Source organism: Ruegeria sp. YTSC002 (assembly GCF_059609845.1).
The window spans coordinates 113,083-336,674 of sequence record NZ_JBXWML010000001.1; the positions used below are offsets into that span (position 1 = coordinate 113,083).

At 59.3% G+C, this 223,592-nt stretch carries 219 protein-coding genes, 3 tRNA genes and 1 pseudogene (2 of these 223 only partly in view); 126 read left to right on the top strand and 97 right to left on the bottom strand.

The genetic code is table 11. From position 1 onward, the window contains the following. From AC2FFD_RS00570 to rpmH, 6 genes are all read right to left on the bottom strand, one after another. Positions 1–1,074 carry the 5' portion of a putative bifunctional diguanylate cyclase/phosphodiesterase gene (locus tag AC2FFD_RS00570; RefSeq protein WP_496871400.1) on the bottom strand. It extends 459 nt beyond the left edge of the window, so 1,074 of the gene's 1,533 nt are visible here — the first part of the coding sequence; the start codon lies at positions 1,072–1,074; its stop codon lies beyond the left edge, outside the window. Positions 1,075–1,135: 61 nt separating this feature from the next. After that, the gene (gene ttcA / locus AC2FFD_RS00575) at positions 1,136–2,029 is read right to left on the bottom strand and encodes a tRNA 2-thiocytidine(32) synthetase TtcA (protein ID WP_480683615.1); all 894 of its coding nucleotides are present in this window, start codon (positions 2,027–2,029) and stop codon (positions 1,136–1,138) included. A gap of 43 nt (positions 2,030–2,072) precedes the next feature. Then, positions 2,073–3,692, bottom strand: coding sequence for an acyl-CoA dehydrogenase family protein (locus tag AC2FFD_RS00580; RefSeq protein ID WP_496871403.1), 1,620 nt, complete (start codon positions 3,690–3,692; stop codon positions 2,073–2,075). A 64-nt stretch (positions 3,693–3,756) separates the two neighbouring features. After that, on the bottom strand, positions 3,757–4,002 hold the full coding sequence (gene yidD / locus AC2FFD_RS00585; RefSeq protein ID WP_152456928.1) for a membrane protein insertion efficiency factor YidD: 246 nt from the start codon (positions 4,000–4,002) through the stop codon (positions 3,757–3,759). Next, complete coding sequence (gene rnpA, locus AC2FFD_RS00590) at positions 3,999–4,424, bottom strand: ribonuclease P protein component (RefSeq protein WP_425078881.1); 426 nt, start codon at positions 4,422–4,424, stop codon at positions 3,999–4,001. Before rnpA ends, yidD begins: the two co-directional genes overlap by 4 nt. 25 nt (positions 4,425–4,449) lie before the next feature. Beyond that, positions 4,450–4,584 (bottom strand): 50S ribosomal protein L34, encoded by a 135-nt coding sequence (gene rpmH, locus AC2FFD_RS00595; RefSeq protein WP_005980833.1) that lies wholly within the window; start codon positions 4,582–4,584, stop codon positions 4,450–4,452. A 268-nt stretch (positions 4,585–4,852) separates the two neighbouring features. Between rpmH and AC2FFD_RS00600 the strand changes: the two genes are divergently transcribed. The 7 genes and pseudogenes from AC2FFD_RS00600 to AC2FFD_RS00630 all read left to right on the top strand — a co-directional run. Beyond that, positions 4,853–5,611 (top strand): TVP38/TMEM64 family protein, encoded by a 759-nt coding sequence (locus tag AC2FFD_RS00600; protein ID WP_496871409.1) that lies wholly within the window; start codon positions 4,853–4,855, stop codon positions 5,609–5,611. 3 nt (positions 5,612–5,614) lie between these two features. Next, positions 5,615–7,033, top strand: coding sequence for a dihydrolipoyl dehydrogenase family protein (locus AC2FFD_RS00605; protein WP_496871411.1), 1,419 nt, complete (start codon positions 5,615–5,617; stop codon positions 7,031–7,033). Positions 7,034–7,051: 18 nt separating this feature from the next. Continuing rightward, the gene (locus AC2FFD_RS00610; RefSeq protein WP_254440029.1) at positions 7,052–8,434 is read left to right on the top strand and encodes an ATP-binding protein; all 1,383 of its coding nucleotides are present in this window, start codon (positions 7,052–7,054) and stop codon (positions 8,432–8,434) included. Between the two features lie 64 nt (positions 8,435–8,498). After that, a tRNA-Arg gene (locus tag AC2FFD_RS00615) sits at positions 8,499–8,575 on the top strand. A gap of 591 nt (positions 8,576–9,166) precedes the next feature. Next, the gene (locus tag AC2FFD_RS00620; protein ID WP_496871413.1) at positions 9,167–9,964 is read left to right on the top strand and encodes a hypothetical protein; all 798 of its coding nucleotides are present in this window, start codon (positions 9,167–9,169) and stop codon (positions 9,962–9,964) included. Next, positions 9,961–10,896, top strand: coding sequence for a hypothetical protein (locus tag AC2FFD_RS00625; RefSeq protein WP_496871414.1), 936 nt, complete (start codon positions 9,961–9,963; stop codon positions 10,894–10,896). The genes AC2FFD_RS00620 and AC2FFD_RS00625 overlap by 4 nt, the downstream gene beginning before the upstream one ends. A 298-nt stretch (positions 10,897–11,194) precedes the next feature. Continuing rightward, positions 11,195–11,323: pseudogene (locus AC2FFD_RS00630) on the top strand (AbrB family transcriptional regulator); the annotation flags it as partial. Here AC2FFD_RS00630 and AC2FFD_RS00635 read toward each other — a convergent pair. From AC2FFD_RS00635 to AC2FFD_RS00655, 5 genes are all read right to left on the bottom strand, one after another. Next, positions 11,292–12,272, bottom strand: a complete 981-nt coding sequence (locus AC2FFD_RS00635; protein WP_496871415.1) for a D-2-hydroxyacid dehydrogenase family protein — start codon at positions 12,270–12,272, stop codon at positions 11,292–11,294. The pseudogene AC2FFD_RS00630 and the gene AC2FFD_RS00635 overlap by 32 nt on opposite strands. Beyond that, positions 12,269–12,505, bottom strand: a complete 237-nt coding sequence (locus AC2FFD_RS00640) for a hypothetical protein (protein ID WP_170436487.1) — start codon at positions 12,503–12,505, stop codon at positions 12,269–12,271. The genes AC2FFD_RS00635 and AC2FFD_RS00640 overlap by 4 nt, the downstream gene beginning before the upstream one ends. A 50-nt stretch (positions 12,506–12,555) precedes the next feature. Beyond that, positions 12,556–13,644, bottom strand: a complete 1,089-nt coding sequence (locus AC2FFD_RS00645; RefSeq protein WP_496871416.1) for a 4-oxalomesaconate tautomerase — start codon at positions 13,642–13,644, stop codon at positions 12,556–12,558. A gap of 10 nt (positions 13,645–13,654) precedes the next feature. After that, positions 13,655–15,685 carry a tripartite tricarboxylate transporter permease gene (locus AC2FFD_RS00650; RefSeq protein ID WP_496871418.1) on the bottom strand — a complete coding sequence of 677 codons (2,031 nt, stop codon included), beginning with the start codon at positions 15,683–15,685 and terminating at the stop codon, positions 13,655–13,657. Positions 15,686–15,763: 78 nt separating this feature from the next. Further along, a complete protein-coding gene (locus AC2FFD_RS00655; RefSeq protein WP_496871420.1) occupies positions 15,764–16,852 on the bottom strand; it encodes a tricarboxylate transporter in 1,089 nt (362 codons plus the stop codon). 139 nt (positions 16,853–16,991) lie between these two features. Here AC2FFD_RS00655 and AC2FFD_RS00660 point away from each other — a divergent pair, with 139 nt between their 5' ends. Continuing rightward, on the top strand, positions 16,992–17,660 hold the full coding sequence (locus AC2FFD_RS00660; RefSeq protein ID WP_170406634.1) for a response regulator transcription factor: 669 nt from the start codon (positions 16,992–16,994) through the stop codon (positions 17,658–17,660). Then, positions 17,657–19,024 carry a sensor histidine kinase gene (locus tag AC2FFD_RS00665; RefSeq protein WP_496871421.1) on the top strand — a complete coding sequence of 456 codons (1,368 nt, stop codon included), beginning with the start codon at positions 17,657–17,659 and terminating at the stop codon, positions 19,022–19,024. The genes AC2FFD_RS00660 and AC2FFD_RS00665 overlap by 4 nt, the downstream gene beginning before the upstream one ends. 695 nt (positions 19,025–19,719) lie before the next feature. Here the strand turns inward: AC2FFD_RS00665 and AC2FFD_RS00670 are convergent. Further along, a complete protein-coding gene (locus tag AC2FFD_RS00670) occupies positions 19,720–20,337 on the bottom strand; it encodes a TetR/AcrR family transcriptional regulator (RefSeq protein ID WP_425078879.1) in 618 nt (205 codons plus the stop codon). A gap of 101 nt (positions 20,338–20,438) precedes the next feature. On the opposite strand from AC2FFD_RS00670, the gene AC2FFD_RS00675 reads away from it, so the two are divergent. From AC2FFD_RS00675 to AC2FFD_RS00730, 12 genes are all read left to right on the top strand, one after another. Beyond that, positions 20,439–21,587: an efflux RND transporter periplasmic adaptor subunit gene (locus AC2FFD_RS00675; protein WP_496871423.1), complete on the top strand. Its 1,149-nt coding sequence runs from the start codon at positions 20,439–20,441 to the stop codon at positions 21,585–21,587. A 3-nt stretch (positions 21,588–21,590) separates the two neighbouring features. Then, a complete protein-coding gene (locus AC2FFD_RS00680) occupies positions 21,591–24,719 on the top strand; it encodes an efflux RND transporter permease subunit (RefSeq protein ID WP_496871424.1) in 3,129 nt (1,042 codons plus the stop codon). Next, on the top strand, positions 24,716–25,135 hold the full coding sequence (locus tag AC2FFD_RS00685; RefSeq protein WP_480683640.1) for a DUF2141 domain-containing protein: 420 nt from the start codon (positions 24,716–24,718) through the stop codon (positions 25,133–25,135). Before AC2FFD_RS00680 ends, AC2FFD_RS00685 begins: the two co-directional genes overlap by 4 nt. Positions 25,136–25,141: 6 nt before the next feature. Further along, positions 25,142–25,990, top strand: a complete 849-nt coding sequence (locus AC2FFD_RS00690; protein WP_480683641.1) for an ABC transporter six-transmembrane domain-containing protein — start codon at positions 25,142–25,144, stop codon at positions 25,988–25,990. A 293-nt stretch (positions 25,991–26,283) separates the two neighbouring features. Then, positions 26,284–26,661 (top strand): SnoaL-like domain-containing protein, encoded by a 378-nt coding sequence (locus AC2FFD_RS00695; protein WP_480683642.1) that lies wholly within the window; start codon positions 26,284–26,286, stop codon positions 26,659–26,661. 187 nt (positions 26,662–26,848) lie between these two features. Further along, positions 26,849–28,642, top strand: coding sequence for a PHA/PHB synthase family protein (locus tag AC2FFD_RS00700; RefSeq protein WP_496871427.1), 1,794 nt, complete (start codon positions 26,849–26,851; stop codon positions 28,640–28,642). A gap of 272 nt (positions 28,643–28,914) precedes the next feature. Continuing rightward, a complete protein-coding gene (locus tag AC2FFD_RS00705; protein ID WP_496871429.1) occupies positions 28,915–29,901 on the top strand; it encodes a zinc-dependent alcohol dehydrogenase family protein in 987 nt (328 codons plus the stop codon). A 579-nt stretch (positions 29,902–30,480) separates the two neighbouring features. Beyond that, positions 30,481–31,827: a substrate-binding protein gene (locus tag AC2FFD_RS00710; protein WP_170345997.1), complete on the top strand. Its 1,347-nt coding sequence runs from the start codon at positions 30,481–30,483 to the stop codon at positions 31,825–31,827. A 105-nt stretch (positions 31,828–31,932) separates the two neighbouring features. Continuing rightward, positions 31,933–32,964, top strand: a complete 1,032-nt coding sequence (locus AC2FFD_RS00715; protein ID WP_170345998.1) for a branched-chain amino acid ABC transporter permease — start codon at positions 31,933–31,935, stop codon at positions 32,962–32,964. Positions 32,965–32,967: 3 nt separating this feature from the next. Beyond that, on the top strand, positions 32,968–34,173 hold the full coding sequence (locus AC2FFD_RS00720) for a branched-chain amino acid ABC transporter permease (RefSeq protein WP_425078872.1): 1,206 nt from the start codon (positions 32,968–32,970) through the stop codon (positions 34,171–34,173). Positions 34,174–34,183: 10 nt separating this feature from the next. Beyond that, a complete protein-coding gene (locus tag AC2FFD_RS00725; RefSeq protein ID WP_170346000.1) occupies positions 34,184–34,939 on the top strand; it encodes an ABC transporter ATP-binding protein in 756 nt (251 codons plus the stop codon). Positions 34,940–34,948: 9 nt separating this feature from the next. Then, complete coding sequence (locus tag AC2FFD_RS00730; RefSeq protein WP_170346001.1) at positions 34,949–35,704, top strand: ABC transporter ATP-binding protein; 756 nt, start codon at positions 34,949–34,951, stop codon at positions 35,702–35,704. 298 nt (positions 35,705–36,002) lie between these two features. Here AC2FFD_RS00730 and AC2FFD_RS00735 read toward each other — a convergent pair whose 3' ends face one another. Genes AC2FFD_RS00735 through AC2FFD_RS00750 form a run of 4 tightly spaced genes read right to left on the bottom strand, consistent with a single transcriptional unit; the run spans position 36,003 to position 39,163 of the window. Further along, positions 36,003–36,800, bottom strand: a complete 798-nt coding sequence (locus AC2FFD_RS00735) for an ABC transporter permease (RefSeq protein WP_170346002.1) — start codon at positions 36,798–36,800, stop codon at positions 36,003–36,005. Further along, positions 36,797–37,549 carry an ABC transporter permease gene (locus AC2FFD_RS00740; protein WP_117872369.1) on the bottom strand — a complete coding sequence of 251 codons (753 nt, stop codon included), beginning with the start codon at positions 37,547–37,549 and terminating at the stop codon, positions 36,797–36,799. Before AC2FFD_RS00740 ends, AC2FFD_RS00735 begins: the two co-directional genes overlap by 4 nt. A gap of 9 nt (positions 37,550–37,558) precedes the next feature. After that, complete coding sequence (locus tag AC2FFD_RS00745; RefSeq protein WP_170346003.1) at positions 37,559–38,323, bottom strand: transporter substrate-binding domain-containing protein; 765 nt, start codon at positions 38,321–38,323, stop codon at positions 37,559–37,561. Positions 38,324–38,365: 42 nt separating this feature from the next. Beyond that, complete coding sequence (locus AC2FFD_RS00750) at positions 38,366–39,163, bottom strand: ABC transporter ATP-binding protein (RefSeq protein ID WP_170346004.1); 798 nt, start codon at positions 39,161–39,163, stop codon at positions 38,366–38,368. Positions 39,164–39,240: 77 nt separating this feature from the next. On the opposite strand from AC2FFD_RS00750, the gene AC2FFD_RS00755 reads away from it, so the two are divergent. The 4 genes from AC2FFD_RS00755 to AC2FFD_RS00770 are packed head-to-tail and all read left to right on the top strand — an operon-like array spanning position 39,241 to position 43,465. Then, the gene (locus AC2FFD_RS00755) at positions 39,241–39,897 is read left to right on the top strand and encodes a TetR/AcrR family transcriptional regulator (protein ID WP_174818450.1); all 657 of its coding nucleotides are present in this window, start codon (positions 39,241–39,243) and stop codon (positions 39,895–39,897) included. Then, positions 39,894–41,078: a pyridoxal phosphate-dependent aminotransferase gene (locus AC2FFD_RS00760; RefSeq protein WP_496871433.1), complete on the top strand. Its 1,185-nt coding sequence runs from the start codon at positions 39,894–39,896 to the stop codon at positions 41,076–41,078. Before AC2FFD_RS00755 ends, AC2FFD_RS00760 begins: the two co-directional genes overlap by 4 nt. Next, positions 41,075–42,679, top strand: coding sequence for a 5-guanidino-2-oxopentanoate decarboxylase (locus AC2FFD_RS00765; RefSeq protein WP_496871434.1), 1,605 nt, complete (start codon positions 41,075–41,077; stop codon positions 42,677–42,679). The genes AC2FFD_RS00760 and AC2FFD_RS00765 overlap by 4 nt, the downstream gene beginning before the upstream one ends. A gap of 3 nt (positions 42,680–42,682) precedes the next feature. Then, positions 42,683–43,465 carry a dimethylarginine dimethylaminohydrolase family protein gene (locus AC2FFD_RS00770; protein ID WP_425078868.1) on the top strand — a complete coding sequence of 261 codons (783 nt, stop codon included), beginning with the start codon at positions 42,683–42,685 and terminating at the stop codon, positions 43,463–43,465. Positions 43,466–43,640: 175 nt separating this feature from the next. On the opposite strand, the gene AC2FFD_RS00775 is transcribed toward AC2FFD_RS00770, so the two are convergent. Beyond that, positions 43,641–43,716 (bottom strand) — tRNA-Ala (locus AC2FFD_RS00775). Between the two features lie 143 nt (positions 43,717–43,859). After that, complete coding sequence (locus AC2FFD_RS00780; RefSeq protein ID WP_496871436.1) at positions 43,860–44,186, bottom strand: TIGR02300 family protein; 327 nt, start codon at positions 44,184–44,186, stop codon at positions 43,860–43,862. A gap of 100 nt (positions 44,187–44,286) precedes the next feature. Between AC2FFD_RS00780 and AC2FFD_RS00785 the strand changes: the two genes are divergently transcribed. The 3 genes from AC2FFD_RS00785 to AC2FFD_RS00795 all read left to right on the top strand — a co-directional run bounded on the left by AC2FFD_RS00785 (position 44,287) and on the right by AC2FFD_RS00795 (position 46,904). Then, complete coding sequence (locus AC2FFD_RS00785; RefSeq protein WP_496871437.1) at positions 44,287–44,982, top strand: M48 family metallopeptidase; 696 nt, start codon at positions 44,287–44,289, stop codon at positions 44,980–44,982. Positions 44,983–45,012: 30 nt separating this feature from the next. Continuing rightward, the gene (locus AC2FFD_RS00790) at positions 45,013–45,660 is read left to right on the top strand and encodes a GntR family transcriptional regulator (RefSeq protein ID WP_170346010.1); all 648 of its coding nucleotides are present in this window, start codon (positions 45,013–45,015) and stop codon (positions 45,658–45,660) included. 113 nt (positions 45,661–45,773) lie between these two features. Beyond that, positions 45,774–46,904, top strand: coding sequence for a lytic murein transglycosylase (locus AC2FFD_RS00795; protein ID WP_496871440.1), 1,131 nt, complete (start codon positions 45,774–45,776; stop codon positions 46,902–46,904). A 3-nt stretch (positions 46,905–46,907) separates the two neighbouring features. On the opposite strand, the gene AC2FFD_RS00800 is transcribed toward AC2FFD_RS00795, so the two are convergent. Next, positions 46,908–47,870, bottom strand: coding sequence for an acetyl-CoA carboxylase carboxyltransferase subunit alpha (locus AC2FFD_RS00800; protein WP_152459042.1), 963 nt, complete (start codon positions 47,868–47,870; stop codon positions 46,908–46,910). A 51-nt stretch (positions 47,871–47,921) separates the two neighbouring features. Here AC2FFD_RS00800 and AC2FFD_RS00805 point away from each other — a divergent pair, with 51 nt between their 5' ends. Next, the gene (locus AC2FFD_RS00805) at positions 47,922–48,125 is read left to right on the top strand and encodes a hypothetical protein (protein WP_496871443.1); all 204 of its coding nucleotides are present in this window, start codon (positions 47,922–47,924) and stop codon (positions 48,123–48,125) included. 4 nt (positions 48,126–48,129) lie between these two features. Here AC2FFD_RS00805 and AC2FFD_RS00810 read toward each other — a convergent pair whose 3' ends face one another. Next, entirely contained in the window at positions 48,130–48,726 is a 597-nt protein-coding gene (locus AC2FFD_RS00810) for a LysE family translocator (RefSeq protein WP_496871445.1), read from the bottom strand. A gap of 73 nt (positions 48,727–48,799) precedes the next feature. Here AC2FFD_RS00810 and AC2FFD_RS00815 point away from each other — a divergent pair, with 73 nt between their 5' ends. Continuing rightward, entirely contained in the window at positions 48,800–49,252 is a 453-nt protein-coding gene (locus AC2FFD_RS00815) for an Lrp/AsnC family transcriptional regulator (protein WP_496759560.1), read from the top strand. A 119-nt stretch (positions 49,253–49,371) separates the two neighbouring features. Beyond that, positions 49,372–49,950: a PA14 domain-containing protein gene (locus AC2FFD_RS00820; protein WP_170346016.1), complete on the top strand. Its 579-nt coding sequence runs from the start codon at positions 49,372–49,374 to the stop codon at positions 49,948–49,950. A gap of 45 nt (positions 49,951–49,995) precedes the next feature. On the opposite strand, the gene AC2FFD_RS00825 is transcribed toward AC2FFD_RS00820, so the two are convergent. Continuing rightward, complete coding sequence (locus tag AC2FFD_RS00825; RefSeq protein WP_425078863.1) at positions 49,996–50,958, bottom strand: L-malyl-CoA/beta-methylmalyl-CoA lyase; 963 nt, start codon at positions 50,956–50,958, stop codon at positions 49,996–49,998. Positions 50,959–51,252: 294 nt separating this feature from the next. Between AC2FFD_RS00825 and dgcN the strand changes: the two genes are divergently transcribed. The 3 genes from dgcN to AC2FFD_RS00840 all read left to right on the top strand — a co-directional run bounded on the left by dgcN (position 51,253) and on the right by AC2FFD_RS00840 (position 54,166). Continuing rightward, the gene (gene dgcN / locus AC2FFD_RS00830; RefSeq protein WP_496871446.1) at positions 51,253–52,254 is read left to right on the top strand and encodes an N-acetyltransferase DgcN; all 1,002 of its coding nucleotides are present in this window, start codon (positions 51,253–51,255) and stop codon (positions 52,252–52,254) included. A 75-nt stretch (positions 52,255–52,329) separates the two neighbouring features. Beyond that, positions 52,330–53,295, top strand: a complete 966-nt coding sequence (gene dgcA, locus AC2FFD_RS00835; protein WP_496871448.1) for an N-acetyl-D-Glu racemase DgcA — start codon at positions 52,330–52,332, stop codon at positions 53,293–53,295. A 10-nt stretch (positions 53,296–53,305) separates the two neighbouring features. Continuing rightward, positions 53,306–54,166, top strand: a complete 861-nt coding sequence (locus AC2FFD_RS00840; RefSeq protein WP_496871450.1) for a D-amino-acid transaminase — start codon at positions 53,306–53,308, stop codon at positions 54,164–54,166. A 146-nt stretch (positions 54,167–54,312) separates the two neighbouring features. Here the strand turns inward: AC2FFD_RS00840 and AC2FFD_RS00845 are convergent, their stop codons facing one another. Continuing rightward, a complete protein-coding gene (locus tag AC2FFD_RS00845) occupies positions 54,313–55,215 on the bottom strand; it encodes a LysR substrate-binding domain-containing protein (protein WP_170346021.1) in 903 nt (300 codons plus the stop codon). Between the two features lie 172 nt (positions 55,216–55,387). On the opposite strand from AC2FFD_RS00845, the gene ugpB reads away from it, so the two are divergent. The 7 genes from ugpB (at position 55,388) to rpsD (ending at position 62,111) form a co-directional block, all read left to right on the top strand. Continuing rightward, a complete protein-coding gene (gene ugpB / locus AC2FFD_RS00850) occupies positions 55,388–56,698 on the top strand; it encodes a sn-glycerol-3-phosphate ABC transporter substrate-binding protein UgpB (RefSeq protein WP_170346022.1) in 1,311 nt (436 codons plus the stop codon). Between the two features lie 61 nt (positions 56,699–56,759). Beyond that, positions 56,760–57,641, top strand: a complete 882-nt coding sequence (gene ugpA, locus AC2FFD_RS00855; RefSeq protein WP_152459032.1) for a sn-glycerol-3-phosphate ABC transporter permease UgpA — start codon at positions 56,760–56,762, stop codon at positions 57,639–57,641. Positions 57,642–57,661: 20 nt separating this feature from the next. Further along, entirely contained in the window at positions 57,662–58,498 is an 837-nt protein-coding gene (ugpE, locus tag AC2FFD_RS00860; protein WP_170346227.1) for a sn-glycerol-3-phosphate ABC transporter permease UgpE, read from the top strand. Between the two features lie 3 nt (positions 58,499–58,501). After that, positions 58,502–59,557 (top strand): sn-glycerol-3-phosphate import ATP-binding protein UgpC, encoded by a 1,056-nt coding sequence (locus tag AC2FFD_RS00865; protein WP_496871451.1) that lies wholly within the window; start codon positions 58,502–58,504, stop codon positions 59,555–59,557. Further along, positions 59,557–60,504, top strand: a complete 948-nt coding sequence (locus AC2FFD_RS00870) for a glycerophosphodiester phosphodiesterase family protein (RefSeq protein WP_425078857.1) — start codon at positions 59,557–59,559, stop codon at positions 60,502–60,504. Before AC2FFD_RS00865 ends, AC2FFD_RS00870 begins: the two co-directional genes overlap by 1 nt. Before the next feature lie 424 nt (positions 60,505–60,928). Continuing rightward, a complete protein-coding gene (locus AC2FFD_RS00875; protein WP_425078856.1) occupies positions 60,929–61,249 on the top strand; it encodes a hypothetical protein in 321 nt (106 codons plus the stop codon). Positions 61,250–61,490: 241 nt separating this feature from the next. Further along, positions 61,491–62,111 carry a 30S ribosomal protein S4 gene (rpsD, locus tag AC2FFD_RS00880; protein WP_496871453.1) on the top strand — a complete coding sequence of 207 codons (621 nt, stop codon included), beginning with the start codon at positions 61,491–61,493 and terminating at the stop codon, positions 62,109–62,111. A gap of 126 nt (positions 62,112–62,237) precedes the next feature. On the opposite strand, the gene AC2FFD_RS00885 is transcribed toward rpsD, so the two are convergent. After that, a complete protein-coding gene (locus AC2FFD_RS00885; RefSeq protein WP_425078855.1) occupies positions 62,238–62,699 on the bottom strand; it encodes an Lrp/AsnC family transcriptional regulator in 462 nt (153 codons plus the stop codon). A gap of 102 nt (positions 62,700–62,801) precedes the next feature. On the opposite strand from AC2FFD_RS00885, the gene AC2FFD_RS00890 reads away from it, so the two are divergent. The 4 genes from AC2FFD_RS00890 to AC2FFD_RS00905 all read left to right on the top strand — a co-directional run bounded on the left by AC2FFD_RS00890 (position 62,802) and on the right by AC2FFD_RS00905 (position 67,114). Beyond that, positions 62,802–64,217 carry an aminotransferase class V-fold PLP-dependent enzyme gene (locus AC2FFD_RS00890; RefSeq protein ID WP_496871455.1) on the top strand — a complete coding sequence of 472 codons (1,416 nt, stop codon included), beginning with the start codon at positions 62,802–62,804 and terminating at the stop codon, positions 64,215–64,217. 64 nt (positions 64,218–64,281) lie between these two features. Continuing rightward, the gene (hisC, locus tag AC2FFD_RS00895; RefSeq protein WP_496871458.1) at positions 64,282–65,367 is read left to right on the top strand and encodes a histidinol-phosphate transaminase; all 1,086 of its coding nucleotides are present in this window, start codon (positions 64,282–64,284) and stop codon (positions 65,365–65,367) included. Continuing rightward, the gene (locus AC2FFD_RS00900; RefSeq protein WP_496871459.1) at positions 65,364–66,284 is read left to right on the top strand and encodes a prephenate/arogenate dehydrogenase family protein; all 921 of its coding nucleotides are present in this window, start codon (positions 65,364–65,366) and stop codon (positions 66,282–66,284) included. The genes hisC and AC2FFD_RS00900 overlap by 4 nt, the downstream gene beginning before the upstream one ends. Further along, positions 66,281–67,114: an extensin-like domain-containing protein gene (locus AC2FFD_RS00905; protein WP_480619887.1), complete on the top strand. Its 834-nt coding sequence runs from the start codon at positions 66,281–66,283 to the stop codon at positions 67,112–67,114. The genes AC2FFD_RS00900 and AC2FFD_RS00905 overlap by 4 nt, the downstream gene beginning before the upstream one ends. On the opposite strand, the gene AC2FFD_RS00910 is transcribed toward AC2FFD_RS00905, so the two are convergent. Then, positions 67,111–68,109, bottom strand: coding sequence for a DUF2125 domain-containing protein (locus AC2FFD_RS00910; RefSeq protein WP_257599303.1), 999 nt, complete (start codon positions 68,107–68,109; stop codon positions 67,111–67,113). The two genes, AC2FFD_RS00905 and AC2FFD_RS00910, sit on opposite strands and share 4 nt — an antisense overlap. A gap of 67 nt (positions 68,110–68,176) precedes the next feature. On the opposite strand from AC2FFD_RS00910, the gene AC2FFD_RS00915 reads away from it, so the two are divergent. The 3 genes from AC2FFD_RS00915 to AC2FFD_RS00925 all read left to right on the top strand — a co-directional run bounded on the left by AC2FFD_RS00915 (position 68,177) and on the right by AC2FFD_RS00925 (position 71,701). Next, on the top strand, positions 68,177–68,707 hold the full coding sequence (locus tag AC2FFD_RS00915) for a gamma-glutamylcyclotransferase (protein ID WP_257599302.1): 531 nt from the start codon (positions 68,177–68,179) through the stop codon (positions 68,705–68,707). Positions 68,708–68,776: 69 nt separating this feature from the next. Beyond that, positions 68,777–69,955, top strand: a complete 1,179-nt coding sequence (locus AC2FFD_RS00920) for a biopolymer transporter ExbB (RefSeq protein WP_170346033.1) — start codon at positions 68,777–68,779, stop codon at positions 69,953–69,955. Positions 69,956–69,958: 3 nt separating this feature from the next. Beyond that, positions 69,959–71,701 carry a peptidoglycan -binding protein gene (locus tag AC2FFD_RS00925; RefSeq protein ID WP_496871462.1) on the top strand — a complete coding sequence of 581 codons (1,743 nt, stop codon included), beginning with the start codon at positions 69,959–69,961 and terminating at the stop codon, positions 71,699–71,701. A gap of 49 nt (positions 71,702–71,750) precedes the next feature. On the opposite strand, the gene AC2FFD_RS00930 is transcribed toward AC2FFD_RS00925, so the two are convergent. From AC2FFD_RS00930 to gloB, 3 genes are all read right to left on the bottom strand, one after another. After that, the gene (locus AC2FFD_RS00930; protein ID WP_496871463.1) at positions 71,751–72,638 is read right to left on the bottom strand and encodes a YHYH protein; all 888 of its coding nucleotides are present in this window, start codon (positions 72,636–72,638) and stop codon (positions 71,751–71,753) included. Positions 72,639–72,799: 161 nt separating this feature from the next. Beyond that, positions 72,800–75,124 carry an ATP-dependent Clp protease ATP-binding subunit ClpA gene (clpA, locus tag AC2FFD_RS00935; RefSeq protein ID WP_170346036.1) on the bottom strand — a complete coding sequence of 775 codons (2,325 nt, stop codon included), beginning with the start codon at positions 75,122–75,124 and terminating at the stop codon, positions 72,800–72,802. Positions 75,125–75,298: 174 nt separating this feature from the next. Then, positions 75,299–76,066, bottom strand: a complete 768-nt coding sequence (gloB, locus tag AC2FFD_RS00940; RefSeq protein ID WP_496871465.1) for a hydroxyacylglutathione hydrolase — start codon at positions 76,064–76,066, stop codon at positions 75,299–75,301. Between the two features lie 61 nt (positions 76,067–76,127). Between gloB and AC2FFD_RS00945 the strand changes: the two genes are divergently transcribed. From AC2FFD_RS00945 to AC2FFD_RS00975, 7 genes are all read left to right on the top strand, one after another. Further along, positions 76,128–76,862, top strand: a complete 735-nt coding sequence (locus AC2FFD_RS00945; protein WP_152459015.1) for a class I SAM-dependent methyltransferase — start codon at positions 76,128–76,130, stop codon at positions 76,860–76,862. A gap of 302 nt (positions 76,863–77,164) precedes the next feature. Further along, on the top strand, positions 77,165–77,725 hold the full coding sequence (locus AC2FFD_RS00950) for a F0F1 ATP synthase subunit delta (RefSeq protein WP_170346038.1): 561 nt from the start codon (positions 77,165–77,167) through the stop codon (positions 77,723–77,725). Continuing rightward, positions 77,726–79,264, top strand: coding sequence for a F0F1 ATP synthase subunit alpha (gene atpA, locus AC2FFD_RS00955; protein WP_170346039.1), 1,539 nt, complete (start codon positions 77,726–77,728; stop codon positions 79,262–79,264). It begins immediately after the preceding gene. A 12-nt stretch (positions 79,265–79,276) separates the two neighbouring features. Further along, entirely contained in the window at positions 79,277–80,155 is an 879-nt protein-coding gene (locus AC2FFD_RS00960) for a F0F1 ATP synthase subunit gamma (RefSeq protein WP_257599297.1), read from the top strand. Between the two features lie 18 nt (positions 80,156–80,173). Next, complete coding sequence (gene atpD / locus AC2FFD_RS00965) at positions 80,174–81,598, top strand: F0F1 ATP synthase subunit beta (RefSeq protein ID WP_170346041.1); 1,425 nt, start codon at positions 80,174–80,176, stop codon at positions 81,596–81,598. Positions 81,599–81,610: 12 nt separating this feature from the next. After that, a complete protein-coding gene (locus tag AC2FFD_RS00970) occupies positions 81,611–82,021 on the top strand; it encodes a F0F1 ATP synthase subunit epsilon (protein ID WP_170346042.1) in 411 nt (136 codons plus the stop codon). A gap of 114 nt (positions 82,022–82,135) precedes the next feature. After that, positions 82,136–82,486 carry an H-type lectin domain-containing protein gene (locus AC2FFD_RS00975; RefSeq protein ID WP_170346043.1) on the top strand — a complete coding sequence of 117 codons (351 nt, stop codon included), beginning with the start codon at positions 82,136–82,138 and terminating at the stop codon, positions 82,484–82,486. Positions 82,487–82,531: 45 nt separating this feature from the next. Here AC2FFD_RS00975 and rpiB read toward each other — a convergent pair whose 3' ends face one another. Together rpiB and AC2FFD_RS00985 are read right to left on the bottom strand one after the other, a co-directional pair. Continuing rightward, on the bottom strand, positions 82,532–82,981 hold the full coding sequence (rpiB, locus tag AC2FFD_RS00980; protein WP_257599296.1) for a ribose 5-phosphate isomerase B: 450 nt from the start codon (positions 82,979–82,981) through the stop codon (positions 82,532–82,534). A 104-nt stretch (positions 82,982–83,085) separates the two neighbouring features. Further along, complete coding sequence (locus AC2FFD_RS00985) at positions 83,086–84,105, bottom strand: ribose-phosphate pyrophosphokinase (protein WP_224854138.1); 1,020 nt, start codon at positions 84,103–84,105, stop codon at positions 83,086–83,088. 107 nt (positions 84,106–84,212) lie between these two features. Between AC2FFD_RS00985 and AC2FFD_RS00990 the strand changes: the two genes are divergently transcribed. Next, positions 84,213–84,815: a 2-hydroxychromene-2-carboxylate isomerase gene (locus AC2FFD_RS00990; RefSeq protein ID WP_425078844.1), complete on the top strand. Its 603-nt coding sequence runs from the start codon at positions 84,213–84,215 to the stop codon at positions 84,813–84,815. After that, complete coding sequence (locus AC2FFD_RS00995; protein ID WP_496871473.1) at positions 84,812–85,645, top strand: alpha/beta fold hydrolase; 834 nt, start codon at positions 84,812–84,814, stop codon at positions 85,643–85,645. The genes AC2FFD_RS00990 and AC2FFD_RS00995 overlap by 4 nt, the downstream gene beginning before the upstream one ends. On the opposite strand, the gene AC2FFD_RS01000 is transcribed toward AC2FFD_RS00995, so the two are convergent. From AC2FFD_RS01000 to AC2FFD_RS01010, 3 genes are read right to left on the bottom strand one after another with little or no spacing between them, the layout of a single operon-like run. Then, positions 85,632–86,666: a threonine aldolase family protein gene (locus AC2FFD_RS01000; RefSeq protein WP_496871475.1), complete on the bottom strand. Its 1,035-nt coding sequence runs from the start codon at positions 86,664–86,666 to the stop codon at positions 85,632–85,634. The genes AC2FFD_RS00995 and AC2FFD_RS01000 overlap by 14 nt on opposite strands. After that, on the bottom strand, positions 86,666–87,139 hold the full coding sequence (locus AC2FFD_RS01005; protein ID WP_496871476.1) for a YcgN family cysteine cluster protein: 474 nt from the start codon (positions 87,137–87,139) through the stop codon (positions 86,666–86,668). The genes AC2FFD_RS01000 and AC2FFD_RS01005 overlap by 1 nt, the downstream gene beginning before the upstream one ends. Beyond that, positions 87,136–88,068, bottom strand: coding sequence for a bifunctional riboflavin kinase/FAD synthetase (locus AC2FFD_RS01010; RefSeq protein ID WP_496871478.1), 933 nt, complete (start codon positions 88,066–88,068; stop codon positions 87,136–87,138). The genes AC2FFD_RS01005 and AC2FFD_RS01010 overlap by 4 nt, the downstream gene beginning before the upstream one ends. A gap of 258 nt (positions 88,069–88,326) precedes the next feature. Here AC2FFD_RS01010 and AC2FFD_RS01015 point away from each other — a divergent pair, with 258 nt between their 5' ends. Beyond that, positions 88,327–88,908 carry a methylenetetrahydrofolate reductase C-terminal domain-containing protein gene (locus AC2FFD_RS01015; RefSeq protein ID WP_224854125.1) on the top strand — a complete coding sequence of 194 codons (582 nt, stop codon included), beginning with the start codon at positions 88,327–88,329 and terminating at the stop codon, positions 88,906–88,908. Continuing rightward, a complete protein-coding gene (locus AC2FFD_RS01020; protein WP_170346051.1) occupies positions 88,905–89,894 on the top strand; it encodes a methylenetetrahydrofolate reductase in 990 nt (329 codons plus the stop codon). The genes AC2FFD_RS01015 and AC2FFD_RS01020 overlap by 4 nt, the downstream gene beginning before the upstream one ends. 75 nt (positions 89,895–89,969) lie before the next feature. Here the strand turns inward: AC2FFD_RS01020 and AC2FFD_RS01025 are convergent, their stop codons facing one another. Together AC2FFD_RS01025 and AC2FFD_RS01030 are read right to left on the bottom strand one after the other, a co-directional pair. Then, complete coding sequence (locus AC2FFD_RS01025) at positions 89,970–90,413, bottom strand: MaoC family dehydratase (RefSeq protein ID WP_117872517.1); 444 nt, start codon at positions 90,411–90,413, stop codon at positions 89,970–89,972. A 101-nt stretch (positions 90,414–90,514) separates the two neighbouring features. After that, a complete protein-coding gene (locus tag AC2FFD_RS01030; protein WP_257599290.1) occupies positions 90,515–91,390 on the bottom strand; it encodes a TIGR01459 family HAD-type hydrolase in 876 nt (291 codons plus the stop codon). Between the two features lie 156 nt (positions 91,391–91,546). On the opposite strand from AC2FFD_RS01030, the gene AC2FFD_RS01035 reads away from it, so the two are divergent. Next, a complete protein-coding gene (locus tag AC2FFD_RS01035) occupies positions 91,547–92,335 on the top strand; it encodes a hypothetical protein (RefSeq protein ID WP_496871481.1) in 789 nt (262 codons plus the stop codon). A gap of 45 nt (positions 92,336–92,380) precedes the next feature. Here the strand turns inward: AC2FFD_RS01035 and AC2FFD_RS01040 are convergent, their stop codons facing one another. Together AC2FFD_RS01040 and AC2FFD_RS01045 are read right to left on the bottom strand one after the other, a co-directional pair. Continuing rightward, entirely contained in the window at positions 92,381–93,301 is a 921-nt protein-coding gene (locus tag AC2FFD_RS01040) for a manganese-dependent inorganic pyrophosphatase (protein ID WP_257599288.1), read from the bottom strand. A 110-nt stretch (positions 93,302–93,411) separates the two neighbouring features. Further along, positions 93,412–94,392 carry a TraB/GumN family protein gene (locus tag AC2FFD_RS01045; protein ID WP_496871483.1) on the bottom strand — a complete coding sequence of 327 codons (981 nt, stop codon included), beginning with the start codon at positions 94,390–94,392 and terminating at the stop codon, positions 93,412–93,414. Positions 94,393–94,502: 110 nt separating this feature from the next. On the opposite strand from AC2FFD_RS01045, the gene AC2FFD_RS01050 reads away from it, so the two are divergent. The 6 genes from AC2FFD_RS01050 to AC2FFD_RS01075 all read left to right on the top strand — a co-directional run bounded on the left by AC2FFD_RS01050 (position 94,503) and on the right by AC2FFD_RS01075 (position 100,361). Then, positions 94,503–95,177 carry a DUF2161 domain-containing phosphodiesterase gene (locus AC2FFD_RS01050; protein ID WP_496871486.1) on the top strand — a complete coding sequence of 225 codons (675 nt, stop codon included), beginning with the start codon at positions 94,503–94,505 and terminating at the stop codon, positions 95,175–95,177. A gap of 151 nt (positions 95,178–95,328) precedes the next feature. Next, positions 95,329–95,616, top strand: coding sequence for a co-chaperone GroES (gene groES, locus AC2FFD_RS01055; protein WP_152458994.1), 288 nt, complete (start codon positions 95,329–95,331; stop codon positions 95,614–95,616). 55 nt (positions 95,617–95,671) lie between these two features. After that, entirely contained in the window at positions 95,672–97,315 is a 1,644-nt protein-coding gene (gene groL, locus AC2FFD_RS01060; protein WP_170346057.1) for a chaperonin GroEL, read from the top strand. Between the two features lie 243 nt (positions 97,316–97,558). Beyond that, on the top strand, positions 97,559–98,401 hold the full coding sequence (locus tag AC2FFD_RS01065; protein WP_496871489.1) for a DMT family transporter: 843 nt from the start codon (positions 97,559–97,561) through the stop codon (positions 98,399–98,401). Positions 98,402–98,439: 38 nt separating this feature from the next. After that, positions 98,440–99,213 (top strand): alpha/beta fold hydrolase, encoded by a 774-nt coding sequence (locus AC2FFD_RS01070; protein ID WP_170346059.1) that lies wholly within the window; start codon positions 98,440–98,442, stop codon positions 99,211–99,213. Continuing rightward, entirely contained in the window at positions 99,210–100,361 is a 1,152-nt protein-coding gene (locus tag AC2FFD_RS01075; protein ID WP_480683683.1) for an alpha-D-ribose 1-methylphosphonate 5-triphosphate diphosphatase, read from the top strand. The genes AC2FFD_RS01070 and AC2FFD_RS01075 overlap by 4 nt, the downstream gene beginning before the upstream one ends. Before the next feature lie 66 nt (positions 100,362–100,427). On the opposite strand, the gene AC2FFD_RS01080 is transcribed toward AC2FFD_RS01075, so the two are convergent. The 4 genes from AC2FFD_RS01080 to AC2FFD_RS01095 all read right to left on the bottom strand — a co-directional run bounded on the left by AC2FFD_RS01080 (position 100,428) and on the right by AC2FFD_RS01095 (position 103,036). Further along, entirely contained in the window at positions 100,428–101,495 is a 1,068-nt protein-coding gene (locus tag AC2FFD_RS01080; RefSeq protein WP_496871492.1) for a 5-(carboxyamino)imidazole ribonucleotide synthase, read from the bottom strand. 2 nt (positions 101,496–101,497) lie between these two features. Next, positions 101,498–102,253 carry an NAD(P)-binding domain-containing protein gene (locus AC2FFD_RS01085; RefSeq protein WP_496871493.1) on the bottom strand — a complete coding sequence of 252 codons (756 nt, stop codon included), beginning with the start codon at positions 102,251–102,253 and terminating at the stop codon, positions 101,498–101,500. Beyond that, the gene (gene purE, locus AC2FFD_RS01090) at positions 102,250–102,735 is read right to left on the bottom strand and encodes a 5-(carboxyamino)imidazole ribonucleotide mutase (RefSeq protein WP_496871495.1); all 486 of its coding nucleotides are present in this window, start codon (positions 102,733–102,735) and stop codon (positions 102,250–102,252) included. The genes AC2FFD_RS01085 and purE overlap by 4 nt, the downstream gene beginning before the upstream one ends. Before the next feature lie 76 nt (positions 102,736–102,811). Then, positions 102,812–103,036, bottom strand: coding sequence for a YdcH family protein (locus AC2FFD_RS01095; RefSeq protein ID WP_152458986.1), 225 nt, complete (start codon positions 103,034–103,036; stop codon positions 102,812–102,814). 163 nt (positions 103,037–103,199) lie between these two features. On the opposite strand from AC2FFD_RS01095, the gene AC2FFD_RS01100 reads away from it, so the two are divergent. The 3 genes from AC2FFD_RS01100 to AC2FFD_RS01110 all read left to right on the top strand — a co-directional run bounded on the left by AC2FFD_RS01100 (position 103,200) and on the right by AC2FFD_RS01110 (position 104,818). Continuing rightward, entirely contained in the window at positions 103,200–103,613 is a 414-nt protein-coding gene (locus tag AC2FFD_RS01100) for an Hsp20 family protein (protein WP_058275530.1), read from the top strand. Positions 103,614–103,618: 5 nt separating this feature from the next. Continuing rightward, on the top strand, positions 103,619–103,843 hold the full coding sequence (locus tag AC2FFD_RS01105; RefSeq protein WP_117872546.1) for a DUF1150 family protein: 225 nt from the start codon (positions 103,619–103,621) through the stop codon (positions 103,841–103,843). An 84-nt stretch (positions 103,844–103,927) separates the two neighbouring features. Further along, the gene (locus AC2FFD_RS01110) at positions 103,928–104,818 is read left to right on the top strand and encodes a PhzF family phenazine biosynthesis protein (RefSeq protein ID WP_496871497.1); all 891 of its coding nucleotides are present in this window, start codon (positions 103,928–103,930) and stop codon (positions 104,816–104,818) included. Between the two features lie 396 nt (positions 104,819–105,214). Here AC2FFD_RS01110 and AC2FFD_RS01115 read toward each other — a convergent pair whose 3' ends face one another. From AC2FFD_RS01115 to trxB, 3 genes are all read right to left on the bottom strand, one after another. After that, on the bottom strand, positions 105,215–106,933 hold the full coding sequence (locus AC2FFD_RS01115) for a bifunctional sulfate adenylyltransferase/adenylylsulfate kinase (protein WP_170346065.1): 1,719 nt from the start codon (positions 106,931–106,933) through the stop codon (positions 105,215–105,217). 196 nt (positions 106,934–107,129) lie between these two features. Then, the gene (locus tag AC2FFD_RS01120; RefSeq protein ID WP_480683687.1) at positions 107,130–108,821 is read right to left on the bottom strand and encodes an adenylate/guanylate cyclase domain-containing protein; all 1,692 of its coding nucleotides are present in this window, start codon (positions 108,819–108,821) and stop codon (positions 107,130–107,132) included. Between the two features lie 216 nt (positions 108,822–109,037). Then, positions 109,038–109,979 (bottom strand): thioredoxin-disulfide reductase, encoded by a 942-nt coding sequence (trxB, locus tag AC2FFD_RS01125; protein WP_170346067.1) that lies wholly within the window; start codon positions 109,977–109,979, stop codon positions 109,038–109,040. A gap of 227 nt (positions 109,980–110,206) precedes the next feature. Between trxB and AC2FFD_RS01130 the strand changes: the two genes are divergently transcribed. Continuing rightward, positions 110,207–110,707 (top strand): Lrp/AsnC family transcriptional regulator, encoded by a 501-nt coding sequence (locus AC2FFD_RS01130; protein WP_152458979.1) that lies wholly within the window; start codon positions 110,207–110,209, stop codon positions 110,705–110,707. A 119-nt stretch (positions 110,708–110,826) separates the two neighbouring features. Here AC2FFD_RS01130 and AC2FFD_RS01135 read toward each other — a convergent pair whose 3' ends face one another. The 5 genes from AC2FFD_RS01135 to lgt form a co-directional block, all read right to left on the bottom strand. Continuing rightward, the gene (locus tag AC2FFD_RS01135; protein ID WP_170346068.1) at positions 110,827–111,609 is read right to left on the bottom strand and encodes a Hint domain-containing protein; all 783 of its coding nucleotides are present in this window, start codon (positions 111,607–111,609) and stop codon (positions 110,827–110,829) included. A gap of 336 nt (positions 111,610–111,945) precedes the next feature. Beyond that, positions 111,946–112,074 carry a hypothetical protein gene (locus tag AC2FFD_RS01140; RefSeq protein ID WP_256367481.1) on the bottom strand — a complete coding sequence of 43 codons (129 nt, stop codon included), beginning with the start codon at positions 112,072–112,074 and terminating at the stop codon, positions 111,946–111,948. Between the two features lie 267 nt (positions 112,075–112,341). Then, on the bottom strand, positions 112,342–113,100 hold the full coding sequence (gene pgeF / locus AC2FFD_RS01145; RefSeq protein ID WP_170346069.1) for a peptidoglycan editing factor PgeF: 759 nt from the start codon (positions 113,098–113,100) through the stop codon (positions 112,342–112,344). Beyond that, on the bottom strand, positions 113,097–114,164 hold the full coding sequence (locus tag AC2FFD_RS01150) for a class I SAM-dependent methyltransferase (protein WP_496871501.1): 1,068 nt from the start codon (positions 114,162–114,164) through the stop codon (positions 113,097–113,099). The genes pgeF and AC2FFD_RS01150 overlap by 4 nt, the downstream gene beginning before the upstream one ends. Then, positions 114,161–115,048, bottom strand: a complete 888-nt coding sequence (gene lgt, locus AC2FFD_RS01155) for a prolipoprotein diacylglyceryl transferase (protein WP_496871502.1) — start codon at positions 115,046–115,048, stop codon at positions 114,161–114,163. Before lgt ends, AC2FFD_RS01150 begins: the two co-directional genes overlap by 4 nt. A 97-nt stretch (positions 115,049–115,145) precedes the next feature. On the opposite strand from lgt, the gene AC2FFD_RS01160 reads away from it, so the two are divergent. The 5 genes from AC2FFD_RS01160 (at position 115,146) to AC2FFD_RS01180 (ending at position 118,352) form a co-directional block, all read left to right on the top strand. After that, positions 115,146–115,394 (top strand): accessory factor UbiK family protein, encoded by a 249-nt coding sequence (locus AC2FFD_RS01160; protein WP_117867904.1) that lies wholly within the window; start codon positions 115,146–115,148, stop codon positions 115,392–115,394. 321 nt (positions 115,395–115,715) lie between these two features. Beyond that, positions 115,716–116,216 carry a type III secretion system chaperone family protein gene (locus AC2FFD_RS01165; RefSeq protein WP_117867906.1) on the top strand — a complete coding sequence of 167 codons (501 nt, stop codon included), beginning with the start codon at positions 115,716–115,718 and terminating at the stop codon, positions 116,214–116,216. A gap of 39 nt (positions 116,217–116,255) precedes the next feature. Continuing rightward, positions 116,256–117,071, top strand: coding sequence for a pyrroline-5-carboxylate reductase (gene proC, locus AC2FFD_RS01170; protein ID WP_170346072.1), 816 nt, complete (start codon positions 116,256–116,258; stop codon positions 117,069–117,071). Then, positions 117,064–117,402 (top strand): tRNA-binding protein, encoded by a 339-nt coding sequence (locus tag AC2FFD_RS01175; protein ID WP_117867910.1) that lies wholly within the window; start codon positions 117,064–117,066, stop codon positions 117,400–117,402. The genes proC and AC2FFD_RS01175 overlap by 8 nt, the downstream gene beginning before the upstream one ends. Beyond that, positions 117,402–118,352, top strand: a complete 951-nt coding sequence (locus AC2FFD_RS01180; RefSeq protein ID WP_496871503.1) for a 2-hydroxyacid dehydrogenase — start codon at positions 117,402–117,404, stop codon at positions 118,350–118,352. The genes AC2FFD_RS01175 and AC2FFD_RS01180 overlap by 1 nt, the downstream gene beginning before the upstream one ends. Here the strand turns inward: AC2FFD_RS01180 and AC2FFD_RS01185 are convergent. Beyond that, positions 118,349–118,927, bottom strand: a complete 579-nt coding sequence (locus AC2FFD_RS01185) for a thymidine kinase (protein WP_496871504.1) — start codon at positions 118,925–118,927, stop codon at positions 118,349–118,351. The genes AC2FFD_RS01180 and AC2FFD_RS01185 overlap by 4 nt on opposite strands. A gap of 354 nt (positions 118,928–119,281) precedes the next feature. Between AC2FFD_RS01185 and AC2FFD_RS01190 the strand changes: the two genes are divergently transcribed. Continuing rightward, a complete protein-coding gene (locus AC2FFD_RS01190; protein ID WP_425078825.1) occupies positions 119,282–119,743 on the top strand; it encodes a hypothetical protein in 462 nt (153 codons plus the stop codon). Between the two features lie 167 nt (positions 119,744–119,910). Beyond that, complete coding sequence (locus AC2FFD_RS01195; protein WP_496871505.1) at positions 119,911–121,713, top strand: hypothetical protein; 1,803 nt, start codon at positions 119,911–119,913, stop codon at positions 121,711–121,713. Between the two features lie 18 nt (positions 121,714–121,731). Here the strand turns inward: AC2FFD_RS01195 and AC2FFD_RS01200 are convergent, their stop codons facing one another. Continuing rightward, positions 121,732–122,856, bottom strand: coding sequence for a beta-ketoacyl-ACP synthase III (locus AC2FFD_RS01200; RefSeq protein WP_496871507.1), 1,125 nt, complete (start codon positions 122,854–122,856; stop codon positions 121,732–121,734). 159 nt (positions 122,857–123,015) lie between these two features. Between AC2FFD_RS01200 and AC2FFD_RS01205 the strand changes: the two genes are divergently transcribed. From AC2FFD_RS01205 to AC2FFD_RS01215, 3 genes are read left to right on the top strand one after another with little or no spacing between them, the layout of a single operon-like run. Then, positions 123,016–123,483, top strand: a complete 468-nt coding sequence (locus AC2FFD_RS01205) for a MarR family winged helix-turn-helix transcriptional regulator (RefSeq protein WP_170346078.1) — start codon at positions 123,016–123,018, stop codon at positions 123,481–123,483. Beyond that, positions 123,480–124,517 (top strand): efflux RND transporter periplasmic adaptor subunit, encoded by a 1,038-nt coding sequence (locus AC2FFD_RS01210; RefSeq protein ID WP_257599267.1) that lies wholly within the window; start codon positions 123,480–123,482, stop codon positions 124,515–124,517. The genes AC2FFD_RS01205 and AC2FFD_RS01210 overlap by 4 nt, the downstream gene beginning before the upstream one ends. 11 nt (positions 124,518–124,528) lie before the next feature. Next, entirely contained in the window at positions 124,529–127,570 is a 3,042-nt protein-coding gene (locus tag AC2FFD_RS01215; protein ID WP_496871510.1) for an efflux RND transporter permease subunit, read from the top strand. Positions 127,571–127,797: 227 nt separating this feature from the next. Here AC2FFD_RS01215 and carB read toward each other — a convergent pair whose 3' ends face one another. Further along, positions 127,798–131,142, bottom strand: a complete 3,345-nt coding sequence (gene carB / locus AC2FFD_RS01220) for a carbamoyl-phosphate synthase large subunit (protein WP_496871511.1) — start codon at positions 131,140–131,142, stop codon at positions 127,798–127,800. 190 nt (positions 131,143–131,332) lie between these two features. On the opposite strand from carB, the gene AC2FFD_RS01225 reads away from it, so the two are divergent. The 4 genes from AC2FFD_RS01225 (at position 131,333) to aspS (ending at position 135,586) form a co-directional block, all read left to right on the top strand. Then, complete coding sequence (locus AC2FFD_RS01225) at positions 131,333–132,460, top strand: aminodeoxychorismate synthase component I (protein WP_496871513.1); 1,128 nt, start codon at positions 131,333–131,335, stop codon at positions 132,458–132,460. After that, positions 132,415–133,062, top strand: a complete 648-nt coding sequence (locus AC2FFD_RS01230) for an aminotransferase class IV family protein (RefSeq protein WP_496871515.1) — start codon at positions 132,415–132,417, stop codon at positions 133,060–133,062. The genes AC2FFD_RS01225 and AC2FFD_RS01230 overlap by 46 nt, the downstream gene beginning before the upstream one ends. Further along, positions 133,059–133,730 carry a CPBP family intramembrane glutamic endopeptidase gene (locus AC2FFD_RS01235; RefSeq protein WP_496871517.1) on the top strand — a complete coding sequence of 224 codons (672 nt, stop codon included), beginning with the start codon at positions 133,059–133,061 and terminating at the stop codon, positions 133,728–133,730. The genes AC2FFD_RS01230 and AC2FFD_RS01235 overlap by 4 nt, the downstream gene beginning before the upstream one ends. 77 nt (positions 133,731–133,807) lie before the next feature. Then, positions 133,808–135,586 carry an aspartate--tRNA ligase gene (aspS, locus tag AC2FFD_RS01240; protein WP_170346084.1) on the top strand — a complete coding sequence of 593 codons (1,779 nt, stop codon included), beginning with the start codon at positions 133,808–133,810 and terminating at the stop codon, positions 135,584–135,586. A gap of 172 nt (positions 135,587–135,758) precedes the next feature. Here aspS and AC2FFD_RS01245 read toward each other — a convergent pair whose 3' ends face one another. Then, a complete protein-coding gene (locus AC2FFD_RS01245; RefSeq protein WP_496871518.1) occupies positions 135,759–136,478 on the bottom strand; it encodes a response regulator in 720 nt (239 codons plus the stop codon). 136 nt (positions 136,479–136,614) lie between these two features. On the opposite strand from AC2FFD_RS01245, the gene mce reads away from it, so the two are divergent. Together mce and AC2FFD_RS01255 are read left to right on the top strand one after the other, a co-directional pair. After that, positions 136,615–137,019: a methylmalonyl-CoA epimerase gene (mce, locus tag AC2FFD_RS01250; protein ID WP_170346086.1), complete on the top strand. Its 405-nt coding sequence runs from the start codon at positions 136,615–136,617 to the stop codon at positions 137,017–137,019. Positions 137,020–137,042: 23 nt separating this feature from the next. After that, positions 137,043–137,315, top strand: a complete 273-nt coding sequence (locus AC2FFD_RS01255; protein WP_117867937.1) for a DUF1467 family protein — start codon at positions 137,043–137,045, stop codon at positions 137,313–137,315. A gap of 6 nt (positions 137,316–137,321) precedes the next feature. Here the strand turns inward: AC2FFD_RS01255 and AC2FFD_RS01260 are convergent, their stop codons facing one another. Together AC2FFD_RS01260 and AC2FFD_RS01265 are read right to left on the bottom strand one after the other, a co-directional pair. After that, on the bottom strand, positions 137,322–138,020 hold the full coding sequence (locus AC2FFD_RS01260; protein WP_496871519.1) for an EI24 domain-containing protein: 699 nt from the start codon (positions 138,018–138,020) through the stop codon (positions 137,322–137,324). Beyond that, on the bottom strand, positions 138,017–138,595 hold the full coding sequence (locus AC2FFD_RS01265; protein WP_496871521.1) for a nitroreductase family protein: 579 nt from the start codon (positions 138,593–138,595) through the stop codon (positions 138,017–138,019). The genes AC2FFD_RS01260 and AC2FFD_RS01265 overlap by 4 nt, the downstream gene beginning before the upstream one ends. A 135-nt stretch (positions 138,596–138,730) precedes the next feature. Here AC2FFD_RS01265 and AC2FFD_RS01270 point away from each other — a divergent pair, with 135 nt between their 5' ends. Next, the gene (locus tag AC2FFD_RS01270; protein WP_496871523.1) at positions 138,731–139,006 is read left to right on the top strand and encodes a DUF167 domain-containing protein; all 276 of its coding nucleotides are present in this window, start codon (positions 138,731–138,733) and stop codon (positions 139,004–139,006) included. Here the strand turns inward: AC2FFD_RS01270 and AC2FFD_RS01275 are convergent. Next, positions 138,994–139,242: a DUF8831 family protein gene (locus tag AC2FFD_RS01275; RefSeq protein ID WP_170346090.1), complete on the bottom strand. Its 249-nt coding sequence runs from the start codon at positions 139,240–139,242 to the stop codon at positions 138,994–138,996. The two genes, AC2FFD_RS01270 and AC2FFD_RS01275, sit on opposite strands and share 13 nt — an antisense overlap. A gap of 120 nt (positions 139,243–139,362) precedes the next feature. Between AC2FFD_RS01275 and AC2FFD_RS01280 the strand changes: the two genes are divergently transcribed. The 5 genes from AC2FFD_RS01280 (at position 139,363) to AC2FFD_RS01300 (ending at position 141,300) form a co-directional block, all read left to right on the top strand. Continuing rightward, a complete protein-coding gene (locus tag AC2FFD_RS01280; RefSeq protein ID WP_496871526.1) occupies positions 139,363–140,070 on the top strand; it encodes a M48 family metallopeptidase in 708 nt (235 codons plus the stop codon). Then, positions 140,067–140,435 (top strand): YigZ family protein, encoded by a 369-nt coding sequence (locus tag AC2FFD_RS01285; protein ID WP_496871528.1) that lies wholly within the window; start codon positions 140,067–140,069, stop codon positions 140,433–140,435. The genes AC2FFD_RS01280 and AC2FFD_RS01285 overlap by 4 nt, the downstream gene beginning before the upstream one ends. Before the next feature lie 69 nt (positions 140,436–140,504). Beyond that, positions 140,505–140,756, top strand: coding sequence for a DUF6455 family protein (locus AC2FFD_RS01290; RefSeq protein WP_117867945.1), 252 nt, complete (start codon positions 140,505–140,507; stop codon positions 140,754–140,756). Between the two features lie 14 nt (positions 140,757–140,770). Then, entirely contained in the window at positions 140,771–141,040 is a 270-nt protein-coding gene (locus AC2FFD_RS01295; protein WP_170346093.1) for a DUF6455 family protein, read from the top strand. Then, on the top strand, positions 141,040–141,300 hold the full coding sequence (locus AC2FFD_RS01300) for a DUF6455 family protein (protein WP_496871530.1): 261 nt from the start codon (positions 141,040–141,042) through the stop codon (positions 141,298–141,300). Before AC2FFD_RS01295 ends, AC2FFD_RS01300 begins: the two co-directional genes overlap by 1 nt. On the opposite strand, the gene AC2FFD_RS01305 is transcribed toward AC2FFD_RS01300, so the two are convergent. Next, positions 141,301–141,543 (bottom strand): CDGSH iron-sulfur domain-containing protein, encoded by a 243-nt coding sequence (locus AC2FFD_RS01305; RefSeq protein WP_170346095.1) that lies wholly within the window; start codon positions 141,541–141,543, stop codon positions 141,301–141,303. A gap of 230 nt (positions 141,544–141,773) precedes the next feature. On the opposite strand from AC2FFD_RS01305, the gene AC2FFD_RS01310 reads away from it, so the two are divergent. Beyond that, the gene (locus tag AC2FFD_RS01310; protein WP_170346096.1) at positions 141,774–141,962 is read left to right on the top strand and encodes a hypothetical protein; all 189 of its coding nucleotides are present in this window, start codon (positions 141,774–141,776) and stop codon (positions 141,960–141,962) included. A gap of 133 nt (positions 141,963–142,095) precedes the next feature. Here AC2FFD_RS01310 and AC2FFD_RS01315 read toward each other — a convergent pair whose 3' ends face one another. Both AC2FFD_RS01315 and rimO read right to left on the bottom strand, forming a co-directional pair. Continuing rightward, the gene (locus AC2FFD_RS01315; protein ID WP_257599255.1) at positions 142,096–142,455 is read right to left on the bottom strand and encodes a hypothetical protein; all 360 of its coding nucleotides are present in this window, start codon (positions 142,453–142,455) and stop codon (positions 142,096–142,098) included. 113 nt (positions 142,456–142,568) lie between these two features. Beyond that, positions 142,569–143,957 carry a 30S ribosomal protein S12 methylthiotransferase RimO gene (gene rimO / locus AC2FFD_RS01320; RefSeq protein WP_496871533.1) on the bottom strand — a complete coding sequence of 463 codons (1,389 nt, stop codon included), beginning with the start codon at positions 143,955–143,957 and terminating at the stop codon, positions 142,569–142,571. Between the two features lie 94 nt (positions 143,958–144,051). On the opposite strand from rimO, the gene AC2FFD_RS01325 reads away from it, so the two are divergent. After that, on the top strand, positions 144,052–146,007 hold the full coding sequence (locus AC2FFD_RS01325) for an AsmA family protein (protein ID WP_496871535.1): 1,956 nt from the start codon (positions 144,052–144,054) through the stop codon (positions 146,005–146,007). Between the two features lie 47 nt (positions 146,008–146,054). Here AC2FFD_RS01325 and AC2FFD_RS01330 read toward each other — a convergent pair whose 3' ends face one another. From AC2FFD_RS01330 to AC2FFD_RS01345, 4 genes are read right to left on the bottom strand one after another with little or no spacing between them, the layout of a single operon-like run. Further along, the gene (locus tag AC2FFD_RS01330) at positions 146,055–147,551 is read right to left on the bottom strand and encodes a phosphomannomutase/phosphoglucomutase (protein WP_496871538.1); all 1,497 of its coding nucleotides are present in this window, start codon (positions 147,549–147,551) and stop codon (positions 146,055–146,057) included. 15 nt (positions 147,552–147,566) lie between these two features. Beyond that, on the bottom strand, positions 147,567–148,400 hold the full coding sequence (gene kdsA, locus AC2FFD_RS01335; RefSeq protein WP_257599251.1) for a 3-deoxy-8-phosphooctulonate synthase: 834 nt from the start codon (positions 148,398–148,400) through the stop codon (positions 147,567–147,569). 5 nt (positions 148,401–148,405) lie between these two features. Continuing rightward, positions 148,406–149,983 (bottom strand): KpsE/RkpR family capsule polysaccharide export protein, encoded by a 1,578-nt coding sequence (locus AC2FFD_RS01340; protein WP_496871540.1) that lies wholly within the window; start codon positions 149,981–149,983, stop codon positions 148,406–148,408. Then, positions 149,961–150,620, bottom strand: a complete 660-nt coding sequence (locus AC2FFD_RS01345) for an ABC transporter ATP-binding protein (RefSeq protein WP_170346103.1) — start codon at positions 150,618–150,620, stop codon at positions 149,961–149,963. The genes AC2FFD_RS01340 and AC2FFD_RS01345 overlap by 23 nt, the downstream gene beginning before the upstream one ends. Positions 150,621–150,843: 223 nt before the next feature. Between AC2FFD_RS01345 and AC2FFD_RS01350 the strand changes: the two genes are divergently transcribed. Further along, complete coding sequence (locus AC2FFD_RS01350; protein WP_496871543.1) at positions 150,844–151,455, top strand: uracil-DNA glycosylase family protein; 612 nt, start codon at positions 150,844–150,846, stop codon at positions 151,453–151,455. Continuing rightward, positions 151,448–152,236 carry an SseB family protein gene (locus tag AC2FFD_RS01355; RefSeq protein WP_496871544.1) on the top strand — a complete coding sequence of 263 codons (789 nt, stop codon included), beginning with the start codon at positions 151,448–151,450 and terminating at the stop codon, positions 152,234–152,236. Before AC2FFD_RS01350 ends, AC2FFD_RS01355 begins: the two co-directional genes overlap by 8 nt. Positions 152,237–152,295: 59 nt before the next feature. Here AC2FFD_RS01355 and yghU read toward each other — a convergent pair whose 3' ends face one another. Then, positions 152,296–153,174 carry a glutathione-dependent disulfide-bond oxidoreductase gene (gene yghU / locus AC2FFD_RS01360; protein WP_496871547.1) on the bottom strand — a complete coding sequence of 293 codons (879 nt, stop codon included), beginning with the start codon at positions 153,172–153,174 and terminating at the stop codon, positions 152,296–152,298. A 234-nt stretch (positions 153,175–153,408) separates the two neighbouring features. Between yghU and AC2FFD_RS01365 the strand changes: the two genes are divergently transcribed. Beyond that, positions 153,409–153,927, top strand: a complete 519-nt coding sequence (locus AC2FFD_RS01365) for a YHS domain-containing (seleno)protein (protein ID WP_170346106.1) — start codon at positions 153,409–153,411, stop codon at positions 153,925–153,927. A 49-nt stretch (positions 153,928–153,976) separates the two neighbouring features. Here the strand turns inward: AC2FFD_RS01365 and AC2FFD_RS01370 are convergent, their stop codons facing one another. Together AC2FFD_RS01370 and metF are read right to left on the bottom strand one after the other, a co-directional pair. After that, on the bottom strand, positions 153,977–154,642 hold the full coding sequence (locus AC2FFD_RS01370; protein WP_496871549.1) for a J domain-containing protein: 666 nt from the start codon (positions 154,640–154,642) through the stop codon (positions 153,977–153,979). Positions 154,643–154,872: 230 nt separating this feature from the next. Continuing rightward, positions 154,873–155,739, bottom strand: a complete 867-nt coding sequence (gene metF, locus AC2FFD_RS01375; protein WP_257599246.1) for a methylenetetrahydrofolate reductase [NAD(P)H] — start codon at positions 155,737–155,739, stop codon at positions 154,873–154,875. A gap of 94 nt (positions 155,740–155,833) precedes the next feature. Here metF and AC2FFD_RS01380 point away from each other — a divergent pair, with 94 nt between their 5' ends. After that, positions 155,834–156,739 (top strand): LysR family transcriptional regulator, encoded by a 906-nt coding sequence (locus AC2FFD_RS01380; RefSeq protein WP_257599245.1) that lies wholly within the window; start codon positions 155,834–155,836, stop codon positions 156,737–156,739. A 98-nt stretch (positions 156,740–156,837) separates the two neighbouring features. After that, entirely contained in the window at positions 156,838–157,623 is a 786-nt protein-coding gene (locus AC2FFD_RS01385; protein WP_257599244.1) for an inositol monophosphatase family protein, read from the top strand. A 17-nt stretch (positions 157,624–157,640) separates the two neighbouring features. On the opposite strand, the gene AC2FFD_RS01390 is transcribed toward AC2FFD_RS01385, so the two are convergent. Continuing rightward, entirely contained in the window at positions 157,641–158,384 is a 744-nt protein-coding gene (locus AC2FFD_RS01390; protein ID WP_170346111.1) for a rhomboid family intramembrane serine protease, read from the bottom strand. A 42-nt stretch (positions 158,385–158,426) separates the two neighbouring features. After that, the gene (gene putA, locus AC2FFD_RS01395; protein ID WP_496871551.1) at positions 158,427–161,825 is read right to left on the bottom strand and encodes a bifunctional proline dehydrogenase/L-glutamate gamma-semialdehyde dehydrogenase PutA; all 3,399 of its coding nucleotides are present in this window, start codon (positions 161,823–161,825) and stop codon (positions 158,427–158,429) included. A gap of 108 nt (positions 161,826–161,933) precedes the next feature. Between putA and AC2FFD_RS01400 the strand changes: the two genes are divergently transcribed. Continuing rightward, the gene (locus AC2FFD_RS01400) at positions 161,934–162,416 is read left to right on the top strand and encodes an Lrp/AsnC family transcriptional regulator (protein ID WP_170346113.1); all 483 of its coding nucleotides are present in this window, start codon (positions 161,934–161,936) and stop codon (positions 162,414–162,416) included. 33 nt (positions 162,417–162,449) lie between these two features. Further along, entirely contained in the window at positions 162,450–163,013 is a 564-nt protein-coding gene (locus AC2FFD_RS01405) for a tetratricopeptide repeat protein (protein WP_496871552.1), read from the top strand. 113 nt (positions 163,014–163,126) lie between these two features. On the opposite strand, the gene AC2FFD_RS01410 is transcribed toward AC2FFD_RS01405, so the two are convergent. After that, on the bottom strand, positions 163,127–163,900 hold the full coding sequence (locus AC2FFD_RS01410; protein ID WP_170346115.1) for a FadR/GntR family transcriptional regulator: 774 nt from the start codon (positions 163,898–163,900) through the stop codon (positions 163,127–163,129). Between the two features lie 336 nt (positions 163,901–164,236). On the opposite strand from AC2FFD_RS01410, the gene AC2FFD_RS01415 reads away from it, so the two are divergent. From AC2FFD_RS01415 to dld, 4 genes are all read left to right on the top strand, one after another. After that, positions 164,237–165,286: a TRAP transporter substrate-binding protein gene (locus AC2FFD_RS01415; protein WP_170346116.1), complete on the top strand. Its 1,050-nt coding sequence runs from the start codon at positions 164,237–164,239 to the stop codon at positions 165,284–165,286. 120 nt (positions 165,287–165,406) lie between these two features. Then, on the top strand, positions 165,407–167,470 hold the full coding sequence (locus tag AC2FFD_RS01420; protein ID WP_496871555.1) for a TRAP transporter large permease subunit: 2,064 nt from the start codon (positions 165,407–165,409) through the stop codon (positions 167,468–167,470). Between the two features lie 13 nt (positions 167,471–167,483). Next, positions 167,484–168,635 (top strand): alpha-hydroxy acid oxidase, encoded by a 1,152-nt coding sequence (locus AC2FFD_RS01425; RefSeq protein WP_496871558.1) that lies wholly within the window; start codon positions 167,484–167,486, stop codon positions 168,633–168,635. Between the two features lie 17 nt (positions 168,636–168,652). Beyond that, a complete protein-coding gene (gene dld / locus AC2FFD_RS01430) occupies positions 168,653–170,332 on the top strand; it encodes a D-lactate dehydrogenase (RefSeq protein ID WP_496871560.1) in 1,680 nt (559 codons plus the stop codon). Positions 170,333–171,063: 731 nt separating this feature from the next. On the opposite strand, the gene gph is transcribed toward dld, so the two are convergent. After that, positions 171,064–171,723 (bottom strand): phosphoglycolate phosphatase, encoded by a 660-nt coding sequence (gene gph, locus AC2FFD_RS01435; RefSeq protein ID WP_496871562.1) that lies wholly within the window; start codon positions 171,721–171,723, stop codon positions 171,064–171,066. Between the two features lie 206 nt (positions 171,724–171,929). Between gph and hemP the strand changes: the two genes are divergently transcribed. Beyond that, complete coding sequence (gene hemP / locus AC2FFD_RS01440) at positions 171,930–172,097, top strand: hemin uptake protein HemP (RefSeq protein ID WP_083445319.1); 168 nt, start codon at positions 171,930–171,932, stop codon at positions 172,095–172,097. Next, positions 172,094–172,570 carry a hypothetical protein gene (locus AC2FFD_RS01445; protein ID WP_257599238.1) on the top strand — a complete coding sequence of 159 codons (477 nt, stop codon included), beginning with the start codon at positions 172,094–172,096 and terminating at the stop codon, positions 172,568–172,570. Before hemP ends, AC2FFD_RS01445 begins: the two co-directional genes overlap by 4 nt. A 50-nt stretch (positions 172,571–172,620) precedes the next feature. On the opposite strand, the gene AC2FFD_RS01450 is transcribed toward AC2FFD_RS01445, so the two are convergent. The 8 genes from AC2FFD_RS01450 to AC2FFD_RS01485 form a co-directional block, all read right to left on the bottom strand. Continuing rightward, a complete protein-coding gene (locus tag AC2FFD_RS01450) occupies positions 172,621–175,686 on the bottom strand; it encodes an aminotransferase class III-fold pyridoxal phosphate-dependent enzyme (RefSeq protein WP_496871564.1) in 3,066 nt (1,021 codons plus the stop codon). Positions 175,687–175,787: 101 nt separating this feature from the next. Continuing rightward, complete coding sequence (locus AC2FFD_RS01455; RefSeq protein WP_496871565.1) at positions 175,788–176,660, bottom strand: NAD(P)-dependent oxidoreductase; 873 nt, start codon at positions 176,658–176,660, stop codon at positions 175,788–175,790. Between the two features lie 101 nt (positions 176,661–176,761). After that, entirely contained in the window at positions 176,762–177,151 is a 390-nt protein-coding gene (gene cueR / locus AC2FFD_RS01460) for a Cu(I)-responsive transcriptional regulator (protein ID WP_170346124.1), read from the bottom strand. Beyond that, positions 177,148–179,616 carry a heavy metal translocating P-type ATPase gene (locus AC2FFD_RS01465; RefSeq protein WP_496871566.1) on the bottom strand — a complete coding sequence of 823 codons (2,469 nt, stop codon included), beginning with the start codon at positions 179,614–179,616 and terminating at the stop codon, positions 177,148–177,150. The genes cueR and AC2FFD_RS01465 overlap by 4 nt, the downstream gene beginning before the upstream one ends. Positions 179,617–179,694: 78 nt before the next feature. Next, positions 179,695–180,459, bottom strand: coding sequence for an SDR family NAD(P)-dependent oxidoreductase (locus tag AC2FFD_RS01470; RefSeq protein WP_170346126.1), 765 nt, complete (start codon positions 180,457–180,459; stop codon positions 179,695–179,697). After that, on the bottom strand, positions 180,456–181,388 hold the full coding sequence (locus AC2FFD_RS01475) for an SDR family oxidoreductase (protein WP_496871568.1): 933 nt from the start codon (positions 181,386–181,388) through the stop codon (positions 180,456–180,458). The genes AC2FFD_RS01470 and AC2FFD_RS01475 overlap by 4 nt, the downstream gene beginning before the upstream one ends. Then, positions 181,385–182,287 (bottom strand): bile acid:sodium symporter family protein, encoded by a 903-nt coding sequence (locus AC2FFD_RS01480; protein WP_170346128.1) that lies wholly within the window; start codon positions 182,285–182,287, stop codon positions 181,385–181,387. Before AC2FFD_RS01480 ends, AC2FFD_RS01475 begins: the two co-directional genes overlap by 4 nt. Next, positions 182,284–183,600 carry a flavin-containing monooxygenase gene (locus tag AC2FFD_RS01485; RefSeq protein WP_480683733.1) on the bottom strand — a complete coding sequence of 439 codons (1,317 nt, stop codon included), beginning with the start codon at positions 183,598–183,600 and terminating at the stop codon, positions 182,284–182,286. Before AC2FFD_RS01485 ends, AC2FFD_RS01480 begins: the two co-directional genes overlap by 4 nt. A gap of 65 nt (positions 183,601–183,665) precedes the next feature. On the opposite strand from AC2FFD_RS01485, the gene AC2FFD_RS01490 reads away from it, so the two are divergent. Together AC2FFD_RS01490 and AC2FFD_RS01495 are read left to right on the top strand one after the other, a co-directional pair. Continuing rightward, positions 183,666–184,328, top strand: a complete 663-nt coding sequence (locus AC2FFD_RS01490) for a TetR/AcrR family transcriptional regulator (protein ID WP_496871572.1) — start codon at positions 183,666–183,668, stop codon at positions 184,326–184,328. Positions 184,329–184,585: 257 nt separating this feature from the next. Further along, on the top strand, positions 184,586–185,281 hold the full coding sequence (locus AC2FFD_RS01495) for a THxN family PEP-CTERM protein (protein WP_257599230.1): 696 nt from the start codon (positions 184,586–184,588) through the stop codon (positions 185,279–185,281). A 172-nt stretch (positions 185,282–185,453) separates the two neighbouring features. Here AC2FFD_RS01495 and AC2FFD_RS01500 read toward each other — a convergent pair whose 3' ends face one another. The 3 genes from AC2FFD_RS01500 to AC2FFD_RS01510 are packed head-to-tail and all read right to left on the bottom strand — an operon-like array spanning position 185,454 to position 186,761. Further along, positions 185,454–185,615, bottom strand: coding sequence for a hypothetical protein (locus AC2FFD_RS01500; protein WP_171228943.1), 162 nt, complete (start codon positions 185,613–185,615; stop codon positions 185,454–185,456). 50 nt (positions 185,616–185,665) lie between these two features. After that, positions 185,666–186,286 carry a pyridoxamine 5'-phosphate oxidase family protein gene (locus AC2FFD_RS01505; protein WP_496871574.1) on the bottom strand — a complete coding sequence of 207 codons (621 nt, stop codon included), beginning with the start codon at positions 186,284–186,286 and terminating at the stop codon, positions 185,666–185,668. A 10-nt stretch (positions 186,287–186,296) separates the two neighbouring features. Beyond that, a complete protein-coding gene (locus tag AC2FFD_RS01510) occupies positions 186,297–186,761 on the bottom strand; it encodes a nuclear transport factor 2 family protein (protein WP_257599228.1) in 465 nt (154 codons plus the stop codon). Positions 186,762–187,053: 292 nt separating this feature from the next. Here AC2FFD_RS01510 and AC2FFD_RS01515 point away from each other — a divergent pair, with 292 nt between their 5' ends. The 3 genes from AC2FFD_RS01515 to AC2FFD_RS01525 all read left to right on the top strand — a co-directional run bounded on the left by AC2FFD_RS01515 (position 187,054) and on the right by AC2FFD_RS01525 (position 190,379). Beyond that, on the top strand, positions 187,054–187,617 hold the full coding sequence (locus AC2FFD_RS01515; RefSeq protein ID WP_170346133.1) for a TetR/AcrR family transcriptional regulator: 564 nt from the start codon (positions 187,054–187,056) through the stop codon (positions 187,615–187,617). 141 nt (positions 187,618–187,758) lie between these two features. Then, positions 187,759–188,916 carry an acyl-CoA dehydrogenase family protein gene (locus AC2FFD_RS01520; protein WP_425078793.1) on the top strand — a complete coding sequence of 386 codons (1,158 nt, stop codon included), beginning with the start codon at positions 187,759–187,761 and terminating at the stop codon, positions 188,914–188,916. Positions 188,917–189,107: 191 nt separating this feature from the next. Further along, positions 189,108–190,379, top strand: a complete 1,272-nt coding sequence (locus AC2FFD_RS01525) for an NAD(P)/FAD-dependent oxidoreductase (protein WP_496871577.1) — start codon at positions 189,108–189,110, stop codon at positions 190,377–190,379. A gap of 2 nt (positions 190,380–190,381) precedes the next feature. On the opposite strand, the gene AC2FFD_RS01530 is transcribed toward AC2FFD_RS01525, so the two are convergent. Next, complete coding sequence (locus tag AC2FFD_RS01530) at positions 190,382–191,083, bottom strand: SDR family oxidoreductase (RefSeq protein ID WP_496871578.1); 702 nt, start codon at positions 191,081–191,083, stop codon at positions 190,382–190,384. Between the two features lie 104 nt (positions 191,084–191,187). Here AC2FFD_RS01530 and AC2FFD_RS01535 point away from each other — a divergent pair, with 104 nt between their 5' ends. Next, the gene (locus tag AC2FFD_RS01535) at positions 191,188–192,039 is read left to right on the top strand and encodes a LysR substrate-binding domain-containing protein (RefSeq protein WP_496871579.1); all 852 of its coding nucleotides are present in this window, start codon (positions 191,188–191,190) and stop codon (positions 192,037–192,039) included. Here AC2FFD_RS01535 and AC2FFD_RS01540 read toward each other — a convergent pair. After that, on the bottom strand, positions 192,030–192,932 hold the full coding sequence (locus AC2FFD_RS01540) for a LysR family transcriptional regulator (protein ID WP_496871581.1): 903 nt from the start codon (positions 192,930–192,932) through the stop codon (positions 192,030–192,032). The genes AC2FFD_RS01535 and AC2FFD_RS01540 overlap by 10 nt on opposite strands. Before the next feature lie 75 nt (positions 192,933–193,007). On the opposite strand from AC2FFD_RS01540, the gene AC2FFD_RS01545 reads away from it, so the two are divergent. The 5 genes from AC2FFD_RS01545 to AC2FFD_RS01565 all read left to right on the top strand — a co-directional run bounded on the left by AC2FFD_RS01545 (position 193,008) and on the right by AC2FFD_RS01565 (position 200,181). Further along, entirely contained in the window at positions 193,008–196,220 is a 3,213-nt protein-coding gene (locus tag AC2FFD_RS01545; RefSeq protein ID WP_496871582.1) for a reductive dehalogenase, read from the top strand. Between the two features lie 125 nt (positions 196,221–196,345). After that, positions 196,346–197,212 (top strand): FAD binding domain-containing protein, encoded by an 867-nt coding sequence (locus AC2FFD_RS01550; RefSeq protein ID WP_170346140.1) that lies wholly within the window; start codon positions 196,346–196,348, stop codon positions 197,210–197,212. Continuing rightward, positions 197,209–197,688, top strand: coding sequence for a (2Fe-2S)-binding protein (locus tag AC2FFD_RS01555; protein ID WP_117868038.1), 480 nt, complete (start codon positions 197,209–197,211; stop codon positions 197,686–197,688). The genes AC2FFD_RS01550 and AC2FFD_RS01555 overlap by 4 nt, the downstream gene beginning before the upstream one ends. Further along, positions 197,688–199,943, top strand: a complete 2,256-nt coding sequence (locus AC2FFD_RS01560; RefSeq protein WP_496871583.1) for a xanthine dehydrogenase family protein molybdopterin-binding subunit — start codon at positions 197,688–197,690, stop codon at positions 199,941–199,943. Before AC2FFD_RS01555 ends, AC2FFD_RS01560 begins: the two co-directional genes overlap by 1 nt. Then, entirely contained in the window at positions 199,936–200,181 is a 246-nt protein-coding gene (locus AC2FFD_RS01565) for a MoaD/ThiS family protein (protein ID WP_152458904.1), read from the top strand. The genes AC2FFD_RS01560 and AC2FFD_RS01565 overlap by 8 nt, the downstream gene beginning before the upstream one ends. Here AC2FFD_RS01565 and AC2FFD_RS01570 read toward each other — a convergent pair. After that, positions 200,178–200,882: a lysophospholipid acyltransferase family protein gene (locus AC2FFD_RS01570; RefSeq protein WP_170346143.1), complete on the bottom strand. Its 705-nt coding sequence runs from the start codon at positions 200,880–200,882 to the stop codon at positions 200,178–200,180. The two genes, AC2FFD_RS01565 and AC2FFD_RS01570, sit on opposite strands and share 4 nt — an antisense overlap. A 141-nt stretch (positions 200,883–201,023) precedes the next feature. On the opposite strand from AC2FFD_RS01570, the gene AC2FFD_RS01575 reads away from it, so the two are divergent. Further along, positions 201,024–201,099: transfer RNA gene (locus AC2FFD_RS01575), tRNA-Trp, on the top strand. A gap of 427 nt (positions 201,100–201,526) precedes the next feature. Here AC2FFD_RS01575 and AC2FFD_RS01580 read toward each other — a convergent pair. After that, the gene (locus AC2FFD_RS01580) at positions 201,527–202,453 is read right to left on the bottom strand and encodes an alpha/beta hydrolase (protein ID WP_496871589.1); all 927 of its coding nucleotides are present in this window, start codon (positions 202,451–202,453) and stop codon (positions 201,527–201,529) included. 218 nt (positions 202,454–202,671) lie between these two features. On the opposite strand from AC2FFD_RS01580, the gene lptF reads away from it, so the two are divergent. Then, positions 202,672–203,811, top strand: a complete 1,140-nt coding sequence (lptF, locus tag AC2FFD_RS01585; RefSeq protein WP_496871591.1) for an LPS export ABC transporter permease LptF — start codon at positions 202,672–202,674, stop codon at positions 203,809–203,811. Positions 203,812–203,814: 3 nt separating this feature from the next. Here the strand turns inward: lptF and AC2FFD_RS01590 are convergent, their stop codons facing one another. After that, a complete protein-coding gene (locus AC2FFD_RS01590; protein WP_496871593.1) occupies positions 203,815–204,648 on the bottom strand; it encodes a LysR family transcriptional regulator in 834 nt (277 codons plus the stop codon). Between the two features lie 101 nt (positions 204,649–204,749). Here AC2FFD_RS01590 and AC2FFD_RS01595 point away from each other — a divergent pair, with 101 nt between their 5' ends. Continuing rightward, positions 204,750–205,352 (top strand): HD domain-containing protein, encoded by a 603-nt coding sequence (locus tag AC2FFD_RS01595; RefSeq protein WP_496871594.1) that lies wholly within the window; start codon positions 204,750–204,752, stop codon positions 205,350–205,352. 39 nt (positions 205,353–205,391) lie between these two features. On the opposite strand, the gene speB is transcribed toward AC2FFD_RS01595, so the two are convergent. From speB to AC2FFD_RS01645, 10 genes are all read right to left on the bottom strand, one after another. Beyond that, entirely contained in the window at positions 205,392–206,234 is an 843-nt protein-coding gene (gene speB, locus AC2FFD_RS01600) for an agmatinase (RefSeq protein WP_496871595.1), read from the bottom strand. Next, positions 206,231–207,400, bottom strand: a complete 1,170-nt coding sequence (gene nspC / locus AC2FFD_RS01605) for a carboxynorspermidine decarboxylase (protein ID WP_496871596.1) — start codon at positions 207,398–207,400, stop codon at positions 206,231–206,233. Before nspC ends, speB begins: the two co-directional genes overlap by 4 nt. 105 nt (positions 207,401–207,505) lie before the next feature. Then, a complete protein-coding gene (locus AC2FFD_RS01610; protein ID WP_496871598.1) occupies positions 207,506–208,717 on the bottom strand; it encodes a saccharopine dehydrogenase family protein in 1,212 nt (403 codons plus the stop codon). 24 nt (positions 208,718–208,741) lie between these two features. Continuing rightward, on the bottom strand, positions 208,742–210,631 hold the full coding sequence (gene speA / locus AC2FFD_RS01615; protein ID WP_425078781.1) for a biosynthetic arginine decarboxylase: 1,890 nt from the start codon (positions 210,629–210,631) through the stop codon (positions 208,742–208,744). 101 nt (positions 210,632–210,732) lie between these two features. Then, on the bottom strand, positions 210,733–211,818 hold the full coding sequence (locus AC2FFD_RS01620; RefSeq protein WP_496871600.1) for a DUF1513 domain-containing protein: 1,086 nt from the start codon (positions 211,816–211,818) through the stop codon (positions 210,733–210,735). 3 nt (positions 211,819–211,821) lie between these two features. Further along, positions 211,822–212,832: an imelysin family protein gene (locus AC2FFD_RS01625; protein ID WP_496871601.1), complete on the bottom strand. Its 1,011-nt coding sequence runs from the start codon at positions 212,830–212,832 to the stop codon at positions 211,822–211,824. A gap of 3 nt (positions 212,833–212,835) precedes the next feature. Beyond that, complete coding sequence (locus tag AC2FFD_RS01630; RefSeq protein WP_496871602.1) at positions 212,836–214,383, bottom strand: di-heme oxidoreductase family protein; 1,548 nt, start codon at positions 214,381–214,383, stop codon at positions 212,836–212,838. Further along, entirely contained in the window at positions 214,343–214,828 is a 486-nt protein-coding gene (gene bfr, locus AC2FFD_RS01635; protein WP_170346155.1) for a bacterioferritin, read from the bottom strand. Before bfr ends, AC2FFD_RS01630 begins: the two co-directional genes overlap by 41 nt. Then, positions 214,776–215,069, bottom strand: a complete 294-nt coding sequence (locus AC2FFD_RS01640) for a (2Fe-2S)-binding protein (protein ID WP_170346156.1) — start codon at positions 215,067–215,069, stop codon at positions 214,776–214,778. Before AC2FFD_RS01640 ends, bfr begins: the two co-directional genes overlap by 53 nt. A gap of 85 nt (positions 215,070–215,154) precedes the next feature. Further along, entirely contained in the window at positions 215,155–216,426 is a 1,272-nt protein-coding gene (locus tag AC2FFD_RS01645) for an imelysin family protein (RefSeq protein WP_496871606.1), read from the bottom strand. A gap of 249 nt (positions 216,427–216,675) precedes the next feature. Here AC2FFD_RS01645 and AC2FFD_RS01650 point away from each other — a divergent pair, with 249 nt between their 5' ends. Beyond that, a complete protein-coding gene (locus tag AC2FFD_RS01650; protein ID WP_170346158.1) occupies positions 216,676–217,233 on the top strand; it encodes a ZrgA family zinc uptake protein in 558 nt (185 codons plus the stop codon). A 499-nt stretch (positions 217,234–217,732) separates the two neighbouring features. On the opposite strand, the gene AC2FFD_RS01655 is transcribed toward AC2FFD_RS01650, so the two are convergent. Beyond that, positions 217,733–218,683: a GlxA family transcriptional regulator gene (locus AC2FFD_RS01655; RefSeq protein WP_496871609.1), complete on the bottom strand. Its 951-nt coding sequence runs from the start codon at positions 218,681–218,683 to the stop codon at positions 217,733–217,735. 168 nt (positions 218,684–218,851) lie between these two features. Here AC2FFD_RS01655 and AC2FFD_RS01660 point away from each other — a divergent pair, with 168 nt between their 5' ends. From AC2FFD_RS01660 to AC2FFD_RS01675, 4 genes are read left to right on the top strand one after another with little or no spacing between them, the layout of a single operon-like run. Further along, the gene (locus tag AC2FFD_RS01660; protein WP_496871610.1) at positions 218,852–219,562 is read left to right on the top strand and encodes a GntR family transcriptional regulator; all 711 of its coding nucleotides are present in this window, start codon (positions 218,852–218,854) and stop codon (positions 219,560–219,562) included. A gap of 7 nt (positions 219,563–219,569) precedes the next feature. Further along, positions 219,570–220,487 carry a dihydrodipicolinate synthase family protein gene (locus AC2FFD_RS01665; RefSeq protein ID WP_496871611.1) on the top strand — a complete coding sequence of 306 codons (918 nt, stop codon included), beginning with the start codon at positions 219,570–219,572 and terminating at the stop codon, positions 220,485–220,487. A 5-nt stretch (positions 220,488–220,492) separates the two neighbouring features. Next, complete coding sequence (locus AC2FFD_RS01670; protein WP_480834623.1) at positions 220,493–221,989, top strand: aldehyde dehydrogenase; 1,497 nt, start codon at positions 220,493–220,495, stop codon at positions 221,987–221,989. Continuing rightward, the gene (locus tag AC2FFD_RS01675; protein ID WP_496871613.1) at positions 221,986–223,326 is read left to right on the top strand and encodes an NAD(P)/FAD-dependent oxidoreductase; all 1,341 of its coding nucleotides are present in this window, start codon (positions 221,986–221,988) and stop codon (positions 223,324–223,326) included. The genes AC2FFD_RS01670 and AC2FFD_RS01675 overlap by 4 nt, the downstream gene beginning before the upstream one ends. Positions 223,327–223,336: 10 nt before the next feature. On the opposite strand, the gene AC2FFD_RS01680 is transcribed toward AC2FFD_RS01675, so the two are convergent. Beyond that, positions 223,337–223,592 carry the end of an SDR family NAD(P)-dependent oxidoreductase gene (locus AC2FFD_RS01680; RefSeq protein WP_496871614.1) on the bottom strand. The gene runs 479 nt beyond the window's last position, so only the last 256 of its 735 coding nucleotides appear in the window; its start codon lies off the right edge, out of view; its stop codon occupies positions 223,337–223,339.

A 223,592-nucleotide genomic window follows, 5' to 3' on the forward strand; every position in this document is an offset into this window, starting at 1 on the left:
GTCGAATTGATCCAATTCCCATTTCAGGCGGTCGATCAGTCCCGGGTCGCGCAATTCGTCCGACGAGAAGTTGATGCCGATGCGTGGTACAGTCAAACCGGCGCGATCCCATTCGCGCATTGCGCAAAAGGCGTGATGCCGCATCGCCTGTCCCAGTTTGCCCATCAACTCTGCCTGTTCGGCAAAGGGTAGAAAGACATTGGGGCCCAGCACTCCTTTTTTCGGGTGTTCCCAGCGGGCCAGAGCCTCGAACCCGGACACGCGGCCGGTATCCGTCGAGATCTGCGGTTGAAACCATGGTCGAATCTCACCGCTTTCTAGCGCCGCATCAAATTCCTTGCGCAGATTGGTTCTGACCTGAGCCCGGCGACGTGTTTCTGACGAAAAGGCACGAATCGTTGAGGGCCCGTTTTGCTGTGCTTCTTGCAGCGCGTTGTTTGCAGCATTGTACCAGTCTGTCGCGGTGCCGTCGGGGACATTGCTGCTGAGGCAGAAACCGATGGAGCAGGACATGTAAACTCCGGTTCCGTTCAGCATTATGGGGTCTTCGACTGCGGATTGCATTCGTCCCGACATCTTAATGCAGGTTTCCAGATCAAGCTGTTGCGCCGGGTGCAGAACAACCATCATCTTGTTTCCATCGATTCGGGTTGCGGAATCATTGGCGCGGATCATGGATATGACACGAGAGCAGAATTGCTGTGCCACATGGTTCGCTGCTGCTTGGCCATGCAGATCGAGCATTTGCAGATAGTCGTCCAGGATCACAGCGAAACAGGCTGATGTTTCACCCCTGCGACGGCTATCCGAGAGCACCTCTGCCAGAACGGTTTCGAACCGGTCATTCGGCAGCAGACCGCCCTGTTGCCGTTTCCTGTTTGCCGGGTTGGGGGTCATTGCCTCTATGCCGGCAATCATCAGGGGCAAACCCAGGGCCACTGCGATCAACGCGGGTTCACCGCCAAGCCAGAACGCCCCCAGGCTTGTTGCCGGAACAAAGGCAAGAACGGCTGGGCCGTATGCCACGTTTCTCAAAGCTTCAATAATACGGTCGACGAAAGGATGATTCCGCATCGGGTCCTGACCTTGGGCATGAATTGTATGCCGAGCCTAGGAAACCAGTCTGAGTCAGTCGTTAACGCAGCAGCGGTATTTCTTCCAAATTTTCCGTTTTTTCGCCAGAGTTTACGGAAAGGTTAATAAAATCAAAGAGTTTCGCATCCAGAAGGTGCGACGGGCGCGCATTTGTTAACGCGCGGAACATAACCTGACGCCGACCTGGGCTGTTCTTTTCCCACTGATCGAGAATCTGTTTGACCTGCTGCCGTTGCAGCCCGTCCTGACTGCCGCACAAATCGCAGGGGATGATCGGATATTGCATTGCCTTGGCAAATTTCTCGCAATCAGCTTCGGCGACGTGGGCAAGTGGGCGGAAGACAAAAAGATCGCCCTCTTCATTCACCAGTTTCGGTGGCATGGTGGCCAGACGGCCTCCGTGGAAGAGGTTCATGAAAAACGTCTCGAGAATATCGTCGCGGTGATGACCCAGCACGACGGCGGAACAGCCTTCTTCCCGGGCAATGCGATACAGGTTGCCGCGGCGCAGCCGCGAACACAGGGCGCAATAGGTTCGGCCCTGCGGAACCTTGTCCATCACTACAGAATAAGTGTCCTGATACTCGATCCTGTGTGGCACACCCATGCGGTCCAGAAACTCTGGCAGGACCGTGGCCGGAAATCCGGGTTGCCCCTGATCCAGATTGCAAGCCAGAAGATCGACAGGCAGCAATCCGCGCCATTTGAGTTCGTAGAGGACGGCCAGCAGCGTATAACTGTCCTTGCCGCCCGAAAGGCAGACAAGCCAGCGTGGCGGTTTGCCGTCCTTGTCGTGGGCGGACGGGTCCACCATCCCGTATTGCTCGATCGCTTCGCGGGTCTGGCGCACGATGCGTTTGCGCAGTTTCTTGAACTCGGTGGTCGAGGGCGCGCCGGCAAAGAGCGGGTGGATATCATCTGCATCATCAAACATGCGCAGCCCCTACAGCAGATGGCGCAACCGGGCAAGTGGCGGGTCAGCCAAGCCGCGCCAGCAGGGCGTCGGTATCCAACCCGGCCACCGAACCGGGAATGCGGCCGCCATCGCCGGAAAGACGTGTGGCAACAAAGCCGTCAGCCACAGCGCCCGGCGCGTGACGCAGCAGTTGCGAGGCCGTCAGCAGCAGTGCCGTGCGTTCAGCGTACCAGCGCGCTTCGGCCTCGGGCGGCAGACCGGGCCAGCGGCTGCGATGCGCGGTCAGAGCTGTGTCATACCTTCTGTCCGTGCCTCTCACCGTATCCAACTCGGCCCCCAGAACCTCGGCAGCCAGCGGCTCACGGGCCAGAGTGCGCAGGATATCGAGGCAGATCACATTGCCTGACCCCTCCCAGATGCTGTTCAGGGGCGCTTCACGATAGATCAGGGGCAAGGGCGTGTCTTCGACGTACCCCATGCCGCCCAGCACTTCCATCGCTTCGACGACGACGACCGGGCAGCGCTTGTTGTTCAGGAACTTGGCCAATGCGACGCTGATCCGGGCAAAGGCCTTGTCTTCGGGTGTCTGGCCGTCAAATGCCTGCGCCACACGCATTCCCAGAGTCACTGCGCCTTCCCAGTCCAGAACAAGGTCGGACAGGACCGCTCGCATCAGCGGTTGATCGATCAATCGGCGCTGAAATGCGTTGCGATGGGTCACCCAATGATGTGCTTCGCTGAGCGCGGCACGCATCAGCCCGGCCGGCGCCATGGCGGTATCGAGCCGCGTGTGATGCACCATTTCCAGTATGGTGCGCACGCCCGCGCCTTCTTCGCCCAACTGATAGGCCAGCGCGTCATGATACTCGATTTCCGAGGATGCGTTGGATTTGTTGCCCAGCTTGTCTTTCAGGCGCATCAGGTGGATCGCATTGCGCTCGCCCTCCAGCCAGCGGGGCACCAGAAAGCAGGTCAACCCACCGGGCGCCTGCGCCAGTGTCAGGAACCCATCCGACATTGGCGCGGAACAGAACCACTTGTGCCCGCGCAGGCGCCAGTGATCCCCGTCGCGTGCGGCAACGGTCGTGTTGGCACGTATGTCCGAGCCGCCCTGTTTCTCGGTCATGGCCATCCCCAGCGTCGCGCTGGTCTTTTGACCGATCGGTTCCTCCGAAGGATCATAGTGCCGGGCCATGAGTTTTGGCTGCCAGAGTGAGGCAATGTGTTCATTGGCGGCCAGTGCAGGGATTGCTGCATAGGTCATGGTCATCGGACAGCAATGCCCGGGTTCGACCTGCCCGGCCAAGTAAACCATCGCCGCATGGGTCGCATGTCCGCCGGGCTGTCCATCCCAGGCCAGTGCGGCATAGCCGGCCGATTGGCTGATCTGCATCATCTGATGATAGGCCGGATGAAACCGCACCTCGTCCAGACGTCTGCCACCCGGGTCGAACAGACGCAACTCTGGCGGATGCCGGTTGGCGTCCCGTCCCAGCTCCCGGGTTTCTTCGGTTCCGAGCGTCTTGCCATATGCCACCAGTTCCATAGCGCGCGCGCCCGCTGTTCTTGCTGCGTCTTGCAGGACCGGATCGGACAGCCAAAGATCGGTGTCGCCGCGCACGGGCGGTTGGTTCAGGACATCGTGGGTCGGCAGGGTGTCACGCGCTGGGGATTTCATCATGACCTCGGGTTGGACTGGTCCAACTGTTCAGGCGCTGCGTATACCGGTCAAGTCTGACGGGGGGTCAGGACGAAGGGTCGTTATGCTTGTCATCGGGCACCGGATCATATCCGTCGCCGCCCCAAGGGTGGCAACGGCAGATCCGATGAGCAGCCAGGTAGGAGCCTTTGACTGCACCGTGTTTCTCCAGCGCCTCAAGCGCATAGGCGGAACACGTGGGTTGGTAGCGACAGTTGAAACCGACCCATGGGCTGAAGATCAGCCGATACGCCCGAACAGGCAGGGCGACGATATGGGACAGGAAGGTCATTTTTCGGCCGCATGCACCTTGCGGAGCGCATAGCGCAGGTCGTCCAACAGTGCGTCATAGGGGCGGTTGGCGGTGACTTCGGCACGGCCGATCAACACGTAATCCCACCCGTCGCGGCCGGCTTCGGGCAACACGGCCCGTGCGGCTTCGCGCAGACGGCGCTTTGCGCGGTTGCGGGCCACGGCATTGCCCACTTTCTTCGAGCAGGTGAATCCCACGCGAACCCCGTTGCCCTCGCCGGGGGCACGCTTGCGGGCCTGTACCATCATCGAGGACGTGCCTTGTCGGCGGGCACGCGCGGCTTTCAGAAAGTCGGATCGTTTCCTGAGAACGGTCAGGGGGGCAGGCGCACAAACGGACGCCGCCGGGGGCGTATTCCCGGGGTGGTTCCTACCAACCTCAGGGGCCTCCGGCGGCGTCATGTTCATAACCTGATCGGTGAGCGGTTTACGCGCTCAGCGATTTGCGGCCGCGTGCGCGACGTGCATTCAGGATCTTGCGGCCGGCCTTTGTGGCCATGCGCGCGCGGAAACCGTGGCGGCGTTTGCGAACCAGGTTCGAAGGCTGATAGGTGCGTTTCATCGCTCCGTCTCCAATCTATGCGGTCGGGTGCGGCGCGGATTCGCCTGCCCGTGGTGTTCGAAGCCCGTCCTCTACTGCCAAGCGGTGAGTAAGTCAAACCCCAACAGCCAGGTTTTCGCGGCTTTTGCAACAATTCTGTAACCGGCAACGGCAAAAGGTTTCAAAATGCCCGTTTATCACCGAAATCCCTCACATTCGGTGCCACAAAGATCAAGGCCCCGTGATCCCCCTGTTGCTGGCCCGCCAAGCAGCGCATCTTGGGCACAAGATGAAGCAGAATGAACCAGAAAACCTGATGTCCGACACAAGCCATGCGCCGCGCAACGGTTTCGCGCGCCACATTCCGCTACTTATAATCCTGAGCGTTGCCGTTGTCGGCTTTTTCACACTTGGGGATTACCTGACTTTCGAGACCTTGCGGGACAATCGCGATGCGCTTCTGGCGTGGCGGGACGGTCACTATTGGATCATGGCTGCCGCTTTTGTGGCCATTTACATCGCCATAGTGGCCTTTTCCCTGCCGGGTGCTGCGGTGGCTTCGATGACGGGCGGCTTTCTTTTCGGTCTTTTTGCGGGAACCGTTTTCAATGTCGTGTCTGCCACCATCGGCGCGTCGGCGATCTTTCTGGCGGCGCGCTGGGGCTTGGGCGAAGCCCTGACGTCGCGGCTGGAATCTTCAGAGGGGACGGTCAAGAGGCTGAAAGACGGTCTGCGGGAAAACGAAATCTCGGTGTTGTTTCTGCTGCGTCTGGTGCCGGTCGTGCCGTTCTTTGTTGCCAATCTCGTGCCGGCTTTGGTCGGTGTAAAGTTCCGTAATTTCCTTTTGACGACCGCGCTGGGCATCATCCCCGGAGGTATCGTGTACACGTGGATCGGAGTCGGTTTGGGTGGTGTGTTCGACCGCGGGGAAACGCCTGATGTTTCATTGCTGTGGGAACCGTTCGTGATCGGGCCGATTATCGGGTTGTGTGTATTGGCCGCCTTGCCCATCGTTTTCAAAGCACTGCGCGCGAAAAGGGGCACCTGAGCCATGAAAGAGTTGAAAACCGATCTCCTGGTCATTGGTGCCGGGTCCGGAGGATTGTCTGTCGCCGCAGGTGCCAGCCAGATGGGTGCGGATGTAGTCCTGCTGGAAGGTCACAAGATGGGCGGTGATTGCCTGAACTTCGGCTGCGTCCCGTCGAAGGCCCTGATTGCCAGCGGCAAGGTGGCCTATGGTCAGGCGCATTCTGCACTTTTTGGCGTCGCGAATACCAGCCCGCAGGTCGACTATGCCGCCGTAAAGGATCATGTTCATGATGTGATCGCTCAGATCGAACCGATGGACAGCCAGAAGCGGTTCGAAGGCTTTGGCGTGAAGGTCATTCGCGAATACGGCGCGTTCATATCCCCAGAAAAGGTGCAGGCCGGGGATCATGTCATCTCTGCGCGTCGCATCGTCATTGCGACCGGTTCGTCGCCGCTGGTGCCGCCGATTCCGGGGTTGGACACGGTGCCCTATTATACGAACGAAACCATCTTTGACTTGAAAGAGCGGCCAGATCACCTGCTGATCATCGGGGGCGGCCCGATCGGGATGGAGATGGCGCAGGCCCATATACGCCTCGGCAGCAAGGTGACGGTTGTCGAAGGGCTCAAAGCCTTGGGCAAAGACGACCCCGAGGCAGCGTCCGTGGTGCTGGATACCCTGCGCAGTGAAGGTGTGGATATCCGGGAAAACGCCATGGTCGCGCAGGTCCGCGGAACAGAAGGTGCTGTGGAAGTCGTTGCCGAAAACGGCGATATTCATCGTGGCTCCCACCTTTTGATCGCTGCCGGACGCAAAGCCAATATTGAGCGTCTGAACTTGGACGTGGCCGGAATTGAGCGCACGAGAACCGGCCTCAGGACGGATGACGCGCTGCGCACGACCAATCGCCGCGTCTATGCGATCGGAGATGTGGCAGGTGGCCTGCAATTCACCCATGTTGCCGGGTATCATGCGGGCGTCATCATACGGTCGGCCCTGTTCGGTCTGCCGTCGAGGGCGAAAACGGCACATATCCCTTGGGCCACCTATACGGACCCGGAGCTGGCCCAGGTCGGACTGACCGAAGTTCAGGCGCGCAAAGCGCATGGAGAAAAGCTCGAAATCGCCCGCTTTGACTATCACCACAATGACCGGGCGATTGCCGAGCGCAAAACCGAAGGTTTCGTCAAGGTCATGGTCGTGAAAGGCCGACCCGTCGGCGCCACAATCGTCGGGCATCAGGCAGGCGAGTTGATCAACTTGTGGTCGTTGGCTTTGGCCAATAACCTGAAGATGGGGCAGATCGCCGCCATGGTTTCACCCTATCCGACGATCGGAGAGCTTAACAAACGTGTGGCGGGTGCCTATTTCTCGCCAAGGCTGTTTGAGAATCAGACAGTTAAACGAGTTGTCAGGTTCGTCCAGCGCTGGATTCCCTGACCTGAGGAGGGGCGCAAATTGAACTCGCTGTCGGGCCGATTTCTGATCCTGACGACGGTCTTCGTCATGTTGGCCGAAGTCCTGATCTTTGTCCCGTCGATCGCCCGATTCCGCGAGGATTTTCTGCTGAACAGGCTCGAACGCGCGCAGATCGCCTCGCTGGCTTTGCTGGCGGACGATATGCTGGCGGAAGATCTTGAGGCGGAACTGCTGGCAAACGCAGGCGTCTATAACGTCGTATTGCGACGGGATGAGGTTCGGCAGCTGATGTTGTCGTCGCCTATTCCGGGCCCAGTCGCCGACACGTTCGATTTGCGGGATGCAAGCCCCTGGGTTCTGATCCGGGATGCGATCAGCCGTTTTTTCAAGCCCGAAAACGAAGTCATCCGGGTCATCGGAGAACCGGTCAAGGGGGCAGGCCTTCTGATCGAAGTCACCACGGACAGCATGCCCTTGCGAACGGCGATGGTTGACTATGGGTTGCGTATTCTCGGTCTGTCCTTCGTCATTTCCATCATCACGGCGTTTTTTCTGTTTCTCGCCGTGCGCGTTGTACTTGTGCGCCCCATCAAAAGCGTTGTCGGCTACATGCAGCGCTATGCCAGTGCGCCAGAGGACGCGCGTGGCGTAATCACACCGAATTCGAAGGTGACGGAGCTGCGCGAGGCCGAGGAGGCGCTGAAGATGCTGCAAACGGACCTGACCCAGGCGCTCAAACAGCGCGAAAGGCTGGCCCAGCTTGGGGGGGCTGTTGCCAAAGTCAGCCATGACCTGCGCAATATCCTGACGTCGGCGCAGCTGTTTACCGACCGGATCGAGGCCAGCGACGATCCACTGGTGCGGCGGATGGCACCAAAACTGGTGAATTCCATCACACGGGCTGTGTCCCTTTGTGAAAGCACATTGGCGTTTGGCCGCGCGGAAGAGCCCGCGCCCACCCTGACTATGGTTCCGATCCGTGCAATCGCGGCGGATGTCGCGGCCAGCGAACAACTCGCCGTCGCCGATGCTTGCGTCGAGATCGTGAACGAAGTGCCGGACGCGCTTGTGGCCCGCGCCGATCCCGAACAATTGTACCGCGTCATCATGAACCTCGTGCGCAACGCAAGACAGGCTCTGGTTGCATCCGGAAAACCTGGCCGGGTTACCATTGCCGGGTGTGAATACGACGACACGTGGTGCATCGAAATCCGCGATACGGGGCCGGGCCTTCCCCCCAAAGCACGCGAAAACCTGTTCACGCCTTTCCAGGGGGGGGTCCGAAAGGGCGGCTCTGGTCTGGGGCTGGCAATCTCGCAGGAGCTGGTGCGCGGCCATGGCGGGGATCTGATCTTGAAAGAGACGGGCCCCGAGGGAACTGTCTTTGAAATCAGCCTTCCGCGTGGGGACATGACTTTTTGATTTTTTTTTGAAGAATCGGCTTGCACGTCTCGGGCGGCAGGTCTAAACAGCGCCTCACCAACGCGGACCGATAGCTCAGCTGGATAGAGTACTTGACTACGAATCAAGGGGTCGGGGGTTCGAATCCTCCTCGGTCCGCCACTGGTTTCCTGTTGAACGTCACACGAACCTGACCCAACCGTCATAGTTGGACCAGAAACAAAGTGAACGTTCGACATCGGAAGGCACCCCCAACGTTGGGCATCAGTTGAGTTTGACCTTTGCGTCATCAACCAACACGCAGCCCGCATTTTATACTCTCGCAGACAGTTTGTTTGATCCGACTTCCCTTTCGGAAATCAGTGCTGATTTGCAGACCAGACGGTGAAGCCGCCTGTTCCTGGAGATCAGCGACGAGGCGAACGCGGGAGGGGAGGGCCGCGCCCTTACCCTGTCGGTGAAAGGCGTTTGGCTTGTCCAAATCTCGCTGGCTCAAAAATGGAAAACGGTGTCGAAGAAAGCCTGCCGCCATTTGCAGTTGTGCCATTCTGTCGAACTGCGATAAGTAAGGCCACCTAGCGGACATTCGCTGCAAGTGCAGCAGTGCTTGCCAACAAATCCTGCTTTGCGCACATAGTGGCCAAATGCGGGGCGCTAGCCGGTAAGTATCCATTCATGCTTCTGCACTCTGTCGCTTACGGAAGAAAGCGGTTAGGTAGCGAGCCCCTATCAAAAGAATGGGAAAAAGAAGCAATGAGCAGTCCAACGAATGAGCGGCAGTGCGCGTTGACCGGTAAGCCCGGAAAATTTGTCCGTTGTCATATTCTACCACAGGCGTTCACAAAGCCTGCAATCAAGGGTGAAGCGCTCTATCAATCTACAAGCGGACAGGGCGAGATTCGGCGCTGGTCCAGTTGGTATGACAGGGGCCTGGTGACGCGCGAGGGCGAAGACATTCTGTCCGCGTTAGATGACAAGGCAATAAAGGAACTGCGTAAAAACCAACTTGTTTGGAGCGGTTGGAAAGGTTTCCGACCACATATCGAGACGTTGGGACCGAAGATGCCTCATCATGGATATCGGAAAATTACTGGCGTTGACTGTGAGGCCCTGATCCGTTTTGCGCACAGCGTGGCGTGGCGGGCCTCCGCCTCAACCAATAATGACATGAGCGGCGCTACTCTTGAGCGCGAGGTGGAGGAACGCCTTAAAGCCTACGTCCTCGGCGCGGCCCTCGTCGGCCCCTCGGATTTTCCTGTTTCGTTGATACAGCTTTCTTCGATTGGTGAAATCCACAATCAATCGCCCTATCTCGCTGAAAAGAAGTTAATTGATCCGGATAGCAAAAACAGCGACCACTTGAAGATAATGCGCTTGTATATGGACGGTCTAATTTTTCACATTCATCTTTCGCCCACTCCTGCCGATCACATTGCAGACAACCCGATTTACCTCGGAGCTTCGGACCATCTAATGATAACCACCATCGACTATGAAGCATCGTTTCAGGCTGAGAACTTGCTCCTACTGATGCGAGAGAGTTTTTCATGATTGAGGAATTTAAGCACAAACCTCTGAAGTCGGAGCGGCATCACTGGTGGCCACAGTGTGTCTCTGCGCACTGGAACGACAATAATGGTTTAGCCAATTGGATGTGGCCTTCGGGTAAGATCGTGAGCGCGCCCGCCAAACAGTTTGGGGTTATTGGGAATGCGCACCATTTCAAACCTGGAGACGGCGGAAAACATGACCTTTGGGATTTCACGTTTGAACCGGAATTTAACAAGGCAGATAGCGAGTTCCCGGCGCTGATCCAATGGTTGCAAGGGCTGGATTGTGCCCACGTCCCACTCCGCAAAACTCGAAAGGAAGGTTTCAAAGCGCACGCCGTTGATGATGAGCGGCTGGCTACTCTTGTCGAGTGTATTGTTTCATTGGTTGTCAGAAGTCCAAAGTTCCGAGAGACCGGCGTATCCTTGGCAGAACATTTCCGGGGTCCGCTTGGTGAACGTGAGCGAAACAATCTGATTTCGCTGAACATCATGCACTGCCAACGGCGGTTGACTGAGAGCATCGGTACAGGTGGGAAGTTCGCCGTGCTTTTTACGCATGAAAGAGAATTCCACTATGGTGACGGGTTCTACCATAATCTAAGTTCTCAATCTCAGGACGGATTCAATACTCGGATACTGGTTCCAATTACTCCGAATATCGCCGTGTTCTACTGTCGTCCTAATCGATACATGACTGAACCACGGCTCGTGACCTTGATGCTAACAGATGATGAGGTCACGGAACTGAACCGAACTATCCAGATTTACGCCAAGGACTGCGTTTTCTTTAGGACAGAGAAGCCGAAACCGCTGGAAGTCTATAAGATTGGCGAATATCGCGTTTACGGAGATCCTGATCCATTTGACCGTTGGGTCCAAGATATTTCAGGTTCATATCCTGAACCGACGAGAATTCACCTCAACCTATGACGATGCTAGTTATTTGACGCTTTGCGTCGTGCTGCACATGCGAAAGACCGAAGTTTGGCCGACGGCGGCTTTGGGCTCAACGTGTCAGCTCCAGCACGACGCAGAGAATGTCGGCAGCGAGCCCATTGCTGCCGTCGACCAAGCTTTCGCCTTTCGCATGCGCAGCACGTCGTAATCCGCGTATTCCGGACGTTCCCAGGCGCTTCACAGATGGCAGGGCAGCGGACTGAGTGAACATTCGCTGCAATTGGACCTATGTCAGCTTCCTAGGCAATGGGGTCGTTTGTTGAGGCGACTTCTCGCCACCGTCTCGGGCGCGGATCTGGGCTTTGTGATCACCCCCCATCTGACAAGGATCGTGTTGGTGATCATTGGTGCGCCCATCGCCGCAAATCTTATTCTGCTTTGGTCCAAACCTCGGGGTTGATCATGTGGATCGGAACGCCTTCGGCATAGGCGTTCACCTGATCGAAAATATCCGCGAATTGCAGGTCGAACTCGTCTTCAGTGACAAAGCCGATATGCGGTGTCGCGATCAGGTTGGGATGTGACAAAAGCGGGTCGGTCGGATCAATCAGTGGCTCGGAATCGAACACATCAATCGCCGCTTTGCCGGGGCGACCGACGTTCAGCGCCTCAAGCAAAGCACCAGGCGCGATCAGCCCGGCTCGCGAGGTGTTCACAAACAGCGCCTCCGGCTGCATCTGTGCGAAATCCGATGCGGTGATGATCCCGCGCGTATCCGGTTTCAAGCGCACATGGACCGAGACAACATCGCTGCTGCCAAAGAACGCTTCACGGCTGGGCGCGACCTGCGCGCCATCCGCCTGCGCACGTGCCCGGCCTTCTACGGATGACCACCAGACCACATTCATCCCAAAGGCCTCGGCATAACTTGCAATGGCGCGAGCAATGCGGCCATAGCCATAGAGCCCCAACTGACGCCCCCGCAGCGTCTTGCCCACGCCCGCCTGCCAGTGCCCTGCTTTGACCGAAGCCATTTGTGCGGGCAAATCCCGCATCCCGGCCATGATTAACGCCCAAGTAAGTTCGGCTGCAGCATAAGACGGCGTCCCGCCATGCATGTTTGAGCACAGCAGCACGTCGTTATCTGTGCAGGCCTCAACATCGACATGAGGATAAACGCTGCGCTGGCTGATCAGTTTCAGGTTTGGTAATTTCTCCAGCAAGACGCGGGTGACTTTGGTACGTTCGCGGAACAGGACAAGCACCTCCGCGTCATGTAGTCGTTCGGCCAGAGTGTCAGTGTCTTCGACATGATCCGTCCATAACGTCACCTCATGACCGGTGAGTTTCTCAAAGCAAGGCAGGCCACGCAGCGTGTCAAACCAGTCATCAAGAATGTGGACCTTCATCGGCTTTCTATACCCTGCTCGGTGTTCAGTTTTCTTGGCGTCGGCACAAAATGACATGTGTCGAGAGCGGCAAGTGCATTGCGGACCCGTTCGCTTTGATCCAGCAGATGGTTGAACTGCTCATCGCAGCCAGCAATCGGTGTCGGGTAGTCCGCGATGTCCCGCCGTAGGGCCGACTGCGCCAACATGAGTTCCTGACGCGCGATATCGAGGCATTCCGAGTAATTGTCCATCGTGTCCTCCCACTATGTATACAATAGTATACTATTTGGGTTGCACTTGATCAACTCCCGTTCCAAACAGTCTCAGGCACATAAACATGCCCGTCCGCCAACTTGCGCGCGGTCCGCACCAAACCCGCCGCGTTCACTGTGAACCCGTCGGTGGTGGAAAAATCCACCAACACGTCGATATTGCCCGAGGCGTGTTCCAGAACGACTTCAGCCGGGCTGTTCGTGGGGCGATCCAGCAAACCGTCGGCGACGGTTCCGGGAGTCAAAGCGCAAGACGCCATGCATTGCGCGCCGGTGACCGCCATGGTCGGGTGGGTTTTCCACGGCATGAAATACCGCACTGCGAGCGTTCCGCCCTCTCTGGCCGGAGCAACAAGGCCGAACTTTGGGGTGACCGATTTGGACACATCCCCCATACCCATCCGCTGCCCTGCTTCGATCCTAACGGCCTCCATCCGGTCAAAGAACGCGCGGTTTGCGTCCAGCTCATTGGCGCTCTCATAGCCCGTCAATCCGAAGTCTGTGGCGCGGGCGATAGCCATCGGCATAGCGACATCCATGCAGGTCAGTTCGACGCCCTGAACTGCATCGCGCAGGTTGCCCGTAGGCAGGAACGCTCCGGTGGCCGAGCCCACTACGCCCATGAAGCTCAACTGCACCGGCGCTGAATGACCGGGAATGCCGGCGATCTCCGTATCACCCTCATAGGTCAATTCGCCCCCTGGTGTATTCACCTTGGCCACGACCCGAGCCCCAGTGTTGACGGCCCGAATGCGAACTTCAGTTTCATCACCCTGCGGTTTGAACAAGCCCATCTCGATGGCAGCAGGGGCAACGCCAGACAGGATATTGCCGCAAGTGGGTTTGAAATCGACCAGCTTGTCCTCGACCGAGACCTGCGCGAAGAAATAGTCGATATCGGCCCAGTCATCCTCGCCGACCGACAGCATCGCGACCTTTGTGGTCACCGCCGCGCCGCCGCCGATGCCGTCGATGTTCAGCGACTGCCCGGACCCAAGAGCGGCGATCAGCACCTCGGCCAGCGCGTCCAGATCCTCAGGCAAATCCGAGCGGCGGAAATACGGGCCTTTCGACGTGCCGCCACGCATCAAGATATAAGGGATTGCGGTTTGAGTCATTTTGAACCCCTCACTTCAACGGCCAGGGCAGGCTGACCATGTCCTGCAACAGACCTGGCGGGAAATCGCGGTTCAGAGCGCCCGCCATCAGGCACATGAACCCGATGCCGCAGGCGGTCAGGATCAGAGTCATCTGCCAGCTGGACCCGGCGCGGATACGGAGAAAGGCGATCAGGAACCCTATCAGGGCGAGGATGAAGCCCACCACCCACGTGGCCGCGATCAAACTGGCGAACCACGCCAGAGTGGACCACAAACCATGTGGTGCGCTGGCGTCTTCACCGGCGATTTCCTTGTCGGCAAAGATTGCGTCGCCCTCGGGCCGCCGCATCATCTGAATCAGCAGGATCACGCAGCAGAACAGAGACACACTACCGATCACCAGCGGGATGATCTTGTCAGTCATGTTGTAGTCAGGGATCATGTTGGCGTTGACCAAAGCGACGATCAGGTAGGCCATGATCACCAGCAGAAAGATAAGCGGCGCGCGTTTGGTACCGGCCTGCACGTCACCCTCAGCCATGATCATCTTGGCCTGCCGGATACCCAGAATGACCGAAACAACCGTGACCACGATCAGCACGATGACGATAGGGCTGAAGACATATTCCATCCCTTCACCAAAGCTTTTGCGGAAGCGGAAAGAGGCAATCTGAAACGCCTGATTGGTGAACTTCTCAACCGGGTTCGACAGAACAAAGCCGATCAGGAACGCCGGACGCGACCAGTCGAAGCGGCGCAGGAAGATGCCGATCAGACCAATGACGAACAGGGCCAGCAGGTCTTCGAAATTCTGACCGGACTGGAAGGCTGCAAAGCTGATCAGCATGAACAGGAACGGGGCAAGGTACGTAAACCTGATCGTGGTCAGCTTGGCGATACCGCCCGAGGCCGCGATGCACAAAATGGTGCCCACGACGTTGGCCAGCGCCAGCAGCCAGACGATGGAATATGTGATGTCGAGATTGTCCTGGAGCATGCTCGGACCGACTTCGATATCCCCCGACCCCAGCAGAGCGACTGCACCGATGAAGATCGCCATCGATCCTGAGCCGGGGATGCCGAACAGAAGCGTCGGCACCAGACCGCCGCCTTCCTTGGCGTTGTTCGAGCTTTCCGGGCCGATGACACCGCGCACCTCGCCTTTACCGAAATTGCTTTTGTCCTTGGTCGTTTGAACTGAATGACCATAGGCAATCCAGTCGACGACCGAGCCGCCGAGGCCGGGAATGACCCCGACGATCACTCCGATTATGGAACAGCGGACCGACAACCAGATGTTCGCAAACCAGTCTTTGACGCCATCCAGCCATCCAGCGCCCAACGAAGCGCCTTTGGCAATAGACCGATCCTGCCGTAGCAGCGAAACGATCTCGGGTACTGCAAAGATGCCCAGACCCACGATGACCAGCTTCAGACCATCAGTCAGGTAAGGAATGTCATAGGTCGTCATCCGCAGCGAGCCGCCGGCATCGGCCTCGCCAATCGTACCCACCATCAGGCCCAACCCGGCCGCAGCAACGCCTTTCAGTGGGATACGCCCGGCCAGAATGGCAACCATCGACAGGCCGAGAATGGTAATCATCAGCATCTCGGGCAGACCAAAGGCCAGGACGATGGGCCGCGCGATCAGGATGAACATAGTTAGGAAGGTCGCGCCAACGAGACCACCGAATAAGGATGACGCAAAGGCAGCAGACAACGCCCGCGCGGCCTCTCCCTTTTTTGCCATCGGGAAGCCGTCAAGCACGGTCGCCTGCGAAGCAGAACTGCCTGGTATCCCCATCAGAACCGAAGCAAATGTGTCCGAGGTCGGAACGACAGCGACCATTCCAATCATCAGAGCCAGACCCAGGATCGGGTCCATGCCGAACATGAATGGCAGCAAAAGGGACAGGCCAGCGATACCGCCGAGCCCGGGAAAGACGCCCACGGCCAGCCCCATGACAACGCCGAGCACAAGATAGCCCAGAACAATGGGTTGCAGGATCAAATCCCACGCGTCGCTGAGCGCAGGTAGAGCGGTGGCGAAAACCTCCATAGCGGCCGCCTTTCATGATTTTTCTTGTGTGCAGAAAAGCGCGCGCCCTGCGATGGGCACGCGCTGCGGCGTGCCGGCTTAGTTCAGCTCGACGCCGTAGGAGTCCTTCAGCCAGTTCAGGACATACTGCTTGGCGTTGTCATCAACGTTTGTCGCAGTTTGCAGCGCTGCCTTGGAGCCGTCGCCCACGAACACAGGGTATTTGCCCACACGCTTGGAGGAGATGTCCGCAAAGTCGCCACGCTCTGTCACCGCTTGGAAGGCCGTGGTATAGGCATCGACCACCTCTTGTGGTGTGTCTCCTGGCAGAAAGGCCAGTTTTTGCACCGGGAAACCCGCGACAAAAAAGGCCTTCCAAGCATCCCAGGCTTCGCCGCTGGTTTCGCAACCATCGGTGGCCTCGCAAACCTCTTTGAAGGTTGGAATGTCCGGGAAGGTCGGATCGCGCACGATATTGCCATCCGCATCCAGCGCGCCCCATGTCATCATCGGAACGGCCTGACCAGCCTCGACCAGCGGGGCCGACCCGCCCAGATAACCGGACGAGGTCTGGTAGTCTATATTGGCTTCGCCACGTTCGAACATCAGGCGACCATCACCACGGCCTTTGATGCCAAAGACCGGCTCCACATTCATACCCAACATCTGCCACGCCAGCAGCGGGACCAGATCCAGCCGGGTCGCGCCCTGCGAGCCGTAGATGAAATTGGTGTCTTTCAACGCATTGGCAGAGCCATCAAACTTGCCGCCATCCTCGGCGTTCAGATAGGCAACGCCACCGGTACCCGACGCCATGACAGGAATCCAGTCATTGTATTCATAGCGGACGCGCGGGTCACTCAGCAGATAGGGGAACTGTGTCGAGCCAGAGGTGCCGAACAGCAGCGTGCCGTCGTCATGGCTCTGCTCCTGAAACCAATTCGCGCCCTTGGTCGAACCTGCACCGGGCATGAATTTAACCACCACGGTAGGTTGTCCCGGTAGCGCCTCAGACAAAAGCGGGGCAAAGAAGTTGGCCCATTTGGCCGACCCGCCCGTTTCCGAGAACGGGATGACCCATTCGATGGTCTTGCCCGAGAAATCGACCTCGGCAGCCGCAGGTGCGGCGAGTCCGGCGGCGGCGATCAGCCCCACGACGGCGCGACGGGTGAAGTTGGAAATGGCCATTGGTTCCTCCCTGTTGACCAGACAACCACGTCAGCGCCCTCCGCGCCACAGTGATCGCAAATAGAACTGTGGGGTTGATTCCCCTTCCCATCTGTCAATCATGGAGCGCCAACCTTGCGTGAAACTTGCAGGAGCCCGAATGCGGATCGTCATCGTCGAGGATAATGAGACCCTCGCAAACGCTATTGCCTACCGCTTGCGTGATCGTGGTCATGCCGCAGATGTGCTGACGGATGGCGACGCGGCCGAGCTGTATCTGGTACAAGAGGGGGCGGACCTGATCGTTCTGGATATCAACTTACCGGGCCGGTCAGGGCTGAAAATCCTGCGTTCGCTGCGCAATCGGGGGGACAGCGCCCCCGTCATACTGCTGACCGCGCGCAGCGAAACGAGTGACCGGGTATCTGGTCTGGATATGGGCGCTGATGACTACCTGGTCAAACCTTTCGAGATGGATGAGCTTGAGGCCCGCATTCGCGCGCTGTCCCGCCGCAAACAACTGGACTACGGTGCGCGCGAGACCATCGGAGAGCTGGAGTTTGACCGAACTGCCCGGCAGGTCAGTGCAAATGGGCAGGTACTTGACGTGCCGCGCCGGGAAATGGCCGTACTTGAATGCCTGCTGGAACGACGCGGCAGGATTGTCCCCAAAAGCCAGTTGACTGATTACGTCTACGGTGTGGGCGCGGATGTCGAGGACTCTGCCGTCGAACCGCATGTGTCGCGATTGCGCAAGCGCCTTCAGAATCTTGGCATCCGGATCAAGACGGCTCGTGGCCTTGGATACCTGCTTGAGGTGCATAAGTGATCAGGCATGGTTCGCTCAGGCTTAGGCTGTTCATTCTGATCCTGACGCCTTTGGTGCTGCTCGCAATCCTGCTTGGATATTGGCGCTTCACTGTTGCCCAGCAAACAGCGCAGGAACTTTTTGATGACAGCCTGTTATCCGCCGGTCTGGCGATTTCGCGCGATGTGGCGGTGTCAGAGGGCGATGCCTTGTCGCCCACCACGCGCAGTTTAATCCGAGATGCATCGGGAGGAGAAATTTTCTATCACGTGACCGGACCCGGCGGCATCTACGTGACCGGGTACGCATATCCTCCGGCCTCAGCAAACCCGTCACAGCAGGATGTTTACCAACCGCAGTTCTTTGAGGCGGTCTATCGGGATGAGCCAGTGCGCGTGCTGAAAATGACCGAACGGGTCACGCTAGGGAATCTGGTGGGGGATGCGACGGTAACGGCATGGCAACGCATCGCGGACCGCAACGCCTTTGCCAACGAATTGTCGATCCGCGCAGCAATCCTGATGGGTATCCTGCTGGCCACGCTCGCCTTTGTCGTATGGTTCGGCGTCGCGCGCGGCCTGCGGCCGTTGCTGGATTTGCAGGACGCCATTGACCTGCGCTCACCCGACGACCTCAGCAAAATCAAACGTCCGGTACCGGTCGAAGTCCATGGCATCGTCCAGACCTTGAACAGGTTGTTTGGGCAGGTCGAACACAGCATCAACGCCCATCAGGTGTTTATCTCAGAAGCCGCGCATCAACTGCGAAATCCGGCAGCCGCGGTCCAGTCCATGGCCGAGGCGCTGCGAGATGCAAAAACGGATGAGGACAAGGACAAACGCATCGTCGAACTTGTGGCCGCGGCAAAGAATTCGGCCACGGTGGCGGAACAATTATTGTCGCTGGAACGGCTGCGGCAACCTACGCACCAGGAACAGATGGAAATAACTGATTTCCGTTTGGTCGTGGAAGAGGCTTGTGCAGAAATGGGCGTGCACATCCTCGCGAAAGGTATCGACTTCGAGGTCACCATGCCGGACGCGCCGATCATGGTCTCAGGGGATCGCGTGTTTTTGACGGAAGCCATAAAGAACCTGCTGGACAACGCAGTTAAGCACGGTGGCCCTAAGTTGAGCCGAATTTCAGTTGTGCTGCGCTGTGACGGCGGGAATGTCAAACTAACGGTGGCCGATGACGGAACAGGTCTTTCGCCCGATCAAAGCGAAGCAGCGTTCAGTCGGTTTTCGCAGCTGGAGTATTCCGAAGGCAGCGGTTTGGGGTTGTCAATTGTCTCAGCGGTGGCGAAGCGCCATGGAGGAGAGGTTGCAATCAACCAAGTCGAAAGAGGAGCGAGCGTTACGCTTGAGCTTCCTATAGTCCTCTAATTCGTTTCGAAATTTAACTAGGAACCCGAAGCCCATCACGATCAAATTGCATTCTTTGCAATTGTAGCGAGGGTCTGCTTTCCCACGGTCTACGGCCCTATGCACGAGGCGCAGCATTCGACAAAATGGGCTCACAACAGACCTTAGCCGCAACGTGAATGAATGGTGGCTACCGGTATTGGGTCAGAAATGCTTGACGATTGGGTCAGAATTGAATGACGTGATCGGCCGATTTATTGAGGTTTTGGCTGTCGATTGAGTCAAATATCAGTGACGTTCCACATTTCCTTGTAAGGCGACACATAGTTCTGCCACTGACGACAGAACCTTGCCGTTTTCGCCTCACTTCCTTCGTCCAGCACCCAGACTGATTTCGTTGAACCCGATCTCCTTTTGGGAAAACGGCGTTTTTTTCAGTCAGACACCGAAGGCGCCTGTTTCTGCTGAACTGCCACGTTGGGAAGGCCGGAAGGGGCGAGGCAATGCTCTTCGACGGGGCGTTTGGCTTGTCCAAATCCCTCTGGCCCCACAACAATTGTGGCGGTTGGGTCTGCACAGGTCATTTCTGCTCCAGAAACACGTTGTTTTCCGAAAAGATGGGCGGAAAGCTGAGCTCAGCTATCCGCACGAATGCCACAGTACGGCTTTCGGTTCGCAGGCTTTCATCAGCTTCTAGTAAACGCGCGACACAGGCTTCATTGACGCGCCAGCAACGAGCTCAGAATGAAATCCTCCATGCTTCCAGCGATTTTGCTCATGGGCGTTTCCGACAGTACGCTGCGATACGCGCTTCCTTCCAGAACCTCTATCACCAATTGCGACGCCTGTAGTGGATCCGGAACAGCGCGCAGGTCTCCTGCGTCAACTCCGCGTCTCACAACTTCTTCAAGCGCCTCGGTCAGTCTTGCTCGGTTTTCGACAAACAGTCGCGCGATATCCGGTTGACGAATGGCTTCGCTCGAAATTTCCAAGGTGAGGATGACGTTTTCCGGCGCAGCCAGATAGTTGGCATAGGCCTTGATGAACTTCTTCAACACTTTGGGTGCGGGTGCATTTGAATTCAGGACTTTCAGAAACGGCTCCAGCTCGCGGCGCTCAAGCATCGCGATTTCCACAAGCACGTCATGCTTGCCGCGAAAATGGTTGTAGAGGTTTCCAAGGCTGACGCCGGCCCGCGCTGCGATGTCGCGGACGCCGGTCTGATGATAGCCGCGCTCGAGAAAACACATAACGGCGGCCTCCAGAATCTGGTTGCGGCGCTTGGCCGTTGCCTTTTCTCGGGCTGAACCTGGTTTCTTGGTGTTTTCGGTCATTTTTGCTTTTTCATATTGAACGAACGATCGTTCATAGTATATGACATCCAATCGTGCCCCGCAAGGCGCAATGGATCAGGCGGATCAGGAAAAACAGGACAATGACAGACAAAACTTCGGAAGCTCAACAAAGGCCAATTCGGCGATGGCTCTGGATTGGATTGTCCCTGGTGCTGTTTGTGGCGATCGTCATCCTGTTGTTTGACACGGAGGATACAATTGATGTTCAGGCAACGAACATCTCGCCTCTGCCACCGACCGTCTCTGTCGTAACCGTTGTTCCGGAAACCGTGCAGGCGCGTGTTTCTGCATTTGCCGAAGTTCGGCCTCGTAGGGATGCCGAGCTGCGATCTGCTGTGTCCGGGCGCATCACCGAAGTGCATGCCGGCGCTTTGGCCGGGACACAGGTGGAACGGGGCGACCCTTTGTTTTCAATAGAAAATGCCCCTTATCAAAGCGCCGTTGCAGCCGCTGAGATGGAGCTTGAGCGAGCGGAACTTGCACTGTTGCGCGCGCAGAACAACGTAACCGTCGCGAAACGGCAGTTCGATCGGGATGGGGTGGAACCGCCAAACGAACTGGCCGTGAACCTGCCGCAACTGCGCGTTGCCGAAAAAACCGTTGCAGCGGCGCAGGCGCGCCTGAATGCGGCGAGAAATGACCTGAAGGACGCCGAAGTCGTTGCTCCGTTTTCAGGCTTTGTCACTCGTCGCTTTGCCAGCCTCGGCCAGACGGTCAACCCGGGCGATCCCCTGATACACCTGTCGGACAACCGACAATTCGAACTGGTTGCCGGGTTCAGCCAAGCGGATTGGGCGCTGTTCGATCATCCGATCTCTGGGGTTACTGCTGAACTGACGCATCGCTCGGGCGAAAGCCTGGGGCAGGCACGCGTCCGGCGTGGTGGCGGGTTTCTGGATCAGGACACACGACAGGTGCGCGTCTTCTTGGACGTCGCAAATCCCGGTGACGGTATACTCGCAGGAGACTTTCTGAAGGTGCACATTCCCGGACGGCAAATTGCCGACACCGTGACCCTGCCGGAAAGCGCCCTGACGCGTGCGGGGTACATTTGGCTTGTGGATGAAAACGACCACCTTCAGAGGTTCAGCCCGAACATCCTGTTCCGCAGCGAAGGTGCTTTCACGATACGGGCCCCCGAAGGGAGCGGCCCATGGCGCGTGGCCAAGACACCTCTGGCCTCGTTTCTGCCGGGTCAGCGTGTCACGCCGCTGTCGGATGGGGGTTGAGCCATGCACGCGCTGACATCCTGGTTTATCCGCAATCCTGTCGCCGCCAATCTGATGATGGCGCTGATCCTCTTTCTTGGGGTGCAAACGCTGCTGAGTATTCGGATCGAGGGCTTCCCTCGCATTCCTGCGGAAAGCGTTACGATTTCGATCGAGTTCCCGGACGCCACTGCCGAACAGGTCGATGAATTGGTGACCCGGAAAGTTGAGCAGGCGCTGGAAGGGCTGGAGGGCGTGCGCAGCGTGACTTCACGATCCCAAAACGACCTGAGTGTCGTGACCGTCCGCCGCGCGGGTGGCCAGAAACTGCAAGCCGTTCTGGATCGGGTCCGCATTCGGGTCGATGGGTTGACCGATCTGCCCGATACTGCGCGCCGCCCTGTGATCGAAGCGTCGGGTTTCGATTTTCCGGCGCTGTATCTGAACCTTTACGGCGAAACGGACCCGGCCACATTGCAGAGCCTGGCGCAGCGCCTGAAGGAAGAGCTGCTGGCGCAACCGGAATTGTCCCGGCTGCAAATCTGGGGCCTGATCCCGCGGGAACTGCGCATCGAAATCGACCCTGCACTGCTGCGCCACTATGGCCTGACCGTGGCGGATGTGACCCGCGCCATCGAAGAAAACTCGGTGACATTTCAGGCGGGCCGTTTGCGGACCGCGGGCGGCACGATCTATCTGCGGGCCGATGATCGCGCCAAATACGCTCCCGAATACGCGGCCCTGCCGATCATTGAACGTGACGACGGGTCTTTTGTGCCCTTGGGTGATATCGCCAAGATCGAAGACGGGTTTCAGGACGGCGAGTATCTGTTTCGGCTGAACGGCAAACCAACCGTCGGGATGGAAGTTCTGGTCGGGCAGAAAGAGAACCTGCTGACGATCAGTGATGTCGTGCGCAGCACGGTTGATGAGTTCAGCCGCCAATTGCCGTCGCAGGTTCAGGTCGGGGTCTGGGGCGACAGCGCCGGCTATATCTCGGACCGGCTGGCGCTGTTGCGGTCCAACGGGGTGCAGGGGCTGATCCTTGTGACTTTGATGCTGTCGGTGTTTCTGAACGTGCGCCTGGCCTTCTGGGTCGCCATGGGCATTCCGGTTTCGGTCATGGGGGCCATGGCCGTTTCGGGTTCAAAATGGGTGGACTATTCGCTGAACGATGTCACCACCTTTGGTCTGATCATCGCCCTGGGCATTCTGGTCGATGATGCGGTAGTGGTCGGAGAAAGCGTTTTCGAGGAACGCCGAAAGGGCAAGGACCCGATCCAGGACACCGAACGCGGCGTGCACCGCGTGGCGGTCGCAACGGTCTTCGGCGTGCTGACGACAATCGCGGCGTTCTTCCCGATGCTGCTGATCGACAACCCGTTGGGCAAGGTGCTGGCCGGGTTCGCGGGGATCGTGATCCTGACGCTGATCTTTTCGCTCATCGAAAGCAAGTTCATCCTGCCCGCCCATCTGGCGCAGATTTCGATGGGGCAAGAGCGCAAGTACCTGCTGACCCGCCTCTGGGGCCGCGTACAGGATACCGCGCAGGGCGGATTGGACTGGGTGCGGGATTGCATCTATCAGCCCTTGCTTGTCGCCGCGGTGCGGCAGCGCTATGCCGTACTGATCCTGTTCGTCGCCGCCGCGACGCTGGGGCTTGGCCTGATGTACAAGGGCAAGGTCAGAACGGTGTTCTTTCCCGAAGTGCCCGGTCAAATCATCACGATGAACCTGGAAATGGACGCCCGCGCGCCCTTTGCGCTGACCCGCGCTAACGTGGACCGGATTGAAACTGTGTTGAACGATCTGAACGCCGAGCTTGCCGAGGGCGCGGGCATGAGTGTGCCGCCCGTTCAGACGGTGTTCAGCATCATCAACGGCGCAGGAAACGCGCAAATATATGCCGAGATGATCCCAGTGGTCGAACGACCGGATGTTCCGATCCTTTCCGTGGTTCGCGAATGGCGCGACCGGGTCGGAGCGGTCGAAGGCGCCACCGAACTGGAGTTCACCGGGTCGGAAACACTCGCCGGAGGGTTCCGCATCCGGTTGGCGTCCAAAGACGAAGACCTGCTGCAACAGGCCAGTGCCGAAATGAAAGACTTCCTGTCGAACATCGAGGGCGTGGCGAATGTTCGGGATGGGTTGGCGGGCGGCCAGCCCGAACTGAAACTCCGCCTGCGCCCGGACGCGCGGCACCTTGGCTTCAATGCCGAGGCCCTGGCCAAACAAATCGGCTATGGGTTCGGCGGGGCCGAAGTGACCAAGGTCCGGCGCGACGGGTCCGAAATCCGCGTGGTCGTGCAGAACGCGCGGGAAAACCGCGATACGCTCGCCGATCTGATGCAGACCCAGTTGCGCAGCGCATCCGGTGCCTGGGTGCCGCTTGAGACGGTTGCCGAAATCCAGGGCACCTACACCTCTGGCACCGTCGATCGCCGCGATGGCAAGCGCATGAACAACGTGGCCGCGTCCATCGACCGTGACCGTGTTGCCCCCGAAGAGGTTGGTCAGGCGGTGTTCGAACAGCTGGTCCCGAAACTCCGCGAAAAGTACCCGAGCGTCACAGTTCTGCCCGCCGGCGAAATGGAAGAGATGGCCGACATCAGCGGTGGCTTGAAACGTGCGCTGCTGCTGGCCGCCGTTTTGATCTATGTGTTGATGGCCGTGCCGTTGAAAAGCTATTGGCAACCTTTCGTCATTCTGGCCATCGTGCCCTTTGGTTTTATCGCGGCTGCGGTCGGGCACCTGATCATGGATGTGTCGCTGTCGCTGTTTTCGTTCTTCGGCATGCTGGCGCTGACCGGCGTGATCGTGAACGACAGCCTGGTCATGATCACCCGATACAATCAGGCGCGCGAGGAAGACCAGCCCGTGAACCTGGCGCTGACAAGCGCTGGCATCGGACGTTTCAAGGCGATCTTTCTGACCACCGCAACGACGGTGATCGGCCTGCTGCCCTTGCTGACGGAAACCTCGGAACAGGCGCAGTATCTGATCCCTGCCGCCATCTCTTTGGCTTTTGGCGAACTGTTCGGCACCGCCCTCATGCTGCTGCTGGTGCCCGTGCTGATCGCCATTGCCGAAGATGTTCTTGTCGTCTTCAAGCCAGTCCCGCCGCACCCTTCCGGAGAAAGGACACAGTCATGACACGAAGCATTCTGGCCCCCGCAATTGCCCTGATGGCGCTTGCAGCGCCTGCCGCCTCGGATGGTCTGAACGTGACCGTGGAAGGTATCCGCAACGCCAAGGGAAACATTGTGATCCTTGTTTTCGACGACGCGCGCGCCTTTGACGGTTTGGATGTCCAGAGCGCGATTGACTACGCCCAGGTTCCGTCCCGCAAAGGCAGCGTCAGCCATGAGTTTCCCGACCTGACCGCGGGCCCCTATGCGGTGCTGCTGTTTCACGACGAAAACAAGGACGAAGACCTGAACATGACCGAGACGAAGCTTTTGGAGGGGCTGGGTTCAACCGGCGCCCCGAACCCTCAGGACATGCCTGATTTCAAGGCCGCCTCGGTCTGGCCAGGCGATGTCCGCGTTCGTGTCCACTATGATCCGTGATGCCGTATGCTGAGGGACAGAAAACTGACGATCGGCACGTTGCTGAGCGTGTTTCGGTGGCGTGTCGGGATCACCTGGTTTCTGATACTGTCGGAAACTGTGTTATCCGTTTTGATCCCGCTGTTTATCGGCTTTGCCATAGATGGATTGCTAAGCGGACAGTTTCAGCCCTTTGTGCATTTGGGCGCTCTTATGGTCGCCCTCACGCTGATCGGCGTGATCCGGCGGATATACGATACGCGTGTCTACGGAACGATCCGCGTCGAGCTGGGCAAGGCGCTTGCTGCGCGTTTTTCAAACCTGCCGATTTCTTCGCTGAACGCCCGGATCGGAATGGGGCGAGAACTGGCCGACTTTCTGGAAGAGATCCTGCCTTCGGCAGTTTCAGGGATCATGCAGTTCGTCGTCTCAGCAATATTGCTGTTTTACTTCTCGCCGGTGCTGGCTCCGTCAGCCTGTGGGGTGCTTGTCGGAATGGTATGCATCTACGCCCTGTTTCATTCGACGTTCTGGCAATGGAACCGTGCGCTGAATGAGCAGATGGAACATCAGGTCAGCGTTCTGGAACGCCGCCGCAACCGCCCGGTGCTTGTCCACCTGACGAAACTGCGTCGTTTCGAAGTGAAGCTCTCGGATACCGAAGCCTTCCTGTACGGTGTGATCTTCGTTCTGCTGATAGGTCTGATCCTGTTCAACCTGTGGTTCGCGACGCAGAACCTGGATGCGACACCTGGAATGATTTTTTCGATTGTCAGCTATTCATGGGAGTTTTCTGAAGCCGCACTTGCTTTGCCGATCACGTTCCAATCCTGGTCCCGGCTGTCCGAAATCACAGTCCGATTGCAGAGAGGTTGATCCGATTTGCATGAAGCCCATCAGCACCCATGGAACAGATTGTATTGATTGTGTAGCGGAGGATTTCAGGCTGATCTTAACCGTCAAGGAGTGAAGATGCGCCAAGACCCGCAGGGACACATCTTGCCCGACAATTGACGGCGACTTGCTGCGTCCAAATCTGCAAGGCACTGTTCTGCCTGTTCCGAAGCAAGCTATGTGGCCAATCTTTGCAGGGCCGTCTCATTTTGATCTTTGTCAAGGTTGAACGCGGCCCGCCGAGATACAGTCACCAACGTATCAGGAGGTCTTGCATGGAAAGACTAGTCGAAATTGGGCGGGCGTTTGTTCAGGCGATGCGTGATCGCAATGGCTTGGCAAGCGTTGACGAGATGTACGCGGAAAACGCTCAGTCCATAGAGGCGGTTGTGCCTCCGGTACGGCAATTTCGGATCACAAAGGGCCGCGACGCCATCAAGGCAAAACGGGAAGACTGGCTGAAAACGCATGATATCCTGACACTTACGGCGGACGGTCCTTTTGTTCATCCGCCCAATCGCTTTGGGGTGCGTTTCAATGCCGAGGTCGTGCAGAAAGACACCGGACAAAGGATGAACCTTAGCGAGATTGCCATTTATTCCGTTGAGGATGGCAAGATTGTACTGGAAGAGTTCTTTATGTTGCCAAAATAGCGAACGGTGCCTGGCAACACGGGATCCCAAGCGCTCGCGGCCATTTCAGGACGCCTCGCCTGGTCCGGTGTGTAAACAGGTACGTCCAATCAGAAAACGGGCGGTTGACTGGTCGCCTCGGGGCTTGGTGGGCACATAGGCTTAGGTTTGCAGCGTTTTAGCACTCTGCCCGGATCGGAGAACCCAGATGACCAAACTCTCACCTGACAAGCTGTCTGCCGAGGCCGGGGTTTGCGCGGCAGATACCGGCAAGAATGCCCCGCCACACCCCTATGAGAAACTTGACCGCGCGACGCGCGCGGCCCTTGCCCGTGCCACAGCCGGTGTTTCCCCGCATTCGATAATGGCCACCTGGATGGATTGGGCCCTGCACCTGGGTCGTTCCCCCGGTCGCCAGCTTGAACTGACAGAGCGCGCAGCACGCGATACGGCCAAACTCTGGGTCTATGCCAGCGAGATGGCGACCGGTGCGAGGGCCGCTCCACCTTTTCAACCACGCAAGCAGGATCACCGTTTCAATGCGCCCGGCTGGCAAAAGGCGCCATTTTCCCTTTGGCAGCAGGCTTTTCTGAGCGCACAGGATTGGTGGCAGGCCGCAACGGACGAAATGCCGGGCATCGCCCCCCGTGACGCCGAACGGGCGCAATTTCAGGTTCGCCAGGCACTTGATCTTGTCTCTCCTTCGAACTTCCCGTGGTCGAACCCGGAAATCATCAATCGCACGTTCCAGACCGGCGGTCGCAATTTGATGGAGGGCGCCGCCCACTTTCTTGAGGATGTTGCCCATACCATAACGCAACAGCACGAACCTGCCCCTCAGGGTTATGAAATCGGTAAAGACATTGCCGCGACCCCCGGCAGGGTCGTTTATCGCAACGCGCTGTTCGAGCTGATTCAATACACACCGCGCACCAAGCGCGTGCAGGCGGAACCGATCCTTTTCGTGCCTGCCTGGATCATGAAATACTATGTGCTCGACCTTTCTCCGGAAAATTCCATGGTGCGGTATCTGGTCGAGCAGGGCTTTACCGTTTTCATGATTTCCTGGGTCAATCCCACGGCTGATCAGGCTGATCTCAGCCTTGAGGATTATCGCCTGAACGGTGTCATGGCCGCGATCGAGGCCATCGAGAAAATCGTTCCGGGTAAAAAGATCCACGCCAATGGTTATTGCCTGGGGGGCACACTTCTGGCGATTGCAGCTGCGGTGATGCAACGCGATGGTGATGACCGGCTTGCAAGCGTTACGCTGATGGCGGCGCAGGTTGATTTTGCCGAAGCCGGTGAGCTTTTGCTGTTTATCGATGACAGTCAGGTCGCTTTTGTCGAAGATCTGATGTGGTTGCAGGGCTATCTTGACCGCCCTCAGATGACGCGAACTTTCACGACAATCCGCGCCGAAGATCTGATCTATGCCCGGGCTGTGCGCCGCTATTTTCTGGGCGAAGACGACCTGCCTACGGATCTGACCGTCTGGAACAATGACACGACCCGAATGCCGGCGCGAATGCATTCCGAATATTTGCGCGGTCTGTTCCTGGAAAACCGGCTGAGCGCTGGGCGCTTTTCCGTCGAAGGGCGGGTCGTCGCGCTCAAGGACATTCGCGTTCCCATGTTTGTGGTCGGAACGGAATCCGACCACATTGCTCCGTGGCGATCAGTGTACAAAATCCGGCTGTTTACCGACGGAGACCTCACCTTCGTGCTGACCAACGGCGGTCACAATGGCGGTATCCTGAGCGAACCGGGGCACAAGCACCGCCACTATCGGTTGGGCCACAGGCCGGCAGACGCGCTGTATACCTCGCCGGATGAGTGGTTTGAGTCGGCCAAGGAAAAGCAAGGTTCCTGGTGGCCTGCGATGGTGGATTGGATCAAAGACCGTTCATCGGGCGAAACTGCGCCGCCGCCGATGGGCGGAAAACGAAGAGGGGCCGAAAACCTGCCCAAAGCGCCGGGCAGCTACATTGATCAGACCTGAAACCGGTGGCGAAGGTCTGACCCCTCATTGCCTGGTCAATCACACTTGGACACCCGAACAAGTCCTTCGGGTGCAACCGAGGTTTTGGTCGCTCGGTTGGATCCGGGACTTTGCGATGGATCAAGCCTTGCTGCGGCGCCGTTGTGTTATCGTGCAGGTCGTCGGAACCCTGTGCCAAATTTGCGGCTTTGTCGAAGGCCGAGCCCGCAATTGGCAACGAAAAGAGGCAATACACAGATGACCACGGGCGGACACATCTGGAGAGTTGGACCATGACACGCGCAATGGTTTTGAACGAGGCCGGCCGTGCGCTGAGACTGGAAGACATCGAACTTCCGGCGCCGGGCGATCATGATATCCAGATCCAGATCGAGGCTTGTGGTGTTTGTCGCACGGATCTGCACATCGTCGATGGTGACCTCGAACATCCTGAACTTCCACTGGTTCCGGGCCACGAAATCGTGGGACGGGTCCTGCGAAAGGGAGATGCTGTAACAGGGCTGGAAACCGGTCAGCGCGTGGGCGTGTCGTGGCTTGGGTCCACTTGTGGTCGATGTCCTTATTGCCACCGCGCGCAGGAAAACCTGTGTGACGCGCCGGTGTTCACGGGATACACGCGAAACGGAGGGTTTGCCGAAGCCTGCCTTGCGGATGCACGGTATGTCTTTGCCCTGCCAGAGGTTGCCGATCCGGTTGCACTGGCACCGTTGTTATGTGCCGGACTTATCGGATTTCGCTGTCTGCGAATGGCGCAGGATGCCAAGCATATCGGCTTTTATGGATTCGGAGCCGCCGCGCATATCCTTGCACAACTGGCCGTCTGGCAGGGCCGGAAAGTATATGCGCTGACCCGGCCCGGGGATATCGAGGCGCAGAAGTTTGCGCGTGATCTTGGCGCGGTTTGGTCTGGTGGGTCCGACGAACGACCACCGGTGGAACTGGATGCTGCAATCATATTTGCACCTGTCGGTGCCCTTGTGCCCAAAGCGCTGCAAGCTGTCCGCAAGGGCGGCCGGGTGGTTTGCGGCGGAATTCACATGAGCGACATTCCATCCTTTCCCTACAGCGATCTTTGGGGGGAACGTCAAATCCTGTCTGTCGCAAACCTGACGCGTCAGGATGGTGAGGAGTTTTTTGCAATGGCCCAAGCCGCAGGTATCCAGACACGGACACAAAGATATTCACTGAAGGACGCCAACACAGCCCTCGCGGATCTGAGCGCCGGGCGATTGCAAGGGGCAGCGGTTTTGGTTCCCTGACCAAAGGTCGGTCGCGCCGCGCGCCGGCTCGGCAAGTCACAGCTGACGTCAGTGTCCGAAATCCGGGGGGCGGCTCGGGCAGACGGATCCTGATCGTGGAATGGACGAAACACCGGAACATGAAAGACTGCTCATTGCGCTGGGATGCCGCCCACCCGCGCCGGACACAATAATACCGGCCGCCCCGTGGACGATCTTGCGCCAACAACAATCAAACTGGACCGTCAGATGAGGGAGGGGCAGAGAGCTTGTTTCCATTCAACGTGTTGAAAAGGCTGGCTTTGCATGGGAGATCGTCTTTTGGCGCAGCAGTGAACGAACATTGCTGCCATGTCTGGCAATTGCGTCGTTTATATTTACATTTAAATATATGAAAAATATGTATTTAAATTGTTATAGGCCAGAAAGCTTTTCAGATGATCTTGGGTTTCGTCAAGACGTTTACAAAATTTTGTTTCAAATCCAGTAATTTGTTGTGAAATTTTCCACCGCGTTTCCATTATTGAAATGCACATAAGTGCGCTTTCGTCTGCTGGAAGAGGAGCCAGACGACGAGAGAAAGGGAAATGGGAGGAATGAATGACCAACAAATCTGTCACACGCCGCGGCGTGTTGAAGTCTGGTGCCGTTGCAGGCACCGGTCTGGCCCTGCCTACGATCTTCACGGCTTCGTCGGCTGCCGCTTACACCAACGAACCAACCGGAGGGTCCGTGACCCTGGGCTTCAACGTTCCCCAGACCGGGCCGTATGCGGAAGAGGGAAATGACGAGCTGCTGGCGCAACAGCTGGCGGTGGAACACCTGAACGGAGAGGGTGACGGCGGTTGCCTGAACACCTTCACGTCGAAGGCGCTGAAGGGTAATGGCATCCTCGGCAAGAAGGTCGAGTTCGTCACCGGTGACACCCAGACCAAGTCGGACGCCGCGCGTGCATCAGCAAAGTCGATGATCGAAAAAGACGGTGCGATCATGATCAACGGCGGGTCGTCCTCGGGCGTGGCCGTTGCGGTTCAGGGCCTGTGTCAAGAAGCAGGTGTGATCTTTATGGCAGGTCTGACCCACGCCAACGACACCACCGGCAAGGACAAGAAGGCCAATGGTTTCCGCCATTTCTTCAACGCCTACATGTCGGGCGCTGCGCTTGCGCCGGTGCTGGCCGCCGAGATGGGCAATGACCGCCGCGCCTATCACCTGACGGCTGACTACAACTGGGGCTGGACCCAGGAAGAGTCGATCGTCGCCTCGACCGAAGCCCTGGGATGGGAAACGGTCAACACCGTCAAAACGCCACTCGCGTCAACAGACTTCTCGTCCTACATCACTCCGGTTCTGAACTCGGGCGCGGACGTTCTGGTTCTGAACCACTATGGCGGCAACATGGTGAACTCGCTGACCAACGCGATTCAGTTCGGCCTGCTCGACAAGGTCGCCAACGGCAAGGACTTCAAGATCGTCGTGCCGCTGTATTCGGAACTGATGGCCGCCGGTGCGGGCGAGAACATCAAGGGCGTGCTGGGTTCGATGAACTGGAACTGGCAGTTGCAGGATGAAGGCACCAAGGCTTTCGTGAAGTCCTTCGGCGAGAAATACGGCAAGCCGCCGTCCAACTCGGCCCAGACCTGCTATGCACAGGTTCTGCTTTATGCGGATGCTTGTGAGCGTGCCGGTACATTCAACCCATGCGGTGTTGCGGAAGCGCTGGAAGACTTCGAGTTCGACGGCCTGGGCAACGGCCCGACCTGGTATCGCGGCGCGGATCACCAGTGCTTCAAGGACGTGCTGGTCGTGCGTGGCAACATGAACCCGACCAACGCCTATGACACGCTGGAGATCGTCGAGATCACGCCACGCGCGCAGGTCGAATACGATCCGGAGCATCCGATGTTCGCCGGTGGCGCATTGGGTGAGTGCAACCCGGGCGCATAAAGCCTCGTATCAAAGTCTGGCCGCCAAAATGGTGGCCAGACATCTACAGCAGGGTTGATCCTGTTGTGCCACTCAATTCACACTGACTAACCCTGAGGTGGGCCAATGGACGCCATCCTATTGCAAATTCTGAACGGTCTGGACAAAGGGTCGGCTTATGCGCTGATTGCGCTGGGGCTGACGCTTATTTTCGGGACGCTCGGCGTTGTGAACTTTGCCCACGGGGCCCTGTTCATGATCGGCGCGTTCTGTGCCGTCACTTTGCAAAAGCTCATGAACCTGAGCTTTGTAACCATCGACGAGAGCCAAACCGACTTTCTTGGCAACCCGCTGAAAGTGGAAACACCTTATGTCCAAGCATGGTTCGGCCCGGAGTTCGGGGCGACGATCATCGACTGGTCCGTTCCATTGGCAATCCTGTTTGCGATCCCGATCATGCTGGCGGTTGGCTATGTGATGGAACGCGGGCTTATCAAGCATTTCTACAAACGCCCCCACGCGGACCAGATCCTTGTCACGTTCGGCCTGGCGATCGTGTTGCAGGAAATCGTAAAGTATTTCTTTGGTGCCAACCCCATCCAGACCCCGCCGCCCGACGCGCTGAGTGGCTCTATCGACCTTGGCACAATGATCGGGTTTGATCCCAACGCGATCATCTACCCGATCTGGCGCCTCGTCTATTTTGGCTTTGCAGTTGCCATAATCGGTGCCGTCTTCTCATTCCTGCAATTCACCACCTTCGGCATGGTTGTGCGCGCCGGCATGGCGGATCGCGAAACTGTGGGCTTGCTGGGGATCAACATCGACCGGCGCTTTACGATCATGTTCGGTATTGCTGCTGCGGTGGCCGGTTTGGCGGGCGTCATGTACGGGCCGCTCAACCCGCCCAACTATCACATGGGGATGGATTTTCTGGTCCTCAGTTTCGTTGTGGTTGTCGTTGGCGGCATGGGGTCTCTTCCCGGCGCCGTGCTGGCTGGCTTTCTGCTGGGCATTCTCGAAAGCTTCGCCTCTACGACCTGGGCCACGACGACGATCCCGGGCATCAACCAAATCATCATCTACCTTGTTGCCATTATTGTGCTGCTCACACGCCCGCGCGGTTTGATGGGACGCAAAGGCGTGATGGAGGAATAATCGATGTTGGGACTGAACAAAAAAGACACCAGCCTGCTGATCATCGTCGGCATCCTTACGATGCTGGCGCCCTTCATCCTGAATCCGTTCCCCGAAGGAAGCGCCATGGCGCAATTCAACGCGGGCTATCCGGACCTGATGCAACGTTTCGTGATCTTTGGCATCTTTGCCATCGGCTTCAACATCCTGTTCGGCCTTACCGGATACCTGTCATTCGGACACGCGGCCTTTCTGGGCGTTGGATCCTATTCCGCCGTATGGATGTTCAAGCTGCTGAGCTACAACATCATCCCGGCTATCGCACTCAGCGTTGTGGTCGCCGGAGTGTTCTCTTTGCTGATCGGGTTTGTCAGCCTGCGCCGGTCGGGCATCTATTTTTCGATCCTCACGCTGGCCTTCGCGCAGATGAGCTTTGCGCTGGCCTATTCGGTGCTGTCGAACCCCAAGTTCAACCTGACGAACGGGGAAACGGGATTGCAGGTTTACGCGGATGATCCACAGATACTGCAAGGGGCGAATTCGCCGGATCTGCCGCATTTGTTCGGGCTGCCGATGCGCGCAACCTACACGCTGGACGTGGGCGCGTGGAGCTTTGATTTCAACGCGGGATACTATCTGTGCGCGGTGATTATGATGGTGGTCTTCTACCTGGCGATCCGAATCTTCCGTTCACCTTTCGGGATGATGCTGCGGGCGGTGAAGTCGAACCAGCAGCGGATGAACTATACCGGCCTGAATTCGAAACCGTACACGCTGGCGGCATTTGTCATCTCGGGCATGTATGCCGGCCTGGCTGGTGGGCTGATGGCCGCAATGGACCCGCTGGCAGGTGCCGAACGTATGCAGTGGACCGCATCGGGCGAGGTCGTTCTGATGACGATCCTGGGCGGCACGGGAACCTTGATCGGTCCGGTGCTGGGTGCGGGCTTCATCAAGTATTTCGAAAACATCTTCTCGAAGATCAACGACAACGTGTTGCACAGCTGGTTTGCATTCCTGCCTGACGGGCTGGAGGACGCGGTGGTATTCGTGATCCATCCGTTCATCGGCAAGGGCTGGCATCTGACGCTGGGCATTCTTTTCATGCTTGTCGTTATCTACCTGCCGGGTGGTCTTGTCGAAGGTGGTCAGCGTTTGCTGAACCGGCTCAAGCGCAAGAAATCAAAATCCGACGACGCGACGTCGGGTAAAACGGAACCGGCGGAATAAGGGGCGAGCCATGGCAATTCTAAGAGTCAAAGACGTCAGCAAGCGCTTCGGCGGCCTCAAGGCACTCACGGATGTGAATCTCAGCGTCGAGGAGAATTCGGTTCACGCAATCATCGGGCCCAATGGGGCGGGCAAATCGACCTTGCTGAATTGTCTGGTCGGCAAGCTCATGCCAGACACCGGGTCCGTGTTGTTCGACAACGCCTCGGTCTTGGGGCTTGAGCCCTTCCAGATCAACCAGATGGGCATAAGCCGCGTGTTTCAGACACCAGAGATTTTTGGTGAATTGACGGTGATGGAGAACATGCTGATTCCGATCTTCGCCATGCGGGATGGGGCGTTCCGGATGCATGCTTATGAAACCATCGCCAACGAAAAGGCTGTTGTCGAACAGGCCGAAGCGATGCTGGAAGAGATGAACATGGCCGACAAGCGTGAGATGCACGCGGCCTCGCTGTCGCGGGGCGACAAGCGACGGCTCGAGATCGGCATGTGCCTCAGCCAGAATCCGCGGCTGTTGCTGCTGGATGAACCGACGGCGGGGATGGCGAGGGCGGATACCAACAACACGATCGACCTGCTGAAACAGATCAAGGATGAACGCGATATCACCATCGCGATCATCGAGCATGACATGCATGTCGTCTTCAGCCTTGCCGAACGCATCACTGTTCTGGCCCAGGGCACGCCTTTGGTTGAAGATACTCCTGAAAACATCCGCGGAAACCCAAAGGTTCGCGAGGCCTATCTGGGCGAGGCTGCGTAAGGAAAAGCTATGAACGAGAAACCTGACTTTTCGAAAAACGCCAATCTGGCCAGCACCGCCCCTGCGTTTCTTTCCGTTTGGGACATGCACTCCTACTATGGAGAAAGCTACATCGTGCAGGGCGTCAGCTTCAACGTACATGAAGGCGAGATTCTTGCCCTTCTTGGACGCAACGGCGCGGGCAAGACCTCGACGCTGCGTTCGATCGCGAGAGTTGGAGATCCAGAAGTCAGACATGGCGAAATCTGGTTGGACCACAAGCCTCTGCACAACATGACAAGCTATGAAGCGGCGGCAGTTGGCCTTGGTCTTGTACCGGAAGACAGACGCATCATTCCCGGCCTGACAGTCGAAGAAAACCTGCAACTCGCACAGATTGCGCCTCCGATCGGATGGTCCCTTGAACGGCTTTACGAGCTGTTTCCGCGTCTCGGAGAGCGCAGGAAGCAGGAAGGGATTACACTGTCGGGTGGCGAACAGCAGATGCTGTCGATCGCCAGGGCTCTTGCCAGGGACATCAAAGTGCTGCTTTTGGATGAGCCCTATGAAGGTTTGGCGCCTGTCATTGTCGACGAAATCGAAAAAACCCTCATACACGTCAAGCAGCAGGGTATGACAACGATCATCGTTGAACAGAACGCCGTGCGCGCTTTGGAGCTGGCGGACCGCGCGATCATCCTTGATACCGGGACCATCGTGTTCGACGGAACGGCAAAAGAAGTGCTTGAGGACACCAGTCTTCGTGAGGAATATCTGGCGATCTGAGCGTTGTTCTGATTGGCAAACAGAGCCAATGGGCACGATCAGTTCGTGACATCCGCCACTGCGCCGACCAGACGATTGCGGCGCGGTGTTCCAGGTCGTTGTGCAATGGATAAGAAGGCCAGGCACCAGTCCCGGGTTGCCGGTACCTACGTCGCAAGGGCTGCAAGCCGAACCTTCCCCAAGCCATTCCGGGCAACCGTCTTGACCGTGTGCCCATGGTTTCAATTGGTCTGAAAACGCGCCGACGAAACCGGTGTCCGGAGCGGGGCCGTGGGTCTCGCTTCACTTCCGGCTGGTATTATCCGGCAGACCCATTGCGGCTTCCGGTTCCCAGCACCTTCACTTCCAGCCAGTGGAACATCAGGGCAATAATACCAGCAACGAGAATGTAGAATACGGCCAGCAGGATGAGCGGCTCGTAGATGATGAACGTGTCGGACCGCACCCGGGATGACACGGCATAGATATCAACCACCGTAATCGTGGCAACCAAGGGCGTCGCCTTCAACTGGAGAATGGTTTCACCGCCCAGGGTCGGCAGGACATTGCGAATTGCCTGCGGCAACCAGATGCGGCGGAACATCGTCAGCCTTGGCATGCCAAACGCCTTTGCCGCCTCCAGCTGACCTTTGGCGACGCCTTTGAAGGCTCCGCGCATCACCTCACCTTCATAGCCGGCATAAGAAAGCGTCAAAGCCAGCACCGCATAAGGCCAGGCCTGACGCAGATACGGCCAAAGCTCGGACGATCGTATCCATGGGAATTGAGGGAACAATGAGCCGAGGCCATAATACAGCAACCAAAGCTGCAAAAGCAGGGGTGTGCCCCGAATGATGGTGCAAAACGCCTTGGCGGGGGCCGCAAGGTACCAGGGCCCAACGGCCTGGGCCAACCCGAGTGGTACGGCCAGCAGAAATCCGAGAACGACGGTGACAACAAGCAGCCAGAGCGTGGTCCAGATCCCCTGCAAGGCAAGCGGGGCGTATTTTGGCAACCAGTCCCATCGCAAAGACATGGCACACCAGATCACGATCCCGGCAAAGATCAGCATCATCACGATCCGATGGGGTTGCATCAAGGACCTGAGGTCGATCATCTGCCACCTCCTTTCAGAGAAGGTTGACCGCGACGCGCCCATTTCTCGATCCGCGCGAAGATACCACCCGAAAAGAGAGTGACCATGAGGTAGAGAAAACCCGCTGCCAGAAAGAAGGTAAAATAGGCCCGGGTGCTGCTGGCGGCCTGCCGGGTTTCCAGTGTCAGTTCGTTGAACCCCACGACCGCGAGCAGTGCAGTGTCCTTGGTGGCAATCAGCCACAAGTTGGCCAGACCGGGTACAGCAAAACCCATCATGGCGGGGATCGTGACACGCCGCATGGTCATGAATGCGGGCATCCCGTAGGACTTGGCCGCCTCGATCTGTCCGGGTGGAACCGCCTGAATGGCTCCGCGCAGAATCTCGGTTGCATATGCGCCCTGAACAACGCCGAGAACCCAAATGCCCGCGGCGACGCCATTGACCTCGACCCGGCCTCCACCCATTGCAGCGGAGATTTTGTTGATGATGTCAGATCCCACGTAATACAGGATCAGGATCAGGACCAGTTCCGGCACGGCCCGGATCACGGTCGTGTAAATGGCAAGAAGATCGCGCGTGACCTTCCCACCGTATAGTTTGCCATAGGCTCCGAACAATCCGATCACGAGGCCGAGCGCATATGCACCAAAAGCGATCTGCAATGAGTGGGACAATCCGCGCAGCAGATTGCCCCCCCAACCCGGTGGCGACAGCGACAGTAGCTCTGCGCTCTGCGCCAATCCAAGCGATTCCAACAGTCCGGTCACAGCAGCCGCTTAGTAGATGCTGGCCGAGAAATAGTTCGAGGTGATCTTCTCGTGCGTTCCATCGGCGAGAATTGCCGCGATGCCCTTGTTCAGCGCTGCAAGCAGGTCATCATCGCCCTTGCGAACACCGGCGCCAACGCCTCGCCCCAGGATAGCCGGATCATCTGCGACGGCGCCTTTGATTTCACAGCATGCCCCGGCATCCGAGTTCACGAAGTCCGCCATGGCAATACTGTCGGCCTGTGTGGCGTCAATACGGCCTGCGAACAGGTCCTGGTTGGCCTCATCCTGAGTCTGATAAACTTTCAGCTCGGAATCCTTGAAGTATTCCTGTGCATAAGCCTGATGGATGGTCGAAGCCTGAACGCCGACAACCTTACCGGCCAGCGACTCGGGGGTCGCTTCGATATCCATCGATTTGTCCGCGACGATGACGGCAGGTGTGTTGTAGTAAGGATCGCTGAAATCAATGGTTTTCAGCCGCTCCTCGGTGATCGACATTGATGCCATGATGGCGTCGATCTGCTGTCCGGTCAGCGACGGGATGATACCGTCCCAGGCGACCGGTGTGATGACACAGTCAAGTTCCGCAGCGGCGCAGACCGCATTGATGACATCGATCTCCCAGCCGACCCAGTTGCCTGAGCTGTCCAGCGACGCGAAGGGCGGATAAGGTTCGGCCGCGATGCCGATCTTGACCTCTTCGGCGCTGGCGACACCAGCCGAAAGGACAGCGGCGGCAAGGCCGGACGCGAGCAGTTTCTTGATGTTCATTTTGATACTCCCTTTTGGTTCATTATGTGTTGTTTTTCCGGATCAGGCGACCGAGCTGAGGAACTGCTTCAAGCGTTCTGATTTCGGGTTGCCGAAGACCTCGGCAGGCGGACCCTGCTCTTCGATACGGCCCTCGAAGAGATAGACAACGTGGTCTGCGACTTCGCGTGCAAATTTCATTTCATGGGTGACAAGCAGCATTGTGCGCCCTTCGGCGGCAAGATCGCGGATCACGGTCAGAACCTCGCCAACAAGCTCGGGATCAAGCGCCGACGTGGGTTCATCGAAAAGCATAACCGAAGGATCGACCGCAAGCGCCCGGGCGATGGCGGCGCGCTGTTGCTGACCACCCGAAAGATAGGCCGGATAGGTGTCGGCCTTGTCGCCGAGGCCCACCCTCTTCAGCAGTTCATGCGCCCGCGCGATCGCCTCTGCCTTCGGCACCTTGAGGACATGCACGGGCACTTCGATCACGTTCTCCAAAAGCGTACGGTGTGTCCACAGATTGAACTGCTGGAAGACCATGGCCAGCCGTGTGCGGATACGTTCGATCTGACGGCGGTTGGAAGGGCTGCCATCTGCGTGCATTTCAACCAGTTCGCCGCCAATGTTGATCTTTCCTGAACTCGGCGTTTCCAGAAAGTTGATGCAGCGCAGCATGGTGGATTTTCCAGAGCCTGACCCCCCGATAATGGCAACAACATCCCCCTTGTTTGCGGTCAGGGATACGCCTTTCAAAACCTCCAGCGTGCCAAAGGATTTGTGCAGATCCTCAACCTTGATCGCCTCGTCGGGCGTGGTTGCTTCGGGTGCGGGTGAAACTGCTTTGGCTGTGTCCATATCCAAGAATCTTCTGATTTCAGCTTGCAGTAAGCCCCGAATCTCGCAATTATGCAAGTGTATAATAACTCCATGCCATGGATGACACTGACGTGCAGGACGACAGCCGCAAATTCAAACGTGAGTCTGCCGAGTTTCGCCGCGAGGCGCTGATTCTGGCGACTTTGGATCTGATCGCCGAGATGGGCGTTCGGGGCGCCACAGTGCGTGAGATCGCAGCCCGCGCGAACGTGACCCAAGGGCTGATCCGGCACTATTTCTCATCCAAGGAAGATCTGGTTCAGGCGGCGTATGAGCACCACATGAATACGCTGACAGACCAGACAGCTGCTTCGTCAGGAAAGGGAAGCGCGGTTTCTCGGCTGACCAACTTCGTCGACGCGTCACTGCGACCGCCAATCGTCGATCCAAGCGCTGTGGCCTTGTGGGCAGGCTTCCTGAACAAGGTGCAGCATGACCCGAAAATGCAGCGCATTCACCAGCAAACCTACAACTATTTCCGGGATCACCTCGAGAAGCTGATCGTTGCTGCGCTGCAAGAAACTGGGCGTTCGGTTGATGCGTCAGAGGCAATGCAACTGGCCATCGCCTGCAACGCGGTGATCGACGGCCTGTGGCTTGAAGGGGGCGCGCTTCCGGATGCTTTTTCCGAAGGCCAACTGGCGCAGATCGGTTTGGATTCCGTCAGCGCCATCGTCGGGATTCCATTGACCAAAGAAGTGGAGCAGTCATGAAGACCACATCCGTGACAGAACGGTTGGCGGGCTTGGGGGGCGCCAAATGGGGCGTGCACCTGAAAGCGCGCGACCTTCTCAAGGCCGGAGCGGATATCGTCGAAATGACGATAGGAGAACCGGACGTGCCCGTGCCGGACGCATTGGTCGAAGCCACCGTAACCTCATTGCGGGCGCAGCGGACAGGGTATTCCAATGGGCGCGGAGAAGCCGGACTGCTAGACGCGCTGGCTGCGCGCTACTCTGCCTCGCGTGGGCGGGCATTCGGGCCTGAGAATTTTCTGTGCTTTCCCGGGACGCAGACCGCCCTGTTTGCAGCCATGGCCGGGGTCGCCGAGTCGGGCGACGAAGTACTGGTCGGCGATCCGATGTACGCGACCTATGAAGGTGTCGTTCGCGCATCCGGGGCCGAGATGGTGCCCGTACCGCTGCGGCCCGAGAAAGGGTTTCGCATGCAGGCCGCAGATATAGCGGCCCGCATCACTCCGCGCAGCCGTGCCATTCTCCTGACTACGCCGCATAACCCGACGGGCGCGATCCTGACCGCCGCGGACATTGCCGAGATCGGGCAGCTGGCGATTGCGCATGACTTGTGGATCATCTCGGACGAGGTTTATGAAGAATTGATCTTTGACGGTGCCCGATTTGTTTCACCATTGGCGGATCCGGAACTGGCGGATCGTGTCATTGGCGTATCATCCATTTCGAAATCTCATGCCGCTCCGGGGTTCCGCAGTGGCTGGTGTGTCGGGCCCGCCGCGTTCTGCGAAGCGCTGCTGCCCTATTCCGAGACCATGCTTTTTGGCAATCAGCCTTTCATCGCGGACATGACCGAAAAAGCGATCCGCGACGGGTCCGAGGTTGCCCCCGGCATGGCCGCCCGCTTTTCTGGCCGCGCGACCCTGCTGGCCGATCGTCTTGAAGCGGAAACGGATCTGACTGTTCACCGGCCCGAGGCGGGAATGTTCGCACTCATCAATGTCTCTGCCACCGGGCTGGATGGCGAAGCCTATGCCTGGGACCTGCTACAGGCCGGGGTGGCCGTCATGCCGGGGTCCGCCTTTGGGGACAGCCTGAAGGACTGGGTGCGGGTCGCTCTGACGATCAGTGACACGGACTTTGGAACTGCGGTTTCCCGTATCATCGATCACGCCAACAGCAAATCACGTGAGGTCGCATGAGCGGTATGACAATTGGCGAAGCTCTGGTTGCCAAGCTTTGCCAAGGGGATGTGACCTGCGTCTTTGGAATACCAGGCGTTCACACGGTGGAACTGTACCGAGGGCTTGCCGCTTCTGGCATACGACATGTTACGCCCAGACACGAACAGGGCGCAGGTTTCATGGCCGATGGCTATGCGCGTGTGGCGGGCAAGCCTGGTGTTGCCTTTGTGATCACCGGCCCCGGATTGACCAATACGCTGACGCCGATGGCGCAGGCGCGGGCCGATTCAATACCGATGCTGGTGGTGTCCGGGGTCAACAAAACCGGATCGCTTGGCAAGGGTTTGGGGCATCTGCACGAATTGCCAGACCAAATGGGGCTGGCGAAAACGGTTGCGTTGGTGTCCGAACAGGTCACCGGCCCCGGCGCTCTGGACCCGGTCTTGGCGCGTGTTTTTCACAACCTCACCAACGGTCGCCCCGGGCCGGTACATATAGAGGTCCCGCTGGATATCGCAGCGGCGGAATATCAGGAAACAGCAGTCGAGACGCCTGACCCTGATCCTCCGGTCAACCCGGCTTTGATCAGGCAGGCCTCAGGGCAACTGACTGACGCAAAGAAAGTCGTCATTCTGGCGGGCGGCGGGGCGAAACGTGCCGAGGCGGGATTGCAAGCACTGGCCGAAGCCCTGGATGCCCCTGTTGTGCAAACCGTCAATGCGCGCGGCCTGATGCACGGGCACGCTCTGACCGTTCCGGCCAGCCCCAGCCTGAAGGCGGTGCGCGCATTGCTGGAAAGCGCCGATTGCGTTCTGGCCTTGGGAACCGAGCTTGGGCCAACCGATTATGACATGTATGCCACCGGTCAGGTTGCGAAACTGTCCGGCCTGATACGGGTTGAACGGTGCAGCGATCAGCTTTCACGGCATGAGGCAACGATTGCCATTCAAGGCGACGTCGACCTGGTTGTGCCAGCACTGTATGAGGCCCTGCCGCAGAGGGCACGGCAAAGCGACGGTGCGGAACGTGCCAGATCAACGCGCGACGCGGCCTGGCAGGAGATCGGCCCGGATTGTCGCAAACAGGTGGAGATACTGAATGCGATGCGCTCTGCGTCTCCGAATGCTCTGATGGTCGGGGATTCCACCCAGCCCATTTATGCCGGCAATCTTTACTATGACCACGACCGGACAGGTGGCTGGTTCAATGCGGCAACGGGGTATGGTGCGCTCGGCTATGGCATACCCGCCGCCATCGGCGCGTCGATTGCCGATCCAACGGCGCGGGTAATATGCATCGTCGGCGATGGCGGAGCGCAGTTTTCAATGCCGGAAGCAATGGCCGCAGTAGACGAAAACCTGCCGGTCACGTTCGTGATCTGGAACAATCACGGGTACCGGGAAATCGCCACATCGATGCAGGATGCAGGTGTGACGGTCGTTGGATGTGACCCCACACCCCCCGATTTTGCAGCGACGGCCAGATCCTTTGGCATTCCACACACCAGGGTTCCCGATAACCCTCAGGCCGTCGCACAAGCGTTACGCGAAACGGCGGCCCTGGACGGGCCCGCGATGATCGAAGTCACCGCTCCGAAATTCGAACCTCAGAGAGATTGAAACATGTCAGACCCAACTTTTGAGTTTTCCCGCGCGATCACCCGCCGCCCGGCACCGACCATAGCTGATGGATTGCGCGCAGAAGATATCGGAAACCCGGATTTCGATGGGATGATGGCCGCGCATGGGGCATATGTGGCAGCACTGAAAAGCACCGGGGCCGAGGTGATCGAGCTTGATCCCCTGGATGCGTTCCCTGACGCGCAGTTTGTCGAAGATACGGCGCTGTGCCTGCCGCAGGGTGCTGTGCTGATGCGGCCGGGCGCGCCTTCGCGTATGGGGGAAGTGGCCGAGATCGCTCCGGCTCTGCGTGCCTGCTATGATACGGTCACACAGATCAAAGGTCCCGGCCATATCGAGGGCGGAGACATCCTTGTAACCGGTCGCGAAATCCTTGTGGGCCGGTCAGACCGCACCGACGCGGAAGGTGTCGAGGAACTGGCGAAAATCACCTCTGAATGGGGTTACAAACTGCGGGAAGTGTTCACGCCCGAGGGCGTTTTGCACTTCAAAACGGATTGTTCGCTGATGGATGCCGAGACAATCCTTGCGACCCGGCGATTGGACGCTTCGGGCTGCTTTGAAGGCTACCGGGTGCTGCATGTTGCAGACGGTGAAGAGGCAGCGGCCAACGCGATCCGGTTCAACAATCTGGTGCTGATGGCCGCTGGCTTCCCTCGCACCGCAGAGATGCTGGATCGCGAAGGCTATGAGGTCATTGAAATTGACAATACCGATTGTGCGAAGCTTGATGGTGGCATGTCCTGTCTGTCATTGAGATTCTGAGGGTCAGCTGCCGGATTCAGACCCCAGTGAATTCGGCAGGTCGGCGTCTTGATGGTTCGAAAGACGAGCGGTGAACAAGCTTGGTCTCTTCCGGTTACGCATGCAGCTTCATTTTGTGTCACACCTGTGTGTCACACCGCTCTAATGCTTGCTATCTAGTTGTTCTGTTAGGTTTTGGTGGAGCCTAGGGGAGTCGAACCCCTGACCTCTTGCATGCCATGCAAGCGCTCTCCCAACTGAGCTAAGGCCCCATCTAGGTACCGCTGATGCGGTGGACGGACGTTTAGGAGACAGTGACGACGAGTGCAAGTCCAAAAATGGAATCGAACGCGAATTTCCGCACCAAGCTGTCAGTGGAACGAAAAAGGCGACCCTGTGGTCGCCTTTGACGTGATCAGTTTTCGTCTTCCGAAGACATGTCGGTGATATCATCCAGCGAAACGTCATCACTGGTGTCATCATCGTCATCCAGCAGATCGTCATCCAGTTCGACGTCGACAGAGTCGTCGTCATCCAGTACCAGCTCCTCTTCCGACGCGTTTTCACGCGCCTTGACCGAGGCGGCATCTTCTGCATCCGCCGCGATCATGCGGCTTTTGGATGTTTCAAGCTCCACGATCTCGCCAGTGTAGGGGCTGATGATCGGGTCCTTGTTCAGGTCGTAGAATCGCTTACCGGTGGTCGGGCAAACGCGCTTTACGCCCCATTCTTCCTTGGGCATGTCAAATCCCCTTGATATCAGGTGAGTCGTCTAAATGATTCAGCTCACCTGCCACAGGCAGAGGGCACTGTCAAAGTCTTTGCGCAAGAGAGGTCGCGATATGGGAGAGCACGCATTGCCAGGGACGCCGCCGGTGCCGCTGAGGCTGCGCAAATCCGCCCGGGCGCGGCGCATCAGTTTGCGAATTTCTCAACTGGATGGCCGGGTTACGCTGACCTATCCGGTCGGAGTGCCTGAATCCGAGGCGCTGAGTTTCGCGCGTACCAAGGAAGAGTGGATTCGCCAGCATTTGCAGGACAGGCCGGAAACGGCCGTGGTGCAGTTCGGGCAGAAGATACCGATTGAAGGCATTGTCCGGCGAATCGTGCCGGCGAAGGGTCGGCGGGTTCAGTTGCTGGCGGACGAGGTCGCAGTGCCGGAAGGGTCCGAGGCGCGCAGATTGGCCCGGTTTCTGAAGGAATTGGCGCGGGACCGTCTGATCGGCGCGTGCGATGATTACGCGGCAATGCTGGGGCGGTCGTACAGCACGCTCAGCCTGCGCGACACGCGGTCACGCTGGGGATCATGCAGTTCGCACGGTGGATTGATGTTCTCGTGGCGGCTCATTCTCGCGCCGTCCGAGGTGCTGCATTATGTGGCCGCACACGAGGTGGCGCATCTTGCCCAGATGAACCACTCGCCCGCGTTCTGGGAGCAGGTGGAACGCATTTTCGGCCCCTATCAGCAACCCCGACGCTGGTTGCGCGACAATGGGGCAGAGTTGCATCGATACAGGTTTGACGCAAAGCCGAGTTGACCTTGCGCTGTTTTGTGATCACATAAGCGGATGCTGAGCACACGCCCGTCTGACACCCAAACTGCCACTCATGACCGGGTGTACCGCGCCCTGAGATCTCGAATCATGCATGGCGAGATGGCGCCGGGTCAGGCGCTGACCTTGCGTGGCATCGGCAAGGAATTCGGCGTCTCGATGACCCCGGCGCGAGAGGCCGTGCGCCGTCTGGCCGCCGAGGGGGCTTTGTTTCTGTCCAATTCCGGCCGGGTCTCGACACCTGAATTGACCAACGACCGGATCGAAGAATTGGCGGCCTTGCGCGCGTTGCTGGAAGTCGAGCTGGCCAGCCGGGCTCTGCCCCGGGCGCATATTGCGCTGATCGACCGGTTGCAGACCATCAACATGACCGTTGCCGAGATGGTGACCAAGCGGGACGCGGTTGGGTATATCCGTTCAAATCTGGAGTTTCACCGCACCCTGTACCTGCGGGCTCAGGCGCCCGCGATGCTGGCCATTGCCGAAACGGTCTGGCTGCAACTCGGGCCGACGATGAGGGCGCTTTACGGGCGTCTCAGGCGCACTGAACCACCGCATTATCACAAGCTGATCATTGCTGCTCTCAAGGCAGGGGACGAACCGGGCTTGCGCTTGGCGGTCCGCTCGGACGTGACGCAGGGACTGCGTTTGCTGGTGAGCTGAGCGGCATCCCGCCGACCTTTCTGCGCACAAGATAGAGGGTTTCACTGTTCTGGCCTGTTCAGCCCGACTGGGTTACTCTTGAGGCAAATCACAAACAAGAGCAGACCACAGCCATGATCACTCGCCGGACTTTTTCCATTTGCCTTGGATCTACATTGTTGGCCGCCTGCACGGGTGGCGGCGCGCCATCCAGCGCGCCTGCGTCGCGTATGCGGTCCGTTCCCAATGCAGGGTGGGATGCCTGGGTCGCCGGGTTCAAGGGCAGGGCGGCATCGCAGGGAATTTCACAATCCACAATTGACCGCGCTTTTCAGGGGGCAGGGTACCTTCCCGATGTGATCGAGCGCGACCGCAATCAGGTAGAGTTCAAGCGTTCGCTCGAGGATTATCTGGCCATTGCCGCCTCGGACGAGCGGATCAGCACCGGCCAGAAGATGCTGCGGCAATACAACGGGACGCTGTCGCAGATCGAGGCGCAGTACGGAGTAGACAAGGAAATCGTCGTTGCAGTGTGGGGGCTGGAAAGCCGCTATGGGGCGCGTCGCGGCGATGTGCCCGTTGTGTCAGCTCTGTCGACACTGGCTTATGATGGGCGGCGTGGTCAGTTCTTTGAAAGCCAGTTGATCGCGGCGCTGAAGATCCTTCAGAATGGCGACACCACGCCTGACAAGATGACCGGCAGCTGGGCCGGTGCGATGGGGCATACGCAGTTCATTCCAACCTCCTACCTGGCCTATGCGGTGGATTTCACCGGCGACGGGCGGCGGGATATCTGGTCGGACGATCCGACGGATTCGCTGGCTTCGACCGCTGCTTACCTGTCGCGCGCAGGCTGGGTGCGGGGGCAGCCCTGGGGGGGCGAGGTCGGAACGGTTTCCGGTACTCCGGTGGCCGTGCTGCAACCGCAGGTGCCCGGACCGCGCATTGCCGTCTTCCGCAATTTTCAGGTCATCAAGCGCTATAACAATTCGGACAGTTACGCGATCGGGGTCGGTCATCTGGCGGACAGAATCGCCGGTGGCGCGCCGTTTCAGGCCTCGTTCGGGCCAGATGCAAACGGTCTGACATTGGACGACCGCAAGGAATTGCAACGGCGGCTGACATCCCAAGGGTATGATACGAAGGGCGCGGACGGGGTGATCGGCAAAAACACGACGTCAGCCATCAGCGCGTATCAAAGCGCCAATGGCCTTGCGGTCACCGGAGAGCCCTCGGTTGCCTTGTTGCGCAGGTTGGGTGGCTGACGGTTACGCCGCCAACCCTTTTGAGCCGATATCGAGGAATTTTTGACGGCGGTCCTGAATCAGGGTCGCCGCATCTTTGCCGTCCAGTTCCGCCAACATATCGGTGAGAGCCGCGCGTACAGCTTCGACAGCGGCCGGACGATCGCGATGCGCGCCGCCCTTGGGCTCCGGGATGATCCGGTCGCAAACGCCAAGCTTGTGAAGGTCCTGAGCGGTCAGACGCAGCGCTTCGGCCGCTTCACGCATCTTTTCTGCATCTTTCCACAGGATCGATGCGCAACCTTCCGGCGAGATCACCGAATAGACCGAGTGTTCCAGCATCGCCACGCGGTTGGCGGTGGCAAAGGCCACGGCCCCGCCCGAGCCGCCTTCGCCGATGATGACCGACACCAGGGGCACACCGATCTTCAGGCACATCTGGGTCGAGCGGGCAATCGCTTCGGACTGACCACGTTCCTCGGCGCCCTTGCCGGGATAGGCGCCGGCAGTATCGATCAGGGTGATCACCGGCAGGCCAAACCGACCGGCCATCTCCATCAGGCGGACCGCCTTGCGATAACCTTCGGGGCGGGCCATGCCGAAATTGCGTTCGATCCGCGATTTGGTGTCGCTGCCTTTTTCATGGCCGATCACCATGACCGGTTGATCGTTGAAACGTGCAAGCCCGCCGATCACGGCCAGATCATCGGCAAAATTGCGATCTCCGGCCAAAGGGGTGAATTCGGTGAACAGGGCATCGACGTAATCGCTGCAATGCGGGCGTTCCGGGTGTCGGGCGACCTGGCATTTCCGCCATGGGGTCAGGTCGGCGTAAAGCTCATCCAAAAGTTTGGCGGCTTTGGCGTCCAACGCGGCGGCTTCTTCGGTTACGTCCATCTCTTCGTTGGTGCGGGCCAGCGCACGCAGCTCTTCAGCCTTGCCTTCAATTTCAGCCAGCGGTTTTTCGAAATCCAGATACTGGGTCATGACGCCTCTCAACGCGAAAGTTCCCTGCTATATGGCCTGATGGTGCTCCGGATGCAACTCGGCAAGATCCGAGTGGTGAAGATGTTCGATTTCAGATGGCGAATGGAAAAACGGATACTGAAGGCCGCCGCCAAGAAGGACCCCGCGCTGCGCGTTCTGACCTGCACCCACGACAGTCTAACGCGGCGTCTGACCCTGTACCCACCCGACACCGCGCCCGAGGATGTGCTGGCCGAAACTTGCCTGCTGTCGTAGCGGGTCAACCGGGCCAGAGAACGGGATAGAGCGAGGCCACAAGCAGCACCGCCATTGTCCAGTTGAACACAATCAATCGGCGCGGGTTCGTCAGCACCCGCGACATTTGCTGTCCAAGAAAGGTCCATGTGCTCACCGATGGCAGGTTGACCGCCCCGAAAACCAGCGCAACGAGGGCAATTGCGTGCAGGGTCTGACTGGGCGTGTAAGCGGTCGTGGCGGTCAGGGCCATGGCCCAGGCTTTGGGGTTTACCCACTGAAAGGCAGCGGCCTGTAGAAACGTCATGGGAGTCCCCGCTGCCAAAGCGCCCCCGGCCGGTGCGGCATGTGCGATCTTCCATGCCAGATAAAGCAGATAGATCACCGACACGACCTTCAGCACTGAATAACTGACCGGATATCGGTCAAAGACCTGAACCAGCCCGGCCCCGACCAGCAGCACCATGAGCGCGAAGCCAAGGCCAATGCCCAGCATGTGCGGGATGGAACGCCGAAAGCCGAAATTCGCACCCGATGCCATCAGCATCAGATTGTTCGGCCCGGGCGTAATGGATGTCACGAAGGCAAAGGCGATGAGGGCCAGAAGGATGTCGTAGGTCATACTGCGAAGTATCGTCCGACCGGCAGCAAATGAAATTGCTTTTTCGTGCGCGTTTCGGCTATTTCTGCAACTTGTGATGAAGAATGATCAGATAAATCGCCAGATATTGCACGAACTGACCCGCGATGGGCGCATCAGCAATCTGGAACTGGCCGAACGGGTCGGGCTGTCGCCTTCCGCCTGCCTGCGTCGTGTTCAAGAGCTTGAGAAGGCCGGCGTGATCACCGGCTATCGTGCGGTTCTGAACCCGGCGGCGATGGGTGTCGGCTTTGTCGCCTATATCGGGGTCGGTCTTGGCGAACACACGAAAGCGGCGCAAGAGGGGTTCGAGCGGGCCCTGCAACAAGCCCCCGAAGTGGTCGAATGTCACAACATCACCGGTACGATCGAATACCTGCTGCGCGTCGAATGCGCCGATCTGCCCTCCTACAAGACCTTCCATACCGAGGTGCTGGGAACGTTGCCGCATGTCACGTCGATCACGTCCTATGTGGTCATGGGTTCGCCCAAGGATCTGCGTGCGTAGCCTCTGCAATTGTGAAGCCACACTCTCTTGCAGCGCAAATTTTCAGGGCCTAGTGTCATTGTAATGACGTTGCCAGGGGATACGCCCAGCCAAAACGGCACGCAAACAGGGAGATTAGGATGAAACTCGTTCGAACAGTGGCGACCGCAGTTGCCATGTCGGTCATTGCCGGGGCCGCTTTGTCTGCCCCGCTGAAACTGCAACCTGCCAATCCACAGCCTTCTCCGAAGGCAGGGTTGAATGTCAAATACATTGGTACAGGAAATCAACACAAGAAGATCCGGGATCTTAGTCAGGCAAAAAGCATGCTGTCTAAGGCGAAGCCCGGAAAGCCGTTGCGTGGGTTGGATTACAGGGACACAAGCAAGGGTGAGGACGTCATGACGTTCGACGAGGCCTACAACGTTGCCGCCGAGGTCACAGGGTATATGCGGTTTGACTCACCGGGCGTTTACGAGCTGGAAACGTGGTCGAATGACGGGATAGAAGCTTGGGTTGGCGGCCAGCAGATTGGCCTTGTCAAGGGTATTCAGGGCTGTGAAGCCAATCAACGCACCGAAGTGGAGGTGCCCAAGGCGGGCTGGTATCCATTGAAGATCGTCTATTTCCAGAAACTGGGAACCTCTTGCCTGATGATGAAGTCAGGAAAGAAGGGGGAACGCTTCACATGGACGCCCAATGACGTTTTTGGCCGTTGAGGAATTCATAAAAGGGCGCTCCATCGAGCGCCCTTTTTTTGGGGCTTAGCTGCCCGCCGCAATCAGTTCGGCCTGTGCCACGATGACTTCGGCCTGCTTGATTGAGGCGATGTCGACAAGGCGGCCTTTATAGACGGTTGCGCCCTCACCGTTGGCTTTTGCCTGTTCCATCGCGGCCAGGATTTCGCGGGCCTCGGAAACGGCCTCATCCGACGGGGTAAAGACCTGATTGGCCAGTGCAATCTGCTTGGGATGTATCGCCCATTTGCCGACCATACCCAGCGTGGCCGAGCGCTTCGCCTGAGCGATGTACCCTTCATCATCGCTGAAATCCCCGAATGGCCCATCCACTGGCAGCACCCCGTGGGTGCGGCAGGCCGCAACGATGGCGGCTTGGGCCCAGTGCCACGGATCGGACCAGTGTTTTTCACCCTCGCGCAGCATGTAATAGTTTTCCTGTGTGCCGCCGATGCCCGTGGTCTGCATTCCCATCGAGGCCGCAAAATCTGCGGCCCCAAGGCTCATGGCCTGCAAACGGGGTGAGGAGGCTGCGATCTCTTCCACATGCGCGATGCCGGCAGCGGATTCGATAATGACCTCGAAGCTGATCGGTTTGGTCCGGCCCTTGGCGCGTTCAATGGCGGTGACAAGGGCATCTACAGCATAGACATCCGATGCGCAGCCTACTTTGGGGATCATGATCTGGTCCAGACGGTCGCCTGCCTGCTCCAACACGTCGACAACGTCACGATACCAATAGGGGGTATCCAATCCGTTGATGCGAACGGACATGTATTTGTTGCCCCAGTCAACAGTGTTCAGGGCTTCGATGACATTGGCGCGGGCGATGTCCTTGTCCGAAGGCGCAACCGAATCCTCGAGGTCAAGGTTGATCACATCCGCAGCAGAAGCTGCCATTTTCGGGAACAGTTTGGTATTCGATCCCGGACCAAACAGTTGGCAGCGATTGGGTCGTGCAGGCGCGGCGGGTTGGATGCGAAAGCTCATCTGGACCTCGTATGGGTAATGAAATTGCGATTTTCTCGCCCAATGAGGTATTAAATTGCGCAACCTGGCGCAAGGAGATTGTGCATCTGCGGCAATGCGGTTGCAGAAAGCTGCATTCCAACAGCTGAGAAGTGGTGATTAAAGTTTAATCATTTTGAAAACTTCGAATTATTTTGCGCCTTCTTGGTCAATGGCGCAAGAACATCGCGCACTTGTCGTGTTTGGCGGATCAAAACGCGAAACGCTCGTTTAAGCGCTTCTCTAGCTTAGGCCGGAATCAAAGGAGTGACCGCAATGATCGAGACACCGTACCTGCTGTTTTTGGGCGATGCGCCCGACCAATTGGCGGCCAAAGTGGCTGTGGGCATCAAGGACTGGCGCCCGGAAAACGCCGTCGGCCAATATCGTATGGACGGTTGCAAGGCTGATCTGGGTTTGACCGATATGACCCTGACCGAGGCCAAAGCGGCCGGCGCAAAAACGCTGGTTATAGGTGTGGCCAACCGTGGCGGCGTCATCAGCCAGGAATGGAAAAAGGTTCTGGTCATGGCGCTTGAGGAAGGGTTTGACCTGGCCTCTGGCCTGCACAACCTGTTGCGCGACGAGCCCGATCTGGTGGCGGTGGCCGAAGCGACGGGTCGAAAGCTGCACGATGTGCGTGTACCTGAGGTCGATTACCCGATTGCCAACGGGATCAAGCGCAAGGGCAAGCGTTGTCTGGCCGTGGGCACCGATTGTTCGGTCGGCAAGATGTACACCGCAATGGCGATGGATGCGGAAATGCGCAAGCGTGGTATGAAGTCGACCTTCCGCGCGACTGGTCAAACGGGTATTCTGATCACCGGCGATGGCGTGCCGCTGGACGCCGTAGTTGCGGATTTCATGGCCGGCTCGATCGAATGGCTGACACCTGACAATGATGACGATCACTGGGACCTGATCGAAGGCCAGGGATCGCTGTTCCATGTATCCTATTCCGGTGTGACCATGGCGCTGATCCACGGCGGCCAGCCTGACGCGCTGATCCTGAGCCATGAACCGACCCGCGAGCACATGCGTGGTCTGCCGACCTATCAGCTGCCGACGCTCGAAACCCTGCGTGACACCGCGCTGGCCCTGGCCAAAGTGGCGAACCCCGATTGTCAGGTCGTCGGTATTTCCGTCAACACGCAGCACATGTCCGAAGAGGACGCGACGTCGTATCTGGCCAGGATCGAAACAGACATGGGGCTGCCGGCGACCGATCCGTTCCGGTTCGGCTCGGGCAAGTTGGTGGACGCGCTGGCCGCGATGTGATCCAACCGGTCCGCCGGTGGCGGGCCGGTTCCGCCGCTGGCGGGAGTATTTGGAAAAAGATGAAGGAGCGGGCCTGTGCAGATAGAGGTCTCTCGCGATGTGTTTCAGTTGGCGCAGGTGTTCACCATCTCGCGCGGGTCTCGGACCGAAGCAAAGGTGCTGACGGTGCGGGTGTCGGACGGAACGCATCAGGGCTGGGGCGAGTGCGTTCCTTATGCGCGTTATGACGAAACGCTCGAGTCGGTCGAGGCCGAGATCGCCGGTCTGCCTGCTGAGTTCAGCCGTCGGTCGCTGATGGATCTGCTGCCTGCCGGTGCCGCCCGGAACGCCTTGGATTGTGCTTTGTGGGATCTGGAAAGCAAGCGCGCGGGTAAGCGCGCCTGGGATTTAGCGGGCCTGCCAGTGCCCGGACCTGAGATCACGGCCTACACTTTGTCGCTGGACACGCCCGAGGCGATGCAGGCCCAGGCGGCCGAGAACGCGCATCGCCCGCTTCTGAAGATCAAGCTGGGCACGCCAGATGACATGCCGCGGCTTGAGGCGGTGCGCGCCGGTGCGCCGAACGCCAAGATCATCGTGGATGCGAACGAAGGCTGGTCGGCCGAGGTTTACGCCGACCTCGCCCCGCATCTGGTACGTCTGGGCGTGGCGCTGGTCGAGCAACCGTTGCCGGCCGGTGACGACGACGCTTTGATTGGAATGGACCGCCCGGTGCCCGTCTGCGCCGACGAGTCCTGCCATGATCGCGCCAGCCTGCCCGGGCTGAAGGGAAAATACGATGTCATCAACATCAAACTCGACAAGACCGGTGGCCTGACCGAAGCGCTTGAGCTGCGCAAAGCCGCAATCGCGGAAGGGTATGACATCATGGTCGGCTGCATGGTTGGCAGCTCGCTTGCCATGGCGCCCGCGACACTGTTGGCGCAGGGTGCGATGGTGACGGACCTTGACGGCCCGCTTCTGTTGGCCGAAGACCGCGACACCCCGCTGATTTTTGACGACGCCGGAGTTCACCCGCCCGAAGCGGCGCTCTGGGGCTGAGGAGACAAACATGACCCGAACCGTTTTTGTAAATGGCGAATACCTGCCCGAGACCGAGGCCAAGGTATCCATCTTTGACCGTGGCTTCCTGTTTGCTGATGCGGTTTACGAAGTGACCAGTGTACTGGATGGCAAGCTGATTGATTTCGAAGGTCACGCAGTACGCCTGAAGCGGTCTCTGGACGAGCTGGAGATGGCCGAGCCCTGCACCAAGGAAGAGCTGCTGGAAATCCATCGCAAGCTGGTTGATCTGAACGGTATCGAAGAGGGCCTGGTCTACCTTCAGGTCTCGCGCGGCAGTGACGGTGACCGGGATTTTGTCTTCCCTTCGGCCGATACCAAACCCAGCCTCGTTCTGTTCACCCAGAACAAGCCCGGGCTGGCTGACAGTCCGGCGGCACGGAAAGGTGCCAAGATCATCTCGATCGAGGACATCCGTTGGGGTCGCCGCGACATCAAGACCGTGCAGCTGCTTTACCCTTCGATGGGCAAGATGATGGCCAAGAAAGCGGGGTGTGATGATGCATGGCTGGTCGAGGACGGCTTTGTAACCGAAGGCACCAGCAACAACGCCTATTTCGTCAAGAACGGCAAGATCGTGACCCGCCCGCTGTCCAACGACATCCTGCACGGGATCACCCGCAAGGCCGTGCTGCGCCTGGCGGCCGAAGCGCAGATGGAAGTTGAAGAACGCCTGTTTGCCATCGATGAAGCCAAAGAGGCTGACGAGGCGTTCACAACCTCGGCCAGTGCTTTCGTGATGCCCGTGGTGGAAATCGACGGAGTCGCGCTGGGTGATGGTACACCCGGGCCGATAGCCAAACGCCTTCGTGAAATTTACCTGGATGAAAGCCGAAAGGCCGCGATCTGAAGAAACACCACGTCGGACGGCGTTGCGGCGGACTGCTGCGGCGCCGCGCCAACATCAGTCGGATCCGGGGGGCAGGACAGGGAGAGTCGCCATCGATCCCGCCGAGCATGAGCAGATCATATGCGACTTTCCGCCGAAAGGCCGGGTTACCCGACTTTGAAAGGGTCCAGGCTTTCCTGAAACTGTTCGATGAATTCCAGCGTTACCAATGACGGTTGCTTCAAAATTGGACGCACCAACGAGAGGGTATGCGTCAAAAACGGCTTGAACGGCCGATAACTCAACCCCCTCGATGTATACTGGACAGCATCCAGTTCGCTTACGACCGAGACACCGGCACCTTCCAGCGCCAATTCGCATGCTGCCGTGAACTGCCTGACCTCGATATGCGAGTTCAATTCGACATTGGCATGTTGAAATACTTTCGAAAGCCGCCCGAAAAAGTCGCTGTCGCGTCGGGTGTGGATGATTTTGCTATGTGCAAGATCCGCCGGGGTAACTTCGGAAAGGCCTTCCAACTCGTGCCCGGTGGGGAACACGCATACCGTGCGAACGTCGATGTCCCTGCTTTCTACCGCCGGATGACCGTGAAAGCTGTCAGTGATACCGAAATCATACTGCTCGCCGATCATCCATTCCAGAATGCGTTCAGGTCTGTCAGGTTCGATCGTCAGGGTGACGCCGGGCCGATCTTTCAGAAAACCGGCGACGACTTTGGGCAAATGGCTGGTGGCAAATCCCGGCAGGCAAGCGACACGGATGTGCCCTGCTTTGCGTTGTGTGATATCCTGGCTGACATCAGAGATTTGCCGCATCAATTCGAGAACGCGCTCGACGCTGGGCAAGAGGTAACGAACCTCCTGCGTTGGCACCAATCGGCCCTCGCGGCGGTCAAAAAGCTGAAACCCAAGCGATTTTTCAAGATCGGACAGCAATCTGCTGACAGCTGGCTGGGTTACGCCCAGATCAGCCGCGGCGGCCGTGACAGACCCTTTGGTGGTCACAGCCATCAGGGCCTCCAACTGCCGAACTCTCAGAATTTGACTCATTGCCGATCCCGATCTGCTGCGCCATCTCATAACATTATGTTATTTTTTCACCAAGTAGATAGGCCTTGAATTATATTTTTGTAACGTTAACGTCGTGAAATCGTCATGTGTGCCGGTTACGCGTTGCGGTCGGTAATCAACGAAGCATCAACCCTGATGCATGGGAGGAATCATGAAAAAGAATCTGCTTGGCGCTCTTGCCATCACCACGGCCTTGTCCCCCTTGGCGGCAATGGCGCAGACCGAAGTCCAGTTCTGGCATGCCTTCACCGGTCGCCTTGGGGAACTTGTCAAAGGACAGGTTGAAGAATTCAACGCCAGTCAGGATGAGTTCGTCGTGGTCGAAAGCCACAAGGGCAACTACTCGGAAACCCTGAATGCCGGGATTGCTGCCTTCCGGGCCGGTGAGCAGCCGCATATCCTAATGGTGTTCGAAGTCGGCACGGCGACAATGATGTCAGCCAAAGGGGCGATCAAGCCGGTCTATGAAGTGATGGCCGAAAGCGGCGCGTCTTTTGATCCCGACGCGTATATTGGCGCCGTCAAAGGCTACTACACAACCACTGACGGAGAGATGCTGTCGCTTCCCTTCAACTCCTCGACGCCGGTCCTGTGGGTCAACCGCGATGCCATGCAAGCGGCGGGCGTTGATCCGGACACGGATCTGTCCACTTGGGAAAAAGTCGGCGAAGTCCTTGAACAGCTGAAGGCGGGTGGCGAGGATTGCCCGCTGGTGACGGCATGGCAAAGCTGGATTCACCTTGAAAACCTGTCAGCCTATCACGACGTTCCCTTTGCCTCACGTGACAACGGATTTGCCGGTCTGGATACCGAGCTGATGCTGAACGGTCCGGTGCAGGTTGCACATCTGACCGCAATGGGTGACTGGGCCAAGGACGGCAAGTTCATCTATACCGGTCGCAGAAACGAAGGCGGTGCGAACTTCCGGTCAGGCGAGTGCGCATTGTTCACCGAAAGTTCGGCCGGATACGCCGGCATCAAGGCCGAGGCCGAGTTCGATTTTGACGTGCGTCCGCTGCCCTATTGGGAATCCGTCACCAGTGAACCGCAAAACACCATCATCGGTGGCGCGTCTCTTTGGGTAATGGAGGGTCACGAGCCCGAAGAGTACAAAGGCGTCGGAGAGTTCCTGAGCTTCCTGTCATCACCTGACGTACAAGCGGCCTGGCACCAGAACACCGGTTATCTTCCAATCACCACAGAGGCGGGTGAGGTTACGCGTGCCGCTGGTTTCTATGACGAAAACCCGGGCACCGACGTCGCAGTGATCCAGATGACCGCGAAAGAGCCGACCGCAAATTCGAAAGGCTTGCGCCTGGGATCGTTCGACCAGATTCGCGGCATCATCGACGAAGAGCTCGAGGCGATCTGGTCCGGTGAGAAAACGGCTCAGGAAGCGATGGACAGCGCGAAGGAACGCGGTGATGCGTTGCTGCGCCGGTTCGAATCCGCCAATCAATAAGTCGTAACGTCATGCGGGCCTTTTCAGGGCCCGCATTTTCTTTCTTCGGTGGGTTTTCAGGATGGAAAAACGCGTCACCTTTCGCGGCTGGCTGTTGCCATTGGCGTTGATCGCCCCTCAGGTCATCATTTCCGCTGTTTTCTTTTTCTACCCCGCCGGTCAGGCCATATGGCAGTCGCTGTTCATACCTGACCCGTTCGGGCTGTCGTCCCAGTTCGTGGGGCTCGGCAACTTTGAATTCCTGCTGAGTGACAAGTTTTATCGCGCCTCTTTCGTGACAACGGCGGTGTTTTCCACGCTGGTCACGTTGTGCTCGATGATCCCTGCCTTGTTTCTTGCGGTCATTGCGGATCGATTGATCAAAGGGTCCGGGGTCTATCGGACGTTGCTGATCTGGCCCTACGCTGTTGCCCCGGCGGTTGCGGGCGTTCTGTGGCTGTTCATGTTCAACACGCGCGTCGGCGTCGTGTCGTGGTACCTCGGCCAGCTTGGGTATGACTGGAACCACGTTCTGAACGGCACCGAAGCCATGGGGCTGGTGGTCGTTGCCTCTGCCTGGGGGCGCATAAGCTATAACTTCCTGTTCTTTTTCGCTGCCCTGCAATCCGTTCCAAGATCCGTGATCGAGGCGGCGGCGATTGACGGCGCGCATTTCTGGCGCCGGTTCTTCACGATCGTGCTGCCGTTGCTGTCGCCGACGGCGTTCTTCTTGCTGGTGGTGAACGTCGTTTATGCCTTTTTCGAAACCTTTGGTGTGATCCACACAATCACCGGTGGCGGGCCGCAACAGTCGACCACAATCCTTGTCTACAAGGTTTTCTCGGATGGGTTTGTGGGGCAGGACCTCGGCTCGTCTTCGGCGCAATCGGTCATCTTGCTGATCGTCGTGGGCCTGTTGACGGTCATCCAGTTCAAATACGTGGAAAAGAGGGTGCATTACTGATGGCAGCCCAACAACACGGAATGGTCGAAAAACGCGGCGCGGGCATCTGGTTGTCCCATGCTTTGATGATCCTCGGTGTCCTGATCATATTCTTCCCGATATGGCTTGCCTTCGTGGCTTCGACCGTGACCCAGGCCGAGATCGTCTCACCGCCGATGCCAGTCGTGCCCGGCGATCAGTTCTGGGTGAACTACAAGGCGGCGCTGTTCTCGGGGGTAAATGTGCCCGTGGCCACGATGCTGTTCAACAGTCTGGTGATGGCAATCGGAATTGCAGTCGGCAAAATCATCATCTCTCTGCTGTCGGCTTTCGCGATCGTCTATTTCCGCTTTCCCGGACGAACGACGTTCTTCTGGCTGATCTTCCTGACCCTGATGCTGCCGGTCGAAGTCCGCATCGTTCCGACGTTCGAAGTTGTCGCCGGGTTCGGTATGCTCAACAGCTATTACGGGCTGATCTTTCCCCTGATCGCCTCGGCAACGGCAACCTTCCTGTTCCGTCAGTTCTTTCTGACCATACCCGATGAGCTGGCCGAGGCCGCCCGGGTCGACGGCGCGCGACCGATGCGGTTCTTTGTTGATATCGTCGTCCCCATGAGCCGGACAAACATCGCCGCACTGTTCGTGATCCTGTTCATCTATGGCTGGAACCAGTACCTTTGGCCGCTGCTGATCACGACCGATCCCGAGATGAATACCATCGTGATGGGTATCAAGCAGATGTTTCCGTCCGGTGACGACTTTGCACATTGGCCGACGATCATGGCGACGTCCATTCTGGCGATGATCCCGCCGGTCATCGTGGTGGTGTCGATGCAAAAGCTCTTTGTCCGTGGCCTTGTCGATAGCGAGAAGTAAGAAATGGCAACAGTTACCTTAGAGAATGTCAAAAAGAGCTTTGGCCCGACGGATGTGATCCACGGTGTCGATGTCGATATCGCCGATGGAGAGTTCATCGTGATCGTCGGCCCGTCAGGCTGCGGCAAGTCCACATTGTTGCGGATGGTGGCGGGGCTGGAAACGATCACGTCCGGCGAAATCCGGATCGGCGGTGAACGCGCCAATGACAAAGAGCCCATGGATCGCGACATCGCCATGGTGTTCCAGAACTACGCGCTTTATCCGCACATGTCCGTGCGTCAGAACATGGGATATGGCCTGAGGATCGCCGGGTTGCCCAAGGCTCAGATCGATCAAAAGGTGACCCAGGCGGCGAAGCTGTTGCAGCTTGAACCTTTGCTGGATCGCAAACCCAGGCAGTTGTCCGGCGGTCAGCGCCAAAGGGTTGCGATGGGCCGGGCCATTGTCCGCGAGCCCGCTGTATTCCTGTTTGATGAGCCGCTCTCGAACCTCGACGCCAAGCTTCGTGTTCAGATGCGTCTGGAAATACGCGAACTTCAGGAGAAACTTGGGATCACGGCGCTTTACGTCACGCATGATCAGGTCGAAGCAATGACGATGGCGGACAGGATGATCGTGATGAATGGCGGCATCGCCGAGCAGATAGGCACGCCGCTGGAAGTCTATGAAACCCCGCAAACGCTGTTCGCCGCGCAGTTCATCGGTAGCCCGGCGATGAACATTTTTGAAGCACGGCGCGAAAACGGGGCGATCAAGATCGGAGAAATCGAAGTCGGACCCTCCGGGGGCGCAGACAGCGCCGTGAAGCTTGGCATAAGACCAGAGCACCTGTTGTTGGATGACAATGGCCCGCTTGAAGCCGCGATTCAGATGGCTGAACCGCTTGGGGCCAACACGTTGCTGCACGGTCACCTGTCGGGCTCTGAAAGCACGATCACCGCAAGCCTTCCCGGTGTCCACCCGATCGAAGGACGCCATCCTTTTATGCGGTTCTCGGTGGCACCGGAGAACATGCATTTGTTTGACCACGCGACAGGCAAAAGGCTGGAAGGCTGATGGCGTTTCAGCAGGTTGAGGCCTTTCGCGGCGGCGAAAACCTGATCCGGGTTGTGGGGCATCGGGGGGCACGGGGCGTGTTGCCTGAAAACAGCATGGTCGGCTTCGACTTTTCACTTTCCATCGGCGTCCCGCTTCTTGAGTTTGACGTTGTCCTGACGGCCGATGATGTGCCGGTCATTACGCACAATCATCGCCTGCATTCGGCCAGTTTCCGCGATAGCAATGGCGTGTTCCTGACCGGGGAAGAGCCGAAAGTATCCTCGCTGACTTACGAACAGATCCGACAATTCGATATCGGGCGTCTGGACGGGCAATCCGCCTATGGCCAACGCTTCCCGGATCAGGCGCAAATGGACGACGTCCATGTGCCAAAGCTGTTGGATCTGCTCGATTTGGTCGATGACCCGAAACACAGTGATGCCCATCTGATGCTCGAGCTGAAGTCGGACCCCGACCTGGCCCATGATGCGCTTTACCGAGAGAACTTTGTCCGGAGAGTACTTCGGGACGTTCGCGGCAAGGGTTTGTCTTCGCGCGCGGTGCTGCACAGTTTCGATTGGAATCTGTTGGCGGAATGTCAGAGGCAGGCTTCGGATATGCCTTCATCCTACCTGACGCAACTTCCGGAAAATGCCGACGATGTTGGCGAGGATTCCTCAAAATCCGTTTGTCCCGACTTTCGTGGTCGTCGCGACGAAATACCAGACTTGGTAAAGCAGGCCGGTGGTTCGCTTTGGTGCCCGTATTTTGCGGATGTAACGCCCGAAAACGTCACGCGCGCAAAAGAACTGGGCCTGTGCGTCGTCGTGTGGACCGTCAATGAACATGAAGATATCGGCAGGATGATCGATCTGGGCGTGGATGCAATCGTATCCGACTATCCCGGGCGGGTTCAAAGACAACTGTCGGAGTCAGGCTTCGGTTGGCGCGCAGGGCACCGGTGATCCCGGCGTCCCCGGGGCGACGTGGGTGAATTTCTTCTGCCATTTTGAAATTGCCTCAAACAAAGGCCCTTCAGCCCCGTTGACGCTCAGGACTCGCGTGTTTTTGGGGCATTGGTTTCGGCCATCGCTGGTCACAACCGTCATCGACGGGCCGTCACCCCTGACGGGTGGCGGCAATATTGAGTCACATTAACAACATTCTTGTGATTGCTACAGTTCTGTCTCTTTTCCGCCGGAATTTGTGCTGATAAGGAGAAAATTGTGTGTTGGAGTGCTGGTAAGTGCGAGTGGGCGGATGAGAGCCGGAACAAACGGTCAAATAGCTATTTCCTGGTGTCAGACGGAAATTGACGGGCTTGAAGATGCGCCCCTTTCCTGCATGGCGGTCGGAGCAGCATGGTCATGGCGTGGACAAGCAATCGTCATGAGTGAGACTGCCGAGCAAAGCATCGGAAAAATCGGAAATGTGGGGGGCGTTGCGACCCACGTGAACAGCCAGTTTCCAATTGTCCGTGAGATTTCGGGCGATGTGACCGGAACCCTTGCCCTTACCAACGGTGCGCAGACATTCACTGCCAGGATTGTTGGCGATGGCAACGATACGTCGCGGACTCTCGTGTTCGAAGGCGCTTGCCCGCCACGGGATGAAGAGTTCTGGATTGTCGAAGTGACCGAGCTTGCGATGATCCCGAGCCCGGCCGCGAAAGGCGGCGCGACGGTCGTTTCTTTCCCGACCTCAAACTAAGATTTCAAGGCGCCGCCAGACGGTTTCGGCGCGATGCCCGGTCCGCTGGCTGTCTGCCCCGATCGTTTTTTCTGAACTTTGCGGAATGCTGTGTTGACTCCGCCGGCATCGCGGATATAAGCGCGGCTTCATTGGTGTTGGTGGCCCCCGCAAGGGGATGCCTGTCATGGGGGAGACCTCAAGAGGACAACGCCCTTCATAGTGGCCCGTCAGGGCTTCGACCTAACGAAGGAGATCAGCCGTGACCAAACGCACGTCTGCCAAGTACAAAATCGACCGCCGGATGGGCGAAAACATCTGGGGTCGTCCGAAATCCCCGGTCAACCGTCGTGAATATGGCCCCGGCCAGCATGGCCAGCGCCGCAAGGGCAAACTGTCGGACTTCGGTCTGCAACTGCGTGCCAAGCAGAAGCTGAAAGGCTACTACGGCGACCTGACCGAGAAGCAGTTCCGCCGCATCTACGCCGAAGCCGAGCGTGTGAAGGGCGACACCGGTGAGAACCTGGTCGGCCTGCTGGAGCGCCGTCTGGACGCTGTGGTTTACCGCGCCAAGTTCGTCGCAACCGTCTTTGCCGCGCGCCAGTTCGTGAACCACGGCCACGTCAAAGTGAACGGCAAGCGGGTCAACATCCCGTCCTACCGCGTCAAAGAAGGCGACGTGATCGAGGTGCGCGACAAGTCCAAGCAACTGGCTGTTGTCCTGGAAGCCGCCGCGCTGGCCGAGCGCGACGTTCCTGACTACATCGACGCCGACCACTCGAAGATGACCGCGACTTTCGTGCGCACTCCGTCGCTGGGCGATGTGCCGTACCCGGTCATGATGGAACCGAACCTGGTTGTCGAATTCTACGCGAAGAACTGATCTTCGCAGCAACCGAATTCCGAAAGGCCGCGCTTTTTGCGCGGTCTTTTTTGTTTGATTAGGACGCTGCCGCCATCGCGACAGCCCGCGCTTTCCCTGAGGGTTGTTGGCCAGATGACGTGCGGGTCAGATCGGCAGGGGTCTGCCTTCGGCGATCGCTTCCATCGCGAAATACGAGGTCACGCTGTCCAACTCGACCTTCTCGATCAATCGTTGATAGACCTTGTCATATGACGACATGTCCTGCGTTACGACTTTCAGCTGATAGTCGTAATCGCCTCCGATCCGATGAAAATCCACGACTTCCGAGATCGTCAGAACATGGCTCCGAAACGCCTGAAGCCACTCGGCGGAGTGATGTCGTGTGCGGAGCATGACAAAGACCACAAGGCTCAACCCCAGTTTCTCACGTGCGATGCGGGCCGTGGATCCGATCAGCACACCGTTTTCGTTCAGGGCCTTCAAGCGCCGCCAGCAAGCGTTTTGAGAAAGTCCTACACGATCCGCCAATTCCCGCTGCGACAGGGTGGCGTCCTTTTGCAGTTCTTTCAGAATGCGCGTGTCAATTTGATCTAATTTTGATGTCATAACTGATCATATGACACGAAATCTTAAAAATCCACGCAAAGATAGGTGAAGTTTTCGCGGTTCAAAAATATCACATTGGTAGGGCAGTAAGGAGCCAATGTAATGACCCTGTCCAAATTTCGTGCGGAACTCTGTTCCACCACTCACAATTCAAATCTGCGCGATGGGCTGATCGGCGAGAACGTTCTGATCCCGGGTCTGCATGGAGACGTGCCGCTTGTCTATGCGGATTACGTCGCTTCGGGTCGCGCGTTGCGGCAGGTCGAGGATTTTGTGGCGCGGGATGTTTTGCCGTTTTACGCAAACAGTCACACCGAGGCCTCCTACTGCGGATCCTACATGACACGTCTGCGCCGCGCAGCGCGGACGGAAATAGCCCGCATTGTTGGTGCTCGGGAAGAGGACGCGGTGATCTTTACCGGGTCTGGCGCCACTGCGGGGCTCAATCGGCTGGTCAGCCTGCTAGGGGTGGCAGAGGCTGACCAGCCGATTGTCTTGATCGGTCCATATGAGCATCATTCGAATATTCTGCCGTGGCGCGAAAGCAAAGCACGTGTCGTCGAAATCCCCGAAGCCGAAGGCGGTGGTGTGGACCTGCATGCGCTGAAAACCGCGCTCGAGGCCCATGCGGATGCCGATTTGGTGGTCGGATCGTTTTCTGCCGCGTCCAACGTAACAGGTATTATCACCGATCCCGATCCGGTCACACGGATGCTGAAGGCGTATGGTGCTTTGGCCGTTTGGGACTATGCCGGTGGCGGGCCTTACCTGCCGATGGACATGGGACCCGAAGATGCCCGCAAGGATGCGATCGTGGTTTCGCCGCACAAGTTTCCCGGTGGCCCGGGCGCGTCAGGTGTTTTGGTTGTGAACCAAACTGCCGTGAAACGGACCTGTCCCAGCTGGCCGGGTGGTGGAACCGTCAGCTTCGTATCACCGTGGCGGCATGACTACAGTGCCGATCTGTCCACCCGCGAAGAGGCCGGGACACCCAACGTGATCGGAGACATTCGTGCGGCGCTGGCCTTCATCGTCAAGGATGTCGTCGGAACGGACGAAATCGCCCGGCGCGAGGCGCAGTACAATCAAATGGCGCTGGACGGGTGGAAGAACAACCCGAACCTGACCCTGCTTGGGGTCGAGAGCGCGCATCGGCTGCCGATCTTTTCCTTCCTGGTGCGCGACAATGCGGGTCGGCCCGTGCATCAGCAGCTGTTCACCCGGATGCTCAGCGATATCTACGGTATTCAGGCGCGGGGCGGCTGTGCCTGTGCCGGACCTTATGCCCACCGCTTGCTGGGGATCGATCAGGCAACGTCCGAGGCGCTGCACGCTGCCTTGTCCGCAGGGGAAGAAATGAAAAAACCCGGCTGGGTGCGTCTGAACTTCTCATATCTAATGAGTGAGGAAACGGTTCAGTTCATCATCGACAGCGTCAATGACCTGTCGCACCGGACCGAAGAATTCACGCCCTACTACAACGTTGACCCGGCAACAGCGCGCTTCAAGGCCGCATGAGGGAATTGCCGCTTTTCTCAACCCTTTGAGACAGGTATGAGAGGCCCATTGAACGGAGCCTCTCATGACCAAGATCACCCCACAACCCGGCATTATGGACATCGCGCTGTATCAGGGCGGCCAGTCGCATGTGGCGGGAGTGGAGCATGTGATCAAGCTGAGCTCGAACGAGAACCCGTTCGGACCCAGCCCCAGGGCCATAGAGGCGGTGCGCGACAGCGCGGCCACTCTGCATCGTTATCCCAGCACCGACCACGCGAGCCTGCGCGCGGCCATCGGCGCACGCCATGGGCTGGACCCGGCGCGGATCATCTGCGGTGTCGGCAGCGACGAGGTATTGCAGTTCGTCGCTCAGGCCTATGCGGGGCCGGGGGACGAGGTGATCTATACCGAGCACGGGTTTTCCATGTACCCGATCATCGCCCGTATGGCCGGTGCGACGCCGGTCATGGCGGCCGAGCGTGACCGCAAGGTGGATGTGGATGCCATTCTTGCCGCTGTGACGGGGCGGACGCGGATCGTGTTTGTCACCAATCCCGGCAATCCAACCTCGACCATGATTTCGAACGACGAACTGGAACGTCTGGCGCTGGGTCTGCCCGATACTTGCCTGATGGTTCTGGACGGCGCTTATGCGGAATTTGTCGACGGGTTCGATGGCGGGGCGTCACTGGTTGACGCCCATGAGAATGTGATCATGACGCGCACCTTTTCAAAAGTGTACGGGCTGGGCGGTATGCGTGTCGGCTGGGGCTATGCGCATCAACCGATCATCGACGTGCTGAACCGGGTGCGCCAGCCGTTCAACCTGTCGCTGACCGCATTGGCGGCGGCCGAAGCTGCGGTAAACGATGTGGAATTCCTGACCTTCTGTCAGGCCGAAAACGCGCGGCTTCGCGTGTGGCTGGCCGATCAATTGGCCAAGACAGGCGTGCCTTCGGACCCGTCCTGCACCAACTTCATCCTTGCACGTTTTGCCGATCAGGCCGAAGCCGAGGCCTGCGACGACTACCTGAAAACGCAGGGTTTGATTGTCCGCCGGGTTGCAGGCTACAACCTGCCGAACGCCTTGCGGATCACCGTGGGCGACGAAGAAGCCTGCCGCCGTGTGGTTGCGGCGATCACTGCATTCAAAGAGGGCGCAGCATGAGCCAGATTTACGACCGCGTTGCGCTGATCGGGCTGGGCCTGATTGCTTCGTCCATGTTCTGGGCGATGAAACGTGCAGGGCTGGCCGGGGAAGTGACGGGTTACGCCCGGTCCGAGGAATCCCGAGAAACGGCACGCAGGATTGGATTGTGCGACCGTGTTTGCGACACGGCACGCGATGCGGTCGAAGGTGCCGATCTTGTCGTCCTGTGTGTGCCTGTAGGGGCTATGGGCGCAGTTGCAAAAGAGATCGCACCCGTGCTGAAACCCGGCGCCACCGTTTCGGATGTGGGTTCGGTCAAGCGGGGCGTCATTCGGGCGGTGCAACCGCACATCCCCGACGGCGTGCACTTCATACCCGCGCACCCCTTGGCTGGGACCGAGCATTCCGGCCCTGAATCCGGGTTTGCCGAGCTGTTTGACAATCGCTGGTGTCTGTTGGTCCCGGTCGAGGGTTCGGACCCGGATGCCATTGCCCGCCTGCGCGCGCTTTGGGAGGGCATGGGGTCGAATGTCGATGAGATGGATGCGGATCACCATGATCTGGTCCTTGCCGTGACGTCCCATGCGCCGCACCTGATCGCCTACACGATGGTCGGCGTAGCCGACGATCTGCGACGGGTAACCGACAGCGAGGTCATCAAGTATTCGGCTGCCGGTTTCCGGGACTTCACCCGGATTGCCGCGTCCGACCCGACCATGTGGCGGGATGTGTTCCTGTCCAACAAGGATGCGACGCTGGAAATCCTGGGCCGGTTCACCGAAGAGCTTTTTGCCCTGCAACGCGCCATCCGTACCGGGGACGGTGATCATCTATTTGACTACTTCACCCGCACCCGTGCTATTCGTCGCGGTATCATCGATGCCGGGCAGGATACGGATGCACCGGACTTTGGGCGGGGAAAGGCAAGTTCATGAGACTGCGCTGGGGGCATATTCTGATCGGGGTCGTGGCTTTGGGTGCCGCGCCAGTTCAGGCGGCGCCCCTTGACCAGTCTTTGGTGCCTCTCATGCGTCCCTCGCTTGTTCAGAAGGCTGTCAGCACGCCTGCCCCCTCTGACACTGCCAACCTGCGTCCGGTTTCGCGCCCGGTTTCCCCGCAAGTCACCGCCGCGGCGGCGCGCCCGTCGGAACTGCCACTTCTGGGGCCGGACACGTCCTTGATGCCTTATTTGCGACCGGAGTCCGTCGAACAGCAGGTGTTGTTCAAAAGGCGCAAGCTGCGCAAAGGGTCTGTTTGCGGGGATATTGCCATTCAGGGCAAGCCTGTTGGCCGCGTGGGCAGCAAGAATTCAGCCTGCGGTGTCAAGGACGCGGTGCAGATCACCTCGGTTTCGGGTGTGACGCTCAGCCGTCCCTCGACTATGGATTGTGGCACCGCCATTGCGTTGAACAAGTGGGTCGACAAGACCGTCAAACCCACCTTCAAACGCCGCGGGCCCGTGGTCGAATTGCAAATCGCCGCCCATTATGCCTGCCGAACCCGCAACAACCGCAAAGGCGCGCGGATATCCGAACACGGCAAGGGGCGTGCGATCGATATCTCAGGTTTCAAAATGGCCGACGGTGAGGTGGTGACCGTCCTGAACGGGTGGCGCAAGAACCCGTCTCAGAAACAGCTCAAGAAAATCTGGCGCGGAGCGTGCGGTCCGTTCGGCACCGTGCTGGGGCCAAATTCAGATCGTTATCACAAGGATCATTTCCACCTTGATACGGCCCGCTACCGCAGCGGACCTTACTGCCGTTAACGCAGGATCAGGCGCGGGGCGGGGCCCAAAGGCAATGGCCCGAGCGCCACGAAACCATCGCGAAAATTCAGTTGCAGATCCAGCGCGTTGGGGTTGCCGCCCAGCCCTGCCAGAAAGTTCAGCCCTCGGGTGACGGGATCTACGGCCTGATCGGGCAGGGCGCCCGCCGCGTTCGCCATGGCGATCATGTCGCGCCAGTTTTCGGCTTTGACGGCGATCTCTCCGGTCGGAATACCCTGGGCGTCCACGTCCAGATCGCCGGTCGCGAACAGGCGCAACTCACCCCATTTGATTTCGACCAGACGCAGGTCGATGGCCACGGGCTGCGGACGGCCGTCTTCGAGGGCGGACCGGCTCCAAACCTTGTCGAAGGTGGTGACCATCTCCAGTTCCAGCGTTTCAAAGCTTTGTGGCAAGGAACTTGCGGAATGCATCACAGCCCGCAGCCTTTCCCCCGGTGTGAACCCATCCGCGCGGGCGGTGATGGCATAGGCTTCCGAAACTGGCGTTTGTTCCATGATCAGGCTTAGCGTGTCACCCGAGGCCAGCGTGGTGGAGCTTTCCGTCACCGACCAGGCCCCGGCCGTCAAAGCCATTTTTTCCAGCACGAGCGAGACGCCCGGCTGCAATTGCAGCTCGGCAAGCAATTCGTCAGCCACAATTGTTGATGTCTGGTCGAAGTATGACAGGCGTTGCGGTGTGTCAGCGAAGCGCAATACCTGACGACCGGGCCAGATGGCGGGGCTTTTGAATTCGATCCAGTCCGCGCTCCACGCCGTGCCATTCACCGGGTCGGCCAGTGCCGGATTGTTCAGACGGGTCATGTGGTGGGTTGGATACCCGGCCGTTGCGACATCCGAGAAATCCGCCTGCCAGCCGCGTGCCTCCTGCTGGTCGAACCAGCCAGTGATCGCAGAGCGCAGGCCATACCCTGCCACGAACCAATACGCGCTCCACGCAAGGGTAACAAAAATCAACACTCGTATCAGACGCATCCGAAATGGCCCTTTTTCCCGCCTTGGAATTGATGTTTATAGGCCGAAACAGGCAAGGACCAGTGCAATGACGATGTGGGTTTTCGGATATGGATCGCTGCTGTGGAATCCGGGCTTTCCGGTGGCGCGCAGTGAACGCGCGACGTTGCACGGGTTTGCCCGGTCCTTTTGCATGAGTTCGATCCACCACCGCGGGACAGAGGAAAAACCGGGCCTGGTGCTGGCACTGGACGAACAGGAGAACGCAAGTTGCACCGGTTTGGCCCTTGCGGTCGAGGCGGGTCACGAAGACCGCACGCTGCAAGAGCTGCGCGAGCGCGAGTTGATTTCCTCGGCCTATGTCGAACGTATGTTGGACGTGCATCTGGAAAGCGGAGGCGTCGTAAATGCCGTGACCTATGTGATCGATGCCGACCACGTCCAGTATTGCGGCGGGATGCCGTTGGAGGAACAGGCCCGGATCATCGCACATGCGGTCGGCGGGCGTGGGCCGAATGACGAATACCTCTACAATACTGCCGAACATCTGGCCGAGATCGGCCTGCGTGATCACGATCTTGAGTGGTTGGCGCAACGGGTCCGCGATATCACCGCATAAACTCTTGGCGTCACGCGCGGAATCCCGCTAGATTCGACGCAAAGCAGGCAAAAATCGGGAACCACGCGCATGGCGCAGGCACATCAGGGCGCGAGACCCCATTTCTCGCATCCAATTCGACAAATTCTGTTGATGTTGATGGCGATCGGCCTGTCCGGGCTGGGGGTGTTTCTGGCGCTTCCATATGTTTTGCCGGTTTTTTATGCCAATCCGTATCTGAATGGCTTCATCCTGATTGTGTTCTTTATCGGCGTCTTCGCCTGTTTTTATCAGGTTACGCAGCTGATCGGGTCCGTGCGCTGGATCGAGGCCTTTGTCGGTGGTGTTGTTCGCGAAGATGCGCGCACACCACAGTTGCTGGCGCCTTTGGCATCGCTGCTGCGCGAGCGAGGCGCGCGCTCGCAGATCAGTTCCACCTCTACCCGGTCCATTCTGGATTCCGTGGCCGAGCGTGTCGAAGAAGAACGGGAAATCACGCGTTATATAACCAACGTTCTGATCTATCTGGGTCTGCTGGGTACATTCTTTGGCCTGGCGACAACCGTTCCAGCCATTGTCGACACAATCCGCAGCCTGAACCCGCAGGAAGGCGAAGAGGGGCTGGCCGTCTTCAATCGTCTGATGACGGGGCTCGAGGCGCAGTTGCAGGGGATGGGTGTTGCGTTCGGGTCGTCTCTGCTGGGTCTGGCGGGATCGCTGATTGTTGGTCTGCTCGAAGTGTTTGCCGGGCACGGGCAGAACCGCTTCTATCGCGAGCTCGAAGAATGGCTGTCCTCGATCACCCGCGTTGGATTTGCCAGCGGCGAAGAGGGCGGGGCAGAGATCGCCGTACTGACACCTGTGCTGGATGCCATGTCCGAACAGATGGATGCATTGCAGGATCTGTTCGCTGCTCAGGAAAGTGAGCGGGCTGAGGTTTCGGCCAAGCTGGGGCAACTGGTCGATGTGATTGCCGAGATGAACAATCGTCAGGCCAATACCGAAAGCGTCACGTCTGCTCTGGAGCGTGTCGCGCTGGGGCAGGATGCGTTGCTTGACCACATGCGCGAACACGGTGCAGGCGATGGCATCGACGCCGAAAGCCGGATGCGCCTGCGCTCGATGGATGTGCAACTGCTGCGCATTCTCGAAGAGATTTCGGCGGGTCGGCAGGAAAGCATGAACGAATTCCGCAAGGATATCGAACTGCTGGTCAAGGCCCTGACTCTGCCGCGGGGTGCGGTGCGCACCACGCCGGAAGGAGAGTAGCCCATGGCGCTGTCCCGCCGCACCGGTCAACGCTTTCAGGGCTCGGTCTGGCCCGGATTCGTGGACGCGATGACGGGGCTGTTGATGGTGCTGACTTTCGTTCTGACCATCTTCATGGTGATTCAGTTCGTGTTGCGCGAAACCATCTCGGGGCAGGAAGACGAACTGACGACACTGGCAGACGAGGTTGCAGCGCTTGCGGGCGCGCTGGGTTTGGAAGAGCGTGAAAACAGCCGCTTGCAGGCAAGGCTGGGCGCGTTGAACACGACGCTGTCGCAGGCCGAAGACGATCTGGCGCAAGCGCAGTCACTGATCGCCTCACTAACCACCGAACGCGACCGTCAGGCCGCCGCGCTGGATCAGGCGCAGACCCGTATCACGAATTTCGAAGCACAGGTTGCGGCGCTGCTTGCCGAACAGGAACAGGCTTTGGGCGACATCGCCGCGCTTGAGACCGAGCGCGCGCAATTGCTGACGGAACAAGAGGCGCTGAACCTCGCCCTTGCGCAAAGTCGCGACGAAATCGATGCACAGACCGAAGCTGCCCGTTTGGCTGCCGCCCGCCGCGAGGCGCTGGAAGCAATGGTTGCAGATCTCGAGCAAAGCGGCAAGGAACGCGCGGCGGAAATCACGGCCCTTGAACAGCAGCTGAGCGATGAGGAAGCCGCCCGTCTGGCAGAAGCTGCTGCTGCTGAGGCATTGCGAAACCGACTTCAGGATGCAGATGCCGAGCTGACGGCCATGACGCTCGCGTTGGAGGCACAACGCAAAGAGGCCGAAGACACGCTGACCCTTCTGGCCGCCGCACAAGCCGCGCGGGCCGAGCTTGAGCGGCAATTCGGCGACGTGAGCCCTGAGGAATTGCGCGCCCAGCTTGAAGCCGCCCTGGAGGCGCAAACGCAAGCGCAGGCGGATGCAGATGAGCAACGCACTCTGGCCGAACAAAGGCAGGCCTTGCTGGCGCTGGCCGAGTCGACCTTGTCGGAGGAGAAAGAAATCTCTGCCGAGGCCCAGCGTGAGGCGGCCCTGCTGAACCAGCAGATTGCCGCCCTGCGCGGGCAGTTGGGGTCATTGCAGGCCCTGCTGGACGATTTCGAAGAGCGCAACGAGGCCGCCGAGATCCAAATCCAGACTTTGGGGCAGGACCTGAATGCCGCGCTGGCCCGTGCCGCTTCGGAAGAACGCCGCCGCCGCCTGCTGGAAGAAGCCGAACGTCTGCGTCTCGAGGCCGAGGCCGAAGCACTGGCCGGTCAGAATGAGGAACTGGCAGCGCAGGCGGAAGATCTGCAACGCTATCGTTCGGAATTCTTCGGACGTCTTCGGGATGTCCTTGGCGATCAGGAAGGCGTGCGGATTGAAGGCGACCGCTTTGTCTTCTCGTCCGAGGTTTTGTTTCCGACAGGATCAGCCGTGCTGTCCGCGGAAGGGAAGCAGGAGGTTGCGAAAGTTGCCGACATCCTGCGCAGTGTCGCCGCCGAAATTCCGCCCGGCCTGAATTGGGTGATCCGGGTCGACGGCCATACCGACAACGTTCCGCTGGCCGGTTCGGGCCGATACCGGGACAACTGGGAACTCAGCCAGGGTCGCGCGTTGTCTGTTGTGCGCTATATGGTCGACGCGTTGGGCATTCCACCCAACCGTCTGTCTGCAAACGGTTTTGGAGAGTTTCAGCCCGTCAACCCGGCTGACACGCCCGAGGCGCGGGCACAGAACCGCCGGATCGAGCTGAAACTCACGGAAAGATAGCAAGACCCTTACTCTTGCCTGCGCAATCCGCGTGACGGGGCCAAACCGATTACCGTCTGCCGAAGCGAAAGCTCTGATCTGGTGTGCCCATGAAGCATCGGGGCACCACCGGGTAATCCTCGGTCAGAAAATACGCATAGGTTCCTGACGGGTATTCTGCTGAAACGGTAAAGGCGCCGTTGCATTGGTCCAACTTGCCGTAACCCTGAACAAAAACGTAATCCTCGTTGAAGGTGCCGTCATGTCGCCCGTCCGGTGCATTGCCACCCGGACGGTTACCTGATTTCAGACGATAGGACGACGTCATTTCGGTCACTTTGCCCGCAACAACACCGGTCACAGCATAGATGGGGAAGCCATCTGCGGCGTAGCCGATCAACGGTGAGTGCTCGGACGGTGACCATCCCAGACGTTTGACCAACCCTGTCGGTACACCGTGATAGTGATACTTTCCGTTCGGCTGTACATGGGCATAGTTGGCATCCAGCCCTAAAGAAATGGCACCTCCCAACGCATCGTAGGACCACCCGGAGCGGGGGTCGCCATGCCAGAACTCGGCCGCCAGCGGGTCAAACACAACCCCATTGAGCGACACGCCAAAGTTCCACCCCATTTGCAGTGGCGTGACTGCGCCTTCGGCTGCGGGCTGTGCAGGCAATTTCAACCTGACCTTCTGCTGTTCGATCTGGTGCGGATTGCCTCGGTTTGGAAACAGGCCAACCAGATGATCAGGAATGCCATTGCCCGTCACTTTGATTTTTCCGCCTTTCTGTTTCACCGAGGCGCTGTTATCTCCGGGGTTTTCGGTTGCGGGCACCAACCTCAGCGGTTCTGCGGTCGTTTCGTCGTGATAGCGAAACCTGTGCTGTGCGGTTGCCACCGCGGCCGCGGCAGAAAGGGCAAAAGCGGCGCTCCAAAGGATTGAAATTTTGCTCACGTGCCGATCCCTGTTTTGTGTTCATCATTGAAGATGACACGCAGCAGAAGCCTGGTTCCGTCGCATTTCATGCTGCCGACAGAGAAAAATCATGCTGCCGACAGAGAAAAAAGCCCGGCGATGGGGATCGCCGGGCTTTGAAGGAATTGTCTGTTCTCCGGTCAGTCTGCCGTCAATAGAGGTGGCTTGTCTCCTGAAATGCGCCGTTGGTCCGGCCCAAGAATTTCAAGATCCAGTTCGCCCTTCTTGACCGAGACACGAACCACACCGCCCTTGGCCAGTTTGCCGAAAAGCAACTCCTCGGCCAGAGGCTTCTTGATATGTTCCTGAATGACACGTCCCAGCGGGCGTGCACCCATCTTGTCGTCATATCCCTTGTCGGCTAGCCACTCGGCAGCTTTGGGCGTCAGATCGATGCTCACGCCGCGATCCAGCAGTTGCGCCTCAAGCTGTAGGACGAATTTCTCGACCACCTGCAAAATGACCTCTTTCGGCAGCGGTGCGAAGGAGATCACGGCGTCCAGACGGTTGCGGAATTCCGGTGTGAACATGCGCTCGATCGCGGCCGTGTCTTCGCCTTCGCGCCGATCGCGCCCGAAACCGATGGCGGCTTTGGCCTGCTCTTGCGCGCCCGCGTTCGACGTCATGATCAGAACCACATTGCGGAAGTTCACCGTGCGACCGTTGTGATCGGTCAGCTCGCCATGATCCATCACCTGCAACAGGATGTTGAACACGTCCGGGTGGGCTTTTTCGATCTCGTCCAGCAACAACACGCAATGCGGATGCTGGTCGACACCGTCGGTCAGCAAACCACCCTGATCGAACCCGACATAGCCCGGAGGGGCACCGATCAGGCGGCTGACCGCGTGCTTCTCCATGTATTCCGACATGTCGAACCGCAAAAGCTCCACACCCAGCGTATCCGCCAGCTGTTTCGCCACCTCGGTTTTCCCGACCCCGGTAGGACCAGCGAACAGGTAGTTGCCGATGGGCTTCTCAGGTTCGCGCAGACCGGCACGGGCCAGTTTGATCGCGCTGGACAGCGCCTCGATGGCCAGATCCTGACCAAACACCACCCGTTTCAGCGAGGCTTCGAGGTCTTTCAGCACCAACGCATCATCCTTGGTGACGTTCTTGGGCGGGATACGCGCGATCTTGGCGACAACCGCCTCGATTTCTTTGACACCAATGGTTTTGCGCCGCTTGCTTTCCGCGACCAGATGCTGCGCCGCGCCAGCCTCGTCGATCACGTCGATGGCCTTGTCGGGCAGTTTGCGGTCGTTGATATAGCGGGCCGACAGCTCCACCGCCGTCTTGATGGCATCGGCGGTGTATTTGATGTCATGATGCTCTTCGAAATAGGGCTTTAGCCCGCGCAAGATCTTTACACTGTCTTCCACCGAAGGTTCGTTCACGTCGATCTTCTGGAACCGGCGGCTCAGCGCACGGTCCTTTTCGAAGTGTTGACGGAACTCCTTGTAGGTGGTCGAGCCCATGGTGCGCAGTTTGCCGCCCTGAAGCGCAGGCTTCAGCAGGTTCGAGGCATCCATAGCCCCGCCCGAGGTTGCCCCGGCACCGATCACGGTATGGATCTCGTCGATGAACAACACCGCGTCCGGGTGATCCTCCAACTCGGTCACAACCGCTTTCAGACGTTCTTCGAAATCACCGCGATAGCGGGTTCCGGCCAGCAGCGCGCCCATGTCCAGCGAATAGATCGTGGTGTTGGCCAGCACATCGGGGGCCTCGCCACCGACGATCTTGTGCGCAAGGCCTTCTGCGATGGCGGTCTTACCCACACCCGGATCCCCCACCAGCAGCGGGTTGTTCTTGCGGCGGCGGCACAGCACCTGGATGCAGCGTTCCACCTCGTCCGAGCGCCCGATCAGCGGATCGACATCGCCAGCTCGAGCCTTGGCGTTCAGATCCACGCAGTATTTTCCAAGCGCGCTTTCTTTCTGTTCGGCTTCACCGGATGTGGTCTGGGCGTCTTCTTCCACCTGATCCGCACCGGATACCGAGCGGCTTTCGCCATAGGCCGGATCCTTGGCGACACCATGCGCGATGAAATTGACCGCGTCGTAACGGGTCATGTCCTGCTCTTGCAGAAAATAGGCGGCATTGCTTTCGCGTTCGGCGAATATGGCAACCAGAACGTTAGCGCCGGTCACTTCGGTCCGGCCCGAGCTTTGAACGTGGATCGCCGCGCGCTGAATGACGCGCTGGAACGCTGCGGTGGGTACGGCTTCGGATCCGTCGATATCGGTGACCAGATTCGAAAGGTCCTCGTCGATGAACTCCACCAAAGTGCTGCGCAACTCGTCCAGATCGACACTGCACGCTTTCATGACGCGCACGGCATCGGGTTCTTCCAGAAGGGCCAGCAGCAAATGCTCCAGCGTTGCGAATTCATGGCGCCGTTCATTCGCAGCCGCCAAGGCCGCGTGGATGGCTTGTTCCAATGTGCTCGAGAATGAAGGCACGCGGGTGCTCCTCTGTCTTGGGTCAGAAAGGGGCGGGCTTTCGGCCGGAACCCCATCCCAACCATGTCCTCATACTATTAGAGTTTGGTTGATCGTGGCGCGGCTTCAAGGGTTTTCTTTCACTTGACAGTCACATTTGTTGTGACCGTGGCCGTGAAGAGGGGGAAATAGGCATCAGAACCTGTCTTTTCTAGCCCGGATTTCGGCAAAAACGGCCTTGGGGTCAGCGCCGACCATACCCAATTTCGCCTGAATCGCCGGATCGGCGGCTCTCAGGAACGGATTTGTGGCCTTTTCAAGGGCCAGAATGGAAGGAACAGTGGCTTCCCCGGCGGCACGCGCGCGGTCGATATCCGCCATGCGATCTTTCAAGGCTTGGTTTTCGGGATCGACTGTAATCGCGAATTTGGCGTTGGATTGTGTATATTCATGCCCTGAACAGACCAAAGTGTCGTCCGGCAGGGCGGCCAGCTTGCTCAGAGAGGCCCACATTTGTGCGGGCGTGCCCTCGAACAGGCGTCCACAACCCAGCGCCATCAGGCTGTCGGCGGTGAACACGGCAGAACTCTGCGGCATGTAGAAAGCGATATGGCCATCCGTATGCCCGGAAACGTCCAGAACCTGAACCGGTTCGCCGCCTATCTCGAAACTGTCCCCCTCGGTGACCTGCTGATCCAGCGGCGGCAGGCGATTTGCGTCAGCAGCGGCCCCGATGACCTTAGCCGGCTGTTTGGCCAATATTTCCGCCAGCCCGTCCACGTGATCCCAGTGATGATGGGTCAACAGAACATGTGACAGTGACCACCCCCTGTCATCCAGCGCTTTCAAGATCGGTCCGGCCTCGGGTGCGTCGATCAGGGCGGTCTGGCCAGTGACGGCGTCATGCGCCAGAAAGGCGTAATTGTCGCTCAGGCACGGGATTGTAACGATTTCAAGAGGCATGGCTTTTTGCCCTTTCATTGCTAGACTGCGCCCAGCTAAGCCGATTGACCGGATGTCCGCAATGCATCTTGATGTACAGGATCTGAGGAACTTCTATTACCGCAGCACACTGGGTCGTGCGGCGCAGGCGGCTATTCGCGGGCGTCTGATCGAGCTTTGGCCCGAAGCAAAGGGCCAGACAGTGGCGGGATTCGGTTTCGCGGTCCCTTTGCTGCGCCCTTACCTGTCGGATGCGCGCCGGGTCATCGGGCTGATGCCGGGACCACAGGGCGTGATGCCATGGCCGGCAGGCATGCCCAACGTTTCGGTCCTGACCGAAGAAACCCTCTGGCCGATCGAGACCGGCCACGTGGACAAGCTTGTGGTGATGCATGGGCTGGAAACGTCGGAACGGCCAAACCAGTTGCTTGACGAATGCTGGCGCGTGCTGGGTCCCGGTGGCCGGGCCGTCTTCATCGTACCCAACCGGGCGGGCCTGTGGTCACGGTCGGACAAGACCCCGTTCGGGTTTGGACGTCCGTACTCTGCAACTCAGTTGGAAAACCAGCTCAAGGCGCATCACTTCCTGCCCGAGGTGCATTGCTCGGCCTTGTACATGCCTCCGTCATTCCGGCGTTTCTGGTTGAAATCCGGCAATCTGATCGAAAAGACCGGCCAGCGGATTCCAACGGTGATGGCGGGTGGGGTGCTGATGGTCGAAGTCAGCAAACATATCCGCCCGCCAAGCGGCAGCGTGACCAAGGATGCGGTCAAAAAGCCGATCAAGGCGCTTGACGGCTTGCTGAAGCCCGCCTGACAAACCCGGGCAATTCCATGTGAAAAACAGAGGAAAAAAAGTCACAGGAATCGCAAAAACCTGCATATTCGTAACATTTTTCAACTGGGCCAATGTGTTCAAACCGTCGCACTTGCCGTAAGTTCATGAAAAATAACAATTTGTGGATAATTCTGTTACCGCTATAGCGTATTGCTTGGTTGGTTCGGCTCTGCTACATCCCCGGTGATTTTGATCCCCGCCCTTCAAGGACGGGGTTTCTTCACGCCCCCGGGGTAGCTGCCGCACGCGAATTCGGGGCCCAAAATATCGGAAGGGTGGACGTGTCCGAACCAGCTTCGATTTCCACTGGCATCGCCGAGCGCTATGCCACCGCGATCTTCGAGATCGCAAAAGAGAACAACGACCTTGCAGGTCTGGAATCCGGCATCAATGATCTGGCAGCAGCGCTGGACGACAGTGCAGAGCTGCGCGACCTGATCGCCTCGCCGCTGGTGTCCCGCGCTGAACAGGAAGGCGCGATCACTGCGATCGCAGACAAGATGGGTCTGAACCCCATCCTGCGCAACACACTGGGTCTGATGGCGCAGAAGCGCCGCCTGTTCGTCTTGCCGCAACTGCTGAAGGTTCTGCGCGACATGCTGGCCGAAGAGCGCGGCGAAGTGACCGCCGAGGTCGCCTCGGCCAAGGCGCTGACCAAGACCCAGATGGAAAAACTGTCCAAGACACTGTCCGAGCGCGTGGGCAAGACGGTGACAATCAATGCGACCGTGGATGAAAGCCTCATCGGCGGTCTTGTCGTTAAAGTGGGCTCGAAGATGATCGACAGTTCGATCCGTTCGAAGCTGAACTCCCTACAGAATGCAATGAAAGAGGTCGGATAAATGGGAATCCAAGCTGCAGAGATTTCTGCAATCCTGAAGGACCAGATCAAGAATTTTGGTCAGGAAGCCGAAGTGGCCGAGATCGGTCGCGTGCTGAGCGTCGGTGACGGGATTGCCCGTGTATACGGTCTGGACAATGTGCAAGCCGGTGAGATGGTCGAATTTCCCGGCGGCATCATGGGCATGGCGCTGAACCTGGAAAGCGACAACGTCGGTGTCGTTATCTTCGGTTCCGACCGTGACATCAAAGAAGGTGACACCGTCAAGCGCACCAACTCGATCGTGGACGTTCCGATCGGCGACGAGCTGCTGGGCCGCGTTGTGGACGGTCTGGGCAACCCGCTGGACGGCAAAGGCCCGATCAACGCAACCAAGCGTGGCGTTGCAGACGTAAAAGCCCCCGGCATCATCCCGCGTAAATCGGTTCACGAGCCGATGGCAACCGGCCTGAAATCGGTTGACGCGATGATCCCGATCGGCCGTGGCCAGCGTGAGCTGATCATTGGTGACCGTCAGACCGGTAAAACCGCCGTTGCTCTGGACACCATCCTGAACCAGAAAAGCTATAACGACGCAGCCGGCGACGACGAGTCGAAGAAACTGTACTGCGTTTACGTAGCGATCGGTCAAAAGCGCTCGACCGTTGCGCAGCTGGTGAAGAAACTGGAAGAATCCGGCGCCATCGAATACTCGATCGTCGTTGCTGCGACCGCTTCGGACCCGGCACCGATGCAGTTCCTGGCACCCTACGCCGCGACTGCGATGGCGGAATACTTCCGTGACAACGGCCGCCATGCGCTGATCATCTATGATGACCTGTCGAAGCAGGCTGTTTCGTATCGTCAGATGTCGCTGCTGCTGCGCCGCCCGCCGGGCCGTGAAGCGTACCCGGGTGACGTTTTCTACCTCCACTCGCGTCTGCTGGAACGTTCGGCGAAACTGAACGAAGATTTCGGCGCGGGCTCGCTGACCGCTCTGCCGGTCATCGAAACCCAGGGTGGTGACGTTTCGGCCTTTATTCCGACCAACGTGATCTCGATCACCGACGGCCAGATCTTCCTGGAAACCGAACTGTTCTATCAGGGCATCCGTCCTGCCGTGAACACCGGTCTGTCGGTTTCGCGTGTGGGTTCGTCGGCTCAGACCAACGCGATGAAATCGGTTGCCGGTCCGGTCAAGCTGGAGCTGGCTCAGTACCGCGAAATGGCTGCCTTTGCGCAGTTTGGTTCCGACCTCGATGCCGCCACCCAGCAACTGCTGAACCGTGGTGCACGCCTGACCGAGCTGATGAAGCAGCCGCAGTATTCGCCGCTGACCAACGCGGAAATCGTCTGCGTGATCTTCGCCGGCACCAACGGCTATCTCGACAAGATCGACGTTTCGGATGTAGGCCGCTACGAGGCCGGCCTGCTGGCGCATCTGCGCGGCAAGCATGCTGACCTGCTTCAGTGGATCACCGACGAAGATCCCAAGATCAAGGGTGACGCGGCAGACAAGCTTAAGGCAGCGATCGACGAATACGCCGCGACCTTCGCTTGATAGGAGGTTCTGATGCCTAGTCTGAAGGACCTTAAAAACAGGATCGAGTCGGTCAAATCGACCCGCAAGATCACCAAGGCCATGCAGATGGTCGCGGCCGCGAAACTGCGCCGCGCCCAGGAATCTGCCGAAGCCTCGCGCCCCTATGCCGAACGGTTCAATGCCGTGATGGCGGGGCTGGCGGCTTCGGTCGGGGGCAGCGACAGCGCCCCCAAGCTGCTCCGGGGTACGGGCAGTGATGATGTCCATCTGCTGGTTGTCATGACAGCTGAACGCGGCCTGTGTGGCGGCTTCAACGCGAACATCGCCAAGCTGGCCCGCGCCAAGGCGGAAGAGCTGCGCCTGAAGGGCAAGACGGTCAAGGTTCTGACCGTCGGCAAGAAAGGCCGCGACGCGCTCAAGCGTGATTTGGGTGATCTGTTCGTTGGACATGTGGACCTGAGCGAGGTCAAGCGTCTGGGGTACACCAACGCGCAGGACATCGCGAAGGACATCCTGTCCCGCTTCGACGGGGGTGAGTTCGACGTTGCCACGATCTTCTACTCGAAGTTCGTCAACGTCGTGACCCAGATCCCGACGGCACAGCAAATCATCCCCGCCTCGTTTGAGGACGAAGCGGCGGGTGACGACAGCGGTGCCATCTTCGACTACGAGCCCAGCGAAGAAGCCATTCTGGCCGACCTGCTGCCCAAGGGGGTTGCGACTGCGATCTTCTCGGCTCTGCTCGAAAACGGGGCGTCTGAACAGGGTGCACGGATGTCCGCGATGGACAACGCGACACGCAACGCGGGTGAAATGATCGACAAGCTGACGATCCAGTTCAACCGCTCGCGTCAGGCCGTGATCACCAACGAGCTGATTGAAATTATTTCCGGCGCCGAAGCGCTGTAAGAAAACCGGAGACGAAACATGGCGAATGCAAAAGGCAAAGTCACACAGATCATCGGGGCCGTCGTCGACGTGCACTTCGAAGATCAGCTGCCTGAAATTCTGAACGCGCTGGAAACCACCAACAACGGCAAGCGCCTGGTGTTGGAAGTTGCTCAGCACCTGGGTGAGAACACTGTCCGCACCATCGCGATGGACGCGACCGAAGGTCTGGTCCGCGGCGAGGCCGTGACCGACACCGGCGCACCGATCTCGGTGCCGGTCGGCAACGCCACCCTGGGCCGCATCCTGAACGTGGTCGGCGAACCGATCGACGAAAAAGGCCCGGTCGAAGCATCCGAAACCCGCGCCATCCACCAGCCCGCGCCCGAGTTCGACGAACAGTCGACCGAGTCGGAAATCCTGGTCACCGGCATCAAGGTGGTTGACCTGCTGGCGCCCTACGCCAAAGGCGGCAAGATCGGCCTGTTCGGCGGCGCCGGTGTGGGCAAGACCGTTCTGATCATGGAACTGATCAACAATATCGCAAAAGTGCACTCGGGCTTCTCGGTGTTCGCGGGCGTTGGTGAACGGACCCGTGAAGGGAACGACCTGTACCACGAGATGATCGAATCGAACGTCATCAAGCCCGACAATCTGTCGGAAAGCCAGGTGGCCCTGGTGTACGGCCAGATGAACGAACCTCCGGGTGCGCGTGCACGTGTTGCTCTGACCGGTCTGACCCTGGCCGAACAGTTCCGCGACCAGTCCGGTACCGACGTTCTGTTCTTCGTCGACAACATCTTCCGCTTCACGCAGGCGGGTTCCGAGGTATCGGCTCTGCTGGGTCGTATTCCTTCGGCGGTGGGCTACCAGCCGACGCTGGCCACCGACATGGGCGCCTTGCAGGAACGGATCACCTCGACCAAGTCGGGCTCGATTACTTCGGTTCAGGCGATCTACGTGCCTGCGGACGACCTGACCGACCCTGCGCCGGCAACCTCGTTCGCGCACCTGGACGCGACCACCGTTCTCAACCGCGCGATCTCGGAAAAGGGTATCTATCCGGCCGTTGACCCGCTCGACTCGACTTCGCGTCTGCTTGATCCGGCCATCGTTGGTGAAGAGCACTACAAGGTTGCGACCGACGTTCAGCAGATCCTCCAGCGCTACAAGTCGTTGCAGGACATCATCGCCATCCTCGGCATGGACGAACTGTCGGAAGAGGACAAACTGACCGTGGCCCGTGCCCGTAAGATCGAACGTTTCCTGTCGCAGCCGTTCGACGTGGCCGAGGTCTTCACCGGTTCGCCCGGCGTTCAGGTTCCTCTGGATGTCACCATCTCGTCGTTCAAGGCCGTTGTGGCCGGCGAATACGATCACCTGCCCGAAGCGGCCTTCCTGATGGTAGGCGGTATCGACGACGTGATCGCCAAAGCGGAAAAGATGGCCGCAGAAGCCGCCTAAGGAGTATCCCTGATGGCAAACACGATGCAATTCGACCTCGTCAGCCCCGAGCGGAGCCTTGCTTCGCTCAGCGCGACGGCGGTCCAGATTCCCGGCGCGGACGGGGACATGACGGCAATGCCCGATCATGCCCCCACCATCACCACGCTGCGCCCCGGTCTGCTGAAGGTTGAGGCACCCGAAGGGTCCAGCGAATACCTGGTCACCGGCGGGTTTGCCCAGATCAACGGCGACAGCCTGTCGGTTCTGGCCGAAAAGGCCATCCCGGTGGATGAAGTGACCCGCGCGCATCTGGACGAGCTGATCGAAGACGCCCGCGCCTCGCATGAGGCAGCCAAGGGCGGCGATGATCAGACCATCGTCGACGACGCAGCCAAGCTGCTGGCCGACATGGAAGCGCTTGGAACACATATGAGCCTGTAACGGGCCCACCAGTGAAAAAATTGAGCGGCCTCGCAAATGCGGGGCCGTTTTTTTGTCGTGCTTTTGCCGAAATGCCGGGGTAAGTTACGGGAATTCAAGAATAATGATGATATGATGAAAAAGTTCCTAACCCATCCGATTGGAATTGCGCAGGGCGAGAATGTCCTGTTTTCGGAATTTGCCGAAGGCGGCGAAATGTGGACCGGGCAGGGGCCACGCGAACGCCGAACCCCCATTCGGTTCAAAGAAGCATTTCGAACCCCGCCCGTGGTGCAGATCGGGATCTCTCTGTGGGATGTGGACACGTCCTCGGCGCTACGCGCAGAGGTTCAGGCCGAACATATCACAACCGAAGGATTCGACGCAGTATTCCGGACCTGGTCCGACACGCGGATTGCCCGCATCCGCGCAAGCTGGACTGCGATAGGAGAGGTGGCACACCCGGACGACTGGAGTATTTCCTGATCCGGGGGTGCCCTATTTTTCGGACGTTTGAACGACAGATTGGGCTCAGTCGTCCTGCGCTTCGATCATGTCCACGCGCGTGGCGTGGCGGCCGCCTTCGAATTCGGCACCCAGAAATGCGTCAACGATGTCCAGCGCCAGACCTTCACCGACAACCCGCGCGCCAATCGACAGCATGTTGGCATTGTTGTGCTGACGGATCATGCGGGCCGAGAATGTGTCTGAACAAACGCCGCAGCGGATGCCGGGCACTTTGTTCGCAGCCATCATGATACCCTGTCCGGTGCCGCAGAGGACAATACCCAAGCTGCAATCTCCCGAGGCAACGGCTTGCGCCGCGGCCTTGCCGTGCTTGGGGTAATGGGTGCTTTCCGGGGTTGTCGGGCCGATATCAACCACGTCCCAACCTTGTTGCGCGATGTGTTTGGCCACGGATTGACGCAGCTCGATTGCCGCGTGATCGCTGGAAAGAACAATACGTTTGTTGGCAGTCATGGGGGTGTTTCCACTTGTGTCGCCGATCGCGCCCCATGGTCAGATACCTGCGCAATCGGTATTCCAGAAATCAGGCGGCGACATGTTCGGTCGCCCCCTGTTGCTCAATCCATCTGATACATGGATTCGTAGATCGGGGTCAGCGTTTTGTCTTCGAACAGCGAAGACACACTGGTTCCGTTCCAGATGTTCAGGATTGCTTGGGTGAAGATTGGCGCAGTGGGAACGATGCGGATATTCTTCGCCTTCAATATCTCTTTCGTCGGCTGGATCGTATCGGTCAGCACCAGTGACTTCATGACCGAGTTCGTCACCCGCTCGACCGCCGGGCCGCTCATGACGCCATGCGTGATGTAGGAGTGAACTTCCTTGGCGCCATTGTCCAACAGGACCTGCGCGGCCTTGCAAAGCGTTCCGGCGGTGTCACACATATCGTCGACGATCAGGCAGATCTTGTCCTTCACATCCCCGATAACGGTCATTTCCGCGACTTCGCCTGCTTTCTCGCGACGCTTGTCAACGATCGACAAGGGGGCATTGATGCGCTTGGCCAGTTCACGTGCGCGGGCCACGCCGCCGACGTCGGGTGAAACCACCATGATTTCATCCAGACTGTCCTTGAACTGGTTTTTGACATCCAGCGCAAAGATCGGCGAGGCGTAGAGGTTGTCGACGGGCATATCGAAAAAGCCCTGAATCTGCGCGGCATGAAGATCCATCGTCAGAATCCGCTCGATCCCTGCACCGGTCAGCATATTGGCCACCAGCTTGGCGCTGATGGGCGTGCGGGCCTTGGTGCGGCGATCCTGGCGGGCATAGCCGAAATACGGGATCACGGCGGTGATCCGCTGTGCCGACGAACGGCGCAGCGCGTCGGCGATGATCAGCAGCTCCATCAGGTTGTCATTGGCCGGGTTCGAGGTCGGCTGGATGATGAACATATCCTCGCCGCGTACGTTTTCGAACACTTCGACGAAGATCTCGCCATCATTGAAACGTTCAACGCGCGCATCGACCAATCCCTGGTCAACGCCGCGATACAGGCTCATGCGGCGTGCGATGGTTTCGGCAAGTGGAAGGTTGGCGTTCCCAGCGATAAGCTTGGGTTCGTGAAGTGTCGGCATCGGCTGAGGTCCCCGGGCAGCAATGGCAATGTGACAGATTCGTGATGTTGACACCGCTTAGCATGGCCTTACCGTCCCGCAAAGGTAACGCAGCGGAGAAAGTGAACATGACCCGGATTGACTACTATTTTGCGACAATTTCGCCCTATAGCTACCTGGCTGGAAACCGGCTGGAAGAGATTGCGGCGAAACGTGGAGCATCGATCAGCTACAAACCGCTGGACATCATGGCACTGTTCGCACGCACCGGGGGTACGCCGCCAAAAGACCGTCATATCTCGCGCATCGAATACCGCGCTCAGGAATTGCTGCGCCAATCGAAGAAACTGGGGATGGAGTTCAACCTGCAACCGGCGCACTGGCCGACCAACATGGCACCGTCTTCTTATGCGATCATCGCCGCGATCAGGGATGGTTCGGGCGACGTGGGCAAGTTGTGCCAGTTGATCCTGCGCGCCTGCTGGGCCGAAGAAAAAGACGTCGCTCAGGATGATGTGATCCGGGACTGCCTGGCAAATGCCGGGTTTGACCCGGAACTGGCCAACAGTGGACTGCTGGTCGGGGCCGAGACCTATGCCGCCAATCTGGAAGAAGCCGTGGATCGCGGCGTGTTCGGCGCGCCGTTCTACATCACGCCGGACGGTCAAAGGTTCTGGGGGCAGGATCGCCTGGATGATCTGGATCGGCATCTGTCCGAGATGAAAGGATGACAACCCCGACGGCGATGCAATCCGTCTTCGTCAGACGATTGGGCGACGGAGGGCGCAAAGTGCTTGCCCTTCATTGCACCATTGCGCATTCCGGCGCGTGGTCTGGCCTGTCCAAGGCATTGGATGGCAGCGTGTGTCTTGTTGCACCGGATATGCTGTCCCACGGGCGCAGTCCGGATTGGGACGGTCAAAGCGATTTCTTTGACGCTGTGACAGGTCTGGCGGCGGTCGAGTTGACCAAGCCCATGGATCTGGTCGGCCATTCCTTTGGGGCGATCGTTGCGCTCAGACTGGCCATCGAGCATCCGGACCTTGTTCGAAGCTTGATCCTGATCGAGCCCGTGTTCTTTGCCGTGGCAAAACAGGACGCGCCCCATTTGTACGATCAGCACCGGCGAGAGTCACAACCGATTGAAGCAGCGTTCCAAGCAGGCGACGAATCGCTGGCCGCGCGGTTGTTCAACCGGATGTGGAGCACCGGTATCGGCCCAAAATGGCCGGACCTGCCAGAGCGGACGCGCGCCGGAATGGTGCGTGGGATTCATGTTGTTCCTGCGTCTTACCCCGTTCTGTACGATGACCGCGCCGGGTTGCTTGACCCCGACAGATGCAAGCGCGTATCGATGCCAACCCTGTTGCTGAGCGGATCAAAGACCCACCCGACGATCCCCGCAATCTGTGATGGATTGCAGCGTCGTCTACCGAACGCACGCCATGAGGTCGTTCAAGGTGCGGGGCACATGCTGCCCATTTCGCACCCCCGTGAAACCAGCGCGCTGCTTCGAAAGCTCTGGAAAGCTGGCCGCGGAACGGGTGTTACAACAGGCTGAGAAACTGATCGATCTCGGCTGTCCCGATCGACCAGTCGCAGACCAGTCGGCATGCCAGGCTTTCATCGTCATCATCACCTTCAAGCTCGGCCCCCCAGAGGTGGTAGATTGCCCCGGCCTCATGCAGCTGTTTGTGCTTTGCACGTGATAAAGCGGCAAAGATCATATTGGCCTGTGGTTCGTGTAGGAACTCGGCACCTTTTGCACGCAAGCCGTCGGCCAGCCGGGCACAGTTTGCGTTGGCCTGACGCGCTAGCTTCAGCCACAGATCATCCTCAAGATAAGCCGCCATCTGAGCGGACAGGTAGCGATGCTTGGAAAACAGATGCGCCCCGCGCTTGCGCCGCAGCTCGAATTCCCAGGCCTTGCTCTCGTCAAAGAACACCACCGCTTCAACGCCCATCAGCCCGTTTTTCGTGCCGCCAAAGCTGACCGCGTCCACCCCGGCTTTCCATGTCATGTCAGCCGGAGAACAATTCAGGGCCACCAGAGCATTGCTGAACCGGGCCCCATCCAGATGGACCGGCAAGCCATATTCCTTTGCGACCCCGCACAGCGCCTGCAATTCCTCCAGCGAATAGACCGATCCGCGCTCGGTGACCTGGGTGATCGACACCGGCCCGCGCTGCGGCCCGTGTACCCCGCGGGTTTCTTCGCCCAGGATGGACCCGCGCAACGCGTCCGGTGACATCTTGTCGCCGCCGGGAACAAGGGTCAGCTTGGCCCCGGTGTAAAACTCGGGCGCGTTGCACTCGTCTTCGTGAATATGGGCAACCGGAGAACAGAAGATCGTTTCCCAGGGGTTGGACAACGTGGCAAGTGCCAGCGAATTTGCCGCTGTCCCCGTTGCCACGAGATAGACAGCAGCCCCCGGCGCTTCAAAGATGCTGCGAATGCGGTCACGCACCTCGTTTATCATCGTGTCGGCGCCATAGGCCATCTGATAGCCCTGATTGGCCTCGGCCAGTTTGGCCATGACCTGAGGGTGAACCGGCCCGGAATTGTCAGATGCGAAATACATCAGCTAGGCTCCTCGATAATGTAGTCTTCCCACTCTTCCATGGGGGTTTCGAACTCGGACACCGTGCGCCCCTGAACTGAAACGCCTGCGGCATGCACGCTGTCCGGCGTACCAGATATCAAAGGGTGCCAGTCGTAAAGCGTTTTGCCTTCCCACAGCAGCCGATACGCGCAGGTTTGCGGCAACCAATAGGCGTGTTCGTCAATATTGTCGGGTGTCATGACGATGCATTCAGGCACGAATTGATGCCGGATGTCGTATTGCGTGCAGCGGCAGCTTTCATCGTCCAGCAGGCGGCAGGCGACACAGGTCAGGGCAACTTCGCCCGAGTCTTCATATTCCAGCTTGTTGAGGCAACACTTGCCACAGCCGTCACACAGGGCCTCCCACTCGCGCTGGTTCATCTTGCGCAGGGGTTTGCGCTCCCAGAACCGGGCGGGCAGGCCGGTGCGTTCAATCGGATCAGCGCTCATAGGGCGGCCAGAATGCCCCGGGCCCGTTCACAATCGGCATTCATCTGCGCGATCAGACCATCCAGCCCGTCAAATGTCATTTCAGGGCGCAGGAATTCGATCAGCCCCACTGACAAGGTCGCCCCGTACAGGTCGCCTGAAAAGTCGAACAGGAAGGTTTCGATATTTGGCACTTCGCCATGGAACATCGGGCGCACCCCAACCGAGGCCGCACCGTGATAGCTGCCCTGATGCGGGCCATCCAGCACGTCGACCAATACGGCGTAGACGCCGAATTTCGGCGGGTGGAGCCCTTCGATGGACATGTTCGCGGTTGGAAAACCCAGTTCCCGCCCGCGCTGCTCGCCGCCGATCACCTCGCCTTCGATCCTGTGCCAATGGCCCAGCATCGCGGCGGCATCCCTTGGGCGACCCTCGCTCAGTGCGGTGCGGATGGCGGTTGACGAGACCACGTTTTCCGACCGCTGCATCAAAGGGGCAATCGTCACGCCAAATCCCATCTCTTGCCCGAACCGCACCAGATCGTCAGCGGTGCCGCTGCGGCCCTTGCCAAAACAGAAATCGGCCCCGACCACGACATGGGACAGGCCCAGCCCCTCACAAATCACGTTGCGCGCGAATTCATCGGGGGAAAGCCCGGCCAGCGCCGCGTTGAACGGCAGCTCGTACAGTTTCTTCACACCCAGCTTTTCAAGCCGGTGCGCCCGCGCATTGCCGCGCATCAGGCGGAACGGAGGAGAATCCGGCGCAAAGTACTCACGTGGATGCGGCTCGAAGGTCATGACACCCAGTGGCGCATCCGGGGCCGCGTCGCGGGCCAGTTCGATGACCGACTGATGCCCCAAATGGACGCCATCAAAATTCCCGATCGCAACGCTGGCGCCGCGATCTTCTGGCTCGACAAACTGGAAATCCCGGATGATCTGCATAGGCGATTGCGTAGCGTTGCGTTGCCATTTGTTCAAGCGGCAGTTTGAATTCAAGGCATGCGTCCTTGCGAAACAAACCAAAACCCTTCGTCAGACCTGATTGCACACAGGGCATCCCCGGAATGCCGTGCGACATGCGGCCAACTGCTTGATCCCAAAAAAATACTGGGTGTAGACTGAGTATCCGGCCCTCGGACCACGCTGGGGGCGGACGATGGCCCGGCCAGGTTCAAATGAACCCAGCACAGGAGGCAGACCATGTATCGATTGCGACTGTTCGCGATTCGCAACGCCCGTGCGTTCGAGTGGATCTACAAATGTGTCGAACGGGGCATGGTCGCGATGGATCCGGTCTTTGCAAAGATCGGCTACAACCGCGTTGAACGCCCCATCGCGTTGGTCGAAAAAGGCGTCAAAAGCCTTTTGTTTGATTGCAAGATGTGCGGGCAATGCGTTTTGTCTTCGACGGGTATGTCCTGCCCGATGAACTGCCCCAAGCAACTGCGCAACGGCCCGTGTGGCGGTGTGCGTCCCGGTGAGTTCTGCGAGGTCAAACCCGACATGAAATGTGTCTGGGCCTTGGCCTGGGATGGGGCCAGCCGTATGCAACACGGGGGCGACAAGATAAAAGAGGTCCTTCCGCCCGTGGAACACACGTTGAAGGGGTCATCATCCTGGTTGCGGGTCAGCCGCGAGATTGCAGCACAGGAACGCGAGGCCCGTGACGCTGCACGCGAAACGCTTGCGCAGGCATTCCCGGAGGCGCGCGAGAATGAACCCTCTGCGGCACCTCTGGCTGCTGAACCCCCCAATGCGGTGAACCGGGAGCTGAAGAAATGAACGACGCCCATCGCAGCGAGGTCGAGCCGATCGGCTATGTGCCTGTTCCCGAAGGTTATGTCTCGCACAGTCGACTGGAAAGAGTTCTGCGCTCGGGTCGTTTTGCGGTGACCGCTGAACTGAACCCGCCAGACAGTGCTGACCCCGAAGATGTGTTTCAGGCGGCACAGCCGCTGGGTGAAGTGGCGGATGCGATCAATGCAACCGATGCGTCTGGTGCCAACTGTCACATGTCCTCGTTAGGGATCTGTGCGTTGTTGACCCGCGCGGGGTATTCTCCGGTCTATCAGATTTCCTGCCGAGACCGGAACCGGATCGCCATTCAGGGGGATGTTCTGGGGGCTGCGGCGCTGGGCGTCAGCAACGTATTGTGCCTGACGGGCGACGGTGTCGGGGTTGGGGATCAACCGGGGGCAAAACCGGTGTTCGACTTCGATTCCCTGACCTTGCTGCGGACGATCCGAACGATGCGCGATCAGGGAAAGTTTCTTTCAGGCCGCAAGATCACGCGTCCCCCTCAACTGTTTTTGGGAGCGGCGGAAAACCCCTGCATACCGCCCTATGACTGGCGCCCGGAACGTCTTGCAAAGAAGGTTGAAGCGGGGGCCGAGTTTATTCAGACCAATTACATCTACGACATTCCGCTTTTTGAAAAGTTCATGGATCGGGTGCGCGATGCCGGCCTGGACGAAAAAGTGTTCATCATTGCTGGCGTGGGTCCCATCGCTTCGGCACGCGCGGCACGCTGGATGCGCAGCAATGTGCCCGGAATTCACATCCCGGATCATGTCATCGAGCGGATGGAGAAGGCCGAAAAGCCCGCTGAAGAGGGCAAGAAGATCTGTATCGAACTGATCCAGCAGATCCGGGACATCGCCGGTGTTTCCGGGGTTCACGTGATGGCCTACAGGCGTGAACACGTGGTGTCTGAAATCATACTGGAATCAGGTGCGCTGAAAGGGCGAAAACGAACCCGTTCTTCCTGACGACCTTGCGTCCAGTTGAGTGTCCAAACAAAAAAGGCGCCGGTCGGGCGCCTTTTGCAAGACTGTGTTTGCGGGTCAGTCGAACTTGCGCGACGGGGCAAGCACCATGGCTTCGCCGATCAGGACCTTCTTGCCCTCGACCGAACAATGGCAGTCCAGCTTGACGCGGCGCTTGGCGAAATCGATGTCGATCACTTTCACCTCGGCATAGACCATGTCACCCGGGCGCACAGGCGCCAGGAACTTCAGTGACTGACCCATGTAGACGGTGCCGTGGCCCGGCAGTTGTTCACCGATCACGGCCGAGATCAGACCCGCCGTCAGCATTCCGTGGGCAATACGGCCTTCGAAGATCGTATCGCGGGCATAGTCGTCGTCCAGATGCACCGGATTCCGGTCGGTCGAGACCTGCGCGAACATTTCGATATCTTCATCCGTCACCACTTTGCGCAGGTGGCGGGACATGCCCATTTCGATGTCTTCGATACAGATCGTTCCGCGCGGAAGATTGTCCAACATGTTGCCCTCACTCGAAATCGGCCGTGAAAGAAAAAACCATCATTTGGCCAAGGTTGGCAACTTTATTACTTCGCAGTTGCAGAAAATCAAGTCTTTTCTTGCTACCTCAAGCGCCCGATCGTGTAGGTTGGATTGATCTTTTCCCTTTCAATATAGGCGGTTAGGGATTCGTGATGCGGATGATGCGACGTTTTTGTCTCGGCCGCAGCCAGCCCGCCCGAGATGAACAGAGAATCAATGCCCTCTCCCATGCCGCCCAGAATGTCCGTATGGGGGCCGTCGCCGATCACCAGAATGTCGCTGTCGGGGATATCGTGCCCCAGTTCCTGCAACCGGCGTCGGGCCAGGTCATAGATCGGGGGATGCGGTTTGCCGAAATAGAGGCTTTCACCGCCCATTTCGGTGTACAGCCTGGCCAAAGCACCGGCACACCATTCGCGCACCTCTCCGCGGTCGACTACAATGTCAGGGTTCGCACAAAGCAGTTTCATCCCCATCTGCTTGGCGTACAGGAAATCCGGCCGGTTCACATCCGGGTCGGCCATCGGATCGAACGGGCCGCAGCAGACGATACCCTCGGCTTCCTTCAGCGGCACACGCTCGATATGGATGGGATGATCCAGCAGTTTCAGCGGTTCGAAAAAGCCCGCATCACGTTGCCACTCGCCCATGAAGTAAACCTTGCGCCCCACAGCACCCCGGAACATCGCCGAGCGCGCGGAATCTCCGCTGGTGGCGATGGTGTCATACGCGTCGGCGGGGACGTTGAATTGCACGAGTTGCTCTGCCACCCCGGCGCGAGGTTTGGGAGAGTTCGTGACCAAAACCACCAGTCCACCCTTGGCACGATAGGCCTTCAGCGCTTCGACGGCCTCGGGGTAGGCCGTGATGCCGTTGTGAACACAGCCCCAAAGGTCGACGAACAATGCCTTGTAACGGTCTGAGATCTCGGAAAGCGAGGAAACGATCTGGGTCATGGGGGCCTCTGGGTCTGATATCGCGTTGGCGACAGCTATGCCAAAGCACGGGCCAAATGACCATCCCGCACCCTTCGCCTGCGGTCCTGTAATTCGTCGAAAAAGGGTTCTGTGGTATAGTAATGCGAATGTTTTAAAGAATTTGCGGAGCGTGACATGGGGGATAATACCAAAACCCACAGTACGACCGATGTGCTTTTCCGATGGTTCCAAATCGTTGCCATCACGCTTGCCGGGCTATGGGCAGTTTTTCAATTTGGTCTATTCGAGGTCAAAAAGAACTACGTGCTCGAAGTGAACGTTTCAGCAGATGTTGGTAAGCCCGTGGGTGAAGGGATTGTGCCGGTCAAGATTACAACGTCAGCCCGCAATTCCGGGCAAAAGGGTGTGAACCTTATTTTTGCCAAGGCAATCTTTGCCGAAGAGGATGTCATTCCCAAGAGGCCAGACGATCGTTTTGACATTCGAGACTGGAGTACGCTGACATACAGGCCATACAAATATATGAGGGATATTGGCGAAAGGGTTTTTGCTTTTGCAACGGCCTATGAGATTTTCACGCCGTACTATTATCTCGAAAGGAATGAAACTCAGTGGAGCGAAATTCTGTTCCTTGCGAATACAGCCAGAGCAAACTTCTTCACGTATCAAATTTTCTATTATGCCGCCGAAAGATGCAGGGGTATTTACCCGTTCGAGACGTGTTTTGAGTTCCGGGCTGATACCTTTGAGCCCCAACAAGGAGAACCATGCCCCGGTGATCTCTTGTGGGTGGGTGTGACCAATCTGTGTATTCAATATTTCCGCAGAGTCCTGAATAGCGACTCCACGGATTGGGAAGAGATCACCGAGGATGACTTGTTCAAAGATCACAAAATGATCTTCTATCGGCGCGACGGAAATCTGTACCTTTGGTCGGAAGAATCTGAGGCGGTCGAACACTAAAAAGGGCGCCGTTGGGGCGCCCTATGAATTCGATTTGTACGGAAATCAGACCTTCAGGTTTGGAATGATCTGCTTTTTGCGGCTCATGATACCGGGCAGAACGACGGCGTCCCCGTCCACGGTAACACCAAAGCTTTTCTCGGCCACGGCTTTGACCAGATCATTGGGGACCAGCAGGGTGGCCTCTTCGTTCAGGATATCAACCACGAACAGCAGCACCTGATCGACGCCGTCTTCCTTGGCAACTTCCACCATCGAGTCCGCCAGGCTGGCCTTGCGGTCCAGAACGACGCCGGGGGCGGTGGTTTCCAGAACCGAGACCCGGAATTTGGTGCCGTCGACCTCGTATTCCTTGCTGTCCATGCGGATCAACTCGGCGTCCGAGAAGGACGAGACATCCGATTTCGCCGCAAACATGTCGGCTGCATATGCCGAAATGTCCAGCTCGAGCTCGGCCGCCAGACGTTCTGCAACCTCGCGGTCATGCGCCGTGGTGGTGGGAGAGCGGAACTCCAGAGTATCCGACAGAATGCAGGTAAGCGCGGCGCCTTTGATGGCGTCGGGCATCTTGGCCGCATCTTCGCCCATCAGATCGACCATGATGGTGGCGGTGCAGGCCAGGGGGCGCACTGTGATGTCGATCGGGCCTTTGGTTTCCAGGCCACCGACCAGCTTGTGATGATCGATGATGGCGCGGATGTCGGCGTCGTTGATGTTGGCCGGCAGTTCGGCGGGGTTGTTGGTGTCGACGATAACTACCGGGGTTTCCGCGGGCAGGTCCTCAAGGATCCGCGGCTTGGGCAGGTCCCAGTTTTCCAGCATGAATGTTGCTTCGGTGTTGGGTTCACCCAGCAGTACGGGTTCGGTCTGCTCACCCTTGACCTCGTTCAGGTACCACGACCACAGGATCGGCGAACCTGTGGAATCTGTGTCGGGGGATTTGTGGCCAAATACTAGCGTCGTCATGTCAGAGTCCTGCGGAATGAGAATTTGCGCGCCTTATAGGGCGGGTAAATGCCGTTGTCACGCCGCAGACCACCGTCTGCGACGCTTGGTCTGAAAACCGCCGGGCCCGTTCAGAATGCGGCGCGTGTCAGAACGTATCCGGCTTCTTCCAGCTGGTTCAGCAGGCCGTAATCATCACTCAGGTGCCCCGCGCCGACCGCAATCACAACTGTCTGATCCGCGATGTCCAGAATCTGCGCCATCCAGTTGGCATTTCGCTGCACCAGCAACTGCTGTTCGAAATTGCGCCATTCCGCGTCAAAGGCCTCGGGGCTCAGGCCCGACTGCTCCAGCCCCTGTAGGCGGGCAAGCTGTATGATCTCGGCGTGCTTTTCTTCCAGATACGCGTTGGCCATGGTGGCCAACTGGTCGGCATTGCCCTGCATCGCCCCGGACAGGCGCACAAGCGACTCGACCTGTTTTTCCAGCGGGTGACTGTCGAACATGGCCATCAGGTCTTCGATTCGTTCCAGCGAGTGCTGCGGGATACCTTGTTCGACGGCCAGATCGTTCAGACGGGCGTCCATTCCATAAGTCGCATTCGGGTCCTCGATCATGCAGGGCGGAATGCTCAGCATCATGGTCAGGAACCACGGGCGCATCTTCGCAGCCATCCAGCCGGGGATGCCGCGCTGGGCCAGGGCTGCGGACAGCGCATCCCAGTCGTCTTCCGCCATCAGGTCGATCAACGTAGGGCCCGAGGTAATCATCACCGCACTCAGGTCGCTGGCCATGGTCTTTTCGAAGGCGTCCATGTCGTCCTGGGTGACTTCGAAATAAAAGGCGTCCGCTTTGCTGAGTTCGGGCGACAGGCGGTCAATTACGCCTTCCATGCGCGGATCGTAACTGTGCAGCGTGCCGATGATGTGCAAAACCGTGTCGCCCTTGCGTGCAATCCAGTGATTGCCTTCGGGATAAGCGATCTGGGCCACTGCACTTTGCAATTTGGTCCGGGTTTCCTCGGGCAGTTGCGGTCGCAGGTCCACCCCCTCGCACGCGGCCTGAGCCGAGATCGGAAACAGAAGGAACGCAAGAAAAGTGAGCAAACGCATGGAGCCAGCCTGAATGGTGTCAAGAAGTTGAACCCAGACTTAGCCACGCCACCTTCCGATGTTCAAGCCGCCCGTCTGGTATTCCCCGACAATCTGCGTAGCATGGCCACATGAACCGCGAGCAGGATCTCTATCCCCCGGTCAAGGCGCTGCTGGAGCGGCAGGGATACGCCGTCAAGGGCGAAGTCGGCGCAGCCGACATCGTTGCGGTGCGCGATGGGGATGCGCCGGTGATTGTCGAACTGAAACTGCGTTTCACGCTGGCCCTGTTTCATCAGGCGATCACCCGGCTGAAACTCACCGATCTGGTCTATGTTGCAGTCAGCAAACCCACGGGCCGAACGGCCCGGCGGGCGCTGAAAGATAATCTGGCACTGTGTCGAAGGCTTGGCCTGGGCCTGATCACCGTGCGGGCTGATGGCACGGTCGAGGTTCAGTGCGATCCCGGCCCCTATGCGCCCCGCAAGAACAAAGCCAGGGCCGCACGGTTGCTGCGGGAATTCGACCGGCTGGAAGGTGACCCGAACGCCGGGGGCGCGACGCGCCATGGTATCGTGACGGCGTATCGGCAGGATGCACTGAAATGTGCGGCCTTTTTGGCCGAGAATGGCCCGACCAAGGGATCAGACGTCGCCAAGTCGGTCGGCGTCCCGGTTGCCACCCGGCTTATGCGGGAAAACCACTATGGGTGGTTCGAGAAGGTTGAAAAAGGCATCTACGGGCTTACGTCAGCCGGAGCGGAAGGCTTGAAACACTGGGCCTATAGCTGGGAACAGGCTGACTGATCCATCTTGCAAAAAATCTCTCACAACTTGTTGACTCGGAGTTTCAGACTCCCTAGCTATGCGTCGTTATCACTCACACACCCCGAGTGCTAACGCCTCGCCATCCGGTGAGGGGAGGATAGATAAACTTTGAGCCCAAGGAGCTGCAAAGATGGCATTGAAACCGCTTCATGACCGTGTGCTGGTTCGCCGCGTAGAGAGCGAAGAGAAAACCGCAGGCGGCCTGATCATCCCTGACAGCGCAAAAGAAAAGCCAAGCGAAGGCGAAGTCGTCGCAACCGGCGAAGGCGCGCGCAAGGACAGCGGCGAACTGATCGCAATGGCTGTCAAAGCTGGGGACAAGATCCTGTTCGGCAAATGGTCGGGCACCGAGGTCAACGTCAACGGCGAAGAGCTGCTGATGATGAAAGAAAGCGACATCATGGGGATCATCGAGTAAGCCCGCGCGCTTTCTCTGATCTTCATTTCAAACTTATTTCTCAAGGAGAAACGACATGGCTGCAAAGGACGTCAAATTCGACACCGATGCCCGCAACCGTATGCTGAAGGGTGTGAACATTCTGGCCGACGCGGTTAAAGTGACCCTGGGCCCCAAAGGCCGCAACGTGGTTCTGGACAAATCCTTCGGCGCGCCGCGCATCACCAAGGACGGTGTTTCGGTGGCCAAGGAAATCGAACTGGAAGACAAGTTCGAAAACATGGGCGCGCAGATGGTGAAAGAAGTCGCCAGCCGCACCAATGACGAAGCCGGCGACGGCACCACCACCGCAACCGTTCTGGCACAGGCGATCGTAAAAGAAGGCCTGAAGCAGGTTGCAGCGGGTCTGAACCCGATGGACCTGAAGCGCGGCATCGACCTGGCAACCGCCAAGGTTGTTGAAGGCATCAAGGAAGCCTCGCGCGAAGTCAAAGACTCGGCAGAAGTTGCTCAGGTTGGCACCATCTCGGCCAACGGCGAAGCCGAAATCGGCCAGCAGATCGCAGACGCGATGCAGAAGGTCGGCAACGAAGGCGTCATCACCGTCGAAGAAAACAAAGGTCTGGAAACCGAGACCGACGTTGTCGAAGGTATGCAGTTCGACCGTGGCTACCTGTCGCCTTACTTCGTCACCAACGCAGACAAGATGATCGCAGAGCTCGACGACTGCATGATCCTGCTGCACGAAAAGAAACTGTCCTCGTTGCAGCCGATGGTCCCGCTGCTGGAACAGGTGATCCAGTCGCAGAAACCGCTGCTAATCATTGCCGAGGATGTTGAAGGCGAAGCGCTGGCAACTCTGGTTGTCAACAAGCTGCGCGGCGGCCTGAAAATCGCTGCCGTCAAAGCACCTGGCTTCGGTGATCGCCGCAAGGCCATGTTGCAGGACATCGCAATCCTGACCGGCGGTCAGGTCATCTCCGAAGATCTGGGCATGAAGCTCGAGTCCGTCACCATGGACATGCTGGGCACCGCCAAGAAGATCGAAATCACCAAAGACGAAACCACCATCGTCGACGGTGCTGGCGAGAAGGCCGAGATCGAAGCACGTGTTGCCCAGATCCGTACTCAGATCGAAGAAACCACCAGCGACTACGACCGTGAGAAGCTGCAAGAGCGCGTTGCCAAACTGGCAGGCGGTGTTGCCGTGATCCGCGTCGGCGGCATGACCGAAGTTGAAGTGAAAGAGCGCAAGGACCGTGTGGACGATGCTCTGAACGCAACACGCGCTGCCGTTCAGGAAGGCGTTGTTGTGGGCGGTGGTGTTGCTCTGGTTCAGGCCGGTAAAGCACTGGAAGCTCTGAAAGGTGCAAACGCCGATCAGGACGCAGGTATCAACATCGTTCGCAAGGCTATCGAAGCGCCGCTGCGCCAGATCGCCGAGAACGCAGGTGTCGACGGTGCGGTTGTCGCTGGCAAAGTTCGCGAAAGCGACGACGCGGCCTTCGGTTTCAACGCTCAGACCGAAGAATATGGCGACATGTTCTCGTTCGGCGTGATCGACCCGGCCAAAGTGGTTCGGACCGCTCTGGAAGACGCTGCATCGGTTGCTGGCCTGCTGGTCACTACCGAAGCAATGGTTGCCGACAAGCCGGCCAAAGAAGGCGCGGCACCTGGCGGTGGCATGCCCGACATGGGCGGCATGGGCGGCATGATGTAAGCACGTCGAATTCGCCTCTGGGGAATTCTGACGACCCGACAGGCGCTTGGCGGTATGACCAAGCTGCCGAAAGGGAAGCCCTTGAGCTTAAGAATGGGGTCGCCTTCGGGCGGCCCCGTTTTGTATTAACCGTTCTTTTTTGTCAGCGGGGTGCGACGCAGCTTCGACAAGCGCTGTTGGTCTGTCTTGCGACCTTCGGGAAAGTGAGTGTGCAAACCCGGCCCAAACGGCTATGCGGATGGCATGAGATTGTTTTTGCTCACCGCCCTGACCATGTGCGCCTTCGCGGCGAATTCCATTCTGAACCGGTTGGCCATCGACAGCGGAGCCAGCGATCCGACCGGATTTGCCATCCTGCGGGTTTTGGCGGGGGCCGTGGTGCTGGCCGCTCTTGTGCTGGCACGCGGGGGGCGCCTTCCGCTGCGCAATCGAAGGCGGATTATTGGTGCGGGATCGTTGACGCTCTACATGATCGGGTTTTCGATCGCCTACCTGACGCTGGATGCCGGATTGGGTGCATTGATCCTGTTTGGCACGGTGCAAATTACGATGTTTTCGATCGGCGCACTGACGGGCGCGACTCCTACCGCCCGGCAGGTGGCGGGGGCAGGTGTTGCGCTTGCCGGTCTGGCCTATGTGCTGTGGCCGACTGGCGCCGTTCAGGTCGACCTGAACGGCGCGGCTTTGATGGCCGCCGCCGGTATTGGGTGGGCCCTTTACTCGATAGCGGGCCGATCAGAGAAAAACCCGCTGGAGGGAACGGCCGCCAATTTCATTGTCGCTTTGCCACTGACTGCCGTGGCGATGCTGGCCACCGGCGGCGTCTGGCAGATGAATGGGGTGGGGTATCTGCTGGCCGTCCTGTCCGGTGCGGTAACATCCGGGCTTGGCTATGCTTTGTGGTATCGTGTTTTGCCTCAACTGGCCCCGTCCGTGGCGGCTGTCGTTCAGCTCAGCGTGCCGGTGATCGCAATTCTTGGCGGTGTCGCCTTTCTGGGCGAGATTGCCGGAGCACGGCTGATCATCGGCGCCACGCTAGTTTTGGGCGGTATCGCGCTGGCCGTGCTGCGACGTCACCGGGGCTAGGGCTTTTATCAAAGGCAGATAGGCTTTATCTGGCGGTTATGAAACTTCTGATTGCCTTGCTCTTCTGCCTCGTTCCAGCCGCAGCCAGTGCGAAATGCGTGATCCTTCTGCACGGTCTTGCGCGCACCGAGGCCTCGTTTACCGTGATGGAGCAGCTGTTCAAGGCGCATGACTATACTGTTGTGCGCCACGGGTATCCATCGACTGAAATCGGTATTCCGGAACTGGCAGAGCAAACCATCCCGGACGCGCTTGCAGCCTGTGGCGATGACAAAGCCAATGTCGTTGCGCATTCCATGGGCGGTATTCTGTTGCGCTATTGGCTCAAGGACCATCGGCCCGAGAACCTGGGTCGTGTCGTCATGCTCGGCCCGCCCAATCAGGGCAGCCAACTGGTCGATGAACTGAGCGCATGGGAAGTGTTCGGGTATCTGAACGGCCCGGCGGGCCTGCAATTGGGCACCGGTCCCGAAGGCATTCCGCGCCGCCTGCCGCCGGTGGATTTTGAACTGGGGGTGATCGCGGGTGAGAATTCGCTCAACCCGCTGTTTTCATCGCTGATCGACGGGCCGGATGACGGCAAGGTTTCGGTTGAAACCACCAAGGTCGAAGGGATGGCCGATCACATTGTTCTGCCCGTGACCCACACCTTCATGATGAACAACCCGCTGGTTATGGCACAGGCGCTGCATTTCATCGAATTCGGCCGGTTCGATCGGCAGATCACCTGGCTGGACGGCGTGATGGAGATAATCGACGAGATCTGCATCGGGCAGGATTGCTCGGAACCTGACTCGGAGTCCACACGATGACTGCACTGGACCTGGTTTTGACCGGCGCAGAGGTCCTGTTGCCGGAGGAGGGTCTTTCGCGCTGCGATCTCTCGATAGCAGAGGGCGTCATTCAGCAAGATCGGACCGGGCGCAGGGTTGACCTGAGCGGTTATCTTGTCCTGCCCGGTATCGTCGATCTGCACGGGGACGGGTTCGAACGCCACATCGCCCCTCGGCGCGGCGCGATGAAGCAGATGAACGAAGGCATTCTGGCAGCCGAAGCCGAACTGGCCGCCAATGGCATCACCACCGCCGTTCTGGCCCAGTTCTACAGTTGGGAAGGTGGCGTGCGCGGCCCCGAGTTTGCCGCGCAGGTGTTTCGGGCAATAGCTGCGGTCAAGGACAGCACCGTCACCGATCTGATCCCGCAATTGCGTTTCGAAACCAACATGTTAGGGGATTACGAGGGTCTGGCCCGTCGCATCGCCGAATGGCAGGTGCCTTATGTGGTGTTCAATGATCACCTGCCGCATGATCGTTTGGCGCAGGGCAAAAAGCCACCGCGCCTGACCGGTCAGGCACTGAAGGCCGGACGCAACCCGGACGCGCATTTTGAGATGCTGCTCAATATGCATGCCCGCAGGAGCCAGGTTCCCGCTGCCGTCGAAGCACTCAGCGCCGAACTTGTGTCAATGGGGGTGCGCTTGGGCAGCCATGATGACGCGACCGCCGAGACAAGGGCATGGTGGCGCGACCAAGGCGTGCGTATTGCCGAATTCCCCGAAACGCTTGAAGCCGCCGAGGCCGCGCGTTCCGCCGGGGATCACGTTATCCTTGGCTCTCCCAACGTTGTGCGGGGCGGGTCGCACAAGGGGAATGCCAGCGCCGTCGAACTGATCGCCATGGGGCTTTGTGATGCGTTGGCCTCGGATTACCACTATCCCAGCCCGCGCCGCGCGGCGCTGATGCTGGCCAGAACCGGTCTGCTGGATCTGGCCGATGCTTGGGCGCTGGTCTCGTCCGGCCCCGCGCGGGTGCTGGACATGCAGGACAGGGGCACGCTCGCGCCGGGAAGACGCGCGGATCTGGTCATCCTGGATGCGGATACCCATCGCGTTGCTGCCACCCTGGCTGGTGGGCGCGTCAGTTACATGTCAGGCGACATCGCCGCCCGGTTTTTCGGGTAGACCCGCAAAACCTTCATCTTTTCCCAAATACTCTCGCCGAAGGCGTCGCGCGCAGGCGCGACACCCTCAACGTTTGATGCGGTTGAAATGCCCCATCTTGCGCCCGGCCTTTACCTCGGCCTTGCCGTAGAGATGCAGCGCCACGTCCCGCTCACGGGCCAGTTCTGGTACGCGGTCCATGTCGTTGCCGATCAGGTTCTCCATCACCACATCGGAATGGCGCTGTCCGTCCCCCAAAGGCCAGCCTGCCACGGCGCGGATATGCTGTTCGAACTGGTCGACAGCACAGCCGTTCTGCGTCCAGTGGCCCGAATTGTGAACCCGCGGAGCGATCTCATTCACGATCAGGCCACCGGGCGTCACGAACAGCTCGACCCCCATCACGCCGACATATTCGAGTGCGTTCAGGATGTTCGCCGCCAGCAGGATTGCGTCTGTGCGCTGGGCGGGGGACAGGCGGGCAGGGATGGTGGTGGTGCGCAGGATGCCATCGCGGTGCACATTCTCACCCGGATCGAAACAGGCAACCTGACCGTCCAGACCACGGGCCGCGATGATCGACACCTCGTGCGAGAAATCCACGAACCCTTCCAGAATGGCTGGTGCACCGGCCATATCGGCCAGAGCGGCCTCGGCATCCTCAGGCTTGCGCAGCCGGGCCTGTCCCTTGCCGTCATAGCCGAAGCGACGGGTTTTCAGGATGGCGGGCGTCCCGATCTGTTCGATCGCCGCATTCAGGCTGTTCAGGTCGGCAATATCCGCAAACGGGGCCGTCTTCAGACCCAGCTCTTGCAGAAATGTCTTCTCGGTCAACCTGTCCTGGCTGACCCGCAATGCCTCGCGCCCGGGGCGGATCGGACGGTGCGCTTCCAGAATGTTCAGTGCTTCTGTCGGGATGTTCTCGAACTCATAAGTGATGACATCGACGGCACCGGCAAAGGCTTTCAGCGCTTCTGCATCATCATAAGCCGCAGTGGTGACGCGATCCGCAACCTGCCCCGCCGGCGGGTTCGCACCCGGTTCGTAGATATGGCTGACAAAACCCAGCCTGGCGGCTGCCACGGACAGCATCCGCCCCAGCTGACCGCCCCCCAGAATCCCGATCACTGCACCTTGGGCGAGCATTTCCGCCATCTTCAACTCTCCAAACGTTTGCCAATAGCGCCAAGCGCGGAACGCAGCGCCTCATGCGCGCGCCCGTCCTTCAGGGCGTCCGTCATTTGCAGGCTCAGCGTGCCCTCTGTCGCCAGGGCGTCACGCTCCTGCGCCAACCGGCCGGCTGTGCCTTTTTTCATCGAGGCCAGAAAGCCCACCATCAACTGTGTTGTATAGAACTCGGCCCCGTCCGTATCTCCGGTTGCGTCACCCAGCCATTCGGCACCCGTTGCCATCAGGTCCAGAATGCCGGGAACCATGGCACAAATGGCGAAATGCGCATTCAGCGCGGCTTCATCCGCAACCTTGACCACGGGGTTCTCGGGCTCAAACAGATCCGCCAGCAGGCGGTCATTGCCAAACGCCGCCATCGGGCAGCCGCCGGTTTCCAGAAACCCCAGCGGGATGGTCTGCACGAAATCCGACGCAGGGGCGCAAAGCGCGGCAAGTTGCTCGGCGGGCACCGACGCCATGACCGACACGACCTGCTGATCGGCACGAAAGATCAGCGGGTCCAGAACGTCGGCCGCAATATGCGGGCGCAGGCACAGAAAAACGATGTCCGAGGTGTCAATCACGGTCTGAGGCTTGGCGATGGTCGCGCCCAGTTCCGCCTTCAAGGCAGAAGAAACTTTGGCGTTGCGCTCGGTCACGCTGATCTGGTGCCCCTTGGCGGCCATCAGCCGCGCGATCGGCGCGGCGATATGGCCGGTGCCGACAAAGCCGATCCGGCTCATCCCTGCGGTTCCTGGGGGATCGATGCTGACAACGCGTCACGCCAGTTGTCCAGCCGTTCCGCCAAAGCATCATCCCGCAATGCAAGAATGCCCGCCGCCATCAGGCCGGCATTGGCCCCGCCGGCGGACCCGATCGCCATGGTTGCCACCGGGAAACCCTTGGGCATCTGCACGATGGAATACAGCGAATCCACGCCCGACAAGGCGCGGGTCTGCACCGGGACGCCAATCACAGGCACCCGCGTTTTCGACGCCATCATGCCCGGAAGATGCGCCGCCCCGCCCGCACCTGCAATGATCACCTGCAACCCGCGCGAAACTGCGGTTTTGCCATAGTCCCACAGCCGGTCCGGCGTGCGGTGGGCCGATACGATGCGCGCTTCGTAGGCGACGCCCAGTTCGTCCAGAATATCCGCGGCTTCCTTCATCGTGGGCCAGTCCGACTGGCTGCCCATGATGATCCCCACTTTCACATCGCTCATCCGCATACGTCCCCGCGCTCAGAAAGAGCGCGCACTATAGCCAAATCCGGTTGGCTGGCAATGCGGTACAGGGCGTTCAGGCGATGATATCGGGGGTCAGGCGGTCTTCGATCAGGCGGATGATGTCTTTCAGGCGCAGTTTCTCTTTTTTCAGGCGCCGCAAGGTCAGTTGATCGGCCGTTCCTTTGTCATGCAATGCCTGAATCGCCTCATCCAGATCGCGGTGCTGCCGGCGGAAGACCTCAAGCTCAACGCGCAATACTTCATCTGTTTTCATCGAAAGATCGGTAGGCGCGTTCATTGGCGACTCGAGTTGGTTGTGGTGCTTGGCCAACAAGATAGTGTGTCAGACGTTATCGCGCCAGACCTTGTGGACATCCTGGTTTCTTCCCATATTCTATTGCAGGCGGTTGCCAGAACGGGGCCGCACACCACGTCGCTTTGACAATGAAGGACGAAAATACGTGTCGAAACTTACTCTTGGCTCATACCCGCATCTTTTGGGGTTCGAGCAGTTGGAACGCCTTCTGGAACGGTCTGCAAAGGCCGGAAATGAAGGGTACCCGCCCTACAACATCGAACAGACGTCGGATTTCTCCTACCGCATCACTCTTGCGGTGGCCGGGTTTGCCGAAGAGGATCTGTCAATCACAATCGAGGATCGCCAGTTGGTGATCCGGGGTCGTCAGCGCGACGACAGCGAGGGGCGCATATTCCTGCATCGCGGCATTGCGGCGCGTCAGTTCCAGCGCATGTTCGTGCTGGCCGACGGTGTCGAAGTGGGCGAGGCGATCATGGAAAACGGTCTGCTGCATGTGGATCTGACCCGCGCCGTGCCGGAAACCGTGGTTCAGACGATCAACATACGGAAGGGGTAAGAGCAATGAATACACCGATTGAAATCAACACCGAAGGCAACCGTATTGTCTATGTCAAAACGGTTGAAGTATCTGAATTGCCTCGGGAAGTTCGTGAACAGGCAGGCGATCTGGATCAGCTTTACGCCGTCCACGATTCCGACGGGCAGCAACTGGCGCTGGTCGCAGACCGCAAGCTGGCCTTTGTGCTGGCGCGCGAACATGATCTGTCTCCGGTGGCCGTTCACTAGGCGGCCGAAATCTCTGCTGAAACGAAGTGGCATTTTCTTTTCATGCGGTGATCTTGCCGCACATGCACAGGCAGGAGCGGCACCATGGGCTGGTTTGACTTTGACTGGGTGGACGCCTTCAGTGATCGCGCCTTCGGCGGCAACGGATGTGCCGTCGTCCACGAAGGTGCGCGCCTGACGCAACAGGTCTGCATGGCCTATGTGCGCGAAACCTCTCTGGTCGAATGCACCTTTACCGGCTCGTCCGAGGTGGCCGACATCCGCGTCCGCTATTTTCTGGCCAGCCGCGAAATCCCTTTCGCGGGGCATCCGACTATCGCCACCGTCGCGGCGATGCGATCCCGCGGCATGATCTCGGGCGATAGTCTGACGCTGGAAACCGGTGCGGGTCTGGTCTCGATCCGGTTGCAGGATGAGCAGATCGAAATGACTCAGGTCGCACCGCAATTCGGAGCGCATGTGCCTGCGGAACTGGTGGCGAAGGCGATCAGCCTGCCACAGGAAGCCATCATTTCGCCGCCTCAGATGGTTTCAACCGGCTTGCCGTTCTGCATCACCGTTCTGCGGGATCATACGGCATTGCGGGCCGCTCAACTGGTTGAAGGCCCATTGCGCAAAGTGGCTGAAACCGCGGGGTATTCCGGCTCGGATATGGCCGAACCGTTTCTTGTCACGCTGCAAGGGGCAACCGATGAGGGGGATACGTTTTCGCGCCTTCTCATGGCACCGCCCAGCCCGCCCGAAGATCCGTTTACCGGGTCTGCCACCGGTGCGATGGCCGCCTATTTGTGGAAACACGGGTTGATGAAAAAGGAAAGCTTCATCGCCGAGCAGGGTCACGATATGGGGCGCCCCGGGAAAGCCACCGTCACGCGTGTCGGCCCGCCTGATGCGATGACAGGCATCAAGGTTTTCGGTCAGGGGCATATCCTGATGCGCGGGCAGGTTGACCTTCCGGAAGCGCCGATAAAATGAGCGGGCGTTGACCGAGGGCTGCCCCCGACATTCTGGCCGGAGGCGGCAGGTTACATCCAGCACAGCCGCAATCTGGGCTCACGCCTGGGTTGGGTCGGGTTTGCCGACAAAACAGAATCCAGCATAAGTTCAAAGGTCGCCGACCTCGGATGCGACGCACAGGACGAAGCGGTGTCCTTGATCCGGAAAGGACTGAAGGCAGAGGTGCTCCGACAAGCTCAGGTCGGATCCAAACCAGAAGCTGACAATGGCCGGAGATCTGTTCGCTATCTCAGTTTCACACCCGCCTTGAGGTCCTGAACAGCATCAGGACCAGCGGCTATCGTCATTTGAAAGCCAAAAAAACGGCCCCCGGAATCTCCGGAGGCCGCCCAATACAATCAGATGAGACCGCAATCAGTTTGCTGCGATCAGGCCCATGCTTTCAAGTTTCAGCAGCACCTGATGGGCGCAATTGTCGACCTCGACATTCTCGGTTTCGACCCGTAGTTCCGGGTCTTCCGGAACATCGTAAGGGTCCGAAATTCCGGTGAATTCCTTGATCTTGCCCTCGCGCGCCAACTTGTAAAGGCCCTTGCGGTCGCGGCGTTCGCATTCCTCGATGCTGGTGGCCACATGCACCTCGCAGAAGGCACCGAACTGTTCGATCTCTTCCCGAACCGCGCGGCGTGTCGTGGCATAGGGCGCGATCGGGGCGCAGATGGCGATGCCGCCGTTCTTGGTGATCTCGGAGGCCACATACCCGATGCGGCGGATGTTCAGGTCGCGGTGCTCTTTCGAGAAGCCCAGTTCCGAACTGAGGTTCTTTCGCACGATGTCGCCATCCAGCAGCGTCACCGGGCGGTCGCCCATCTCCATCAGTTTGACCATCAGCGCGTTGGCGATGGTCGACTTGCCCGAGCCCGAAAAGCCGGTGAAGAAGACGGTGAAACCCTGCTTGGAGCGCGGCGGGAAGCGGCGGCGCAGTTCCTCGACCACTTCGGGGAACGAGAACCACTCGGGGATTTCCAGCCCTTCACGCAGGCGGCGGCGCAGTTCGGTGCCCGAGATGTTCAGGATCGTGACGTTGTCCTTGTCGAGAATCTCGTCATTCGGTTCGTACTGGGCGCGTTCCTGCACATAGACCATGTGCTTGAAATCCACCATTTCAACGCCGATTTCGTCCTGGAACTGTCGGAACAGATCCTGCGCGTCATAGGGGCCGTAGAAATCCTCACCTTTGCTGTTCTTGCCGGGGCCCGCGTGGTCGCGGCCAACGATGAAGTGGGTGCAGCCGTGGTTGGCGCGGATCAGGCCGTGCCAGACGGCCTCGCGCGGGCCAGCCATGCGCATGGCCAGGTTCAGTAGGCTCATCGAGGTGGTCGAGGCGGGGTACTTGTCCAGCACCGCCTCATAACAGCGCACACGGGTAAAGTGATCGACGTCGCCCGGTTTGGTCATGCCCACGACCGGGTGGATCAGCAGGTTGGCCTGTGCCTCTTTGGCGGCGCGGAAGGTCAGCTCCTGATGCGCGCGGTGCAGTGGATTGCGGGTCTGGAAGGCCACGATGCGGCGCCAGCCCAGTTTGCGGAAATAGGCGCGCAATTCATTCGGCGTGTCGCGGCGGCCACGGAAATCGTAATGCACGGGCTGTTGGATTCCGACCACCGGTCCGCCCAGATAAACCTTGCCGGCCACGTTGTGCAGATAGTTCACCGCCGGGTGAGCGTCGTCATCGGCGCCAAAGACCTTCTCGGCCTCGCGCGCCTTGTCCGGGGTCCAGCGGTCGGTCACGGTCATGGTGCCCAGGATCACGCCTTCCTGATCGCGCAGAGCGATGTCCTGCCCAAGTTCGATCCGATCCGCGAAGTCTTCGCTGACATCCAAAGTGATGGGCATTGGCCAAAGCGTTCCATCGGCCAGACGCATATTCTCGACCACATTGTCGTAATCTGCTTCGCTCAGAAATCCCTTGAGCGGGTTGAAGCCACCATTCATCAGCAGTTCCAGGTCGCAGATCTGACGCGGGCTCAGATCCCAGCTGGTCAGATCGGCAGCTTCCACCTTCAGCTTCTGCGCCGAATCGTATGACACATACAGTTCGGAGATCGGGGCCAGATTGCTTAACATCGTCATCGGAATACTCTTGTAGCAGTGTTGATTTGCCAGTGGATATCGGGCGGTTTCGAGGCGTTTGCACCGGCTGACAGGCGAAGTCCACAGGCGTCAATGTAACAAAGGAGGATATGCGCCGAATATTTTTGAATTGGAAGAAATTTCTAATTCACAAGTCAAATCGATGATCTGATCCTTGCAATCAGAGGTTATTCGTTCAAGCGGAGTATTTCTGTTCCTGTTTTGTGACGTTTTGCTCAAGTATGGACGCACGGGTGACTGGCAGGGCGGGAATCGGTTCAGACACGCCGCGCAACTGGAACAACCTGATTTCGTCCTGTGGCACGACGACATCTGCGGCCTTCAGCAACGCTTCCGAGACCAGCAGTTCGACCTTCAGCGCCTTGGTTTCGCTTTCAAGGCGACTGGCGACATTGACGGCGTCGCCGATTATGGTTTTCGACGCATGCCCCGCCGCGCCGATCTCACCCACCACCAGATCCCCAAGATGCAGACCCATCCCGATGCGAATGCCGGGGCTGCCTTCGGCCTCGAGCTGTGCATTGAATTCATCGAGGGCGTGGCTGATGTCGATGGCGGCTTTCAATCCGGCACGGGCGGACGCCGCTGCATTCGGCTTTTCAAAAACGGCCAGCAGCCCGTCTCCCATGTATTTGTCCACGACACCGCCTTCCTTGGTGATGGCAGGCACGACGGCGTCGAAAAACCGGTTCAGCAGGAACACGATGTCATAAGGCAATTGGCCGGTCGTGCGCGCGGTAAAGCCGCGCATGTCCAGAAACAGAACAGCCAACTGGCGTTCCTGACCCTGACTGGCATGTCCGCGTATGCGTCCGCCATCTGGCCTGAAGACCCGAAAAACGGTGGTGGGTTCTGTCGGGCGTATCTGGCAGGCCAGTCGCGTCTGTGACGATGCACCCACAGCAGCAAGGCTGCGCGCTTCGACATCGCCGGGCGGCGGCAGGGCGTCGTTGCCATCCTCCACGATGACACGGCAAGTGGTGCAGCGCCCCTTTCCGCCGCACAGGGCCGCATGCGGGACGCCGTTTACCTGCGAAATCTCAAGCAGGGTCATGCCTTTTTCCGCGACAACTTCAGGCCCTTTGGCGTAACGCACGCGCACCGAATGCCTGCGCCGCCACAGTTTGCGCCCGATGTAAACCAGACCCGTTGCACCAAGGGCCAGCCAGAACACCATAAGGCCATAGTCTTTTACACTGAACAGGGTCTGGAAGGTCTCGGGCGACGGCCAATTGTAGTGCTCGATATATTGCTCGCGCAGGAATTCATCAGCGAAGTCGGCCCATATGCGGCGCCCCTCGGTCAGCAGGCCGGCCAACGCGAAAAAAGGCACGAAAACCGCAACACCGATCAGATAGGGCGCGACCCGCGACCACCACCGGGTCAGCCGCAGCCACATATGCAAGCCGATGCAGCCGTGTATCCAAACGATCAGCAACAAGGCGCTTTGCATCCATACGGCGATACTGGGCCACATCAGAATGATGATGTATCCCATCTCGTCGTTGACGTCATAGACCTCGTGCGCGACCCGCGTGTGAACGATGTGCGAGATCAGTTGCAGCGGAATCAGCAAGCCCAGTCCGACCTGCAAGGCCGTGCTGAAGGGCATCCGCAGGGTTCTGCGTTGTGCGATCGACGTCAGGGCCAGACCTGCATGCGTGAAAAGAGCAGCATAGAAAAGCACGCTGATGACATTGTGGCGGGTGATGGCCTTCCGACCGTCCTGCATCCCGTGCAGGTAATCCGTGTGAAACAGGCCCAAGCCAATGTTTATGAAATGGAAGAATGCGAAAACAAACAACACAAGACCACTGACGATCCTGAGTCGGGTTGACCACCCGCCGCGCCAAAGAGCGTTGTTCAAATGCTCACCTGCTTTTCGCTTTTCCCTCAGCAATCCTGATACGCCGCTGGCTGGGGGTCAAGGGATTGGCAGGCGGCGTCGGCTGCTGATCAGAGATTGCACCGCAACTTGTGCTGTGCGGTGCCCCCTTAAACCCCGGGGGCACTGTCCTGAAAAAGGCTGACGGCCTGCGGTTCTGAAAATGCCGGGTCAGCCCCGGAGTATTCAGAACGCGCGTTATTCGTTTTCCGCCAGGAACCGTTCGGCATCCAGCGCCGCCATGCAGCCCATACCGGCGCTTGTGACCGCCTGACGATAGACGTGATCGGTCAGATCGCCCGCCGCGAACACGCCCGGAACCGAGGTTTCCGTGCTGCCCGGCTTGGTGACGACATAGCCACCCATATGCGTTTCAAGCGTGTCTTTGACCAGCTCGTTCGCGGGCGCGTGGCCGATGGCAACAAACACGCCTTTGCAGGGGATTTCTGTGATCTCTCCGGTTTTGACATGCTTGACGCGAACACCCTCGACGCCCAGTGGCGCATCGGTGCCGATCACTTCTTCCAGCTGGTGGAACCACAGCGGTTCGATTTTGTCGTTCTTCATCAGCCGGTCTTGCAGGATCTTTTCCGCGCGCAGCTCATCGCGGCGATGGATCAGAGTCACCTTGCTGGCGAAGTTGGTCAGGAACAGGGCCTCTTCCACGGCCGTGTTGCCGCCGCCGATCACCACGATTTCCTGTCCGCGATAGAAGAACCCGTCGCAGGTGGCGCAGGCTGAAACGCCAAAGCCCTTGAATTTCTCTTCCGACGGCAGGCCCAGCCACTTGGCGCGCGCGCCGGTCGCCAGAATGACGGCGTCCGCCGTGTATGTGGTGCCGCTGTCGCCCTTGGCGGTGAAGGGGCGCTGGCTGAGATCCAGATCGTTGATGATGTCACCGATCACTTCGCAACCCATGGCCTTGGCGTGATCCTGCATCCGGACCATCAGGTCGGGGCCCTGTACCTCGGTGTCGCCGGGCCAGTTCTCGACCTCGGTCGTTGTCGTCAATTGGCCGCCGGGCTCGATGCCCTGTACCAGAATGGGCTCCAGCATGGCGCGGCTTGCGTAAACGCCCGCAGTGTATCCTGCGGGCCCCGATCCGATGATCAGAACCTTGGTGTGTCGTGTGTCGGCCATGGTATCCCCGCTCGAATTGCCTGAATTGGGCTTTTGGCCCGTCGCCCCGATATAGCGACCGACAGACCCGGCTTAAAGCCCCTTACTGTTTATGGCCTCGCAAGCGACCCTGCGTAGGGTGCGGGGAAAATGAGGGATTTGAAAACAAAGAAAATTGCGCATGTGCGAAACATTATTGCGTGCGCGTGGGGGGCTGATATAAGAACCGCAAAAATCAGGAGCATTTGATGGTCACGACTCGGTTGGATGATATCGACCGCAAGATTCTGGCGGAATTGCAGGCAGACGGTCGGATGACCAATGTCGAACTTGCAAAACGGGTCGGAATCTCGGCGCCGCCCTGTCTGCGCCGGGTGCGCACACTGGAGGAATCCGGCTATATCACCGGTTACCACGCCGAGGTGAACTCCCGCGAGCTGGGATTCGAAGTGCAGGTGTTCGCCATGGTCGGGCTCGACAGTCAGGCCGAGACCGAACTGCGCGCGTTCGAAGAGCGCTGCCGCGAGTGGCCACTGGTTCGGGAATGTCACATGCTGAACGGCGAGGTGGACTTCATCTTGAAATGCGTCGCACCTGATCTCAGCAGTTTTCAGCAGTTCCTGACCGGTGAACTGCTGACCACGCCAAACGTGGCCAGCGTCAAGACATCGCTTGTTATCCGCGGCGCAAAAGACGAACCAGGCGTGCCGTTCGACGTTCTGGAAGAACGAATGAACCGGACGGCGTAACCCCCAGACGTTTTGCAGGTGCGGTGTTTGGTGGCAGCATGGCAGCCACCGCCAAGGATAGAATCCAACTTAGTACCAGCTGCATGATGCCCCCCATAATGCAGTAATCGCTATCGCACTCAGGCTGTCATCGCGTCGATTTCCCCGTCTCCGGCGCGCGGCATCAGCAGCGGACCAAAATCGTTGAGCGATTCGATATGCGCGAACAGGTTCAGATAAACCGACCGCAACGAGTGGCTGATCATCCGGACCGCGTTCACACCTGGGTGATACGTTTCGAACTGTAAACCATCTACCCGAATAACGGAATGCCGTTTTAGGCAAATGTGAAACAGTTCAACTGGCGTCGGCGGCATTGTTTCAATCACGCCCGTTCCATCCTGGAATTCGGACACAGGGGTCAGAATCGGGCCATTCCCATGCAGATGCCGCAAATGCGTCGGCGTGCCCACGATCCGCGCCGCAGGCCCGGCGATTACACCCGACATCGGCTTTTGCATCCCGAATGTATCCGCCGTGATGCGCGTAAGCGGCCGCGTGCGGCCCCGCGAATCCGGACGTCCGGGGATCAGAGTGACAGATCCCTTCCACAGCACGGTTTCGGACGCGCCATCCTGGGTCAGGACCGTATCTCCCGGCATCAGGTCTTCGATGGCCATCGGCCCATGTTCCGTTTCAACCAGCGATCCGCGCGTGAAGGCGCAAAATGCGTCTTCGAACATCGGCAGGGCAGGCGCGATGTGTCTGGTCTGAACCACGTTTCCGTTTTTCAACAGGCTGCTGACTTCATACCGGCGCAGCTGGGCCTTTGGTTTCGCAACCGGCCGCGGTGCTTCCCGCAGCATGGCTGTCGTTTCGATCGCATTTCTGGCCGCACGGGCCAGTGAACTAGGAATAGTCATAAATATTCCGTCCCCTCAAATTGTCCGGTCAGGCGCGGCGTATCCCCGTACAGACCAACCTGGCGAACTGGTTCTTTGTCTTGAAACAAATGGATGACACATGGGCGGCGGCCGGTCGGACCCCGCATTGCGACAAAATCTCGCTTTCCAATGGTCAACACATTGACCCCCCAGACAAACTCGTACTTCACGGGCGAAAATTGCCCGCACACACACACAACTCCTGAATTCGCCTCGACCCCCTCAGATCGTGACACACCACACATCGGGCAGGAGCTTGCCCGAAGCGCGTTCACCCCATCGAGACCGGCAGCTTGGCCTCAGGGTGCTTCTGCCTCAGCGTCGTGCCGCGATGCGACTGGCGACCCTGACAGAATGGCTTGATACCCGCTTCCACGGCATTTCCAGCTTCTGGCTCCGCGTGGCGGCAACCATGGCTTTGAGAAAGCGAGACTTGGTTTTCATGTTCTGGTCCTGCTCTGAACGGGTTTGTTTCCCGCATCCGTTATGAACCTTTTGTGACGCATGTTTGCGGCATGGATAAGGCTTATCCGGGATGTTTTGCAGACAAGAAATTTATGGTCGGTCCATCCTTTCACTCAACACGCCAGCGTCCGAAACAGGGACGTCAGAAGACCATCTGATAGCTGGCAAAACTCGTTACGATTCTGAGTCCGATAAACACAACAAATGTGGCGGAAAAGTGGCGACGTGCCTAAATCTGGGCCAAAATCACAATCTTATGACCGAGATCAGTCGCCCGTAATCGGCCTCGTTTGCGTGTGTTGTGCGGCGGTAGGAATAGAACCGGTCCGGGTCGGAATATGTGCAGTGCCGGGTCCATTCCGCCTGCCCGACACCGGCCTGCCGCAATCGGTGCAAACCAAAGGCGGGCAGGTCGAATTGCAACCGGTCATCCTGACCGTTTGCAAAGAACCGGCTGTTCTCCGGAGAATCGGCGATAAATGCGTCCAGAAACTCGGGGCCTACCTCATACGCGCGTTGGGAAATGCTGGGGCCGATGACGGCGTTGATATTCCGGCGCGTCGCGCCAAGTGCTTCCATGGCGTCCAGAGTCGCCTCCAGTACGCCGTCAAGCGCGCCGCGCCAGCCCGCATGGGCGGCTCCGATCACATTGGCCGCGGGATCGGCAAACAGAACCGGTTGGCAATCTGCCGTCAGAATCGTCAGCGCCAGACCGGGTGTCGCCGTGACGACCGCGTCCGCGCGCGGTTTTTCACCTTCCAGGGGCTGTTCAACCGTCAGAACTGTTGGGGAATGAACTTGATGCACGCCGATCATCGCCTCGGGCGCAACACCCATCGCGTCGGCAACCCGCCGGCGGTTCAGCGCGACAATTTCGGTTTGATCTGACGATCCATAACCGCAATTCAACCCGTCGAAGATACCGGAAGAAGCCCCGCCGCGACGGGTGAAGAACCCGTGACGAAATGGGGAAAGCAAGTCCGAAGTCAGAATTTCCAGTGTCATGGCTCCAATCCCGGCGGTGGCGCAGCATAGGCCGGATACAGGCCCATCACCTTGAACAGATTTCCCATTTCGTCCGGGTGCGTCAACCGGCGATGCGCTGCAATCAGGGCGTCCAGCTCGGAACCGCTCAGCGTCCGGGACAATGCCTGTGCCCGGGCGGTTATGCCAAGCCGTTCCAGAAACACGCCCTGCGGAGTCAGGCGCGTATGCCTGGCTCCACAGGCGCGGGTCGCAACGGCCAGAGGCTCAAAATCCACATGTGCCGTCAGGTCGGCCTGGCCGGGTGACGCCAGCGGATCGGCGGGCTCATGGTTTTGCAGGGCTTGCAGCGTATCGCCCAAGGAATGCCAGTCGCCATAATCGATGATCAGCGCGGCGCCTCCATGGCTGGCGATCCGACCGGCAATCACGGTCAGAATGGGGATCGCTGCCGCGCACAGCTCGACCAGATCACCATCCCTGGTGTCCGAAAGCCTGTCAGTCAGCGCCACTTGCGGCCCGTTGGGGCCCCGCCCAAACAGCAATTCGCCGTCGCGTTCGCCGACCAGGCGTTCGCTCCAGCCGTCACCGTCGCGCAGGAACTGCCGGACGGGCAGTGCGTCGAAGAACTCGTTCGCCACCAGCAGCAGTGGCTGGTCCGGCAACTCTGCGACGCTGTCGGCCCAGTTCGGTGTGTAATCCTTCAGGGTGCCCGCCTGCACCTGCTTCAGGGCAGGCGAGGCCTCGACCAGCACAATCCGGGCAGCATCGTGCAATCCCTGCACGGTTCGGGTGGCACGCAATATATCACTCATCAGAGTGCCGCGCCCGGGCCCCAATTCGCACAGGGTGAATGGCGCGGGACGGCCCTGATCCACCCAGCATTGCGCTAGGCACAGCCCGATCAGTTCTCCAAACATCTGGCTGATTTCCGGTGCCGTGGTGAAATCCCCGGCAGCCCCCAGCGGATCACGCGTCGTGTAATAGCCCAGCGTGGGATGCAGAAGACATTCGGCCATGTAGTCGGCCACGCTCATCGGTCCATCCTGTCGGATGCGGGCGATCAGGTGATCGGTCAGGCTCATTTTGCCCGCCCTGCGCGCAGGACAAACCACAGGCCAAGCGCGATCATGGGCAGCGACAGGATCTGCCCCATGGTCAGACCATATCCGCCCACATGCCATGCAAGCCCCAGCGGATTGCCGGGCGACACGAACTGCGCATCGGGCTGGCGGAAGAATTCAACAATAAAGCGCGATGCGCCGTAACCCGCCAGAAACGTGCCCATGACAAAGCCCGGTTTGTGAAACGCGCCGCGTCGATAGACCAGCCACAGCAACAGCGCGCCCAGCAACACACCTTCCAGCGCCGCTTCGTACAACTGCGAGGGATGTCGGGCGCACATTCCCGCAACCACGCCGGGGCAGTCCTGTGCGGCAAAACCGGGAAAGATGACGGCCCATGGCAGCTCGCTCGGGCGGCCCCACAGCTCGGCATTGACGAAATTGGCCAGCCGTCCCAGCAGCAGGCCGGGTGGCACGGTGTAAGCAACCAGATCGCCCAGTGACAGGGCCGGGATCCGATGGCGCCGGGCAAACAGGTACGAGGCCAGGATCACGCCCAGCAGCCCCCCATGAAACGCCATGCCGCCTTGCCAGACCTTCAAGATCTCAAACGGGTGCGACAGGTAATAGCCGGGTTGGTAAAACAGCACGAAACCCAGCCGCCCGCCCAGGATCACGCCCAGAATGATCCAGGTGACCAGATCTTCCAGTTGGTCCGGTTTCATCGGCGGACCGTCGGCTGGCCACAGGGCAGGGCGGCGCAACGCCACGACCGCCAGCCGCCACGCAATCAGGATGCCCGCGATATAGGCCAGCGCATACCACCTCAACGCGAACTCCATCCCGAACAGCGAGATCGAGAACAGTTCGGGCGACAGATCGGGGAAATTCAGAACAGCCTGCATGTGCGTCTCATTGCCCGGGGTTTGCGGGGCAAGTCAACCTTGAGCCTGCGGCAATCTTTCCCCATATAGAGTTCAACCGCGATACCGGAGTAAAGATATGCAAACCCGCAACAAGATCCTGGACGACGTGTCCCAACTGATGACAAACGCCATGGGTGTCGCGCAGGGCGCGCGGGAAGAGGCCGAAAACGCGATGAAGTCGATGATCGACCGCTGGCTTGCCGACCGCGATTTCGTCACCCGCGAAGAATTCGATGCCGTCCGCGCCATGGCCCAGAAAGCGCGCGAAGAAAACGCCGCACTCGAAGCCCGCATTGCCGCGCTTGAGGCAAAACAGGACAAGTGACGCCCCGGGCGTTCCCTGTTTTCACAATTTTGGACAAACTCTGTCGCCGCGCAATCCAGCCGGGATTGTGCAGTGCCGTGCATTCTGAAGCATCGCGGGATTAAATCAAGACAAAGCTGACCCGACATCCAATATTTTGATCCCCGTTGCCTTCTGTCCACAACTTATTGCTGTTATCCCCAACAAATAGGGTTGCCAGAACCAACGCCACATCGCACCATATTTAGTACAGGCCTATGGGGGAAGCCCGGTTTGTAGAGCAGGCAACTAGCGCTGGGGCGCTGCCAGCCCCGAAATGCTAGAGATTAGTGAGGTGGCATTATGGCCCTTTCCGAGCAGTATCTCGAAGAAGACATTCATCCGATCGACATTGTTGAACATCTGGCCGAACATCACGACTGGGATTTTGACCGCATTGGGGACGATCAGATCGCCATGGCCGTCGAAGGCCAGTGGCGGACGTATTCGATCACACTCGCCTGGTCCAACTATGACGAAACGCTGCGGATGGTGTGCTCGTTCGAAATGGAACCGCCGGCCGAGCGGGAAATGCAGCTCTATGAGCTGCTCAACAAGATGAATGATCAGTGCTGGGCAGGTGCCTTTACCTATTGGGCGAACCAGAAGCTGATGGTGTACCGGTATGGGCTGGTCCTTGCAGGCGGGCAGACAGCCAGCGCCGAACAGATCGACACGATGATCACCGCCGCCGTCATGAGCGCAGAGCGGTACTATCCGGCGATCCAACTGGTCACCTGGGGCAATCGAGGACCAGAAGAAGCCATGCAAGTGGCCATTGCAGAGGCCTACGGCCGGGCGTAAAGCTTTGCCCCGAACCGATATGTAACGCGGGAGGGGCAAATGGACATGACGCGTGTGGCCGAACAGGGGCTTGTGCTTCTGGGGTGCGGAAAGATGGGGTCCGCAATGCTGGCGGGATGGCTGGAACACGGCCTCCCGCCAGCGTCCGTTTGGGTGATCGATCCACACCCATCCGACTGGTTGAAAGCGCAGGGCGTCAACATCAACACACCCTTGCCCGAAGCCCCCGCCGTGGTGTTGGTCGCGGTCAAGCCGCAGATGATGGGCGAGGCCTTGCCCGCCATTCAGGCGCTGGGCGGTGGCAGCACGCTGTTTGTTTCGGTCGCGGCGGGCACCTCGATTGCCACCTTCGAATCTGTTCTGGGCAGCGATACGCCGATCATTCGTGCCATGCCCAACACCCCCGCCGCCATCCGTCAGGGCATCACCGCGCTGATCGGGAATTCAAACGCATCCCCTGATGATCTGACGCTTGCGGAAAACCTGCTCTCGGCCATTGGCGAAACGGTTCTGTTGACGGATGAGGCGCAGATGGATGCGGTCACCGGCCTCAGCGGATCCGGTCCTGCCTATGTGTTCCATCTGATTGAAACGCTTGCCAAAGCCGGCGAGGCGCAGGGTCTACCGCATGACCTTGCGATGAAACTGGCCAAATCCACGGTGGCCGGGGCCGGAGCGCTGGCCAAGGCCGCAGACGAGGATCCGTCACAACTGCGGATCAACGTAACCTCGCCGAACGGCACGACCCAGGCCGCGCTTGAGGTGCTGATGCATGAAGAACGCGGCTTCCCTGACTTGCTGCACCGTGCCGTCAAGGCCGCAACCGACCGATCCAAGGAGCTGTCACGTGAGTGAGATTTCTTTCGACGACTTTCTCAAGGTCGATATCCGCGTGGGTGAGGTGATCCGCGCCGAACCTTATCCCGAAGCCCGCAAACCCGCGATCAAGATGTGGATCGATTTCGGTGATGAGATCGGTGAACGCAAGACGTCGGCCCAGATCACCGCGCATTATGATCCATCGACTCTGGTGGGCAAACAGGTCATGGCCGTGGTCAATTTCCCCCCTCGCCAGATCGGCAGGTTCATGTCCGAGGTTCTGGTGCTGGGTCTGCCCGATGAAAACGGCGAGATTGTTCTGATCGGCCCCGACGGCCGAGTTCCGACAGGCGGGCGGATGCACTGATGAAATTGCTGATCACGCGCCCGATGACGCCGGCAGTCGAGGCCCGCGCCCGCGCCGCGTTCGACGTAGAGATTCGCAAAGATACGGCGCCCATGTCGCGACAGGAAATGCTGTCGGCTCTGACGGATTTCGACGTGGTCGTGCCCACGCTGGGCGATCAGTTTTCGGCTCGGATTTTTACGGATGCAGGCGCGCCTCGGTGCAAGCTCCTGGCCAATTTCGGCGTCGGCTACAACCACATCGATGTCGAGGCCGCGCGCGCAGCAGGCGTCGAAGTGACCAACACGCCCGGCGCAGTCACCGACGCCACGGCGGATATCGCCATGACCCTGCTGTTGAGCACGGCCCGGCGTGCGGGCGAAGGCGAACGGCTGGTCCGCGCAGGCCAATGGCAGGGTTGGCATCCCACGCAGATGCTGGGCCATCATGTCACGGGCAAACGCGTCGGTATCGTCGGGATGGGCCGTATCGGGCAGGCCGTCGCGCGCCGGTGCCATTTCGGTTTCGAAATGCAGGTGGCCTATCAATCCCGAAGCGCCAAGCAACTGGACTTTCCGGCCGAGTTCACACCTGACCTTGAAACACTCGCCGCGTTGGTCGATTTCCTTGTGCTCGCCGTTCCCGGCGGTGCAGAAACCCGACACCTGATCGATGCGCAGGTTCTTGAGACGATGAAACCTTCGGCCATTCTGGTCAATGTCGCGCGGGGCGAGGTCGTGGACGAAGCGGCCCTGATCGCGGCGCTGCAATCGGGTCAGATTGCCGGGGCCGGGCTGGATGTCTACGAGTTCGAACCCGAAGTACCCCGAGCCCTTTGTGAAATGGAAAACGTCACCCTGCTGCCCCATCTGGGCACGGCCACCGAAGAGGTGCGCAGCAGCATGGGACACATGGCCCTGGATAACGTGGCGGCCTTTGTGGCGGGCGAGGCGTTGCCCAACCCGGTCTAGTCGCCCACCGCCTCGCGCCAGTGTTTGCGGCAAAGCGAAACATAGGTCTCGTTGCCACCGATCTGCACCTGGGCACCTTCGGTGATGGCGTTGCCGTTTTCGTCCTGACGTATCACCATCGTGGCCTTGCGTCCGCATTTGCAAATGGTGCGGACTTCACGCATCTCATCGGCCAGCGCCAGCAGCGCCGCTGATCCCGGAAACAGCTTGCCCTGAAAATCCACCCGCAGCCCGTAGGCCAGCACCGGTACGTCCAGATCGTCGACGGCGCGCGCCAATTGCCAGACCTGCGCTTCGGACAGGAACTGGGCCTCGTCGATGAACACGCAGGTTACGGGACCTTCGTTCAGACGATTTCGGATCATCGCAAAGACGTCGGCGCCGGGCGTGAAGGTATCGGCCTCCTCCGAGATGCCGATGCGCGATGCGATCCGTCCGGCACCCGCCCTTCCGTCAATGGCTGCGGTCATCAGGTAGGTCTGCATCCCGCGCTCGCGATAGTTGTGCGAGGCTTGCAGCAACACGGTCGATTTCCCCGCGTTCATGGTTGAATAGTTGAAGTACAGCTTTGCCATGACGCGGGTCTAAAACGCTTGGGGAAAAGGAACAAGATATCAATCGTTTTGATGGAGCGACGTCGCCGTTGCGTTCGCAGAGGCCGAGCTACGCTCTAGGGGATGGAACCCCCACATCTGCAACAGCGACGCCGTCGGCCAACATGTGGCCAAAACGCAGCAAGGTTTAACAATATCACCCTGCAATCACTCATTACCGGCTTGAACTGCCGCCACTCACTCACAAAATCCCCCGCATATCTGAGGGATAGCCAATGTATGACATTTCAATTAAGACTCGGTTATGGGAAATTTCCCCACGCTTTCCCCCGTCTGGACATCGGGCAGGCGTTTGCAGGTAACAAAGGTAAAACAATGGCAGATATCGGGGCCTATCTGAAAAAACACACAGAAGCGCTGGTCAAGGACGTCGGAATCGAGGCCGCGTGCGAGATTACCGGGAAATCCAAGGCCACTTTGGGCCGGTATTATTCCGACAATGCCGAACACGCAGACAGGTTCATGCCCGTGGATGCGGTGGCCCGCCTTGAAAACGCGGCGACTTACCCGCATGTGACGTCGGCCCTGGCGGATTTGAAAAACATCACGTTGTCCTACAGCGACCGCAACACAGCCACACCCCGCACCGGTGGCGTCAATTCGGATGTCATAGCGCTCAGCCAGCGGTTTGCGATGTTGATGACCGAGTATCAGGCTGCAATCGAAGACGGAATCATCACGGTCAACGAAGCCAAGCGGCTGCTGAAAGAAACCAGCTTGCTGCAACAGGTTCTGATCGAGATGAAGCTGCATCTGGAAGAAGAAAGCGTCAGCTAGCCGGGATCCGGGAGCCGTTGCGCCCATGACTGGCCACATTCCGCCTGTGCAGCCCAACCGGTTTCATGCGCGAGAAGGCAGAAACGCTGACTGTGTTTTTTGCCTCAATTCAGTCACGTCTGTCCTGTAAGGTCCGTCGCGGGCAAGAGCGTCAAGGGCAGAGGACCATGCAGAATTCGCAGGGAACATACAGTCTTTTCGCAGACCGTGTGGTTCTGCGATTTTTTGTATGCGCCTATGCGGCCCTTCTGGTTCTTATGGCCCTGAGTGGTCATCAGGAAGGCTCTGATGACGTAATGCGCTGGGTGGTCGTGCAGGATCTGTTGCAGGGGCAGGGCTGGTTCGACAGCCATCAGTATCGGCTGGGCCCCGAGGGCGGTACGTTGATGCATTGGTCCCGACTGATCGACGCGCCGATTGCCTTGCTCTACGGAACATTCGGGTTGGTTTTGCCGCCCGATATGGCCCTTCAGGTGACGGCTTTCGTCTGGCCCTCACTGTTGGCGGGTCTGACCTTGTGGGCCTTTGCGGTGACGGGCAGCGTTTTGGGCGCGCGGGAAGGTGCTGTTTCGGCGCTGGTTGTGGGTGTGTTGGCGCTCGAACACTCGCGGAAGTTCGACTATTTTTCGTTTGATCACCACAATGCTCAGATTCTTCTGTTCGCCACGGCCCTGATGTTGTTCGCATTGCGCAGGGACAAACCATATGCCGGATGGTTGTTGGGTGCCTGCCTGGCGCTTTCGGTATCGATAGGCACCGAATCGATATTGCAGATCGCACTCGTCGCCGTGTTTTTTGCCATTGACTGGATCGTCAACGGCGACCCGGCCCGTCGCCCGACCATGGCGTTTGGCGTCGGGTTGGTCCTGACGCTTGTACTGACCAGCCTCGCAACAACCGGACACCAGGCCTTTCTGTTTCCAAGCTGTGACGCCCTGACACTCAGTGTGGCGTTGCCGGCGAGCGTTGCCGCGGTGGGTCTTTGCATTGCGGCCTGGATCGGGTCTGGCTGGTCGCTTTGGGGCCGCATCGGCGCATGTGTTGCGGTCGGAGTGGTGACATTGGCCTGCGCTTACGGTTTCGCCCCGCATTGTCTCAGCAACCCGATCGAAGCCCTGCCTCAGGACATGCGCGACTACTGGCTGAGCCAGGTGGCGGAAGCCCAGAAGATCAACGTCATTCTGCAACTGCACCGGGGCGAAGCGCTGGCCCTGATCGCAATGTCGATCCTGTGCATGGCAGCCGCCCTGATTTTTGCAGTCAGATCCCCGTTCAAACTGGAATACGCCCTGTTTCTGGCCCTGATCGTGACCGGCCTGGTGGTGTTCCTCTATCAGTCCAGAATGATGACATTCCTGGGTGTTTCGCTGGTGGCCGTCCAGGCGCAGATCCTGCGTGTCCTTTACACCCGCTATGCGAGCAGTCGCAGCGCGTTGTCAGGGCTTGCGATGGTTGCTTTCATCCTCTGCATCTCGCCGAAAACCGGGGCCAGCATCGATGAGCAACTGGGGCGCTTTGCCGGGCCGTCTCTTGCCGCATCCGCGATGCCGGCCCGACAGTCACAGCAAAACTCGGGCGCATCCTGCAAAACGCCCCAAGCCTATGCGGCCCTGCGTGATCTTCCAGCCGGAAGAGTTCTTGTTGATTTCGACTTTGCCGCAAACGTTCTGCGCCATACCGACCATTCCGTTCTGGCGGGCAATTACCATCGGAATCAGGCTGGAATTCTGGCGCAGATCGAACTGTTCCGCTCGGACGCCTCTCAGATCGGATCACGTCTGACCGAGCTGGACGTGGATTACGTCATGCTCTGCACGTCCGCGCCGCGTGCCGAATTCTGGTCCTGGGCCTCACAGGGTCGTGGTTTACAATCGCACTTGGTTGCAGGTGAAATCCCTGGCTACCTCACGCGGGTACAAACTACGGAAGATGCGGCGTTCCAGGTCTTCAAAGTGACTGCGGCACGCTAGGCCGGACAGAACCGGCCATCAGGCGTGGCGTTTCACGATCACCGACCCAACGGAATACCCGGCGCCGAAGGAACAGATCAGGCCAAGATCCCCTGCCTGCAAGTCGTCGGAATACTTCGAAAACGCGATGATCGACCCCGCAGATGACGTGTTGGCATAATCCTGAAGGATGTTTGGTTGCTCGCCCGGTTCGGGTTCGCGGCCCAGAACCTTCTTGCCGATGAAGTCATTCATCGTCTTGTTGGCCTGATGCAGCCACAGGCGTTTCAGATCAGAGTTTCTGACCCCTTCGGCATTCATGTGGTCGCTGATATGTTTGCTGACCATCGGCAGTACCTCTTTGAATACTTTCCGACCGTTCTGCATGAACTGCATGTCACGCCGGTCGGTCAGCCCGTCAGGGCGCGAGCGGCGCAGAAAGCCGTTGTTGTTGCGAATATTGTTGGAAAACGCCGTGGCGCAGCGCGTCGACAGGATTTCGAAATGCGGGCCTTTGGCGTCTTCGATCCGTTCGATCAGCGTCGCTGTCGCAACATCGCCAAAGATGAAATGACAATCGCGGTCGCGCCACTCCAGATGGCCCGAGCAGATTTCGGGGTTCACCACCAACGCCGCCCGCACCGATCCTGACCGCACCATATCCGCCGCAGCCTGAATGCCGAACGTGGCCGACGAACAGGCGACGTTCATGTCAAAGCCGAACCCGTCGATCCCCAGTTCCTGCTGAATTTCGATCGCAATCGCCGGATAGGCGCGCTCGTGGTTCGAGGCCGCGCAGATCACCAGATCAACATCTGCCGCCGTGCGCCCCGCCTGTGCCAGCGCCTTGTTGCAGGCGTCCACCGCCATTTCGGTCATGATGCCGGGTTCATCATCGCTGCGCTGCCGCAGCATTGGATGCATCACGTCCGGGTCCAGCACGCCGCTCTTGTCCATCACGTAACGGTTCTCGATCCCCGATGCCTTGACGATGAACTCCTCGGATGAATGCTGCATCGGCTCCATCTGTCCGGCGGCGATGGCTTCGGCATTCTTGGCGTTCTGCTTGTCGGCATAAGCGTTGAATGCCTCGACAAGCTCGGCATTGGTGATGACGTTCTGAGGCGTGAAGACACCGGTACCGGTGATGGCGGGGGTATACATGGCGAGCCCTGAATGTTTCGGATTTGCCCAAAATGCAGTCACGGTGTGATTTGATCAAGGTATGTTGACCTAAGGGAATGCGCGCAACGCGGCAGTTTCATATCTTGAATAGTTCAGAAACTGAAGTATATGACGCCCCAACGCGCGCGGAGATCCCCCATGCCCGACGATATCAGTACCAGACTTGGCCGCCTCAGCCCCGAGATTCAGGCGATCATGGGGGTGTATGCCCTGTACTGGAAACTGGAAGAGACGTTTGACTGCATTGAGACCGACCTGAGCCACCCTGAATGCCACATGCTGATCAAGCTGGATCAGCCGAAACGCATGGGGGTCCTGGCTGCGGATATGCTGAGCGTGCCGTCCACAATCACCGCCACCGCGGATTCGCTGGAAAAAGCAGGCTATCTGACGCGCGAGCGTGACCCAGAAGACCGCCGCGCCTGGTTGCTGGTGCTGACCGAGCAGGGTGAAGAAGCCCGCAACATGCTGGTGGCCGAGGCCGGGGATCTGTTTCACAGGGCCTCGGGCCTGAACGACGAAGAAACAGCCGAATTCGCGCGACTGGCGCGCAAAATCCGTGACAACGTTTTGAAAACGGGAATTCCCGAGGGACTGAAGAAATGAAACTCCTGAGCTCTCTGGGCCTTGCACTGGCCGTTCTGGCAACTCCGATTGCCGCTCAAGATACTCCGAAACCGGTCAAGCTGATGCAGGTGCGCGAAACGGCGCCCGGCTTCACCCGCCAGTTTTTCGGCCGTGTTGCGGCACGGCAGACGGTCGATCTTGCCTTTCAGGTCGCCGGTCAGATCGTCGAGATGCCGGTCAACGAAGGGTTTGTCATCCCCAAAGGCGGCCTGATCGCGCGACTGGATCAGGAGCCATTCGAACTGCGGCTTGAGCGGGCGCAGCTGCAAAAGGAACAGGCCGACCGAACCGTCGCGCGCCTGTCGCGTTTGCGTGGCACCACGGCCAGCCAGGTGGCGGTCGATGACGCAGAGACCGAAGCGCAACTGGCCGCGATCGCTCTGCGCGACGCGGAATACGAACTGGAACACGCAACACTGACCGCACCATTTGACGCGCTGGTTTCCAGCCGCGCGGTCGAAGCTTTCACCACCGTATCGGCAGGCACGCCCATCGTCCGCATTCACGACATGTCCGAATTGCGCATCGAGGTCGACGTTCCCGAGATCCTGTTCCAACGCTCGGGCCAGAACGATGACATCACCATCACTGCCAAGTTCCCGGTAAGTGATGAAGTCTTCCCGTTGGAGATTCGTGAATTCGACGCTGAAACCTCCAGCGTCGGGCAGACCTTCCGCATCCAGTTCGGCCTGACCCCGCCCGAGGGGTTGCAAATTCTTCCCGGCTCGTCCGTCACCGTCAACGTAAAGGTTCAGGATGAACGCACAGGCATCGTTGTGCCAGCGACGGCCGTTGTTGCTGATGCATCAGGCGAGCTGAGCGTCATGGTGTTCTCGCCGGTTGGTGCGGATGAAGGCACGGTCCGCCGCGTTCCGGTGACGATTGAGCCCACGCAGACGGGCGATGTTCGGGTGTTGACGGGCTTGTCCGACGGTGACGAAGTTGTTGTGGCTGGCGGCGCCGTGCTGACAGACGGTCAGCCCGTGCGCCGGTTCACCGGCTTCGCGAACTGAGGGGCTGACAGATGAACATCGCGCGCGCCTCGATTGATCGACCGCTTTACACATGGCTGATCATCCTTATCGCTCTGTTTGGGGGCATCTGGGGGTTCACGTCGCTTGGTCGCTTGGAAGACCCGGCTTTCACCATCAAGAACGCGGTCATCGCCACGCAGTATCCCGGTGCCACGGCGGAACAGGTGGCGCTGGAAGTGTCCGAGCCCCTTGAATCCGCGATCCAGCAGATGGGCGAGGTGGATGTCATCACCTCGGTCAACCAACCCGGACAATCCTTGATCGAAGTAGAGATCAAGTCGACCTACGACGGCACCGAACTGCCCGATATCTGGACCCGCCTGCGGGCCAAGGTGCGCGATGCCGCCCGGGGGCTTCCGTCGGGTGTCAGCCAACCTTACGTGAATGACGGGTTCGGTGATGTGTTCGGCCTGTTCTATGCGGTGACCGCCGAAGGGTTCTCGGACGCCGAAAAGCATGAACTGGCAACGTTTTTGCGTCGGGAACTGCTGACCGTGGACGGCGTTGCCGATGTCGAGGTTCAGGGCCTGCCGGACGAGGCGATTTTTGTCGAACCCGACCTGGCGATATCGGTGAACCAGAACGTCCCGCTGCAAGCGATCAACGAAGCCATAGCCAATGCGAATTCGGTGAATTCCTCGGGGTCTTTGCGGTCTGAAGATACCCGCACCACCATTCTGACGGCCGAGGGTTCGGACAGTGTCTCGGCCATTGCGGGCCTGTCTGTCGGCTCGCAAGGGCAGGTGATCAACCTGTTCGACATGTCCGACGTCTATCGCGCGCGTCAGAACGATCCGGACATCATGATCCGCTTTAACGGGACCGAAGCCTTTACCCTCGGCATCGCCGGTCTGGCGACGGAAAACATCGTCGAGGTCGGCAAACGGGCTGACGCCAAGTTCGCCGAGCTGGATGCGAACATCCCCTTCGGTGTCGATATTCTGCCGATCTATCAGCAGCATGTGGTGGTCGAGCAGGCCTCGAACGACTTCCTTGTCAATCTGGCCATGTCAGTGGCCATCGTGGTCGCCGTGCTGGGTATCTTCATGGGGTGGCGCGCGGCCATCGTCGTTGGTTCGACCCTGTTGCTGACCGTGGTCGGCACGCTTCTGTTCATGGCGCTGTTCTCGATCGAGATGGAACGGATTTCCCTGGGTGCGCTGATCATTGCCATGGGTATGCTTGTGGACAATGCCATCGTGGTGGCCGAAGGGATGCAGATCGCGATGCTGCGCGGAAAACCTTCGCGCGAAGCGGCTGAAGATGTGGCTTCAAAAACCCAGATCCCCCTGCTTGGGGCCACCGTGATCGGCATCATGGCCTTTGCCGGGATCGGGCTCAGCCCGGATGCGACGGGCGAGTTTCTGTTTTCTCTGTTTGCGGTGATCGGCATTTCGCTGCTGCTCAGCTGGATATTGGCCATCACGGTCACGCCCTTGCTTGGGCATTACTTCTTCAAGCAGGGCAAGGAAGGTGAGATCGACGCCTACGGGGGCATCCTGTTCCGCGCATATGGCGCGATCCTGCGCTTTGCGCTGCGCTTCCGGTGGCTGGTTGTTGCGGGTCTCATCGGCGTAACCGCAGCGTGTTATGCCGGGTTCGGGCTGATGAAACAGCAGTTCTTCCCCAATTCGAACACGCCTTTGTTCTTTGTGCATTACAAGCTGCCTCAGGGCACGCCGATTGCCCGCACGGCACAGGATATGGCGGTGTTCGAAGATTGGCTGACCCAACGCGATGACGTGGTTTCAGTCACGACCTTCGTCGGTCAGGGGGCAACCCGGTTCATGCTGACCTATTCGGCGGAAAAACCGAACCCGAGCTATGGTCACATGATCATCCGCACGGAAAACCTGGAGGATATCCCGGCCTTGCAGGCGGATCTGGAAGCGTTCGGGTCCGTCCAGTTCCCCGAAGGAGAGTTCGGAACCAAGCGTCTGGTCTTTGGCCCCGGCGGCGGCGATCCGATCCAGGCCCGGTTCTCGGGCAGCGATCCGGTTGTTCTGCGCCAGCTTGCGGACCAGGCCGTGCAGCGCATGTCGGCGGCGTCACCCAACGCGCTGCTTGTCCATCATGACTGGCGCGAACAGGAACTGGCGGTGCAACCGATCTATGCCACGGAACGGGCGCAGACCGCGGGTGTCACGCGCGAGGATATTGCGGCCACGCTGCAATTTTCGACCGACGGCATCACCGGCGGCGTGTTCCGCGAACGGGATCGTTTGATTCCGATCATCCTGCGCCGACCGGCTGATGGAGATTACTCGATTGTCGATCAGGTGGTGTACTCGGATCAGTCCGGGAAATTTGTACCAATCGAACAGATGGTCGATGGATTCGAGTACAAATCCCTCAATACGCTGGTTCACCGTCGCGACCGTGTTCTGACCATCACCGTCGGCGCGGACATCCCGCCCGATCTGACGGCTGCACAGGTGCATGCCGAAGTGCGGGACGCCATCGAGGCAATCGAACTGCCACCGGGCTACAAGATGGAGTGGGGTGGCGAGTTCGAAAACTCGCGCGACGCGCAGGAAAGTCTGGGCAAGCAACTGCCGCTGAGCCTGCTGATCATGGTGCTGATCTCGGTTCTGCTGTTCAACGCGATCCGTCAGCCGATCATCATCTGGCTGCTGGTTCCGATGTCGGTCAACGGCGTGGTCATCGGCCTGCTGGGAACAGGTTTGCCCTTCACCTTTACGGCCCTTCTGGGTCTGCTCAGCCTGTCGGGCATGCTGATCAAGAACGGTATTGTTCTGGTCGAAGAGATTGACCTTGTTCGCGCCACGGGCAAACCCCTGCGCGAGTCCATCGTCGAAGCCTCCGTCTCACGTTTGCGTCCTGTTATGCTGGCGGCCATCACGACCATTCTGGGTATGGCGCCTTTGCTGACGGACGCGTTCTTCGTCTCGATGGCGGTGACGATCATGGGCGGGCTGGCTTTTGCGACCGTTCTGACCATGGTCGCCGCGCCGGTGTTCTACCTGCTCTTCTTTGCAGGCGATGAAAAACGCGAGGCACAGGCAGTCTGAAAACGGTCTGTGACCGGGTCCGGGCTTGATCGGACGGACCCGGTTGGATCAGATCAATGGGACAAACGGAACGTCACAGGCAGCCAGTGCGGTGAAGATTGCGAGAACCAGAAATGTGCGCATTGTTTCATTCTCCTTATGCCTGAACGAAATGCGCGCCCGTTGAGTTCAGGTCAACGGGCGCGCATCTTTTCGTTCATTGATGAGCCAATTGTGGCTCAGGCGGGTTATCCCTGTAGCGACTTCACCTCGACATCCTCTTCGGCCTGCGCCTTGATCGCCATCGCGGCAGCGTGGCTTGCAGCGGCGGTGGTGTAGTATGGGATCTTGTCATAAAGCGCGATGGACCGGATGGCCTTGCTGTCCTCGACCGCCTGCGCGCCTTCGGTGGTGTTCATCAAAAGCTGCACCTGACCGTCTTTCAGCATGTCGACCACGTCCGGGCGGCCCTCATAGACCTTGTTGACCACGTCGCAGGGCACACCCTGTTCCGCCAGCCAGCTTTGCGTGCCGCGGGTGGCGACCAGCGTGAAGCCTTGTTCGACCAGAACCTGTGCGGCCTCGAGCATCGCCGCGCCCTTGTCGGCATCCTTGATCGAAATGAAGGCCCGGCCCGAGGTCGGCAGGACCATGCCCGCGCCCATCTGCGCCTTGAGGAAAGCGCGCGGGAAATCGCGGTCCCAGCCCATGACCTCGCCGGTCGAGCGCATTTCCGGACCCAGGATGGTATCGACGCCCGGGAAACGGGCGAAGGGCAGAACCGCCTCTTTCACCGAGAACCATGGCATATCAGGGTCGGCCAGCGTCATCTGATCGGCGATCTTGGTGTCGTCCACGGTCTTGTATGGCGGGCGCTGCGGAAAACTTGCCAGCTTTTCGCCCGCCATGACGCGCGCGGCGATGGACGCAATCGCGCTGTCGGTGGCCTTTGCCACGAACGGCACGGTGCGCGAGGCGCGCGGGTTCACCTCGATCAGGTAGATCTCGTCATCCTTGATCGCGAACTGGACATTCATCAGGCCGACAACGTTCAATGCCTTGGCCAGCTTGAACGTCTGATCCTTGATCTGCGCGATGATCTCTTTCGACAGCGAATAGGGCGGCAGCGAACAGGCCGAGTCGCCCGAATGCACGCCGGCCTCTTCGATATGCTGCATGATACCGGCCACATGCACGTCGGTGCCATCGCACAGCGCGTCCACGTCCAGCTCGACCGCGCCGGCCAGATAGCTGTCCAGCAGAACGGGGCTGTCGCCCGAGACCACCACGGCTTCGTTGATGTAGCGTCGCAACTGATCCATATCGCGCACGATCTCCATCGCGCGGCCACCCAGAACGTAGGAGGGGCGGATCACCAGCGGGAAGCCGATTTCCTCGGCGATTTCCAACGCCTGCGCGTCGGTCGAGGCGATGCCGTTCTTGGGCTGTTTCAGCCCCAGCTCGTTGACCAGCGCCTGAAAACGTTCGCGGTCTTCGGCCAGGTCGATCGCGTCGGGCGTGGTGCCCAGGATCGGGATGCCCTCGGCCTCGAGCGCGTTGGCCAGTTTCAGCGGGGTCTGTCCACCGAACTGAACGATCACACCGTGAAGCGTGCCGTTTTCCTGTTCCTTCGTCAGGATTTCCATGACGTGTTCAAAGGTCAGCGGTTCGAAATACAAGCGATCCGAGGTGTCATAATCGGTCGAAACCGTCTCGGGGTTGCAGTTGATCATGATGGTTTCATACCCCGCTTCGGTCAGAGCGAAGCAGGCGTGGCAGCAGCAATAGTCGAACTCGATGCCCTGACCGATGCGGTTTGGGCCGCCGCCAAGAATGACGACCTTTTTGCGGTCGCTCGGGCGCGCCTCGCATTCGACCTCGCCCATCATGGGCGCTTCGTAGGTTGAATACATGTAAGGCGTCTGCGCCTCGAACTCGGCCGCGCAGGTGTCGATGCGTTTGAACACCGCTGAAACGCCCAGATTGCGGCGCGCACGGCGAACGTTGTCTTCGTCACGGCCCGTCAGCTTGCCCAGACGCGCGTCCGTAAAGCCGAGCATTTTCAGCTTGCGGATACCGTCCTCGGTGACGGGCAGGCCGTCTTTGCGTACCTGACGTTCGGCCTCGATGATCTCGCGGATGCGGGCCAGGAACCACGGGTCGAACTTGGTGACACCGAATATCTCGTCATCGGTCAGGCCATGGCGCATCGCCTGCGCAATGGTGCGCAGACGGTCCGGTGTCTGCTGGCTGATCGCCTTGATCACGGCGGCCTTGTCATCGGCTTCGTCCCACAGGCCCACGTTCAGGCCGGGGATTTCGACCTCATCAAAGCCGGTCAGGCCCGATTCCATCGACGCCAGCGCCTTTTGCATCGATTCGTGGATCGTGCGGCCGATCGACATCGCCTCGCCCACCGACTTCATCGCGGTGGTCAGGTAGGGTTCTGAACCGGGGAATTTCTCGAACGCGAATTTCGGAATCTTGGTGACGACATAATCGATGGTCGGCTCGAAGGATGCAGGCGTGACCTTGGTGATATCGTTGTCCAGCTCGTCCAGCGTGTAACCAACGGCCAGCTTGGCTGCGATCTTGGCAATCGGGAAACCGGTCGCTTTCGATGCCAATGCAGAAGACCGGGACACGCGCGGGTTCATCTCGATCACGACCATCCGGCCATCATCGGGGTTGATCGCCCATTGCACGTTCGAACCACCGGTTTCGACGCCGATCTCGCGCAGAACGGCAATCGATCCGTTGCGCATGATCTGGTATTCCTTGTCGGTCAGCGTCAGGGCAGGGGCCACGGTGATCGAGTCACCTGTGTGCACGCCCATCGGATCGACGTTTTCGATGGAACAGACGATGATGGCGTTGTCAGCGGTGTCGCGGACCACCTCCATCTCGTATTCCTTCCAGCCCAGCAGGCTTTCATCGACAAGGATCTGATTGACCGGCGAGGCATCCATGCCCGAGCGGCAGAAATGGATGTAATCCTCGCGGTTATAGGCCACACCACCGCCGGTCCCGCCCAGCGTAAAGGCGGGGCGGATGATGGCGGGCAGGCCGATTTCTTCCAGCTCATCAAGCGCCATCTGCACACCGGCATCCAGATCGGTGGTTCCGTCCTCGCGCTTGGGTGCGGTTACGATGGTCGCTTTCGGGTTTTCCAGCCCCAGCCGATCCATCGCCTCGCGGAACAGCTTGCGGTCCTCGGCCATTTCTATGGCCTCGCGCTTGGCGCCGATCATCTCGACGCCGAATTTCTCCAGCACGCCCATCTCTTCCAGTGCCAGCGAGGTGTTCAGGCCGGTCTGCCCGCCCATGGTCGGCAACAGGGCGTCGGGGCGTTCTTTTTCGATGATCTTGGCGACAACCTCGGGTGTGATCGGCTCGATATAGGTGGCGTCGGCCAGGCCGGGGTCGGTCATGATCGTCGCCGGGTTCGAGTTCACCAGAATAACCCGGTAACCTTCCTCGCGCAGGGCCTTGCAAGCCTGGGCGCCGGAATAGTCGAATTCGCAGGCCTGACCGATAACAATGGGGCCCGCCCCAATGATCATGATCGACTGGATGTCGGTTCTTCTCGGCATGGCCTTGTTCCTTCGATTGTCCGCGAGGCATTTCAGCGAGTCGGGGCACCGCCCCAGCGCCCAAATTGTCCTGCGTTATAGGGACCGCGCGAAAAGGTGCAAGAGGTATCGGAAACAGGGGCGAAATTGCCGCTTTCCCCTCTTTCACTTGGCAGAGTATTCTCTATATGGCCCCTCACGGCAAATGAGGATGCAAGTGCGTATTCGTTTCGATCAGGGACCGGCCGGGCGAGGAACCCGGTTTCAGCGTCCGTCTCAGGTGATCCGCGCGGATGTGGCGGAGGACGTGCCCCAGGCTCTGGCGGCGCTGGATGAGGCGCGCGCAGACGGTGCCTGGCTGGCAGGGTATGCCAGCTACGAACTGGGCTATGCGCTTGAACCCCGGCTCAACGGTCTTTTGCCGGAAGACCGCCGCCTGCCTTTGTTGTGCTTTGGGGTTTACGATGCGCCGGATCGGGTCGCCCTTCCGTCGCCTGCGGGTGAGGTGGGCGCATTCCGGCCCCGCTGGGATGAAGCGCGGTATGGCGAGGCCTTCAGGGCCGTGCATGACGCCATCGGTGCCGGTGACATCTATCAGGCCAACCTGACCTTTCCGATTGACCTGACCGTCTCGGGCAACAGCGAAACGCTCTATGCCGCGCTGGCGGCGGGGCAGCCAGTGGGCCACGGAGCACTGGTGCAGCAGGATGGGCTGCCCGATCTGCTCAGTCGCTCGCCGGAATTGTTTTTCCGAACGGATGAGGCGGGAAAGATCGAAACCCGACCGATGAAGGGCACGCAACCGCGCAGTGAAGACCCGGATGAGGACGCGCGCCGCCGGGCTTTTCTGAGTGCGGACGAAAAGAACCGGGCCGAGAACCTGATGATTGTTGACCTGCTGCGCAACGACATCAGCCGTGTCGCGCTGCCCGGATCTGTTCATGTGCCCGAGCTGTTCCGGGTGGAAACCTATGCAACCGTTCATCAGATGGTCTCGCTGGTCCGGGCGCAGCTGCACAAATGCGTTGGGCTGGGTGAGATACTGACAGCACTGTTTCCCTGCGGGTCGATCACCGGAGCCCCCAAGATCCGCGCAATGGAAATTCTGGCGGAACTGGAGCCATGGGCGCGCGACATCTATTGCGGGACGATTGGTTGGGCCGCGCCGGATGGCCGGTCCGAGTTCAACGTGGCCATCCGCACCTTGATGCTTGAGGATGATCAGGCCACTCTGAACGTAGGCGGCGGTGTCGTTTGGGACAGCACCGCCCCGTCAGAGTATGAGGAGGCGTTATGGAAAGCCCGCTTCGCCCGCCAGCTGAACCTGATTTCAGCCTGATCGAGACACTGGCCTTCCGGCCGGATCAGGGCTTTGTCAGGCTGGACCGCCATCTTGCAAGAATGGCCCGTACTGCGCGGGTGTTCGAGATTCCTTTCAATCCCGATGAAGCGACCGCCCGGCTGAAAAGCGCCGCGTGTGACACCCCTCTGCGTTGCCGCCTTACGCTGGATGTGTCGGGCTCGATCGATCTGACAACCGGCGACCTGGTGGACAATCCCGGGATCTGGCGCGTCGCTCTGTCAGATCAGCGTCTGGCTTCGAATGACCTTTGGTTGCGTCACAAGACCACGCGCCGTGCGCTCTATGACTCTTCGCGCGCCGCACTGCCCAAGGGGGTGGACGAGCTGTTGTTTCTGAATGAACTGGATGAGCTTTGTGAAGGCACCATCACGAACCTGTTTCTGGAAATGCCTGATGGTCGGGTTCTGACGCCCGCTTTGTCCTGTGGGCTCTTGCCGGGGATACTGCGCGAAGAACTGCTGGAAAACAAAGCGGTTGCCGAAGCCGTGCTGACCTTGACCGACCTGAAAAATGCGCAAACTGTGCGGATCGGAAATTCACTGCGCGGACTGATCGAAGTGGAGCTGATAGACGGGTGACAAAAAACAGCACGATGGTCGGACCACCGGTTGCATTGCGACGGCTGCGGCTGGAATTTTGCATGTTCTATATCGGCTTCCCGTTGCTGATCGCTGTTCTCTTTCCACCGAACTGGATGTTTCCGGCCCTGTTTGCACTGACCGGGCTTGGTATCGTGCTGCTGCACCGGACGCCCGGGTTTCAATGGGCCGAGCTTCGTTACGGCTGGGCCAACTGGACCCTGCGCGAGTTGGCTCTGTTCTCTGCCATCGTTTCTGCCTTTTGCGTTGGGCTGATTCAGATCACGCGCCCGGAAGCCGCGTTCTTCCTGCTGACGCACCGCCCCGAAATGCTGGCGCTCATCTGGGTCGGCTACCCACTTTTGTCAGCGCTGCCACAAGAACTGCTGTTCCGCCCTTTGTTCTTTCGCCGCTATCACGCGATCCTGCCGGATGGGCGTGCGGCCTATCTGCTGAACGCGGCCATATTCTCGTTCGCACACCTGATGTACTGGAGCTGGATCGTCGCCCTGATGACATTTGTCGGCGGGCTACTGTTCACCTGGGCCTACCGGCAGCGCGGGTCATTCTTCTATGCGGTACTGCTGCACGCGATTGCCGGCAATATCATCTTTGCGGTGGGGCTGGGTGTCTATTTCTACTCAGGCAATGTGCAAAGGCCGTTTTGAAAGGGCGACCCGCCTTGACTTTCCGGGTCTGACAGGGTGTATCGGCGCGACGAATTCTGCGCCCGAAGGGATATTCCATGCACGCCTATCGCAGCCACACCTGCGCCGCCTTGACCGCCGCCAATGTTGGAGAAACCGTTCGCCTGTCCGGTTGGGTGCATCGGGTTCGAGATCATGGGGGCGTGCTGTTCATCGACCTGCGCGACCATTTCGGCGTAACCCAGATCCTGTGCGACGGCGACAGCGCCGCCTTTGCCGAGTTGGAAAAAGTACGGTCCGAATGGTGCATCCGCATCGATGGCACCGTCAAAGCCCGTGACCCGGACCTGGTGAACCCGAAACTGCCCACCGGCGAGATCGAAGTTTATGTACGCGAGCTGGAAGTTCTGGGGGCCGCCGACGAATTGCCGCTGATGGTCTTCGGCGATCAGGAATACCCCGAGGAAACCCGCCTGCGTTATCGTTATCTGGACCTGCGCCGCGAGGCGATGCAGCGGAACATGACCCTGCGCTCGGACGTGGTTGCGTCCATGCGCAAACGTATGTGGGATCAGGGCTTTCGCGAATACCAGACGCCGATCATCACCGCCTCGTCGCCCGAAGGCGCGCGCGACTTCCTGGTGCCTTCGCGCCTGCATCCGGGCAAATTCTATGCGTTGCCGCAAGCCCCGCAGCAGTTCAAGCAGCTGATCATGGTGTCGGGCTTCGACAAGTATTTCCAGATCGCGCCCTGCTTTCGCGACGAAGACCCGCGCGCCGACCGCTCGCCCACCGATTTCTACCAGCTGGACCTCGAGATGTCCTTTGTCGAACAGCAGGACGTGTTCGACGTCATTCAACCCGTTCTGACCGGCGTGTTCGAAGAATTTGGCGGCGGGCGCAAGGTTGATCAGGACTGGCCGCAAATTTCCTACAAGGACGCGGCGCTGTGGTATGGCACCGACAAGCCGGATCTGCGGAACCCCATCAAGATGCAGGTGGTTTCCGAGCATTTCCGCGGTTCCGGTTTCGCGATCTTCGCGAAGCTGCTTGAACAGGAAGGCACCGAGATTCGGGCGATCCCCGCGCCAGGCGGCGGCAGCCGCAAGTTCTGCGACCGCATGAACGCCTTTGCCCAGAAAGAGGGTCTGCCGGGGATGGGCTATATCTTCTGGCGCGATCAGGGTGAGGGGATGGAGGCTGCGGGACCGCTGGCCAAGAACATCGGCCCCGAACGCACCGAGGCAATCCGTCAGCAACTGGGTCTGGGCGTTGGCGATGCAGCCTTCTTCCTGGGCGGCAAGCCAAAAGCCTTTGAAAAGGTCGCCGGTAAGGCGCGTGACGTGATCGGTGAGGAATTGAATCTGACCGAAAAAGACCGTTTTGCATTTGCCTGGATCGTGGACTTCCCGATCTATGAACAGGACGAAGAAACCGGCGCCATCGACTTTGAACACAACCCGTTCTCGATGCCGCAGGGCGGTATGGAGGCGTTGCAGGGCAACCCGCTGGATGTGCGCGGCTACCAGTATGATCTGGCGTGTAACGGGTACGAGCTGGTTTCAGGCGCGATCCGGAACCACAAGCCGGAAATCATGCTGAAGGCCTTTGAACTGGCAGGCTATGGCGAGGATGAGGTAAAATCCCGCTTTGGTGCCCTGTTCAATGCCTTCCACTACGGCGCCCCGCCACACGGTGGATGTGCGGCTGGTATCGACCGGATCGTGATGCTGTTGGCAGATGAGGCCAATATCCGCGAAGTCATGATGTTCCCGATGAACCAGCGCGCCGAAGATCTGATGATGGACGCACCTTCGGATCCGACCTCGGATCAGTTGATGGAGTTGGGTCTTCGCATTATCCCTCAGGACCAGTAAAAAAATCCGCCCGCTTGTCGCGGGCGGTTTTTTTCACGCGGGCTGCGTGTGTCAGTCCAGTGGGTTTTTCAGATTGTCTCGATTGACGCGTATGGAACGCGCGGCATGCCGTGTTTGGCGGTACAGCCAGATGCACAAAAGGGTCGCAGTGATGAAATAGGCTGTCACCATTTCAAATCGCCTCTCGCTGTTCCAGTCGGTTCTGCACCATCCCGGCAACCTGCGCTGCCTGCGCCATGATCGGCGTCCCGTTTGCGCGTGACAATGCCAGCTTTCGCGCGGCTTCCGCCAGGGGCCTGTCATTTGCCTCGCGCGCGACGCCGTGCAGGAACTGAGCGGCGTAGTCCAAGGTACGATGATCGTTGGGACCTGCGAGCACATCGGCGATATGGGCCATGTCGTCCTGATAGGCCAGAGGGTCCGGGCGGATGATTTCATCGCGCACCGCATGAAGCCCGCTGGGCCGCCGATCCTCCGGCAGGCGTTCCAGAATGGATTTCTGAAAATGAGACATTGATTTTAGCGGCTTGGACAAAAACCCATCCGCTCCGGCCGCAAGAGCCATGTCTTCGCTGCCGTCATCGCCCGACAGGCCCATGATGACACTGATACGGGGCGTGGTCTCGGCCAATTCGGCGATCAGGTCGGCGCCGGATCCGTCCGGCAGGCCCATATCGACCAGAATGACCGAAGGCCGATAGATCTGTAGATGCCTTCGGGCCGATTTCAGGCAATCCGCACGGCGAATGCGCGCGCCGCTGTGCAGGCACATCAGGCGGATGGCATCGCAAGCGTACCGGCTGTCTTCGACAACCAGTATGGTCTGACCCAGCAAGGGTCGAGTCGCGGTGGGCGCGGCGGTGGTGGTGGCAAGTAGGCCCGAATCGTCCATGGCAGCTCTCCTATGCAGCAGATGCTTCACGCTAGGAACTTCTGGCTAACACGACGTTAACGCGCGATTTGGCGCACTTGTCCTTTGGCGGGGCAGCCCCCATAACCCATGCAACGCAGGACAGCAGGAGTGAGACATGATTGGACGTCTGAACCACGTCGCCATCGCCGTACCGGATCTTGAGGCGGCGTCCGAGCAATACCGCAACGCGCTGGGCGCCAAAGTCGGCGCGCCGCAGGACGAGCCGGATCACGGTGTCACGGTCGTGTTCATCGAACTGCCCAACACCAAGATCGAACTTTTGTATCCGCTGGGTGATGACAGCCCGATCAACGGGTTTTTGGAAAAGAACCCGGCCGGCGGCATCCACCATGTATGTTACGAGGTCGAGGATATCATCGCGGCCCGTGATCATCTGAAAGCAACCGGAGCCCGTGTTCTGGGATCAGGTGAGCCCAAGATCGGTGCGCATGGAAAACCGGTTCTGTTTCTGCACCCCAAGGATTTCAACGGCTGCCTGGTCGAGCTGGAGCAGGTATAACCCCCAGCCCCGGAGGGCCCGAAATGACCATTACTGCCGCGCTGGTGTTGTTCGCCGTCATCTGGTTCATGACGTTGTTGGTGGTGCTGCCCATTCGCATCAAAACCCAGGGCGATCTGGGTGACATCGTTCCCGGCACGCATGCGGGCGCGCCGGAAGTGCATCACATGAAAAGAAAGATGTGGATCACCACCGGTATCTCTGTGGTTCTGTGGGCGATCATCGCCGGGATCATCCTGTCGGGCGTGATCTCGGTGCGGGATTTCGACTGGCTGAACCAACTGGAGCCAAGATAATCCCCGTCAGGCCTTTTGGCCCGACACGGCGTGATAGATATGGGTGAACGTGGCGGCCCCGATGATCGGGATCACCAGGTTCACCAGCGGCACTGAAAGCGGAATGGCCATCAAGGTGCCCGCCACCCAGATCGTTGTCGAGTGTTTGGACCGCAGCTTGCGTGCCCCGTCGCGCCCGATTCTTCGCATCGCAGCCAGGGTGAAATATTCCCTCCCCAGCAAGAACCCGTTCATCGCCCAAAAGATGAAAGGCGCAAGCGGGGTGAAAATTGCGTACAGGATCAGCGCCAGCAGGTTTGCCACAATCAGAACACCAAGAAAGCTGAGACTGTCCATTACCGCCTCTGAGACCGGGATACGCCGAGCGGGCGGCAACGCCGGAAAATGTTTGTCCTCAACCGCCTGTGCCACCTCGTCCAGAAAGATCGAGGTGATGGCGGATGCGACCGGCACCATCAGAAAAACGGGCAGGATCAGGACGAGCACGATACCGGAATAGTTCAGAACGTCGTTCAGCCACGGGACAGCCCCCACGAACGGCAATGAGATTTCGCTGCCCGACAACCAGTTGATCAACCAGATCGCACCTGCACAGGCGAGAACCAGCAGCAGAATGGTCAACCCCACGCCGCGCAGCAAAACGGCACGGAACTTGGGATCTCCGGTCTGACCAAGTGCGCCGAAAAAGGCGTTCAGGATGATCATTCCGAAACCCACTCTGTCAACGCGGCCACATCGGGCCGGGGGCGTTCCGGCGGGGTCGCGCCCTCGGTGGCGATATGAATCAACCCGGCCACGTGTTCGTTTTCGGCAAGCCCGAAAGCATCGACACAGAACGCGCGATCATGTGTTTGCCAGCCCGACAGCCAATTGGCGCCCCAGCCCGCAGCCAGCGCGGCATTCAGCAGCGCCAGACAGACCGCGCCAGCAGAGTAGGATTGTTCGATGGCCGGAATCTTTTCGGATTGCTTGCGAACCTCGATGACCGCGATGGCCAGATGCCCCATATCGAACTGGCTGCGCGCCTTGGCGATGTCTTCCGGGCTTTTGTTCAGCCTTTTCCCGCAGGCCTCGGTCAGGGTCGCCAGACGTGGCATCGCGCCCTTTTCGAGAACGATGAATCGCCAGGGCTCCAGTTTGCCGTGATCGGGGCTGCGGGCGGCGGCCGTCAGCAATGGCAGCAACTCCTCCCGGGTTGGGGCCGGAGCAACCAGTGTCTTGGCCGGCCGGGACCGGCGCGACTGCAAAAACTCCAGAGCGGCGGGGTTTTTCAGGGACATATGTTAACTTCCTTTACATCACGACTCTGTATCTTGGTCGGTATCCTGCCCGTTTCAAGGGCACGCCAATGGATTGCGTGGATCAATTTCATTACGACGAGCTTCGTGCAAGACTTTGAGAAAGAAGAGGAGACAATGGCGAAATCCAAGCTGCGTGATCTGCCGGATCTCAGCGCGATGGCGCAGGCCGGGGCCGTGTTCCAATTGAAGGTGACGCCCAAGGCGGCCCGCGATCGGGTGAGCGTCGAAGACGGGCAGATCAAGGTATTCGTTACGGCCCCGCCGGAAAGCGGCAAGGCCAACAGGGCCGTGCAGTTGCTGCTTGCAGAATGTCTTGGCGTCGCGCCCTCGACCCTGACGCTGAAGCAGGGGCAATCCGCACGGATCAAGCGGTTTGCCTATGACCCCTGAGGCCCGGTTTCGCGAATTTGATAAACACCTTCGGGCAGATCCAGCGCGGCCGCCAGATCCCGCACCTGCTCGGGTGACAAAGTGATCTTCTGTATTTGATCGGTGCGGGGATCAAGTTGTTCCAGCGTGACGCATTCCGCGAAATTGTTGATCACCACATCTTCCTGCAAAGGTTGTTCACCTTCGTCCACAAGCGTAATGACCGTCGAGTCGAATTCATGCTCAATCGTAAACATGAGGCCAGAGTGCAAGCCGCCGAGGCGCAATGCAAGCCGTTCGTTGAACCGGCGGTGTGGTTTCGCCGGTTCGCTCGTACTATGTTGAAATCACGGCCATTCGGTCTCAAAGGATATGACATGCGCATTTGGTTTGTTTTATTGCTGTCCCTGCTGCTTGCGGCGTGTGGAGAGGGGGCCCTGCGCGTCCAGCCCGCCGAGGAATGGCTGGGGGATGAGCCAGAGGCAGAACCGATGGTGCAGACCTTTCGCGAGGTCAGCCGGGCGGTCGGGGCAGAAGCCCGCAGACAGTGTCTGAAACAGACGACCGGGCAGAATTGCGACTTTCGGATTCTTGTCGACCTGAACCCTCGGGCTTCGGTCAATGCATTCCAGACGCTGGATGAAAACAAGCAGCCGGTGATCATATTCACCCGCTCGATGATCGAATCCACCAAGAACGCGGATGAACTGGCGTTTGTCATGGGGCATGAAGCAGCCCACCACGTGTTGGGGCACATCGCCAGGCAGAGTGAAATCGCCAGCGCCAGCGCGGCCGAGTTCGGGCGGGTGGCAGAGTTGCGCGGCGGGGACGCCGCCGCCATTGAAGAGGCGCAAAAGCTGGGCGCGCAGGTCGGCGTTCAGGCTTATGTGAAAGACTTTGAGCTGGAGGCAGACCAGTTGGGAACCATCATCACCTATAACGCTGGATACAATCCGTTGGTTGGGGCAAAATTCTTTGATCGCATCCCGGATCCCGGTGACAGGTTTTTGGGAACCCACCCGCCAAATGCTCAACGCGTTCAGATCGTGCTGGAGACAGTAGAGCAACTGGGTCTGTCCCAATGACCGCGCTCACGTGTCTGGGTGTCGTCCTGACGGATCGCGGCTCGAAATACGCGGTGTCAGGCGCGCAGGTCACGACGCGGGCTGAAATCGACGCCGCTCTGGAGGATTTGAAATCCGACAAGAGCTATGCCAAGGCCACCCATAACACCTGGGCTGCGGCTTTGCCGACCGGCGCGTTGAAGGCCGATGACGGGGAAAACGGCGCGGGTATGGTGATCCTTCGGATGATCGAACGCGCCGGGTTAAAGGATCATGTAATTATCGTGACGCGCTGGTATGGCGGCAAGAAACTGGGCGGGGATCGCTTTCGCCGTGTTCAGGATGCCACGCGGGCCTATCTGGATCACATCGGCATCCAATCTTGACCTGAGTCAATGTTTGCCCTCGCGGATGCGCTACCCTTTGGACACAGCGTGAAAGCGAGAGGAAACAGCATGCCTACCCAAGAGACCCTGCGGCTGCATGCCGGATTGGTGGACGATATGGCCAGAATGCTGGACATTGATCTTGAGGAAGCCGCCATTGATGGCTCCGTTTCCGTGGACCAGATCTCTGACGCTGTTTTGCGCTGTACCGACTGCCCGAACCCGGATCACTGCAAGAGTTTGCTGAACAATCCCGGTTCTGCTCGGCGTACGCCCGAATACTGCCGAAACCAGGAATTGCTCGACAATCTCCTGCCTTGACATACGGGTGTGCCATGACACGTCTGGGCGAAATCATGACCCATCTGCGTTTGGTGTTGCGCATGGGGCAGGCAACCGGAGCCGATTTGGCCGCGGCCTATCGGAGCGGTCATCTGAAACAGGAAGAATGGGCTGAAATCGTGCAGCAGTGCCGCGGCTGTTCCTGGGCCAAGGACTGCCCGGAATGGTTGGAACGGCGCGAACAGGTTGAACAGGCACCGTCGACATGCCCGAATCGCACGTTTTTTGCCGCCCTCAAAACCAAGCAGAAGGAGCACGCTTGATGTCTCAGGTCGCGTTGGGGGAAATCGAAAAGCATTTCTGGCTTACACGCTCGGTTTCGCGCTGTATGGGCATTTCCATGACCGAAGTGATGGCCGAAGGACGCCTTTCGCCGGAACAATACGCCGAGCTTGTCACGCGGTGCCGCGTTGCCGGATGTGATGTGCAATGCGAGTATTGGCTTGCCCGGCAACAGGGCACAGCGGCCACGGCCCCGGATTTTTGCCCGAATGCCGAGATATTGAATGGGTTGAAAACCTGATCAAAGCCCGTTGTGCGTTCCGTCGCACAAAGGCGGTTTCGAACTGTGTTTGCACCCACAGAAGAAAACCTTCTTACTGTCTTCCGCTGTATATTTCACAGGCTCAAATCCGGTGCCTTTGTGCGAGCCGTCGCAAAACGGCTGGCGGCCGGATTTTCCGCACGCACACCAGAAATAGGTTTTTCCCTGAACGACCTCGACCGGAAAGGGCGATTTCCGGGCAATGATGGGTGCGTTTGACATGTGGCTTCTCCGTCTTTTAGCTGATTGTGCTGCAACAGTTTAGGGCGCCGCAGTCAGAATGATAGGTTTGACGCCGCAAGGAACGTCATTGCGCCATTGGATTGGCATGGATTCGCTGTGACTCACAAAGTCGTGATCGATTCAGTTGCCAGATTGTCGTTCAACCCGTATTCTGAAACCGGCCCCGAAAAGCTGGGCAATATCAGAAAAGTAATAAAGGATTGACGGACATGAAACTGAAACTCGCCGCCGTTGGCGCATTTGCACTGATCCTGACTGCCTGTGCGCAGCAGGAAGAACCGACACCTGTTTACGTTCAGCCCAGCTATGACAAAGCCGGCACGCCCAGCTGCCCGGGTGGCTATGAGCTTGCCACAACCGAAGCAGGCCAGACGGTCTGTAATCCGGTTACTCAGTAAGCCATTCGCAGGCGGCCCGGACGCGGACCGCCTGCACCCTTTCGGGAACGACCGCCGCCATTCGTGGCGGTTTTTTCTTGCCTGCTTTTTTGCGGCTGTCGACAAGTGCTTTGTCGCGGGGTGCGACCCCTGTTTAGTGCCTTTTGAAGCCGTAGGAATGCTTGAACTTGAATGACTTGAATTTCTGTCGTTTGACCGACCCATAGGGGATATGCCCGATGACACGCCGTTTGGGGGCGGTGTATCGATAAACCGTGGTCGGTTTTTTGATATGCGCCTTGGGGTGCTTGGCGTGTGACTTGGCTTTCGGGGCCACGTAATACCGGTTTATCTTGTGACGGCCGTTTTTGTGAAAGCTCAGATTTTTGCCGCCGACCACAATAAATCCGGCAGAGCCGACCTGTGTGGGCTGGGCGTAACCGGGGGTGGCCACGAAATGCGCAGCGATCAGGAATATCACACCCTTCCGGCCAAGCTTGAAGATATGAGACATGAAAACCCCCGTGATTGGCTTTCAGTCCAAGATCGGGTCTGACCGCGTGTTCGGCCAGTAAACTCGGTTCACGCTTTGCCCATATGCCGTGTGCTCGACCGCGGTGTCAGACCTTAGACGGGCTTACCCCACAAATCGTATTCTCCGGCCTCGTCCACTTCGACCGTGACGATGTCACCGGGCCTGAGGTTTTCGAACCCTTCATCGATGAACAGGTTGCCGTCGATCTCGGGCGCGTCTGCCTTGGTGCGGCAGGTGGCGGCCTCGTCGTCGACCTCGTCCACGATCACCTCAAGCGTCTGTCCGACCTTCGCCTGCAACTTGGCCTCCGAGATCGCCTGAGCCTTTTCCATGAAGCGATCCCAGCGCTCCTGCTTGATTTCGGCCGGGACGTGATCGGGCAGGTCGTTCGAGCGCGCGCCATCCACGTTTTCATACTGAAAACACCCGACACGATCCAGTTGTGCCTCGTCCATCCAGTCCAGCAGGGTCTGGAATTCGGCTTCGGTCTCGCCCGGATAGCCGACGATAAAGGTCGATCGCAGGGTGATACCCGGGCAGATCGCGCGCCAGGCCTTGATTTCATCCAGCGTTCTGGCCGACGCGGCCGGGCGTGCCATGCGTTTCAGAACGTCCGGGTGGGCGTGTTGAAACGGGATATCCAGATAAGGCAGCACGTTGCACCCGGCATCCGCCATCAGCGGAATCAGGTCCCGCACATGCGGATAGGGATACACATAGTGCAGCCGCACCCAGGCATCCAACTGCCCCAGTTCACGCGCCAGATCGGTGATATGGCTGCGTACTTCACCGTCTTTCCAAGGGTTCACATCGTATTTGCGGTCCAGCCCATAGGCCGAGGTGTCCTGCGAAATCACCAGCAATTCACGCACGCCATTGTCGACCAGCTTTTCCGCCTCGCGCAGAACCGCATGCGCGGGGCGGCTGGCCAGCTTTCCGCGCATGTCGGGGATGATGCAGAACTTGCACTTGTGGTTGCAGCCCTCGGAAATTTTCAGATAGCTGTAGTGGCGCGGCGTCAACTGAACGCTGCTGGCGGGTAACAGGTCCACGAACGGATCAGGATCGGGGGGCACAGCGGCATGCACCGCATCCAGCACCTGCTCGTATTGGTGCGGGCCGGTGACAGCCATGATGCGGGGGTGATGCTCGCGAATGTAATCCGGTTCTGCGCCCAGACAGCCGGTTACGATGACCTTGCCGTTTTCCACCAGCGCCTCTCCGATCGCGTCCAGCGATTCCGCCTTGGCGCTGTCAAGGAACCCGCAGGTGTTCACAATGACGGCATCGGCCCCGGCATAATCTGGCGAAATGCCGTATCCTTCGGCACGCAGCCGGGTCAGAATGCGTTCACTGTCGACCAACGCCTTTGGGCAGCCCAAGGACACCATACCGATGGTCGGCTGGTTTGATTGGGGCGTCTCGGTGATCCGGGCAGCAGGCGCCAGGTCGGGGCGGAGGTTTGGCGGGTTCGTCGTCATGCGCGGCATATAGTGGGGAAAGCTTCCCCTTGCAAATGTGACGTGTGATTTGAATGATCACGGCAATGACAAGCCAAAAGGCGGAGAGCAGACTATGAAATGGCTGATGCGCATCCTGTTTATTGTTGTGGCCGTGGTCGCGCTGATCATCGGCGCGCTGTTGCTGATGCCGGGGGAGAAGCTTGCCGCGATTCTGGCCGAGCAGGTCAAGGCCCAGACCGGGAGGGATCTGACACTGACCGGCGATGTGCGCATATCCTTCTGGCCGGTGGTCGGGATGGAGACCGGGCCGGTGCGTTTCGGCAACGCAAGCTGGGCCGGACCGGAGCCGATGCTCAGCGCGGATAGCCTGGCCGTCGGGGTGGACGCTGCCGGGCTGTTGAACGGGGATCTGCGGATCAAACGTGTTTTTGCAGACAATCCCGTGTTGCGGTTGGAACGATCCGATGGGCGCGGCAATTGGGAATTGAGCACCCCAACAACAGCGACAACTGCGGCCACGACCGGGGGCACCACGCCCGCTGAGCCCTCGGGGCAGGTCACGCTGGATCAACTGGAGCTGACAAATGCACGGCTGATTTACGAGGAAAATGGCGTCACGCAGATGGACTTCTCGGGCGTGACACTATCTGCAAGCTGGCCCGAGGTGACGGCCCCGTTGGTGATGGAGGCCGCCATGCCAGTGCCCGGAGGTGCGGTTCAGGTTGATCTGAAAATCCCGGATTTACCGGCTTTTGCGGCCGGGTCAGTGACTGATCTGGAACTGGCGTTGACGGCTCCGGGCGGCGAGATCGGATTTGAAGGACGCGTCAATCTTACGGGTGAAATGGATGGAACCATCAAGGTCGTGACGCGGGACACTGATAGAATGCTCGCCGCCTTCGGTCAGGCTGGCACATCTGTACCGCCCGGATTGGGCAAAATCGCCGACATTTCAGCGCATATGACGTATACGCAGGACGGGCGGATTTCCATGCGGAACATGGTTGCGCAATTGGATGACAACCGGTTCGTGGGTGAGGCGGATATCACCATCTCGGACCCGCCGCGTATCGTGGCCCGTCTGGATGCCGGTGATCTGGATCTGTCGCGGATTTCCGAAACGGGTTCTGCCTCAAGCGGCACGTCTCAGGCAAACGCTCCTGCACCTGAGGGGTGGTCGAAGGACCCTATCGACGCGTCCGCTCTGGCCTTGGCGAACGGTAAGATTCGCCTGACGGCCAACTCGATCGCCGTGCCCGGAATGACGTTCGGCAAAAGTGACCTGACCCTGTCGCTGGATCGGTCGCGGGCCGTTCTGGACATGCACCCGGCCACGCTGTTTTCGGGGCAACTGAAGGGTCAGGTGGTTGCCAACAACCGCAACGGCCTGTCTGTCGGCGGCAACGTGACCGCCACCGGGATCGATCTGGAACAGGCACTGACCACGATGGCCGGGGTCAAACGCCTGTCGGGAACCGCTGCGGGAGCATTTGAGTTTCTGGGCGTTGGTCAGTCCGAGGATCAGATCATGCGGTCCCTCAGCGGCAAGGGAAACCTGGATGTCGGTCCCGGAGTGATTTCCGGGCTCGATCTGGACCGATTGATGGGGCAGGGCACCGGATCAGGCGGAACCACCGTGTTCAACAGCCTGACGGCCAGTTTCACCATCGATCAGGGCGTGTTGACGAACAGTGATCTGCTCATGTCACTGAAGAATTTCCGTGCAGATGGCACCGGCACCGTGGATCTGGGGGCTCGCAACATCGACTATCTGTTCACGCCCGTGGCGTTGCGTGCCAATTCCGGGCAGGGGATATCGGTTCCCGTTCACATCAAAGGCCCCTGGAGCGACCCGTCGATCAAGCCGGACCTGACCAAGGTGATCGAGGCGGCCGCGGATGTGAAGGTCAAAGAACTGGAAGACGACGCCAAACAGAAGGTTTTTGATAAGGTCGGCAACGAATTGGATACGACGATCACCGACAGTGATCAGATCGAAGACGCCATCAAGAACAAGCTTGAAGAAGAGGCCAAGAAAGGTCTGCTCAAATTATTCGGCGGCGACTGAGCAACCATCGTGCTTGGGGCATCGGGATATGCCCCAAGCAGTTGTGTTCAGATCGTCTGGTCGTAATCGCCGACACCGGGCTCGGTTCGGATGACGGCATCAATGTCCGCGAAGATGGCGCGCATCTCAGCCTCGCTTTCGCTGCTTTCACAGACAACGACCAGATTGGGGGTATTGGACGAAGCCCGCACCAGACCCCAGCTGCCGTTGTCCAGAATCACACGTGCGCCGTTCACCGTGACCACTTCCTTGATTGCGCGGCCAGCGAGTGTTTCGCCCGCATCTCCCTTGGCGACCAACTTGTCGACCAGCCGCTGAAGGATATCATATTTCTCGGTATCAGCGGCGTGGGGTGACATCGTGGGTGTGGACCAGGTCTTGGGCAGGGCCTTGCGCAGGTCCGACATGCTCTGATCCGGGTTGCGGTCCATCAGTTTGCAGATTTCGACTGCGACACGCATCCCGCAGTCGTATCCACGCCCGATCGGTTCGGCCAAAAAGTAGTGGCCTGATTTTTCGAACCCGGCCAGTGCACCGATTTCCTTGACCCGACGCTTCATGTGGCTGTGGCCGGTCTTCCAGTAATCGGCTTTGGCGCCCAGGGCCTGCAACTCGGGATCGCTGGCGAACAGACCGGTGGATTTCACATCCGCGACAAAGGTCGATCCGGGGTGAAGCTTGGCCAGATCACGCGCCATGATCACGCCAACCTTGTCGGCAAAGATCTCCTCGCCCTCATCATCGACGACGCCGCAGCGGTCTCCGTCACCGTCAAACCCCAGCGCCAGATCGGCACCGCTGGATTTCACGGTGGCGGCCATGTCGTGCAGCATCTCCATGGCTTCTGGGTTCGGGTTGTAGTTGGGGAACGTATAGTCCAGACGGTTATGGCTGGGTACGACCTCAACCCCGATCCGCTCGAAAATCTCGGGCGCAAAGGCCGAAGCCGTGCCGTTGCCCGTTGCGCAGACCACTTTGAGCGGGCGGGACATTTTGAAATCGCCGACCAGGTCGTCGATATAGGCCTCTTTGACGCCATCGACGAACTCGTAAGAGCCGCCTTCGCGCGTGACGCTTTCGCCGTTCAGTACGATGTCACGCAGTTCCGACATCTCATCAGGGCCATGGGTCAGCGGACGGTCAAAACCCATTTTGACCCCGGTCCAGCCGTTGGGATTGTGGCTGGCGGTGACCATCGCCACCGCCGGCACATCCAGATGGAACTGTGCGAAGTATGCCATGGGGCTGAGCGCAGGGCCGATGTCTTTGACACGGATACCAGCCTGCATCAGGCCCAGCATCAGGGCATTTTTGATCGCCAATGAATAATCGCGATAATCGTTGCCGACAGCAATTACAGGCTCGATCCCGCGCTTGTGCATCTGCGTGCCAAGCCCCAGCCCAAGCGCGGTCATGCCGGGCAGGTTGATCTCTTCGGGGTATTTCCATCGGGCGTCGTATTCACGGAACCCGGTGGGCGTGATCATCGCGTCGCGCAGAAAGTTCCAGCTGTTGGGCGTTACCTCGGTGAGGGGTTTGGTCATAACAAGTCTCAATCGTTAAATCTGTATCGGATTCGCTTTAGCAAGCGCATCAAATCGCATCAATGTGTCAACAAGTTGGGGCATCTGGTCGAGGGGGATCATATTTGGCCCGTCCGATGGGGCCGAGTCCGGGTCCTGATGGGTTTCGATAAACACGGCCCCAACACCCAGAGAAACCGCGGCGCGGGCCATTACCGGTGCAAATTCGCGCTGCCCGCCCGAAGACCCGCCCTTGCCTCCGGGTTGCTGCACGGAATGGGTGGCGTCCATCACCACCGGATACCCGGTTTTCGCCATTTGGGGCAGCGCGCGCATGTCGGCGACAAGCGTGTTGTAGCCAAATGAGGTGCCACGCTCGGTCAGCAGGATATTCTGATTTCCGGTGCTTTCGATTTTATCGACGATGTTGGTCATTTCCCAAGGTGCAAGGAATTGCCCCTTTTTCACATTGACCGCTTTGCCGGTGTTCCCGGCCGCCAGCAGCATGTCGGTCTGACGGCACAGGAATGCCGGAATTTGCAGAACGTCCACCGCCTCGGCGGCGATGGCGCATTGCGCTTCGGTATGAACATCGGTCAGAACCGGGATGCCCATCGTCTTGCGGATGTCGCTTAGCACCTTCAGCCCCGCATCGATGCCCATGCCACGCTTGCCCGACAGGGATGTCCGGTTCGCCTTGTCATAAGACGCCTTGAAGACGTATTGCGCCCCGGCGGCGTCGCAGGCTTCTTTCATCTTGCCCGCAATCATCTGCGCGTGGTCTGCGGTTTCAAGCTGACATGGCCCAGCTATGATGGTCAGCGGAAGGTCGTTGCCGACTGTCAGGTCGGAGATTTTAACATGTTTCATGAGTTTTATGAGGATACCTGTTCACGAAGGACCGACGCGGTAAGCGAGATCATCAGGTAGATACCAGCAAACAACAGGAATGCCAAAATCGTATTTTCGAACTTGCGCGGATAGCTGGGTTCCTGACTGGGAACTGGGTTGACCGACACGGTCAGATAGCGCACCTGCCGGTTGGCTTCGGACCGGGTCGCTTCCATTTGCTGCATTGCCGTTTGCAGCATCATGTCACGCGCCGCCAGGTCCGCCTGCGCGATCTGGATACGCACGCTCAACCGCGCCAGCGAGTTTTCGCCGTCCGAGGCATCCTGCATCTCGGCATTCAGTTCTTTGAGAACCTTTTCCAGACGGGCGATATCTGCCTTGACGCCATCAACCTTTGCCTTGTTCGGGCGCAGGTTGTCCTGAAGCGCGGCGAGCTCAAGCTCTTTGTCCTGAACCAGTATTTCGATTTCGTTGATGCGGGCACGCAGGCTGGCAATGACGTTTTCGGGGTCAAGAACCGCGCCCTGAAGCTGAAGCTCGATCAACTCTTCCTGAGCCTGCCTGCGCGCTTCCTGCGCCGCTTCGAAACTTTGCAGCGCGTCGCGCATCTGGTCTTCGCGTTTTTTTCCGGACAAGGCGTTCACCCTGTCTTCTGCGTAAGAGATCAGGCGCTCGGAAAACTCGGTCGATGTCTGCGCGTCGGGGGCGGCAACCTCCATCCGAATGACCCCTTCGGTCGGGTCATAGCCGATGGTGATCATGCGTTTGAACAGCTTATAGGCGTCTTCAAGCGAGGCGTCTGGCGCCAGTCTTTGAATCGGGTCGAGCCATTCCTGCTTGAAGACATCGGAAAACCCGGCATCCCGATCCAGCAACAGCAAAGCTTCTTTCGATTCCAAAAAAGACTGAACCGAGATCGAGTCCTGCGTGGTGGCGAATTGCGTGCCGGCGAGCAGACCGCCGACACTGCCCGGTCCGCCATCAGCTTGCAGGATAAGGAATTCGGAATCGCTGGCATACATCGGCGTGGCGATGCGGTAGAAATAGAAGCCGACAATGAAGGTCGGCAGGAACACAAAGGCCGCCAGACGCGCAAACAGTCCAAACAGTTTACGCTTGCGACGGCGTGCGATGTCTTTTTGGATTTGGCTGATTTCATAATTGCGCCGCTCAGCCGGGCTGAGCTCGGGCCCGGGCAGGTTCGTTTTCTCGGCGCCCATGGGCTGCGGCAGTTGAACGTTTATCCTGTCCTTGGGTTTGTCACCCCCGTTCGATGGTTTTGCGGCAGCAAGGTCCAGCAGATTGGTGCGCTGGAAGGGGTCGATGCCCTTTTTGCGCAGCAACCGCACCGCGTCATAATCCGACGTCGCGGCCAGACCGTGTTTCTGCGCCAGACGTCGTGCGATACGCAATTGACGGCCCGTCAGGCCTTCGCGCTTGATGTCATCCAGCTGCGTCCCGGGCTGTGCTTCGCCGGCGGCCGCAGGGCCTTGCGTCGCGTTGCGAATACGCGAGATGGCGTCCGATCGCGCCTCGGCCGAGCTTTCCGTCTGACGTCCGCGGCGCCAGTTATATTTTCTAACCTTGGGTTTCGTAGTCATACAGCTGCTTCGCCTCTTCCAAGGAGTCAAATATATACAATTGCCCGTCCAGAAGTACGGCGGCTTTCTGGGCGAATTTCTCCAACACGGACGGGCTGTGCGATACGATCACCAAAGTCGTCGTGCGCAATCTTTCCTTCAGGATCGCCCCAGCCTTTTCGTTGAATTCGACATCTGTTGTCGCCGGCATCCCTTCGTCGATGAGATACATGTCAAAGTCCAGCGCCAGCATCAAAGAAAAGGTGAAGCGCGCCCTCATCCCAGAGGAGTAGGTGGCAAGGGGCTGGTCGAAATATTCGCCCAGACCGCAGAGCCATTTGCAGTAGGCCTCGATGTAATCGGGGTCCATACCGTAGATCTTGGCGATGTAGCGCGCGTTTTCAAGCGCTGACAGTTTTCCCGACACGCCACCGGTGAACCCCATGGGAAAGGACACCCGGCATTCGCGGCGGACCACGCCCTCGTCGGGTTTTTCCAGACCGGCCATCATGTTGATCAGCGTGGTTTTTCCGGTTCCGTTCGGGGCCAGAACGCCCAGTGAGGTGCCCAGTTCGACCCGAAACGAGACCCGATCCAGAATCACCTTGCGGCGCGTTCCGGTCCAGAAGGATTTGCTGACGTTGTCGAATTCTAGCATTCGCGGTCTGCTGCTCGTTTTAGTCGTTTGTCGCACTTGCGGGCGGCCAGAAAGGGTATTTTTTACCGGCCCATGTTGGCTACATTATGTCGAATTATGAAACAAATGATCAATGCGTCCCGGTTGCGCGCATGAATGTCTGGTCGGGTGCAGCAAGGGATTCCATTCACTTGGTGCTGCGTTCGGTCGTTATTATCTGTTTTGGCAGCCAACAACAGACTGGATGGACAGGGACCGTCACGATCAGATGAACGCTTTACGTCAGGAAATCCGCGCTTGCCGCTTGTGTGCCGACAGGTTCGCGCAAACAGAAACCGCACACGAGCCGCGCCCGGTGGTCTGGTTCCGCCCCGGAACGCCAATCCTTGTCGCGGGGCAGGCACCGGGCGCCCGTGTGCACGAGTCGGGGCGGCCCTTCACCGACCCGTCCGGCGACAGGCTGCGGCACTGGCTGGGGATTGATGAGTCGGTTTTTTACGACCGCGACCGTGTTTCGATCGTGCCGATGGCGTTCTGCTTTCCGGGGTATGATGCGCGCAATGCTGATCTTCCTCCACCTGCGATGTGCCGCAAGACCTGGCATGACCGAGTGATGCAGGAACTGGGGCGTGTGCCGCTGACCGTGCTGGTCGGAGGTCATGCACACAAGTTTCATCTTGGCGCGCGCGGGTCGGTGACGGACACCGTTCGCAACTGGCGGGACCATGCGCCGCGGGTCTTTGCCTTGCCTCACCCGTCCTGGCGCAATACGGCATGGTTGAAGAAAAACCCGTGGTTCGAGGCTGAACTGCTGCCTGTTTTGCGCGCACGGGTCCAAGAGGTGCTGAATGACTGACTCCACGGCGTTGGACACCGCGCATGCCGCGATGCAGGCGGACCCGACAAGTGATGCCGCCCGTCTGCGTTTCTTTGAACGGCTTGCGGATAGCGAGCTGTTTCTGATGCTGACCGAAGAAGCGCGGGACGAAAACATCTCGCCCGAAGTGTTCGATGTGGCTGACGGGCGCTTTGTTCTTGCCTTTGATCGTGAGGACCGGCTGGCGCAGTTTGCCGGGCGGCCCGTGCCTTATGTGGCGCTGTCGGGGCGGGTGCTTTCGGGGATGCTGTCGGGACAGGGCATCGGGCTTGGTCTGAACCTTGAGACGGCGCCATCTTCCATGCTGATTCCGGAGGAAGCACTGGAATGGTTGGCTGAAACGTTGCAGCACAGCCCGCAAGAGGTCGAGGAAGAGCTTGCCGAGTTTTTGCCGCCCGCTGGCCTGCCGCAGAACCTGCTGACCGCGCTGGATGCAAAACTGGCGACGGCAGGCGGACTTGCCAGCGCGGCTTATCTGGTCGCCACCAAGTCCAAATCGGGCGCGCAGGGCCATCTGTTGGGGTTTGTCGATGCGATCGAGGGGGCCGAGCCCGCTTTGGCCAAGGCCGCGTCCGAGGCGCTGACCTTTTCCGGGATCGAGGCAGGCGCGATGGATGTCGGGTTTTTCACCGCAAGCGAGGCCGCCGCCGCGCTGTTGGCCAAGGTGGGCCTTCGGTTTGATCTGCCCCAGCCGCAAGTTGCCGATACGGTCCGTGAAGCGCCCGGCAGCAACCCGGACAACCCACCCATTCTGAAATAACCATCCAAAGGCAAACACGCGGCGCAAGCTGCACCGCGTGTTGTTGCATTGGGGTTTGTTTATTCCGCTGCCGCTTCCAACTTGTCCTGCGTGCGGGTTTCGAAGTCGGTGGCGTCGTGGCGTTCGTGAAGCTGCGTGTGCGGCTCGCCAAAGGTGCGGTTGACCATGCGGCCGCGCTGAACCGCAGGGCGCGCGTCGATCGCCTTGGCCCATCGCATGACGTTCTTGTAGGATTCCACGTCCAGGAACTCTGCCGCGCTGTAAAGGCGGCCCAGAACCAACTGACCATACCAGGGCCAAATCGCCATGTCGGCGATCGAATAGTTTTCGCCCGCGATGAAGGTTTTTTCCACCAGTTCACGATCCAGAACGTCCAGTTGGCGCTTGGTCTCCATGGCGAAACGGTTGATCGGGTATTCCCATTTCTCGGGTGCATAGGCGTAGAAATGCCCGAACCCACCGCCCAGATACGGCGCGCTGCCCATCTGCCAGAACACCCAGTTCATCACCTCGGTCCGCTCGGGGCCGGAAGCCGGCAGAAACGCGCCGAACTTTTCGGCCAGATGGAACAGGATCGAGGCGCTTTCAAAAACCCGAACAGGTTTGTCGCCGGACCGATCCCAAAGCGCGGGGATTTTCGAGTTCGGGTTGACCTCGACAAAGCCCGAGCTGAATTGATCGCCTTCTCCGATGTTGATCAGCCAGGCGTTGTATTCAGCGCCTTCATGACCAAGTGCCAGCAGCTCTTCCAGCATCACCGTGACTTTCACGCCATTGGGTGTCGCGAGCGAGTACAGCTGAAGAGGATGCTGTCCGACCGGCAGGTCCTTGTCATGGGTCGCTCCGGCGATCGGCCGGTTGATGTTGGCGAATTGTCCGCCACTTTTACTGTCCCAGGTCCAGACCGCTGGAGGGGTATACGAGGATTGGTCGGTCATCACTTGCCTTTCTTGCCTATGTCAGGGCTGCCATACAGCTAATATTGCAAACCGCCGAGTCCAACCCCACCCAACTGGCGTATTCTGTAACAATCCGCCGCCAAACTCTCACGTTTTCTCGTGCCGGGTCACAGCGGCGTTAGGGGGACTACGCACCGCACGGGAATCGCATATTGTCCATTCAGACCTGCCCAAGGCATCACGGATTTAGTTGACCCGAAAAGGATGGACGACATGAAACGCTTTGCATTGACACTCGCTGCGGCCATAGCGCTGGCGGTTCCGGCTTTTGCCGGCCCTCAATATATTGACGGCACAGGTTTTGCTGTTTCGGGTTACGATGTCGTTGCCTATCGCAGCCTGGATCAGGTGCCGGTGGGCCAGCCGCAGCCCGAGGGTGTGCGCGGAAATGCCAACATCACCGCCGAGTACAACGGTGCGACCTGGGCTTTTGCGACCGAGGAAAACCGAGACAAATTCCTGGAAAACCCGGCATACTACGCGCCGCAATATGATGGGCACTGCGCCTATGGCGTGTCGCGCGGTGGCAAGGTTCCGGCAAACCCGAACCTGTGGCGGATCGTGGATGACAAACTGTATCTCAACATCACCGATGTGGTTGTCGGATTTTTCGAGGAAGACATTCCGGGCAATATCAATCTTGCCGAAGGAAACTGGCCCGGTATCGAACCAAGCGACGCCTCGACCAACGTGATTCCGAAATTCACGTCCGAAGGCCCGGTTTCGAACTGACCCGGCGTCACAAGATCAATGCCCGGCTGGTCCAGCCGGGCTGAGGCCGTTACCCTGCAAGCCAGAATTGATCCCGAATATCCTGATCAGCGTCAAACCTGATCCGCACACTCTTGGCCCCCGGAAACTTCCGTTCGCGGATCGTATCGGGGATGATGACTTCTCCGGCACCGGTATCTTTTGACTGAAAGCTCAGAATTTCAGCCTCGGTGTGGCGTGCGCTGGTCAGGACGGTCGTCGGCAAGGCCACGCGATTTGCCCCATGATGCACGGGCGTGGTGACAAAATAGGTCAGATGCCGCCCGTAACACCCGACCGCGTCAGGAACGTGATCCGAGACACATGCATCAGATGTGTCCTGAACATCCGCTTCATCTTGCATTTTCGGCAACCTCTGGTCGGGATTCAGCATCGCCTTGCAGGCGGCGATATCTTCCAGTGGAAGTTCGATGATGCGCTTTTTCAAACGGGGTCGGCGCGGTTGTGGAGGGCCGGAACTGGCACCACCTTTTGTAACCAACCCTTCCTTGCGCAGAAAATCATAGGCCGCCTTGGCGCGCGAAAAACCGGAACTGTCCCCATCCTTGTGATCGGGATGTGAATGGAAGGCGATCTGCCTCCAGGCGTCCCTGATCTCTTGGGAACCGGCGCAGGGGCTTAACCCCAGATCCGCCAACGCATCCGCGCGCGCCCGCACTTTATCGACAGGTTCCATACTCAAAACACTCATTACAAACTACACTTTTCCAGTGTCGCCAGCGTCATGGTTTTGTCAAATTTCAGGGATGATTTGCGGGGCTGGTGACAACAATCGCTGTGTTGAGATTCAATTGTCCCTCAAAGGCACCGTTTTAGGGGTGGTGCTGGTAAACAGTACACATCTTCCGAAACGACAAACGCCCGGGTGTAAACGTAACCCGGGCGAATCATTGGATTTTTTGCAAGTCAGGCCACGTTTTCCAGTTCAACGCGTGGTGTAATGCCCAGTGCAAAGCAGACATCGCGCGTCAGTTCGGGACGGTTGAGCGTATAGAAATGCAGCTTGTCCACGCCGCCTTCGATCAGGTCCGAACACAGTTCAGTGCAGATCGCCGTGGCCAACAGATCCTCGCGCTCGTCGCGCACCGCTTTTTCAAAGGCCTGTTCGACCCAAACCGGAATATGCGTGCCACAGCGCTTGGCGAAATTGCGGGCACCCGACCAGTTCTCGATCGGCAGGATGCCCGGAACGATCGGTTTGTCGATACCGGCCTTGGCGCAAGCATCGCGGAACCGGAAAAAGGTCTCGGCTTCGAAGAAGAACTGTGTCAGCGCTTCGTCTGCGCCTGCGTCCAGCTTGGCCTTCAACCAGTCCACATCCGCAGCCATGTCTGCGGCCTCGGGGTGGGTGTCAGGATAGGCCCCGACACGGATGCTGAACATTTCGGTTTCGGCCAGTGCCTCGATCAGTTCGACAGAACTGGAAAACCCGTCGGGGTGCGGTACAAACTTGTCCTGACCCTTTGGCGGATCGCCGCGCAGGGCGACGATGTCCTGCACGCCGGCGCGTGCAAAGGCGTCTGCGATCTCCAGCGTTTCCTGCCGCGAAGCATCGACGCAGGTCAGATGAGCGGCCACGTTCAGACCCGACGACTTGTGCAGGGTTGAAACCGCGTCGCGTGTCAGTTCACGCGTCGTGCCACCAGCGCCGTAGGTGACGGAAACAAAGCGGGGATCCAAAGGGGCCAATGTCTGGACCGTGTCCCAAAGGCGGAAAGAGGCTTCCAGAGTTTTGGGCGGAAAGAACTCGAAGGAAATTTCAGGGTTAGACATTGTGGCCTCACTGGATCAACTGAGCCCCTTGTGCCATGGCGAGCATTGTGAAACAAACTCATATTACTCAACAACAACATGAATACTGTTTGAAATGCATATTGAATTCCGGCACCTGCGCACCATCAAGGCGATCCATGAATGCGGCGGGCTGGCCCGTGCTGCGGATCAGCTGAATATCACCCAGTCCGCATTAAGTCATCAAATCAAAGGGTTGGAAGATCAGGCGGGGGTTGAACTGTTTCTGCGCCGCTCAAAGCCAATGAAACTGTCAGCCGCCGGATTCCGCCTGTTGCGGCTGGCCGAACAAATCCTTCCTCAGGTCGAGGCCGCGCAGAGCGAGTTTTCATCGCTGCGGGACGGGCGAACGGGGCGGATGCATATAGCCATCGAATGCCATGCCTGTTTCGAATGGCTGTTTCCTGTTCTTGAAGCCTTCAGGAAATCCTGGGGCGATGTGGATGTCGATATCCGCCCCGGCCTGGCCTTCGACGCGCTTCCGGCCTTGCAGAAGGAAGAGGTTGATCTGGTGGTCTCGTCCGATCCCGAAGACCTTCCGGGTGTCGAGTTTGTCGAACTTTTCGACTATAACGCGGTGTTTGTGGCCGCTTCGACCCATCCCCTGGCCAAGAAAGACTATATCGAGGCCGAGGATTTTCGCGGCCAGACCCTGATCACCTATCCGGTGGAACGCACGCGTCTGGATGTATTCAGCCAGCTGTTGATCCCGGCGCGGGTTGAGCCTGCAACGATCCGGCAAGTGGAACTGACCGCCGTCATTCTGCTGCTGGTCGCATCGAACCGGGGCATTTCAGTGCTGCCGGATTGGGTCGTGCGCGAGGTCAAATACAACTCGGACTACGTCACCCGACCCTTGACGAAAGAGGGCATTACACGGCGTCTCTATGCCGCGGTCCGGTCGGAAGATCTGGAGAAACCCTATGTGCAGGAACTGGTGAAACTGGCCCGGGAAGAAGCGCGCAAGCTGCAATCCCAGTAACGGCGTTTCCGGCGGGTCTGTTATGCGCATCATTCCTCTTGGCAAGGGCGCGTTGCGGCAGTATACGCGCGGTTTGACCGGACAGGAGCCTTTTGACAATGGTTGGCAGCGCAAATCTCAACATCATGATCAAGGCCGCGCGCAAGGCGGGGCGTTCTTTGGTCAAGGATTTCCGTGAAGTCGAAAATCTGCAGGTGTCGATGAAAGGCGCCGGTGATTTCGTCTCGAAGGCTGACATCGCCGCCGAAGCCATCCTGAAAGAAGAGCTGCTGGGCGCACGGCCGACCTATGGCTGGCTGGCCGAAGAGGGCGGCTCCATCGATGGCGAGGATCCGACCCGCCGCTGGATCGTCGATCCGCTGGACGGCACCACCAATTTCCTGCACGGCCTGCCGCATTGGGCGATTTCCATAGCGCTGGAACACAAGGGCAAGATCGTTGCCGGCGTGATTTATGACGCCGCCAAGGACGAGATGTTCTTTGCGGAAAAGGGTGAGGGCGCCTGGATGAACGACATGCGTATTCGCGTGTCGGGCCGTCATCGCATGATTGAATCGGTCTTCGCGACCGGTCTGCCTTTTGGTGGCCGTTCGGACCTGCCAGCAACCCTTCAGGATCTGGCGCGCCTGATGCCCGCCTGCGCCGGTGTCCGTCGTTGGGGTGCTGCCGCGCTCGACATGGCATATGTGGCCGCCGGCCGGTATGAGGGCTTTTGGGAACGCCGCCTGAATGCGTGGGATCTGGCCGCTGGCGTGATCATCGTCAAAGAGGCCGGCGGTTTCGTGCAGGCGCTGAACCCTGAAGGCAACGTGCTGGAAGATGGTGAAGTGATCTGTTCTAACGAACCGATCTTCGATCAGTTCGCCAAGGTGATCCGGGGCTAGGCGCCCGTTTACCGGCCTTAACGGCGCGGAACGCGCGGAATGCGGGATTGCGACAGCTTGTACTTCGCCTCCGGGTGGGGCGGGTGCCCATGGGTGCGGTTCCAGAACTGAATTCCTCCGCGTCTCAGCCACAGCGGTATGCACAGGATCAGGCCAACGGCAAACCCCCCGGTATGGGCCCAATAGGCGATGCCGCCTTCGTCCGGGTTGCTCGTGACGCTGCCAAAGAACTGTATCGCCAGCCAGACGCCCAGCATGATGAAGGCGGGAATGGTAAAGACCCTGAAATAGACGACCAGGATCAGCAGGACATCTACCCGTGCTTTCGGGAACAGCAGCAGATACCCGCCCATAACGCCAGCAATCGCGCCCGAGGCCCCAACCGTGGGGACTTGGGACTCGGGCCCGGTGATGATGTGAATCAGGCCCGCGCCAATTCCGGCTGCCAGATAGAACAGCAGGAAAGGCAGATGGCCCATCTCGTCTTCCAGATTGTCACCGAAGATCCACAGAAACAGCATGTTCCCGGCCAGATGCATCCACCCCCCGTGCAGGAACATGGATGTCACGAGGGTTTCCAGCCCGAACCCGTCGCTGACCCGTGCCGGAATTATGGCGTAGTCGAAAAACAGCCTGCCGATCCGCGGCCCGTCACCCAAAATCCCCACATAGCTGAGGAAAATCAGGATATTGGCCGCCAGCAAGGCATAGACAACATAAGGTGTGCGCCCCGAAGGGTTGTGGTCGCGGATCGGAAACATGGTGTGACGCTGGGCTTTTGTGCGCCCAGCGTCAAGGCAAGCTTATGCCGCACCTCCCAACAACGCGGCGTTTCCACCCGCTGCAGTCGTGTCGACGCAGACATGGCGTTCACCCAGAACACGCGCGCGGTCGGGCTTGCCGGGGATAAGCGGCAGAATCGGGCCGTCGCGGCGCGCCAGATGCTGTTCGATCTGCCGCGCTGTTTCGTCGTCTCCCCACCACAACACGCCCGAAATGCCGGTCAGGTTTTCCAGCCGGTGCAGGTCAAGCATTCCGGTCGCCTGAATGGCAGTGCCACCCAACGCAGATACAGCATCGGCCTGCGCACGCGCTGCGGCCTCTCCGGGCCCCATGCACAGAAGGGGCGGACGCGGATACTCGCTCAGGCGGTTCGATTCACCGGTCGGGCCGGGCAGGGATCGGGTTTTGACCGGCGCAGGTTGACCTTGCGCAGCAGGCAGATCAGCCACGGCGTCCCAGGTATCCGCCGTGCTTTGACGGTCGGGCGCATAGAACCGGATCATGTAGTTCGGCCCGCCCGCCTTGGGGCCGGTGCCTGACAATCCTTCGCCCCCGAAGGGCTGAGACCCGACGATTGCGCCGATCTGGTTGCGGTTCACATAGATGTTGCCCGCATGGATAGCCTCGGTCACATGCTGCACGCGGTCGTCGATGCGGGTGTGCAGTCCGAAGGTCAGGCCGTATCCGGTGGCATTGATATCGTCGATGATCTTGTCGATCTCTTGCGACTTGAATCGGGCGACGTGCAGCACTGGGCCGAACACCTCGCGTTCCAGCGCGGCGATGCCGGGGATCTCGATCAGTGTCGGTGCAACAAAGATGCCATCGGGCGGCAACGGAAGTTCTTTCAGAACCCGTCCTTCGTTGCGCGCCTTGGTCACATGTTCGGCGATGCTCCGACGGGCCTGCTCGTCGATCACCGGTCCGCAATCCGTCGACACAAGCCAGGGGTCGCCGACCGACAGCGCATCCATCGCCCCTTTGAGCATGGTCAGAACGTCGTCGGCGATGTCTTCCTGCAAATACAGGCAGCGCAGGGCGGAACAGCGCTGGCCCGCCGACTGAAAGGCGCTTTCGATGATCGATTGCACGGCCTGTTCGGGCAGGGCCGTGCTGTCGACGATCATTGCGTTCAGACCGCCGGTTTCCGCGATCAGAGGCGTGCCGGGACGCATGGATCCGGCCATCGCCGCACGGATTTTCAGCGCGGTGGCCGTAGACCCGGTGAAGGCCACACCCGAGACACGCGGATCCGATGTCAGCGCCGCGCCCACGGCAGGCCCACCCGGCAACAGTTGCAGCACGTCGCGTGGCACCCCTGCCTCGTGCATAAGCTGAATGGCACGATGTGCGATCAGGGGCGTCTGGGGCGCAGGCTTGGCCAGAACCGCGTTTCCGGTGGCCAGTGCAGCAGAGATCTGCCCAGAGAAAATCGCCAGCGGGAAGTTCCACGGGCTGATACAGGTGAAAATCCCCGCGGGTTCGGCTTCGGGGATGTTGGCTGCATAATAGCGCAGGAAATCCACCGCCTCGCGCAGTTCGGCCACCGCATCGGGCAGCGACTTCCCGGCCTCACGCGCCAGCAGCGCGAACAACTCGCCATAATGCGCTTCATAAAGATCGGCTGCGGCATTGAGGACACGGGCGCGTTCGGCAGCGGGGGCGTCCCAGGGGTTGGCCGAAGCCAATGCCATCTCCACGTCCGCGGCACTCGCTGCGGCCACCGCGCCGGGTTTGTCCTGAGGTTGCGCCGGGTTGATCACTGGCTCGTCCGCTTCAGGCTTGGTCTCGCCGGCCAGCAAGGGTTGCGCATACCAGTGATGGGCGCGGAACTGATCCCGTGCCGCATCAATCTTATCCAGCGTTGGAGTGTGATGCAGGTCAAAACCCTTGGAGTTCGGTCTTTCAGGCTGGAACAGGTCCGGCCCGGTCGGCAGTGCGGGCGGAGGAGTCCGGAGCGCAACAAACGGATCGGCTGCGACCTCTTCCGGCGGCACATCTTCGTCCACAATCTGGTTGACGAAGGATGAGTTTGCGCCGTTCTCCAGCAAGCGTCGAACCAGATAAGCCAGCAAGTCGCGATGCGCCCCGACCGGTGCATAAATGCGGCACCGGGTGTTCTGCTTGTCCATCACGATCTGATGCAGGGTCTCGCCCATGCCGTGCAGGCGCTGGAACTCGAACGGTTGATCTTCGGCCATGTGAAGGATGGCGCTGACCGTGTGGGCGTTGTGCGTGGCAAATTGCGGGTAGATCCGGTCGGTCATGCCCAGCAGTTTGCGTGCATTGGCGATATAGGAGACGTCGGTCGCGGCCTTGTGCGTGAAGACCGGAAAACCATCCACCCCTTCGACCTGCGCGCGTTTGATCTCGGTATCCCAATAGGCACCTTTGACCAATCGCACCATAATCTGGCGATCATGACGTTCGGCCATGCCATACAGCGTATCCAGTACCAGACCTGCACGCGGGCCATAGGCCTGAACCACGATGCCAAACCCGTGCCATCCGGCAAGGGCCGGGTCGGACATCACCGCCTCGATCACCTGCAACGACAATGACAGACGATCCGCCTCTTCTGCATCGACGTTCAGGCCCATTCCGGCCGCCTTGGCCAGCAGGGCCAGCGCCCGCAGCCGCGGCACCAGCTCGTCCATCACACGCTGTTCCTGTGCCAGCTCATAACGGGGATGCAGGGCGGACAGTTTTACCGAAATGCCCGGGTTGGCGCGGATATCGTCATGGGTGCAGGCCTCGGCAATGGCCGAGATGGCGCGGGAATAGGACAGGTGATAGCGCGCCGCGTCCGCTTCGGTCCGGGCCGCTTCGCCCAGCATGTCGTAGGAATAGGTATAGCCTTTTTCCTCCATCCCGCGCGCCCGCTCCATTGCGGATTGAATGGTTTCCCCAAGAACGAACTGTCGCCCCATCTCTTTCATCGCACGCGCGACAGCCGTGCGGATCACCGGCTCGCCCAGCCGCTTGATTGCACCGCGCAGCGCCCCGACCGGAGACGCCTTGCCTTCGTCCAGTACCTTTCCCGTCAGCATCAGCGCCCAGGTCGAGGCGTTCACCAGCGAGGACGAGGATTGCCCCAGATGCTTGCCCCAATCGGATGGTGCGATCTTGTCTTCGATCAGCGCATCGATTGTGTCGGCATCCGGCACGCGCAACAGCGCCTCGGCCAGACACATCAGGGCGATACCTTCGTCGGTGGACAGGCCATATTCGGCCAGAAACACCTCCATCAACCCCGGAGAAGTGCTGGACCGGATGTCGCGCACAAGCTGCGCAGCGGCGGTGCCGATGGCGCTGCGATCCGTGTCTGTCAGGTTCGCCTGAGAGATCAGTGTATCAAGAACTGCCGACTGATCGGCGTAGGTCGAGCTATCGATGAGGGTGCGCAGGCTGTGTGACATATGTCCTCCGGTCTTTTTGATAATATAATGCGGAAAATTCAGGACAACGGCCCGAATATTGGCTATTGGAAGGCCTGTGTTCTGAAGATTCGGCAAAAGACAGCGCAAATGAGCTTTCCTGATCTGGATCGGTTCGACCGGTCGATTCTAAAAATTCTGGCCGAGGATGGTCGTATCTCGGTGGCCGATCTTGCGCGCGAGATCGGGCTGTCGAAATCTCCGACGCAAGCGCGGCTCAAACGGCTTGAGGCAAGCGGAGTAATCCAGGGGTATCGGGCGATGCTGGATCCGATCCGGTTGGGCCTGGATCACGTCGCGTTTGTCGAGGTGCGTTTGACCGATACCCGCGAAAAGGCTCTGGCCGAGTTCAACGCAGCCGTCCGCAAAACCGCCGAGGTCGAGCAGGCCCATATGATCGCGTCCAACTTTGACTATCTTCTGAAAGTGCGCACCGCCACCATGTCGGAATACCGCCGTGTATTGGCCGAGAAGATCTCGTCTCTGCCGCATGTCGCCAATACCTCAACTTTTGTTGCGATGGAGGCCGTGAAGGAAACCGGTATGCTGGGCGGTTTTGAACATCAGTCTTGACCCGGCAGAATTTTGGCCCACCCTTGTTGCGTGATGCGAACCTGTGCTGCAACGTTTTTCCTGATCGCGTTTTCATGCTCGGCCATGGCCGAGACATGCCCCACGGCTCCGGATCATTCCGAAGGGGTGAATGCGCTGATCAAGCAGGTCCAAAAGGCGGAATCGCAAAGCGACGCCCGGGTCATCTCGAATCAAATGTGGGAACTCTGGACGGACGCGCCGGATGCCCGGTCGCAGACTCTGCTGGACCGGGGAATGGCGCGACGAGAGGCTTGGGACTTGTCGGGCGCATTGGACGATTTCAACCAGCTTGTCGAATATTGCCCGGATTACGCCGAAGGCTACAATCAGCGGGCTTTCGTAAACTACCTGAGGCAGGATTTTGAAGCGGCGCTGCGCGATCTGAATGTCACGATCGAAATGTCGCCAAACCACATCGGCGCGCTCAGCGGACGCGCGTTGTCTTTACTGGGTTTGAAACGTCTTGAAGACGCGCGCACAGCACTGTCCGAAGCGTTGGAACTCAACCCTTGGCTGTCCGAGCGGGCGTTGTTGGAACCCGGCGGCCTTCTGGAACCGCCCGGAGAGGATATCTGACAGCCAGCTCGGGTAAGTTTTGAAACCGGTCGAAAACCGCCAAACAGGAGAGTTTCACGGCCACCTCGGAGACTGGGCCCCGCAATCAGAAAGGCAAATGGGTGACAACGCCGTCAGCGCGACAGTATCCGGCGCTTTTCGGCCATGGCTTCGCGTCGCCGCTGTTCAATCCCGAGTTTGAAGGACTCTTCGACAAAGTCGATGTGATCCGTTGCCGCTTTTTCGGCCCGCTCCTCATCACCTTCGATCACTGCGCGGCCGAGTTCGAGATGTTGCTGCAACAGCTTTTCGCCGGTCCCATCGATCGTGCGCAGGAAGTCGCGATTGTAGAAAACGCCCTTGCGGGTGAGTTCGTAGATCGACGCCATCATGTGGATCAGGGTCGCATTCTGGCTGGCATCAACAATCGCTGAATGCAGCGCAAAGTCCGCCTCTTGCGAAGCCTTGGCGTCCTGCTCCTGCCAGGCGCGCTCGTTTTCATCAAGGATCTCTGAAATCCGTTCCTTGTCTGCCTTGGTTGCACGACGGGCGGCAAGCCGGGCCGCGAAACCTTCCTGTTCGCGGCGATACTCCAGATAGTCGAAAAAAGCCGGCTCATGGCGTTCGTACAAAGCAAGAAGCGCGGGCATCATGGCTTGTCCGGTCAGGGCCGCGACGAATGTCCCTTCACCGTGTTGCGTTGTGACCAGCCCGCGTTCTTCCAGCACCTGAAGGGCCTCGCGCAGCTTTGGGCGCGACACGCGCAGCATCTCGGCCAGATCGCGCTCGGACGGCAGTTTCCGGCCCTGTTTCAGGATGCCCGACGCGATCAGGTCCTCGATTTGTGAAACCACCGCATCAGCCAGCGATTCGTGTCCGACCGGTTCAAAAATCGCCGTGGTGTTCATGAGATGCTGCCCCGTGTGATGCTAAAACAACCAGAATAACTGGTAAATAAAGATAACCATATCCGTTCTAAATTCAAGCGCGGGGATGTTCTTTCCGGACGTGAATTACATGTTTGTTTGCGAAGGGTTTTTTAGGAAAGTATCGGATTTTCATGTGGTCGCATCAGGGTTTTTCCGGGTTTGTCGGATGCAGGTTTCCCATTTCCGTTCATTGCCAGAGGTAAATAAAGTTATTGACTGGTTTAATCTGGTAAAGTTAGTTTACCACCGGAGCGGCGCTGGAAGAGCCTGCGCCACTGATCGGAGACAGACCCGACCAACCCTGGAGGAGATTTCATGAAGAAGACCCTGACGAGCCTGGCCGTGGCCGCCAGCCTGCTGGCGGCACCCGCGGTTGCGGCGGACAAGCTGCTGCTGAAAACACCGATTGCCTTTTCGACCGAACTGCCGGGCCTGGGTTCGCCTATTCCACGTGTGGCTGATCAGCTGGAACTGATGTCCGGCGGCACGCTGAAGATGAAGGTGTACGAGCCGGGAAAACTGGTTCCGCCCTTCGAAATTCTGGACGCCGTGTCCACCGGCAAGATCAACTCGGGCTACACTACGGCTGGTTACTGGGCCGGGAAAATCCCGGCTGCGCCGTTGTTCTCGGCTGTGCCGTTCGGCCCCGAGGCGGGCGAATACATGGCTTGGCTGTATTATGGCAACGGCATGACCCTGTATCAGGAGATGTATGATCAGGCCGGTTTCAACGTCAAAGTTCTGCCTTGCGCCATCATCGCGCCGGAAACCTCGGGCTGGTTCGCCTCCGAGATCAACTCGCCCGAAGACCTGAACGGGCTGAAGATGCGTTTCTTCGGTCTGGGCGGCAAGGTGATGCAGAAACTGGGTGTGGCGACCTCGCTGCTGCCAGGTGGTGAGATCTTCCCCGCATTGGAAAAAGGTGCGATTGACGCGACCGAGTTTTCGATGCCTGCGATCGACGCGCGCCTGGGCTTCCACAAGCTGGTCAAATTCAACTATTTCCCCGGCTGGCATCAGCAGGCGACCGTATTTGAACTGCTGATCAACAAGGACGTCTGGAACGAAGCCAGCGATCAGCACAAGGCAATCATCGAAAACGCCTGCAAGGCTTCGATGGCAGACAGCTTTGCCGAAGGCGAAGCCATCCAGCACGCGGCCTTGATCGACAACGTTGAAAACAACGGCGTTACCATCAAGCAGTGGTCGCCCGAGATGCTGGATACCTTCCGCGCAACCTGGGAAGAGGTTGCCGCTGAAGAGGCCGCCAATGATGCCTTCTTTGCACAGGTTCTGGCCGACATGAACGAATTCCGTGACGGCTATAACCTCTGGAAGACAAACGCCTTCCTCCCACGTCAGTAATCTCTCCCTCACTGACGTTGCCGGGGCGGCCCGATCCGCCGCTCCGGCCCCTGCTTTTCGATCTTCGGACTTTCTAACCTTTCACTACCCGTATTCCGGGTTGCTGAGCGAGGAATGACCATGACCACCCAAAACAACCTCAACGATCCGGTCGAAGCCTATGAAGGCATCCTGGAACACCCCGAATCCGACCGCCAGAAAATCGCCGTCGCGATCGACGCCGGGGTCAAGGCTGTGGGTCATGTCGTCATGTGGGCCAATGTCCTGCTGATGGGCGCGATCTTCGCACAGGTCTCGTTGCGTTACCTGTTCAGCCAGAACTACCCGAAACTGGATGAGATCCAGTGGCATTTTTATGGAATCGTCACGATGATCGGCATCTCGTATGCCTTGATCACCGACAGCCATGTGCGTGTGGATGTCCTGCATATGCAGCTTTCGCGCCGCGCGCAGCGGATCATCGAGGTGATCGGCATCCTGACCCTGCTGACCCCGTTCATCTATCTGATGGTCGACCAGGGCTATGACTATTTCTACGAAAGCTTCCGCGTCAACGAACGCTCGGACAGCCCCACGGGCCTGCCTGCGCGTTGGGCTTTCAAGGCGGTCATTCCGATCAGCTTTGTCCTGCTGGCGCTGGCCGCGTTGGCACGGTTGATCCATGACGGGCACGCGTTGATGTACGGACCGGCCTCGGAGCGCGAGGGCGCACCGCTGCGCCGTATCCTGCTGGTGCTCGCGGTCTTTGCTGCCGTCTGTGTGGGCCTGACCTTCCTGGTCGAAACGACCGAGGAAAAGCTGGTCATCGCGATGTTCCTGACCTTCATCGCCCTGCTGTTTACTGGCTATCCGGTGGCTTGGGTTCTGGCCGGTGTCGGTGTCGCCTATTGCGGTCTGGCCTATCTGTTCGACAACGATCTGATGCTGTGGACAGGTCTGGAAAGCACATTTACCGGGCTTGATTACCTGACCCTTGGGGCGGTGGTGAACCGGGTCTACGCGACCATGTCCAACGCGGTTCTGGTTGCCCTGCCGATGTTCATCTTCATGGGTCTGATGCTGGACGAATCCGGTGTGGCCGAGCGTCTGATGTCCTCGATGCAGCGCCTGTTCGGGACGGTGCGCGGAGGTCTGGCCATCACCGTGACCCTGATCGGAATCATTCTGGCGGCCTCGACCGGCATCATCGGTGCCTCGGTTGTTCTGCTGGGCGTGCTGTCGTTGCCGTCGATGATGCAGCAGAAATACCAGCCGACGCTGGCGGCGGGCGTGGTTTCGGCTTCGGGGACACTGGGCATTCTGATCCCGCCCTCGATCATGCTGGTGATCATGGCCGACCAGATGGCCCTGTCTGTCGGTGACCTGTTCATGGCTGCCGTTTTCCCGGGCGTGATCATAGGCGTCCTGTACCTGACCTACATCTTCATCCTCGCGCTGGTGAAACGCGACGCGGCCCCCGTGCCCGAAGGCGCGAAAGCCCCCGATTGGGCCGCCGTCAAGGACGTTCTTATCGCCGTCATCCCGACGCTGATGCTGATCCTTGCGGTACTGGGCTCGATCTTCGCGGGTCTGACTACGCCGACCGAAGCGTCCGGCATCGGCGCCTTGGGTGCGACCCTGCTGGCACTGGCTTATCGCAAGCTGACCTTTGCCAAGCTGTGGAACGTGCTGGTTTCGACCTTCAACACCACCGCCTACATCTTTGCGATCTTCCTCGGCGCGACCGTGTTCTCTTATGTCCTTCGGGAACTGGGTGGGGACGAGCTGATCGAACATGTGGTGCAATCCACCGGTTTTGGAGCGAACGGCACCATCCTTTTCATCCTGTTCATCGTTTTCCTGCTGGGATTTGTGCTGGACTGGATCGAGATCACGTTGATCGTGCTGCCCCTGATGCGCCCCATCGTGAACGGTCTGGGCATCGACATCCCCGGCTTCGGCGTTCTTGATGAACCGGCACTGGTTTGGTTCGTGATCCTGGTCGCTGTGACACTGCAAACCAGCTTTCTGACGCCGCCCGTTGGCTTTGCCTTGTTCTATCTCAAGGGTGTTTGCCCGCCAGAGATCAAGCTAACCCACATCTACAAGGGCATCATCCCATTTGTCCTGCTGCAATTGACCGGATTGGCGCTGGTCTTCCTGTGGCCGACCCTCGCCACCTGGTTGCCCTCGGTCGCCTACTAAGGAGCTTATCGCCATGCGTCTGAGCCAATGTCATAACTTCCACGATTTCCGGCGGCTGGCCAAGCAGCGGCTGCCGGGGCCGATCTTCAACTATATCGACGGTGGCGCGGATGATGAGGTGACGTATCGGGAAAACACCAAGGCGTTCGACCGATGCGATCTGTTGCCTTCGGTCCTGCGCGGGGTTTCGGACGTGGACATGTCCGTCACGGTGATGGGGCAGAAACTGGACATGCCGGTCTATTGCTCGCCCACCGCGTTGCAGCGCCTGTTCCATCATCAGGGTGAACGCGCCGTTGCAGCGGCGGCAGAGAAATACGGCACCATGTTCGGTGTTTCCTCTCTGGGTACTGTCTCGCTGGAGGAACTGCGCCAGAAACACAAGAACCCGCAGGTCTATCAATTCTACTTCCACAAGGATCGCGGATTGAATGCCGCGATGATGCAGCGCGCCAAAGAGGCGGGTGTCGAGGTCATGATGCTGACCGTCGACAGCATCACCGGTGGCAACCGCGAGCGTGACCTGCGCACGGGGTTCTCAATCCCGTTCCGGTTGACGCTGGGCGGCATGATCCAATTTGCGATCAAGCCGATGTGGGGCATCAACTATGTCACCCATGAAAAGTTCCGGCTGCCTCAGCTGGAAGAACATGTGGATATGGGCGGTGGGGCCAGCTCGATCGGCGGGTATTTCACCGATATGCTCGATCCGTCGATGAACTGGGATGACGTGGCGCAGATGGTGCGCGACTGGGATGGTCAGTTCTGCCTGAAAGGTATCATGACCGTCGGTGACGCGAAACGCGCGGCTGAGATCGGGTGTACCGGCATCATTCTGTCGAACCACGGTGGCCGCCAACTGGATGGCTCGCGCACACCGTTTGACCAACTGGCCGAGATTGTCGATGCCGTTGGCGACAAGCTGGACGTGATGATGGACAGCGGCATTCAGCGTGGCACCCATGTGCTCAAGGCGCTTTCGATCGGGGCCAAAGCCGTGGGTGTCGGGCGGCACTACCTTTATCCTTTGGCTGCCGCGGGGCAGGCGGGTGTCGAACGGGCCCTTGGGTTGATGCGTGCCGAGATCGATCGCGACATGAAACTGATGGGTGTCACCAGTGTTGGCCAGCTCAGCCGCGAGAATATTCGTTTCCGCAATCCCTAACCCAAACAGGGGCCGATATGACCAATGACGCGTTGATCAAACATTTTCGCTCCATCGTCGGTGCGCGTCACGTGCTGATCGGAGCGCGCGCGACAGAGCGTTTTAGGCGCGGTTTCCGCTCGGGCGAGGGCGAGGCGCTGTGCGTCGTTCAGCCGGGGACCCTGCTGGAGCAATGGAAAATCCTGCAAGCCTGCGTCGCAGCCGACAAGATCGTCATCATGCAGGCGGCCAATACTGGCCTGACCGAAGGGTCTACGCCGTCCGGCACCTATGACCGTGACGTGGTTCTGATCAACACGCGCCGGATGGATACTCTGGTGCCCTTGAACGACGCAGAGCAGGTCGTCAGCTTTCCGGGCGCCACGCTTTTTGCGCTGGAAAAACTGTTGGCCCCTTTGGGGCGCGAGCCGCATTCGGTGATTGGTTCGTCCTGCATCGGCGCGTCGATCGTGGGTGGGGTATGCAACAATTCCGGCGGTTCTCTGGTAGAGCGCGGGCCGGTTTACACGGAACTTTCCGTCTATGCGCAAATCACCGAACAGGGTGAATTGGAACTGGTCAACCATCTGGGCATCGATCTGGGCAACACGCCGGAAGAGATCCTTGCCAACCTCGATGCAGGGAAATTTGAACGCAATCCCGGGGCAACCAACAAACGCGCATCGGCCAGCGACTACGCACAGATCGTGCGGGACGTGAATGCGGAAACGCCTGCGCGGTTCAATGCGGACAAGGCCAGGCTTTTCGAATCTTCGGGCTCGGCCGGGAAGCTGGCCGTTTTTGCCGTACGCCTTGACACCTTTCCCAAGAACGAAGTCGAAAAGGTGTTCTATGTGGGCACCAACAATCCCGACGATCTGGCAGACCTGCGGCGCCACATTTTGTCAGAGTTCAAATCGCTGCCGGTTTCGGCCGAATACATGCAGCGCGAAGCGTTCGACATTGCAGCACGCTATGGCAAGGACACGGTCGTGATGATCGACAAGCTTGGCACGGACCGTCTGCCGATGTTCTTTGCGATGAAAGGCGCCGTGGATGCCCGCCTGCGGCGCATTCCGTTTTTGCGAAATTTCACTGATCGTTTCATGCAGGCAGCAATAGCTTTGTGGCCACGTGTCCTGCCTAAACGGATGATGGATTTTCGCGACAAATACGAGCATCACCTTATCCTGAAAATGAAGGATGAAGGTGTGTCCGAGGCCGCCGAGTGGCTGCCGCGATTTCTGAGGGACCGCGATGGCGGATTTTTCGAATGTGATCCGCGCGAGGCCAAGATTGCAGGCCTCCATCGTTTTGCGGCGGCGGGCGCGGCGGTGCGTTACATGGCGATCCATTCGGACGACGTCGCAGACATCATCGCACTGGACGTCGCACTGCGCCGCAACGATCAGGACTGGCTGGAGAAGCTGCCGCCTGAGATCGAAGACCAGTTGGTTCACAAACTCTATTACGGGCACTTCATGTGCCACGTGATGCATCAGGATTACATAGTCAAAAAAGGGGCCGACCCAAAAGCGCTCAAGGCCGCAATGTTGAAACTGTTTGACGAACGCGGCGCGGAATACCCTGCTGAACATAACGTGGGGCACCTTTACAAGGCCAAGCCCGACCTGGCGGCACATTACAAATGCTGTGACCCGACCAACTCGTTCAATCCGGGTATCGGCAAAATGTCCAAGGCTAAGAATTACCAATAACCGGTTTTCCGGCGCGGCGGGGTGCTGTGAAAACGGCCGACAGATACGTCGGGTTCTGATGAGAAGGGTGTTGGTACCCGACTGCCTGATTTCCTGAGCGCACCCCCGCAAGCATCTGCCGCGCAGAAGGCTGCCAAAACCGAATGGGCGTCGCTTGTCAGCCGTAGGGAAGATTCGGACAGCGCAGTCGGAATCGGCAAGGAATTTCGCGTTGAGGCGCGAAACTCTGCCGCGATTGGTGCAGATCGTTTGGTTTTGAGTGTCAAACACACGTGTTTGTCAGGCCGTTAAAGATCTGAACCGGCGGGTTCGGACGGTCCATTGGCTGAGCACCTTTCTGTTCAGGTAAATTCGGGGTCGCATGATTTCTGACGGGTTTTCCTAGGGTTACCCTTGATCTGCAATCGATGTGCAGATCAACCCTCCGAAGCTGCGGGCCAGAAGCCCGTTTTGCATGCGAAAAATTGCAGATGAAGAGAGCCGGGAAATCGCCAATTTCCCCTTATTTTTCACGTTTTTTGGAGAACTACGGGAAACCCCCAATTTCGCGCCGCGACAAACAGGGGTAAACATGACCTACCGTACTTACCACACAAACACACACACGGTATTAACTTTCCCCGATGAGGGGCTGGTCACACCCCCTCGGCCGGCCCCTCTTAACTTTTGGGGTCAGTGGCAATGCGGATCGTTGCCAATGTCGAAGGGCGTGATGATCTTCCCGAGCGGTGTCAGCTTTTGATCAACTCGGCGACGAGCGCGGGCAAGTCTTGCGATGCGCAATAGGCCACGGTGTGTGGAATCTCCGCGACCGGCGTCTTCCGATACCCTTCGGTAAACAGCAAAAACGGGATTTTCGCCCGAGCGGCCGTTTCCGCGTCAACTTCGCTGTCGCCGACGAACAAACGTGGGCCAGAAGCCTGAAGCGCATCGAAGCTTGCGAACAGATGGTTGGGGTCCGGTTTTCGCGTCGAAAGGCTGTCGCCACCAATAACAACGTCGAAGAATTGCGACAGGTTCAGCGCCTCAAGCACATGCCGTGCGGGCGCTTCTGGTTTGTTGGTGCAGATACCCAAAGCGCACCCCATCTGTCGCAAGGCAACCAGCGCTTCGGGGATACCGGGGTAAGGAACAGTCGTTTCGCTTGCAGCGGCATTGTAATGCTTCAGGGTCAGTTGCGTCAGTTCCGCATGGCGGTCCAGCGGCAGGCCGCAATGCCGGATCACGCGTTCAACCAGTTTGGGCAAACCGTTGCCGACGAATCCTTTGATGATGTCCGTCGACAGAGGATCATGCCCAACGTCGTTCAGCGTGCGGTTGGCCGCCGCCGCCAGATCGCCCAGGCTGTCCACCAGCGTTCCGTCCAGATCGAATACAACTGCTGCGGTCATGTTTGCTTGCCCTTCATCGTACGACCCAAGACCTAACCCGCCCTGTTCCGGGGGGCAATCGCCTGTTTCAAAACGACGCTTGACAAACCTTACTAAAATAATCAGATTAAGCGACAGGAACAGAAAGCCAGCCCTTTCGGGGTCAGCCAGATCACATGAAACGCGATAGATATGGCACCATGCCGAAACGCTCTGGAGATGTCCCGATGAACGTACAGAACCCGACCCCAACCCAAGGTTACGCTGTCTCGATGCTTCCCGCGCACAAGGCCGAGGATCTGACCAAGGGCGGAAACCTGGCCCACATAGAACTGGGCGATCAGCTCTATACCCTGCGCATCACCCGCGCAGGCAAACTGATCCTGACGAAATGAGCGCGCCTTTCAAGCGCGGCGGCGCAGCGGTGGGCCGCCTTGCCGATCTCGATCCCATCGAAGCGGGCGCCGTGATGTATCTGCGGATGTGGAGCGACGGTGAGGGCGGGCGCGCCGACGCTGCCAGCGATTTCCAAGTCGCGCTGGGCGCGGAATGCGGGCGTGCGGCAATGCTGACCCTGGATCGCTTGTGTTCGCTATGCGCCACCCATGGCCGCCGTCCTTTGATCCGGCATGGTCTTGGATGTGCATGCCTTGGCGCGGATGAGAATTGCTTTGCCCAGATGATCGCGGCAGCGTCCGAAGGGGCGCGTGAAGACGCGATGATGCTGGCGTCCTTGATCGTGCGTCCGGATTTTGCCCCCGCCTTGGCATCCCTGTCGGAAGAACTGGGACTGACTCTCAGACGTATGACGGCAGGTTTCGAAATGCCGATCACCGGCCACCAGACCCCCTCGGCCGTGCTCCATTGACCCTGAGTGTTGAACGGCCAAACCCCGGCGATGCGCCGGGGTTTTTTCGTTCAGCAGCACCCGCATCCGGCATGGTGATGGTCATGATCGCACACAAGGGCAGGGGTGAAGTCACCCACTTCGGACAACACATCCCGCAGCGCCCACAGGATCATGTCAACATCCTCGGCCTCGATGGTCAGGGGCGGGCGAATCTTCAGGATGTTGTCCTTGGGTCCCTCGCTGCCGATCAGGATGCGATGATCGCGCATCCGGTTTTTGACATAGCTGCAAATCTCGGTGCCTTCGCTTCCGTCGGGGTTGATCAGTTCCACGCCGAGAAACAGCCCCATACCCCGCACGTCGCCAACGCAACCAAAGTCGGTTTCGATCTGGCGCAGCCCCGCCATCAGCCGATCCCCCATCAGGCGGGCATTGTCCTGCAAGCCTTCGTCGTCAACGATATCCAGCACCTCTTTGCCGATCCGGCAGGACAGGGTCGAGCCGCCAAAGGTCGAAAAGAACTCGATCCCGTTGTTGAAGCTGTCCGCGATCTCTGTGGTCGTCACCAGCACGCCCAGCGGGTGCCCGTTGCCGATTGGCTTGCCCATCACCACGATATCCGGAACCGCGCCCTGGTGCTCGAAGCCAAAATAGTATTCGCCCAGTCGTCCCAGACCTGTCTGCACCTCATCGGCGATGCAAACGCCGCCGGCAGCCCGGATTTTTTCGTAAACCGCAGGCAGATAGCCCTTGGGCGGAATGATCTGTCCGCCGACGGACGGGAAGGTTTCCGCGATGAAACCGGCCACGCCCTGTCCCCGGTCCCGAAGGGCCGCAATCGCCGGATCGACAAGATCAGCAAATCTTTGCGCCCGGTCCGCATCATCACGCCTGAATGACCCGCGATAGTCATCCGCAACCTCGACCAGTTCAACCCAGTCGGCTTTCCCGATGCCGCCCGGTTTGTTGAATTTGTAGGCCGAGATCGCCACCGCAGCGTTCGTGTTGCCGTGATAGCCGTGATCCGGCGTCACGATCCCCTTTGCGCCGGTATGGGCGCGGGCCAGCCGCAGGGCCAGTTCGTTGGCCTCGGTTCCCGAGTTGACGAAAAAGCAGACCTGTAGGTGATCCGGCAGCTTGGACAGGATCTTGTCGGCAAATTCCACCTGTGCCGGATGCAGATAGCGGGTGTTCGAGTTCATGCGCCTTAGCTGATCCGCAGCCACGGCCTGAATGCGCGGATGCGCGTGCCCCACATGCGGGACGTTGTTGTAGGCGTCCAGATAGGGGCGTCCCCATTCGTCGAACAGGTGATGCTTCCAGCCGCGCACCAGCATGACCGGATCGTCATAGGTCAGGGACAGGTTGCCCCCGAAATGCGCCCGCCGTTTGTTCAGGATTTCCGTTTTGTCCGTAGGGTGATAGAACACCTTGTCATCCGGCAGGTTCAGCAACGCCGCCGGGTTCGGGCAGACCGCGTGCCACAGCTCCATCTCGTCCGGATCGCCGACGCCGGGCCAGTCCGCTTTCATGCCATCAGTGGTGAGCGCCAGTTGGAAATGCACATGCGGAGCCCATCCGCCATTCTGGCTGGCATCTCCCAACCTGGCAAACGCGGCTCCCTGTGCCACCGGGTCCCCAGGTTTCAGCCGGTCGCAGCATTCCGGGTCCAGATGGCCATAGAGCGTATAGAACGGGTCGCCTTCGGGCGTTTCGTGATGCAGGATGATCACGCCGCCGTAATCAAGGTGCTGGTCGCGGTTCTCGACCACTTCGACCCGCCCGCTCATCGGTGCATGCAGAACCGTCCCGGCACGCGCAAACACATCCACCGCCAGATGCACCGTCCGCCTGTCCGAGGCTTTCCAGGGGCCCTTGCGGAACCCCGGCTCGGCATAGATCAGGCGGGGCTCGTTATAGTAACCCAGCCACAACCCCTCACCATATTCCTCGCCAACCCGCGCAGCCTCGGCCAAAGGCATGTGGAACGGGTCTTGGGGCCAGACGCAGTTTTCGACCGAAAGCGAGCCCATGGGCACGTCGCTCAGATCCTGGCCGAACATGTCGGCAAAATGTCCACGGTGTTCCTGAAGATAGGCGTGGATGCGCTCAGCCCCATCGACAACCGGCAAGCCGCAAGCCGCCCGCAACCGCGCCGACATCAGCCCGCCATTGACGGATGCGTTCTCAAGGAACCGCCAGGCAGGCGCCTGAGAGATCGTCACATAGGGATCATCCGGATTCTCGGCTGCCATCAGGGTCGAGTTGACGACCGACACGGCAAGCCGCATCCTCAGCAACGGCCAGATCAGGTCAACCTCATCCGCCCGCAGCCGGTTGGCCGCGTGATAGCCCTTTACCAGAGCAGCCAGTGCGCGTTCCGGCTTGGGGTGATCCAGCACGACATACGCGCCGGCAATCGCCAGATCGCAGATGCGCGGCGCGGCGCACATGTCACCCAGATCGATCAGGCCCGAAATCCGCCGCCGCTCGCTCAGTTCCCCTTCGACCAGAATGTTGTAGTCATTGGCGTCATTGTGGTTGGCCTGTTTCGGCAGGTCCACAAGGACATCCGCGATTGCAGCGAACCCCTCACAGATTTCCGTCAGCAGTGCCCGTCGCGCGGGGTCAGGGATAGCGTTTAACTTGTCAGCAATCCAGCCCGCCTGCATCAGATCCCATTTGAAACCGGCCCGGTGCAGTCCCGCATGCTCAAACCCTTCCAGGGCCCGGTCGGTCGCCCCCAATACGCGCCCCAGTTTCAGGATCAGCTCTTCGGATTTTGGGGCGGCCTTCGCGTAACATTGGCCCGGCAGGCACTCCAACAGCCAAACCAGCCTGCGCTGCCCTTCAGAATCGGCGATCTCGGGCAGCGTTGCGCCGGCCAAATCGGGGAACACCTTGGGAAACGGCAACCCCGGTGCCTCTGAAGAGATATGCGCCAGCGCCTTGATCTGAAGATCAACCAGATCGGCATCGCATCCGGCCCGCATGGCTTTCAGCACATAATCCTGACCATTGGTGGCCTGCACCAGAAAGTTCAGGTCATATTCACCATCCAACCGCGTCAAACGGGCGTCCAGCCCCCAGAGCTGCCGCAGCGCGGCCGTCCAAAAAGCATTCAAATCGTCCATCCCGTCTCCGCCCCGATCGCGCCGGAGCCCTCTTCATCTGGCCAAAATATCCTCGGGGGGAATCGCGCCGTGGCGCGATGGGGGGCAGACAGCCCCCCGCCTTACCCCATGGCCCGCAGGCGCTTGATCAACGACGAGGTGTCCCAGCGGCCACCACCCAGTTTCTGTACATCCTTGTAAAACTGATCGACCAGAGCGGTGACGGGCAGGGACGCGCCGGTTTCATCGGCGGTATCCAGACAGATACCCAGATCCTTGCGCATCCAGTCGACGGCAAAGCCATGTTCAAACTGATCATCCAGCATGGTCTCATACCGGTTTGCCATCTGCCAGCTCCCCGCCGCTCCCTGGCTGATCACCTCGACCACCGCGCGTCCGTCCAGCCCTGCCTTTTCGGCAAAGTGCAACGCTTCGCTGAGACCCTGAACCAACCCAGCGATGGCGATCTGGTTGCACATCTTGGTCATCTGGCCCGCGCCGCTGTCCCCGATCCGGCGGCAGATCTTTGCATAGACCTGCATCACCGGTTCAGCCGCATCATAGGCCGCCTGATCTCCGCCGCACATGATTGACAGAACACCGTTTTCAGCGCCTGCCTGACCGCCCGAGATCGGCGCGTCCACAAAGGCTATACCCCGTGATTGGCCGGCAGCGTACAATTCCCGCGTGACCTTTGCTGACACCGTCGTGTGGTCGACGAAAACAGCCCCGCTGGACATGCCGTGAAATGCGCCATCGCCGCCGGTGCAAACCATGCGCAGATCGTCGTCATTGCCGACGCAGGCCATCACAAACTCGGCCCCTTCAGCCGCCTCTTTCGGGGTGGCCGCCATCGACCCGCCATGCTGCTTTACCCAGGCTTCGGCCTTGGCGGCCGTGCGGTTGTAGACAGTAACGTCATGACCTGCGGCCTGAAGATGCCCAGCCATGGGATAGCCCATGACACCCAGGCCAAGGAACGCGACTTTTGCCATTTTGTGATCCTCTCCGCTGTTCGGTCGGCTTCAGCGGTGGATGCCTGGCCGAAATGTTTGGCGAAGACAAAGCAAAGCTGCGCCCAAAGGGCAACCCCAAGTCAGCCTTTCCCGCCCAGATCCCGCAGGATCGGGCAATCAGGCCGGTCATCCCCGGCGCAGGCGTCGATCAGGTGGCTCAGCGTCTCGCGCATCGCGTTCAGGTCGGCGATCTTGGCTTCGATCTGCGCCAGATGATCCCGCGCGACCTGTTTCACATCTGCGCTGGCGCGGGTTTCATCCTCGTAAAGCGCCAGCAATGTCCGGCAATCCTCGATGGTGAACCCAAGCGCCCGGGCGCGGCCCAGAAAGTTCAGCTTGTGCACGTCCTGATCGCGAAACCGGCGATAGCCGTTGTCATCGCGCAGCGGTTTGATGAGGTTGATATCTTCATAATACCGGATTGTCTTGGCAGGCAGGCCGGTGCGGGCGGACACATCTCCGATATTCATGCATGCACCTCCTTGGCGGGCGGGATCGGGGTTTCCGGCACGCTGGCTCGGACGCGACGCAGGCGCAGCGCGTTCGAGACGACAAAGACACTGGACAGCGCCATCGCGCCAGCCGCCAATGCCGGAGACAACAGATGGCCGCCGAACGGGTAAAGGGCGCCAGCAGCGACGGGGATCAGCAGGACGTTGTAACCAAACGCCCATCCCAGGTTCTGGCGAATGTTCCGCATTGTCCGGCGGCTGATCTCGGTCGCATTTGCAACCCCGCGCAGATCACCGGACATCAGGACGACATCGGCCGTTTCGATGGCTACATCCGTGCCCGTCCCGATGGCGATGCCGATATCAGCCGTTGCCAGCGCCGGGGCGTCGTTTATGCCGTCGCCGACGAAAGCCAGCGTTCCGAACTGGTCCCGCAAGGCGGTGACCGCATCCACCTTGCCGTCGGGCAGCACTTCGGCGGTGACGTGATCGATCCCCAGCCGATCAGCCAAGGCCTGCGCGGTGCGCGCGTTGTCTCCGGTGATCATGGCCACGGTCAGACCCATTTGGTGGAGCCGCTCCAGCGCCTCTTCGGTGCCGGGTTTGACCGGGTCGGACACCGACAACGTGGCCGCGGCCTGTCCATCCAATGCGACGAACAATGGTGTTGCCCCTTCGGCGGCGCGGGCCTCTGCCTCGCTTGCCAGGGGTCCAAGGTCGATCCCGCGTTGTTGCATAAGCCGGTGCGACCCGATCAACACGTTCCGGCCTTCAACCAGCCCCTGCATGCCAAGCCCGGTAATCGACAGGACGTCCGTCGCCTCTGGCAGCGTCGCAGGCCCGGCCCGGGTGATCGCCGAAGCTATCGGGTGTTCCGACCGCGCCTCGAGGGCGGCGGCCAGCCGCACAACCTCATCCCTGTCAAATCCGTTCGCCGTCAAAACACTGACCAGTTCCGGACGGCCCAGTGTCAGGGTCCCGGTCTTGTCCAGCGCGATGACGCGTGCCTGCTGAAGCTGTTGCAGGGCATCGCCCTTGCGGAACAGAACCCCCAGTTCGGCCGCTCGCCCGGTGCCGACCATGATCGAGGTCGGCGTGGCCAGCCCCATGGCACAAGGGCAGGCTATGATCAGTACCGAAACACCAGCGACAAGCGCCAGCGGCAGGGCCGGTCTTGGGCCGAAAATCAGCCAGGCTGCGACGGTGATTATGGCGACCAGGATGACCGCCGGGACAAAGCGATATGTAATCCGATCGACAAGGCCCTGGATCGGCAGCTTTGCCCCCTGCGCCTGCTGCACCATGCGGATGACCTGCGCCAGCACGGTGTCACCCCCGACGCGCGTCGCACGAACCCGCAAGGCGCCGGTGCCATTCACGGTTCCCCCGACAACCGCTGCGCCGGCTGATTTGCCGACCGGTATCGGCTCGCCCGTGATCATGCTTTCATCCACGTAAGACGTGCCCTCGAGCACTTCGGCATCCACCGGCACACGTTCGCCGGGACGGATGTGCAGGATGTCGCCCACCGCAATCTCGGCGATAGGACGGTCTTCTGTCCGGCCATCGACTTCGATCCGCGCGCTTTTGGGCTGAAGGCCCGCCAGTTTACGGATCGCGGCCCCGGTTTTGCCCTTGGCGCGCGCCTCCATCAGCCGGCCCAGAAGGATCAGAACGACAATCACGGCCGCCGCCTCGTAGTAGACGTTGGCAGTTCCGATCGGCAATGCACCGGGGGCGAATGTGGCCACGACCGAATACAGATAGGCCGCCCCGGTTCCCAGCGCGACCAGCGCGTTCATATCCGGCGTGCCCCGCAGCAACGACGGGATGCCCTTGCGATAGAACACGCGACCGGGCCCCAGCAGCAGGGCCGATGTCAGAGCGAACTGAATCAACTGGCTGTTCTGCGCGCCGATGGTGGCGTAAACCCAGTGATGGAAAGCGGGAATCATGTGCCCGCCCATCTCAAGAACGAACACAGGCATGGCGAGTACGGCGGCCAATATAGTGGTCCGGGTCAACCTTTGAATTTCGGCATCTTCGCGGTTTTCAGGTTTCGAAGCGCCTTGTAGCCGCGCCGGGTATCCGGTGCCGGTGACCACCTGTGCCAGTGCCTCTGGCGTTGTTGCCCCGGCAGCGTAAGTCACCGCGGCAGTTTGAGTCGCCAGATTGACCTGTGCTTCGATCACACCGGGGCTGGCCGTCAGCGCGCGCTCGATCTTGGCCACGCACGAGGCGCAGTTCATGCCTTCAATGCTCAGATCCACCCGGCTGGTCTCGGCCGGATACCCTGCCGAGTCCAATGCCTTTGTCAGCGCCGAAACCGGCCCGTCAAAAGCCACCTGTGCGGACTTGGTTGCAAAGTTGACCGAGGCCGTTTCAACCCCGGGCACATCACGCAGCGCCTCTTCAACGCGGCCCACACAGGATGCGCATCCCATGCCCGTGATTTTCAGCTCTGTCAGTGCTTTTTGCGCCATGCGACTCGCCCCTGAAATTTCCTTGCTCACCAGATGGGGGTTCCAGTGACGGGAAGGTCAAGGGCCTGGGGCAGTTTTTTAGTGCCCCGCGCCGCGCATGTTGCGCTCCATCATGCGCTGATACAGGCGTGGCGAAAGGCGGTTGAGCCACCAGGACAGGCGCGCCACGCGGCCAACCGGGATCATGGGCAGCGATTTGTCCAGCCCGCGCAGGATCGTTTCAGCGGCGGCCTCGGGGCTCATCTCGTCCATCCCGTCCTTCGCCGATCCGGGCCGGGCTGTGCCATCCGCTTGCTCTTGCGCATTGCCGGGGTTGGTTGCCACAAAGGACGGCGCAGCGATCTGGACCTGAACGCCATGAGGGGCTTCTTCCGAGCGCAGCGATTTGAAGAACCCTTCCAACGCGTGTTTCGAGGCAGCATAGGCCGTCCGATGGTAAAGCGGAGCAAACCCGGCCACCGATGAGATGGCCAGATGTGTCCCCTTTGACGCCCGAACCGGGTGCAGAAACGCGCGGGCCATTTCAACGGCCGCAAAATAGTTGATGTCAAACAGTGTTCGGTGGCTGGCCGCGTCTGACTTTTCAAAGCCCCGGATTTGCGTGACACCGGCGTTGTAGATGACCAGATCTATACTGTCGCAGGTCGTGATCGCCCTTTGGCACGCGCTGGCAAGCTGCGCGGGGTCCGTCAGATCACACGCGATTGGAAGCTGGTTCGACCCGGCGTCCAGACCTGAAACATCGAGATCCAGCAGCACCACCCGCCACCCGCGACTTTGCAGAGCCCGGCTGAGGGCCTGCCCCAAACCGCCCGCCCCGCCGGATATGACAGCCGTCTTCATAGCCCCGCCTGCTTTTGCCAGAGCGCGAATACCTGGGCGCTGGTTTTTTCGGGTGTGTAACCGAAGTCGGATTTCAGGGCAGTGTTGTCCAGAACCGGTCGATATTGCAGAAATCGCACCTGTTCCGGCCCATAACGGGACAGACCCAGCGGACGCGCAGCGGCCAAAGCCGATTTCAGCGCCCAAGCGGGCAGGCGCAAAACCGGTTTCCTCATGGCGCGGGCCAGATCGGTCACACCCATCGCGCCGTCCCCGGCGACATTGTAAACGCCAACCGGCCCGTCGGTTGCCGCGCGCTGAAGGATGCGTGCCAGATCATGCGTCCAAATGAACACAAACGGGCTTTCGCTGCCGACCACGGCCAGCAGGCGGGGTTTGTGAAACAGGGCGGTGATCTGGTTTTCGGACCCGGCCCCCAGAACCGTGCCCACGCGCAGAACAACCTGTTCCAGATCGGGGGCGGCTCTGCGAACCTCGGCCAGCATCTCTTCGACCTGCCTTTTGTGATCGGAATACGGGAACTCGGGGTTGCCGCGCAGCGGATCATCCTCGCGCAGGGGCACGGGGTTGTCCGCGTGATAGCCGTAGGCCGCACCCGAGGATGTGACGACCAACCGGCGCACCCCGTTGGCAAGGGCTGCGTTCACCACCTTGCGGGTGCCCTCGACATCAACGGCATATGCCGCCGCCCGCTCCATTTTGGGCGGAGGCGTCACGATGGAGGCCAGATGCACAATGACTTCAGGCTTTACGTTGCAGATCACGCGCGCGGGGGCGTCGGTTGTCACATCCATGGGCAGATAGTGGACGTTTTCCGGCATGCTGTCGGGGTGTTTGATATCCGTGGCAAAAACCTCGTGCCCCTGAAGTTCGGGCAACAGCGCCTGCCCGACCAACCCGGCGGCACCTGTGATCAGGATACGGGTCATCGCGCGGCCTCGGTTCGGGCCATGACCGACGCCAGAGCAATCCCCGAGATCGCGTGCCAGATTCCCCAGAACGCGGCCACGACAGCCATGCCGCCCAGCCCGTGGAAGAAGGCAAAGATCAGCACCAGCCCAAGGCCGGAATTCTGAATGCCGGTTTCGATGGTGATGGCGCGGCGATCGAAGGGGGACAGCCGGGTCAGAGTGGCCACAACCCAACCGCCCCCCAGTGCCAGGGCGTTGTGAAGGACCACAAGCCCGGCAACAGCCCCGGCAAAACTGAGGAAGAACCCCCAGTTTGCGGCCAGGGCAAGTACGATGAAGGCCGCAAAGATACCCATCGACAGGTATTGCAGCGGCGCACGCAACCGTGCGGTCAGGGCCGGGCGGCGCTGGTTCAGAGCAATGCCTAGGACCAGAGGCAAGATCAGCATCAGCCCGACAAGGATTGCGATTTGCACCGGGTCAATCTGTGTCTGTTGCAGAATCGCGCGTGTCGGAGGATACAGCCCGCCCCAAAGCGCAATGTTGAAGGGCGTCATGAAAATCGCGCCGATGGTGGCAAAGGCGGTCATCGACACCGACAGCGCCGCATTGCCACCGGCGCGGTGGGTAATGAAGTTCGAAATATTGCCCCCCGGACAGGCGGCGACAAGGATCAGCCCAAGCGCGATCGACGGGCGCGGCTCCGTCATCCACACCAAAGCAAAGGTCAGAGCGGGCAAAACGATGAATTGGGATACAAGCCCGACAAGTACCGGCTTGGGCGCGCGCCTGAGACGATCAAAATCCCTTGGTGCCAGATCGATCGCAATCGAGAACATCACGATCGCCAATATCGCGTTCAACAGCGTCAGAGAGGCCGGGCTGAAATTCAGCGTGATTTCGTCGATACCACTCATACGGCGGCTTTCCGCAGCCGTTCGATCCACCCGGTGACAGCCTTTCTGTAAGTGGCCTTGTCCACGTAGTAAGCCATTCGCGGCAGATCGATATAGCTCATGCCTCCGGTGGCGCGCGTATAGTTTTTTTGCTTTTCGGTTTTCAGATCGGCCGCCACCGGGCAACCCTTCTGAAGACCTTTGATATAGCGCGCCACCATTTCGGCCTGCTCGTGCCTGCCTTGCCAGCCCAGACCCGTGGCCTCGACCATGCCCAGCACAAAAAGATCGTCCCGTTCGGGGTGCAGCGCGTTCAGGTACAGATGGGGGGCATCGCCCCGCCAGTTCAGCAAGCCCCGGTCGATGAACGGATAGTGCAGCTTGTATCCGGTTGCCGCGAGGATCATGTCGTAGTCTTCGCTGGAGCCATCCTTGAAACGAACAGTGTGACCCTCCAGCCGGTCGATATCGGGACGAATGCGCAGATCGCCATGGCCCGCGTGATACAGGACCAGCGAATTCACCACCGGATGGCTTTCGTAAAGCTGGTAATCGGGCTTGGGAAAGCCGTATTTCTGCGGATCACCGACAAACCAGCTGAGGATCAGGCTGTCCACCTTGCGCTTCAGCCACATGGGCAGGCGGATCTTGCCGCCCATCGTGTCGGCCGGTTTGCCGAAGACGTATTTGGGCACGAAGTAATAGCCGCGGCGCATGGACAGATCGCAGCGTTCTGCGTGATGGATTGCGTCAACCGCAATGTCACAGCCGGAATTGCCCGCGCCCACGACCAACACGCGCTTGCCGTCGAACTGGCTGGGATACCGGTATTGCGAAGCATGGATCAACTCGCCGTCAAACGTGCCGGGAAAGCTGGGCATATTCGGTTCCGACAGGGTGCCGTTTGCAATCAGAACCCCTGCGAATTCAGCCTGATGCTCACCTTCGGCGTCCCGCCATGCAACACGCCAACCGTCGCCGGATTTGCCCAGCGGAGTGATCCGGGTGACTTCTGCATTGAACTTGTAACTCTCACGCAGGCCGAAACGATCGGCAAAGGCCCGGAAATAGTCGCGCATCGCCCGATGCGAGGGGTACTCGGCCACCGCCTCGTCCATCGGGAAATCCTCGAACTCGGTCATGCGTTTGGAAGAGATCAGATGCGCCGATTCATACATAGTTGATCTGGGGGCATCGATATCCCACAGACCGCCCACATCCGAATGCAATTCGAACCCCTGAAAGGCGATGCCCTGTTCCTTCAGCACCTTGGCTGCGGCCAAACCCATCGGCCCCGCCCCGATCAGGGCGAATGCGTTGCGCGTCTGTGTCATGAACCCTCCCGAAGTTCGCGATACTTAACTTGAACGAACGACCAAAATAAGGCAAGATGAAATTCATGAGTCCAAAAAACATCGAAAAACCAAGGCAAAGAGCACCGTCCAAGCGATCGCTTGAAACCAAGGCGCGGATCATGGATGCGGCAGAAACCGTCTTTGCTGAACGGGGATTCGAAGGTGCGTCGATCCGGGACATCGCGGCACTGGCGGGGGTTCAGATTGGTCTTGTGCACCATCATGGTGGTGGCAAGGAGGAGTTGTTTTACCGAACGGTCGCGCGGCGTGCGGACGCGCTGGCGCAGCTTCGGATCGACGCATTGAACAGGGCCAGGGCTGTTGCTCCGCTGACGCTTCACAGCATTCTGGACAGCTTTATCCGACCCTATGTGGACCTGGCTGAAACGGGTGGGCCCGGATGGATGGCATATGGGCGGTTGGTGGCCCACGTATCGGTTGACCCCAGGTGGCGCGATATCGCAGCAGAGTGTTTCGACCCCACCGCCCAGCTGTTCATCACCGAAATCGCCACGCTTTACCCGGATGTCGATCCAGCCGTTTTGGCAAGTGGTCAGGTTTATTCGGTCTCGGCGATGCTGGCCCATCTCAACAGTGGATGGCGGGTCGAAGCCCTGTCGCAGGGCGGTGACCTGTCCGGCATGGAACGTCTGGTGGACTTTTGCGCCGCCGGTATCGAAGCAATGGTACGATCCTGTCGTGAATGAACCCTCACGCGACGCCGGTTGTGCGTTCAATCGTTGAGGTGGTGCCCTGTATCTACATCTACATACCTGTTTCCAAAAGCCGGACAATTAGCGCAGGTAGAACGATTGTGTCCTCTTTGACGCTCTTTGAGGCGTCATTCGCCTTGATTGAGGTGAAAACATGGCGTCAATGTGGCGCGTGATCTGTAAATATGATTCTGTTGTGCTACTCTTTCATAGAGTGGTTTGTAACGAGTATTAGTTCGTAAGGTGGGCACATGACATTCATACGAAACATAGCTGCTGTCGCTGTTGCAGGCGTGATGGCTGCAAGCGGTGCGTCAGCGCTGACCATTTCCAGCATCTCGCCCTCTTGGCAGAACGTAAATCCAACGCCCGGCGTTACTGAAAGCACCTCTGGTTCAACGATCTCTCTTCGGTGGGGAAATGGCAGCAGCTCAAGTGGCTACGATTTCACGCCGACTGGCACGCCGATTTCAGGTCTGTTGCCTGATACGGCATTTGCTCTGGGACAGTTCTCGCATCTGAATTTCCCGATCACGGGAACAACGCTGAGCTCGGTCGACCTTCTTGTCGACATACTGATCAGCGGTGGCCCTCTGGTGTCTTCGTCGTTTGCGCTGACGCATAACGAGACATTGAATCGTCCAAGCAACTGTCCGGCGGATTCCACCCCTTGCGATGACATCGTGACCATTACCAATACTTTGGGCTCACAGAACTTCAGCTTTGGTGGGCAGAATTACGTGTTTTCAGTCCTCGGTTTCTCTCAGAATGGTGGCGGCACCATTTCAAACGGCTTCAGCACAACGGAAAACATGCAAAACGTCGCGACCCTGTACGGCCAATACACGATTGCCCCTGTGCCATTGCCCGCCGCTGGCTGGCTGCTTCTTGGCGGCATCAGTGGCTTGTTCGTAATGGGCCGCCGGAAAAAGCGCAGCACGGCCTGACCTGGCTTTTCGTGCTCTCACCATTCGTGTGGTGAAAGCAGACCTGGAACCGGGTCGCGTTTGTGCCAGGATGTTCAGTCTTTCAGAGCATGCGCCCCGTGGGCCCGAGTTGATGGCTTTGGCTTGAAAAGATTTGCGCTTGCCGGGCACCTGTCGCAATGCCGCCCGGGCATCACTCTTGCTGCAAATGTTCGAACAAAATCTTGCTGAACACCGATGGCGGTGACGTTCGCACGGCACTGGGCGAGGCGAAAAAACCGAACATGATGATCAGTATGATCAGGGCAGTACCGGCAAGGCAAGCCGCCGAGAGGTGAAAGACCGAGCGAACCATTGCGACACTCCCTTCTCTTGATATCCGAAAATTTTGTGAGGGCTGAAACGTCAACCTGACTTTGCCAATTGTTGTTTCAGTCTTTGGTTTTCCGCCTGCAACTCTGCCAACTGCTGCCCCAGCCTGTTCAGATGAGGACGCAACTCTGCTTCGGTGAAGCGCGGTGTGATATAACTTGGGCAGTTCCAGTCCAGCGCCTCGACGCGGATGATCACGGCCCGTTCGGCCGGTGCCTCGGCCTCTTCCGGGTAAAGGGTGGCGGCCGCTGCTTCGCCTTCCGTGAATGCGACGCGCCCAAGGATCTTGAGACGGCGTCGGTTGGCGTAATCCATCAGAATCATCGCGATGCGATCGTTGCCGTCCAGATTCCCGCGCGAGATATACTGTTTGTTGCCCGAAAAATCCGCATATCCGATGGTCTGGGGGCCCAGCACTTTCAGAATCCCTGTCGGCCCGCCCCGATACTGCACATAGGGCCAGCCGGTCTCGGACACGGTGGATTGATAGAACCCGTCCCGTGCCTGAATGAACTCTTTCTCGGGGTCTCCAATCAGATGGCCTTGCTGGGGACCACCTTCAATGAACTTGGTATAGGTTCTGGCCGATCCCATCCTCTCCTGATGGGCGCGGACAGCGGGAGTGAACGTCAGTTCGGCAAAAGCGCGGGGCATGAATGTCCTTTCAAAGACCCAGTTCGGTCAATCCGGGGTGGTTTTCAGGGCGTTCGCCCAGGGGCCAATGGAACAGCCGGTCGCCTTCGGTAATGGGAAGATCGTTGAGCGAGGCATGGCGATGTGACATGCGCCCGTCATCGGCGAATTGCCAATTCTCATTCCCATAGGATCTGAACCACTGACCGCTGTCGTCGCGCCATTCATAGGCATAGCGCACCGCGATGCGATTTCCGGCAAAGGCCCACAGTTCCTTGATCAGGCGGTACTCCAGCTCTTTCCGCCATTTGCGGGTCAGAAAGGCGTGGATGTCGGTATGGCCGGACAGGAATTCAGCCCGATTCCGCCATTGACTGTCGTCGGTGTAGGCAGGCGTCACGCGGTCGGCGTCACGACTGTTCCAGGCATTTTCCGCCATGCGCACTTTTTGAGTGGCGGTTTCGGCGGTGAACGGGGGCAGAGGGGGTCTGGACATTTTGCAAAGGCTTTCAGGTGAGTGAGGCGGCAAGAATAGCCATGGTCAGAAGGAAGGGGACGTACTGAGGTGGAAAAATGCTGGCGCGACGTTTCATCGGTCAAATCCCATGGTGTACAGATCGGTTAAGTTACGAATAAGGTGTACTGATCTGTAAACCTTTGCAAGTAGAAATTTCACGATGAGACTGGGCGTCTGGCAAAACCATTCCAAAACAATGCTTTGGCCTGGGGTCATTGTACTTCACGCTCCATGGTAATATGTACAGAACGGTACACCATGGAGCCGAATCATGCGCCCAAACAAACGGGATGAGTTGGTCAGCAAGGCCCTGAAGGTCTTTTACCGCGACGGGTTTCACGCAACCGGCATGGACAAGCTGGTTGTGGAAACGGGCGTGTCCAAGACGTCGATGTACAAGCATTTCCGCACCAAGGAAGACCTGATTGTCGCCGCGCTGCGCCTGCGGGATGAGAACTTTCGCAACTGGTTCTTTCAACGCATCGACGAGATGGCGGAAACACCGGCCGAGCAGATCCTCGTCAGCTTCGATGCCCTGAAGGAGTGGTTCGAAGAGGACGGGTTCCGGGGCTGCATGTTCATCAAGGCCGGGGCCGAGTATCAGGACAAGGATCACCCGATCCATGTACAGGCCGCCGAACACAAACAGCTTTTGCTGGAACACTTCACGGCCATAGCCCAGCAGGCCGGCGCGCATGATCCTCGGAAGCTCGCGAGTCAGATCGTGTTGTTGCAAGAAGGAGCCATCGTATCCGCGGTCCTGCTCAAGAACTGCGATCCGGCGGAAGACGCCAAGGATGCGGCCAAGCACCTGTTGGCCAAAGCATTGGCTTAACCCCGCCGGTCAAAAGGGATTCTCTGACATTGCAGGCTGAGGAACGTTGCGTTGTTCCTCAAAGGGACGCCGCGTCACAAGGATTGGCGTGAATCGAACACGGCGCTAGCCTTTTCGGAAAGACCGATTGGAGGGCGTTCAATGTCACTTTTCACTTCGACTGCGGCATGGGTCACTGATGAACACCGCATGTTCGCGGATATGGCGGGTCGGTTCATGGATGACGAATTGTCGCCCAATATCGAAACCTGGGTTGAAAACGGCGTTGTGGATCGCGATTTCTGGCGCAAGGCCGGCGAAACCGGCCTGATGGCGGGTGCGATCCCCGAAGAATATGGCGGTGTCGGCGGCGGCATGGGCTTTGACGCCATCACGGCCTATGAACAGGGCGCGCGGGGTGATGCGGGTTGGGGCTATGGCATCCAGTCGATCGTGACCCACTATCTCACCGCTTATGGCAGCGAAGATCAGAAGCGGAAGTGGTTGCCCAAACTGGCGTCGGGTGAATTGGTCGGCGCGCTGGCAATGACCGAACCCAGTACCGGTTCGGACGTACAGGCGGTGCGGACGACTGCCGAGAAGGACGGCAACTCATACCGGTTGAACGGGTCCAAAATCTTCATCACGAACGGACAGACTGCGGATCTGATCATCGTGGCCGCCAAGACCGACAAGTCCGCCGGCGCACGCGGCGTTTCGTTGATCGTGGTGGAAACCGACGGGTGTGAAGGTTTTCGCCGGGGGCGGAACCTCAAGAAACTGGGCATGAAGGGCAATGACACTGCCGAGTTGTTTTTCGAAGATGTCAAAGTGCCGATGACAAACCTGTTGGGCCCCGAGGAAGGGCAGGGTTTCTATCAGCTGATGAAACAGCTGCCGTGGGAACGGCTGAATATCGCGATCATGGCGCTGGGCGCGATCGATTTCGCCATCGCCGAAACAGTGAAATACGTGCAGGAACGCAAAGCCTTCGGGCAGCGGGTGATGGATTTTCAGAATACCCGGTTCAAACTGGCGGAATGCAAGACCAAGGCCGAGGTTCTGCGCAGCTTCATCAATGATTGTATCGGGAAGCTGGAAGCAGGCGAACTGGACGCGGCCACGGCCTCGATGGCCAAATACTGGGGATCCGAGGTGCAGAATGAGATCATGCATGAATGCCTGCAACTGTTCGGCGGCTACGGGTTCATGATGGAATACCCGATTGCGCGTCTTTATGCGGATGCAAGGGTGCAGATGATCTATGGCGGCACCAACGAGGTCATGAAAGAGCTGATCGCGCGATCGCTCGACGTCTGAGCCCACCACGCGGGCTCTCCCGCCCGTCGTCATCATTCCTGACGGAATGACTCCTCCGGTTGGGCCCGGCAGGCCCGGGCAAAGCCCGTTCCTGCCGGGCCTTTTTCGTTGTCGCAGCACGGGTCAAAAGGCCGCTTGCAAAGGGAGGGGCATCGGGATGATGATCCGCCGACAAGACTCAGAGGCCCGACGTGAACGATCCCGAACAATCACTTTGGCAGACCACCTGCACCGAGACAGTCCCCGCACCGCCCCTGACCGCTGACGCAGCGGTTGATCTGGCTGTCATCGGAGGTGGCTATACCGGCTGTTCAGCGGCTTTGACCGCAGCCCGCGCCGGCGCGTCGGTCTGCCTGCTCGAGGCGCAGGAGATCGGGTTTGGCGGTTCGGGGCGCAATGTCGGTCTGGTCAATGCGGGGCTGTGGTTGCCGCCGGACGACATCCGCGCGCATCTCGGTACTGAATCGGGGAACCGTTTGATCGACTTGCTGGCCAAGGCGCCGTCGGTTGTGTTTGCCTTGATCGATGAATATGACATAGCGTGTGAGCCCGTGCGCAACGGAACCCTGCATTGCGCTCATTCCGCGTCGGGTTTGAAGGACCTGCAAACGCGTCATGCGCAGTTGAGCGAAGCCGGAGCACCGGTTGAGTTGTTGTCGGCGGACCAGGCCGGTGAACGCACCGGTAGCCAGGCCTTTCACGGTGCCTTGTTCGATCCACGGGCGGGAACCATCCAGCCTTTGGCCTATGCGGTGGGTTTGGTGCGCGCGGCGTCACAGGCCGGGGCACGGATATATACCCACAGCCCCGTGCAGACCATGGCATATGAGGCTGGGCACTGGGTTCTGATGACACCGGGCGGGACGGTTCGGACAAGATCGGTCATTCAGGCGACGAATGCCTATCATCTTGCGCTGCCGGAGACCGCGCCTGCCTATGTGCCGGTCTACTATTTCCAGTACGCCACAGCCCCGCTGACCGACAATTTGCGCGCCAGTATCCTGCCAAGGAAAGAAGGATGCTGGGATACCGGGCTTATCATGACGTCATTCCGGCTGGATCAGGCCGGGCGGATGATCATTGGCGGCATGGGCGATCTGGGACATGCCGGTCGGGTTGCACATTCCGCTTGGGTCCGGCGCAAGCTGGCCGAGCTCTATCCGCAATTGGCCGACCAGCCGTTCGAACACGGGTGGCACGGGCGGATCGCAATGACATCGGATAATCTTCCGAAGATCACGCAGATCGGCCCCAACGCTTTGGCCGCACACGGGTATTCCGGTCGCGGCATCGGCCCGGGCACGGTGTTCGGTCGCATGATGGTCGAGAGTCTTCTGGCGGATGATCCCTCGCTTCTGCCGGTTCCCGCCGTGTCGGAACACCGCGAAAACTGGACGCGCGTGCGCCGCGCCTTTTTCGAATCCGGCGCGGCGCTGACACATCTGATAAAGGCGCGGGTCTGAGTTCAGACAGACCGGGTGATACCGCCGTCCACCCGGATATTCTGTCCGGTGATGTAGCCGCCGCCTTCCGAGGCAAGCAGAGCGACGACCGAGGCGATCTCGTCATAGCTGCGCCCATAGCGCCCCATTGGAATGCGGCTGCGGAATTCTTCCTTCTCGGGCAGGCTGTCAATGAAGCCCGGAAGGACGTTGTTCATGCGGATATTCTCGGCGGCATACTTGTCCGCGTACAGCTTGGTGAAGGCGGCCAGCCCGGCCCGGAACATGCCCGAGGTCGGGAAAACCGGATCCGGCTCGAACGCGGCAAAGGTCGAGATGTTGATGATCGAGCCACCGCCCTGCGCCTGCATGATCGGGGTCACAAGCCGTGTGGGGCGCACCGCGTTCAGGAAATAGACATCCATGCCGGCGTGCCAATCCTCATCCGTCAGTTCAAGGATCGGAGCGCGGGGGCCGTGACCGGCGGAATTGACCAGAACGTCAACGCGCCCCCAATGGGCCATGGCGGCATCGACAAGCTTCTGCAAATCCTCGGTGGACTGGTTCGAGCCGGTAATGCCAACACCGCCCAACTCTTTTGCCAAGGCTTCTCCCTTGCCCGAGGAAGACAGAATGCCAACCTTGAACCCGTCCGCCGCCAGCCTCCGTGCGGAATCCGCACCCATGCCACTGCCGCCCGCTGTAATAAGTGCTACCTTTTCCATCTGACATCTCCGTTTTTCAGTTGAACCCAGGATGGCGGTCAGAGAGCGGTTTGACCAATCAGTTCTGCTGGCCTTATGCTGTAGAAAATCTACAGGACAGCACGATGGCCGCCCTTCCACCCCTGAACGCTTTACGTGCTTTCGAAGCTTCTGCCCGTCATTTGAACTTTCGACTGGCCGCCGAGGAACTTGGCGTTACACAAGGTGCCGTCGCGCAGCAGGTGCGCGGGCTTGAAGCACGATTGGACGAGGTTCTGTTCGATCGCCTGCCGCGTGGGTTGCGACTGACCGAATCCGGGCGGCGGTTTCACGCGCCGCTGCGTCGTGCCTTCAGGTTGATCGAAGAGGCCGTCGAAGACCTGTCTCCGGCCCGCCGGGTCACGTTGTCGGTCACGCCCAGCTTTGCCTCGAAATGGTTGGTGCCGCGTTTGTCGGGCTTCACGGACCTGTATCCGGACATCTCGGTTCAGGTGGATGCGCGCGAGCGTCTGGCGGATTTCAGTTCGGATGGCGTCGATCTGGCTGTCAGGCAGGGTCGAGCGCCGTTTGCGGCGGAACTGGAAGCGGTGCCCTTGTTTTCGACCGAATTCATTCCGGTATGCAGCCCTGCCATGGCGAGGGAAGTCAGCACCCCTTCTGACTTGATGAAGCAGGTATTGCTGAACGATACCCACGGATTGTGGCCCTTGTTTCTTGAACGGGTGGGGGTAAGCGGAAAGCCCAGAATGATGAGCTTCAGCCAGACCAGTCTTGCGATCGACGCGGCAGTTTCGGGGCAGGGTATAGCACTGGCCAATGCGCCTCTCGTCGCGCCCGAGGTGACCTCGGGCCGTCTTGTTCAGCCGCTTGCGGATGTCCTGGTTGAAGATCTGGGGTTCTATGTGGTTGCACCCCGCAAGCCACGCCAACCGCAACTGGTCGAGATCATGCGAGACTGGCTGTTGTCTCAGGTTTGAATGGATGCGGCGATTGCCTCGATCCGGGCCCGCAACCAGCGATGTGCCGGGTCATTGGCCGACCTCTGGTGCCAGACCATGTAGATCGACACTGGCGCGCATTCGAACGGCAGTGGCGCGCAATCCAGCATGGCCAGCGGGCCCTGTTTCATCAGCGCCGTGTCGGTCGAGATCAGGTCGCTGCCCTGTATGAAGGCCGGGATGGCGTTGAAATGCGGCAGGGTCACCACCGCTGGCCTGATCTGGCTTTGATCAACGCCACGCATGACGGCGCGGGCGTTGCGGCCATCGGCAAAGCGAACCTCGACATGATCGCAGTTGCAATAGGCGTCCCAACTGTCCGGCGGCGTGCGCTGTGTGGCGTCATAGAACAGCATCAGCGGGCTGGTCATCAGGCGTTTCTGAAAGATATCCGGCCCGTCCGGCGGCAACGGGGTCAGCATCAACTGGCATCTGTCACTGCGCAGCAGCTCGGGGTCGGGCACGCCTGAAGGAATGAATTCCAGCCGCAGACCTGCGCCTTCGGCACGTGTTTCTCGAAGCAGCTGCGGAAAGATCAACTCGCGCGGCATGTCATTGGTGGCGATGCGGATCCTGATCTGTTCAGACTGCGGGTCAAACGGCCGCCCTTCGGTCAGCGCCCGCATTCCGTCCAGCACCTTTTGCGCGGGCTCCTTCAGGGACAAGGCGCGCTCGGTCGGGGTCAGGCCCTGACCGGACCGGACAAACAACGGATCGCCCAGCACCAGTCGGAGCTTGGCCAGCGTATGGCTGATGGCCGATTGCGTAACGCCCAGCCGATCCGCAGCTTTCGAGACCGAGCTTTCCTCGAGTATGGTCAGAAAGATGCGCAGAACCTTGCCGTCGAGATCAGTGAAATCGATTCTCTTCATACCACTTATGATTATGCATGAATGGTTTCGCTGTCCATGACGGGGTAGGGGATGAGTGGCAACAGGAGGCGCATAATGGGAATCCGCTTTTTCTCGGACAAGAACCGGCCCGTTCACATGGGGCGATACCCGTTGGAGCGTTTGACCCGACAAGATACCATACCGGATTTGTCGCGCGTGCCCTTGATGGGCGAACTGAGTTTCCACCGGCCGGAACGGCCCGACAGCATCGTCAACGCCATGGGCGAATTTCAGGCGATGCTGGACGCGATTCGCGACGGGTTGGTGAACCCGATTGCATCCGAGATCCCATCAGATCCGCAGGAACGCACCAACCATCTGAAGGCATTTGGGTATTTCAACGATGCGTCGATGATGGGCTGCGGGCCGTTGCCGTCAGATGCGCTGTTGGACGAACCACGCCGCAACCCCGATATCGACCGGCTTGCCCATGCGCTGCGCACGCGCCAGACCAAGACGCTGGCCTCTGGGATCGATCTCATCATGGCCGATCTGAAAGACAGTATGGAGGCCGCGCCCAAGCCGATTGGCGGCCACCGCCACGCCATCGTCTTTCTGTACGAACATAACCGCGATCCGGACCCTTCCGAACCCGGTACGGACTGGATCATCGACGCGCAGGATCATCGCGCCTGCCTGCTGGCAACCGAGAATGCCGTGGTCATCGCCAACTATATCCGACTGCTGGGTTTTGACGCCCGCGCGCACAGCGTGATGTCGTCCGAAGTCGATCTGGGCAAGCTGGCCGTGGCCGCCGGTCTGGCCTCGGTCGAGGGCGGCAAGCTGGTTGCGCCGTGGCTGGGCACCAGGTTTGGCCTTGCAGCCGTGACGACCGAGATGCCCGTCGCGCATGACCGGCCGCTCAGGCCCATGGCGCAACAGCCGTGGTTTCGGACCCAAGGCCCGGCATGGTGGCTGGGCACGGGATTTGCCAAGAACGCCCTCAACCGTGACCCATATGCCAAACGACGCTATGTGGACGGGGCCCATCCGTTCGAAAAACTCAAACGGGTCGAGGCTCCGACAACCTATATCGACGAAGAGAATGTTGCCCGCGTTCCCAAGCGCGCCGACATGTTCGCCCGCGCCCAGTTCGGCGACATGGGCAAGTCATTGCAGGACGCCGCGAAAGGCGGGTACTACGTGCGCAAAGCCGCGCCCAGCTTTGCCCAGCGTCGCGCGCTGGGTGCATTCGTTCTGTTGCAGGACGGTGAAAGCGCTGACCTGCGCAAGTCAACCGATGCCCGACGCAATGCGGCAAACATCAAGGCGGCGACCTATTTTCTGGGCGTCGATGCAGTGGGCCTCAGCCGCTGCCCGGAATGGGCATGGTATTCTCATGACGCCACCGGCGAAGAAATCGTGCCGCCTCATGATCAGGCCATCAGCATGATCATCGATCAGGGCTATGAAACGATGGAAGGTGCCAGTGGTGACGACTGGATCAGTGTCGCCCAATCCATGCGCGCCTACCTGCGCTTTTCGCTGCTGGGCGGAGTGATCGCCCAGCAGATCCGCAACCTCGGTTACAAGGCCAAGGCGCATACGGTGATGGATGGCGAGGTGCTGCAACCGCCGCTTTTGTTGCTGTCCGGTCTGGGCGAGGTCAGCCGGATCGGAGAAGTTATCCTGAACCCCTATCTGGGCCCGCGCCTGAAATCAGGCGTGGTGACGACCGACATGCCGATGGCGCATGACAAACCCATCGATTTCGGCCTGCAAACCTTTTGTGAATCCTGCAACAAATGCGCCCGCGAATGTCCCTCGGGCGCGATCACCGCCGGACCGAAGCTGATGTTCAACGGTTATGAAATCTGGAAGTCCGACAGCCAGAAATGCGCCACTTACCGTGTAACGACGCCAGGCGGTGCGATGTGCGGACGGTGCATGAAGACCTGCCCGTGGAACCTCGAAGGCATCTTCAAGGAACGTCCCTTCCGCTGGGCTGCGATGAACATCCCCTCGGCCGCGCCCGCACTGGCCAGGCTGGACGATGCGGTCGGCAATGGCGGGCTGAACGATATCAAGAAATGGTGGTGGGATATCGAGTTGCAGCCCGACGGCGCCTATCGCCCCACGACGCACCCGTTGAACCGGCGCGATCTGCAAAAGGATCTGGACCTGAAATATGAGGATCAGACCCTGGCCGTCTATCCCGCTTATCTGGCTCCGCACCCCTGGCCCTATCCCTTCGCAATGGACCGAGAGGCCGGGATTGCAGCCTATGAGGCCATGGTGACGGCCGATGAATACAAGGCCCGCAAGGCAAGCGGGGACATGTCGATCATCCATCGCTATCAGATCGCGGGTGATGCGCCTGTGATGCGTGTCGCCGTGACCAAGGTCGAAAAGATGACGGCGGATGTCACGAAATACGAATTCACATCGCTGGACGGTGCGCCCCTGCCGGGATGGACAGCGGGCGCACATCTGGACGTCCTGGTCGCACCGGAATTCCTGCGGCAATATTCCATGTCCGGCGACCCGTCGGATCGTGCGACCTATCAGATCGGAGTGCTGCGCGAGGATGACGGGCGTGGCGGGTCCGCGCTGCTGCATCGCATCTTCACCGAGGGGCGAAAGGTTTTCGTGTCCAAACCGATCAACCACTTTGAATTGGATGAAACGGCAACCAGAACATTCCTCATGGGCGGCGGTATCGGCATTACCCCGATGATCGCCTTTGCCCATCGCCTCCATGCGCTGGGCCGCGAGTTCGAATTGCACTATTCGGCCAGCACACGGGGCGGGGCGGGGTATCTGGATGATCTGGCCGCCATGCCCTGGGCGGACCACGTTCATTACCATTTCTCGGATGAAGGCACCCGCGCCGATCTGAATGTGATTCTGTCCGGTTATCGGGATGGATGGCATGTCTATACCTGCGGGCCGGATCGTTACATGAACGGCGTGATTCAGGCGGCCGAGCAGCAAGGCTTTCCCGAAGAGGCGCGCCATCTGGAATATTTCTCGGTCCCTGAAACGCCTGAATATGAAAACCACGCGTTTGAGCTCAAGCTCGCGCGTTCGGGCCGGACACTGCCCGTGCCCGCAGACAAGGACGCGGCGCAAGTTCTGAACGCAGCCGGTATTCATGTGGATGTGAAATGCGCTGACGGCATCTGCGGCGTCTGTAAATGCGGTGTCATTGCGGGCGAGGTCGAGCATCGGGATTTCGTTTTGTCCCGCAAACAGCGCGAAGGCGCCATGATCCTGTGCCAAAGCCGCGCGGCGGAACCTGATGGGGTGATCGAAATCGATCTCTGAACCCTGTCCAAAAGCGACATTTGGAAGTTGAATTTTGGTCGCTCGGCCCATGGACGCCGGACGAGGTGTGAATTAACGTCGCCGCGAACCCAGATATTCCTGATCAACAGGTACGAGGTAGCTTCATGGATTATCACAGCCCCGCCAGCTTTGCCGAAGCTTCGGCTCTGGCCGCGAATGCGACGGGCATCACACGTTTTCTGGCGGGCGGTACGGATGTACTGGTGCAACTGCGCTCGGAACTGGTTACGCCCGACACGCTGATCGACATCAAGAAGATCGACGGCGTGCGTGACATCACCCGCAACGACGACGGCAGCTGGACGATCGGCGTGGCCGTCACGGGCGCCGAGATGAGCGAGCACCCCGACCTTGGCCGCGACTGGCCCGGTGTCGTCGAGGCGATGGACCTGATCGGTTCAACTCAGGTTCAGGGCCGCGCGACGCTGGCGGGCAACCTGTGCAATGGCTCACCTGCGGCTGATTCCGTGCCCGCCATGGTGGCGGCGGGCGTGACCGTCACCGTAACCGGCCCCGATGGCACGCGTGACGTTGCGGTTGAGGACATCCCGACCGGGCCCGGCAGGACCTCGCTGGCGAAAGGCGAACTGATCTCGGCCATCAACATTCCGGCCCGAGGCAAGAATGGGGGCGACGCCTATCTGCGGTTCATCCCCCGTACCGAAATGGACATTGCGGTCGTGGGCGTTGGTGTGAATCTCCGTCTGGATGGTGACGTCATCACCGAGGCGCGCGTGTCGCTGGGTGCCGTGGCACCGACCGTTCTGTTGGTTGAAGACTGTGCCAACGCGATTATCGGCAGCACTTTGGACGATGCCGCCCTTGACGCATTGGCCGCGGCCGCGTCGGCCGCCTGCAATCCGATCGACGACAAACGAGGCACGATCGCATTCCGCACCGAAGTCGCCGGCGTTCTGGCCAAGCGTGCCGCGAAGATCGCCTATGCCCGCGCGAAGGGAGAAAACGCATGAGCAAGCTCCACGTATCCACCACCGTAAACGGGGACGCAGTTGAATACCTCTGTGACCCGCGCGAAACCCTGCTGGACTGTCTGCGCGACAAGCTGAACCTGACCGGCGCCAAAGAGGGCTGCGGCACCGGTGATTGCGGCGCGTGTTCGGTCACCGTCGATGGCCGCCTTGTGTGCTCGTGCCTGATGCTGGGTGTCGAGGCCGAAGGCAAGCAGATCGAGACCGTCGAAGGGATTGCGGATGGTGACGTCCTGCACCCGTTGCAGAAGAAGATGATCGAATACGCCGCGCTTCAATGCGGCATCTGTACCCCGGGCATTCTGGTGGCGGCGAAGTCCCTGTTGGAGAAGAACCCCAATCCGACCGAGGAAGAAACGCGTTATTGGCTGGCGGGCAACCTGTGCCGCTGCACCGGCTATGACAAGATCATTCGCGCCGTGATGGACACGGCGGCTGAGATGCGGGAGGCGTCATAATGGCTCTGGACGATCGCAAAACTGATTTCACTTTCGTTGGCACCCGCCCCGATCGCCCTGACGGACTGGACAAGGTGACAGGCCGGGCCAAGTTCGGTGCGGATATCTCGGCCCCCGGCATGTTGCACGGCGCGATTCTGCGCTCACCCCACGCCCATGCCCGGATCGTCAGGATTGATACCTCGAAAGCCGAGGCATCGAAGGACGTCAAAGCCGTCGTGACCCGTGCCGATTTCGCCGATGTCCCGTTCAAGCCCGGGCTTGAAGGCGAATTCTGGAACGTGCTGGAAAACGTCATGGCGGGGGAAAAGGCGCTCTATGACGGGCACGCGGTTGCTGCGGTCGCGGCCACATCTGCCTTGGCGGCACGGGATGCGCTGAAACTCATCGAAGTCGAATACGAGGTGCTGCCGCACGTCACCGACGTGGACAAAGCGATGGCACCGGACGCGCCGGTGATCCGGGAAGGTGCGGCGGACTATTCGGTGCCGGAAGGGATGCACCCGAATGTCGTGCGCTATCACGAAAGCGGTCACGGTGACGTCGAGGCGGGCTTTGCCGAGGCCGATCTGGTTATCGAAGACAGCTTTGTCACCGAGGCGACCCATCAGGGCTATATCGAGCCGCATGCCTGCTTGGGCATGCTGGGCAATGACGGCAAGGGCGAGTTGTGGTGCACGACCCAGGGCCACTGGATCGCGCAAAAAACCTGTGCGGCGCTGCTGGGAATCGAAACCTCTCAGCTGCGCGTCACGGCGTCTGAAATCGGCGGCGGTTTTGGCGGCAAGACCACGGTCTTCATCGAACCCGTCGCGCTGGCACTCAGCCGCAAGGCCAACCGTCCGGTCAAGATCGTGATGACCAGATCCGAGGTTTTCCGTGCCACCGGGCCGACCTCTTCGGCGTCAATGGACGTGAAGATCGGCATGAAGAAAGACGGCACAATCACGGCGGCGCAGGGTGTCTTCCGCCTGCAAGGCGGGGCCTTCCCCGGCGCCCCGGGCGACATGACGGCCATGTGTGCCTTTGCGCCCTACAACCTGACCAACGTCAAGCAGATCGGTTACGATGTGATGTCGAACCGCCCGAAACAGGCCGCCTACCGCGCGCCGGGCGCACCCATGGGCGCCTTCGCCGTTGAATCCGTCATTGACGAGCTCTGCAACAAGCTGGGCCTCGATCCTATTGATGTGCGCCTGAAAAACGCCGCGCATGAAGGCACGAAGGCCAGCTATGGCCCGACCTACGAGCGCATCGGTCTGGTCGAAACCCTTGAGGCCGCCAAAGCGCATCCCCATTACTCGGCCCCGCTGAAGCCGGGGCAGGGGCGCGGGGTTTCCTGCGGCTTCTGGTTCAACCACGGCGGCGAGACCAGCGTTTCACTGGCACTGTCCGAGGATGGTTCGGCGCAGCTGATGGTCGGAACGCCCGACATCGGCGGGTCGCGCGCATCCATGGCCCTGATGGCGGCCGAGGTTCTGGGCATTCCGTATGAAAATATCCGCGTGACCATCGCGGACACGGCGACGCTGGGCTACAACGACGTCAGCCATGGTTCGCGTGTGACCTACGCGTCGGGCCTCGCCACGATCAAGGCCGCAAGACACGCGGTCGAGAAACTGTGCGAACGTGCGGCGGCCAAGTGGGGCATCCCGGTCGATGCGGTGAAATGGGAAGACGGCTGCGCGGTGCCCTCGGGGCCCAATGCAGGGGATTTCGACCCGCTGCCTCTTGCCGATATCACGGCGGATATGGGATCGACCGGAGGCCCGATTTCGGGCCATTTCGAAGCAACCCCCGAAGGCGCGGGCGTATCCTTTGGCACCCATATCGTCGATGCCGAGGTCGATCCGGAAACCGGCAAGACATCGATCACCCGCTACACGGTCATTCAGGACGCCGGCAAGGCGATCCACCCGACCTATGTGGAAGGGCAGTATCAGGGTGGCGCCGCGCAGGGCATCGGCTGGGCACTGAACGAGGAATACATCTATGGCGAGGATGGTCGGTTGCAGAACTCGATCTTCCTTGATTACCGGATTCCCGTCGCCAGTGACCTGCCGATGATCGATACGGTGATCGTCGAAGTGCCCAACCCCGGCCACCCGTTCGGGGTGCGCGGCGTGGGCGAGACGGGCATCGTGCCGCCCCTGGCCGCCATCGCCAACGCGGTGTCCAATGCGGCGGGTGTTCGGATGACGCAACTGCCGATGTCTCCGCCGCGCATTCTGGCGGCCCTGAAGGAAAATGGTTGAGGTCCACCTCTGGTCCGGCCTCCGGTCACTGACCGGGGGCCAGCAAGTGGTTGAGGTCGAGGCCAAGACCACCGGAGAGCTTTTGCGGGCTTTGGTCCGGGCCCACCCGCAGTTGCAGGCCCCCATTGATGCGGGGGTCTCCATCGCGATCGACGGGCGCGTCATTGCCACCGGGCTTACCGAACCGATCCCCGAAGGCAGCGAAGTCTATCTGATGCAACGTCTCAGGGGCGGTTAGGCGTCAGGCGACCAGGGCTCGCGCCCGACCATCCGGTCAGCTTCTGCCGTGATGTCGTTCATGTGCTGCTCAAGGCTCAGGCGCAGGGTCTCGATTTCCTCTTCGCTTGCCTTGCGGGGCACTGTTTCAGTCCATTCCCGGCACAGAAAAACGCCCTCATTGCGCCAGGGGCGGGGCATCAGAAGGTGATCCCAGGTTCCCGCTTCGCGACCATGTTTTGTTGAATAGGTGATGCCGAATACGCGCTTGCCCGAGGTCCGCGCCCATACCAACGGAACCGTCGACAGAACCCGCTCTGGCCCGCGCGGGCCGTCTGCCGCGATCCCAATTGAGATACCCTGCTTCATCTTGCCCAGAACCTGGCGTGACAAGGCGACGTGGCGTGTCTTGCTGGCCATGGCGATCGTATCCATGCCAAACAGCTTTTGGACCCGGCCCACCATGCTGCCCGCCCGGGCAGAGGAGGTGATCGAACAGATGCGCCCCTTGTCCAGCGGGAAGAAATATGGCGACTGCGCCAGCCGTTGATGCCAGAGCACAACGATGACCGGCTCACCTTGTTCGACCAGATGATCCAGTTCTTCGTATCCGATGCGTTGCCAACGTGTGTTGCGGTTGACCAATCGGATGTAAGCGGCGATCCGGCGGGCCACCCAGTTCAGCACGGCTTCGCTGTCTGCGATCTTCTTGCGGAGGTTCACACGGGGTTCCTTTTGCTGACCGGACCTTGTCTTAGCGCACTGCACATTTTGCGCAACTTGTTTGTCGGCTCAGATAGTGGTGTGGAATCCGAAAAAGCCTCTTGAGTCCGCCGCGCGGCTGTCATATCTGGGGCGCACCACAGGGGTATAGCTCAGTTGGTAGAGCGACGGTCTCCAAAACCGTAGGTCGCGGGTTCGAACCCTGCTGCCCCTGCCATCCGCATCAAAACACCAATCGGCGATCGCGCCTGGCGCGTTTCCAGCGCGCGCGGCTTACGACTATGGCCGGGGCGAACCGGCAATCAGGACGCATACAGGCATTGTGAGCCGCCGTGCAACCAAACCCCATATGCCATCTAAAAATACCGGCCCAGAGTGTGAACAGCGTCACTGACGGATGTTGGAAAGTCTGTTTGTCTGAGGATGTCAAAGAGTTGGCGTTCAGGTTCGGTTCAGAACGCAGGTTTTCAGTTTCTCCCTTATGAGTAGGGCGCGCTTGTGGTCGAGCGCGCCCTTTCCGTTTCTGGTCGGCAACACATAGTGACGCTGCCAGTACGTGCAGAGAATCTGCCCAACGCCGCTACTTGAGCAAATCCCGCGAAAACGGGCTTTGCACCAGAGAAAGGCGTTGGGCGGCCGGTCAGTCAGGCCAGCAGCGCCAGATCCCCGATATTTGTCTTGTGTCGGGTCGGCATCGTTTTTGCCGGATGGCCGTCGATCGTCAGGGCGAGGTCCTCATAAAACCCGCCGCTGTCGAACCACCAGCGATGCGACTTCATCATCTTACGCTGTGCTTTGGGGACGTCGCGTTGATATTGGTGGTCACAGAAAATATCCCAATGCCCTTTCGAGGTCAGCTTGGGCATCCCGACACGGCCCGCCCGCGGCCGCCCTCCGTTTACAATCCCGCCGGCCAGGGCCAGAACCTTGTCTTTCCGGCTGTAGTAATTGGTGAACCGCTTGCACCGTTTTTTCAGGACCAGATCGCCCCATGCGCCCTTTTCCAGCCACTCTGAATCGATGTCCGCTGACGCGAACATGACCTGATCCGCCGACCATATCTTGTTGCCTGGCCCAGCCGAATCCCCGAAGTCCGAGAAAGCGCGAAGTATGACCAGCGCCCCCATGGAATGCGCGATCAGATGCACCTTGGGGCGCGGGGACATCCCCAACAGTGGCAAGATCCCATCCCCCACCAGATGCGGAGCCACCGCCTTGGCATCGGACCGGTCCGAGTCATAGGTATGCACCGATCCGTCGCTGGGCCAGTCAAAGGCAACGACCGCGCCCTGATATCCGTTGCCCCTTAGGTTGGTTTCTATTTTCCCCAGCCGGTCCAGCATGTCCTTCTGGCTGGTGTTGAACCCGTGAACATAGATCAGGACGGCCGAATCCCCGCCCTCCTGACGCACGAGATCCAGCCATTTGGCTTTTTTGACGATACTGCCCTTTCGGATTTTTCCACCCGGGCTTTGCTGGGTGATGTTGACATATCTCGTCTTTGCGGCGGGCTTGAGGGTAAATTTCTTCTTATGTGCGTTATAGGTGCGGCGGGAAAAAAACAGTGCCATTTTTCAAACTCCATTTCAATCAATCCATAAAATGTGCCATGAGCCGCAGTTTTCACAAAGCGTATTCTCCCGGCCCTTTTGATGCCAAAACAGGGATGTGCGGTGAAACCGGTATGCGCGAAGGTTGCATACAGGGGCATCCTGACGTCCAATGCCTGTTTCCTCTGTCGGCTTAATGCCCTAGTGTCCGCTGCAAACGAACACACGCACGAGGCCCCATGTCGCGTTTTGATGGATATTTCCTGCGGCAATTGCTGATTCTGTTTGGCTTTTTCACCCTGGTGCTGGTTGGTGTGTTCTGGATCACCCGGTCCGTCAGCCTGTTTGACAGGGTCATCAGCGGCGGGCAGTCGGCGATGGTCTTTCTGGAATTCACCGCGCTGACTTTGCCGACCCTGATCCGTACGGTCATGCCCATGGCGGTGTTTGCCGCCGCCGTCTATGCCACAAATCGCCTGAGCCGCGAAAGTGAACTGACGGTTATGCTGGCCACCGGATCCAGCCCTTGGCGGCTTGCCCGGGCGGTGCTGCTTTTCGGTGTGATTACCGGGGTGATGATGGCGATCATCAGCGTGTTCCTGCGCCCGGCCTCGGTGGAACAGCTGGAAATCCGGCAGGCTGAAGTGGCCGGAGATGTGACGGCTCAACTGTTGAACGAAGGCGAGTTTCTGCACCCTGCCGAAGGCGTCACGGTTTACATAGGCGGGATTGATCTGGACGGCACACTCCACGAAGTGTTCGTGTCTGACCGCCGCGATCCTGAAAACTCGGTCAGCTATTCAAGCGTAACCGCCTATCTGGTCAACAATGATGCCGGCATCCACCTTGTGATGGTTGATGGGGTTGCATTGCGCCTGAACAAGGAAGGCAAGGTGTTGTCATCGACCCTGTTTCAGGACGCCTCCTACGACATCTCGGAACTGACGAATACAAATCCGATGGCCCGGCGCAGTCTCGAAGCCATTCCAACGGCGGACCTGATCCGCAACCGGGATGAGGTTTCAGCCATGGAAGGGTTCAGCCAAGGCAAACTGATCGAAGAGCTGCACCAGCGGTTCTCGTGGATCGCGATTTGCATCGCCGTGGCGCTGGCCGGGTATTCAACCCTGATGCTGGGCAGCTTTTCCCGGTTTGGATTGTGGCCGCAGATATTGGGCGCCTTCACCATTCTTGTGCTGCTTGAAGGTGTGCGCGGGTTTGTTTCCCCGGTGGTGATCGATGACCCGGAGCTTTGGTTTCTGCTTTACCTTCCCGCAATCATGGGGGTGCTGATCTCGGGCCTCTTCCTGCTTGTTGCTGGTCGGCCGTTGATGCGAAAACGGCAGCGCGCGCCCCGGATCATGCCGACACCGGCCTGAGTTCTAGCTGCGAAGATCCACCAAACAGCTGTGGATGTCGTCGAATTCCTCGCGATCACCGCGGGTGACCAGATACATGGGCAAGGGCAAGCTGATACTGTCCTCGACCCGCTTCAGAGCACCCGAGGCCAGATGTTCGGAAATGACGTAATCGGGGAAGTAACCGTTTCCGCCCCGTTGCAGAACATATCGCAGCGCCATCATGCAATTGCCAAGAAATACGGTCTGACCTGACGCCCGTCGCGCCGCCGATCTTACATGATCCTGATAGACTTCGCCCAGTTCGAGGTTGACGAAGATCAGGTCATCGTCCGCGCCGTCAGCCTTTGGCGTCCGGACCAAGGACAAGAGCTCGGGTTCAAGCGCGTACCACGTGACGCGCCGGTCGGATGGCTTTTCATGTGTGATCGCCGCGTCCAGCACATGGGTTGCCACCGCTTCGACCATGTTCAGGTCGTGGTCGTAGTTCAGCGTCAACAGCAATTTGCCAAAGCGCTGTTCAAACCGAACCGCCAGGTCCACCAGCAACGGATCCCAGATGCTGAGCTGGCCGCCCAACCGCAGCGCCGGGCGGTTCTGTGCCTGTACCGGCAGGTCGCGCGATGCAAAGCCCCAAAGGGACAGCACCTGTTCCGCATAGGGTTTGAACTGCCGGCCGAACTCGGTCAGCGCCGTTCCTCCGGCACCGCGCGTGAACAGCGCCCTGCCGGTTTCCTCCTCGATCAGGCGAATGCGCGCGCTGACGGCGGTCTGCGTCACATTCAATTTGCGGGCGGCGGCATGAAAGCCACCGGCTTCGGCCACGCAGAGAAAAGTTTCCAGAGCTTTGAATTGCATGTCGAAAGTATTTTTTGATCATTGTGATAAAATCAATTCATTTTTTTGGAGGTTGGTTTCGAACTACTCTTGCGTTTAGGACACATGCCAAAGGATCAGCCATGCTGGACAAAAGCCACAAACCCACCTGGACCAGTTTCGAAACAGCCACCAAGGCCGACTGGGACGCCGTGATGGAGTACGAAGAGGCGTATAATGCGGCCCTGCCAGACCGCATCCTCGATGCCATCCGCTCGTTGGACGAAGAATGGACGCCCTATCCGGTGAACCGCTACCAGCACAGCCTGCAAGCCGCGACACGTGCTTACGAGGACAGTGCGGATGAAGAACTGGTGGTGGCGGCGCTGATCCACGATACCGGCGATATCCTGTCGCCCTACAATCACGGAGAGCTGTCAGCCGCGATGATGAAGCCTTACGTCAGCGAAAAGACGTATTGGATTCTCAAGCATCATTGCGTGTTTCAGGGATATTACTACAACCACCATCTGGGCGGCGACCGCAACGCGCGCGACAAATATCGCGACAGTCCTTATTGGGAAGATTGTCGCTATTTCTGCCATGAATACGATCAGAAGGCGTTCGACCCGAATTATCCGACCAAGCCGCTGGAGTTCTTCGAACCCATGTTGCGCCGCGTCCTGAACAGGGGCGAAGGCCATATGGAGCTGAACGAAACCGCCGATGACGGCAAAACCGGCTAGGAACCGGATCAGGCGGGCCAGCCCGGCCCGCCTGCCTGTTCAGCAGCTCGCCATCAGGCGATAGACAATCTGCGCCGCGGTGAAATCCCAGGCGGCATTGCCGTCGGGGGCCAGTTCGACCACGTCGAAGCCGACGCAGCGGCGGCCCTTCAGGGCGTGTTCGACGAGGCGAAGCGCCTGATAGTATCCCAGCCCGCCCGGAACGGGCGTGCCGGTCGCGGGCATCTGCGCCGGGTCCAGCCCATCAACGTCAAAGCTGACATAGACCAGTTCGGGGAAATCCTCGGGCAGGTCGACGTCATGGATGTTGCCGGTGACCAACTCTTCGGCATCCACGTGGAAGACGCGGTTCCTCAGGCGGCTTTTTGCTTCCTCGGTGGAAAAGGCGCGCACGCCGAACTGGGCCAGTGGGATACCTTCCTCGGCCAGCAGATGCATCACCGAAGCATGAGAGTGTTTTTCGCCCTGATAGGCGTTGCGCAGATCGGCATGGGCGTCGATCTGCACGATTCCGACGGGCTGGCCAAGGGCGCGGGTCACACCCATGACCGCACCGTAGCTGAGCGAGTGTTCACCGCCCAGCGTGACCGGCACCTTGCCGGCACGGATGGCGGCCTCGGTGCGCTGGGCGAGGCGCTCCATAACGTCCGGCAGCGGGCCGTCGCAATCCAGCGGGGCTTCGGTAAAGATGCCTTCGACGCAAGGCTCGGCGTGGCCGGTTATGCGTTCGAGTTCATTGCTGGCCGCGATGATCGCTTCGGGGCCTTTGGCGGTGCCCGAGCCATAGGAGACCGTACGTTCCAGCGGCACCGGGATCACACGGAACCGGGCGTCTTCGCTGCGTTCGGCGTCGGTCAGTTCGCTGTCGAGGAAAATGCTCATGAAAGTCTGTCCTTAAAGTCGTCATAGCCGAATTCCCTAATGATCTTGAGGTCATCGGTTTCGCTGTTCCACAGGGCGATGGTGGGCAGGGGCACGCCGTTGAATGTGTTGGTCTTGACCATCGAGTAATGCGCCTGATCGAGGAACGCGAAGCGCTGTCCGATCCGCAGCGGTTCGGCCCAAGTGTAGTCGCCGATCACGTCGCCCGCCAGGCACGAGGGGCCGCCCAGGCGATAGGTGTGGCCGGTTTCGGCCTCGTCCATCAGGGCGGGGCGATAGGGGGCCTCGATCACGTCGGGCATGTGGCAGGTGGCCGAGATGTCGGTGATCGCCAGATCCATGCCGTTGTGCGGCAGGTCGAGGATTTCGCCCACCAGGATGCCCGCATCCAGCGCCACGGCCTCGCCGGGTTCCAGATAGACCTCGACGCCGTATTTGGCACGGATGTGTTTGATGAACTCCACCAGCCCGTCGCGGTCATAGTCGCTGCGGGTGATGTGGTGGCCGCCGCCGAAATTCAGCCATTTCAGGCCGTTCAGGAATTGTGCCAGCTTCGGTTCGACCGCGGCCCAGGTGCGCGCCAGAGGTTCGAACCCCTGTTCGCAGAGCGTGTGCATATGCAGCCCATCCACGCCCTCCAGCGCCTTGGCGTCCAGCTGACTGACCGGGGTGCCGAGGCGTGAACACGGGGCGCAGGGATCGTATTTCGCAACCTCGCCTTCGGAATGCTCGGGGTTGATGCGCAGCCCGACCTGCCGCCCGGCGGCCTGTGCCTTGGCAAGAAAGCGGTCTTTCTGCCCGGGGCTGTTGAAGATGATGTGATCCGACAGCGCAAGGATTTCGTTGATACTGGTGTCCTTGTAGCCCGCGCAGTAGGTCGCGACCTCGCCGCCATATTCCTCGCGGCCCAGCCGGGCCTCGTAGATGCCGCTGGCGCAGGTACCGCCGAGATACTGGCGCACCAGAGGGGCCAGCGCGAACATCGAGAAAGCCTTGAGGGCGGACAGGACATGTGCGCCGGAACGCTCACCGATATCGGCTAGAACCGCAAGGTTCCGCTCCACCGCCTTTTCGTCGACGACGAAGCAGGGGGAGGGGACGCGGGTCAGGTCGAAGTGGCGGAAGGCGCCGGCGTCTCCGGCCTGTGTGGTCATCATGTCGGACATGTCGGGCGTCTCCGATTGGTGGAGTGGCCGGGGGCGCTGCCCCCGGACCCCCGGGATATTTTTAGCCAGATGAAGCAGGGCGGTCGCGCGGACCGCCCCGAGGGATCAGAAGTCGACGGGCCCGTCGAGTTCGTGGACCTGCCAGGGAAGGCCGTGCTTGTTGAGCATGTCCATGAAGTCGTCCGGGTCGAGATGCTCCATGTTCCACACGCCCGGTTCGCGCCAGTTGCCTTTCAGCACCTGTGCCGCGCCGATCATGGCCGGGACGCCGGTGGTGTAGCTGACGGCCTGGCTGCCGACCTCGCGGTAGCATTCCTCGTGATCGCAGATGTTGTAGATGTAGTAGGTCTTCTCGCCCGAGCCGTCCTTGGCTTGGCCGGTGGCGATGTCGCCGATGCAGGCCTTGCCCTTGGTTTCGGCACCCAGATCGCCGGGGTCGGGCAGCAGGGTTTTCAGGAACTGGATCGGGATGATCTCGACCCCGTTGTGCACCACCGGGTCGATGCGGGTCATGCCGACGTTTTCCAACACTTTGGCGTGGGTGATATAGGCGTCGCCGAAGGTCATCCAGAACCGGGCGCGCTCGATCTCGGGGAAATGGGTCGAGAGCGATTCCAGTTCCTCGTGATACATCAGGTACATGTTCTTGGGGCCGATGGCGGGGAAGTCGAATTCGACCTTGTGGGTCATCGCGGGGGAGTGTTTCCATTCGCCGTTCTCCCAGTGGCGCACCTCGGCCAGGACTTCGCGCAGGTTGATTTCCGGGTTGAAATTGGTGGCAAATTCCTGATCGTTCTGGCCGCCGTTGGCGTCCAGAACGTCGATCTGGCGGATGGTGTCCAGCTTGTGTTTCTTGAGCCACTTGGCAAAGACGGATGTAACGCCCGGATCGAAGCCCGAGCCGAGGATGGCGGTCAGGCCGGCCTGTTTGAACCTGTCCTGATAGGCCCATTGCCAGTGATATTCGAACTTGGCTTCGTCCTCGGGCTCATAGTTGGCGGTGTCGAGGTAGTGGCAGCCGGCCTCGAGGCAGGCATCCATCAGCACCAGGTCCTGATAGGGCAGGGCCAGGTTCACCAGGATCTCGGCACCTGTTTCCTTGATCAGCTTGACCGTGTCTTCGACCTTGTAGGCGTCAAGCTCAGCCGTCTTGATGTCGACGCCGGTGCGTTCCTTGACCGATTTGGCGATGGCGTCGCATTTCGACTTGGTGCGGCTGGCCAATGTGATTTCGGTGAAGATGTCCGAATTCATCGCCATCTTGTGCACGGCGGCGTGGGATACGCCGCCCGCGCCGACAACCAGTGTTTTTCCCATGGGGTAGTCTCCTCTCACAGGGGGTTATTCGTAATAGGTGTAGCCGTTGATCGAGTCGCGATAGGCGCTCATCAGGGTTTTGCGGTCCTTGGCTTTCAGAGTACCGGTCGATATCGCCTCGTCCACCATTTTGCGGAAGGCGGCGACGCAGTCGGTCGGGTCGAATTCGACATAGGACAGCACCTGACTGATCGTGTCGCCCTCTTGCTCGTGCAGCAGATCAAAACCACCGTCAGCGCGCAGGTCGATTGTGACGACGTTGGTGTCGCCGAACAGGTTGTGCAGATCGCCCAACGTTTCCTGATAAGCGCCGACGAAAAAGACGCCCATGAAGTATTCATCCTGTTCCGGCAGGGAATGCACCGGCAAGCTGGGCGAGACGCCATCAGCCAGGATGAACCGGTCGATCTTGCCGTCGCTGTCGCAGGTGATGTCGGACAGAACCGCGCGGCGGTCGGGTGTCTGGTTCAGGCCCTGCAAGGGCACGATCGGATGCAGTTGGTCGATCGCCCAGACGTCGGGCAGGGACTGGAACAGAGAAAAATTGCAGTGGTAGATATCGGCCACTTTCTCGAGCTGGTCGTCCACGTCGGTTTCCAGATCGTCACTGGCCGCCAGTGACTTGAGGCGGGCCATCAGCGACAGATAGATCCGTTCGGCGCGGGCCATCTGGCGCAGGTCTACATACCCACGGCGGAACAGGGCGCGCAATTCGTTGCGGTAGAAATTGGCGTCGTTCCAGCATTCCTGAAGACGGTCTTTGCTGAGATAGCCGTGCACCGCGGCAAGGTCCGAAACCATGTGATGATCGTCGGCTTCAACCTCGGGGCCGTTGGGCGCATCGTACAATGTGCTTTCCAACACGTTGAACACCAGCATCGACGATGTCGCCACCACAGCGCGACCGCTTTCGGTGACCAGCGTCGGGTGGTCGATTTCGGCCTCATCCATCGCGTAGGCCACGGTTTCCACCACGTTGGCGCAATATTCCTCGACCGTGTAGTTGATCGAGTTTTCAGCCGCCTTCTTTTCACCGGTGTAATCCACGCCCATGCCACCGCCGAGGTCCAGATGGGTCAGTGGCACGCCTTCGCGGGTCAGTTCGGTGTAATAACGGCATGCCTCGCCCACCGCGCGGCGTACGTCGTTGACGTCCTGTACCTGCGATCCCAGATGCGAGTGCTGCAACTTCAGGCAATGCAGAAGGCCCGCGTCGCGCAGCTTGTCCACCGTGGCCACCAGTTGATCGGTGTTCATACCAAAGGCGGACCGGTCGCCCGAGCTTTCTTCCCATTTGCCGCTGATCTGGTTGGTCAGTTTCACCCGCACACCAATCAGCGGTTCGATCCCCAGTTCCTTGTAGACCTCGATGACCGTGTCGGCCTCTTTCGGGCTTTCCAGAACGATCACCGTGTTGAAGCCGATCTTGCGGGAAAGGGTTGCCAGTTGGATGAACTCGGCGTCCTTGACGCCGTTGCAGACGATCAACGCCTCGCTGGCCAGACGATGCGCCAGCGCGATCACCAATTCGGGTTTGGACCCGGCCTCGAGCCCATAGTTGTATTTCTTGCCGAATTCGACGATCCGGTCGACGACCTGGGCCTGCTGGTTCACCTTGATCGGGAACACACCGCGATAGCTGCCCCTGTAACCGACGCGGGCGATAGCATCCCGGAAGCTTTCGTTCAGATGCGCGATCTCGTGTTCCAGATAGGAAGAGACGCGCAGAACCATCGGGGCCTTGATGCCGCGGTCATCCAGATCGCTGAGAATACCGGGCAGGCTGATCGCATCAACCTCGGGAGCCAGGGGGTTGCGCAGACCGATCTCGCCCTGCTCCGTCACCTCGATGAGGCCTTTGCCCCATTTCTCAACCCCGTAGATGGAATGCGGTGCGTCCGGCGTCTGTTTCAATCAAGTCGGTCCTTAACGTAGGGGTGCCAGTTTCGCGACCGCCAATACGGCAGCTGTTTGATTCTTCCAAGTGTAAACTATGTGACGGAAAAATCCGAATTTCATGCCGGTGGGTTGATCGGGACCAGATGATTGTCCCACTGGCACTTCGCGCGGGTCCGGATCACGGGGTGCGCAGTAGCCAACGCGCCGAACACACCGGTTCCGGTGGTGAAAACCAAGCCGTTCGGGCCGGATCCAAGCCCGCAGACATCCTCAAGCTCGAACGCATCCCTGAATGTGCCACTGGCCACGTCGAACCGATGCAGCGCGTTGCCGCGCGGACAGGTGATGGCAACGGTTGCGCCATCCGCCGAAAACGCGATGCTGCCCGCATAACCCTGTAGCGTGCTTTGGCCCTGCTCTGGGGCGGACAGAAGGTGCGGGGTTTCCCCCTGACGGTGCAGACCCAGCAAGGGCGGATGTTCGGCCTTGCTGCCCTGCCACTGCATCGCAAAGCCCACTAGCCCGTCGCGACGGACCGCCAGATGGCGGATCGAGTTCTTGTGAAGCGCAGGCGCCAGCGACACCTGTTCCTGAACCAGGCCCGACAGGGAAAGGTAGGTCAGATTGGGCTCCATCGTCGGCAGGTTCAGCTTCGTGCGCCCGGTTTCGGGGTGGGTTTCGATCCCGCCATTGGCAATCACAAGCGTTTTTCCACCCGGCATCAGCCGCATGTCATGCGGCCCGACCCCGCCGGACGGGAATTCGCCCAAGCGCGCAAAGGTTTCCGCGTCCCAGACGCCTATGATACCTTTTCCGGCCTCGTAATCGTTTTCAGTGGTAAAGAAATGGGCGCCATCGGCTGAAAAAGTACCGTGACCATAGAAATGCCGACCTTCCGGCGCTGTCAGCTGCGCGGTCTGCGCGCCTGATGCGCAATCGACCACGACGGCAAAAGTACCGGGTCGGCGCGCAAAGGCAACGGCCTGTGCTTTGACAGGATGCGCCGCCGCCGCATGCCCGCGCGCGGGCAGGGGCACGGAAAACAGGAGTGCTCCCAGTGCATCCAGCCCGGCCAGTCGATATGAACCATCCGGAAACAGCCCCGCTGCCAGAAAATCCGGCCTGCCCACCGAGGCCCACCCACGAACCGGAGTCAGAGAGGTTGCAGCAAGCCCTGCAAGGAAGCGGCGACGCGATGTCATTTTTCAGTCCCCGTCCAGCGAATTGAAGCCAGCGCTGATGCCCAGTGTCGGGCCAAGTTCGGATGAAGCAATGGCGCGGATGTCATGGATGGACTGTTGCAGGGCCTCGATACGGAACCGGGCCTGCGGATCCGCAACGCCGGCCAACGCCGGGTCTTCGATAGCGTGGGCATTCTCGATCGCGCGCGCAAAGGCGGCATCCAGATCGGCGGCAATTTCGGGGTGATCAAAAGCCAACCGTGCCGCAAGATCACGAAGGGCCATCAGCGAAAGCTCGACATGGCGCAAGGATCGCTTTGACCGCCACGCTTCGGCGCGGTTGGGGCGCGGGCGATCGAACGTGCCCAACGGGCGACCAAGCCGTGTGTCGGCCGTGAATTCAAGACCCGTGGACAAAGCCTTGAACAGTTCCTGCATGGCTTCGCCCTGCGTTCGGTAGCGGCTGCTCTCGCCGGGTCGGGTCAGGCTGGGGGCATAGCTTTGCCAGTCCTCGGCCATCGCCCGGGCATTGGCATCAATATCCGCCGCGATCGCCTGGATCAGCGCGCAGCGGTAGTCCGCATCGCCCTGCTCTGCAAAGGCGGGATCGAACAGCATCCGTTCGAGCGCAAAGAATCCGCGCCCCGCTATGGATGTCTCGGCATAGGTATTCGGGCTTTGCACGGCGTCATCCTCGGTTGCGATATGCTGGGACAGGGCCTTTGAGGTGAACCCTTTCGTATCGGGCCAGAACGCCATGGCAAACGCACGATCGTCGACCTCGGTCGGACCGAACCGCAGATGGCTGGCGGAAATCCAGCTGTCGAAGGCCGCGTCATAAGCCGCGCGCAGCGCCGGTGAGGTCGGATCGCAATCCACCCGGGATGCACTGACCAGAGCCCCGGTTGTTTCCGGCAGTTTGCCGACCCGGGGCAGAATATGTGTCTCGGCCACGTCCATCAGGATCGGCGCGCGATCCTGCGCCTGCGCGGCAAGCGGCATCATCAACGCGGCAACAAGAGTAAGAATACGCATGGGTCAAAGGCTCTCCAGAAAACGGATCAGGGCGTCTCGGTCAGTTTTCGGCATCGACACAACTGCATCGCGGGCGGCCTGGGCTTCGCCCCCGTGCCACAGTATCGCCTCGAGCAGATTGCGGGCCCGCCCGTCATGCAGAAACTGCGTGTGGCCCGAGACGCGTTCGGTCAGACCTATGCCCCACAGCGGCGGCGTCCGCCATTCGCGCCCCGTCGCGCGGGCCTCGGGGCGGTGATCCGCCAAGCCTTCGCCCATGTCATGCAGCAGCAGGTCGGTATAGGGCCAGATCAGCTGAAAGCTGTGCTCGGGCCGATCTTCCAGCCGGTGGGTGACATGGGCCGGAGTATGACACGATGCGCAGCCGGTCGTGTGAAACACCTCTTTGCCGCGCAACACCTCGGGGTCGTCGACATCACGGCGACCGGGCACACCCAGATTGCGGCTGTAGAAATCCACCAGGTCCATGCCCTGCTGATCGATCTCGAACTCGCGCGTATCGGTGTCGCCATGCGGGGCCTCGACGCAGTTCACCTGCAAATCCGTGCAGTCCCCCTGAGGTGCCGGGTAAAGCGGGCTTGAAATGCCGATATCCCCGGCAAAGGCCGCGGCAGATTGCTCCATGACTGTCGGCATGCCTGCCTTGTGCCCGAACCGTCCCATCATGGGCGCACCGTAGTCAACAGACCAGACGATGTTCGGACGGCCCGAGATGCCGTCCCCATCCACGTCATCAGGGTCAGCCTTGGCCAGCAGGTCTTCGACCGGGATCGCCTCCAGCAGCCCAAGCCCGATCATCTGCGGTGCGACCCGCGGGCTCAGCATCGCATCGGGGTGCAGCGGGCCATAGCCCAGATCCGCGGCCCGATAGGTTGGCCGGCGCAGAGCGGCGGTTTCACCGTCAGAAAGCGCGATGCGGATTCCCTCATACGAGATATCCAGCCGATATTCCGCCGGATGTCCCGCAAGTGCGAAATCCTGCATCTGCCCGCCATAGTTGGGTTCGGGCCGGGTGGCGATGTAGTCTTCGATCCCTCCATACCCGTCTTCCGGCGCACCGGGGATCGAGACCCGGAGGAACATCGAGACCGCGTTGTCATCAGGTCCGTTGGGTGTGTGCCCCCGCCCATCCTTGATGTGGCAACGCTGGCAGGATCGTGCGTTGTACAGCGGCCCCAACCCGTCAGAGGCCAACGTGGATGATGGTGACGAAACCCAGATTTTCTTGAACAACCCGTTGCCGACCTTGAAATCCAGCTCCTGTTCGAAGCTCAGGTTGCCGGAGGGTTGCGAGAACGCATCCGCGTCGTTGCGGACCCGGACAGTCGCCGCTCCGGCAGAGAGTTCTTCGAACGGCTGCGACACGCCATAATCCTGCGGGGGCGCAGTCGCGGCGGCAATGCGGGCGCGTTCCTCATCGGTACGGGGGGTGACATTCAGATGCAGGTCCCGCAGCTCGGCTGACAGGGAAGGGGTGGCCGCCAGGGCGACCACCGACAAGGCAAGAAGACTATTCGCCTTCGTCCATTTTCGATGCGTTGAGTTGCGCATAATTGGCTTCGCCGATCCTTTCATACAGGTCGAGCTGCGTTTCGAGGAAGTCGATATGTCCCTCTTCATCGGACATCAACTGTTCGAACAGCGACATGGAGACAAAGTCGCCGGCCTCCCGACAGTATTCGCGCGCTTCCTTGTACAGAGCCCTTGCGTCGATCTCGGCCGCCAGGTCGCATTCCAGCGTTTCCTTCGGCGTCTGCCCGATCCGCAGCGGGTCCAGCTTCTGAAGGTTGGGGTGGCCTTCCAAAAAGATGATCCGTTCGATCAGCTTGTCCGCGTGGCCCATCTCTTCGATGCTTTCCTCGCGGCTTTTCTTGGCCATATGGCCAAGGCCCCAGTCTTCTTGCAGGCGGTAATGCAGCCAGTATTGGCTGACGGCCGTCAGCTCATGCCGCAGAGACTTGTTCAGATATTCGATGACCTTCGGATCGCCCTTCATCAGCTTTCTCCTGTGTTGCTCCGGCACGCAATGTGCGGAGTTGCATCGGTACGCCCAGATTACCGCTGGCCCGCATTGTGTCTAGGAACAGCGGCATGCACCCGCCACAATCCGCCGATTTGCCAAGGGCATGGTAGATTTTGCCGGGGGTGATGATGGTCTGCGGATCCGCCGTGCGCATCCAGTCGATGGCCGCGCGGATGTCGTGATCGGATATGTTGGTGCAGTGGCAGACAATCATTGGTCTTGGCTCGTTTCGCCGCCTTTACAGGCGATCAGAAAGGGTTGCACGGGCCGGAAAGAAACCCTCTCCGGCCCGCTTGGGGTTAGTGAAAGACGGCGTCCGGGTTGTCCAGGCTGTCCGACCCTTCAAACGCGACCCCGTCCAGCTCCAGCGCGGTTACGATGCGCTCGATGGTCTTGGTCTGATCGATCAGGCCGTTGACGCCGCCCATGATCAGGGCCTCACCGCCTTTGTTGCCGCGCTCAAGCATCTGGTCATAGGCAAATCCTGCCTCGGCTGTTGTCTTGATCTTGCCCAGGGCCTGCATGGTGGCGGCCAGTTTCGCTTTCATCTCGGTATCCAGCGCCGGATCGGTGGCGATGACCAGATCGGCCAGAGATGCGCCCGAAACCGGGGTGCCATCTATGCGGGTATAGCTGCCCAGATAGACGTTCTGGATGCCCAACCCGTCATAGTAATGGCTGTTGTGGGTGTTGTCAGAAAAGCAGTCATGTTCTTCTTCGGGATCGTTCAGCATCAGGCCAAGGCGCATCCGTTCACCGGCTTGCTCACCATAGGAGAGAGAGCCCATGCCGGTCAGGATCGCGCTGACACCTTCTGCTTCGTTCTCCATCAAGGCTGCGCGCGCCGCTCCGCCGTCTTTCCACTGATCCGCCATCCAGGCCAAGTCGCTGACCAGCAGTTCGGTCGCAGCGCTCAGGTATTGCGCACGACGGTCGCAATGGCCGCCGGTACAGTCCTCGCCCTGCGCATAATCGGTGGCCGGGCGGTTGCCGGCGCCAGCGCCATGGCCGTTCATGTCCTGGCCCCACAGAAGGAACTCGATGGCGTGATAGCCGGTTGCCACATTCGCCTCGATACCATCGGCTTCGTGCAAGGTGTCGCTCAGCAGTTCGGGGGTGATTTCGCTGGCATCAATGGTCTCGCCCGACAGTTGGAAGCTGGGGTTGGCGATGACGTTCAGCACGGCAAACTCGTTTTCGTCCGTCGCGCCGCCATAGGCCGCGTCAACATAGTCGATCAGACCTTCGTCCAAGGGCCAGGCGTTCACCTTGCCTTCCCAGTCATCAACGATGGCATTGCCGAAGCGATAGACTTCCGTTTGCTGATAGGGAACACGGGCAGCAACCCAGGCCGCGCGCGCCGCGTTCAGCGTTGCGTCCGACGGATCGGCGATCAGTGCGTTGACCGCATCCTGCAATTTCCTGGCTGAAATCAGGCTGTCCTCAAATTTGGCTTCCGCAATATTGGCATAGGTGTTCAGTACATCCGCCTTGGTGGGGGCATCACCCGAGATCGCGGCGGTTGCCATGCAGAACGTCAGGGCGCTGGCAGTGGTGAATAACTTGGTCATAGGAGTTCGGTGCTTTCCTGTCAGAACTGTCGGATCGTGCGGGAATGCCCCGCGGGTTTCGCGAAGAAATAACTGAGTTATTTAGTCGGCAATGTCAACCTGAGTTTTATTGTCAGATATAGGCGGGGGCTGTTGAACCCAACAAGCCTCCCCATATCTGGCGGGCTCCGATCCGAGGGATAGCATTGCGTGGCAGGTGATTCGCGTTAAAATCACTGGTGTGATTCTGTTTAAGGCGGTTGTTGGTTAATGAAGTGCTCTGTTCTGGCCTTGTCTCTCTTTCCGGCAGCTCTTGCTGCTCAGGCGACGCAGATCACGTCCACCCATCACCATGGGTCCGGTCAATTGGAAATCGTGCTCACGGACACGGGATTTTCGCTGTCCCTCAGGGTTCCAAGCATTGACATCATCGGGTTCGAGACCCCGGTAGCCAGTGATGACGAGCGCACGCGTGTCGCCATCGCGATTTCCGAACTGTCCAAGCCGCTGGACCTGTTTGTCGTCCCGCCCGAGGCCGTGTGCTTTACTGCGTCTGCAAACGTGATCCTGACGCATGATGTCCCGGGGCAGCAGGACACCGCGGGCGAGGGGGGCACGTCATCCACGGCGGGAGAACATTCGGAATTTCAGGCTGACTACGTTGTTCAATGTCAGGATATGGATGCGCTGAACGCGATAGAATTTGCGTATTTCCAGCGGTTCAGCGGGACAAGGAAGCTGAACCTTCGCGTCGGAGCAGGCGCGGAGAACAGCACCCATGAAATCACGCGCGCCGCGCCCAGGCTGGATATGACGCAAATCCGTTAGAGATGGCGCTTGAGCGCCTGTTGGGCGGTGTCAGGCAAGCAGCCGAAGCTGTCGAGCCAAGATTGCCCCGTCCATCCCTGGGGCACCGGGCAGAAAACGAACACCTCAGATCGAAGCAGATTGTTTCCCAGTGCGGTCCCTGAATGCGGCAATGAGTGAAGCCCATGAATTATAGTTTATTTGCAAGATGTCATGATCCTTAAGGCTGCCGGATTCCGCTGAATCACAAATCTCCAATTGAGGCAAAGATTAACGAATAAGGGCACAAGAATCGCATGGATGACAAGTTCTCGCAAAACTTATGCCAATATCCAAATCTATTGGTACATCATCCTGTCGATCTGTTGACTAGTCCGGTTTTAATGAGGGGGTATCTCGGCAGGGTTAGGGGGATGCCCGTTCAGGCCCGTTTTGGGCCGGTGAATCGCGGCATCCCCTGCCGTACAGGTCAGGGCAAATCCACCGCCAGACCCACCGCCAGACCCACCACCAGACAATGTCAGTCGATCTTGTTGCGCTGCGCGTGCGGGGTAACGCCAAAGCTTGACCGGTAGACGCGCGAAAAATGGCCCGGGTTTTCAAAGCCGCAGGCCACGGCAACCTCGGTGACGGATGCTTCGGTCTGAAGCAACAATTTCTGGGCGCGCTCCAGCCGCATTTCCATGAAATATTTCTTGGGCGACGTGTTGAGGTATTTGCCAAACAACCGCTCAAGCTGTCGGGTTGAAATGCCAAGCTCTTCTGCAATGAACGAAGGCGAAACCGGGGTTTCGATACTGTCCTGCATGATGGTGATCGCCTTTGCCAGGTGCGCATTGCGCATTCCGTTGCGTGATTGCAGGGAAACCCGTTGTTTGGCCGTGGCATTGCGTACCGCGTTATAGACCATCTGATCCGCCACATCGATGGCCAGTTCCTCGCCGTGGTCGCGTTCGATCAGGTGCAGCAACAGATCCGCCGTTGCGGTCCCGCCAGATGCGGTAATGTGCTTTTCGTCGGCCACGAACACGCTGCGCACCAGATTGACCTCGGGAAAGGCCTCCATGAACGCGTCGTGGTACTCCCAGTGGATCGCCGCCTGCATTCCGTCGAGAAAACCAGCCTCGGCCAGCACCCACGCCCCCGAGCACAGGGCGCCGATTTTCGTGCCACGCGCACGTTCGCGGCGCAGGGTTGCAAGCAGAGGGAGGGTGACGTGGTCACGCATGTGAATGCCCGACAGAACAAACAGCTGATCACATTTGGCCAGACCCTGAAGACCGGAATGCATCAGCGTGACGGATCCGTTCGAGCACACGGCCTGCTCGCCATGTTCGGACACAAAGGACCAGCGGTACAGTTCTTCGCCGCTCACAAGATTGGCGATCCGCAAGGGTTCGACCGCGCATGAAAACGCAAGGTGCGAGAATTCCTCGACAAGGATGAACGTGATGTGCCGCGTCTGAGGCATGAGCAGTACCGTTTGCAAGCTGGGACAAAGCCCAGAACATGAGTCTATTTCGCAGGCTCTTATGCTGCACGATTTTTTATTGTATACAAGTTGTATTTTCATAGAATACAAAACCGTGACCGCACGCGATTCGACCGCGGTCGCCGAACAGAAGGATGAGGCCAAAGCATGAAAGACGAAGCCAAGTCTCGTAAAAGCGCGCTGAGAGAGCACCTGAGAGTGTCCATCCTGACGCTGCGCCTGCGCCCGGGCGCCGATCTGGACGAGGCGCATTTGTCAGAGGAATTCGGCTTGTCGCGCACGCCGCTGCGCGAGGTGTTTCGACAGTTGGCCGGCGAAGGCTATCTGGATCTGCGGACAAACCGCAGCGCCCGGGTTTCCGAGATGTCCTACACCACCCTGCGCGACTTCTTCCTTGCCGCGCCCATGGTATACGGAGCAATCCTGCGTTTGGCGGCTTTGAATGCGACGAACGCCCAGATTGATGATTTGAAAGAGGCCCAGCAGGCGTTCAAGGCGGCCCTTCGGTCCGGGTCCGGCGAGGACCGTGCCTTGGCCAACAACCGCTATCATGACGTGACGGGCGAAATGTCCGGCAATGTCTACCTGCTGCCGTCGTTCAACCGGCTGCTGATCGATCACGCCCGGATCGGTATGACGTTCTATCGGCCACAGACTGGCGAAATGTCGGAAAACCTGTCGCTGGCCAGCCAGCAGCATGACGCGATCATCGCAGCCATCGAGGCGCGCGATGAAGCGACGGCGGCCAGGCTGGCCGAAGACCACTGGAACCTGTCACGCGATCAGATCGAGATGTTCGTGATGCCTGACGCGCTGGATGTCCCGATGGGCGTCCCGCCTCTTTCGAAACCTGCATGAGGACGGAATGAACCCGATTTTCAAGTTTGAGGGGATCTATACCCCCGTGGTCACGCCCTATCACGACGATGGCAGCGTGAATTGGGACGCCTTGTCCGACGTGATCGAATACCTGATCGAGAATGGCGTGCATGGCCTGATCTCGGGTGGTTCGACCGGTGAGAACTATGCGCAGACTGTGGAAGAACGGCTGGAACTGGCCCGGTTCACGCAGAAGCAGTTGAAGGGCCGGTTGCCATTGGTGGTTGGCACAGGCGCGATGCTGACGCCGGATTCTATTGCTCTGGCTTCGGGCGCACGTAAGATCGGCGCAGACGCAATCCTGCTTGCCAGCCCGCCATATTCGGTGCCGACTGATAGGGAAAACGCGCTGAATGCACTGGCCATCGACAAGGCCGCCGATCTGCCTGTGATGCTGTACAACTACCCGCACCGCACCGGTACGATGATGGGCGAAGAGTTCCTTGACCGTGTGGGCCGCAGCCGGAATTTCTGCGGCATCAAGGAAAGCTCGGGCGATATCAACCGGGTGCATTTGCTGGCCCGCGACTATCCGCATATCCAGCTTGGCTGCGGCATGGATGATCAGGCGCTGGAATTCTTCGCCTGGGGTGCGCCGTTCTGGGTGTGCGGCGGGTCCAACTTCCTGCCTGCCGAACATGTGGCGCTGTATCAGGCCTGCGTGATCGAAGGGAATTTCAACAAAGGCCGCCGGATCATGTCCGCGATGATGCCGCTGATGCGGGTGCTGGAGCAGGGTGGCAAGTTCATCCAGACCATCAAGCATGGCGTCACCATGAACGGGATTGATGCCGGCGCCATGCGGCCTCCGTTGAAGGGCCTGAACAAGGACGACAAACGCGCGCTGGAACAGGTCACGCGCGTGCTGAAAAAGACAATCGCCGACATCGTGGCGGAAGGGTAAGAGACATGGATCTGCTGACACAGGACGAATACAAATCCATCGCCGCGGGCCTGACCCTGCCGACCGGGGCGTTCATCGACGGAGCATTCCGCCCGGCGATCTCGGGTGAGACGTTTGCAACCGTGAACCCGGCCACCGGCGCCAAGCTTGCCGATATCGCATCCTGCGGTGCGGCGGATGTGGATTTTGCAGTCGAAAAAGCGCGTGAGGCCTTCGACGATGGCCGCTGGTCGAAACTGCACCCGTCCGAGCGCAAGGACGTGCTGATCCGGTTGGCCAAGCTGATAACCCGCAATGCCCGCGAACTGGCGGTGATGGAAAGCCTCGACAGTGGCAAGACCATCTATGACTGTGAAACCGTGGACGTGCCCGAAACCATCCACTGCCTGAAATGGCATGCCGAGGCGATCGACAAGATCTACGATCAGGTCTCACCTGCCAGCGACGACCATATCGCCATGGTCCTGCGTGAGCCGATCGGGGTCGTGGGGCTGGTGCTGCCATGGAACTTCCCCCTGCTGATGCTGGCGTGGAAGATCGGGCCGGCACTGGCGGCGGGATGTTCAGTGGTTGTGAAACCCGCGGCTGAAACCACACTGACCGCGCTGCGTATGGCCGAACTGGCGATGGAGGCTGGCCTTCCCCGCGGCGTGCTGAACATCGTGCCGGGTGGCGGTGCCGACGTGGGCGAACCCATCGGGCGGCACATGGATATCGACATGGTGTCCTTCACCGGCTCGACGGTGACGGGCAAACGTTTCCTGACCTATTCGGCGGAAAGCAACGCCAAGGAAGTGGTGCTTGAGATGGGCGGCAAGAACCCTGCCATCGTCATGGACGACGCCGAAAACCTCGACCGGGTGGCGGCGCATGTGGTGAACGGTGCGTTCTGGAACATGGGCGAGAACTGCTCGGCCTCGTCGCGCCTGATCGTGCACAAAGACGTGAAAGCCGAACTGCTGGACCGCATCGCGCATCACGCCAAACAGTGGAACATCGGCGACCCGCTGGATCCTGAAACCCGCATGGGCGCGCTGGTCAGCGAAGGGCATTACAACAAGGTCTGCGGATATCTCGATCAGGCCCAGAACGTGGTGATCGGCGGCAAGGCCGATAAAGGCTTTGTCGAGGCCACCGTCGTCGAAGTGCCGGGCAATGACGCCGTGCTCGCCCGAGAGGAGATCTTCGGCCCGGTCCTGTCGGTGATCGAAGTGTCGGGCTTTGACGAGGCCATCAAGATCGCCAATGACACCGACTATGGCTTGTGTGCCTCGATCTTCACCGCCAACGCCAAACGGGCCATTCGCGGCGCGCGGGCCATCCGGGCGGGCACCGTGACCGTCAACAGCTTTGGCGAAGGCGACATCACCACGCCGTTTGGCGGGTTCAAGCAATCGGGCTTTGGCGGGCGCGACAACTCGATCCATGCGCATGATCAGTACACCCAGCTGAAAACCATCTGGATCGATCTTGCAGACGATGCCGACGAGGCCGTGGATTGACACGATACGAGGCCAAAAGACTGCCGCGGCAGACCGGTCCGGCGGGGTGGAATGCCATCCTGCCGCCCCAGGACCCTCTGCCGGTGCTCGAACAGGACCTGACCGCCGACATCACCATTGTCGGCGGAGGGTTTGCCGGGCTGACGGCGGCGCGACGATTGCACCAACTGGACCCTTCGCTGAAGATCGCCCTGTTGGAAGCGGGCCGATTTGCCGATGGCTCGGCGGGGCGGAATTCGGGGTTCATGATCGACCTGCCGCATGATCTGGCCTCGGACAATTACGCAGGCGATGGGCTGGACGCGGATCGCGCCGCCATTGTCCTGAACCGCAAGGCCATCGCTTTCGCGACCGAGGTCGCCGCCGATTGCGACCTGCCGCCGGAATTGTTCGACCCTTGCGGAAAATACAATGCGGCCGCCACACGGGCAGGAGACGCCCATAACCGCGCCTTCGCCGAGCATCTGACCAAACTGGGTGAGCCGCACACGCTGTATGACCAAAAGCAGATGCAAGAGATCACGGGCAGCCCGCATTATGTTTCGGGGCTGTTTGCGCCGGGGACGGTGATGATCCAGCCCGCAGCCTATGTACGGGCGTTGTCGGGCCAACTGGCTGGCCAAATCAACGTATTCGAGAACGCGCCAGTCATCAGCTTTGAAAAGCAGGGCGCAGGCTGGGTGGTCAACACTGCCAAGGCCAAAGTCAGCACCGGGCGGATCGTTCTGGCCAACAATGGCCATCTGGAAAGCTTCGGGTTCTACCAACGGCAATTGATGCATATCTGCCTCTACGCCTCGATCACGGCCCCGCTGACCGAGGCACAGATCAAGGCACTGGGCGGGCAACCGCGCTGGTCGGTGACCCCGGCGGATCCGATGGGCACCTCGGTCCGGCGCATTTCCGGCAGCTACGGCGATCGTATCCTGATCCGCACCGGATCCAGTTTTCACCCGACGATCGAGACCAGCCCGATGCGGTTGCGCAATGCCGGCTGGGTGCATGACCGCAAGTTCCGGGAACGCTTTCCGCATCTGTCGGATGTTCGGATGGAGCATCGCTGGGCCGGGATGCTGTGCCTCAGCCGCAACGGATCCGCAGCGTTCGGCGAATTGGAGGATGGCGTGTTCTCGGCCTGCTGTCAGAATGGCCTGGGCATCGCCCGTGGCACCCTGCAAGGCATGGGCATCGCAGAGCTGGCGCTGCAAGGCGGATCAGAGATCGCGGATCACTTTCTGGCGCAGCCGGACCTTCCGCGATTGCCGCCCGAGCCCTTCGCCTCGCTTGGGGCGAACAGCTATCTGATCTGGAAAGAATGGCGGTCCGGCAAGGAATGACGCGTGGGCATCAGGGCAAGCTCAGCTTGGCCATGCGCCCACCGTCTATCGTAAAGACCTGCCCGGTGATGAAACCCGCATCCCCGGACGCCAGAAACGCGACGAGCGCGGCAACTTCTTCAGGCCGCCCCGTTCGGGCCACCGGGTGGATCTTGGCGATGTCGCGACGGAATGCGGACGGGTCGGGCATGGATTCGATGAAATCCTCGTTCAACTCGGTATCGATCCAACCGGGCGCGACGGCGTTGCAGCGGATACCTTCGCCC

Excerpts from the sequence above, each read along its gene's own strand:
- rnpA (WP_425078881.1), bottom strand. The coding sequence starts at position 4,424 with ATGACGCCGCCGGAGGCCCCTGAGGTTGGTAGGAACCACCCCGGGAAT.
- AC2FFD_RS01400 (WP_170346113.1), top strand. The coding sequence starts at position 161,934 with ATGAGCTTTCCTGATCTGGATCGGTTCGACCGGTCGATTCTAAAAATT.
- AC2FFD_RS01295 (WP_170346093.1), top strand. The coding sequence starts at position 140,771 with ATGACACGTCTGGGCGAAATCATGACCCATCTGCGTTTGGTGTTGCGC.
- AC2FFD_RS00975 (WP_170346043.1), top strand. The coding sequence starts at position 82,136 with ATGAAAAAGTTCCTAACCCATCCGATTGGAATTGCGCAGGGCGAGAAT.
- AC2FFD_RS01640 (WP_170346156.1), bottom strand. The coding sequence starts at position 215,069 with ATGATTGTCTGCCACTGCACCAACATATCCGATCACGACATCCGCGCG.
- AC2FFD_RS00780 (WP_496871436.1), bottom strand. The coding sequence starts at position 44,186 with ATGCCCAAGGAAGAATGGGGCGTAAAGCGCGTTTGCCCGACCACCGGT.
- AC2FFD_RS00765 (WP_496871434.1), top strand. The coding sequence starts at position 41,075 with ATGAGCGGTATGACAATTGGCGAAGCTCTGGTTGCCAAGCTTTGCCAA.
- AC2FFD_RS01610 (WP_496871598.1), bottom strand. The coding sequence starts at position 208,717 with ATGGGAAAAACACTGGTTGTCGGCGCGGGCGGCGTATCCCACGCCGCC.
- AC2FFD_RS00625 (WP_496871414.1), top strand. The coding sequence starts at position 9,961 with ATGATTGAGGAATTTAAGCACAAACCTCTGAAGTCGGAGCGGCATCAC.
- AC2FFD_RS01305 (WP_170346095.1), bottom strand. The coding sequence starts at position 141,543 with ATGTCAAACGCACCCATCATTGCCCGGAAATCGCCCTTTCCGGTCGAG.
- rpiB (WP_257599296.1), bottom strand. The coding sequence starts at position 82,981 with ATGACTGCCAACAAACGTATTGTTCTTTCCAGCGATCACGCGGCAATC.
- AC2FFD_RS01080 (WP_496871492.1), bottom strand. The coding sequence starts at position 101,495 with ATGGCGGAAATGCTCGCCCAAGGTGCAGTGATCGGGATTCTGGGGGGC.
- AC2FFD_RS01380 (WP_257599245.1), top strand. The coding sequence starts at position 155,834 with ATGCATATTGAATTCCGGCACCTGCGCACCATCAAGGCGATCCATGAA.
- AC2FFD_RS01560 (WP_496871583.1), top strand. The coding sequence starts at position 197,688 with ATGGCTCTGGACGATCGCAAAACTGATTTCACTTTCGTTGGCACCCGC.
- AC2FFD_RS01580 (WP_496871589.1), bottom strand. The coding sequence starts at position 202,453 with ATGGCACTGTTTTTTTCCCGCCGCACCTATAACGCACATAAGAAGAAA.
- AC2FFD_RS01345 (WP_170346103.1), bottom strand. The coding sequence starts at position 150,620 with ATGCTAGAATTCGACAACGTCAGCAAATCCTTCTGGACCGGAACGCGC.
- AC2FFD_RS00620 (WP_496871413.1), top strand. The coding sequence starts at position 9,167 with ATGAGCAGTCCAACGAATGAGCGGCAGTGCGCGTTGACCGGTAAGCCC.
- AC2FFD_RS01185 (WP_496871504.1), bottom strand. The coding sequence starts at position 118,927 with ATGGCAAAGCTGTACTTCAACTATTCAACCATGAACGCGGGGAAATCG.
- AC2FFD_RS00680 (WP_496871424.1), top strand. The coding sequence starts at position 21,591 with ATGCACGCGCTGACATCCTGGTTTATCCGCAATCCTGTCGCCGCCAAT.
- AC2FFD_RS00770 (WP_425078868.1), top strand. The coding sequence starts at position 42,683 with ATGTCAGACCCAACTTTTGAGTTTTCCCGCGCGATCACCCGCCGCCCG.
- AC2FFD_RS01245 (WP_496871518.1), bottom strand. The coding sequence starts at position 136,478 with ATGGACGATTCGGGCCTACTTGCCACCACCACCGCCGCGCCCACCGCG.
- AC2FFD_RS01540 (WP_496871581.1), bottom strand. The coding sequence starts at position 192,932 with ATGAAGAGAATCGATTTCACTGATCTCGACGGCAAGGTTCTGCGCATC.
- AC2FFD_RS00985 (WP_224854138.1), bottom strand. The coding sequence starts at position 84,105 with ATGCCGACACTTCACGAACCCAAGCTTATCGCTGGGAACGCCAACCTT.
- AC2FFD_RS00605 (WP_496871411.1), top strand. The coding sequence starts at position 5,615 with ATGAAAGAGTTGAAAACCGATCTCCTGGTCATTGGTGCCGGGTCCGGA.
- trxB (WP_170346067.1), bottom strand. The coding sequence starts at position 109,979 with ATGGCCGACACACGACACACCAAGGTTCTGATCATCGGATCGGGGCCC.
- cueR (WP_170346124.1), bottom strand. The coding sequence starts at position 177,151 with ATGAATATCGGAGATGTGTCCGCCCGCACCGGCCTGCCTGCCAAGACA.
- AC2FFD_RS00810 (WP_496871445.1), bottom strand. The coding sequence starts at position 48,726 with ATGACCTACGACATCCTTCTGGCCCTCATCGCCTTTGCCTTCGTGACA.
- AC2FFD_RS01140 (WP_256367481.1), bottom strand. The coding sequence starts at position 112,074 with ATGAAAACCAAGTCTCGCTTTCTCAAAGCCATGGTTGCCGCCACGCGG.
- ugpA (WP_152459032.1), top strand. The coding sequence starts at position 56,760 with ATGGAAAAACGCGTCACCTTTCGCGGCTGGCTGTTGCCATTGGCGTTG.
- AC2FFD_RS01535 (WP_496871579.1), top strand. The coding sequence starts at position 191,188 with ATGGCCGCCCTTCCACCCCTGAACGCTTTACGTGCTTTCGAAGCTTCT.
- AC2FFD_RS00760 (WP_496871433.1), top strand. The coding sequence starts at position 39,894 with ATGAAGACCACATCCGTGACAGAACGGTTGGCGGGCTTGGGGGGCGCC.
- AC2FFD_RS01565 (WP_152458904.1), top strand. The coding sequence starts at position 199,936 with ATGGTTGAGGTCCACCTCTGGTCCGGCCTCCGGTCACTGACCGGGGGC.
- AC2FFD_RS01515 (WP_170346133.1), top strand. The coding sequence starts at position 187,054 with ATGCGCCCAAACAAACGGGATGAGTTGGTCAGCAAGGCCCTGAAGGTC.
- AC2FFD_RS00840 (WP_496871450.1), top strand. The coding sequence starts at position 53,306 with ATGACCCGAACCGTTTTTGTAAATGGCGAATACCTGCCCGAGACCGAG.
- AC2FFD_RS00755 (WP_174818450.1), top strand. The coding sequence starts at position 39,241 with ATGGATGACACTGACGTGCAGGACGACAGCCGCAAATTCAAACGTGAG.
- proC (WP_170346072.1), top strand. The coding sequence starts at position 116,256 with ATGGACATGACGCGTGTGGCCGAACAGGGGCTTGTGCTTCTGGGGTGC.
- AC2FFD_RS01280 (WP_496871526.1), top strand. The coding sequence starts at position 139,363 with ATGCGCATTTGGTTTGTTTTATTGCTGTCCCTGCTGCTTGCGGCGTGT.
- AC2FFD_RS01495 (WP_257599230.1), top strand. The coding sequence starts at position 184,586 with ATGACATTCATACGAAACATAGCTGCTGTCGCTGTTGCAGGCGTGATG.
- AC2FFD_RS01385 (WP_257599244.1), top strand. The coding sequence starts at position 156,838 with ATGGTTGGCAGCGCAAATCTCAACATCATGATCAAGGCCGCGCGCAAG.
- AC2FFD_RS00905 (WP_480619887.1), top strand. The coding sequence starts at position 66,281 with ATGAGACTGCGCTGGGGGCATATTCTGATCGGGGTCGTGGCTTTGGGT.
- AC2FFD_RS00710 (WP_170345997.1), top strand. The coding sequence starts at position 30,481 with ATGACCAACAAATCTGTCACACGCCGCGGCGTGTTGAAGTCTGGTGCC.
- AC2FFD_RS01040 (WP_257599288.1), bottom strand. The coding sequence starts at position 93,301 with ATGACGACGCTAGTATTTGGCCACAAATCCCCCGACACAGATTCCACA.
- AC2FFD_RS00795 (WP_496871440.1), top strand. The coding sequence starts at position 45,774 with ATGATCACTCGCCGGACTTTTTCCATTTGCCTTGGATCTACATTGTTG.
- AC2FFD_RS01645 (WP_496871606.1), bottom strand. The coding sequence starts at position 216,426 with ATGACCAAGTTATTCACCACTGCCAGCGCCCTGACGTTCTGCATGGCA.
- AC2FFD_RS01115 (WP_170346065.1), bottom strand. The coding sequence starts at position 106,933 with ATGACGATGTTAAGCAATCTGGCCCCGATCTCCGAACTGTATGTGTCA.
- AC2FFD_RS01415 (WP_170346116.1), top strand. The coding sequence starts at position 164,237 with ATGAAGAAGACCCTGACGAGCCTGGCCGTGGCCGCCAGCCTGCTGGCG.
- AC2FFD_RS00695 (WP_480683642.1), top strand. The coding sequence starts at position 26,284 with ATGGAAAGACTAGTCGAAATTGGGCGGGCGTTTGTTCAGGCGATGCGT.
- gph (WP_496871562.1), bottom strand. The coding sequence starts at position 171,723 with ATGACCGCAGCAGTTGTATTCGATCTGGACGGAACGCTGGTGGACAGC.
- AC2FFD_RS01030 (WP_257599290.1), bottom strand. The coding sequence starts at position 91,390 with ATGACCCAGATCGTTTCCTCGCTTTCCGAGATCTCAGACCGTTACAAG.
- AC2FFD_RS00915 (WP_257599302.1), top strand. The coding sequence starts at position 68,177 with ATGACGATGTGGGTTTTCGGATATGGATCGCTGCTGTGGAATCCGGGC.
- groL (WP_170346057.1), top strand. The coding sequence starts at position 95,672 with ATGGCTGCAAAGGACGTCAAATTCGACACCGATGCCCGCAACCGTATG.
- AC2FFD_RS00725 (WP_170346000.1), top strand. The coding sequence starts at position 34,184 with ATGGCAATTCTAAGAGTCAAAGACGTCAGCAAGCGCTTCGGCGGCCTC.
- AC2FFD_RS00660 (WP_170406634.1), top strand. The coding sequence starts at position 16,992 with ATGCGGATCGTCATCGTCGAGGATAATGAGACCCTCGCAAACGCTATT.
- yidD (WP_152456928.1), bottom strand. The coding sequence starts at position 4,002 with ATGACCTTCCTGTCCCATATCGTCGCCCTGCCTGTTCGGGCGTATCGG.
- AC2FFD_RS00690 (WP_480683641.1), top strand. The coding sequence starts at position 25,142 with ATGCTGAGGGACAGAAAACTGACGATCGGCACGTTGCTGAGCGTGTTT.
- mce (WP_170346086.1), top strand. The coding sequence starts at position 136,615 with ATGATTGGACGTCTGAACCACGTCGCCATCGCCGTACCGGATCTTGAG.
- AC2FFD_RS00990 (WP_425078844.1), top strand. The coding sequence starts at position 84,213 with ATGACCCGGATTGACTACTATTTTGCGACAATTTCGCCCTATAGCTAC.
- rpmH (WP_005980833.1), bottom strand. The coding sequence starts at position 4,584 with ATGAAACGCACCTATCAGCCTTCGAACCTGGTTCGCAAACGCCGCCAC.
- AC2FFD_RS01300 (WP_496871530.1), top strand. The coding sequence starts at position 141,040 with ATGTCTCAGGTCGCGTTGGGGGAAATCGAAAAGCATTTCTGGCTTACA.
- pgeF (WP_170346069.1), bottom strand. The coding sequence starts at position 113,100 with ATGACACTGGAAATTCTGACTTCGGACTTGCTTTCCCCATTTCGTCAC.
- AC2FFD_RS00635 (WP_496871415.1), bottom strand. The coding sequence starts at position 12,272 with ATGAAGGTCCACATTCTTGATGACTGGTTTGACACGCTGCGTGGCCTG.
- AC2FFD_RS00845 (WP_170346021.1), bottom strand. The coding sequence starts at position 55,215 with ATGAGTCAAATTCTGAGAGTTCGGCAGTTGGAGGCCCTGATGGCTGTG.
- carB (WP_496871511.1), bottom strand. The coding sequence starts at position 131,142 with ATGCCGAGAAGAACCGACATCCAGTCGATCATGATCATTGGGGCGGGC.
- AC2FFD_RS01025 (WP_117872517.1), bottom strand. The coding sequence starts at position 90,413 with ATGTTGGACAATCTTCCGCGCGGAACGATCTGTATCGAAGACATCGAA.
- AC2FFD_RS01650 (WP_170346158.1), top strand. The coding sequence starts at position 216,676 with ATGAAGTGCTCTGTTCTGGCCTTGTCTCTCTTTCCGGCAGCTCTTGCT.
- AC2FFD_RS01330 (WP_496871538.1), bottom strand. The coding sequence starts at position 147,551 with ATGACCAAACCCCTCACCGAGGTAACGCCCAACAGCTGGAACTTTCTG.
- AC2FFD_RS01590 (WP_496871593.1), bottom strand. The coding sequence starts at position 204,648 with ATGCAATTCAAAGCTCTGGAAACTTTTCTCTGCGTGGCCGAAGCCGGT.
- AC2FFD_RS00920 (WP_170346033.1), top strand. The coding sequence starts at position 68,777 with ATGGCGCAGGCACATCAGGGCGCGAGACCCCATTTCTCGCATCCAATT.
- AC2FFD_RS01350 (WP_496871543.1), top strand. The coding sequence starts at position 150,844 with ATGGACAGGGACCGTCACGATCAGATGAACGCTTTACGTCAGGAAATC.
- AC2FFD_RS00750 (WP_170346004.1), bottom strand. The coding sequence starts at position 39,163 with ATGGACACAGCCAAAGCAGTTTCACCCGCACCCGAAGCAACCACGCCC.
- AC2FFD_RS01205 (WP_170346078.1), top strand. The coding sequence starts at position 123,016 with ATGCCCGACGATATCAGTACCAGACTTGGCCGCCTCAGCCCCGAGATT.
- AC2FFD_RS01655 (WP_496871609.1), bottom strand. The coding sequence starts at position 218,683 with ATGCCTCAGACGCGGCACATCACGTTCATCCTTGTCGAGGAATTCTCG.
- AC2FFD_RS01105 (WP_117872546.1), top strand. The coding sequence starts at position 103,619 with ATGAATACACCGATTGAAATCAACACCGAAGGCAACCGTATTGTCTAT.
- AC2FFD_RS00900 (WP_496871459.1), top strand. The coding sequence starts at position 65,364 with ATGAGCCAGATTTACGACCGCGTTGCGCTGATCGGGCTGGGCCTGATT.
- AC2FFD_RS01275 (WP_170346090.1), bottom strand. The coding sequence starts at position 139,242 with ATGTTTACGATTGAGCATGAATTCGACTCGACGGTCATTACGCTTGTG.
- aspS (WP_170346084.1), top strand. The coding sequence starts at position 133,808 with ATGCACGCCTATCGCAGCCACACCTGCGCCGCCTTGACCGCCGCCAAT.
- AC2FFD_RS01035 (WP_496871481.1), top strand. The coding sequence starts at position 91,547 with ATGGGGGATAATACCAAAACCCACAGTACGACCGATGTGCTTTTCCGA.
- AC2FFD_RS00645 (WP_496871416.1), bottom strand. The coding sequence starts at position 13,644 with ATGACTCAAACCGCAATCCCTTATATCTTGATGCGTGGCGGCACGTCG.
- AC2FFD_RS01340 (WP_496871540.1), bottom strand. The coding sequence starts at position 149,983 with ATGACTACGAAACCCAAGGTTAGAAAATATAACTGGCGCCGCGGACGT.
- AC2FFD_RS00875 (WP_425078856.1), top strand. The coding sequence starts at position 60,929 with ATGAGTGAGACTGCCGAGCAAAGCATCGGAAAAATCGGAAATGTGGGG.
- AC2FFD_RS01625 (WP_496871601.1), bottom strand. The coding sequence starts at position 212,832 with ATGCGTATTCTTACTCTTGTTGCCGCGTTGATGATGCCGCTTGCCGCG.
- AC2FFD_RS01670 (WP_480834623.1), top strand. The coding sequence starts at position 220,493 with ATGGATCTGCTGACACAGGACGAATACAAATCCATCGCCGCGGGCCTG.
- AC2FFD_RS01510 (WP_257599228.1), bottom strand. The coding sequence starts at position 186,761 with ATGTCCAGACCCCCTCTGCCCCCGTTCACCGCCGAAACCGCCACTCAA.
- AC2FFD_RS01135 (WP_170346068.1), bottom strand. The coding sequence starts at position 111,609 with ATGACTATTCCTAGTTCACTGGCCCGTGCGGCCAGAAATGCGATCGAA.
- AC2FFD_RS01620 (WP_496871600.1), bottom strand. The coding sequence starts at position 211,818 with ATGACATCGCGTCGCCGCTTCCTTGCAGGGCTTGCTGCAACCTCTCTG.
- AC2FFD_RS01200 (WP_496871507.1), bottom strand. The coding sequence starts at position 122,856 with ATGTATACCCCCGCCATCACCGGTACCGGTGTCTTCACGCCTCAGAAC.
- dld (WP_496871560.1), top strand. The coding sequence starts at position 168,653 with ATGACCAATGACGCGTTGATCAAACATTTTCGCTCCATCGTCGGTGCG.
- yghU (WP_496871547.1), bottom strand. The coding sequence starts at position 153,174 with ATGACCGACCAATCCTCGTATACCCCTCCAGCGGTCTGGACCTGGGAC.
- AC2FFD_RS01020 (WP_170346051.1), top strand. The coding sequence starts at position 88,905 with ATGAACGACGCCCATCGCAGCGAGGTCGAGCCGATCGGCTATGTGCCT.
- AC2FFD_RS01370 (WP_496871549.1), bottom strand. The coding sequence starts at position 154,642 with ATGGAACCTGTCGATAAAGTGCGGGCGCGCGCGGATGCGTTGGCGGAT.
- AC2FFD_RS01405 (WP_496871552.1), top strand. The coding sequence starts at position 162,450 with ATGCGAACCTGTGCTGCAACGTTTTTCCTGATCGCGTTTTCATGCTCG.
- AC2FFD_RS00925 (WP_496871462.1), top strand. The coding sequence starts at position 69,959 with ATGGCGCTGTCCCGCCGCACCGGTCAACGCTTTCAGGGCTCGGTCTGG.
- AC2FFD_RS01475 (WP_496871568.1), bottom strand. The coding sequence starts at position 181,388 with ATGACCCGTATCCTGATCACAGGTGCCGCCGGGTTGGTCGGGCAGGCG.
- AC2FFD_RS00745 (WP_170346003.1), bottom strand. The coding sequence starts at position 38,323 with ATGAACATCAAGAAACTGCTCGCGTCCGGCCTTGCCGCCGCTGTCCTT.
- AC2FFD_RS01230 (WP_496871515.1), top strand. The coding sequence starts at position 132,415 with ATGGAAAGCCCGCTTCGCCCGCCAGCTGAACCTGATTTCAGCCTGATC.
- AC2FFD_RS00805 (WP_496871443.1), top strand. The coding sequence starts at position 47,922 with ATGCAACTCGGCAAGATCCGAGTGGTGAAGATGTTCGATTTCAGATGG.
- AC2FFD_RS00945 (WP_152459015.1), top strand. The coding sequence starts at position 76,128 with ATGCATCTTGATGTACAGGATCTGAGGAACTTCTATTACCGCAGCACA.
- AC2FFD_RS01070 (WP_170346059.1), top strand. The coding sequence starts at position 98,440 with ATGAAACTTCTGATTGCCTTGCTCTTCTGCCTCGTTCCAGCCGCAGCC.
- hemP (WP_083445319.1), top strand. The coding sequence starts at position 171,930 with ATGAACGTACAGAACCCGACCCCAACCCAAGGTTACGCTGTCTCGATG.
- gloB (WP_496871465.1), bottom strand. The coding sequence starts at position 76,066 with ATGCCTCTTGAAATCGTTACAATCCCGTGCCTGAGCGACAATTACGCC.
- AC2FFD_RS01065 (WP_496871489.1), top strand. The coding sequence starts at position 97,559 with ATGAGATTGTTTTTGCTCACCGCCCTGACCATGTGCGCCTTCGCGGCG.
- AC2FFD_RS01180 (WP_496871503.1), top strand. The coding sequence starts at position 117,402 with ATGAAATTGCTGATCACGCGCCCGATGACGCCGGCAGTCGAGGCCCGC.
- speB (WP_496871595.1), bottom strand. The coding sequence starts at position 206,234 with ATGAGCATTTTCCTCGACAGCGAACTGACCGACGCCGAACGCAGCGAA.
- purE (WP_496871495.1), bottom strand. The coding sequence starts at position 102,735 with ATGAGCGATGTGAAAGTGGGGATCATCATGGGCAGCCAGTCGGACTGG.
- AC2FFD_RS01110 (WP_496871497.1), top strand. The coding sequence starts at position 103,928 with ATGGGCTGGTTTGACTTTGACTGGGTGGACGCCTTCAGTGATCGCGCC.
- AC2FFD_RS00655 (WP_496871420.1), bottom strand. The coding sequence starts at position 16,852 with ATGGCCATTTCCAACTTCACCCGTCGCGCCGTCGTGGGGCTGATCGCC.
- AC2FFD_RS00730 (WP_170346001.1), top strand. The coding sequence starts at position 34,949 with ATGAACGAGAAACCTGACTTTTCGAAAAACGCCAATCTGGCCAGCACC.
- groES (WP_152458994.1), top strand. The coding sequence starts at position 95,329 with ATGGCATTGAAACCGCTTCATGACCGTGTGCTGGTTCGCCGCGTAGAG.
- AC2FFD_RS01160 (WP_117867904.1), top strand. The coding sequence starts at position 115,146 with ATGCAAACCCGCAACAAGATCCTGGACGACGTGTCCCAACTGATGACA.
- AC2FFD_RS01085 (WP_496871493.1), bottom strand. The coding sequence starts at position 102,253 with ATGAGCCGGATCGGCTTTGTCGGCACCGGCCATATCGCCGCGCCGATC.
- AC2FFD_RS01130 (WP_152458979.1), top strand. The coding sequence starts at position 110,207 with ATGGTCACGACTCGGTTGGATGATATCGACCGCAAGATTCTGGCGGAA.
- AC2FFD_RS01005 (WP_496871476.1), bottom strand. The coding sequence starts at position 87,139 with ATGAGCGCTGATCCGATTGAACGCACCGGCCTGCCCGCCCGGTTCTGG.
- AC2FFD_RS01630 (WP_496871602.1), bottom strand. The coding sequence starts at position 214,383 with ATGCGCAACTCAACGCATCGAAAATGGACGAAGGCGAATAGTCTTCTT.
- kdsA (WP_257599251.1), bottom strand. The coding sequence starts at position 148,400 with ATGAAACATGTTAAAATCTCCGACCTGACAGTCGGCAACGACCTTCCG.
- AC2FFD_RS01455 (WP_496871565.1), bottom strand. The coding sequence starts at position 176,660 with ATGGCAAAAGTCGCGTTCCTTGGCCTGGGTGTCATGGGCTATCCCATG.
- lptF (WP_496871591.1), top strand. The coding sequence starts at position 202,672 with ATGTCGCGTTTTGATGGATATTTCCTGCGGCAATTGCTGATTCTGTTT.
- AC2FFD_RS00960 (WP_257599297.1), top strand. The coding sequence starts at position 79,277 with ATGCCTAGTCTGAAGGACCTTAAAAACAGGATCGAGTCGGTCAAATCG.
- AC2FFD_RS01425 (WP_496871558.1), top strand. The coding sequence starts at position 167,484 with ATGCGTCTGAGCCAATGTCATAACTTCCACGATTTCCGGCGGCTGGCC.
- AC2FFD_RS00720 (WP_425078872.1), top strand. The coding sequence starts at position 32,968 with ATGTTGGGACTGAACAAAAAAGACACCAGCCTGCTGATCATCGTCGGC.
- AC2FFD_RS01010 (WP_496871478.1), bottom strand. The coding sequence starts at position 88,068 with ATGCAGATCATCCGGGATTTCCAGTTTGTCGAGCCAGAAGATCGCGGC.
- AC2FFD_RS01210 (WP_257599267.1), top strand. The coding sequence starts at position 123,480 with ATGAAACTCCTGAGCTCTCTGGGCCTTGCACTGGCCGTTCTGGCAACT.
- dgcN (WP_496871446.1), top strand. The coding sequence starts at position 51,253 with ATGATCGAGACACCGTACCTGCTGTTTTTGGGCGATGCGCCCGACCAA.
- AC2FFD_RS00670 (WP_425078879.1), bottom strand. The coding sequence starts at position 20,337 with ATGACCGAAAACACCAAGAAACCAGGTTCAGCCCGAGAAAAGGCAACG.
- AC2FFD_RS01265 (WP_496871521.1), bottom strand. The coding sequence starts at position 138,595 with ATGTCCCTGAAAAACCCCGCCGCTCTGGAGTTTTTGCAGTCGCGCCGG.
- AC2FFD_RS00580 (WP_496871403.1), bottom strand. The coding sequence starts at position 3,692 with ATGATGAAATCCCCAGCGCGTGACACCCTGCCGACCCACGATGTCCTG.
- atpA (WP_170346039.1), top strand. The coding sequence starts at position 77,726 with ATGGGAATCCAAGCTGCAGAGATTTCTGCAATCCTGAAGGACCAGATC.
- metF (WP_257599246.1), bottom strand. The coding sequence starts at position 155,739 with ATGTCTAACCCTGAAATTTCCTTCGAGTTCTTTCCGCCCAAAACTCTG.
- AC2FFD_RS01255 (WP_117867937.1), top strand. The coding sequence starts at position 137,043 with ATGACCATTACTGCCGCGCTGGTGTTGTTCGCCGTCATCTGGTTCATG.
- AC2FFD_RS01465 (WP_496871566.1), bottom strand. The coding sequence starts at position 179,616 with ATGGCGCAAAAAGCACTGACAGAGCTGAAAATCACGGGCATGGGATGC.
- AC2FFD_RS01290 (WP_117867945.1), top strand. The coding sequence starts at position 140,505 with ATGCCTACCCAAGAGACCCTGCGGCTGCATGCCGGATTGGTGGACGAT.
- AC2FFD_RS01470 (WP_170346126.1), bottom strand. The coding sequence starts at position 180,459 with ATGAAGACGGCTGTCATATCCGGCGGGGCGGGCGGTTTGGGGCAGGCC.
- AC2FFD_RS01420 (WP_496871555.1), top strand. The coding sequence starts at position 165,407 with ATGACCACCCAAAACAACCTCAACGATCCGGTCGAAGCCTATGAAGGC.
- AC2FFD_RS01355 (WP_496871544.1), top strand. The coding sequence starts at position 151,448 with ATGACTGACTCCACGGCGTTGGACACCGCGCATGCCGCGATGCAGGCG.
- AC2FFD_RS01095 (WP_152458986.1), bottom strand. The coding sequence starts at position 103,036 with ATGAACGCGCCTACCGATCTTTCGATGAAAACAGATGAAGTATTGCGC.
- AC2FFD_RS01150 (WP_496871501.1), bottom strand. The coding sequence starts at position 114,164 with ATGAGCCTGACCGATCACCTGATCGCCCGCATCCGACAGGATGGACCG.
- AC2FFD_RS01310 (WP_170346096.1), top strand. The coding sequence starts at position 141,774 with ATGAAACTGAAACTCGCCGCCGTTGGCGCATTTGCACTGATCCTGACT.
- AC2FFD_RS01555 (WP_117868038.1), top strand. The coding sequence starts at position 197,209 with ATGAGCAAGCTCCACGTATCCACCACCGTAAACGGGGACGCAGTTGAA.
- AC2FFD_RS01315 (WP_257599255.1), bottom strand. The coding sequence starts at position 142,455 with ATGTCTCATATCTTCAAGCTTGGCCGGAAGGGTGTGATATTCCTGATC.
- ttcA (WP_480683615.1), bottom strand. The coding sequence starts at position 2,029 with ATGTTTGATGATGCAGATGATATCCACCCGCTCTTTGCCGGCGCGCCC.
- hisC (WP_496871458.1), top strand. The coding sequence starts at position 64,282 with ATGACCAAGATCACCCCACAACCCGGCATTATGGACATCGCGCTGTAT.
- AC2FFD_RS00910 (WP_257599303.1), bottom strand. The coding sequence starts at position 68,109 with ATGCGTCTGATACGAGTGTTGATTTTTGTTACCCTTGCGTGGAGCGCG.
- AC2FFD_RS00600 (WP_496871409.1), top strand. The coding sequence starts at position 4,853 with ATGAAGCAGAATGAACCAGAAAACCTGATGTCCGACACAAGCCATGCG.
- rimO (WP_496871533.1), bottom strand. The coding sequence starts at position 143,957 with ATGACGACGAACCCGCCAAACCTCCGCCCCGACCTGGCGCCTGCTGCC.
- AC2FFD_RS01545 (WP_496871582.1), top strand. The coding sequence starts at position 193,008 with ATGGGAATCCGCTTTTTCTCGGACAAGAACCGGCCCGTTCACATGGGG.
- AC2FFD_RS00705 (WP_496871429.1), top strand. The coding sequence starts at position 28,915 with ATGACACGCGCAATGGTTTTGAACGAGGCCGGCCGTGCGCTGAGACTG.
- AC2FFD_RS01410 (WP_170346115.1), bottom strand. The coding sequence starts at position 163,900 with ATGAACACCACGGCGATTTTTGAACCGGTCGGACACGAATCGCTGGCT.
- AC2FFD_RS00685 (WP_480683640.1), top strand. The coding sequence starts at position 24,716 with ATGACACGAAGCATTCTGGCCCCCGCAATTGCCCTGATGGCGCTTGCA.
- AC2FFD_RS01075 (WP_480683683.1), top strand. The coding sequence starts at position 99,210 with ATGACTGCACTGGACCTGGTTTTGACCGGCGCAGAGGTCCTGTTGCCG.
- AC2FFD_RS00890 (WP_496871455.1), top strand. The coding sequence starts at position 62,802 with ATGACCCTGTCCAAATTTCGTGCGGAACTCTGTTCCACCACTCACAAT.
- AC2FFD_RS01660 (WP_496871610.1), top strand. The coding sequence starts at position 218,852 with ATGAAAGACGAAGCCAAGTCTCGTAAAAGCGCGCTGAGAGAGCACCTG.
- AC2FFD_RS00640 (WP_170436487.1), bottom strand. The coding sequence starts at position 12,505 with ATGGACAATTACTCGGAATGCCTCGATATCGCGCGTCAGGAACTCATG.
- AC2FFD_RS01225 (WP_496871513.1), top strand. The coding sequence starts at position 131,333 with ATGCAAGTGCGTATTCGTTTCGATCAGGGACCGGCCGGGCGAGGAACC.
- AC2FFD_RS00700 (WP_496871427.1), top strand. The coding sequence starts at position 26,849 with ATGACCAAACTCTCACCTGACAAGCTGTCTGCCGAGGCCGGGGTTTGC.
- AC2FFD_RS01165 (WP_117867906.1), top strand. The coding sequence starts at position 115,716 with ATGGCCCTTTCCGAGCAGTATCTCGAAGAAGACATTCATCCGATCGAC.
- AC2FFD_RS01285 (WP_496871528.1), top strand. The coding sequence starts at position 140,067 with ATGACCGCGCTCACGTGTCTGGGTGTCGTCCTGACGGATCGCGGCTCG.
- AC2FFD_RS01505 (WP_496871574.1), bottom strand. The coding sequence starts at position 186,286 with ATGCCCCGCGCTTTTGCCGAACTGACGTTCACTCCCGCTGTCCGCGCC.
- AC2FFD_RS00885 (WP_425078855.1), bottom strand. The coding sequence starts at position 62,699 with ATGACATCAAAATTAGATCAAATTGACACGCGCATTCTGAAAGAACTG.
- AC2FFD_RS01550 (WP_170346140.1), top strand. The coding sequence starts at position 196,346 with ATGGATTATCACAGCCCCGCCAGCTTTGCCGAAGCTTCGGCTCTGGCC.
- ugpB (WP_170346022.1), top strand. The coding sequence starts at position 55,388 with ATGAAAAAGAATCTGCTTGGCGCTCTTGCCATCACCACGGCCTTGTCC.
- AC2FFD_RS01390 (WP_170346111.1), bottom strand. The coding sequence starts at position 158,384 with ATGTTTCCGATCCGCGACCACAACCCTTCGGGGCGCACACCTTATGTT.
- AC2FFD_RS00870 (WP_425078857.1), top strand. The coding sequence starts at position 59,557 with ATGGCGTTTCAGCAGGTTGAGGCCTTTCGCGGCGGCGAAAACCTGATC.
- AC2FFD_RS01015 (WP_224854125.1), top strand. The coding sequence starts at position 88,327 with ATGTATCGATTGCGACTGTTCGCGATTCGCAACGCCCGTGCGTTCGAG.
- AC2FFD_RS01045 (WP_496871483.1), bottom strand. The coding sequence starts at position 94,392 with ATGCGTTTGCTCACTTTTCTTGCGTTCCTTCTGTTTCCGATCTCGGCT.
- AC2FFD_RS00825 (WP_425078863.1), bottom strand. The coding sequence starts at position 50,958 with ATGAGCTTTCGCATCCAACCCGCCGCGCCTGCACGACCCAATCGCTGC.
- AC2FFD_RS00820 (WP_170346016.1), top strand. The coding sequence starts at position 49,372 with ATGAAACTCGTTCGAACAGTGGCGACCGCAGTTGCCATGTCGGTCATT.
- AC2FFD_RS01520 (WP_425078793.1), top strand. The coding sequence starts at position 187,759 with ATGTCACTTTTCACTTCGACTGCGGCATGGGTCACTGATGAACACCGC.
- lgt (WP_496871502.1), bottom strand. The coding sequence starts at position 115,048 with ATGCAGGCTGTTCTGAATTTCCCCGATCTGTCGCCCGAACTGTTCTCG.
- AC2FFD_RS00735 (WP_170346002.1), bottom strand. The coding sequence starts at position 36,800 with ATGATCGACCTCAGGTCCTTGATGCAACCCCATCGGATCGTGATGATG.
- bfr (WP_170346155.1), bottom strand. The coding sequence starts at position 214,828 with ATGAAGGGCGATCCGAAGGTCATCGAATATCTGAACAAGTCTCTGCGG.
- AC2FFD_RS01595 (WP_496871594.1), top strand. The coding sequence starts at position 204,750 with ATGCTGGACAAAAGCCACAAACCCACCTGGACCAGTTTCGAAACAGCC.
- AC2FFD_RS00800 (WP_152459042.1), bottom strand. The coding sequence starts at position 47,870 with ATGACCCAGTATCTGGATTTCGAAAAACCGCTGGCTGAAATTGAAGGC.
- putA (WP_496871551.1), bottom strand. The coding sequence starts at position 161,825 with ATGTCACACAGCCTGCGCACCCTCATCGATAGCTCGACCTACGCCGAT.
- AC2FFD_RS01450 (WP_496871564.1), bottom strand. The coding sequence starts at position 175,686 with ATGGACGATTTGAATGCTTTTTGGACGGCCGCGCTGCGGCAGCTCTGG.
- AC2FFD_RS00785 (WP_496871437.1), top strand. The coding sequence starts at position 44,287 with ATGGGAGAGCACGCATTGCCAGGGACGCCGCCGGTGCCGCTGAGGCTG.
- AC2FFD_RS01195 (WP_496871505.1), top strand. The coding sequence starts at position 119,911 with ATGCAGAATTCGCAGGGAACATACAGTCTTTTCGCAGACCGTGTGGTT.
- AC2FFD_RS01050 (WP_496871486.1), top strand. The coding sequence starts at position 94,503 with ATGAACCGCGAGCAGGATCTCTATCCCCCGGTCAAGGCGCTGCTGGAG.
- AC2FFD_RS00675 (WP_496871423.1), top strand. The coding sequence starts at position 20,439 with ATGACAGACAAAACTTCGGAAGCTCAACAAAGGCCAATTCGGCGATGG.
- AC2FFD_RS01500 (WP_171228943.1), bottom strand. The coding sequence starts at position 185,615 with ATGGTTCGCTCGGTCTTTCACCTCTCGGCGGCTTGCCTTGCCGGTACT.
- ugpE (WP_170346227.1), top strand. The coding sequence starts at position 57,662 with ATGGTCGAAAAACGCGGCGCGGGCATCTGGTTGTCCCATGCTTTGATG.
- atpD (WP_170346041.1), top strand. The coding sequence starts at position 80,174 with ATGGCGAATGCAAAAGGCAAAGTCACACAGATCATCGGGGCCGTCGTC.
- AC2FFD_RS01215 (WP_496871510.1), top strand. The coding sequence starts at position 124,529 with ATGAACATCGCGCGCGCCTCGATTGATCGACCGCTTTACACATGGCTG.
- AC2FFD_RS00995 (WP_496871473.1), top strand. The coding sequence starts at position 84,812 with ATGACAACCCCGACGGCGATGCAATCCGTCTTCGTCAGACGATTGGGC.
- AC2FFD_RS01445 (WP_257599238.1), top strand. The coding sequence starts at position 172,094 with ATGAGCGCGCCTTTCAAGCGCGGCGGCGCAGCGGTGGGCCGCCTTGCC.
- AC2FFD_RS00970 (WP_170346042.1), top strand. The coding sequence starts at position 81,611 with ATGGCAAACACGATGCAATTCGACCTCGTCAGCCCCGAGCGGAGCCTT.
- AC2FFD_RS00790 (WP_170346010.1), top strand. The coding sequence starts at position 45,013 with ATGCTGAGCACACGCCCGTCTGACACCCAAACTGCCACTCATGACCGG.
- AC2FFD_RS01365 (WP_170346106.1), top strand. The coding sequence starts at position 153,409 with ATGAAACGCTTTGCATTGACACTCGCTGCGGCCATAGCGCTGGCGGTT.
- AC2FFD_RS01000 (WP_496871475.1), bottom strand. The coding sequence starts at position 86,666 with ATGTATTTCGCATCTGACAATTCCGGGCCGGTTCACCCTCAGGTCATG.
- AC2FFD_RS01530 (WP_496871578.1), bottom strand. The coding sequence starts at position 191,083 with ATGGAAAAGGTAGCACTTATTACAGCGGGCGGCAGTGGCATGGGTGCG.
- AC2FFD_RS00715 (WP_170345998.1), top strand. The coding sequence starts at position 31,933 with ATGGACGCCATCCTATTGCAAATTCTGAACGGTCTGGACAAAGGGTCG.
- nspC (WP_496871596.1), bottom strand. The coding sequence starts at position 207,400 with ATGTCCGACATGATGACCACACAGGCCGGAGACGCCGGCGCCTTCCGC.
- AC2FFD_RS01485 (WP_480683733.1), bottom strand. The coding sequence starts at position 183,600 with ATGACACAGACGCGCAACGCATTCGCCCTGATCGGGGCGGGGCCGATG.
- AC2FFD_RS01490 (WP_496871572.1), top strand. The coding sequence starts at position 183,666 with ATGAGTCCAAAAAACATCGAAAAACCAAGGCAAAGAGCACCGTCCAAG.
- AC2FFD_RS01665 (WP_496871611.1), top strand. The coding sequence starts at position 219,570 with ATGAACCCGATTTTCAAGTTTGAGGGGATCTATACCCCCGTGGTCACG.
- AC2FFD_RS01190 (WP_425078825.1), top strand. The coding sequence starts at position 119,282 with ATGGCAGATATCGGGGCCTATCTGAAAAAACACACAGAAGCGCTGGTC.
- AC2FFD_RS01480 (WP_170346128.1), bottom strand. The coding sequence starts at position 182,287 with ATGAGTGGTATCGACGAAATCACGCTGAATTTCAGCCCGGCCTCTCTG.
- AC2FFD_RS01270 (WP_496871523.1), top strand. The coding sequence starts at position 138,731 with ATGGCGAAATCCAAGCTGCGTGATCTGCCGGATCTCAGCGCGATGGCG.
- AC2FFD_RS00650 (WP_496871418.1), bottom strand. The coding sequence starts at position 15,685 with ATGGAGGTTTTCGCCACCGCTCTACCTGCGCTCAGCGACGCGTGGGAT.
- AC2FFD_RS01325 (WP_496871535.1), top strand. The coding sequence starts at position 144,052 with ATGAAATGGCTGATGCGCATCCTGTTTATTGTTGTGGCCGTGGTCGCG.
- AC2FFD_RS00865 (WP_496871451.1), top strand. The coding sequence starts at position 58,502 with ATGGCAACAGTTACCTTAGAGAATGTCAAAAAGAGCTTTGGCCCGACG.
- AC2FFD_RS01260 (WP_496871519.1), bottom strand. The coding sequence starts at position 138,020 with ATGATCATCCTGAACGCCTTTTTCGGCGCACTTGGTCAGACCGGAGAT.